The organism is Streptomyces sp. NPDC097129 (assembly GCF_055668065.1).
Genome location: NZ_JBVOQE010000009.1, coordinates 1 through 223,580, shown reverse-complemented (window position 1 = coordinate 223,580; position 223,580 = coordinate 1). Strand labels below are relative to the sequence as shown.

Genomic DNA, 223,580 nt, shown 5'->3' with positions numbered 1-223,580 from the left:
CCATGGTCCGGGCCTGCCACGTCTCCACACCCCGTGCCGGGGCCGCGCTGCGCGAGCTGATCGCCGGGCTGAACCTGGCGCCGGAGATCACCAAGCTCGACCTGCCCGTCCTGGTGATCCACGGCACCCACGACACCTCCGCGCCGCTGGAGCTCACCGGCCGCCGCACGGCCGAGCTGGCGCCCGACGCCACGCTGAAGGTGTACGGCAACGGCGGCCACGGGCTGTTCGCCACCCACGCCGGCCAACTCACGTCGGACCTCCGGGAGTTCGCGACGAGTCGCTGAAACGGGGCTATGCGGCGAAGGCGTTCACGCCCGTCAGCCCGGCCGAGACCTCCCACAGGCGGGCCGCCTGCTCCGGGTCGGTGGCCCAGGCCTTGACGCCGGTGGTGCCGCCCTCGACGGCCGGCTCGGCGATGTCGCAGTCCTCCAGGTAGATGCCGCCCATGCCGTCCAGCCGGGGCGAGGTCGCCGCCCACACCTGGGTGGCCGCGCCCTGCGCGGGGGTCTTGAAGCCCTCCGGGTTGAGCGCGGTGCCGTGTTCGTCGATCCAGCCGCGCTCGATCATCTCCTCCTTGGGGATGTGCCGCTGGAGCGGGGTGAGGATGCCGCCGGGGTGCAGGGAGAAGGCCCGCACACCGCGGTCCCGGCCGAGCCGGTCGAGGTGGACGGCGAACAGCACGTTCGCCGTCTTGGCCTGGCCGTAGGCCTCCCACTTGTCGTAGCCCCGCTGCCAGTGCAGGTCGTCCCAGCGGATGCCGGAGAAGTGGTGGGCGCGCGAGGACACCGACACGACACGGGCGCCGCCCGGCTCGATCGCCGGCCACAGCCGGTTCACCAGGGCGAAGTGGCCGAGGTGGTTGGTGGCGAACTGCGCCTCCCAGCCGGGCCCGACCCGGGTCTCGGGGCAGGCCATGATGCCGGCGTTGTCGATGACGTAGTCGATCGTGCGGCCGGAGGCGAGGAAGCGGTCGGCGAAGCCGCGGACGCTGTCCAGGTCGCCGAGGTCCAGGTCGTCGACCTCGGCGCCGTCGATGCCGGCCAGGCTCTCCTGCGCCGCGGCGGGGCGCCGGGCGGGCACCACGACCCGGGCGCCGGCCTTGGCGAGGGCTCGCGTGGTCTCCAGACCGAGGCCGGAGTAGCCCCCGGTGACGAGGGCGAGCCTGCCGGTGAGGTCGCGGCCGGCCAGGACCTCGTCGGCGGTGGACCCGGCGCCGAAGCCGGAGCCGATCTTGTGCTGTGCGGTGATGACGCTGTCGCTCATGCCCGGCACGCTATGGATTGGAGCGCACTCGAAGTCAAGCGCCACTCTGCGCCACTCGCCGCGCGCACACTCCGCGCGGCACTCCGCGCGCACACTCCGCGCAGGAAAAAGCCCCGGCCGGACGGGGGGATGCCGGTCGGGGCGGACTGTGGTGGGCGCGGATGGCGGTCGCCTCTCGGCGAAAGGCTCCACAGGGCTTCAGCCGAACGATCGTCCCTGTGGGCAAAAGGTGAGGCCCGGGGACACTGTCCCATCCGCACCCACGGTGGGTTCAACGTGGTGACTACCGGCCGGTGTTCCCCGCCTTGTCGCTGTTTGGGGTGATCTGCGTCACGGGTGAGGAATCGCCGTCGCCGCTGCTCTCGGCGGCGTCATCGCCGTCTCCGTCGAGGCCCGGTACCGCCTCCGCCCAGATGTTCTCCGCCTGGAGCAGCAGCGTCCCGAGCACCGTCGCGACCGAGGCCCCGAGCCCCACGTGTTCCTGCAGACTCTTCTGGAGCCGGCTCCGCAGCTCCTCCATCTCCTCCTCGCGCCGCGCGTCCCCCACCGGCGGCCCGGCGTGCGGATCACCGAGCCGGTCCGCCTCGGCGCGGCAGGCGTCCCCGATCAGCTCCAGCAGGCTCGCGTACAGCCGCAGCGCCTCACCCTGGGGCGGGGCCGGGGTACGCGCGTCGTCGGCGGCGACCGCCAGCGCGCGGGTCAGCGCCGAGACATGCCCGGCGACCCGGCTGAACCGCTCGTCCTCCGACCGCGGCGGCGCCCCCCGCGGCACCCGGTGCAGCGCGCGCAGCGGCGCGGAGGTCAGCCGCAGGCTCTCCTCGCTCCAGGCACGGGCCGAGCCGAGCGCCTGGCACCGCCGCTGCAGGCGGTCGGCGGCGCGGGACCACTCGTCGGTCACCGACGCGTCCCAGTCGCCCTCGCGCAGCCCCGACGCCACCAGATGCAGGGTGTCGCCCGCCTCCCGGGCCAGCGCCGACAGGTTCTCCCGGACGTCCCGCAGATGCACCGGCGGCAGCACGAACGCGTTGACCGCGACGCCGATCACCGCGCCGAGGGCCGCCTGGCCGATGCGGTGGCCGACCGTGGACGGCGACACCGCGCCCGCGGTCAGCGTGAAGATGGCGGTCGTGGCCGCGTACACGCCCTGGTCGCCGAAGCGCGGCCAGTTCGACAGCAGCATCAGCAGCGGCAGCGACAGGGCGAGCGCGCCGGTCGTGTCGTCGGTCACGGCCTGTGCCGCCGACGCGATCAGGGCGCCCGCGCAGATCGCGGCGAACTGCTGGGTGCCCCGGCGCAGCGAGCTGTAGACGGTCGCCTGGACCAGGACGACGGCCACCCAGGGCGCCATCAGCGCCATCGGGTCGTTCAGCCAGATCCGTGCCACCACCCATGCCAGCAGCCCGGCCGCCGCCGCCTTCAGTGACTGCACCACCAGATCCCGCTCGCGGCCCGGGCCGCGCAGGGCCGCGCTCACCGCCCTGCCGACGGCGTGGACCTCACGCTGTACGGCGTCCGTCGCTCGTGTCATGCGCGACGGGTATCCGCGTCCGCGCGTTGATCACGCCCCAGTGCCGTCCTCCCGGCGCGCGAGCGGACCGGCGTCCTTCCGCCGGTCACGCCAGGGGGCTGTCGTCCAGGCGGGCGAGCAGGTCGGCGGGGTCGGCGTAGACCGCCTGCGCGCCCGCCTCCTCCAGGTCGGCGCGCGGGATGCCGCCGCACAGCACGCCCACGCAGCGCACCCCGGCGCGGCGGCCGGCCCGCATGTCCCACACCGTGTCGCCGACGAACACCGCCCGCTCGGCGCTCACCCCGGCCAGTTCCAGCGCGTGCTCGACGGGCTCCGGGGCGGGCTTGCCCTCCTCGACGTCGTCGGAGCTTGCGGTCGCCGTGATCGCGTCGTCGGCGTCGAGAGCGCGGCGCAGCGCCTTCAGTTCGGGGCCGCTCGCGGAGGTGGCCAGCACCACGGACCAGCCGTCGCCGTGCAGCCGCTTCAGCAGCGCCCCGGCCTCCGCGAGCGCGGGCAGCCGGTCGAAGTACTGGCCGTACAGCGCGGTGTGCGCGGCGCTCAGCCGGCCGTCCTGGTCCTTGTCGCGGTCCTCGCCCAGCAGATGGGCGATCAGATCGTCGGAGCCGAGGCCGACCGCCCGGTGCACGGCGTGCATCGGCACCCGGTGACCAGCCTGCCGGAAGGCCTCCCACCAGGTGACGACATGCAGGTGGTTGGTGTCGACGAGGGTTCCGTCGACGTCGAAGACGGCCGCGCGGTCCATACAGTGATCCTTTCTCTCGCGGCTCGCACGGGTACCACGTCAGCCGCCGGTCACGCCGGACGGCACCCGGCCGGTGCGGGTCCAGGCGAGCAGGTCGTCGGCGGACCAGGTGGTCACCACGCGGTCGGCGGGCACCGCGCACTCCTCGGCGCGGGCGCACCCGTTGATCTGCCAGTCCAGCTGACCGGGCGCGTGCGCGTCGGTGTCGATCGAGAACAGCACGCCCGCCTCGACCGCGCGGCGTAGCAGCCGGCGGGGCGGGTCGAGCCGTTCGGGGCGGCTGTTGATCTCCACGGCGGTGCCGGACTCGGCGCACGCGGCGAACACCTCGTCCGCGTCGAACTGGGACTCGGGGCGCCCCCGGCCCGTGACCAGGCGTCCGGTGCAGTGGCCCAGGATGTCGGCGTGCGGGTTGCGGACGGCGGCCACCATGCGGCGGGTCATGGCGCGGGCGTCCATGCGGAGCTTGGAGTGCACGGACACCACGACGACGTCCAGTTCGGCCAGCAGCTCGGGCTCCTGGTCGAGGGAGCCGTCGTCGAGGATGTCGCACTCGATGCCGGTGAGCAGCCGGAACGGGGCCCAGGTGCGGTTCAGCTCCGCCACCACGCCGAGCTGCTCGCGCAGCCGCTCGGGGGACAGGCCGCGGGCCACCGTCAGGCGGGGGGAGTGGTCGGTCAGGACGGCCCAGTCGTGGCCGAGCGCGGCCGCGGCGCGGCCCATCTCCTCGATGGGGCTGCCGCCGTCGGACCAGTCCGAGTGCAGATGGCAGTCGCCGCGCAGCAGCGCCCGCAGCGCATCGCCGCCCCGCACGGCTGGTGCCTTGCCGGCCTCCTCCTCCAGCTTTTGCAGGTAGCCGGGCGGCCGGCCGCCGAGGGCCTCCCGCACCACCTGCGCGGTCTTCGGCCCGACCCCTTTGAGGGACTCCAGGGTCCCGTCCCGGGCCCGCTCCCGCAGCTCCTCCTCCGGCAACTCCCGCACCACCCGCGCCGCGGTGCGGAAGGCCCGTACCCGGTACGTCGGTTCCTGGGCCCGCTCCAACAGGAACGCGATCCGCTCCAGAGCCGCCACGGGGTCCATCGCCACCTCCTGCCCCCAGGGTTCCCCACGCGGGCGGCGCACGCACGGCGACGCACACGCGACGGCGGCACCCACCGGCCCTCCGCCCCGCGCGCCTCCCGCGGCTTGCTTCCGTCCGCGGTGAGAGGGGCGTCGGACGGCGTGCCGTGCGCCGCCGATGCCCGACGCGGGCGCGGGGGCGGGCGCTCTCGCGGGGGGCCGCGGACCCGGCGGACCCGGCGGAGCCGCGAGGCGAGGCGAGGCCGGGGCGCGGGCGGGGCGACGGCATGTGCCGGCGCCCCGGTGCGGTCCAGCGCGGCCCCGGCGCGGTCCCTGTCTGCGGCGCCCGGCGCCCTGTGCCCGCTGTTTGTCCGGTGCGGGCCCGGGTACTGCGATGGCCGACCGCCGTTCCTTGCCGTGTTTCAGGTCCGAGGAGGAGCCCATGCCGGATCCGAGCCCCACCGGCGGCAAGGTCGCCGTCGTCACCGGCGCCGACTCGGGCATCGGACGGGCCACCGCCGTGGCGCTGGCCCGGGCCGGGATGGACGTGGGGATCACCTGGCACACCGACCGCGAGGGCGCCGAGGAGACCGCGCGGGAGGTCCGTGCGCACGGGCGCCGGGCCGAGGTGGAGCGGATGGACCTCACCCGGCTGCCCGGTGACGCCGACGCCGTCGACGCGCTGTGCGACCGGCTGGGACGACTCGACGTCCTCGTCAACAACGCCGGTACCGGCACCATGACGCCGTTCCTCGACCTGGACCTGGACACCGTGCGTGAGGTGCTGGAGGTCGATCTGGTCGGCCCGTTCCTGTGCGGGCAGAAAGCGGCCCGGCACATGATCCGGCAGGGCGACGGCGGCCGGATCGTGAACGTGACGAGCGTGCACGAGCACCAGCCCCGCGTCGGCGCCGCCCCCTACTGCGCGGCCAAGGGCGGCCTCGGCCTGCTCACCCAGGTGATGGCGCTGGAGCTCGCCGAACACGGCATCACCGTCAACGCCGTCGCCCCCGGCGAGATCGCCACCCCCATGACCGGCCAGGAGGACACCGACGTGCACCGGGAGTCCCGGCCCGGCGTCCCCCTCGGCCGCCCCGGCGACGCCCGCGAGGTCGCCGCGGTGATCGCGTTCCTGGCCGGCCCCGACGCCTCCTACGTCACCGGCGCGTCCTGGTCCGTCGACGGCGGCATGCTGCGCATGGGACCACAGGCCGGATCGCACCTGGACAGCGACGACTGGCGTCGGCCCTGAGCGGCCGGCCGTGCGTCTGCGTACCGTCTCCTGCGACCGGCCCGGCTTCCGGCGCGTCCGCCACGGCCGCGGTTTCCGCTGCCTGGACCAGCAGGGACGTCCCGTCACCGATCCCGAGCAGCCGGCCCGCATCCGTGCCCTCGCCATCCCGCCCGCCTGGCGGGACGCGTGGATCTGCCCCTGGCCCAACGGCCACCTCACCTGCGGGCGCGCGGCGAGATCTCCTTCTGCTTCCCGGCCAAGGGCGGCACCGAGCGCCCGCTGACGTACTGGGACCACGGCGCCTGGCACGGCCTGCACGGCACCGATCTGAACGAGGCGCTGCGCCGGCTGTCCGGCACGGAGATCACCGCCCAGGACTTCCGCACCTGGCACGCCACCGTCCTCGGCCGTCGCGGTCGCCGTGACCGCCGAGGACGGCCGCGCCACCAAGGCGGCCCGGCACCGCCAGATTGTGCGGGCCGTCAAGGAGGTCAGCCGCTGCCTGGGCGACACGCCCGCGGCGTGCCGTGCCCCGTACATCGATCCGCTTGTTTTCGAACTCTTCGAACAGGGCCGTACGGTCGCCCCCGCGCCCGCCCGGCCGGGCGAATACGGGACGTTCGGGCGCCCGGCCGCCCAGGGTGTCGTGGAGGCGGCGCTGGAGCTGCTGGACGAAGGGTCCGGATGGCCCGTTCGTCCCGGTTCCGCTCTACTCTCGATGACATGACCGAAATCGCGAGCCCTTACATCTCCCAACCGCGTATCACGGTGCTCGGGGTCCAGCCGGGCACGCCGCCGTTTCGCATCGTGGAAATCGACGGTGAGGTCGTCGGTGAGGCGACGAGCGTGATCGGCGTCCTGGAGGCGGCCGCCGCGTACGGGATCACGGTGCACGACCTGGACGACCCCGACGTCGTCCGCTGGGTGGGCGGGGGCAAGTTCAGCTGGGCACTGCACTGACCGCCGGGCGACGGCTCAGCCGAGCGTCCACTTCTGGTTGGCGCCGCCCGTGCAGGTCCAGATCTGCAGCCGGGTGCCGTTGGCGGAGCCGCCCCCGGTGACGTCCAGGCACTTGTCCGCCTGCGGGTTGACGATGTCGTGCGCGGCGGTGACGACCCACTGCTGGTTGGCGCCCCCCGAGCAGTCCCACAGCTGCACCGTCGAGCCGTCCGCCGTCCCGCGGCCGGTGACGTCCAGGCACTTGCCGAGCGCGCGCAGGGTGCCGTCCGCGCCGGCCGTCCACGCCTGCGCGGCGGTGCCGTTGCAGTCGTAGAGCTGGACGGGGGTGCCGTTGGCGGAGTTCGCGCCGGCGACGTCCGCGCACTTGCCGGCCAGGCCGCGGATCGGTGCCCCGGTGGCCGCGTCGCCGGTGGTCACCGAGACCTCGTCGACCACCAGTTGCTGCGGGAAGACGGTCGAGCCGTCCGGGTCGCCGGGCCAGTAGCCGCCGACCGCGAGGTTCAGGATGAGGAAGAACGGCTTGTCGAACACCCAGGTCTTGCCGCCCAGGTCGGCGGGGGTGCGCCGCTGGTAGACCGTGCCGTCCACCGACCAGGTGATCGAGTCCGGGGCCCAGTCCACGGCGAAGGTGTGGAAGGCGTCGGCGAAGGCCTGACCGCCGGGCAGGGTGTAGGGGGCGCCGATGCCGCCGGAGCCCGAGTAGCCGGGGCCGTGGATCGTGCCGTGCACGGTGGACGGCTCGTAGCCGACGTTCTCCATGACGTCGATCTCGCCCGAGTCCGGCCAGTTCACCGGCGTGCCGAGCATCCAGAACGCCGGCCACATGCCCTGCCCGCGCGGGATCTTCATCCGGGCCTCGACGTGACCGTACTGCGCGGTGAACTTCCCCGCGGTGTTCAGCCGGGCCGACGTGTACTGGCAGGTGCCGTACCAGCACTGATAGCCCGCCGGGTTCTCGCGCCGGGCCGTGATGACGAGATGGCCCTGCCCGTCGAGGGCGGCGTTCTTCGTGCCGGACGTGTAGTACTGCCGCTCGTGGTTGTTGACGTTGTCGCCGGTCTCCAGCTGCCACTTCGAGGAGTCCACCGGCGCTCCGGCGGGCCCGTCGAAGGTGTCGGAGAAGACCGCGGCGGCGGCCGGGGCCGCGCCGGAGGGCTCGGCCCGGGCCGGGACCACCGCGGCGGACGCGGCGAGCAGGGCGGAGGCGGCGGCGAGGAGACATCTGCGGAGCAGGCGTGGGCGGGCCACGGCTCTCCCTTCCGTCCGGCGGCCCGTGCGCGCGGGCAGGCCGGAGCGAGGTGGGGGGTGGGGGAGTGGTACGTGTCGCCTCTTGATTTAAGGAATGAACTAAGGGGTCGTCAAGCCCTTGGTCCAGACTTGGGGTTGACCGGGCGCGGGCCGCCACCCCTGACGTCACCGGTCGCGTCGCCCGCGCCCCGCCCGCGCGTGCACCGCCCGCCCCATGCGCCGCCCCAGCAGCAGATAACCGGCCAGCGCCCCGGTGGTGTTGAGGATGACGTCGTCGATGTCGAAGGCGCGCCCGGTGATCATCGAGCCCTGCGCCAGCTCCACCAGCAGCATCACCACCGCCGTGAGCAGCAGCACCTTCAGCAGGCGCCGGGCACGCGGCGCGACCAGCGGCACCAGCACGCCGAACGGCACACCGAGCAGCAGATTGCCGCCGATCTGCTTGGCGGCGTCGCGCAGTGACGGCTGGTCCAGATACGCCTTCAGCGAGCGCCCGGGGTGCAGATTGGTGTGCGTGAGCCCCTCCGAGGCGGGGGAGGGCCGCAGCGTCAGCCGGGCCAGCACCACGGCGAAGGCCACCATCAGAACGAACGCACACGCCATCACCAGCAGCCGTACGACCAGCCGCAGCGGCCCCTGACCGCCCTGCGGCTGCTCCGGCGCGCGGGGCTTGCGCCTGGCGAAGGACAGCCGGCCAACGGTGGATTCCCTCCAAGTTCCCTGCATGGCACGGCGGTTACCCGCGATCGGCCCGGACACTCCGCGGGGCCGCCCGCCGACCCCGCGGCCGGCGGCCGGTTTCCGTTCCTGCGCTCGGGGCACTCCGGGTGCACAACCGCGCGCGGCGCCGCCCCGCGCAGCACGCGCGGTGCTTGGATGCCCGCAGGACTTCGGGCGACGGCGGGCGACGAGGAGGTGGCACATTGCGGAGGCGTACGGCACTGCGCGCCGCGGGTGAACTCCTCGCCTGGTGGGCCGCGCTCGCCGTGCTGTGGCTGATGCTGATCAGCGCCGTCTACCCGCTGGAACTCGCGGTGGGCGGCGGCGCGGCGGCGGTCGGCGCCATCGCCGCGCGGGCCGCCCGCCGGGCGGTGACCGAACCGTGAACGGCTGGCTCCTCGCGGCGGCCGTCGTCCTGGCCGGCGGCGCCGGGGCGGCCCTGTGGGGCGTGGCCACCGGCCCGTTGCGCCGTCGCGCCGTCGCCCAGAACCTGTCCGCCGCCCTGATCTGCCCGGGCCTGCTGCTGCTCTCCCAGGGCTACCAGCGCACCTCCTACATCGACCTGGCCCTGCTGCTCGCGCTGCTCGGCCCGGTCGGCACCCTCGTCTTCGCGCGGCTGCTCGCCGACGAACTGGCCGACGACCCGCCACGCGCCCGCGGCGCGACCTGGACGGCCGCCGGGGTCGGCGCGGTGACCGTGGTGGCCCTGTGCGCGGCGACCGGCCCCGGCCGGGCGATGGTGAAGCTGCTGGTGATCGGCGCGCTGCTGATCGCCGGCAACCTGGTCGCCTCCCGCGCCCTGTCCGGCGGCATCACGGGGGTGCGTGATGGCTGACGCCTGTTCCTCGGTGCGGCCTGCACTCCGTGCGGGGGTGGATGTCCCCGGTCGCCTGCGGCCGGCGCCTTGCCTGCGGCGGCCCGTGCGGGTCTCGTGGTGGCTGGGCGCGCGGTTCCCCGCGCCCCTTGACCGCCCGCGGCGGTCAGGGCGCGGGGCCGTGGGGCGCCGTCGTCGGTTCATCCGGCCGGGGGCTGCCGTGCAGGAGCAGGTGATGCCGCGGTGACCGACGCCGTCATCGTCGTCGCGCTGGTGCTCGTGGCCGGGGCCGCGACCGCCGCCGTGGCCACCCGCGACCCGGTGCGCCAGTCGCTGGTGCTGTCCGTGCTCGGCCTGGTCCTCGCCGTGCTGTTCACCGTCCTCCAGGCACCCGACGTCGGCCTCTCCCAGCTCGCGGTGGGCGCCGCGGTCACCCCGCTGTTGCTGCTGCTGACGGTCCGCAAGGTCCACCGCCGCGCCAAGGACACCGACGCCGAGGGGAGCGCCCGGTGACCCGGCGGGTCCGGCTGTGGCTCGTGGCGCTCGGCGGCGCCGGCCTCGCCGCGCTGCTCGTCGCCGCCTGCCTCGACCTCCCCTCCTTCGGCGGCCGGAGCCACCCCTACGGCGACCGGGCCGTGCACGCCGCGCTCAGCCGGCACACCGCCAACACGATCGCGTCGGTCAACTTCGACCTGCGCGCCTACGACACCCTCGGCGAGATGAGCATCCTGTTCGCCTCCGTCCTCGGCTGCGTGGTCCTGCTGCGCCAGGCCCGCGACGAACACCGCGCCGCCCCGCAACCCGCGGACGTGGCCCGCCCGGTGCGCCGCTACGCCCTCGTCGTCCTGCCCGTCGCCGTGCTGACCGGCCTGTACGTGATCGCGCACGGGCAGCTCAGCCCCGGCGGCGGCTTCCAGGGCGGTGTCGTCGCCGCGACCGCCCTGCACCTGCTCTACCTCGGCGCCGACTACCGCGCCCTGGAACGCATCCGCCCGGTCGGCCTGTACGAGGCCGGCGACGCGCTCGCCGCCTGCGCCTACCTCGTCACCGGCGTCGCCTGTCTCCTCGCCGGCGCCGCCTTCCTGGCCAACACACTGCTGCCGTACGGCACCTTCAACACGCTCTCCTCCGGCGGGCTCGTCCCGCTGCTGAACGCGGCCATCGGCATGGAGGTGGCCTGCGCGGTCGTCGTCCTGCTCGCCCGCTTCCTGGACCAGGCCGTGGAGATCGTGGAGGAGCCGGGAAACGGGCATGGGAAGGAGAACGGGTGACAGACATCCTGCACGTCCTGCCGTACCTCGTCGCCGCCTGGGTGTTCCTGGCCGGCGCCTACGGCCTCGCCACGAGCCGCAACCTCATCCACGCCGTGGGCTGTCTGTCCGTCTGCCAGGCCGCCACCTACGTCCTGCTGCTGGCCGTCGGCTACCGCGACGGCGCCACCGCGCCCGTGTTCTCCGACATCCGGCCGGGCTCACGGCCGGTCGTCGACCCGGTCGTGCAGGCCCTCGCGCTGACCGACGTCGTCGTCGGCGCCACGGTCACCGCCCTGCTGCTCGCCCTCGTCGTGCAGATCGCCAAGCGGCACGGCACGGTCGACCCCGACGAGCTGTCCGAGCTGCGCGGCTGATGCACCATCTGATCCCGCTGCTCGTCGCGCTCCCGCTGCTCGGCGCCGGCCTCCTCGTCGCCGGCAGCCGCCTGCTGCCCCGCGCCGCCGCCGAGACCATCGGCTGCCTCGTCTCCGCCGGCACCGGCGCCCTCGCGCTCGTGCTGCTGACGAACTCCTCGCCGCCCATGGTGGAGTGGGTCGGCGGCTGGCTGCCCGTGAACGGGCAGAGCGTCGGCATCGTCGTCGTCGGGGACGGGCCCGGCCTCGGCCTCGCCGCGCTCGCCTCCCTGCTCACGCTCGCCGCCCTGGCGTACTCCTGGCACTACTTCGACGAACCGCCGCGCCGGCACGCCGGGTCCTTCCCCGCGCTGATGCTGGTCTTCCAGGCCGGGATGTGCGGGTTCGCGATCGCCGGGGACCTGTTCAACGCGTTCGTCTTCTTCGAGCTGATGAGCGTCGTCGCCTACGCGCTGACCGGCTACCGCATCGACGAACCCAGCGCCGTACAGGGCGCGCTGACCTTCGCCGTCGTCACCTCGCTCGGCGCGTACGCCATGCTGATGGGCCTCGGCCTGCTGTACGGGCGCACCGGGGAACTGGCGATGACCGCGATCGGGCGCGGCCTCGACGCGCACGGCAAGCCGGACGCCCTGGTCCTGACCGCGTTCGTGCTCGTGCTGACCGGGCTGATGGTCAAGGCGGCCGCCCTGCCCTTCCACTTCTGGCTGCCCGACGCGCACGCCGTCGCACCGACCCCGGTGTGCATGCTGCTGTCCGGCGTCATGGTCGAACTCGGCGTGTACGGCGTGTGGCGGGTCTACTCCACCGTCTTCTCCGGGCCCGGCGGGGTGCCCGCGGCCGACGCCGGGCACGCGCTGGCCGTGCCCGGCGCGCTCAGCGCCGTGGTCGGCGCGGTGATGTGCTGGTACCAGCGGCACATCAAACGGCTGCTCGCCTACTCCACCGTCGCCCACACCGGCCTGTTCCTGCTCGGCATCGGACAGCTCACGCCCGAGGCCGACGACGGGGTGGCGATCTACCTCCTCGGCCACGCCGGGGTGAAGGCGGCGCTGTTCGCCTGCGCCGGCATCCTCCTCGACCGTTTCGGAGGCCTCGACGAGCAAGCGCTGCACGGCCGGGGCCGCCGGATGCGGTCGGTCGCGGTGATGTTCACCGTCGGCGGCCTCGCACTGGCCGGGCTGCCGCCGTTCGGCACCGGCCTCGGCAAGGCGGTCGGCGAGGAGGCCGTGGGCGCCCCGCTCACCGTGCTCTACGTGGTCGTGTCCGCCGTCACCGCGGGCGCGGTGCTGCGGGTGACCGCACGCGTCTTCCTCGGCCTCGGCCCGAAGCCGCCGGACAGCGGCACGTACGAGACGACCGGCGCCGACGAGGAACCCGAGACCCGGCGCCGCCTCACCCGGGTCCCCGACACCATGCGGGCGGTCCCGGCGCTGCTGCTGGCCGGCTCGCTCGCCGTCGGCGTGGTACCCGGCTTCGCCACGTCCGTCGCCGACGCCGTCAACGAGGCCGGCTCCGGCGGGCTGCGCAGCGACGTCCACTGGACCCTGCCCGGGGTGCTGCTGGGCCTGCTGTCCTCACTGCTCGCCGTGGCCCTCGCCGCCGTCGCCGTCACCCGCCCGAGTCTGCTGGCCGCCCCCGGCCGGGTGCTGCCCCTGCGCCGCCTGCAGTCCGGGCACATCGGCGACTACGTCGCGTGGATGCTGGTGGGCACCACCCTGCTCGGGGCGCTCGCCCTGCCCGGGGTGCTCGGCGGCTGATCAGGTGCCGCCGTAGGACACGTGCACCTCCTTGAAGCCGAGCGAGCGCAGCAGCCCCTGGAGCATGGCGGTGGTGTTGGCCTCGGCCCGCGTGGTCAGCCCGCTGCCGCGCGCGGCGTCCCCGATGTGCCGGACGGCCAGCTTCTGCACGGCCTGCTCGTTGTTGGGGTTGTCCGAGAACAGGTCGCCGAGACGGTCCAGCAGGCCGCGCTGCTTGGAGACGGCGTAGGAGTGGTCGGGGTCGAGGGCGGGCCGGCCCAGCTGTGCGTGCGGCAGCCGCAGCGTCGCCGTCGTACGGTCGGCGTCGACGCGCACGTCCCGCTCACCGAGCTTCCCGAGGTCGACGTAGGCGTCGACGGTGCCCGCGCCGACGTACAGGGTGCGGGTGCCGCGGATCGCGTCGGGCAGGAACCGGGCGTCCTTCTCCAGGTCGACGACCACCTGGAAAGTGCCGGAGGCGGCGTCGTAACGGCTGAGGTCCTGAACGGACTTGAGCAGGGCGGGCCCGGAGCGGTCGTGCGTCTCGGTGCCGAACAGGTCCCGCAGGCCCGGCAGTACGCTCAGCCGCAGCCCCGCGAAGAACACGGCGAGCACCAGCACCACGGACACCAGCACCTTCGCCCAGCCGGGCAGACGGCGCGACGGACGGGCGGGTGGCGCGGGGGCATCGGTCATGGCGACGGCCCTCCTTCCTGAACTCCGGATGCCCCCCAAGGCCGTTTGCAGACAGGCGCGTTGACACGGGCAGGCGGGCCGGTCACGAGCGGCGCCCGGCCGTCCGGCCACGGCGCTGCGGCACCCGGGTCCCCGGCGCGGGTGGCCGCCGTACCCGCCGCGCCCGTCCGGCGTCGTCTCAGACGGTGCGGGTCGGCGACCCTGTCGCTTCCCGGACGGCCTCGCCGATCCGTGAGACGTCGCCGACCGCCACCGTCACCAGCCGGTCCGGAGCGAACGCCTCCCGCAGGGCCGCCGATGCCTCCTGGACGGTGACGGCCGCGGCCCGCCGGAACGCGCCCGGCAGCGTGGCCGGCGCGCGCCCGTCGAGCACCAGCACGGCGATCTCGTCCGCGACGGCGGAGGCCGTCAGACAGCGCAGCGGCGCCGCGTCCACGATCTGCGCGACCGCCGCCGATCGCTCCCGCTCGCTGATCCCGTGCTCGGCCACCTCCCGCAGGATGCGCCGGACGTCGCGGAGCGCGTCACCCGTCACCGACGTCTCCACCGCACCGGTCACCACCGCGAGCGAATGCTGCACGACCGCGAGCAGCCGGCTGTGGAAGCCGTAGGTGTACCCCTTCGCCTCCCGCAGTTCCCGGTCGAGGCGGGCATTGACCGAGCCGCCGGGACTGTGGCTCCCGATGAGCAGCGCCTCCCAGCCCGGCGCCGTGCGCGCGGTCGCCGCCCGGCCGAGGACCAGCCGGGTCTGGACGGCCCCCGGCCGGTCGACCACGATCACCACCGGGTCGTCCCGTACGGGCGGGGCGGGCGGCGCCGACGGCGTGCCGGGCTCGCCCTCCCACGTGGACAGGACCCGGCGCAGCGTCGCCTCGGTGCCGTTCCCGGACAGGTCGCCGGCGACCACGACGGTGGTGACGGCGGGACGCAGGAAGCGGCGGTGACAGGCGACGACCGCGTCCCGGTCGATCCGGCGGACCGTCTCCCGCGTGCCGCGCGCCGGACGGCTGCGCCGGTCCGCGGCGTCGAAGACGGCGCCGTGCAGTTCCAGGGCGGCCCGGCGCTCCGGGTCCGCCTGGTGACGGACCAGGGCGTGGACGCGCGAGCGGACCAGCCGGTCCACCGAGGCGGCCGGGAGCAGTGGTTCGCGCAGGGCGCGGACCAGCAGGGAAAGGGCGCGGGCCAGGTGGGGGACCGGCACGTCCAGGGTGATCCGCAGACCCGCGTGCTCGGCGCCGACTCCGAGGGCCGCGCCGCAGTTCTCCCGCTCCCGGATGAAGTCGAGCGAGCTCAGGCCCGGCAGGCCTTCGACGAGGGCGCTGGTGGTGACGCCGAGGACGCCCTCCAGGTCACGGGGTTCGAGGGCGAGCGGCGCGGCCACGGCGATCTCGACGCTCAGCACCTCCTGGCCGGGCCGGTCACACATCCGCTGGCCCGAGGAGCACCAGCGGCTCAAGGGCTGGACGAGCCCACGGACAACCTGGACCTGCACAGCGCCGAGGTCCTGGAGGCCGCTCTCGAACGTTTCGACGGCACGGTCCTCGCGGTCACCCACGACCGCTGGTTCGCCCGCACCTTCGACCGGTTCGTCGTCCTCGACGACGACGGGGAGGTCCGCGAGCACGACGGCCCGTACCGGGGTCCGGGCATCCCGGCCTGAGCCGCCCCGGCGTGCGGCCCGGCTCCGCGCCGCCGCACGGCTGCGGGCGCGGCGGTTACAGGCGGGGGCAGCCGGTGGCCGAGCGGGCGTAGCCGAGCAGCAGGCGCAGTGCCGTGGCGCGGTCCACGGCGGCGTTGCGGCTGACGATGTGCAGGCCGTAGCCGTCCTCCAGCGTGACCAGGTTGCGCGCCACGTCCGCCACCGGCTCGGTGAGGGTGAACTCGCCTGCTGCGGCGCCCAGTTCGAGGATCGTGGAGTAGAGCGCGGTCTCCCGGGCGAAGAGCGAGCCCATCAGCGCGGCGTGCGCGGTGCTGCGATCGGCCAGGCCGTGCAGCTCGTACAGCAGCCGGTGGTCCGCGTCGTCGGCGTGGACGGGCAGCCCGGACTCGGCGGCGGCGCGCAGCCGCTCCACCGGGTCGCGCAGGGCGTCGGTGACGGCGTGGCGCCGGCCGAGGAAGCGCTCCACGGCGCCGCTGTGCACCTCGAACACGAGGTCGTCGAGTTCCGGGTAGTAGTACAGGACGGAGCCCGCCGAGACGCCCGCCTCGGCGGCGATGTCCTTGATCCGCAGCGCGGCGATGCCCCGCTCGGAGATCGCCCGGCCGGCCGCCTCGATCAGCGCCTCGCGGCGCGCGCCCTGGTTCTTCGGTCTCGCCATGCCCGCCATTCTTTACCGGCCGGTTCGAGTTGTACAAGTGGCTCATCGCTGGAGCTCGGGCGAGGCCGGGTCGAGTTGATTGATTTCTGGTTCAAGGAATAGTCGGCCGTCTGGCGGCTGCTCCCGGGGTGTGCCGGGGCAGGACTGCGGCCTCGGGTCCGCCGGGTACACCAGTCCGCGGGGACCGCCTGCCGCAACTGCCCACGAGGAGACCCAGGTGCGAGACATCGCCGTGTTCAGCGGAAGCGCCCACCCCGAGCTGGCCGAGGAGGTCTGCGCCCAGCTCGGAGTCCCGCTCAGTCCCACCCGGGTGAGCCGGTTCGCCAACGACTGTCTGGAGGTGCAGCTGCGGGCCAACTGCCGGGAGCGGGACGTCTTCCTGATCCAGCCGCTGGTCAGGCCGGTCCAGGAGCATCTGGTGGAGCTGCTGCTGATGTGCGACGCCGCCCGCGGCGCGTCCGCCGCGCGCATCAGTGTCGTGCTCCCGCACTACTCCTACGCGCGCTCCGACAAGAAGGACGCGCCGCGCATCTCCCTCGGCGGCCGGCTGGTCGCCGATCTGCTGGTGGCGGCCGGCGCGGGCCGGGTGCTGGCGATGACGCTGCACTCGCCGCAGGTGCACGGCTTCTTCTCGGTCCCGGTGGACCATCTGCACGCCCGGCGTGAACTGGCCGCGTACTTCCGGCGCTACGATCTGAGCCGCACCACCGTCGTCTCGCCGGACCTCGGCAACGCCAAGGAGGCGGCCGCCTTCGCCCGCATGATCGGCGCGCAGGTGGCGGCCGGCGCCAAGCAGCGCTACGCGGACGACCGGGTCAGCATCAGCGCCGTCATCGGCGATGTCGCCGGGCGGGACGTGATCGTCCTCGACGACGAGATAGCCAAGGGCAGCACGGTCCTGGAGCTGCTGGAGAGGCTGCGGGAGGCCGGGCCGCGTTCGGTGCGGGTGGCGTGCACACACGGGCTGTTCGCGGCGGGCACGCTCAAGCGGCTCAGCGAGCAGCCGGACGTGCTGGAGATCGTCTGCACCAACACCGTGCCGGTGCCGCACGAGGAGCGCACCGGCAAGCTGCGCGTCCTCACCGTCGCCCCGGCGCTCGCCGAGGCCGTGCGGCGGATCCACAACGGCGAGTCGGTCAGCGCCCTGTTCGACGCGCCGCGCGAGGCGCCATGAAGGCGCACGAGAGGCCGTGGGTCTCCGCGAAACGCCGTGAACCGCGCGAAACGCACCCGCGCCCGACGCGATCACGCCGGTGACGCCGTGGACCCGGCGGTTCACAGATGGCCGGATGTCGCCCCGGGCCGGCCCAGGGCCGCGTCCCGTGTCGGCTGAGGGGGCAGCAGCCGGGCGAGCCCGGTCAGCCGCAGCACCCGCAGCGTGAGGGCGTGCGTGCACACCAGGTGGATCCGGCCGTCCCGCTCCAGCACGCGCCGACGGGCCCGGTACAGCAGGCGCAGCCCGGAGCAGTCGAAGAACTCCACCCCGCTCAGATCGATCACCACACGGGGTGCGGAACCGGCCGTGGCCCGGTCGAGATGCGGGGCGATCTCGGCCGCGGCGGCGATGTCGATCTCGCCGTGGAACTCCAGCACCGTGTGTACCCCGTCGGCGTGGACGCGCAGATGACGCGTGGGCGGCGCAGGGTCCTGCTGCACGACGGCATCGCCTCCAACCCGCTGCTGGACGGGAACCCCAACAGGGGCCCCCGCCCTGCAAGTTACCCTCGGCCGACAGTATTTGAGCATGTTCGATTGACATATGTCGTCGAATTGCGGCCGAGTTTGACCGGGACGGTGGCTGGAGCCTACGGCTCAGTCCCTCGCCGGTGCGAGCATGCCCCTGGTGCGTCCGGTGCCGCCGCTCACGCGTCCGTCGCCGCGTACACCCGCTCCCCTCCCACGTACGTCAGCGCCACCCGCGTCGCGCCGAGCGTCTCCGCCGGGACGGCGAACGGGTCCCGGTCGAGCACCACCAGGTCGGCCAGGGCGCCCACCCGGACCTCGCCCGTGTCGTCCAGGTGGTTCACATGCGCCGAGCCCGCCGTGTACGCGGTGAGCGCTGCGGTCAGCGTGAGACGCTCGGCCGGCAGGAACACCGGGCCGTCGCCGCCCGGTTCGACGCGGTTGACGGCGACATGGACGCCGTGCAGCGGGTCCGGGCTGCTCACCGGCCAGTCGCTGCCCGCCGCCAGCCGCGCGCCCGAGCGCAGCAGCGAGGCGAACGGGTACTGCCACGCGGCCCGTTCGGGCCCGAGGAACGGGATCGTCAGCTCGTCCATCTGCGGCTCGTGCGCCGCCCACAGCGGCTGGATGTTCGCCACCGCGCCCAGAGGCGCGAAACGCGGCACGTCCTCGGGGTGCACCACCTGGAGGTGCGCCAGATGCGGGCGGGTGTCGCTCGGCCCGTTGGCGGCCCGCGCCGCCTCGATCGCGTCCAGCGCGTCCCGTACGGCCCGGTCGCCGAGCGCGTGGAAGTGGCACTGGAAGCCGAGCGCGTCCAGCTCGGTGACGTACTTCGGCAGCTGCCCGGGGTGCACGAAACTCTTGCCGCGGTTGCCGGTGACGCAGCCGCACCCGTCCAGATACGGCTCCAGCAGCGCCGCCGTACCGTTCTCCGCGACGCCGTCCAGCATCAGCTTCACGCTCCCCGCCCGGAACCGCCCGTGACTCAGATCCCCCCGCCTCTGCACGAGTTCGGGGATCTGCTCGGCCCCGCGCTCCCGGTCCCACCACAGCGCGCCCCGCACCCGGGCGGTGAGCGAGCCGTCCCGGGCGGCGGCGCGGTACGCCTCGGACGGGTCGGGCATGCCGAGGAAGTTCCCGACGAGCGCGTCCTGCCAGGCGGTGATCCCGAGGGCGTGCAGGGTGCGCTGCGCGTGCAGCAGGGCCGCCCCGAGGTCGGCGGGCGTGGCCGCCGGGGTGAGCCGCCCCACCAACTGCATCGCCCCCTCCTGGAGCGTTCCGCTCGGCTCACCGGACGCGTCCCGCTCTATCCGTCCGTCGCCCGGGTCGGGAGTGTCGCGGGTGATCCCGGCGAGCGCGAGGGCACGGCTGTTCACCCAGGCGCCGTGATGGTCCCGGTTGGGCAGGTACACCGGCCGGTCCGGCACCACGGCGTCCAGCAGCTCCTTCGCCGGCGTGCCGCCGGCGAACGCCTCCATCGACCAGCCGCCGCCCGTGATCCACTCCCGCTCCGGATGCGCCTTGGCGTACGCGCGGACGGCCGCGACGCTCTCCTCGGCCGTCCGCGCGCCGGTCAGATCGCACTGGGTCAGCTCCAGGCCGGCCGGCACCGGATGTACGTGCGCGTCCTGGAAGCCGGGCAGGAGCAGCCGCCCGGCGAGGTCGACGACCTCGGTGCGTGGCCCGGCCAGCTCGCGCAGTTCGTCGCCGCCCACCGCGGTGATCCGGTCACCGGTGACGGCCACGGCGGTGGCGGAGGGTCCGGCGGGCGTGAACACGGGGCCGTTGAGGAAGAGCAGGTCGGCGTGCATGAGGTCCTTTCGGTGGTGAGCGTGGGTCACGGGGCGGCGGTGATCAGTTCGGGCGCGTCCGCGTCGGTGCCCCGGCCGGTGCGGAAGTACGGCGATCTGCGCCCCCACTTCGCCCACGCCGCGGCGACGCACCCCGAGGCGATCATCAGCAGCGGCGTCAGCAGCAGGAACCAGCCGTTGTCCGCCCGCGGCGCGAAGTGGTCGGTGGAGGTGAAGAAGGACCAGCCGAGGTAGCCTCCGAGGCCGAGCAGCGCGGCGGCGCTCAGCGCGGGCAGCACCACCGCCCGCACGCCCTGCCAGGGATCGGTGCGCAGCAGGGCGCGGAAGCGTACGGCGGCGGCGAGCGCGGTGAGCGCGTAGGAGAGGGCGACGACGATCCCGACGGCGTTCACGGTCGCCATGATCATGTCCGACAGACGCGGGATCACCAGCGACAGCGCGGCGACCGCCATGGCCAGCGCCCCGATCAGCAGCGTCCCGGCCGCCGGGGTGCCGTAGCGGGGGCTGACCCGGGACCACACCGGGCCGAGCGTCGCGTCCCGGCCCATGGCGAACATCGCGCGGGCCGTCGGGATCACCCCCGCCTGCAGCGAGGCGACCGCCGAGAACATCAGCGCCACCAGCGGCAGCACGGCCAGCGGCCGGTCCGCCAGCCGGTCGCCGAAGAACGCCAGCCCCTCGGCGCCGTGTCCCACCAGCTCCGGCCCGCTCAGCACCCGCTGGAAGGCGACCGAGCCGAGCAGGAACAGCGCGAGCATGGTGGCCAGCGTGATGAACCCGGCCCGGGACGCGTCGCGCGGCTCGCGCACCTCCTCGTTCACGCTGAACGCGGACTCGAAACCCCAGTAGCAGAACACCGACAGCAGCAGTCCCTGCGCGAGCGCCTGCGGGGAGGGCAGGGCGAACGGGTCGAACCACGCCCAGCGGAACGGGTGCGGGCCGGTGACGAGGCCGTATCCGCAAAAGCCCAGCAGCACCGCGTACTCGAAGACCAGCAGCCCGCTCTGCAGACGGGCCGCGGTCCGCGCGCCGGTCACCGCGGTGAGCGTGACGGCGGCCAGGACGACGATGCCGAGGGCGGTGGTCTGCGCGGTGGAGCCGGGGTCGAGGTCCAGCCCTCCGACCCGCCGCAGCCCGGCGTCCCCGGCCAGTTGCAGCAGCGCCGAGCCGGTGACGGCCGTGGTGTAGGCGAGGAACGCCACCGTCGCCACGATGTTCACCCACCCCACCAGGAAGCCCAGCCACGGCGAGAGCGAACGGCCCACCCACACATAGCCGTTGCCCGCGTTGGGCTCGACGCGGTTCAGCCGTGCGTACGCGCCCGCGATGCCCAGCACCGGCAGGAACGCCAGCAGCATGATCGCCGGCAGGTGCAGCCCGACCACGCCGGCCGTCACGCCCAGGCCGATGCCGATGCTGGTCGTGGCCGCGGTACTGGACGCGGCGATGGCGACGCCGTCGAGCACGCCGAGGGATCTGCGCAGCGGCGGCGGCTCGGCACCGCGGGGCGGGTTCGACATGCCGGCACTCTCCTCGCACCAGGGGGCCCGGCGGGCCCCGGTGAGCGGACATGAAACTGCCGCCGGGCTTCACACGTCAACGGTGTTGTCGTAAGGTCGCGGCGCCCGCGGAAAGCAGCACGGCACCCTGGAGGCGTGTCCATGACCGACCGTGTCGTCCCGCCCGGCGGCCGCCGCCGTCGCCGGCCCACCAAAGCGGGCGTCGTCCTGTCCGAGGAGCTGATCGTCGCCACGGCGCTGCGCCTGATCGAGGAGCACGGCGCCGAGGCCCTCTCGGTACGCCGGCTCGGCCGCGCGCTCGGGGCCGACCCCAGCTCCCTCTACCGCTACTTCCGGCACACCGACGACCTGATGCTCGCCGTCGCCGACGAGCTCATCGGTGAGACGCTGCGCACCTGGCGGCCCAGCGGCGACTGGCGGGCCGACCTGCGCGACCTGGGACTGCGGATGCACGCCGGAGCACTCGCTCATCCGCGGGCGGCCGTGCTCAGCGCCCACCGCGTCACCGGGCGCGAGCACGAGATCGCCGCCGTGGAGGCCATCCTGGGCGTGCTGCGCGGCGCCGGCTTCCCGGACGTGGACGCCGTACGCATCTACCACGCCTTCGCCGACCAGGCGCTCGCCTTCGGCGCCCTGGACTCCGCGGGCGTCGCCCTGCCGCCGGCCGCCCGGGAGGCGGAGACCGCGGTGTGGCGGGCCACCTACGCCCGTCTGCCGACGGACACCCACCCGCACATCGCCGCCACCGCCGGCCACCTGATCGCCACCATGCGGCACAGCTCCTACCCGGCCGCCCTGGACCTGCTGCTGACCGCGGCGGCGGCCCGGCTGGCCGAGGTGCGGGGAGGGACGGGGGAGCCGGGGGCACGAGCGCAGCCGGACGAGCCGGGGCGCTGACGACGCGCCTGTTGCGCGGGACGCGGGGAGGCGGGGAGGCGGGGAGGCGGGGTCAGTCCTCGGGCGTCCGCCCGACCCGTACCGCGCCGACCGGTCGCCGGTCGACGGCGACGGGGACAGGGGTGGAGAGCCGGGGGCGCGCGGAGTCATACCCCAGCGGGCCGCGGTGACCTCCGCGCGCGGCGCCCTCCGCGCCGGACGCGGTGGTGGCCGCCGACAGAGGCCGGGGCCGTTCGCCGGGGCCGTTCGGCCGGCACCCACCCCCTCCTCGCCCGCCCCCTCGACGCGCCGACCGGGCTCCGGAAGGGTGTGGTCAGGGTGCGGCCGGGGGAGCGGCGGCCACACTGGTGGCATGACCACAGCAGCCCCCCGCACCGCACAGCAGCGCAAGCGCGACACCCTGCACCGCCTCGAACACGACGTCGACGCCTGGGTCGCGACCGCCGCCGAGGACGGCGCGGCGCCCCACCTGGTCCCGCTGTCGTTCGTGTGGGACGGCGCCACGCTGCTGCTCGCCACCCCCGCCGCGAGCCGCACCGGGCGCAACCTCACCACCACCGGCGTCGCCCGCCTCGGCATCGGACCCACCCGGGACGTCGTCCTCGTCGAGGGCACCGCCACGGCCGTCGAACCGCACGACCTGCCGGAGGAGGACGCCGAGATCTTCGCCGCCCAGACCGGCTTCGATCCTCGCGAACTGGGCACGCCCTACCGGTACTTCCGGGTGCTGCCCCGCCGCATCCAGGCCTGGCGGGAGGCGGACGAACTCGACGGCCGGGACGTGATGCGCGACGGCCGGTGGCTGGTGACGGACTGAAACCGGGGTATCCGCAGGTTGGGGGCGGACCGAGCCGCCCCGCGTGATGCGACCCGCGGAGGAGACATGGCCCTGTTCACGGCCGGAGTCGTGGTGCTCGACTGCGCCGAACCGGAGAAACTCGCCGAGTTCTACACGGCGTTGCTCGACGCCGAGCAGGTGGAGGCGACCGCCAACCGAGTGGAGATCCGCGCCGAGGAGGGCACCCGGCTCGCCTTCCGCCGCGACATGAACGCGACCCCGCCGAGCTGGCCGCGCCCCGAGAACTCGCTCCAGGTACACCTCGACTTCCTGGTCGAGGACCTCGACGAGGCCGAGCGCCGGATCGTCGGCCTGGGCGGGCGTCCGCTGGAGACCAAGGACGCCTCCGGCCCGTACGAGGAGCGCGGTTACGCCGATCCGGCCGGCCACTCCTTCACCCTGCGCCTCGTCGCCCCCACCGCGCCGAAGCTCGGCTGAGCGGAGGGGGCGAGGGCGGCCCGGCAGGTCCCGGCGGCGAGGGCGGCCCGGCAGGTCCCGACGGCAACGCCGGCCCACCAGGACCCGGCAGGGGCTGGGCCGGTCAGTCGCGGCCGCCCGGGTCCTGCACCGGCCAGACACCGGTCGAGCGCTCGATGGCCTTGGCGCCCGTGCGGTCCACGGCGCTGCGCACCGCGGCGAAGATCGCACCCTGGACCGCGGCGGCCAGCAGGATCTCGCCCCAGCCGCGGTCCGGGTCCAGCGCGTCGGGCGCGTCGTCCTCGTGCCGGATCAGCTTCCACGTCTTCTGGAACGCCAGACCGGCCAGGGCGCCACCGGCCCAGCCCAGCACGAAGCCGACGGGCTTGTAGGCGAGGGGGAGCGTCTTTTTCTTCTTCTTGGCCACAGGGTCTCCTTCGGTGTGGGTGTCGCAGCGGGGGACTGCGGGGTCAGAGCCGGGGGTCAGGGACGGCCACGCGCCGGCACCTCCTCCCCGGGCCGTACCGGCCCCGGCGCGGTCCCGTTCCCGAACGGCCGGCCGCCCAGCCGCTCACGGTGATGGGGCGTCAGCCAGCCCGCGAGGTCGGGACCGAGCGGCACGATGCCGGTCGGGTTGATGCCGGTGTGCACCTGGTGGTAGTGCCGCTTGATGTGGTCGAAATCCACCGTGTCGCCGAAGCCGGGCGTCTGGAACAGGTCCCGGGCGTAGGCCCACAGCACCTCGTTCTCGGCCAGCTTCCACCGGTTGCACTTGAAGTGACCGTGGTAGACCGCGTCGAAACGCACCAGCGTGGTGAACAGCCGGATGTCGGCCTCGGTGATCGTGTCCCCGACCAGATAGCGCTGCCGCTCCAGCCGGGCCGTGAGCTTCTCCAGCCGCTGGAAGACGGCGGTGCAGGCGGCCTCGTACTCCTCCTGCCCGGTGGCGAACCCGGCCCGGTAGACGCCGTTGTTGACGTCCTCGTAGACCTCCGCCATCACCGTGTCGATCTCCTCCCGCAGGTCCCGCGGGTACAGATCGGGCGCCCCGGGGCGGTGCAGCGCCCGCCACTCGGTGGCCAGGTCCAGCGTGATCCGCTGGTAGTCGTTGGTGACGAGGCGGCCGCTCGGCACGTCCACGATCGCCGGGACGCTCACACCGCCCGGGTAGCCGCTCTCACGCCGGTCGTAGGCCTCGCTGAGGTAGCGGATGCCGAGCACCGGGTCGCGGCCGTCCGGATCGAGGGTGAAGCGCCAGCTGCGGTCGTCCTGGATCGGGTCGGTGATCGCCATCGGCAGCGCGTCCTCCAGCCCGAGCAGCCGCCGCGAGATCACCGCCCGGCTCGCCCACGGGCAGGCCCGGCTGACCACCAGGCGGTAGCGCCCGGCCTCCACCGGCCAGCCGTCGCGGCCGTCCGCGGTGATCCGGTCCGCGAAATGGCTCTTCGACCGGCGGAACGCCTTCCTGCCGTACGCGCTGTTGCCGTCGCCGTCCCGCCCCATGACCCGCTCCTCACTTCCGCCGGGGGTGCGATCCTGCCCTTCTGCCTTCCCCGGGTTCCCCGAAACACCTCACCGCCACGGTGTGATCCCCCACGGCCGGGGCAACCGCCTCTCTGTGAGCCGTACACCCACGCAACGTGACAGAGAGCGCTCGGCGGACCGCAGGACGCGGGTCACCGTCCTGGTGGCGCTCGCGGCCAACCTTGTCATCGCGGCCGCCAAGGCGGTCGGCGGTCTGCTGGCGGGCTCGCCCGCGCTGCTGTCGGAGGCGGCGCACTCAGTCGCCGACAGCCTCAACGAGGTCTTCCTGCTGGCCGCGCTGCGCCGCAGCCGCCGTCCCGCCGACCGGCGCCACCCCTTCGGCTACGGCAAGGAACGCTTCTTCTGGTCGCTGCTCGCCGCCGTCGGGATCTTCGTGATGGGCGGCTGCTTCTCCGTCTTCCAGGGCGTCGAGGCCCTGCGCGACGGCGCGCAGGAGAGCACCGGCGGGTACGTCGCAGGCCTGGTCGTCCTCGGTGTGGCCCTGCTCGCCGAGGGCGTGTCGCTGCTGCGGGCCGTGCACCAGGTGCGCGGGCAGGGCGGCATGGCGGCGGGACTGCGCGATCCGGCGCTGCGCACGGTCGTCGCCGAGGACGGCACCGCGGTGCTCGGCGTCACCCTGGCCATGGCCGGGATGGCGCTGCACATGGCCACCGGGCAGGTCGCCTACGAGGCCGCCGCGTCCTTCGCCATCGGCGCGCTGCTGGTCTGCGTCGCCTACCACCTCGGCCGCGAGGCCCGCGACCAGCTCATCGGCGAGGCCGCCGACCCCGAGGCGAGCGACCGCATCAGGGACCTGCTCGCCGGGCAGCCGGAGATCGACAGCGTGGAGGCCCTGTTCAGCATGAAGACCGGGCTCGACTCCGCGCTCGTGGCCGCGCGCATCGACCTGGTGCCGGGACTGGACAGCGAGCGGGTGGAGGAGGTCGCGGTGCGCATCAAGGGGTCCATCGCCGACGCCGTGCCCGAGGCGGCGCAGATCTTCCTCGACATCACCGACCGCGCCGCGCGCGAGTCATACGAAAGCCCCGCCGCGACGGGGGAACGCGGCGGGGCCTGACACTCACGTGCCCGCCCCGCGCCGGACCATGCGCACCCACGCGGAAATTTTCCCCGGGGTACGGCGGGTGCCGCGCACTGGGCCGGGCGGCCGTCTCATCCGGTCGGTTCGAGGACGAACACCGGGATCGCGCGGGACGTCCGCGTCTGGTAGTCGGCGTACGGCGGGTACGCGGCGACCGCCCGCTCCCACCACTCGGCCTTCTCCGCGCCGGTGACCTCACGGGCCGTCATGTCCCACTTGCGCGGACCGTCCTGGAGCTCGACCTGGGGGTGCGCCTTGAGGTTGTGATACCAGACCGGGTGCTTCGGCGCGCCGCCCTGGGACGCGACCAGGGCGTAGCGTCCCTCGTGCTCGACGCGCATCAGCGGCGTCTTGCGGATCCTGCCGCTCTTCACGCCACGGCTGGTGAGGATGATCACCGACAGGCCCGTGTCCTGCAGCGTCGTCCCCCGAGTCCCGCCGGAGCTCTCGTACAGCTCCACCTGCTCGCGCACCCACTGCGTCGGGCTGGGCTCGTACTCGCCCTCCAGAGGCATGGCATCGGTCCTTTCGTCGCGTCGTACGCCACTGCTGCTCGCGTGGGTGTGCAACAGCGGTACGCGGGCGTTCATTTCCGGTGGCCGGGCCCGACGTACTGGACTGGAGGGTTCCGGCCAGATTCCCCGGTTCCCCGAAGTGGCCGAACTTCGCGTCGCCGCATAGATGCCTGAGGCATCTAATGAAGATCGGAACGACGTACCCATCGTCTGCGAGGTCTTCCATGACGGACTTGACGCACCAGCCGGAACCCGTCGCCTTCCCGCAGGACCGCACCTGCCCCTACCACCCGCCCACCGCCTACGACCCGCTGCGCGCCGGCCCCCCGCTGGCCCGGGTCACCCTCTACGACGGCCGTCCCGCATGGCTGGTCACCGGGCACGCCGTCGCCCGTGACCTCCTCGCCGACCCCCGGCTGTCGACCGACCGCACCCGGCCGGGCTTCCCCGCGCCCACCCCCCGCTTCGAGGCGGGCCGCCACCGCCGGGCGGCGCTGCTGGGCGTGGACGACCCCGAGCACCACACGCAGCGGCGCATGCTGGTGCCCCGCTTCACCCTCAAACGGGCCAACGAGTTACGGCCGGACATCCAGCGGATCGTCGACGGCCTGCTGGACGCCATGGTCGCCCAGGGACCGCCCGCGGAACTGGTCGGCGCGTTCGCACTGCCGGTGCCCTCGATGGTGATCTGCGCGCTGCTCGGTGTGCCGTACGCCGACCACGAGTTCTTCGAGGAGCAGTCGCGGCGGCTGCTGCGCGGTCCGGGCGTCGAGGACGTGCTCGCGGCCCGCGACCGGCTCGAGACGTACCTCGGTGATCTGGTCGACCGCAAGGCCAAGGACGTGGAGCCCGGCGAGGGCGTCCTGGACGAGCTGGTCCACCAGCGGCTGCGCACCGGCGAGGTGAGCCGCGCCGATGTCGTCGCGCTGGCGATCATCCTGCTGGTCGCGGGCCACGAGACGACCGCCAACATGATCTCCCTGGGCACCTACACCCTGCTCCAGCACCCCGACCGGCTGGCCGAACTGCGCGCCGATCCGGGGCTGCTGCCGACCGTGGTGGAGGAACTGCTGCGGATGCTGTCCATCGCCGACGGGCTGGTGCGGCTGGCCGTCGAGGACATGGAGGTGGCCGGGACCACGATCCGGGCGGGCGAGGGCGTGCTGTTCGCGACGTCGGTCATCAACCGCGACGCGACGGTCTACGCCGACCCGGACCGCCTGGACTTCGGCCGCTCGGCCCGCCATCACGTGGCCTTCGGCTTCGGCATCCACCAGTGCCTGGGCCAGAACCTCGCCCGCGCCGAGCTGGAGATCGCCCTGCGCACCCTCTTCGAGCGGCTGCCCGGCCTGCGGCTCGCGGCTCCCGCCGAGGAGATCCCCTTCAAGCCCGGCGACACCATCCAGGGGATGCTGGAACTCCCCGTGACCTGGTAAGAGGCTGACGCACCATGCGCATCCACATCGACAGGGACGTCTGCATCGGCGCCGGCCAGTGCGCTCTGGCCGCCCCCGACGTCTTCACCCAGGACGACGACGGCTTCAGCACCCTCGTCCCCGGCCACGACGGCACCACCCCCGACCCGATGACCCGCGAGGCGGCCCGCGCCTGCCCGGTGGGGGCGATCAGCGTGGAGTGAGCGGGAAGCTGAGAGGCCGCAGCCGGGGCGTCCCCGCGGGCCCGTCACCGCCCACGCACCGCGGACCCCGCCGAGCTGAGCCTGGCCGCCGTACCCCCGTCCGGGACCGGCGTTCGGCGGGGCGCGCGGGCCCCGGTGCCCCGGCGGTGGCTCACCTCGCCCCGACGAGGGTCCGGGCCGCCTCGCGGGCCGCGTCGGCCGGATCGGTGCGGCCGGTGACGCCGGCCGTCACCATGGCGCCCTCGGCCAGCAGAAACAGCTGCCCCGTCAGCTCCGGCTCCAGTCCCGCCGCCGCGACCAGCCCGGCGAGATAGTCCCGGAACGCCCGCTTGTGCGCCCGGACCTGACGCGCCACCGCCTGCGAAGTGGCCCCCAGCTCGCCGTAGGCGTTGATCCACGCGCAGCCGCGGAAGCCCTCCTCCCCGAACCAGTCGCGCAGCCAGTCGAACACGGCCAGGATGCGCTCGCGCGGGTCGTCGTGCCGCTCCACGTGCGCGGCGAGCCGTCCGCGCCAGCGCGTGTCGCGCTGCTCCAGATACGCCTCCACCAGCTGTTCCTTCGACGGGAAGAGCTGGTAGAGCCGCTTGAGCGAGACGCCCGAGGCGGCTCGGACGTCGTCCATGCCGACCGAGCGCACACCGCGCCGGTAGAACAGCTCCTCCGCGGCGTCCAGGGCCCGGGCACGGGCGGCCGCGCTGTCGACGGACACGGGGCATCACTCCTCGGTACTTCCCCGACACGGCGGAGAACAGGGGACGTTGACCTGAGAACGATCGTTCGCTACCTTAGCCGACCAGGTGGAGAACGATCGTTCTCCCTGTCGTTCCACCGAGGAGGAGACCATGGCCGAGCGCCCGCCCCTGCCCCCGTTCACCCGCCGGACCGCGGCCGGGAAGGTGCAGGCCGCCGAGGACGCCTGGAACACCCGGGACCCGCGCAAGGTCGCGCTCGCCTACTCCGAGGACTCCGTGTGGCGCAACCGCGACACCTTCCTCACCGGACGCGCAGAGATCACCGCCTTCCTCACCGCCAAGTGGGCCCGCGAGCTGGACTACGCCCTGCGCAAGGACCTGTGGGCCTTCGACGGCAACCGCATCGCCGTCCGCTTCCAGTACGAGTGCCACGACACGGGCGGCCAGTGGTGGCGCTCCTACGGCAACGAGCTGTGGGAGTTCGACGAGCACGGCCTGATGACCCGGCGCGAGGCGAGCATCGACGACGTACCGATCGAGGAGCACGAGCGCCGCATCCACGGCTCGCGCCCGGACAGCGAGCGCGGCCGCACCTTCCCGCTCCGCTAGCCCCAGGACGGGCGCGGCCGCGGACTCGCGATCTTCGAGTGCGCACGAAGACCTAGGCTCGGAACGTCAGCCGCCGACGAAGGCAGGAGCAGCAACATGCAGTACGTGAAGCTGGGTTCGACAGGTCTGGACGTCTCCCGGATCTGCCTGGGGTGCATGACCTACGGTGTCCCGGACCGCGGCACGCACGAGTGGACCCTGGACGAGGAGGCCTCCCGGCCGCTCATCCGCCAGGCCCTGGACGCCGGGATCACCTTCTTCGACACCGCCAACGTCTACTCCGACGGCACCAGCGAGGAGATCGTCGGCCGGGCGCTGAAGGACTTCGCCCGCCGTGACGACATCGTGCTCGCCACGAAGGTGCACGGCCGGATGCGCCCCGGCCCCAACGGCGGCGGGCTGTCCCGCAAGGCGATCATGACCGAGATCGACCACAGCCTCACCCGCCTGGGCACCGACTACGTCGACCTCTACCAGATCCACCGCTGGGACCCGCACACGCCCATCGAGGAGACGATGGAGGCCCTGCACGACCTCGTGAAGGCGGGCAAGGTGCGCTACATCGGGGCGAGTTCGATGTACGCCTGGCAGTTCTCCAAGGCGCAGTACACGGCCGAACGGCACGGCTGGACGAAGTTCGTGTCGATGCAGAACCACTACAACCTCCTCTACCGCGAGGAGGAGCGCGAGATGCTGCCGCTCTGCGCCGACCAGGGCGTGGGCGTCCTGCCGTGGAGCCCGCTCGCCCGCGGGCGGCTCACCCGCGACTGGGGCACCGTCACCGACCGCAGCACCACCGACAACTTCGGCAACACCCTCTACCAGGAGGGCGACCGGGCCGTCGTCGAGACCGTCACCCGCATCGCGGACGAGCGCGGTGTCTCGCGCGCCCAGGTTGCCCTGGCCTGGCTGCTCCAGCAGGACACGGTGACCGCGCCGATCATCGGGGCCTCCAAGCCGCGTCACCTTGAGGACGCGGTGGCCGCCGTCGACCTCACGCTGACGGAGAAGGAGATCGAGGAGCTCCAGCAGCCGTACGTGCCGCACCCGGTCGCCGGTCACTGATCCGACGGACGTCGCCGGGACGGCTCAGGCGCCGGTGCCGGGAACGAACGGCGTCAGCGACACCGTCGACGCGTTGCCGCCGACCGGCACCGGGCCGCCCCGCCATGCCACCTTCAGTGGCTCTCGCTCGTCGGGCGGGGTGACGAGCAGCGCCGCCGGAGTGGCCGTACGGGCCTCGCTGACCTCGGGGTTGGAGAAGGTCAGCCCGGCCCAGGCGCTGCGGCCCGGCGCCAGCGTCACCTTCGCCGGCGCCGATCCGTCCCCGCGCCGCGGGTCGGCGCCCAGCTGCCGTCCGGAGGCGTCCACGAACGCGGCGCCGGGGAAGCCGTACACCGTGCAGGTGCGGGCGGAGGTGTTGGTCAGCACGACGGGGAAGTTCTCCTGCCCGGCGCCCGGGTCGTTGCGCCCGACCGTGGCGCGCAGGTCACCGGTGCGGCAGCGGGACGACGGCACGGGCGGCGCGGACGTCGTGGCCGGCTCCGCGGTCTGCGCGGGCCCGGGGTTCGTCGATCCGGTGGGCTCGGTGGTCACCGGGCGGTTCGACCGGGTGGGTCCGGCGGAGCCGGTGGCGGTCGTCGCCGGCGGCTGCTGCGCGGTGCTCGCGGCCGTGCCGCCGCCGTCACCGCCGCCGCAGGCGGTCAGCGCGCCCAATGCGGTGAGCGCGCTGACGACCAGGACGGGAAATCGCGTGTACGGGGCCATGCTGGACGTCTGCCCCGGGCGCCCCGGCCCGATGCGGGGCGCGCGCGGCTTCACTCCGCCAGTCCCTCCGTCAGGCCCTCGGCAAGCCCCGCGGCGAGTCCCCCGGGCAGTCCCTCGGCGAGTCCCTCCTCGTGCAGCGCCAGCTCCGCCCAGATGGTCTTGCCTTCGGTGGTGTGCCGGCTGCCCCAGCGCTGGGTCAGCTGCGCGACCAGCAGCAGTCCTCGTCCGCCCTCGTCCCAGGTCTTCGCCCGGCGCAGGTGCGGGGCGCTGTGGTTGGTGTCGGACACCTCGCAGATGAGGGTGGTGTCGTCGTGGATCAGCCGCAGCCTGATCGGCGGCGCGCCGTACCGGATGGCGTTGGTGACCAGCTCGCTCACCACCAGCTCGGCCGTGAACGTCGTATCGCTCAGCGACCAGGCGGCGAGCTGGTCCACGACCTGCTTGCGGACCGGCGCGACCAGCGACGGGTCGGCCGGGATGTCCCAGGTCGCCACCTGCGCGGCGGGCAGTCCCTGGGTGCGCGCCAGCAGCAGGGCGACGTCGTCGGCGGCGCCGCCCGGCGGCAGCAGCGTGTGCAGGATGTGGTCACAGGCCTGGTCGAGGGAGTCCGCGTCGTCCTCCAGCGCGTCGCACAGCATCCGGTGGCCGGCGTCGACATCGCGCTCCCGGGACTCGATCAGCCCGTCCGTGTAGAAGGCCAGCACGCTGCCCTCGTCGAGGTCCAGTTCGGTGCACTCGAACGGCAGCCCGCCCACGCCCAGCGGGGGACCGGACGGCAGGTGCACCCGGCGCGCGTGACCGCCCGGGGGGAGCAGTACGGGCGGCGGATGCCCGGCCCGGGCCAGCGTGCAGCGGCGCGAGACCGGGTCGTACACCGCGTACAGACAGGTCGCGCCGACCTCGCCGGGGCTGCCCTCGCCGCCGGCCTCCTCCGACAGCCGCAGCACGAGATCGTCGAGGTGGGTGAGCAGTTCGTCGGGCGGCAGGTCGATGTCGGCGAGCGTGCGCACGGCGGTGCGCAGCCGGCCCATGGTCGCCGAGGCCTGCACCCCGTGCCCGACGACGTCCCCGACGACCAGCGCCACCCGCAGCCCGGACAGCGGGATGACGTCGAACCAGTCGCCGCCCACCCCGGAGCGGGCCGCCGGCAGATAGCGGGAGGCGGCCGCGACGGCGGCGCTGCGCGGCAGGGAGCGCGGCAGCAGGCTGCGCTGCAGGGCCAGGGCGGTCTCCCGCTCGCGCGAGTAGCGGCGGGCGTTGTCGATGGAAAGAGCGGCGCGGGCGGTGATCTCCTCCGCCAGCAGCGCGTCGTCCTCGGTGAACGGGTCGGGGTGGCGGAAGCGGTGGAAGACGGCCACGCCGAGCGTGGAGCCGCGGGCCTGGAGCGGAGCCGCCATCGTGGAGTGCACACCGTACTGACGGAACAGGCGGTGGCGGCGTTCGTCCCAGGACAGCCACTGCTCCAGGTCGGTGGAGGGCGCGGACAGGACGATCGCCTGGCCCGCCAGCAGCGCCGCGGCCTGCGGTGAGGGCGCCGGGTACTCCTCGGCCTCGCCCGGCGCGGTCACCGCACCGGGGCTGCCGGGATTCACCGAGTGGTGGGCGGCCCGGCGCAGCAGGACCGGCGGAACCAGCCGGGCCGGCGGCTCCCCGCCGTACTGCTCCGGGTCGAGGAGGTCGACGCTGACGAAGTCGGCCAGCACGGGCACGCACACGGCCGCCAGCTCGTGCGCGGTGCGCGAGACGTCGAGGGTGGTGCCGATGCGGACGCTGGCCTCGTTGACCAGTTGCAGCCGCTCCCGGGACAGGTACTGGTCGGAGAAGTCGTGGGCGGCCACGCACACCCCGCGCACCCGGCCCTCGGCGTCGGTGACCGGGGCCATCCGGGCGAGCCAGGCGCGTGGCCGGCCCGTACCGGCGACCCGCAGCCGCGTCTGGGCGTCGAGCGGCCGGCCCGTGGTGAGCACCTGCACGAGCCGGTGTTCCAGGTCGTCGCTCTGCGGGTTCCCGCCGATCTCGGCCAGTCTCAGTCCGCGCACCCGCTCCTCGGGCAGTCCGACGAGGTCCGCCATGGCGTCGTTCATCCGGTGCAGCCGCAGCCGTTCGTCGAACAGGGCGAGGGCGCAGGGGGACTGCACGAGCGCCGCCGCGTCCAGCGGGTCGTCGGAGGAGCGGGGGCCGGCCGCGTCCAGGGGGGTGACCACCAGCCACTGGCCCGGTTCCCCGTCGCGGGGCCGCAGGCGATGGGCGAGCACCCAGACCTGGACCGTACGGCCGTCCCGGTGGCGCAAAGTCACCGTTCCGTCGAGGCGTGGTTGCGCCGGACGGGGCGACGGACCCGCCGGGTCGGCCAGCAGGCGGGCGGCGGGCCGGCCCACCACGTCCGCCGCGGCCCAGCCCAGCAGGCGCTGCGCACCGGCGTTCCACCCGGTCAGCGTGCCGTCGTCGGCGATGACAGCCCGGGCCGTCGCGGCGTCGTCGAACGGGTAGTCCGGGCTCATCCTCGCACTCCATTGCGCACACTCACAGTGAACGGTGTGTCACTCGGTTCCAGAGTAGTGCGTCCCCGCCACGCGCGGTCGAGAACCCTCCCCCTTTGTAGACGTCGTCCGGCCCAGGGCAAGAGCGAATTCGGCCGACCTCGCGCGTCGCGGCGTCCGGTCAGAAAGCGATGACCCGACTCTTGACGCACAACGGAGGCACGGCGTCAGAATCTGTGCGATCACGTTCCCTTGTGTGTACTTCTGGGCCCTCATGAAAGGGGAGCCGTTGTGTCGGTCACTAGGAGATCGGTCCTGATCGCCTCCGCGGGCGCGCCCGCTGCCGGGGCGCTGCTGGGGGCCGTGGCGTCCCCGGCCGCGGCGGCGGACCCGCACACCACCGGCCGCAGTACTGTCCCGCTGCGCGACGGCTGGCGTTTCGCGCTGGTGAACCCGGGCGGGATCACCGACCCGACCGGCGCCTACGCCAACGCCGCCGACCCCGGATACGACGACACCGGCTGGCGTCAGGTGGCCGTACCCCACGACTGGAGCATCGAGCAGACGCCCACCACCCAGTACGGCACCACCGCCGGCACCGGCTTCCTGCCCGGCGGCCTCGGCTGGTACCGCCTGTCCTTCACCCTGCCGCCGGCGTACGCGGGAAAGCGGATCGCGGTCGAGTTCGACGGCGTCTACATGGACTCCCACGTCCACTGCAACGGCACGGAGGTCGGCCGCCACCCCTACGGCTACACCGGCTTCGCCTTCGACCTCACCGACCACGTGCACACCGACGGCCGCACCGCGAACGTCCTCGCGGTCCAGGTGCAGAACCAGCTCCCGAGCAGCCGCTGGTACTCCGGCAGCGGCATCTACCGCGAGGCCCGCCTGGTCGTCACCGAGCCGGTGCACATCGCCCGCTGGGGCACGTACGTCACCACGCCCGAGGTCACCGCCGAGCGGGCCGTGGTACGGGTGCGCACCGACGTGGTCAACGCCTCCGGCGCCGCGGCCGAGGTGGAGGTGGTCTCCCGGATCACCGACCCGCGTGGCCGTACCGTGGCCCGCACCTCGTCGATCGCGCACGTCACCGGCGAACTCACCCAAACCCATGAACTGTCCGTCCCCGAGCCGCTGTTGTGGGACTTCGCCACCCCGGAGCACCGCTACGCGTTGCACACCGAACTCCGGGTCGGCGGCCGCACCACCGACACCTGCCGCACCGGCTTCGGTATCCGCACCTTCCGGTTCGACCCGGACGAGGGTTTCCACCTCAACGGCGTCCACAGCAAGATCAAGGGCGTCGACCTCCACCACGACCTCGGCGCGCTCGGCGCGGCCGTGCACATCGACGCGATCCGCCGCCAGATGGAGATCATGAAGTCGATGGGCGTCAACGCCCTGCGCACCTCGCACAACCCGCCCGCACCCGAGATGATCCAGGTCTGCGAGGAACTGGGCATCGTGATGATGGTGGAGGCGTTCGACTGCTGGCGCACCGGCAAGAACCGGTACGACTACGGCCGGTTCTTCGACGAGTGGTGCGAGCGGGACGCCGAGGAGATGGTGCGCGCGGCCCGCAACTCGCCCGCCGTGGTGCTGTGGTCCATCGGCAACGAGATCCCCGACTCCACCTCCACCGCCGGCCTCGCCATGGCCGACCGGATCATCGCCGCGATCCGGGCCGCCGACGACACCCGCCCCCTGGTCATCGGCTCCGACAAATACCGTCGGCTGCCCGCCAAGGGGTCCGCCGCCGATCTGATGCTGGCCAAGCTCGACGGCCTCGGCCTGAACTACAACTCCGCCAAGTCGGTGGACGCCCTGCATGCGGCCTACCCGCACCTGTTCCTCTTCGAGTCCGAGTCGTCCTCGGAGACCTCCACCCGCGGCGCCTACCAGGAGCCGGAACACCTCAACACCGCTGAGAACCACACCCCGGGCCGGCGGGCGACCTCCTCCTACGACAACAACCTCGCCTCCTGGACCATGAGCGGCGAGTACGGCCACAAGAAGGACCGGGACCGCAGGTGGTTCGCGGGCCAGTTCCTGTGGTCCGGCATCGACTACATCGGCGAGCCCACGCCGTACGACGTCTTCCCGGTGAAGGCGTCCTTCTTCGGCGCGGTCGACACGGCCGGCTTCCCCAAGGACATGTACCACCTGTTCAAGAGCCAGTGGACGAGCGAGCCGATGGTCCATCTGCTCCCGATGAGCTGGAACCACGAGGAGGGCGAGAGTGTCGAGGTGTGGGCGTACGCCAACGTCGACACCGTCGAGCTGTTCCTGAACGGCGAGTCCCTGGGCGTGCGGACGTTCGACCGGAAGAAGACCGTCGACGGCCGCGCCTACCTGGAGACGACCGAGGCCACCGGTGACGACAAGACCTTCACCGACGGCCCCTACCCAGGCAGTTACACCAGCCCCAACGGCAGCGCGGGCAAGCTGCACCTGATCTGGAAGGTGCCCTTCAAGCCGGGGGAGCTGAAGGCGGTCGCCCGCCGCGACGGCCGCGTGGTCGCCACCGACGTACTGCGCACCGCGGGCGCGCCGCACGCCGTACGGCTGACCGCCGACCGCGACGCCCTGGCCGCGGACGGCCGTTCGCTGCTCTTCGTCACCGCCGAGATCGTCGACGCCCGGGGAGTGGTCGTGCCCGACGCCGAGCACCTGATCTCCTTCGAGGTCACCGGCGGCACTCTCGCCGGGCTGGACAACGGCCGCCAGGAGAGCGCCGAGCGCTACCAGGCGAGCACCCGCACCGCCTTCCACGGCAAGGCACTCGCCATCGTCCGCGCCGGCACGAAGCCCGGCGCCCTGAAGGTCACCGCCCGCGCCGAGGGGCTGCACTCCGGCGCGGCGAGCGTGCACACCCGGCCCGCCCGATCGGCGGCCACCACCCCGCCCGCCGCCTTCGCGCCCGACCCTCCGGCGCCGCCCGCCCCTCCGTACGCGGACGCGAGCTACTCCGGCCGCCCCGACACGCTCCCGGCCGCCATGCTCGACGGCGACCCGGCCACCGGCTGGTCCAACGGCTTCAGCAAGGCGGCCACCGCACTGCTGCCCGCGTTCGACGGGGCCCGCGCGAAGGACTGGGTGTCGCTGGACTGGGGCCGCACCAGGACCGTCGACCGCGTCGAGGTCTCCTTCACCGCCGACGCCACCCACAGCCTGCCGTCCGCGCTCACGCTCGACGTCTGGGACGGACGGCGCTGGCAGCCCGTCACCGGGGCCGGCACCGACTGGGCCACCGCCTCCGACACCCCCACCGTCGTCACGTTTCCCCCCGTCCGCGCCTCCCGTCTCCGCCTGACCCTGACCAGCAGCCACCCGGGCGAGCCCCGCGGAGCGATCCGGATCAGCCGCCTCCAGGTACCGGGGACGTGACACCGGGGCTCCGCCACGTGAGCCCCGGCCCTCTCCGGCCGGCCCCGGCGCGCCGTACCGCGCGCCGGGGCCGTACCGCGTCCGGTACCTCCTTGCTGCGTTCCTGACCTGGTGGTATTTACGGTCGAGTACCCGAGCGGTACCGTGAGGGCATGCCAGCTCTGAATGTGGAGTTCAGCGAGCGCGAGCTAGAGGACCTGCGGCAGATCGCCAAGGAGCGCGGTACCTCGATGAAGGCGCTCGTACGGGAGGCTGCCGCCGCCGACATCGCGCGGCACCGGGCGCTGAAGGAGGGCGCGGAGGCCTTCCGGCGGTTCTTCACCGCCCACGCCGAGGAGTTCGCGGTCGCCTTCCCCGACGACGAACCACCGGCGAGCGGCGAGGGGCGGGTCGCCTGAGAGATGGCTTCCGTCGTGCACATCGACGTCCCCTGGCTGCTGCAGCGCCACGAGGAGGTCCTGCCGGAGCAGCCCACGATCAACGACTTCTCCGCGCTCGTCGCCGCCGTCGCCCGGCACCGGGTCGACCCGCCGCGGCTCGGCGTGAACTCCGACCCCGCCTGGCGGGCCGCGGCCCTGCTCCACACCCTCGCCGTGCTCAAGCCGCTGCCCTCGGCCAACGCCCGCTTCGCGTGTTCCACGGCGGTCGCCTACATGTTCGTCAGCGGTGCCGGCATCGACCCGCCCTACGGCGCCCTGGTCGACCTCGCCCGCGATCTGATGTCCGGCAAGGCGGACGTGTACCGCGCGGCCGACCGGCTGCGCTCCTGGCAGATCTGACGCCGAAACGCACGCACGTGGACCCCTCCGGGCCGCCGGCCGAGGGCGGGAGGATCAAGGCCGGCGGCCGTTTCGCGCGGGAGAGCCGCCGTCCCGCGCGGGGCCCCCGAGGAAGGGCCGTGTCCAGTGGACTACGGCGCGTGGTGGGCCGGGAGCGTGCGCACCGCACCGGCGTGTGCGCGCGATTCACACGGGGCGCGGAATACGCGAAAACGCTTGCTACAAGGGGGAATTGGGTTCCGGCTTTCTGACTTTCTGTCAATGGCGTGGACGCACTCCGAGCGGCTTGTTGCGTGCAAGTCAGGTATGCAAGGCTGAGCGCTTCCCGCGCGCGCCGGAAAAGGCAGGCCGTGCTGCGCGTTCCTTTTACGGCGCGCGGCGATCGACGTGTTGCTCCCCGTGCGTGGGAAGGAATCCGCTCACCGTGCCCACCCCCCACCCCCCTCATCCGCTCTTTCCGCACTCCGGCGGCGCCGTGGAGGAATCCGACGAGGCGCTCGCCGCCCGGGCCCGCGGCGGCCCCGACGACGACGTCGCCCAGGCCACCGCCCTGTTGATGGCGCGGCACTGGCAGCCGGTGCACGACTACGCCGTCATCTGCCTGGCGACGTCCGCGCAGGTCGCGGCGATGGTCACGGCGGCCGCGTTCCATCAGGTGCTCGACCGGCTCACGCTGGGCGAGTCCGCCGCGGCGCTGCGCCCGCGGCTGCTGCTCGCCGTACGCGGCACGGTCCGGCAGTGGGCCTCGGTCGAACAGATAACCGGGGTTCTGCCGCAGTTGCGCAAACCCGCCGGCGGGCGCGGTATGCGGGTCGCCAAGTACATGACAGCAGAAAACCGCCGGCTGACCGAGCGGTCATTTCACGCCCTTCCCGCCGAGGCCCAGTGCCTGCTGTGGCACATCGACGTCGAGGCGGAGCCGGTAACCGTTCCGGCCGGACTGCTCGGCGTGACGGAGGAAGCCGCCGCGGCCGCTTACGAGGACGCCCGGGAAAAGCTCCGCGAGGGCTGCGTGCGCGCCCATCGGGAACTCGCGCCGACCCCCGACTGCCGCCATCACAACCGTCTTCTCGACATTCCCCTGCGCCGCGGCGGCGGACTGCTGCCCGAGGTGCGCCGCCACCTCGCCCAGTGCCGGCACTGCAGCGCGGCCGCCGAACAACTGGAGCACTTCGAGGGAGGGTTGGGCACCCTGCTCGCCGAAGCCGTGCTCGGCTGGGGCGCCCGCCGCTACCGCGACTCCCGCCCCGGCCGCCGCCGGTCGAACCATCACGCCCTGGGTTCCGCACGCCACCGCGGCGGCCGCCCCGGCCGCCGGCTGCTGCCGCGCCGCCCCCTGCCCGGCGCCCGCTCCACGCGCACCCTGCTCACCGGCGCGGGGCTCGCCACCGGTGTGCTGCTGACGATGCTGCTCGTCTCCGGGGCGTGGTCCGACGACGGCCACGGCACCGGCGCGGCCGCCTCCGTTGCCACGGGCGCACCGGGTACGACCGCCTCCGCCGCCACGGGCTCACCGGGTACGACCGCCTCCGCCCCCGGCGCGCCGGCTGCGACCGCCTCGCCGCCGGCCGCCGGGGCCACCGCGCCGCCCGGTGGCGCCGAGCTGCCGACGGCGCCCCGGCGCACCAGGCTGCGCAACGTCGCCGCCGGCCTGTGCCTCGACATCCGCGGCCGGGCCGCCGCCGGCGCCCAGGTCCAGCTCGCGGTGTGCTCCTCGGCCGGGACCCAGCAGTGGTCGTACGAGGACGACGGACTGCTGCGCAGCGCGGCCGCGCCGCAGCTGTGCCTGGACTCGCACGCCGACGCCGGGGTCGTCATCCTCGGCCCCTGCGCGCCGGGCGGCGACCGGCGGGCCGACGACGTGCGCTACGACCTGACCGTGCGGGGCGAGCTGCTGGCCCGCTGGGACGCGTCGCTCGCCCTGGCCACGGCGTCCGAGGACGTCGGCGCCGACATCGTCGTCAAGGTCCGTGACGGCTCCGACGCCCGCCGCTGGGGCATGGACGCCCCGTCCGCGGCCCCCGGTTCGCGGTCGGTGATAGGCACGGCCACCCGCCAGGCCCGCCCGGCGGACCTGACGGACCACACCTGACGGGCCGCACCTGGCGACACCTCCCGGGGCGGGCTACGTCACCACGTCCCGCGGCGGGTCGCCCGCCAGGAAGGCCGTCGCGTTGCGGACCGCCGCCATGCCGATGCGGACGACCGTCTCGCGGGTGACGCCGCCGACGTGCGGGGAGAGCACCACGTTCGGGGCCTTCAGCAGGCGCAGGGCCGGCGTCGGCGGTTCGGGGTCGAAGACGTCGAGGCCCGCTCCGGCCAGCGCGCCCCGCTCCAGGGCGTCGGCGAGTGCGTCCTGGTCGATCAGGGCGCCCCGCGCGGTGTTGACCACGAACGCCGTCGGCTTCAGCAGCGCGAGCCGGCGCGCGTCGAGCAGGTGCCGGCTCTCCTCGGTGAGCGGCGCGTGCAGAGTGACGTAGTCGCAGGCCGCGAGGAGTTCGTCGAGGGGGACGTATCGGGCGGCGAACCGGTCCTCCGTCTGAGCGGGCACCCGGCGGCGTGCCGTGTACAGCACCGTCATGTCGAACGCGGCGGCCCGGCGCGCGACCTGCTGTCCGATCTGGCCGAGGCCGACGATGCCGAGCGTCTTGCCGGACAGCTCCGTGATCGACCGTGTGAGGCGGGGCAGCGCCCAGTCGGCCTGTGCCAACGCGGTGTGTGCCGGGACGAGTTGCTTCGCGAGGGCCAGCATCAGGGCGAAGGTCTGCTCGGCGACGTTCTGCGCCTCCGCGCCGGTGGAGCCGATCGTGCACACGGTGACGCCCCGGGCGCGCGCCGCCGCCACGTCCACGTAGTCGTAGCCGTGGCTCGCGCACTGCACCAGCTCCAGCTCCGGGGCGGCTGCGAGGTGGTCCAACGTGACGGGGGCGAGCGCCGTGACGATCACACGTGCCGCGCGCAGGGCGGCCGGGTCCTCGTCGGCGCTCTCGACGACGGTGACGTGCGCGTCGCCGGGGAAGACGGAGGCGAGTCCGGCGCCCGAGGCCCGGCCGCCGACGTGCGGCGGGACGACCGCGAGGACAGTGCGGCGGACGCTCACGCGGTCTCCTCGGCGAGGTCGTCGGCACCGACCGTGGCGGGGGCGGCGTGCCCCGACAGGGCGAGGGTGAGGTCCAGTTCGGCGAGCAGGCAGCGGATCACGCGCTCCACGCCCGCCTGCCCGTCCAGGCCCAGCCCGTAGACGTACGGCCGTCCCAGCAGCACCGCCCGCGCGCCGAGCGCGAGCGCCTTGAACACGTCGTCGCCGGTGCGCACCCCGCTGTCGAACAGCACCTCGAGCCGGTTGCCGACGGCCTCCACCACCTTGGGCAGGGCGTCCGCAGCGGCGACGGCGCCGGCCACCTGGCGGCCGCCGTGGTTGGACACGACCACGCCGTCCATCCCGGCGCTCGCCGCGCGGCGCGCGTCGTCCGGGTGCAGGACGCCCTTCAGCACGATCGGGCCGTCCCAGTTCTCGCGCAGGAACTCCAGGTCGGGCCAGGTCTTGCCGGGGTCGGAGAACATGCCGACGAAGTGCATCACGGCCGCGTTCGGGTCCTCCTCCACCGGCTTGGCCAGCCCGGCCCGGAAGGCCGGGTCGGAGAAGTAGTTGGCGGTGCCCACGCCGTGCAGGAACGGCAGATACGCCTGGTCGAGATCGCGCGGCCGCCAGGACAGCAACGGGGTGTCGAGCGTGACCACGAGCACGCTGAACCCGCTCGCCTTCGCCCGGTCCAGGAAACTGCGGGCCACCTCCGGGTCCCGGGGCCAGTACAGCTGGAACCAGCGCTCGGCGTCCCCCATCGCTTCGGCCACCTGCTCCATCGGCGTGCTGGAGGCGGAGGACAGGATGTACGGCACGCCCTGCGCGGCGGCGGCCCGGGCGGCGGCCGGCTCCGCGTCCGGGTGCATGATCGACAGCACGCCGACCGGGGCCAGCGCGAGTGGCGCCGGCAGCCGGCGGCCCAGCACTTCGACCGACAGGTCCCGCTCGTGTACGTCGCGCAGCATGCGGGGCACGATCCGGCGGCGTTCCAGGGCGGCCCGGTTGGCGCGGGCGGTGCTGCCGTCGCCCGCGCTGCCCGCCACGTAACCGACCGGACCGGGGCCGAGCCGCTGCTCGGTCAGTTCCTCCAGCCGGGTCAGATCGGTGGGCAGACGGGGCACCGCGCCCGTCATCCCGTTCAGGTAGATCTCGTACTGGAAGTCCGCCCAGTGCTTGGCCATGCCGGATCCGCCTCTCGTCACAAGGACCGTGCTGCCGTGCTGCCCGCACCATACCGACCGGTAGGGCGGTCGCGGCAGGCGTCCGGTGAACGGAATGGATCGTTCCGGGGGCCTCCAGGTGCGGAAGCGGAGTGTTTCCGGACGATTAACTGGCGAAGTGAATCGCGTCATTTGACCGGTTCTCATGATCGAAAGCGCTTGGAACCGGCATTGGAACGTTCGAATTACGTCACTTCACGCCACTGATTCAATACGCAAGGTTACTGAAACCCATGGGGTCGATGTGAGTTTCCGCAGCGGACTCGGCAGAGTTGCGCTCGCCGCCGCGGCCTCCGACCGAGGACACGGCCGGCACCACCCCCGAATCGAAGCGGAAGGATGCACACAATGCGGAACCCCGCGCGCTGGGCAGCGACTCTGACCCTGACGGCCACCGCCGTCTGCGGTCCCCTGACCGGCGCCGCCCACGCCGCCCCGGCCTCGCTCTACGCGCCCTCGGCGCTCGTCCTGACCGTCGGTCACGGTGACAGCGCCGCGAGCGCCACGCCGGCCCGCGCGGTCACCCTCTCCTGCGCGCCGACGGCCTCCGGCACCCATCCGGACCCCGCCGCCGCGTGCGCCGAACTCCGCCTGGCCGGCGGCGACCTCGACGCGCTGAACTCCGGCGCCGAGCCGGTGTGCACCAAGCAGTACGACCCCGTCGTCGTCACCGTCGACGGCGTGTGGCAGGGCAAGAGGGTCGCCTACGAACAGACCTTCGCCAACGAGTGCGTGAAGACCGCCCACGGGCCGATCGTCTTCGCGTTCTGAGGACCGGGATCGCACGGACCCCGTGAAACGCCGCGCGAGGCTCGCAGGTGGGGAGTGCGAGCCCCTGTTGCGGGGCGCCGGGTGATCTCGCACCGGGGGTCGGCAAGGCGGAGTGGGGCCGCCGGCCGACCCCCGGCATGTGCGTGTACGGCTGAGCCGCCCTCCGGTCACACCGGAGGGCGGCTCAGCTCTTCTCACGCCGCCGGGTCAGCTCTTCTCGCGCCGCCGGGTCAGCCGTCCCGGTGGGACGGGTCCGGCCGGGACGTCCTGCGGTGGCTCGTGTCGCACCACGGGTAGCGGCGGCTGCGGCGGCAGGTGCACAGGGCCACGCGGAAGCGGTCGGAGGAGACGATGGTGCCGTCCTCCAGCTCCACCTCCACCGGGCCTTCCACCAGCAGGGGCCCGGGGCGCTGGACCTTGATCCGGCGGGGCGGGTCAGACGGGGAGTTCGGCACGGACCACCACCAGCTCCTCGTTCGTGTCGTCGGCGGACAGCAACCCCCGTGCCCGCAGCCAGCCCTGCCGCTCGCGCAGCACGGGCCCGAAGCCGATCCGGTGGCGCCGGGTCACCGACGCCTTCAGCCCGGCCGCACGCAGACACGTCAGGGTCTGCTCGGGATCGCTCAGCGCGGAGTGCACGATCAGCAGGATGCCGCCGGGGCGCAGCAGATCGGGGGCCTCCCGGCAGATCCGGTCCAGCAGCAGCCTGCCGTCACCCCCGGCGTCCCAGGCGCGGGCGGCCCCGCGCGGCGGGCGCGGACCGCCGGGAGCCGGTACGTAAGGCGGGTTGGCCACGATGAGGTCGAAGGACTGTCCGCGTACCGGCTCGAAGAGGTTCCCGCGCCGGATGCGCAGCCGCAGTCCGGACCGCCAGGCGTTCAGCCGCGCGCTCCACACCGCTCGCCGTGACACGTCGACGGCTGTCACGCGCATACCCAGGCGCGCGGCCTCCAGGGCCAGCGCACCACTGCCCGTTCCCACGTCCAGCACGGCCGCCCCCGGGGGGAGCGGCTCGTCGCACAGGGCCCCGGCCAGGAGCCGGGTGTCATCCTGAGGGGCGTACACGCCCGGAAGTACCAGAGGAGTCACGCACGCCGAGTGCCCCCTCGATCAGGAAATATGAGGGACTTCCGTGGCCGCCGGGGCATCGAGTGGCGTCCGCAGCGAGGAGGCGCCCGTGCGCCAGGCGTCCAGCAGACGGCCGGCGAGGCGGCCCTCCAGGTATTCGGTGGCGTCGATGCCGAAGGCCACGTCGGCCGCGAGATGCGGTTCGTCCTCCAGCAGGCCGTCGATCACCTCGTGCCGGACGATCTGCTCGTGCACGGCGTCCGCCTCCACGTGCTCGTCGTAGAAGAACACGGCGGCCGGGCCCGCGCCCGCGCGGCGCATCGCCTCCGCCAGCCGCCGGGAGCCGGGGGAGGAGGTGATCTCCACGTCGGCGAAGTGGCCCACGAGGGCGCCACGCAGCTCGCGGTGGAGGCCGAACAGCGACATCAGGTTCACGACGGCCAGCATCTCCGCGCAGCCGGCGTCGAGATAGCGGCCGTACGTGGTGTCCAGGCCCAGGTCCGTCATCAGGTCGGCGAACAGGCGGGCGTGCACCCGGTCGGCGCGGCCGGCGCCGAACTCGTCGAACTCCACGGCCGCCATCGCCGCCTTGGCCCGTCCCGTCAGCCGGGGCAGCACCCAGGCGTGCGGGTCGGCCTCCTTCAGGTGGTACAGGGAGCGGTGCGCCGCGTACTCGCGCAGCTGCCACAGCTCGCCCTTCTCGCACAGATGGTGGCTGACGCCGGTGCCGTCGGCCGGTTCCACCAGCAGGTCGCCGACGGCCTCCTCGACGCTGTCGTGCACCTTTGTGTCCGCCCGCAGCGCCGACAGGAAGCGCTGCTCCAGCGCGGCCCGGGTGCGCAGCAGGTCGGGGTCCCACTCCCGGTCGGCCGGCACACCCGCGAAGCCCCTGTAGTGCAGCTCGTAGCACACGTACAGAGCGAGCTGCAGGTCGTCGCCGTACGGGTCCGCGCCGGCCACCGCGGAGGCGGGCGGCAGCGGACCGGTGCCGCGCAGATGGTCCAGGACAGCCCCGGACAGGGGGCCGCGGGCCGACGGCAGCCGAGGTCCTCGAAGATCGTGTGCCATGCCGCATGGGTACCCGGGCCTGGTCAAGGCACGCGTGGCGACGCGGCGGACGCGCGGACGACCCGTGCGCCGCGCGGCACACGGGTCGCTGCGTTGCCCATGAGAGCGGACCGGTGCCAGTGCGGGCGCCGCGCGGGCGCGACCCACCCCCGGGCGACGCGGCTGCGGGTACGGCGTGCGGGACCGGTCGGTACGATGCCGGCCGGCGCAGCCCCTGCTCGTGGGGCGGCTTGGCGGGCGTTCCGCTCCCATGAGGGCGCCGCAGCCGCAGCCGCGTCGCCTCCCGCGCGGCGCCGGTGCCGCCCCGAGGACAGGCGCCGGTCGCGGGCGCCTCGTGCGTCCCGCACCTGCGTGGCCCTCGTGCGTCCCGCACCCCGTGGCCCCGTCTCGGGTCTCACCGCAGGGGCCCGCGCCCCGCCTCGAGGACCGTCCCGGTCGCGGGCGCCTCGTCCGTCCCGCACCTGCGTGGCCCCATCTCGGGCCTCACCGCAGGGCCCGCGCCTCCGCCCGCCTGCCCCCTGCCACTGCGTCGGCGTAGGCATACGTGAGCGCCGGGCCTCGGACCGTATCCGGGGACCGGCGCTCGCGTCCGTCCGCCCAGCGCGCGGGGTCAGTCGCCCTGTGACTCCTCTTCGGCCCGGGTGTTCGGGGTGATGGCCTCCGCGGCCTCGCCCGGACGGCGGCGCTTGTCGCGCTCGTCGTCCGTGACGCGCTTCTGGGCGTCCTCCACCTCACGCAGGACTTCCTCCAGCGCGGTGTCGGGGCGGCGGCTGCTGTCCTCGGCCATGTCGTCGTCCTCCTCGATCTCGCCGTTCACTTCGTCGCCGTCGCGATCCGCAGCGGCACCGGTTCGGGCGGCGCCGTCTCCTCGGCGAGCCGGCAGACCTCCGCCCACCAGGACGGGCCGTCCTCGACATGCCGCAGCATCACGCCCTCGCGGATCGCCCACGGGCAGACCGCGACCGCTCGGAGCCCGGTCAGCTTCATCGCCGTGTGCCCGACCACCGCACCGGCAAGGCTCTGCGCGGCGCGCGGCGCGGAGATACCGGGCAGCGCGGCCCGTTCCGCGGCCGGCAGCTCGGCCAGCCGGGCGGCGGCCCGGCGCAGGTCCGCGCGGTGCAGCTCCCGCTCCACGAACGGCCCGTGCCGGCCGGGCGCCGTCCCGCACAGCCGCCCCAGCTGCTGGAAGGTGCGCGAGGCGGCGGCCGCGGTGCGCGGGCCCTCCCACCGGATCCGCGCCGCGACGTCCCGCAGCTCGTGGCGCACCCGGCGGCGCAGCGCCCTCAGCTGTTCCGGAGCCGGCGGATCCTGGCCGCCCTCGAGGAACTCATGGGTCAGCCGTGCCGCGCCCAGCGGCAGCGAGGCCACGAAGTCCGGCAGCCGGCCACGCCCGAAGGCGACCTCGAGGGAGCCGCCGCCGATGTCCAGCAGCGCCAGCGGACCCGACCGCCAGCCCATCCAGCGCCGCGCCGCGAGAAAGGTCAGCTCGGCCTCCAGCTCGCCCGGCAGTGTGCACAGCTCCACACCCGTGCGGGCCCGGACCTCGCGCAGGACCTCGATCCGGTTCGGCGCGGCCCGTACGATCGCGGTCGCGAACGCCAGCGGCTTTGCCGCGCCCCACTTCGCCGCCGTCCGGCTCGCCCCGGCGACCGCCTCGGCGAGCTGGTCCACGTCCTCCTCGGGGACGGCGTCCCCGGGTCTGACCCGTTGTCCCAGTCTGAGTCGCCATTTGGCGGTGTGCACCGGGAGCGGCACCCCGCCCGCGGCGTCGGCCACCACCAGCCGGACTGTGTTCGATCCGACGTCCACCACACTCATCCGCATGGCCGGACGAGTACCCAGCGCGGCCGGATCAAGCCGCAACGCCCCTATTCATTCCTTGACGAGCATATAACCGCTGAGGCATATTTAGCTCCATGACCTTGGGTGCCACGACCGACGACGCCTCGCTGTGGGCCGCCCTCGCCGACCCGCACCGGCGCGCCATCGTCGCGCTGCTGCGGGAGCGGCCGCGGTCCGTCGGCGAGATCGTCGAGGCCTGCGGACTGAGCCAGCCCGGCACCTCCAAACATCTGAAGGTGCTCCGGCAGGCCGGCCTGGTGCGGGTACGGCAGGACGCGCAGCGCCGCGTCTACGCCCTCGACCCCGCCCCGATCGCCGCGCTGGACGCCTGGCTCGCCCCCTACCGCAGGCTGTGGAACACGAGCCTGGACGCCCTCGGCCGCCGCCTCGACGAGACGCCGGACGCGTCCGGCGACGCGGGGGACCCCGAGCCCCCTCAGCAACCCCCCACCCCGAAGGACTGATCCGTCATGCCCGCAGACCTCACCGGCACGTACCTCACCCTCGACGACGGCCGCCCCGCCGTCCGCTTCAGCCGGACCTACGACCACCCCGTGGACCGCGTCTGGCGTTTCGTCACCGACCCCGGCGAACTCGCCCAGTGGTTCCCCTCCCGTGCCGAGTTCGACCTGCGCCCCGGCGCCACCGTCACCTTCAGCGGCGACCCGAACATGCCGGAGTCCACCGGCCGGGTCATCGCGGTCGAGGAGCCCCGGCACCTGTCCTTCTCCTGGGGCGACGACGAACTCCACTTCGACCTGGAGGAGCTCGCCCAGGGCCGCACGCGCTTCACGCTCACCAACGTCCTGGCGGAACCGGACGCGGCCGCCCGCAACGGCGCCGGCTGGGAGGTGTGCCTGGCCGCACTCGACGCCAAGGCGCGCGGCGAAAGCCACCCGGGTCCTCACGCCGGGCCGACGTCCGAATGGAAGGAGCTCTACGCCGCCTACATGGCCGCCGGCGTGCCCTCCGGCGCCCCGGTGCCCGGCCAGGACTGACGGCTCACGCCAGCTGCCGTCGCACCAGCTCGTGCAGCCGCCCGCCGGTGTCGGCGAGCAGCTGCGCGGGCGGCCCCTGCTGGGCCACCCTGCCGTTCTCCATCACGATGACGCGGTCCGCGTCCAGCACCGTCGACAGCCGGTGCGCGATCACGATCCGGGTCGCGTTCAGCGCCTTCGTGGACTCCATCACCGTGCGCTGCGTCTCGTTGTCCAGGGCGCTGGTCGCCTCGTCGAAGAACAGGATCCGCGGCCGGCGGATCAGCGCCTGCGCGATCATCAGCCGCTGCCGCTGCCCGCCGGAGATCGCCCCGTTGCCGGCGACGATGGTGTGCAGGCCCATCGGCATCCGCTGGATGTCCTCCGCGAGCCCCGCCATCTCGGCCGCCGCCATCGCCTCCTCCGGCGTGTACGGCTCGGTGCCGCAGATGACGTCCAGGATGGAGCCGGTGAAGGGCTGCGCGTGCTGCAGCACCACCCCGCACTGCCGCCGCACCGCCGACTGGTCGAGCGCGCCCAGGTCCTGCCCGTCGTACAGGACGCTGCCGGAGACCGGCTTGTCGAAGCCGATGAGCAGGCGAAGCAGCGTGGACTTGCCGCAGCCGCTGGGGCCGACGACCGCCACGAACTCGCCCGGGCGCACCTCGAACGACACGTCGTCCAGGACGAGCGGCCCGTCGTCGGAGTAGCGGAACGACAGCCGGCGCGCCTCGATCGCCCCGGACAGCGGACCCGGCCGGGTGCTCGCCGTGGGCACCTCCGGCGCGGCCTCCAGCACCGGCCTGATCTCCTCGAACAGCGGCAGCGCGGCCACCGCGGAGACGAACGCGCCGGTCAGCTGGGTGACCGAGGTCAGCAGCATCGTCACCGACGTGTTGAAGGTGAGGAAGTCGGCCGCCGACAGCGCGCCGCGCGCCGGGCCGGCCAGCAGCATGAACATCAGCAGCGAGCACAGCGGCAGATACACCGCGCCCAGCACCGAGGTGAGGTTCTTGATCCGCCCGAGCCGCTGCTGCAGCTCACGGCTGCGCGCGAACTCGGACGCCCAGGCCGCGTAGGCGTAGTTCTCGGCCGCCGCCACGCGCAGCTTCGGCAGTCCGCGCAGCGTCTGGAACGCCTGGTTGTTCAGCTTGTTGCCGAGCACCACCAGCTTGCGCTGCCAGCGCACCTGCCACAGCCCCAGCGCCGTGAACACGCCCGCGATCACCACCAGCATGCCGATCGCCGCCATGGCCATCGGCACGCTGAACCACAGCAGCAGCCCCAGGTTCATCGCGCCGACCGTCACCGACTGCGCCACCGACGGGCCGACGCCCGCCAGCAGCCGGCGCATCGCGCTGACCCCCATCGCGGCGCTCGCCAGCTCGCCCGTGGAACGCTGCGCGAAGAACTTCGTCGGCAGCCGCAGCAGCCTGTCCCACACGGCCGGTTGCAGCGTGGCCTCGATCCGGCCCTCCAGCCGCAGGATCGTGAGGTTCTGCAGCAGCATGAACGCCGCCGCCACCACACTGGAGACCATCACCGCCAGGCACACCTGCACGATCAGCCCGGACTGCGCCCGCGGCACGTACTCGCCGAGCACCCGGCCCGTCGCCACTGGCACCAGCGCGCCGATCGCGACCGTCACCAGCCCCGCCAGCAGCAGCCACACGAGGTCCGGGCGGGTGCCGCGCAGCGTGAACCGCAGCAGCCCCAGCGGCCCGAGCCCCTTGTCGGGCAGCGGCCGGTAGAACATCACCGCGCGCGGCTCGAACTCCCCGGCGTTCGCCTTCTCCACCGGCGTCTCCCGCCCGGTCGCCGGGTGGACGGCGACATAGCCGCCGCGCCGCCACAGCAGCGCCACCGGCGCCCCGGACAGCGCCCGCTGACCGACCAGGGGGCCCGCGTTCTCCCGCCACCAGCGGCCGTCGAGGCGTATCGCGCGGGTGCGCAGCCGTGAGGCGAGCGCGACCCGTTCGACCGGATCGAGGCGGTCGTCGCCGGTGCCGGACTGCGGCGGCGCGGTGAGCGTGATCCCGGCGGCCTCGGCGACCAGCTTGCACACGGCGTAGGTGGCGTCGGCGTCGGCGGACGTGGCGCGCTTGGCCGACGTTCGCCCGATGGAGGCCAGCAGCGTCCGGTCGGCCTGGGCGCGTACCGCCTCACCGGCCTTGATACCGGCGGCCGTGCGGGTCTCGTGGGTGCGCTCCAGCTGCTCGATCCAGCGGTCCAGGGTGGCCAGCAGCCGGTACTGCTGATCGACCATGCCCTGCCACACCGCCGGGTCCATCAGCAGGTCGGCGGCCGCCTCCTGGCCGTACAGGGAGCCGTACTGGACGCTGCCGGGCGGCACCTGCATCCAGAAGACGTCGTCGTCGTCCCCCATGCTCGAATACGCTCGCTGGGGGGCGCCCCCGTCCTCGGCCGGGCGGTCGTCCGCCATCGGCGCCTGGAAGAGGATCGACAGGCCGCGGCCCACGCCGAGCGCGAGGGCGTACTCCAGCGGGCTCGTCGTCGGCGGCACGTACTGCGGGTTGCCGTACTCGTCGTAGGACCAGGTCTGGGTCTGCGCGGGCTGGTACAGCTCGCGCAGCGCGATGCGGTGCAGGACGCAGTCGCGCACCGGGCGGGCGACGAGCGTGTGCTGCGGCCCGGCGACCGGGCCGAGCAGCAGCGAGCCCGCCTCCAGCCGGCCCAGGTGGTGCCAGTGGCCCTGCTGGGCGGCGTCCACCGCGAACAGGTCCAGCGCCCCGGCCGCGACCAGCCACAGCGTCTGCGGACCCTCCAGGTCCACCCGGCCCAGGCCCGCGCACGGCAGCGCCGTGCCCAGCTGCCCGAACGCGCCGAGCACCAGGTCGCCTTCGTGTACGGCCGTCATCTCACCGCTCCCTGACCAGCGCCGCATAGGCGCCGCCGTGCGCCACCAGCTCCTCGTGCCGCCCGCGCTCCACGATCTGGCCGTGCTGGAGCACGACGATCTCGTCGCTGTCGCGCACGGTGCTCAGCCGGTGCGCGATCACCACGCAGGCGCAGCCGCGGCGGCGCAGGTTGTCCATCACGATCTGCTCGGTCTCCGCGTCCAGGGCGCTGGTGACCTCGTCCAGGACGAGGATGCTCGGGCGGCGCACCAGGGCCCGCGCGATCTCCAGCCGCTGGCGCTGCCCGCCGGAGAAGTTGCGGCCGTCCTGCTCGACCCGGCTGTGGATGCCGCCGGGCCGGCGCATCACCACGTCGTACAGCGCCGCGTCGCGCAGCGCCTCCAGCACGGCGTCGTCGGGGATCGACGGGTCCCACAGCGCCACGTTGTCCCGGACCGTGCCCTCGAAGAGGAACACGTCCTGGTCGACGAAGGACACCGAGGCGGCGAGCGCGCCGCGCGGGATGTCGTCCAGACGCTGCCCGTCGATGCGGATGACGCCCTCCCACGGCGTGTACAGGCCCGCGATCAGTCGGGACACCGTCGACTTGCCGCTGCCCGAGCCGCCCACCAGGGCCACCTGCCGGCCGGGGCCCACGGTCAGGTCGAAGCCGGTCAGCAGCGGTTTGTCGAGCGGGCTGTAGCCGAAGGTGATGTTCTGCAGCTCGACATGGCCGTGCAGCCGGCGCGTGGAGTCCGCGCCGCTCTTGCGGTCGTAGAGCGGGTCGGCCCGGAAGTTCTCCACGTCCTTCAGCCGGGCCACGTCGGCGGCGAAGTCCTGGATGCGCCCCGCGACGCCGTTCAGCCGGGTCAGGGGAGCGGTGAACCGGGTCACCAGCGCCTGGAAGGCGACCAGCAGACCGACCGAGATGTGCCCCTCGATGGCCCGCATGCCGCCGATCCACAGGATCAGCGCGCTGTTCAGCGTGGCGAGCGTCGGCGCGACCACGCCCAGCCAGGCGCTCGGCACGCCGAGCCGCTGCTGCTCCTCCAGCGTGGTGGCGTGCTGCCCGGCCCACTTGCGGAAGTAGCCGTCCTCGCCGCCGGTCGCCTTCATCGTCTCGATCAGCTGCAGACCGGTGTAGGCGGTGTTCGTCAGCCGCGCGCTGTCCGCGCGCAGCTTCGCCGTGCGCGTCGCACGCAGCCGGATGACGACCCGCATGGCGACCACGTTCAGCAGGGCCACGCCGATGCCGACGAACGTCAGCTGCGGGTCGTAGGTGTACAGCAGGAGCGCGTACAGGACGACGACCACCGCGTCCACGCCCGCCGCCGCCAGGTCGCGGGCGAGGGTCTCGGCGACCTGGTCGTTGGACTGCAGCCGTTGCACCAGGTCGGCCGGGCTGCGCTGGGCGAAGAAGGTCACCGGCAGCCGCAGCAGATGGCGCAGGAAGCGGGCGCTGGAGAGCGTGGAGGAGATGATCCGGCCGTGGTGCAGGTTCGCCTGTTGCAGCCAGGTCAGTGCGATCGTGAGCACGACGCACGCCGCCATCGACGCGAACAGCACCCCCAGCAGCGAGGTCTGCCCGCCGATCAGGAACATGTCGATATAGGTGCGGCTGAGCGCGGGCAGCGCCGCGCCCACCAGCACCAGCAGCAGGCTCGCCAGCACCGCGGCCGGCAGGGTGCCCGCGGTGCCCTTCAGCCGGGCGGGCATCGCCCCCCACACGCCGGGCTTGCGGCCGCCCGTGCTGAAGTTCTCGCCGGGCTCCATCACCAGCACCACGCCGGTGAAGCTGCCGTCGAAGTCCTCCAGGGTGACGAACCGGCGGCCCTTGGCGGGGTCGTTGACGAACACCCCGCGGCGGCCGAAGCGGCGGCCCATGCCGTCGTAGACGACGTAGTGGTTGAACTCCCAGAACAGGATCGCGGGCGCCTTGACCCCGGCGAGCGCCGCCAGGTCCATCTGCATGCCCTTGGCCGTCAGACCGTAACTGCGGGCCGCCTTCAGCAGGTTGGAGGCGCGCGAGCCGTCGCGGGAGACGCCGCAGGCGATGCGCAGCTCCTCCAGCGGGACGTGCCGGCCGTGGTGGCCGAGCACCATCGCCAGGGAGGCGGCGCCGCACTCCACGGCCTCCATCTGGAGCACGGTCGGGGTGCGCACGGTCTTCGCGCGCGGCTTCGGCACGGAGCGCTTGGGCGGGGCGGCGCGGCGCCGGCCCCGCGTCCCGGGTGCGGCGGCGGTCACGGCAGCAGCCAATCGACGGGACGCTGATCGGCCAGCCGGATCGAACCCGTGGCCAGCGTCATGGAGGTCAGGGCGTACGGCGGCCCGTCCGCGGACGACCAGCGGTAGCCGCTCCTCGTGCGCGACGAGGTGTCCAGTTCCACCGTGACCGCCACCGGCCGGCCCTTCTTCGTGAACTGCTCGCCGAGCTGGCTGTCGCCGAGGAACGCGCCGATGGCCTGTGCCGACTGGGCGGTGCGCTCGACGGACTTCACATGGCCGCGCAGCACGCCGTACTGCTGCGCCGGCACCGTCTGCACGGTCAGGTCCACGGCGGCGTGCTCGGGAATCGTGGAGGCGTTCTCGGCCGGCACGTACACGGTCGCGTAGAGCGGGTCACCGGCGTGCGCGACCTTCTCCACGGCAGCGACGTTCGCGCCGGTGGAGATGATCTGCCCGATGGTGGCGGCGAGCGCCGTGATACGGCCCGCGGCGACCGTGCGGACCACGCTCTCGCCGTCGGCGGTACGGACCTTCAGCACGGGGGCGTTCGCGGGCAGCCGCGCGCCCTCCTCGGCGAGGACCGCCGTCACCTGTCCCGCGACGGGGCTCTGCAGGACGTAACTGCCCTCCCCGTGGGTGAGGACGGCGGGCGCGCTGACCGTGGAGGCGACCGAACCGGTCACCGCCCACACCGAGGCGGCCACGATCGCGACCACCGTCACCGACAGCACGAGCCAGCCCTGCGGGCGGGCGAGACGCACCGGAAGATCGAGCTCCTCCGGCGACTGGAGCTTGGCGAGGGCCTGTTGGCGGAACTGCACGGTCACCTACATCGACAACTGCACCGATGGCACACCCGTGGGTCCCGGAGCCGGGGGGCGGCTTCCGGGACCCGGGGGGCACAAAGGGTGCGATCAGAGACCGGCGACCAGGTTGGTGACCGGGGCGACGTTCAGGCCGGTGACACCCTCGACGGTGCCGACGGCCGTGTCCACCAGGCCGGCGACCGGGGCAACGCCGTTGACGGCACCGGTGACGGTGTTCAGGGCGTTGAGGGACAGACCGCCGGAGACGTTGTCGAGCTCGGCGTCGGAGATCTCGACGGTCTCGACCTGGGGGGTGGAGTTCATGATGGAACTTCCCTTCGTATGGGTATTTCACAAGGGGGGTACAGGGGGCCACGGAGGGTTCCCTGCGGTGCGTTGGATAAAAGCACGCGGCGACCGCGCGCTTCCAATCAACCATCGCCCTCACCTGGGCACTTGTGCCGCTCACCGAGTCAAAGGTGCAGGCGTGCGCACGCCGCGTCGGCGACTTCTTCACACCGCGCTCCGCTTCGTCGCACGTCCCCGCTTGCCGCCCGCCGGTCGAATCGGACACATGGCGCAAACGCCAGCCGGGCGTCGCGCGGTTGTGCAGATACACGGCGCCCGGTGACCTGGTTGAGCATTCGATGTGCAGATTCCCTGAAGCAGGAGTTCCGTTACGTGTCCGCAACTGAGCGTCGCCGGACCGATACCGATCGTGTCAGCCGAGCAGGGCGTACACCGTGGTCGCGTGCGCCGCCACCTCGCCCGATGCCGTGTCGACGAGGGCGATGTCCGCGAACGCCATCCGGCGGCCCAGCTTGGTCAGCACCGCCGTGATCAGGACATCCGCCCCGGTCACGGCACGCTGGAAGGACGTCGACTGCTGCACGGTCGTCATCGGGACGTAGCCGTCGCGCGCCGCCGACACGGCGAGCACCGTCGCGGTGTCGGCTGCCGCCATCAGCGCCTGCCCCGACAGCGCCCCGCCCTCCCGGGCCAGCCGGTGCGACCAGGGCAGCCGCAGCACCGCCCGGCCGGGCTCGATCTCCTGTACGGACAGCCCCAGATCCAGCACCCAGGGCGCGAAGTTGCCGGCCAGGATCTTGTCCGCTTCCGCTGTGGTCATCGTCATGCGGGGATTGTTCCCGTGTGGAGCCCGCCACGCGCGCGTCCCGGCCGAATCACCGCCCACGGCACGCGGGTTGACGCACCGTGTTGAACGCCGCGCCCGCCTCCTGCGTACCAACGGCCATCCAGGCGCCGCTGACAGGGCTGCCGCACGGCAGCGAGGACACCCCCCACAACCCTCAGGAGGGCGAGAAGGTTGAGTCACAAGCGAATTCCGAAGCGCAAGGCAGCGATGGCGGCGGGCGGCGTGGTGGCGCTCGGCGCCGCGGCGATCCTGCTGCCCCAGGCCAACGCCTCGCAGGACGGCGCCTCGGACACGCCGGCTCCACGCACCCTCAAGGCGGCCGACGCCCAGGGGCTGGCCGCGCAGCTCGGCAGCCGGCTGGGCGACTCGTTCGCCGGCTCCTACTACGACGCGGGCAAGCGCCAACTCGTCGTGAACGTCGTCCCCGGCGGCGACGACGACGTCGTCGCGAAGGCCAAGAAGGCGGGTGCGGCCGTGCGCGAGGTCGCCCACAGCCTCGCGCAGCTGAAGTCGGGCGCCCGCACGCTGCGGGCCGGGGCCTCCATACCCGGCACCGCCTGGGCGATCGACCCGCGCACGAACCAGCTCCTGGTCACCGCCGACCGCACCGTCACCGGCGCGCGGTGGGACCGGCTCCAGTCGACCGTACGCGGCCTCGGCCCCGGCATGGCCACCGTGCGGAAGTCCACCGGGACCTTCAAGACCTTCGTCTCCGGCGGCGACGCCATCTTCGGCGGCGGGGCGCGCTGCTCCCTCGGCTTCAACGTCACCGCGTCCGACGGCTCGCCCGCCTTCCTGACGGCCGGTCACTGCGGCGTCGCCGCCAAGCAGTGGTCCGACTCCCAGAACGGTCAGCCGATCGCCACGGTCGAGCAGGCCGTCTTCCCCGGCAACGGCGACTTCTCCCTCGTGAAGTACGACGACCCGAACACGCAGGCGCCCAGCGAGGTGAACGCCGGCGGCGGGCAGACCGTGCCGATCAGCCAGGCCGCGGACGCGACCGTCGGGCAGCAGGTCTTCCGGATGGGCAGTACGTCGGGACTGCACGACGGCCAGGTCCTCGGTCTGGACGCCACCGTCAACTACCCCGAGGGCACGGTCACCGGGCTCATCCAGACGAACGTGTGCGCCGAGCCCGGTGACAGCGGGGGCTCGCTGTTCACCCAGGACGGCCTCGCGGTCGGTCTGACCTCCGGCGGCAGCGGCGACTGCACCTCCGGAGGGGAGACGTTCTTCCAGCCGGTCACCACGGCGCTGCAGGCGACGGGGGCGACGCTGGGTGCGGGTGCGGGTGCGGGTGCGGGTGCGGGCGCGGGCGCGGGTTCCGGTGCCGGAACTGGCGGCGCGGGTCAGGGCGCGGGCGGTCGGCAGACGGGCGGTGACCCGTCCGGCAGCGCCACGGGCGACGGCTCCGGTGACGGCTCGGCCGCCGGGGACGGCTCCGCCACCGGCGACGGCTCCGCCGCCCAGGACGGCGCCTCCGCGGCGGACGGCTCCGCGCTCACCGGGACGAACTGACCCGGCCCCGGCCCCGGACCCCCCTGACCGGCCCCACCCGCGGTTCCCGGCCGGCAGGGGAACGGGCGGCCCGGCCCTCCGGCGGGAGGGCCGGGCCGCTCGGGGCGCACGCCCTCACCGCGCCCGGAGCAGCAGCAGCGCCACGTCGTCGATCCGCTCCTCGCCGGCGCTGTACCGCGTGACGAGAGCGTCGGCGAGTTCGTCCAGCGGTACGTCCCCGCAGCCGGCGAGCCGCTCGCACAACTCGGCCAGCGCGTCCCCGATGTCGATGCCCGGCGACTCGATCAGCCCGTCGGTGTACAGCAGGAGGAGCGCGCCCGGCGGCAGTTCGAACTCGGTCGTCGCGTACACGGCCGACGCGTCGATGCCCAGCAGCGGACCGCCCGCCCGGTCGAGCACCTTCACCCGTCCGTCCGGCCGGCGCAGCAGCGGCGGCGGATGCCCGGCCCGCGCCATCACCGCCCGCCCGCGCCCCGGGTCCAGCCGCAGGTACAGACAGGAAGCGAACAGGTCGGAGCCGAGGTCGATCAGCAGCCGGTTGGTGGCGCTCATGACCTCTCCCGGGCTGTGCCCGACGGTCGTGTACGCGCGCACGGCGGTGCGGATCTGCCCCATCAGCCCGGCCGCGGTCACGTTGTGCCCCTGCACGTCGCCGATGACCGCCGCCGCCAGCGGTGGCGAGGGCACCAGGTCGTAGAAGTCGCCGCCGATGTCCATGCCGCGGGTCGCCGGCAGATAGCGCGCGGCGGCGTCGATGCCGGGCAGCGACGGCAGCGAGTGCGGCAGCAGCGCCTCCTGCAGCCCGTGCGCCAGCTGGTGCTTGACGTCGTACAGCAGGGCCCGCTCCAGGGCCTGCGCGATCAGTCCGCCGAGGCTCGTCAGCACCGCGCGTTCGTCGGCCGGGAAGGGGTGCGGCTCGGCGTAGGCGAGGACGCAGGTGCCGACCGGGCGCCCGGAGGCGATGAGCGGCAGATACGCCCAGGCCGCGAAGCCGTCCGGGGTGGTGTGGCGGGCGGGGTACAGGCGCTCCAGCTCCCGCTGCGAGGCGAAGAAGCCGGGCACCCCGCTGTTCAGGGCCTGCACGCCCGGCGTCGGCTCGGTGAGCGGGGTCCCGTCGAACCGCTCGACGATGTGCGCGTCCGGGTAGCCGCGGTGTCCCAGCACGTGCAGCCGGCCCGCCCGTGAGCCGAGCAGCACCACGGCCCGGCTGCCGATGGCCGGGGCCAGCTCGTCCGCGACCAGCTCCACCACGTCCTGCACCCCCACCGCCTCGGTGAGCGCGCCGGCCAGGCTCAGCACCTGCGAGATGGTCACCAGCCGGGACGGGGCGTCCCCGGGCTGCGGACCGGCCCGGTACAGCTCCGAGACGGCCCGGGCCCGGGAGATGCGCACGCTCAGCCCGGTCGTGCTCGGATACAGCCGGAACGACAGCCAGGTCCCGGGCGGGCGCATCGCCACGAACGACGTGACCTGCTGGCTGAGCAGCGCGGCCCGGTAGCGGTCCTCGTACATCGGATCACGCAGCCAGGGCAGCGCGGCCCACGGCTGGTTGCCGAGCAGCGCGCCGACGTCGGCGCCCAGCAGCTCGGCCGCCGCCGCGTTGACGAAACGGACCCGGCCGTTCAGGTCCAGCGAGCACAGCCCGTACGGCAGCCGCGCCACCATCCGGGCGGCCTCCGCCGAGCCGAGCGCGCCGGTCAGGCCCTCCGGGGGCGGCGTGGCGAGCAGGTCCGGCTCGGGCCGCGGCGGCCGGCCCTCGGCCGCGGCGCGCTCCAGCTGCCGCGCGAGACTGTCGCAGGCCGTCGCCAGCCGCCGCAGCTCGTCCTGCTGCGGCTCGGCCGGACGCCCGCCGGGCCAGGTGACGAACACCGCCCCGTACAGCGTGGAGTCCGTGGCCACCGGCAGCGCGGCCAGCCCGAAGGGGTAGGGGAGCACCACCGAGATCCGGGGGTAGCGGCGGGCCATCTCCTCCTCGCCGCCCACCCAGACCGGGCGCCGCTCGCGGGCCGCCTCCGCGACCGGGATCGGCGCGCCCAGCCCCACCCGCTCCCACGGGGCGGCGAACGCCCGGGGCATCCCGACCATCACCGCCATCTCCAGCACCGGCTCGTCGGGAAGCCGCAGGTACACCGCGCCGGAGTGGGCTCCGACGTCCTCCAGCATCGCCGTCAGGGCCAGCGACAGCAGCGGCCGGCCGTCCGTCTCCTCAGGGTCCGGTCCGCCGCCCGGCTCCTCCCGGGCCGGCGCAGCCTGCCCGGGCGGCTGCCCGTCGCTCACGCCGACCACCTCCTCGCCCGCCCGCGCGGGCCGCGGATCCCACGTTGCACGGATTCCCCGGGGGGCACGCCGGAACGCCCCGGCAGGTCCCAGGCATCAAATCTGCCCTGCCCGGCCGACCCGCGCACGGCGAGCGCCCGCGAGCGGCCTGACGGAGCCGACGGCGCGGGCCGTCGTCCGGCGCGGCGGCGCCGGTGCACAGCGCGAGCGGGTGCCGGGCGTCCCCGCCGACCGACCCGTCCCCTCGCCGACCGACCCGTCCCCGAGGTGAACCGACCCGACGCCGACCGACCCGTCGCCGACGTGAACCGACCCGACTACCCGCCCCGCGGGCGATCACGCCCCGGCAGTCGGAGCGCGCGGCGGTGCACGGGCGGCGCGTGTGCGCCCCCGCGCCCCGCGTTGGCCGGATCTCCGCCACCGGGGAACGTCACGACCGCCAACAATGGGGCACGCGTTCACCACCATGACTCCGGCGTGACGAGGAGAAGGGACAGCAGTGATCCGGGTACTTCTGGTCCATGACGCGTCTTTGGTGCGGTCCGTTCTCGCGGACTGGCTGCGTCGGGAGGACGACCTGCGCGTCTACGACACCTCATGGCGCGCCGCGCCGGGCCGGGTGCGGTCGGTACGGCCCGACGTGTGCGCCGCGGACCTGGAGTGCTCCGACGCACCTGGCGTCCCGCCGCTCGGGGACCTGTGCGGGCGTGGCCCGGTCGACGGGGCGGGACCACGGCTGCTGGTGCTGGCCGACGCGCACCGGCCGGGGATGCTGCGAAGAGCCAGGGAGGCGGGAGCGCTCGGCTACATCGGCAAGGAGGGCGCTCCCGAGCGCCTGGTCGAGGGCATCCGGCGCGTCGCCAAGGGGGAACGTTTCGTCGACGACTCCCTCGGCTTCGGCTTCCTGGAGGCCGCCGAGATGCCGCTGACCCGCCGCGAGCTGAGCGTGTTATCCCTGGCCGCCGGGGGCGCCTCCGTCGCGGAGATAGCCGGGAGCCTGCACCTGTCCCACGGCACGGTGCGCAACTACATGGCGGCCATCACCCGCAAGACCGGCGCCCGCAACCGCATCGACGCCATCCGCATCTCCCAGGGCCAGGGCTGGGTCTGAGGGAGTGGCGGCCCAGTGGCCGACCAGCTCGCGGTACAGCGGCGAGCCGGCCAGCAGCTCGCCGTGCGTGCCGTACGCCGTGCGCGGGCCGTCCAGCACCAGCACACGGTCGGCGCGCCGCGCGGAACTGATGCGGTGCGCGACGACGACCAGCGTCCCGCCCTTGCGCTGCGCGAAGGCCCGTTCCGCCCGTTCCTCCGCCTCCGCGTCCAGGTGGCAGGTCGCCTCGTCCAGCAGCACGAGCGGCGCGTACGACAGATGGGCCCGGGTCAGCGCGATCAGCTGCCGCTCGCCCGCCGACAGCGCCGCCGGGTCCACCGGCGCCCCCGGACCGCCGAGCCGCTCCAGCAGCGGGGTGAGCCCGACCGCGTCGGCCGCCGCCAGCAGCTCGGACTCGGGCACCGGACCCGGCCGCAGCAGGCCGAGGTTCTCGCCCAGGGTGCCGCTGTGGACGTACGCCTCCTGCGGGACGAGGACGCGCAGGGCGGCGGCCCGCGCCGAGGGCACCGACGCGCCGAACACGCGGATGCCGCCGCGCACCGGCTTCAGCAAACCCGCGACGAGCGCGGTGAGCGTGGACTTCCCGATGCCGCTGGGCCCGACGACGACCAGATGCGCGCCGGGCGCCAGCGTGAGGTCGAGGCCGTCGATCACGGGCGCGGCGCCGGGACCGTAGGCGAAGGTGACGCCGCTCAGGCGGAGAGCGGGGGCGCCGGGTGCCGGGGCCGGTGGGGGAACGGGAGCCGTCTGCGGGGCGGCAGCAGCGGTGCGGCCCGCGGGCGCGCGCACCTCGTCCGGCCCTTCAGCCGCTTCTGCACCGTCGGGTTCCGGACTTCCCCCGTCCGCCACCGGTACCGCCCCTTCCGCCTCTTCGGCACCGTCCGGTTCCGGACTTCCCCCGTCCGTCACCGGTACCGCCCCTTCCGCCTCTTCGGCACCGTCCGGTATCGGCCGTCCGCCGTCCGCCGCCGGTGCCAGCCGGCGCAGCACCACCGTCAGGCGGGCGCCGCTCGTGCCGAGGCCGTGGACGAGTGTGCGCAGCGCGGGCAGCAGGGACTGGGTGACGTAGGCGAGCCCGCCGACCAGGGCGCCCGGGGTGACACCGCGGGCCAGGAGCCAGGGCGCCGCGGCCGGCAGGAGCACGGCGGGCAGGTGGCCGCCGACGGCGAGGGCCGCCGTGCGCAGCACGGAGAAGCGGGCCAGGGAGCGCGCCGCCCGCAGTTCGGCGTCGATGCCGGCCCCGACGTCCGCCGCGATCCGCTCCTCCGCCCCGGCCGCCGTGATGTCCCGCAGCCCGGGGCAGACGGCGCCCAGGCGTGCCGCGAGCGCCTCGTCGGCGGCGAGGTAGGTCTCCTGCCGCCGGGCCAGCGGCCGCAGCGTCACCGCGAACAGCGCCACGCCCGCGGCCAGTGGCGGCCCCACGACGAGCAGCAGGGGCGGGGCGAGGGAGAGCAGCCCGGCGATCGCGCCGACGGACGTGAACACGAACGAGCGGGCCACCATCACCAGCCCGGCGAAGGTGTCCCGGGCGATCTCCACCTGCTGGGTCAGCCCGGACAGCGCCCCGTCGTCCGCCTCGCGCACCCCGCGCGCCACCACCCGGGTCACCAGCCGGTCCCGCAGCGGTTCCACCAGTGCGGCGACGGCGCCGTACACCCGCCCGGTGCCGAGCGCGCCGACCAGCACCCCCGCGCCGGCCACCGCCAGCCAGGCCAGCCCCGTCCCGGCCCGCCCGGCCAGGAACCCGTCGTCCAGGGCGCGGGCGAGGGCGTACCCGAGGAGGAAGGTCTGCCCGGTCTCCAGCACCGACCAGCCGGTCAGCCGCAGCAGCACCCGCCGACGCCGGTGCAGAAAACGCGCTCCCCGGGCGAAGAGCCCGGCCCCCGCGGCGGTACGTCCCACGCCGCTCACCGTTGCGCCTCTTCCGGGTCCGCGCCGGCGAACACCGCCCGGTAGCCGGGGTCCCGCCACAGCGTCTCGTGCCGTCCCACCGCCCGGACGCGTCCGCCGTCCAGCCACGCCACGGCGTCCGCGCGGGCGGCCGTGGCGGCGCGGTGGGCGACGAGCAGGCGGGTGCCGCGCGTGCCGGGGGCGGTCAGGGCCTCGGTGATGTGGTGCTCGGTGACGGTGTCGAGGCTGGACAGCGCGTCGTCCAGCACGAGCAGACGTCCGCCCCGGGCGAAGGCCCGCGCCAGGCCGAGGCGCTGCGACTCGCCGCCCGAGCGCGGGGCGTCGGCGCAGTTCGTGGCGTACCCGGCGGGCAGGCGGCGCACGAAGTCGTCGGCGTGCGCGGTGCGGGCCGCTTCCCGGACACGATCGGGTGAGGGGTGCGCCAGGCCGAGGGCGAGCGCGTCCTCCACCGTGCTGCCCAGCAGCACCGGGCGGTCGAAGGCGCAGGCCACCGCGGTGCGCAGCTCCTCGCGGGACAGTTCGCGCAGGGGCACCCCGTCCAGCAGGACCTCCCCGGCGTCCGGGTCGGCGAGCCGTGCGGCGAGCGCGGCCAGCAGCGACTTGCCCGTCCCGGAGCGGCCGACGACGGCGAGGGTGGTCCCGCCCGGCACGACCAGGTCGACCCCGTCGAGCACCGTGCGCTCGCCGCGCCGCGCGCTCACCGCGCGCAGCTCCAGGCGGCCGGCGCCGTCCTCGGGCAGCCGGCGCTCGCCGTGACGGGGCGCGGGGACGGCGTGCAGCTCGCCCAGCCGTCCGGCCGCCGCGCGGGCCCGCGCCACGGCGGTGAGCTGGCCGACGAGCGCGCCGACACCGGTGGCGAGGACCGCGTACCGGGACGCCGCGAGCAGCTCTCCGGCCGTGAGCCGGTGCCGGGCCAGCAGCAGGCCCGCGACCGCCACCACCGCGAGCTGCAGCAGGGGCGCGACCGCGACCGCCTGTGCGGCGGCCCGGCCCTGCACCTGCCACATGCGGTGGCCCGCGCGGGAGAGTTCGGGCAGCGGTGTGAGGATGCGGGCCGTCTCCCGCTCCTGGAGTCCGGCCGCGCGGATGGTGCGCCGGCCGGCGACGGCCTCGGCCAGCGTCGCCGCCATGCGGCCCTGCACCCGCTGGTAGTCGGCGACACAGGCGGAGGTGTCGCGGGCCAGGGCGCGCAGCAGCAGGTGGAGCGGGGGCGCCCCGGCGAGCAGGACGACCGCCAGCCACGGGTCGATCACCGCCAGCGCGACGACACCCCCGACCGGCACCGCGATCGCGGCCGGCAGCGCGGCGCGCGCGGCGGGTGCCGTTCCGGCCGCCGTGGCGTTGCCGACCAGCCGGGCGACCAGCTCACCCGCCGGGAAGCGGTCCTGGGCCCGGGGGCCGAGGGCGAGCACATGCTCGGTCGTGCGGCGGCGCAGCCAGGCGGTGGTGCGGGCGTCGACGGTGCCGTGGAGGACGGTCTCGGCCGCGTCGAGCACGGCCGTCAGCAGCACGAGTCCCGCACACAGGAGCACCCAGCGTGTCGCGGGCTCGCGCGCCAGCAGCAGGTCCAGGGCCCGGCCCAGCGCCGCGGGCAGCAGCAGTCCGGCGGCGGCCGACGCGACGGAGGCCACGGACAGCGCCGTGCGGCGGGCCGCGCTGTGCCGGGCGGCGTCGCGCAACAGTGCCCCGCTCTCGCGGGTCACCGCGTCGCCTCGCTGGTGTGGACGTGGCATGCCGGCTGCTCCCGGAGAAGAGTGAGGGCCCCGGGTGGCCCCTCCCTGAGCGGAAGGGCACACCCGGAGCCGTGGTCACGCGGTGGGCGTCACAGACAGAGCAGGACGCTCGCCGCGCTGATGCAGGACAGCAGGCTGACGGTGCTCGCGCCGCCGCCGCCGTTGTGCTCGTCGGACTCCATCGTCTGCAGGTCGAGAAGGGCCATGATCGTGTCCTTTCGTCATGGGGACAGGGGTGGTGTCACGACCGCGGGACTGCGGCCGCGTCTTCAGGGCCGCGTGAGCGGCGGGGGGAAGGGCATCAGGGCCGCGTGAGCGGCGGGAGGAACGGCAGGTGTGCCGGGCCGGGGCCGTCGAGGGCCGCGCCGAGCGCCAGCAGGCAGCCCGCCGTTCCGGTGGCGAGGTCCATGGAGAGCCGCATCATCTGATGGCCGGGGAAGGCGAGTTGGCCCTGGTAGGTCATCGCGTACCAGCCGAGCCCGGAGATCTGGCCGGCCAGGAGCTCCGGCCGCGCTCCGGTGCGGCTCAGGTGCGCGATCAGTCCGGCGCGGCCCTGGAACAGCCCGGGCTGCGCGTAGAAGCGGGAGGTCGCGGCGGTCAGCACGCCCGCCCGTACGGCGGCGAACTCCCCGGCGGCCTGCGGCACATGGGTGAGGAAGTCGTCCAGGACCATGCCGATCCCGGCGCTTCCGTCACCGAGGTAGGGCAGCGTCCGCCAGCCCTCGTCGACCTCCAGCGAGCCGCCCGGCCGCACCACGCAGCGCTCCAGGTCGCGTTGCAGCGCCGCACCGGCCGCCCGCAGCAACTCCGCCTCGCCGGTGCGCTCGTACTGCCGCAGCAGGAACAGCGCCGGTCCGCTCGCGCCGCGCAGCAGCCCGGCCCGCCGTTTCGGCTCGGGCGGTTCGGCGAGGCGTCCGACCAGGATCCGCGCGGCCTCGGCGGCCCGCTCACGCAGCTCGCTCTCGCCGGTGGCGTCGGCGAGCGCGCCGAGGACCAGGCCGAGCCCGGCCAGGCCGCCGTGCAGGTCGGAGGACAGGTTCTGCCAGCGCTCCTTGAGGATGCCCTCGACCAGGTCGAGGGCCCGCTGCCGGTGACCGAGCAGGTCCAGCACGTGGGCGACGCCCGCGAGTCCGTCGTACAGGCCCAGCGGGGTGCCCACCGGCGCCGGGTCGGTGTGTTCCAGCAGCCAGCGCTCGCCCTCGTCGTAGCGTTCGGCGCCGGTCGCGGCGAGCGCGTACAGCACGCCGGCCGCCCCGTGGGCGAGGCCGAGGCCGCCGCCGTCGGAGAACTGGGCGATGTCGCCGGGGAAGAGCCGGTCGTCGCGCTCCGGGCTCGCCGAGGCGAGGATCGCCTTGGTCATCGAGTCCCGGCTGTGCGGCCAGTCGGCGGGATCCACGAGCGGGAGGGATCCCGCCGACCGGCCGGTCGTCCCCCGGGTGATCTCGGTGACCGCCTCGGCGAGGAAGTCGCGGGGCACGTCCGGGAACTCCTGGGCGATCACCCCTGCGAGATGGGCCGCCTTGCCGCGGTCCACCACGAACAGCGTGGTCACCGGCAGGAACAGCGCGAGCCGCAGACAGGCGAGGGCGTAGCGGTCCACGTCGACGCCCCGCCGGTCGGGCGGCGCGAAGAACCCGGGGTGGGCGACGACCTGGCGGCCGTGTTCCTCGACCGGCGCGGCCGCCTCGAAGTCGATCAGGTACACCGACTCCTCGTCGGGCGCGACCATGATGTTGAACACGTGCAGGTCGTTGAAGACGACCCCGCGCGCGTGCACCTTCTCCACCGCCTGCTCCACGGCCCGGTGGATGCGCACCGCCCACGCCGTGTACGCGGCGACCTCGGCGGGGTCCGGGTCCGGCGCGAGCAGCGGATGCCGTTCGGCGAAGAACGCGTTCAGCGGGCGCCCCTCGACGAAGTCCGTCACCAGGAACCGGTGGTCGCCCAGCGTGAACCAGTCCCGCACCTCCGGCACCACTCCGGTGCCCGCCAGCCGCTCGAGCGCGTCCTTCTCCCGCTCCAGCCGGGCGACCGCGTCGGCCCCGTCGGAGGCCAGCCCCGCGTGCGGCCGGCCCTCCTTCAGCACCACCTTGCGGCCGTCACGGGTGTCGGTGCCCGCGTACACCCCGCCGCCGTTGGAGAAGTGCAGCGCCTTGTCGATGCGGTACGGCAGCTCGCCCACCGTCGTCGTGTTGCGCGCCGCCAGATGCGGCTGGAGGAACTCCGGCAGCGTCACCCACTCCGGCACCTGGAAGGACGGCGAGCGGCGGTCCGGCACCAGCCGGCCCTCCCCGTCGCGCACCGCCGGCACCAGCGCGCCGCGCTCGTCGACGACGTACGAGCGTGCGAAGGCGCCGTAGCGGACGTACAGCGGGCCCTCGCCCCAGCGCAGGTCGGTGAGGATGTAGGGGCCCTCGAAGCCCTCCAGCAGCTCGCCCAGCTCCCGCAGCACGGTGTGCAGCTGCTCCTCGCCGTCCGGATAGACGGTGACGAACTTGCCGCTGGTGTCGCGGCCGGCGTACTTGGCGTTGCGCAGGTGCAGCAGGTGCGGGCCGGGCACGAACTTGAACGGGATACGGCGCGGCACGCAGTAGTCCCACACGATCGCCGCGATCTCCTCGGCGTTCGCCCGGGTGGCCGAGGCGTGGATCTTCCAGCCCTGGGCCGGCCCGGAGTGCGCACGGCCGTCCGCGGTCAGCGGGGTCAGGGTCAGCCAGTCGCCGACGCGTGCCGCGCTCCAGCCCGCCGGCACCTCGCGGCGCGCCGCCGCGTACAGCGGTGCGGCCTGCTCGCCGCCGTCCGACAGCCGGTCCGGCGTGTCGTAGAAGTGACGGTCCGCGAGGGCGTACACCTCGTACCGCTTGTCCATGCCTCCCCTTCCGTGGCCCGCCCATGACAATTCCAGTGAGCGGTCGGGCACCGACAGTCACGTCTGTCACCACATCGCCGTGCAGAACGCACGCGTCAACAGATGTTCGGATCGTTTCGAGCAGCTCACGCACCGCGACCCCGCACGGTCGCAGGGGCTGCGCAGACGTCTGATGCGCGCTGTAATACGGACGTGGTCAGTGAGGGAGCTGCGGGACCCAGCACGCGGACGCTGCGTGCCGAAGCTGCCCTCAAGGCGCTCACCGCCGCCCGCGACTCACCCGAGCGGGTAAGGCAGGTCCTCGAACAGGCGCTGGTCTTCGCCGGCGCCCAGTTGGCCGCCGTCTACAGCCCGGGCGAGGAGAACGACCGGCTGTGCCTCCTGGAGTCCGCGGGGGTGCCCAGATCCCTGTACGGCCTGCGGGAGAGCTATCCGGTCTCCGGGCGCTCCCCGGCCGCCGAGGTGCACCGCACCGGGCGCGCGGTGTGGCTCGGACCCCGTGAGCTGGCCGCGCGGGCGCCGGCCCGGCGCGTCCCCGCGCTCGACTTCCACCTGGCCGCGCTGCCCCTGCACGGCACCGACGGCTGCCTGCTCGCCGTCAGCGAGGAGGGCGGCGGCTTCGGCGCCGAGGCACGCGCCTGCCTGGAGCTGGTCGCCGCGGCCGTCACCGCGCCGCTGCCGGCCGAGGCCGCCGAGACCGGTGAGCTGCATCCGAACGCCTTCAGCCTCGCCATGGACAGCGGCCGGGTCGCCGTCGGCGACGGCATCCTGCGGCTGTTCGGGCTGACCCGGGAGGAGTTCGACGGCAAGGTGGAGACCCTGCTCGGCCTCACCGTCCCCGAGGACCTACCCGCGCTGATGTCCGTCGTCGAGGCCGACCACATGTCGATCGGCGACCGCGAACTGGAGTTCCGGATCCTGCAGCCCACGGGACCGCCCAGATGGCTCAGGCTGCGGGGCCGGCTGCTGCCCGGCGGGGAGGGCCGGCCGATGCGGCTCATCGGCACCGTCGAGGACACCTCGGCGCTGCGCTCCGACGTCACCGACGTGGCCCGGGTGCAGCGCCTGGCCGCCACGCTGGCCACCGCGGGCACCGTGCGGGACGTCAGCCAGGCCGTCGTCTCCGCCCTGCGCGGGCCGCTGCGGGCCGACCGGATCGCGCTCGCCGAGCTGGAGGGCGACCGCCTCGTCGTCACCGTCCTCGACCCGCCGCAGCCCGAGGCCTGGCCCGAGCTGTGGCGGCTGGAGTGGCGCGCCGAGTGGCCCGACGCGCCCGTGCGCGCCATGCCCACCCTCGCCGCCGCGCTGCGCGAGGGCCGCGCGCACATCTGGCCCGCGGGCACCGCCCTGGAGCCCGCGCTCGCCGAGGTCGGGCCCGGCGGCCTCGCCGTGCTGCCGCTGCCCGCCGGCCACCGCATGGCCGGGGCCTGCCTCATCGGCTGGGACACCCCGCACGACTTCGGCCCCGACGAACGCGCCCTGCTCACCGCCTCCGCGGGCCTCGCCGGGCAGGCCCTGATGCGCGCCCACGCCTTCGACGCCGAACACGAACTGGTCGGCATGCTCCAGCGTCAGCTGCTGCCGCGCCGTCTGCCCACGCTGCCCGGCGCGGTCGCCGTCGCCCGCTACCTGCCCGCCACGGCCGGCCTGGAGGTCGGCGGCGACTGGTACGACGTCATTCCGCTGGCCGACCACCACGTCGCCCTCGTCATCGGCGACGTGCAGGGCCACAGCACCGCCGCCGCCACCCTGATGGGGCAGATGCGCACCGCTCTGCGCGCCTACGCCGTCGAGGGCCACCCGCCGGACGTCGTCGTCTCGCACGCCAACCGGCTGCTGGCCGACCTGGAGACCGACCTGTTCGCCACCTGCGCCTATGTCGACCTCGACCTGGAGTCGGGCTCCGCGTGGTGCGTACGGGCCGGGCATCTGCCGCCGGTGCTGCGCCACCCCGACGGCACCACCGAGATCGTCGAGTCAGACGGCGGCCCGCCGCTCGGCGTGCTTCCGCAGGCGGACTTCCCGCTCGGCCCGCTGAGCCTGCGCCCCGGCACGGTGCTCGCGCTCACCACGGACGGCCTGGTCGAGTCGGTGGACGCCGACATCGACACCGGCATGGCCCGGCTCGCCCGCGACCTCGGCGGCTGCGACGTCGCCGACCTCGGCACGGTCGCCGACGCCCTCCTCGGCAACGCCCACCGCAGCGACGACGTCGCCCTGCTCCTGCTGCGCTACGACGGAATGGCCTCGCGTCCGCTGCGGGAGAGCTGGACGGTGTGGCGGGTGCCGCAGGCCGTCGGACACGCCCGCCGCTTCACCCGGCGCACCCTGCGCTCCTGGGGCGTGCACGCGGCCGATGCCGACGCCGCGCTCCTCGTCGTGTCCGAACTGGTCACCAACGCCCTCGTGCACACCGGGGGGCAGGTCCGCCTCGGCCTCACCCTGGTCGGCCACCGGCTGCGCATCGCGGTCACGGACGCCTCCCCGCGCACCCCCGTCAAGCCGACCAGCATCGGCTGGGAGGCCACCGGCGGCCGCGGCATCCTCCTCGTCGAGGCCGTGTCGGACGCCTGGGGCGCGGTCCCGGTCAGCGGCGGCAAACAGGTCTGGAGCGAGATCGACCTCGCCCGCTGAATCCCCGTGTCAGCGGCCGTCTGCGGGTACCCGGCACCCGTACACCCCCATGTGACAAGGAGCACGTCATGACCCAGCACGTCCGCGACATCATGACCGCCGACCCGGTGAGCGTGGAACCGCAGGCCTCCGTCACCTCCGTGGCCCGCCTGATGCGCGACGAGGACCTCGGCGCGGTCCTGGTGACCGACGGCGACGACCTGCGCGGCCTGGTCACCGACCGCGACCTGGTCGTGCGCGGCATCGCCGACGGCGGCGACCCGGAGCAGACCACCGTCGCCGGCATCTGCAGCGACGACATGGTCACCGTCGGCCCGGACGACGACCTGAACGTCGCTATCCGCCTGATGCGCGAGCACTCGGTACGCCGTATCCCCGTCGTCGACCACGGCCACCCGGTCGGCATCGTCACCCTCGGCGACACCGCCATGGAACGCGACCCCGACTCGGCCCTCGGCGACATCAGCGCGGCCCGCCCCAACACCTGACCCCACGTCGCGAGAGCGTCCCCGCCTGATCGCCCCCGGCCCCGAGCCCCCACCGGGCTCCCGGCCGGGGCCGACGTCTGCCCCGCCCCACCCACCCCGAGGCCCCCGCCCTGACGTCCCCGCCCCGGCGCGCCCGCCCTGACGTCCCCGCCCCGGCGCGCCCACCGCGACGCCCCCGCCTCGGCGCGCCCACCGCGACGTCCCCGCCCTGACGTCCCCGCCCCGGCGCCCCCACCCGGCGCCCGCCCTGACGCCCCCGCCCCGACGCCTCCGCCCCCGACGCCTCCGCCCCCGGCGCGCCCGCCCCCGGCGCGCCCGCCCCCGGCGCGCCCGCCGCACGCGGCCGAATGGGTGCAGTGGCGCTGAGACACGGGTGGTTCCCCCGCCGTCGCGTGCCGCGGGTGCGCCGGCGGGGGAGGGTCAACCCGGTGGATCGGCGGACACGGGAGGCACAGGGACGTGGAGCGGGAAGGCCGGTCGGAGCCGGTGACGGGGGAGAGCAGGGGCGAGCGGCTGGCCGGTGCCCTGGACGCGCGGCTGCCGGTCAGCGAGGGCGGCGCGATGCTGCGCAAGGCGTTCCCCGACCACTGGTCGTTCCTGCTGGGCGAGATCGCCCTGTACAGCCTGCTGGTGCTGGTGCTCACCGGCGTCTGGCTGACCTTCTTCTTCGACCCGGAGATGCGCGAGGTCGTCTACGCCGGCCACTACGTGCCGCTGAGCGGCGTGCGCATGTCCGCCGCCTACGAGTCCACCCTGCGCATCAGCTTCGACGTGCGCGGCGGCCTGCTGATGCGCCAGATCCACCACTGGGCGGCGCTCGTCTTCGCCGCCGCGATCGGCGTGCACCTGCTGCGTATCTTCTTCACCGGCGCCTTCCGCCGCCCCCGCGAGCTGAACTGGGTCATCGGCGTCACCCTGTTCATGCTGGCCCTGGCGGAGGGCTTCGCCGGCTACTCCCTGCCCGACGACCTGCTCTCCGGCACGGGCCTGCGCATCGCGCAGGGCATCATGCTGTCGCTGCCGGTCGTCGGCACGTATGTGAGCTTCTTCGTCTTCGGCAGCCAGTTCCCCGGGCACGACTTCATCTCCCGCCTCTACCCGATGCACATCCTGCTGCTGCCGGGCGCGCTGCTCGGCCTCGTGACCGTGCATCTGATCCTGGTGTTCTACCTCAAGCACACCCAGTGGAGCGGCCCCGGCCGCACCGAGCGCAACGCCGTCGGCAAACCGATGGTGCCGCAGTTCTCGGCGAGTTCCGCCGGGCTGTCCCTCATGGTCTTCGGCCTGCTCGCCGTCCTCGGCGGCGTCGCCCAGATCAACCCCGTGTGGGTGTACGGCCCCTACCGCCCCGACCAGGCCTCCACCGGCTCCCAGCCCGACTGGTACGTCGGCTTCCTGGAGGGCGCGCTGCGCCTCGTACCGCCGTGGGAGACGAACGTCGCCGGCCATACGGTCATGTGGAACGTGCTCCTGCCGGCCGTGGTCCTGCCCGGGCTGCTGTTCGCGGTGCTGTACGCGTACCCGTTCGTCGAGCAGCGGCTGACGGGGGAGTGGCGCCAGGAGCAGCACCTGTGCGACCGGCCCCGGGACCGGCCCGTGCGCACCGGCCTGGGCGTCGCCGGGATCGTGTTCTACGCCGTGCTGCTGATCGCCGGTGGCAACGACGTGGCCGCCGCCACCTTCCGCGTCTCCGTCAACGTGATGACGTGGACCCTGCGCGTCCTGCTCGTGCTCGCGCCGATCGCCGCGTTCTTCCTCACCCGCTGGCTGTGCCACGCCCTCGGCGACGAGGAACGCGAGCACCTTCAGGAGGGCGTCGAGACCGGCGACGTACGGCAGAGTGTCGAGGGCGGCTACGAGGAGAGCCGCCGCCCCGTCACCACCGTGCGGCCCGGCGCCCCGCAGCCGCAGCTCACTCCTGGTCCTCGCCCCGGTGAACGTACTGGAACGCCATCCCCAGAACCCCCCGAGCCAGCACCGCCATCCCGATGAGGAACAGCCACAGCCCGTACACCACACCGCTCGCCGCCAGTGCGAAGCCGGCGGCCGTGACGATCGGCCAGCGGCTCGCCGCCGGGAAGAACTCCACCGGACCGGCCGCGTCGGCGACCTCCGCGTCCCGCCGGTCCTGCGGCCGCGGGCCCCGGCGCCGGTACTGCACGGCGCTGAAGAAGGACACCAGGGACGCCATCAGGAAGGCGACGACGAGCGCCGCCGAGCCGGCCGGTTCCCGCGACCAGCCGCCGTACAGCGCGGCGACCCCGGCGAAGAACAGCGCCACGCCCCCGAACAGCATCGACTCCGCCTTCATCGCTGCCCCACCTCCTTCGCCCGGCGGGCCACATGGGGATGGTGCAGGTCGAAGGCGGGGGACTCGGAGCGGATACGGGGCAGTGCGTGGAAGTTGTGCCGCGGCGGCGGACAGGAGGTCGCCCACTCCAGGGAGCGCCCGTATCCCCACGGGTCGTCCTCGGTGACCACCCGGCCGTGCCGGGCGGAGTACCAGATGTTGTACAGGAACGGCAGTGTGGAGACGCCCAGCAGGAACGCCCCCGCCGTGGACAGGGTGTTGAGCAGGGTGAAGCCGTCGGTGGGCAGATAGTCGGCGTACCGGCGCGGCATGCCCGCCTCGCCCAGCCAGTGCTGCACCAGGAACGTCAGCTGGAAGCCGGGGAAGAGCAGCCAGAAGTGCACCTTGCCCAGGCGTTCGTCGAGCATCCGGCCGGTCAGCTTCGGCCACCAGAAGTAGAAACCGGCGAACATGGCGAACACGACCGTGCCGAACAGCACGTAGTGCAGGTGCGCGACGATGAAGTACGAGTCGGTGAGGTGGAAGTCCAGCGGCGGCGAGGCGATCAGCACCCCGCTCAACCCGCCCAGCAGGAACGTCACCAGGAAGCCCAGCGACCACAGCATCGGTGTCTCGAAGGAGATCGAGCCGCGGATCATCGTGCCGATCCAGGCGAAGAACTTGATGCCCGTCGGCACGGCGATCAGGAACGACATCAGTGAGAAGAACGGCAGCAGCACCGCCCCGGTCGCGAACATGTGGTGCGCCCACACCACCGCCGACAGCATGGTGATGGTCACGGTCGCGCCGATCAGCGGGAGATAACCCCACAGCGGTTTGCGGCTGAACACCGGGATGATCTCCGAGATGATCCCGAAGAACGGCAGCGCGACGATGTAGACCTCCGGATGCCCGAAGAACCAGAACAGGTGCTGCCACAGCAGCGCGCCGCCGTTCGCCGCGTCGTAGACGTGCGCGCCGAACTTGCGGTCCGCCTCCAGCGCGAGCAGCGCCGCGGTGAGCACGGGGAACGCCGGCAGCACCAGGATCGAGGTGAACAGCACGTTCCAGGTGAACAGCGGCATCCGGAACATGGTCATGCCGGGGGCGCGCAGACACATGATGGTGGCGATGAAGTTCACCGCGCCGAGCGTGGTCGACACACCGGCCACCACCAGCCCCATCGCCCACAGATCGCCGCCCGCGCCGGGCGTGTGCACCGCGTCGTTCAGCGGCGCGTACGCGAACCAGCCGAACGACGCGGCGCCGGTGGGCACCAGGAACCCGGAGACCACCATCAGCCCGCCGAACAGGTACATCCAGTACGACAGCGCGTTCAGCCGCGGGAACGCCACGTCCGGCGCGCCGATCTGCAACGGCATCACGGCGTTGGCGAACCCGGCGAACATGGGCGTCGCGAACAGCAGCATCATGATCGTGCCGTGGATCGTGACGAACTGGTTGTAGCCCTCGTTGCTCAGCAGCTGCAGCCCGGGCCGCGCCAGCTCCGCCCGCATGGCCATGGCCAGCAGGCCGGCCAGGAGGAAGAAGCAGAACGCCGTCACCAGGTACAGGTGTGCGATCACCTTGTGGTCGGTCGTGGAGGTCCAGCGCAACAGCGCCCGGCCGAGCGCCCGCCCGGTCGGGGCCGGCCGGCCGTCCGGTCTGTGCTGTTCCCTCAGGTTTGTCATCGTCCTCCTCCGCGGGCCGCGGTGACGCTACCGCCGTGGTCCGCGCGGACGTCCGCGCCACGCAGGGCAGGGGCCCACGGGTGCGCCCTACGGCCTATCCGCAGCCGCCCCCCGCCTTGTGGACGTGTGTTTGAATCCGGGACGTCCGGGGGACCCGGCGACGTAGTGCGAACGAGGGAACGAAGGAACGCGCGGGCAGCAGAAGGAAGATGAGACGCCGTGACGACCGCTCAGCCCCAGGACAAGACCGTCATCCGCCGAGCCGAGACCGGCTGGGCGAGGGCACGCAGGCTGCGGCGCCAGCGCGCGCTGCGCACCTGCCTGCCGGCCGTGGAAGACCCCGCCGCGGCGTCCGCGACGCACACCGGGGCCGACTGGAACATCGTCCGGGGCGAGGACTGAGGCCGGGCCTTCGGGCGGAACCGGAGGCCGAGGCGGGGCCTTCGACAGGACTGGGGCGGGGCTGAGGCAGGACCGAGCGGCCGGCGCGCGTCAGCCGTGCGTCTTGGCGAGGAGTTCGAGGATCTCCTCGGTCGTGCCCGTCTCGCCAAGCCGCGGGAAGATGCGCCGCACACTGTTCGCGTGCGCCTCGGCGTCCATGTCGCTCATGGCGTCCGTGGCGAGGGTGACGTGGTAGCCGTGCTCGTGCGCGGCGCGGGCGGTCGACTCCACGCCGATGCTGGTGGCGATGCCGCTCAGCACGATCTGCGTCACTCCGCGGCGGCGCAGCTGCACCTCCAGGTCGGTGCCGTGGAAGGCGCCCCAGTTGCGCTTGGTGACGGTGATGTCGCCCGCGTGCCCGGCCAGTTCCGGCACGATCACGTCCCAGCCCTCGGGGCGGGCGCCGCCCGCCCGGGGGGCTTCGGTGCGTCCGGGGACGGCGTCGGCCCCGTCCGCGGCGAACGACACCCGCACCAGCACGACCGGCAGGCCGCGCTCCCGGAACGCCTCGGCCAGCCGGGCTGACCGGGCGACGACATCGGCTCCGGAGTGCGGCTGCACGGGCGCGGCGGCGATCCCCGCCTGGAGGTCGATCACCACGAGGGCGGTGCGCGGATCGAGGGCGGTGACTGCCATGGTCGGGCCTTTCGGTCGTGTACTGCTACTGCTGACTTCGGTGAGTGAGGGGCCGGGCTTCGGGGAGCGCGGAGGCGTCACGGCTGCGACAGCCTCTCCAGCAGCGCCAGCGCGTCGAGCACCGTGCGCCGCTCGTCCTCCGTGTACCGGTCCTGCAAGGCGCGGGCCAGCCACTCCTCGCGGGCCTGCCGGTCCCCGGCGATGCGGTCCTGACCGGCCTCGGTCAGGGTGACCAGCTGGCGGCGGCCGTCGGCCGGGTCGGGGCTGCGCCGGATCAGCCCGTGCTGCTCCAGGGCGGCCAGCGTGGCGGCCATCGACTGCGGGCGCACCCCCTCGGCGGACGCGAGCGCGCTCGCCGTGGCCGCGCCGTGCTTGCCGACGAGGGTCAGCGCGGACACCTGCGACGGGGTGAGCGTCTCGTCCCCGGCGACCTCACGGACGCGCCGGCGCAGCCGGCCGATCAGGACGCGCAGCTCCTGGGCGGCGCGGGCGGCGCTGCCGGAGATCCGCGCGGCGTTCTCGTCGTGGGCCATGCCCCGACGGTAATTTCTTCAGGCAAAACTGTCCAGTTTCACCTGACCAGTTTTACCTGAAGATCAATGAGCACCCCGCGCATGGGCCGCGAGCCGACGCCACGACGGCGTGCGGCGGCGCCGTACGCTGAAGCCGTGCGCCTGCTGCTGATGTCCGACACCCATCTCCCCAAGCGCGCCAAGGTGCTGCCGGCGCCGCTGCTCGCCGAACTGCCCGACGCCGACGTCGTCGTCCACGCCGGGGACTGGGTCGACACCGCCACCCTCGACCTGCTGCAGAGCCGCAGCCGCCGGCTGATCGCGGTGTACGGCAACAACGACGGCCCCGAGCTGCGCGCCCGCCTGCCCGAAGTGGCCCGTGCCGAGCTGGGCGGCCTGCGCTTCGGCGTGGTTCACGAGACCGGCCCCGCCCAGGGCCGCGAGGCGCGCTGCGCCGCCCGCTTCCCCGACCTCGACGTCCTGGTCTTCGGGCACAGCCACATCCCCTGGGACACCACCGCGCCCGGCGGCCTGCGGCTGCTCAACCCCGGCTCCCCGACCGACCGCCGCCGCCAGCCGCACTGCACCTACCTCACCGCCACCGTGGCCGACGGCCGGCTCAACGACGTCGTACTGCACCGGCTGCCGCGGCGCTGACGACCGCTGCCCGCCGGCTCGTTTCGCCGCCCGGGCGCCCGGGCACCCGAGGCGGACGCCCGTCGACGAGGGCGGCCGACGCGGACACTCGTTGACCGCGTCGGCCGCTACGAGTGATCCATGACCGACACACCTCTGACCCTCCTCAAGCGCGCGGTGCGGCCCACCGCGCGGCCCGCCTCGCCCTGGGGCGTGCTCGTCGTCATGTGCGCCGGGTACTTCCTGGTGCTGCTCGACGTCACGATCGTCAACGTCGCCCTGCCCGCGATCGGCGCGCAGCTCGGCACCGACGTGGGCGGTCTGCAATGGGTCGTCGACGGTTACGCCCTGGCACTCGCCGCGCTGATGCTGACCAGCGGCACCGCGGGCGACCGGTTCGGCCACCGGCGCGTCGTACTGACCGGGCTGGCCGTCTTCGGCGCCGGATCGCTGGCCTGCGGGCTCGCTCCCACGGTCGCCGCGCTGATCGCCGCCCGGGTCGTGCAGGGCGTCGGGGCCGCGCTGCTGCTGCCCGGCACGCTCGCCGTCATCGGCCGCGCCTTCCCCGACCCCGCCGAGCGGGCGCGGGCCATCGGCGTGTGGGCCGGTATCGGCAGCCTCGCGCTGCCCGCCGGGCCGCTGCTCGGCGGCGCCCTCGTCGACGGGATCGGCTGGCGGGCGATCTTCCTGGTCAACGTGCCGATCGTGCTGGTCGCCCTGGTCCGTGCCGCCGCCGTGGTCCAGGAGAGCCGCGAGGAGACGGCCCGCCCCCTCGACCTGCCCGGCGTCCTGCTCGGGGCCCTGCTGCTCCTGGCCGCGACCTACGCGTTCATCCAGGGCGGCCGCTCGGGTACCGGCGCGCCGCAGGTCGTCGCGGCGGCGGTCGTCGCGGCGGCCGCCCTCGTCGCGCTGGCCGTCGTCGAGTCGCGCCGCGGGGACGACGCGATGCTGCCGCCCGCGCTGGTGAAACGGCCGGCCTTCGACGTGGCGAACGCGGCCGCCGGGATCATGAACCTGGGCACGCTGGGCACGCTGTTCGTCCTCATGCTCTACCTGCAGTCGGTCCAGGGCCGCAGCGCCTTCCACGCCGGGCTCGCCCTGCTCCCGCTGTTCACCCCGCTCGCGGTCCTCGGTCCGCTCGGCGGACGGCTCACCAGCAGGGTCGGCGCCCGGCTGCCCGCGACCGCGGGCCTGCTCGTCGCGGCGGCCGGGTTCGCGCTGCTGCTGCGCACGCACGCCCACTCCGATTACGGCGTGCTGCTGCCGGCCTTCCTGCTGTGGGGGACCGGGCTCGGCCTGCTCACCCCGGCCGTGGTCGCGGCCGCCGTCGCCGCCGTGCCCACCGAGCGTTCGGGGCTGGCCTCCGCCGTGAACAACACCGCCCGCCAGACCGGCGGGGCCATCGGCATCGCCGTCGCCGGGGCCGTCGCCGGGTCCGCCGCAGACCGGAGCCGCTTCCTGCACGGCCTGCACGCCGTGGCGCTGGGCTCCGCCTGCCTTTATGCGGCCGCCGCGCTCCTCGCACTCGCGGTCCTGCCCGGGGCGCTGCTGCCCGCGCGGGCGAGCGCCGACTGACCGCCGGGATCCGGACATGGGCCGGGCCGCCTCACCTCGGTGGAGGCGGCCCAGGCGCTGCGAGTGGATTGCGCTGTCACGGACCTCCTTCGAAGGACGGTTCTCCGGCGACGCATGCGCTGCATGCCTCGTCTCTCTATGTCGCGCCTACCCCGAACCGTCCCTGTCACACCCCCATCGACGGAATTTTTTTCCTCGCCGGACAGGCCCGCGCTCAGCTGGCCGGGCCGGTCCAGTCGGCGGCGACGTGGCCGAGGCGTACGCGTTGCGGATGGTCGCCGACCGGTACCGATACCCGTTTGCGGCCGGTACTGAAGTCGATGGCAGTGACCTGGTCGGCGCCGCTCTCGGAGATCACGCAGTCCCGGCCGTCGCCGCTGACCGTGGCCCAGTACGGCTTGGACGCGGGGACGAGCGGACCTTCCTGGAGGGTGGCGCGGTCGACGACGGTCGCGTAGTCGTCCATGGTGCCCGCCACGCACAGCTTGCTGCCGTCCGGCTTCATCGACAGGCCGTGGTGGCGCGAGTCGTTCACGAAGGTGGTGCGGTCGTCGCTGGTGGCGGGGTTCTTCGGCAGGGTCTTCACCCGGGTGATCCGGTCCGTGGCGAGGTCGTACTCGAAGAAGCCGTTGAAGAACGACACCTGGAAGTACAGCGTGGACTCGTCGGGGGAGAAGACGGCCGGCCGCACCGCGTCCGAGTAGTCCTTCAGCCCGATCGCGTCGAGCCGCTCGCGCATGTCGATCACCTTGACCGGCTTGTACGTCGTCGCGTCGACGACCGTGATGTGCCGGTCGCCCTTCGTCCAGTCCAGCCAGGGCGCGTCCAGCGCGGTGTTCACGTCACCGATGGCCATGTTCCACAGGTACTTGCCGTCCTTGGTGAAGATGTTCTCGTGCGGCTTGTCCCCGGTGGCGAAGGAGCCCAGCTGCCGGCCGGTGACGATGTCCAGGACGTGCACGGTGTTCGCGGTGGACGCGGACACCGCGACCCGGGTGCCATCGGGGGAGACGGCCATGTGGTCGGCGCGGTAACCGGCCACCGGGAAACGCCAGTTCACCTTGCCGGTGGCCAGATCGATCGAGACGACGTCGGCGAAGCTGGGCCGCGAGACCACCACCGACCGGCCGTCGGGCGTGGAGTACATGTCGTCGGCGAACTGGTCGTGGCCCTCGCCGACGCTGTTGCGGATCGCCATGAAGTACACCCACTTGACCGGGTCGGCCTTGATCTCCGCGAGCCGCTGTTCCTTGTCCGGTACGACACTGATCCGGCCGACCCGCGTGAAGTCGCCGGCGGAGGCGAGGACGTCGGCGGTGCCGTCCCAGTTGTTGCCGACGAACAGCACCTCCCGCAGCCCGGTGGCATGGGCGGCGGTGGCGGGTGAGGCCGCGGTGAGGGCGAGGGCGGCGGCGACCGTGCACACAACTCGCGGTCCGAAGGCGGGCATGACGGCTCCTCGGGGTGGGGTGGGACCCGAACACACGTGACAGACAAGAGACTTACTGAAAAGTAAGGACGGATGCCCGCCCCGGCAAGACCACGGACGCACGGACGCAACCTAGAGCGCGATCCGCTCCAGCGCCCGCAGGACCGGCGCCGTGCCGTCCTCCGCGCGGATGCGCGCCCCCAGGGCCCTCGCCCGCTGCCCGTACGACGGGTCGGTGACCGCCTCCACGAGCGCGCCGGCCAGGGCGTCCGGGGTGAGGCGGCCGAGCGGCAGGGCGCGCGGGGCGGCACCCAGGCTCACCAGCCGGGCCGCCCAGAAACGTTCGTCGAACTGGATCGGCACCGGCACCGCCGGCACCCCGGCCCGCAGTCCCGCCGCGGTCGTGCCCGCGCCGCAGTGATGGACGACCGCCGCCATGCGGGGGAACAGCAGTGCGTGCGGCACCTCGTCGACGAGCAGCAGATCGTCGCCGTCGGCGCTCAGCCCGCCCCAGCCGCGCTGGATCACCCCGCGCAGCCCCGCCCGGCGCAGCGCTCCCGCGACGGCCGCGCTGAAGCCGCGGGGGTCGGGCACGGTGGCGCTGCCCAGCCCGACGAACACCGGCGGCGGCCCGGCGGCCAGGAACTCCCGCAGCTCCCCAGGCAGTTCGCGCTCCTGGTCGTACGGCCACCAGTAGCCGGTGATCTCGAGTCCCGGCCGCCAGTCCCGCGGCCGCGGCACCACCAGCGGGCTGAAGCCGTGCAGCACCGGCCAGCGCTGCCGCTCCCGGGCGCGCAGCGCCGCGGCCGGGCGGACGGCGGGCAGGCCCAGCCGGGCCCGCACGGACGGCACCGCGGAGGCGAAGACGTGCTCCACGGCGAGGTTCACCCCGAGCCCCGCGACCCGGTTCGCGGCCCCACCCCACGAGCCGGTGGTGAGCAAAGGCGGCGCGAACTCCCGTGTGGCGGCCATCGGTTGCAGCTGAAGGCCCAGGCTCGGCCGGCCCAGGCCCTCGGCGACGGCGTGCCCCAGCGGGGCGAGCGCGGCGGCGAGGAGGAGCACGTCGGCGCCCTCGGCCGCCTCCAGCAACGCGTCGGTCATACGGCCGGCCACCGACCGGGCCATCCCCACCACGCGCACCAGCTTGCCCACCCCGGTCGCGCTGCGGTGCAGGCCACGGCCGCGCGCCGACTCCAGCTCGGCCCGCGGATCCACCGGCAGCGCGTGGAAGGCCACCCCCGAGCCCGCCACGAGCGGCGCGAACCGCTCGTGGGTGACCAGGGTGACGTCGTGGCCCGCCCGCGCCAGGGCCTGCCCGAGACCGGTGAAAGGGGCCGCGTCGCCCCGGGAACCCGCCGTCATGATCGCCACACGCACGCAGCGCAGTATGACGACGACAGCGGGTGGCCGCACGAACGACCCGCGGGAAACGGCCACTTCGGGTGCTACGGCGTCACACCGACGCCCCGAGCTGCCGGGCCGCCGCGTCCACCGTCTGCTCCAGCAGCGTGGCGATGGTCATCGGGCCGACCCCGCCCGGCACCGGAGTGATCAGGGAGGCCCGCTCCACCGCAGAGCCGAAGTCGACGTCGCCGACGTTGCCCTCGTTGTAGCCGGCGTCGATCACGACCGCGCCCGGCTTGACGTCCTGTCCGCGGATCAGCCGGGGGCGGCCCACGGCGGCGACGACGATGTCCGCCTCCCGCACGGCCGCCGACAGGTCCGCGGTGCGCGAGTGGCAGTAGGTGACGGTCGCGTCGCGGGCGAGCAGCAGCATCCCGACCGGCTTGCCCAGGATCGCGCTGCGGCCCACGACGACCGCCCGCTTGCCCGACGGGTCGACGCCGTACTCGTCGAGCAGCCGGACGATCCCGCCCGGTGTGCAGGACACGAAACCCGGCAGGCCGAAGCTCATCGTCGCGAACGACGCGAAGGTGACGCCGTCGACGTCCTTCTCCGGCGCGATCGCCTCGAACGCGGCCCGCTCGTCGATGTGGTCGCCCACGGGGTGCTGGAGCAGGATGCCGTGCACGGACGGATCGGCGGACAGCGCCCGGACCGTCGCCACCAGCTCCTCGGTCGTGGTGTTCGCGGGCAGTGCCACGTGCCGCGAGTCGATGCCGGCCTTGCGGCAGCGGTTCTGCTTCATCCGCACATAGGTGACGGAGGCGGGGTCCTCGCCGACGAGCACCGTGGCGAGACACGGCGCCGTCCCGGTGCGCCCGGTGAGGTCGGCGGCGCGCTGGGCGGTCTCCTCGACGGTGCGGCGGGCGAGCGCGGTGCCGTCCATGAGGCGGGCCTGGGTCATGATGCGACTCCTGAGCGGTAGGACTTCGCCCAGGCGCACGGCATCGACTCCATGGGGCCGCTCCCCGGTGGTGCTCCACCTCAGCGCCAGTCACGGCCCGCGCCCAGGGTAACCGAGCCCCTCCGCAGCCCCCGCCCCCGGTGCCGCGCACAGCCCCGGTGCCGCACACAACAGGTCCAGGCCGGCCATGAGCCGACCTGGACCGCCCGCTTTCGTCTCGCTACTCGTCCCACGCCTCGACGATGATCTGCTGCGAGATCTTGCCGTCCGTCAGCGTGATCATCGACTCGGACAGCACGCGGTTGCCGTCCGGGTACTCGCAGGACTCGCAGTAGGCCGCGCGGTCGCCCTGGACCACGCACTGCTCCAGCTTGTGCGTCATGTCACGGCTGTAGACGTCGTCGAGCATCTCGCGGATCTCGTCGCGGCCGTGCAGCACCGCCGGATTGCTGGGCTGAGCATTGCGGTTCACGAGACGGATCTCCGCGTCGTCCGCGTACAGGGACAGCAGCGCCTCGGCGGTGCGGTCCTCGATGCCCCTGCGCAGAGTCTCCGTGTCGAAGCCGGTGTGTGCCGTGCTGCCCATGGTGACCTCCTTGCCAGGCCGCGGCCCGACGGAGGAGGGGAGACGGGCACACGGGACCTACCCCAAAGGCTCCTCCGCCCCGCCGGGCTCCGCAAGCGCAGCCCGGGCGCTGCGCCTGACGGGTGAGCTGCCCGGCGTGCCCGTGTCCACAGGGCACCTCCCGCCGTTGCTGAAGGCATGATCTCCACTCGTCGTATCGTCGCCGCCGCCGCACTCGCCGCCGGGATCGCCGGCCTCGCCGCCCCCGCGGCCAGCGCCGCCGGCGCCCCGGACGCCGGACAGCTGAACCCGATGGCCGTGCTCGACTCGCTCACCACGAGCGACATCCCGGCCGAGCACCAGGACGAGGTTCCCCGGGTCTCCCAGCAGCTGGCCGGGCTGAACCAGGTCAACGAACTGAACAAGCTGAACGAACTCCACCAGGTCACCGACCTGGTCGCCCCGGTGACCGGCCTGCTCCCCGTCGGCTGAGACCATGGAACCCCGCGAAGGGGCCGCCCCGACGGGCGGCCCCTTCGCATGTCCCTGCCCCTGTCCCCGTCCTCGGTCCCCCGGCGCTTGATCACGCGTAGGGTCGGAACCGGGACGGATGCCCCGTCGAGGGAAGGATGGAGCAGCATGGCGCAGGAAGTACGCGGCGTGATCGCGCCGGGCCGGGACGAGCCGGTGCGCATCGAGACGATCGTCGTGCCCGATCCTGGACCCGGAGAGGCCGTGGTCCGCGTCCAGGCCTGCGGGGTCTGCCACACCGACCTGCACTACAAGCAGGGCGGCATCAGCGACGACTTCCCCTTCCTGCTCGGGCACGAGGCCGCCGGTGTCGTCGAGTCCGTCGGCGACGGCGTCACCGACGTCGCGCCCGGCGACTTCGTGATCCTCAACTGGCGTGCGGTGTGCGGACAGTGCCGGGCCTGTCTGCGCGGCAAGCCCTGGTACTGCTTCGCCACGCACAACGCCACGCAGAAGATGACCCTCGCCGGCACCGGCCAGGAGCTCTCCCCGGCCCTCGGTATCGGCGCGTTCGCGGAGAAGACGCTGGTCGCCGCCGGGCAGTGCACCAAGGTCGACCCGGCCGTCTCCCCGGCGGTCGCCGGGCTGCTCGGCTGCGGGGTGATGGCCGGCATCGGCGCGGCGATCAACACCGAAGGGGTCACCCGCGGCGACTCGGTCGCCGTGATCGGCTGCGGCGGCGTCGGCGGCGCGGCGATCGCCGGCGCGCGCCTGGCCGGCGCGGGCCGCATCATCGCCGTCGACATCGACGACCGCAAACTGGCCACCGCCGAGAAGCTGGGCGCCACCCACACGGTCAACTCCAAGGAGACCGACGCGGTGGAGGCGGTGCGCGAGCTGACCGGCGGGTTCGGCGCCGACGTCGTCATCGAGGCCGTCGGCCGCCCGGAGACGTACACCCAGGCCTTCTACGCCCGTGACCTCGCCGGCACCGTCGTGCTGGTCGGGGTGCCCACACCGGAGATGAAGCTGGAACTGCCGCTGCTGGACGTCTTCGGGCGGGGCGGGGCGCTGAAGTCGTCGTGGTACGGCGACTGCCTGCCCTCCCGCGACTTCCCGGTGCTGATCGACCTGCATCTGCAAGGGCGCCTGCCGCTGGAGAAGTTCGTCACCGAGACCGTCCGGCTGGACGAGGTGGAGAAGGCGTTCGAGCGGATGCACCACGGGGACGTGCTGCGCTCGGTGGTGGTGCTGTGATGACCGCACGCATCGAACGCCTCGTCACCTCAGGGCAGTTCACGCTCGACGGCGGCACCTGGGACGTCGACAACAACGTGTGGATCGTCGGCGACGACCACGAAGTCGTCGTCATCGACGCCGCCCATGACGCCGACGCCATCGTTCGCGCCGTCGGCGACCGCCGCCTCACCGCGATCGTGTGCACCCACGCCCACAACGACCACGTGGGCGCCGCGCCGGAACTCGCCGACCGCACCGGAGCCGTGATCTGGCTGCACCCCGACGACCTGCCGCTCTGGAAGCTCACCCATCCCGACCGCGACCCCGATGCCCACCTGGTCGACGGGCAGGTCATCGAGGCCGCCGGCACCGACCTGACCGTGCTGCACACCCCGGGGCACGCGCCGGGCGCCGTGTGCCTGTACGACCCGGGTCTCGGCGCCGTCTTCACCGGCGACACGCTCTTCCAGGGCGGCCCCGGCGCGACCGGCCGCTCGTACTCCCACTTCCCGACGATCATCACCTCCTTGCGTGACCGTCTGCTGAAGCTGCCGCCCGAGACGAGGGTGCTCACCGGGCACGGCGACGCCACCACCATCGGCGCGGAGGCGCCGCACCTGCAGGAGTGGATCGACCGGGGACACTGAACGGCGGGCGGGCCGAGCGAGTGACCGGCCGTAAAACCTGACAGAAGTGTCCGGCTTCCGCGACATCCTCGGGGACGACGCACCTCACCCAGGGAAAAAGGAGGCCGGACATGTCACGTCCGCTGGACGGCAAGGTGGCGCTCGTCGCCGGAGCGACGCGCGGCGCGGGCCGCGGGATCGCGGTGGAACTCGGCGCGGCCGGCGCCACCGTGTACGTCACCGGTCGCACCACCCGCGCCCGGCGCTCCGAGTACGACCGCCCCGAGACCATCGAGGACACCGCCGACCTGGTCACCGAGGCGGGCGGCAAGGGCATCGCCGTACCCGCCGACCATCTGGACCCCGGCCAGGTCCGCGCCGTGGTCGACCGCGTCGACGACGAGCAGGGCCGCCTCGACGTTCTCGTCAACGACATCTGGGGCGGCGAGACGCTCTTCGAGTGGGACACGCCCGTCTGGGAGCACGACCTCGACAACGGACTGCGGCTGCTGCGGCTCGCCGTGGAGACCCACCTCGTGACCAGCCACCACGCCCTGCCGCTGCTGCTGCGCCGTCCCGGCGGACTGGTCGTCGAGATGACCGACGGGACCGCGGAGTACAACCGCGACACCTACCGCAACAACCTCTTCTACGACCTCGCCAAGGCGGCCGTGCTGCGCATGGGCTTCTCCCTGGGCCACGAACTCGGCCCGCGCGGCGCCACCGCCGTCGCCCTCACCCCGGGCTGGCTGCGCTCGGAGATCATGCTCGACCACTTCGGGGTGCGCGAGGACAACTGGCGTGACGCCGTCGGGCGCGAGCCGCACTTCGCGATCTCCGAGAGCCCGCGCTATGTCGGCCGCGCGGTCGCGGCCCTGGCCGCCGACCCGGACGTGGCCCGCTTCAACGGCCGGTCCCTGTCCAGCGGCGGCCTCGCCCAGGAGTACGGCTTCACCGACCTCGACGGCAGCCGCCCGGACGCCTGGCGCTACCTGACCGAGGTCCAGGAAGCGGGCAGGCCGGCGGACACCACGGGCTACCGCTGACCCACCGCCCCGGCCACGCCGCGGGCACGATTACCCCTGACCCGGGGAACGTGCCCGTACGCCACCTGTCGGGACGATCTCCGCCGCACTACCGTCGGTCCATGACGCAGCTGACACGCTTCGACGCACACGCCGCCCTCGTCACCGGCGCCGCACGTGGCATCGGCGCCGCGACCGCCCGCCGCCTCGCCGAGGAGGGCGCCCGTGTCCTGGTCACCGACGCCGACCTGCCCGCGGCACAGCGCACCGCGGACACCCTGCGCCAACGCGGCCTCGACGCCGAGGCGTTCGCGTGCGACGTGGCCGACCGGTGCTCGGTCGAGGCGGCGGTGACGCACGCCATGACGGTGTTCGGCCGCCTGGACGTCCTCGTCAACAACGCCTACGGCTGCAGCCCCGACGCCGACCGCTTCGAGGACGAATCCGACGAGGTGTGGCAGCGTGACCTCGACCTGACCCTGACCGGCGCCTACCGCTGCTGCCGTGCCGCCCTGCCGCACCTGGCGGCCTCCGGACGCGGCGCCATCGTCAACATCGGTTCGGTCAACGGCGTCCAGGACTTCGGCAACCACGCCTACAGTGCCGCCAAGGCCGGCCTCGCCTCACTCACCCGCACCCTCGCCGGGCACGCGGCCGCGCGCGGGGTGCGCGTCACCATGGTCGTGCCCGGCACGGTCCGCACCTCCGCCTGGGAGGGCCGCGAGCGCGAACTCGACGCTCTGCGCCCCCTGTATCCCCTCGGCCGGGTCGGCGAGCCGGAGGACATCGCCGCCGCCGTCGCCTTCCTCGCCTCCCGCGACGCCGCCTGGATCACCGGCACCACACTGACCGTCGACGGCGGCCTCACCACCGTCCACACCGGCTTCCGCACAACGATCGACGCCGCCACCGAGCGGTAGCCCGCGGGGCGAGCGGCGGGGGCAGCGGGCGGTAGCGCGTGCAGCGAGCGGCGGGGGAACCGAGCGCTGGCTCGCGGCCCTACCCGGCGGCGCCAATGAGGGGTACTCAGCGTGGGCGACCGGCGCGCCACCGAGGGTGCTCAGCGTGGTGCGACCGGCGGTGCCACCGGGGGGTGCTCTCCGTGGCGAGAAGGCGGTGCGACCGAGCGGCGTTCGCATGGGGAGATGCGGCATCTCCGAGCGGTGGCCCGCCCGGCAAGTGGCAGTGTCACCGAGCCAGCGCCCCCGCGGCGAGCGCTGCGTCGTCCGGCCGTGGTTCGCGTGGAGGTCGGGCGGCGTCACTAGCCGTAGGCCGCCCGGCGGCCGGCGCGGTCGCCGAGTCCGCGTCCCGGCGGTGAGTGCTGGGTCGTCCGGCGGTGGTTCGCGTGGTGGTCGGCGGCGTCAGCAGCGGTAGCCTGCTCGGCGGCTGGCGCGGTCGCCGAGTCCGCGTCCCCGCGGTGAGTGCTGGGTCGTCCGGCCGTGGTTCGCGTGGTGGTCGGCGGCGTCACTAGCCGTAGGCCGCCCGGCGGTCGGCGCGGTCGCCGAGTCCGCGGCCCGGCGGTGAGTGCTGGGTCGTCCGGCGGTGGTTCGCGTGGTGGTCGGCGGCGTCACCAGCCGTAGCCCGCCCGGCGACCGGCGGCGTCACCTGGTCCCAGCCCCGCCCGGCGGCCGCCGGTGTCACTCAGCCGTGCCTCGCGCCGCGTCCCCCGCGGCCTCCGCCTCCTGCGGTACGGCGGTACGCAGGCGTCCGAGCAGGGTGCGGGTGGCGGGGGAGACCGGGCCGTCCGACCGCCAGGCCAGCGCCACCCGGCCGCGCGCCCCGGGATGGTCGACCTGCCACACCCGCAGCCCCTCGCCGCCGAGCCGCCCGGGTACGACGGCCACGCCGAGCCCCCGCGCGGCCAGCTCGACCAGCGCCCGCGGGGTCGCCGCCTCGAAGGCGACCCGCGGCCGGAACCCGGCCTCCGCGCACAGCCGTTCCAGCACCCCGCGCACACCGGTGCCCCGTGGCAGGGTGATCAGGGGGTGCCCGCCGAGTGCGGCGACCGGCAGGGCGCCGCATCCACCATGGGCGGCTGCCAGCTCGTGGTGCGCGGCGGCGACCGCGCTGAGCGGTTCGTCGATGACCACCTGGTGGCCGACGCCCGGCGGCGGTTGCTCCTCGGCGAGGCCCGCGATCGCGAGGTCCAGCTCGCCGTGGCGCACCGCTTGCAGCATCCGGTCGGAGGTGTCCTCGGTGAGCGTGATCTCCACCCGCGGATGCTCCTCGTGGAAGGAGGCCAGCAACCCGACGAGATCCATCGCGTGCCCGAGCGTGCCCGGCACCATCCCGATCGCGACCCGGCCGCGCAGCAGCCCCGTGAACTCCTCCACCGCCTGCCGCACCCCGTCCACCGCCGCCAGCGCGGCCCGCGCGTACGGCAGCACCGCCTCCCCGACCTCCGTCGGCCGCACCGCGCGGCCCGAGCGGTCCAGCAGCGGATGCCCGAGCTCCCGCTCCAGCCGGCGGATCTGCGCGCTCAGCCCCGGCTGTGCCAGATGCAGCCGTGCCGCGGCGCGGGTGAAGCCACCCTCCTCGACGACGGTCACGAAGTAGTGCAGCTGCCTCAACTCCATAACGGATGATGCTAGATGGAAGAGCGAACGTCTCTTGGACTTATGACCGGGCGGGCAGGATCCTGGACACATGAGGACCACAGACGATGCCATCGCCGCCGAACGCCGGGACCTGGCCGACCTGTTCGACTCGCTCACTCCGGACCAGTGGGAGCAGCCCAGCCTGTGCGCGGGCTGGCGGGTGCGGGAAGTGGTGGCCCACATGTCGATGGGCTTCCGGTACTCCCTGCCGCGCGTCCTGGTCGAGCTGCTCGCCGCGCGCGGCAGCCTGCACCGCATGACCGACCGGCTCGCGCACCGCGACGCGGCCGCCCACCCCGACGCCGAACTCGCCGGCTTCCTGCGCACCCACGCCCGCCATCCGTGGGGACCGCCGGTGGGCGGGCGCGCCGCGGCCCTCGGGCACGACGTCGTGCACGGCCTGGACGTCACCGCCGCTCTCGGACTCGGCCGCCGCGTCCCCGAGGAGCGGCTGCGCATCGTCCTCGGCACGATCTCCCCGCGCGGCGCCCGCTTCTTCGGCGCCGACCTCACCGGCGTCCGCCTCGTCGCCGACGACCTCGACTGGTCCTACGGCACCGGCAGCCCGCTGCACGGCGCCGCGCAGGATCTGCTGCTCGTCGCCTTCGGGCGGCGGCTGCCCGCCGCCCGGCTCGACGGGCCGGAAGTTCACCGATTCGTCACAGCCTGACCGGCCCTTGCAACCAACACCCCCGCAGGCCTGTCTACCTGGCAGAGACCGCAGGACGGGCAAGGGAGATACCGGACATGAGGCACATAGGCCGTCGGGGCGCCGTCGCCCTCGGCGTCACCGGACTGGTGGCGCCGCTCACACTGGCGCTCGGCGCCGTTCCGGCGCAGGCCGCGTCGAGTTGCACCACCAGCACCGGCCCCTACCAGAAGCAGGTCGAGAAGTTCCTCGGCCGCCCGGTGGACGGCAGGCAGTCGTCCGCCGACTGCAAGGCCATCCAGGCCTTCCAGACCAGACACGGCATCACGCCGAACATCGGCTACGCCGGGTCCGTCACCTGGGGTGTGATGGACCTCATGAACAAGCAGAAGGCCGTCGGGAAGAACCCGAACAAGTCGGGCAAGTGCCCCGTGAACAAGGGCCGTATCGCCTGCGTCGACCTCACCCTCCAGCTCAGCTGGATCCAGGACGGCAGGAAACTCGTCTACGGCCCGGTCCCGGTGCGCACCGGCCGGGACGGCTACGAGACCCGCACCGGCCTGAAGAAGATCTACTGGCGTGACATCGACCACGTCTCCAGCGTCTACAACGTGGCCATGCCCTACAGCCAGTTCTTCGACGGCGGGCAGGCCTTCCACTCGGTCGGCGTGAGCATGTGGAACCCGCCCGGCTCGCACGGCTGCGTGAACATGACGAAGACCGATGCGAAGAAGTACTGGTCACTGCTGCGCAACGGCGACGACGTCTTCGTCTACGGCCGCAAGCCCGGCACCTGACGGCGCCGCCGGGGGCTGTGCCCGGACGGCCGCCCCCTCCCGTTGCCCCGTTTGGACGTGATCATTGACACGTCCGTAATGTCGCGATTGTGAGGCCTTACTCACAGCGCCTTCACCTTCAGCGCCGTATGCTTCACAGCATGTCCACCACTGTTGAACCCGCCTCCGAGCGATCGGCCGCGGAGGTCAACGAGGAGATCCGGGCCCTGTGGCGCCGGTCGGGCGGGACACTGACCGGCGAGCAGCGCGAGGAGTACCAGCGCCTCGTCCTGGAGTGGGCCGCAGCGGCCCACCAGCCGGTGAACGCGGCCTAGCGTCGCCCGAACACCTCCCGCCTCCCGCCGCGCATTCCGGCATCATCTCAGGGCACCCTCTGACCGGTGGGTGCCCTTCTCGCTCTGACCTCCGCCCTCGCCCACGGCATCGTCGACTTCTCCGGCCGCCTGCTGTCCCGGCGCGCCCCCTTCCGCGCCCGTCACCTTCCTCGGCCAGACCGGCGGGCTGCTGCTCGCCGCCGTGGCCGCGCGGGTGATGTCCGCCACCTCCGCCGCCCCCGCCGACCCGGCCTGGGGCGCGCTGTCCGGTGTGGGCAGCGGCCTGGCCATGCTCTTCCTCAACCGGAGACTCACCCGCGGGGGTGGGGGTCCTCCTGGGGGAGAGCGTCGTCGTGCCGTGAGCGCCGTCACCTCCGTCGCGCTGTCCGTGCTGTGCGGCGTGCTGCTGCTCGGCGATCGGCCCGCTCCCGTTGCCTGCGCGGGCATCGCCGCCGCCGTGCCCGCCCTGTGGCTCGTCGCCGGGGGCGCGGCGACGCCCGGCTCCGGCGTGCGCGACGGGCTGCTCGCCAGCGCCGGCGCCGCCGTGCGGTACCTCGCGCTCTGCCAGGCCGGCCCGGACAGCGGGCTGTGGCCGGTGACCGCGGGGTGCGTCGCCGTTGTGCTCGCCTCCCTCTACCCGGCCGTCCCCGTCGTCCTGGGCCTCGCGGTCCTGCAGGAACGGGTCACTTCCAGGCAGGCGGTGGGACTGCAGGGCGCGGCCGTGGCGGCGGTGCTGCCGAGCCTGAGCTGACGGGTGCGTCAGCCCCACATCGTCGAGTAGTGCCGGCGAAACGCCCTGCGGTCCTGTTCCGCGCGCAGCCAGCGGGTGGCCACCAGCGCGATCAGGCTGCCCGCGACGACCAGCAGCCCCGGCCCCACATTGCGGGTGTCCGTCAGCCGGGACAACAGCGCGGTCCCCGGTGCGCCGCCGCCCACCGGGGCCGGCGCGCCCGGCGACGCCCCGCCGGGGGCCGACGCCGGAGCCGTGGCGGAGACACCGCCGCCCGGGGCGGCCTGCGCCGACACGATCAGCCGCACGCCCAGCGCCCGCAGCGCCTTCGTCACCGGCTGGAAGAACGTCGTACCGCCCGAGGAACAGTCCCCGCTGCCCCCGGAGGTCACCCCGAGGGCGACGCCCTCGGAGAACAACGGGCCGCCGCTGTCGCCCGGTTCGGCGCACACATCGGTCTGGATGAGACCGGTGACCGTGCCCTCCGGGTAGTTCACCGTGGCGTCCAGTCCGGTCACCCGCCCGTCGTGCAGCCCGCTGGTGCTGCCGCTGCGGAACACCCGCTGCCCCACCACCGGATCCGCCGCGCCCGTGATCCGCACCCCCGTGCCGCCGCCGATCGCGACGACGTCGGCCGCCTCGCCCGCCCGGCCGCTCGCGTACCGCACCAGCGAGAAGTCGGAGCCGGGGAAGTCCGAGGCGACGCTCTGCCCGACCTGGCGTGCGGCGCCGGCGTTCGCGAACCACACCGAACCCTTCGGCCCGCAGTGCCCGGCCGTGAGGATGAAATCGGCCCGCCCGTCGGTCACGTTGAACCCCGCCGAGCAGCGCCCGCCCGCCGACAGGATGGGCTGTGCCCCGTTCAGCCGGGTGGTGAACGTCCCGTTCGTGCGCTCCATCCGCACGAAACCGCCGATGCCGTGCGCCACCCGCGCCAGCCGTGACCAGTCGGCGGCCGAAACGGTGCGGTCGGCGCGCACGACGACCTCGTTGGTGCGGTAGTCCACGGCCCAGGACGTGCCGGCCACCCGCGGCGCCGAACGCAGCACGCCCGCCGCGGATTTCAGCTCGTCCAGGCTGTGCCCGACCAGATGCGGCTCGGCTCCCGCTCGCCGCACCTCTTCCGCCGCGCCCCGGTCGGTGACGGCGACGACCGGCCGCCCGTCGGCGCCGATCCAGCTGCCCGCCGTACGCCCCGTGCCCAGCCGCCGCACCAGCCCCGCACCGCTGTCCCCGGCCGGCTGCGCGAGGGTGTGCGGCGTCGCGGGCGGGCCGGGCGGCTCACTGGCGACGGCCTGCGTGACCATGGCCCCGCCCAGCAGGAGACCACCGGCGGCCGCCAGCCGTGCCGCTCGCCTCACGATCCGTCGTCGTGCGTGCCTCATGATGCCTGGCTCCCGAAACCCGAACGCGCGACCTGCGGGCCGCGGGGCGCGCCGGTCGGCGCGCGCCCCTTGTCCATACGGCGCCGGGCCCGGGCGTGTTCAGCGCTTGCGGCCCACTCCGCCGAACATGGCCACCTCCGCCGGCTCGGTGCCGTCGGTCGCGTCGGGACGCCAGCGCGAGCACGACACCACGCCCGGCTCCAGCAGTTCCAGCCCGTCGAAGAAGCGCTCCACGGCCTCCGGGGTGCGCTGGGTGAGCTTCGGAGTGCCGTGCTCGTTCCAGAACTTCACCGCCTCGTCCACGTCCGGCATCGCCGGGTGGGTGACGGTGTGCGACAGGACCAGGTGGCTGCCCGGCGGCAACGCGTCGAGCAGGCGCCGCACCAGGGTGTACGGGTCCTCCTCGTCGCCGACGAAGATGACCACGCCGAGCAGCATCAGCCCGACGGGCCGGCTGAAGTCCAGGGTCTTCGCCGCGTGTTCGAGGATCGCGTCGACGTTGCGCAGGTCCTCGTCGAGATAGTCGGTGACGCCCTCACGGGTGCTGGACAGCAGGGCGCGGGCGTGCGCGAGCACCAGCGGGTCGTTGTCGACGTAGACGATCCGGGCGTCCGGGGCGTGCCGCTGGGCGACCTGGTGGGTGTTGTCCGCGGTCGGCAGGCCGGTGCCGATGTCGAGGAACTGCCGGATGCCCGCCTCGGTGACCAGGTGCCGCACGGCCCGGCCGAGGAAGAGACGGTCCTCGCGGGCGTACTCGCCGATACCCGGGTGCAGTTGGCGGATCTGGTCGCCGGCCGCGCGGTCGACGTCGTAGTTGTCACCGCCGCCGAGCCAGTAGTTCCATATGCGGGCGGTGTGCGGCTGGGAGGTGTCGATACGCGCGCGCTGGCTGTCGGTCACGGGCCGGCTCCTGGAGAAACGGGGACGATACGGGGACAGCACGCAATCTAGACGGCGGAATCCAGCCGCGCTGCCACTCCGCCGATTTGGGTGCGCGGGCCGAGCCGCGCCCAGGTGTCCTCGTCGCCCCACACGGACTCGGCGGCCACGAACGGCCGCAGTAGCGTGGTCAGTACGGTGTCGCCGTGCCCGTTCAGCTCGTCGGAGGCGATCTTGCGGGCGACACCGGCGAGAAAGTCGGCGAGCTGCACCCGGGCGTCGTCGCGTGCGGCGACCAGCCGCACCCCGGCCAGGGCGGCGCCGCGATGGCGGGCGGTCGCCACGATCCAGGCGATCCGGTCCTCGGTGAGCAGATTCTGCCGGTCGTGCACCAGGACGACCGGCCGGCCGCCGGCGCTCCAGGAGACCGCCGTGCGCACGATCGCCGGCATGAGCGGGTCGAGCACCGGCACGAGCGGCGGCCCGTCCAGGAGCCGGTCCCGGTAGTCCCGGGCGCGGGCGCGCGCACCCGCCAGCCGGTCCAGGACGTCCAGGGCCGCAGCGGGAGGGCCCGTCTCGCGCAGCGCCTCGAGCGTGCGGAAGAATTCCGCCACCGGCGTCTGCGGCTCCCCGTCGTGGCGCACGCGCAGCAGCCGGTTCGCCGCGCCGAGGAACCGAGCCCACGGCTCGTCACCGAACGCCCGCGCTCCTGCCCGCAGTACGCTCCTCGCGGCCTCGCCGTCCTCGTCCAGCAGCAGCCCGACCGCCTGCTCCACGACCACGAACGCCTTCTGTGTCAGCTGCACCCGGGCCTGCCCGGCCAGCGGGCCCGCGGGCGCCAGCAGCCACTCCAGCACCGCCCGGTGCTTCTCCCGCAGCAGATGCCCGGCCTTGTACTCCTCGGCGGGGGAGCGGATGCGGTCGCGGACCTCGCCCACGGCCGCCTCGGCCAGGTCCACCGGCAGCCGCACGCCCGCGTGCGCGAAGACGTCGGTGTTCCCGCCGACGAGGTTCTCGCCGTCCGAGCCCGACTCGTCGCACGCCACCTCCAGCGGTGCCTCGTCCGCCCGCCGGCCGTCCGCCCGGTTCCAGGTCACGCCACGCCCTTTCCCGTTCCTGCCGCACCTCAAGGATCGCGCATCGCCGGCCCCGGCGGCCCGGCGATGAACGGCCCTACACTGCCCGGCATGGACGACGACACCCCTTTGGACCGGCTGGGCGCCGGTTCGTACCTGCTGCTGACCAGCTACCGCCGCAACGGCACCCCCGTCGCCACCCCGGTGTGGGTGGTGCGTGACGGCGACGCCCTGGGGGTGTGGACCGTCGCCGGCTCCTACAAGGTCAAGCGGATCAGGGCCCGCGCCGACGTCCTGGTCGGCCCGTGCGACGCGCGGGGCAACCCGACGGGGGAGCAGGTCCCGGGCACGGCCGAGATCACGGACGCCGCGACCGTAGGCCGCTACCGGCAGTTGATCGCCCGCAAGTACGGCCTCGTCGGCCGCCTCACCCTGCTCGGCAGCCGCATCCGGCGCGGCCCGGACGGCACGGTGGGCATCCGGGTGACACTGAACTCGTAAGCCGTAAGCCGTAAGCCGTAAGCCGTAAGCCGTAAGCGAGGAAGCGCGTAAGTGCGTGAGTGCGTGAGGGCGTGAGCCGGTCGGGGGTGCGAGGAGCGGACCGCTCGCCCGTGAGCCCTGGCCGGCCGCACCGCGCGCGGCCGGCCAGGGCGCCTGTCGTCGGCTACGGCGCGTCCAGGACCGTCCCGGTCAGCACCGGGCCGCCCGGCAGCGGCGTACCCGAGTCGTCCGTGACCGTCAGCCGCACGGACTCGGCGGGCTCGGCCACCGTGTCCTTGACGGTGGGCACGGACACCTCCGTGCTCGTTGTGCCCGCCGGCACCGACGCCCACACGCCCAGGTACTCGACCTGGGACAGCGGCCGCTCCGGATCCGGTTCGGCGCCGGAGGCGTCCCGCAGCCACGCCGGGTCGACGTCCTTGGTGGACAGCTCCGGGCCGCCCGTCACCGGCACCACCGTGAAGGACGCGCCGATCTCGGTGTCCGCGGGCTCGGACAGCGTGATCCTCCAGCGCAGCGCCTGGCCCTCGGTCACCCGGTCGGCGACCGGGGTCACCGAGATCTTCGGCATCGGGTCGTCGTTCAGGGCGGTCACCCCGCCGCGGTGCGACCCGACGACGGTGCCCTGCACCGCCTTGACGAGGACATCGTGCGCCACGTCGTACGCGAAGCGCTTGTTGCCCTCGACGTGGACGGCCACGGCGATGTCGTCGCGGCCCGGGCGTACCGTCACCAGCCGGTCCCTGGCCTCGCCGGTGACCGGGTCCATGACGTACACCCGCACCTGGCCGGCGCCGTGCCCGGACACCCGCACCGGCACCCGGTAGGTGCGTACGCCGGAGTCGCCCTCCTTGACCGACAGCCGGCCGAGGTCCACCCGGGCGAGCGGGGCCTCCCGCACCGCGGGCGTGCCCGGGCGCCACGCCCAGGCGTCCATCAGCCAGGCCTGCCCGGCCCGTGAACGCGGGGTCAGCTCCAGGGACTTCACGTGCCGCAGGTCGACTCCGGCGCGGGTCGCGGCCGTGAGCGGGACGCGCAGCTCGCGCGCCCAGTAGGAGGCGGTGCGGTCGCTGCCGGGCAGTCCGTCGGCGGCGGCCCGGCCGAGGACGGCCCGCCGGCCGCGGGTGTCGGTGACGGCGACGTCGAGCCGCGTGTCCTTGCTGTTCGGCGGCACGATGACGCGCAGCGCCAGCGACGAGGCACCGGTCAGGGACAGCGGCGTGGCAGGCTGGACGCGGGCCGGGGCCCCCGGCGCCGACCAGCGCAGGGCGACCGCGCGGCGCCCGTTCTCGCGGCCGGTCTCCCACTGGGCGAAGTGCGGGGAGACACCGTGGGCGTCCTCGCCCAGGCAGGCGAGCGCGGGCCTCGGGTCCACCGCCGAGCACAGCCGGGCGCCCGTCACGCTCACCTTGCCGTCGGGCAGGAATCCCGCGCCGCGCTGCGCTCCCACCGCGTGGGTGAGCACCCGCGCGGGGCCGGCGGACGGCGCCCGCCGGCCGGTGCCGTCGAGCAGTTCGCGCACGCGGTCGTCACCGGCGACGAACAGCCGCGCCGCCGCGGCGATGTAGGTCGAGCCGGCCCGGTGCTGCTGGTCGGCGGTCAGCCGGGTGCGGCTGCCCGGCGAGCACACCGGGTCCTTGTGGTCCGGGTCGTCGAAGAAGTCGTCCTCGGCGGGCGCCTGGGCCTTCCCCGGAGTCCACTCGGTGTTGAAGTAGTTGTGGTTGGCGCCCTCCACGTAGACGGCGCTGTGCAGCGCGCGGCCGCGGCTGACCCCGCGGGTGCCGTCGACGTAGACCTCGCCCTGCAGGTCGGACACGTCGCCGTCGCAGCCCGGCAGGATGGTCGCGGACGGGACGTCCGGCACCGGGTTCTGGCCGAAGATCGTCGGGCCGATCAGGACGGTGCCGCGTACGTGCCAGCGGACCGGGCCGCGGTAGCCGTCCTGGGCGGTGGGCGGCGGGTAGAGGCTGTCCATCGCGGCGCGGTTGACGCCCTCGCCGCCACGGGAGTGCCCCACCAGCAGCACCTTCGACAGGTCGGCCTTCGCAGCCTTGCGGATGGCCGCCGGGGCCGCGGCCGGGTGGGCGGCCCAGTCGGCCCAGCGGGCGAGGTGCTGCCGGACCAGCGAGGAGCGGGCCTGCGCGCCGCCGTCCTCGGCCTGCCCGTCCTGGCCGTTGATGCCGTTCGCGGAGATCGACACGGTCACATAGCCCTGGGAGGCCAGCAGTTGCTGGTCGCGCAGATAGCCGCGGTAGCTGGGGATGGGCTTGGTGCCGGCCGGGCAGGGCCAGTCGCCGGTCGCCTCCTCGCCCTTGTAGCAGGTGGCGTGGCGGCCGTGCAGGAACAGGGCCAGCGGGCGCGGGCCGCGGGCGGCGGTCGGCGCCACGACCACCGCGCGCATCTCGACCGGCGCCTTGAAGCCGGGCAGCCGCACGGGCGGCAGGTCGTACTCGCCCGTGGCCGTGCGGTAGGAGCCCGGCGTGCCGGGATCGACGCGGCCCGCCGGAAGCGGGGCCGGTGGCTGCGGGGCGGCGAGCGATGTGCGGCGGTCCTGCCGGGTGCCGTCGGCGGGTGCGTCCAGGCGGCGTCCGCCGGCCCATACCTGAAGGTCCGTCAATTGTGGGGCGTCGCCCGTGTCCAGCTTGAGCCGGAAGGTGTGGCCGTCGGGCGCCGGGGCGGGCACGCCGAGCAGCCGGCCTCCCGCGTGGAACTCGACGCGGGCGTCGCCCATGGGTATCGCGGGCGCCGAACGCCACACGAGGTGGCGGGCGGCGCCCTCGTCGGTGATCCGCCAGCCGGGCGGAAGGGACGTCTGGTGTGCCTCGCGTGTGGGTGCGGCGGCGTGTGCCGCCAGCGGCGATGCCCCCGTCATCGCGAGCACCGCCGTGGCGGCGATGCCTGTGCGCCGGGCCAGTGGCAGCCGGGCAGGTGACAATGGTCTCTCCTTACAACCCCGTGCGCGGGCACCCCGTCGGTCCCGGGGGCCCCTCGCGCCTCGGAGGACGGAGAGCGTTGTCTGTGGGTTGTCTGTGCGAGGGACGGGATCACGTCAACTTCGCGGCTGAGCGCGGAGTGTCGTGGGAGCGTCACATCCGGCCCGAAGGGGACGCCCTGCGGCCTCGCGGGAGCAGCGGGCGGGCGGTGACCCCCTCGCCCCGGGTCCGGTGACTGCCCGTCAGGTCCAGGCCCGGTACGGCTCGTCGACCAGCTGGAAGACCGGCTCGCCGCGCACCGGGTCCTTGATGGTGGACAGCCGTACGCGGTCACCGCTGTGGATGCCAATGGGCGGGCCCATCACCCGGCCCCGCACGACGAAGCCCTCCGCCATCTCTATCAGGGAGACATTGCGCGCGGCGGGGGAGTTGCGGTGTACGACCGTGGAGTGGCGGACCGTGCCGACGCCCTCGCTGCGCTCCGTGTGCAGTTCGCTGCCGCGGCAGACGGGACACAGCACGCGGTGGTACATGGCGGTGCCGCACCAGGCGCAGCGCTGGAAGAGCAGGGCGTCCCGCGTCTCGGCGACCCCCGGGCTGCCGGCCGGGTGGTCGAGGACGCCCGTCGCGGAGCGGGCTACCGGGGACACGGCGGTTCCTGAGTGGTGGTACACGCGGCTCAACTCCCTGCACTCGGCCGGAATCCGGCGTGCGCGGGGCAGCCCGCACACGCGTGTGCCCGGTTCACCGGAGGACCGTGCACACCCTCAGCGTATGGCACTGAGTGCCACGCGTAAAGGTACTGCGTACCACGAAAAGGGAACGAAGACCCGCTAGGCCCTTCCGAGGGCCGATTCGATCTCCTGCACCACCCGCCACAGCGGGGCGTCCCGCCGGGAGACCACGACCACCACGTCGTCGGCCTGCGCGGCCGGCGCCCGCATTCGATCGGGGGCCCAGGCGCGGTCCTCCGCGGTCACGGAGGCGCGGTCCTCCACGGTGGCGGCGGTCCGGTCCTGTGCGGGGGCGGCGGGCTGCTCCTGCGCGGTGGCCGCGGACCGGTCCTGTGTGGTGACGACGGCCCCGGCCCCTCCGCCGAAGGCCTCGTGCACGAAACCGAGCGCGTGGTCCAGCGTGGCGCTCGCGTCCCCCTTCCCCGCGGAGCGCAGCCAGGAGCGCAGCGCGTTGTTGTGCGCCGCCACCACGGCGGCCGCGATCACGTCCGCCCGCAGGATGCCGTCCGGCCGGCCGGCGAAGCGGCCGCGCAGATACTCCGCGAGGGCCCGCTCGTAGCGCCACACCACCGACAGTTCATAGGCGCGCAGCCCGGGCACCTGCTTGGTGAGCCGGTAGCGCTGCACGGAGAAGGCCGGGTTCTCGGCGTACATCCGCAGGACCAGCCGGGCCGCGTCGCACGCCCGCCGCACCGGCTCGTCGCCCGGCGTGCTCGCCGCGAGGAACGCCGTCATGTCCGTCAGGCAGCGCTCGTGGTCGGGGAAGACCACGTCCTCCTTGGACGGGAAGTAGCGGAAGAACGACCGCCGTCCGACGCCGGCCAGCGTCACGATGTCGTCCACGGTGGTCTGTTCGTAGCCGCGTTCGAGGAAGAGCCGGAAGGCCGCCGCGACGAGGGCCTCCCGCATCGGCGGCCGTACCCCGGCCTCCGCCTTGTCCTCGCGCCCGAAGGCGGCACCGCTGGAGCTCATGCGCGGAACGTAACATCTGGGAGCGCATCTTGGCACTCAGTACCCTTCAAGCAGGGTACTGAGTTCCCTCGCGGCTCAGTCGGCGTCCTCCGGCACCCGGATGTCCAGCACGCACACGTCGTCCCGCCGTTCACCCTCCAGCAGGGCGGCGAGCAGCGGCGCCAGCGTGCCCGACGGGTCCGGCGCCGGCGTCCCGAGCGCCGCGGCGAGCCGGTCCAGGCCCAGGTCGATGCACTCGCCGGGCCGTTCGACCAGCCCGTCGGTGTACAGCACCAGCCGGTCACCCGGCCGCAGCGTGTACTCGGCCTCCTCGTAGTACGGCGTGTCCGTCGCCCCGAGCAGCATGCCCGCGGGCCGTGCCAGCGGCCGCGCCCGGCCGTCGCGCAGCAGCATCGGCGGCGGATGCCCGGCCTGCGCCCACACCAGACGGCGGCCCTCGGCCCGGTACCGGGCTAGGATCAGGGTGGCGGTGCCGTGCGGACCGCGGGAGTGCAGCAGCAGCCGGTTGAGCCGGGCGAGCGCCCCGGTCAGCGACGACCCCGTGCTGATCATGCCCTTGGCGGTGAAGCGCAGCTGCGCCATCGTGGCGACGGCGTCGATGCCGTGCCCGGCGACGTCACCGACGACGAACAGTGCGTCGCCGTCGGGCAGTTCGATGGCGCTGAACCAGTCGCCGCCCACGCTGAGCCCCGACTGCGCGGGCAGATAGGCGACTTCGACGCGCAGCCCGGCGAGGTCGACCGGGGTGCGCGGCAGGGGGAGCAGGGCGTGCTGCAGCCGGGTGGCGAGGGCGCGCTCGGCCTGCAGCGCACCGTGCTGTGTCAGCATCGCCCGCTCGCTCTCCACCAGAGCCAGCTCGGCGTTGCGCCGCGCCGAGAGGTCCTGCACGAAACCGTGCACCTCCACGGGGGCGCCGCTGCTGTCGGCCACCGCCTCGGCGACCACCCGCAGATGCCGTATCCCGTCGGGGGTGCGCACCCGGAACGGCACGTCGAAGCGCTGTCCCTCCCGCAGCAGCTGCCCGACGGCACCCGCCAGCGCGGGCATGTCCTCGGGCAGGGCCAGCGAGGGCAGTTCGGCCAGGCGCACCGGTCCGCGCGCGGGGTCGCGGCCGAGCACCCAGAAGGTCTGGGCGGACCAGGTCGCCTCGTGCGTGACCAGGTTCCAGTTCGCCCAGCCCAGGTTGCCCAGCCGCTGCACGTCCGCGAGCCGCTGCTCCTGCCGGTCGGAGGGGTCGTGCCGGACCCAGTTCACCACCAGGCCCGCGCCCAGGGCGGCCACCCGCGGGGCGGACGTGACCAGTTCGGCGACATCGCCCGCCACCACGCGGTGCGCGAGCGGTTCGCCCTCGTAGGGCTCGCCGGTGGCCAGCACCCGCAGGCAGCCCTGCCACAGCGGCTCACCGGCCACGCTCGGGCGGTACTCCAGCAGCCGCAGACCGACCAGCTCACGTCCGGTGCGGCCGATGGCGTCGACGGCGTGCGGGGTGGCCGCGTCGATACGGAAGTCCTCCACCTCGCCCGACCCCGAGTGCAGCGGCGTCAGCAGCAGCGCGGCACCGGGCAGCGTCTCGAACACGGCCTGGACGATGTCTGCGGCCCCGTCGACAGAGGGCTCGCGCGGGGCGTCCAGCGAGCGCAGCCGGCCGGCGCACAGCCGGGCCACCGCCCGCAGGTGCGCCCGGTCGGAGTCGCTGAACGGCCCGGCCCGTCCGCACAGCACGCCGAGCACCGCGTCCGCCCGGCCGCCCACCGACACGGGCAGCCAGGCGCGGGACGGCCACCGCTCGGGCGGATCCCCGATCAGCAGATGGGTGCGGTCGGCCGCCTCGAGGTCCTCGAGCCACTGCTCCTGCTGCGCCTCCAGGCTGTCCCGTGCGGCCACGCCGCGCAGCGGCGGCACATGGTGCCACTGGGTGGCCGTGAGCTCGTCCAGGCCGGCGTGCCCGATCAGTTCCAGACCGCCGGTGTGCGGCCGGTGGTAGATCATGACGGCGGTGGCGTCCACGCGGCGCCCCAGGTGGCGCAGCAGGACCGCGGCGAGGCCCTGGGCGCTGTGCACACGCAGCAGGGCGCGGCCGAGCCGGGCCTGCGCGGTGGAGTCGTCACGGAGCGCCGGCGGTTCCTCCAGGAACGCGGCGGAGTCGGTCCCGGTGCGGGGCCGCCGGGTCCGCGCGGGGCGCGGCGGCGGTGCCGAGAGGGTGCCCAGAGTGATCCAGCACTCCTCCAGCAGGGTGCGTTCGGCGGTCTTGGCCCGGTACTGCAGCTCGTCGTGAGCCGTCTCCGGGGAACAGCCGGTCAGCGCCATGACAGCGCCCTTGGCCCGCTCCAGCACGGCCGAGGCGGCGGCCATGTCGTGCAGCCGGTCCATCTCGGCACGCTGACGGGACACGACCCGGCTCAGGGCGGCCAGGTCGGGCACGTTTCCGGACTCCGCCGGGAGGGCCGGTTCGCTCGTCACGCATCGAGCATTGCACAGGTGAGGTGCTTCGCTCGCGGTCCGGGGACACCTGATCGGTCTCACCGGTCCGGCGGGGGGTACAGCCACAGCCGCATCACCCGGCTGAGCAGCGGCATCACCAGATACGTCAGCACCGGCAGCAGCACCACCGGGAAGACGGCGGCCCGCAGCGGCAGGGGTCAGGCCGGGATGAGCATGAGCACCACCCACGAGCGGCGTCCGGAACCCGTCACCATCGTGGTGACTTGGCGCGTGCGGCCCCGGCACGAGCAGGAATTCGAGGACTGGACGCGGGGGATCTCCCACTGCGCCCGCGAGTTCCCCGGCAACGAGGGCGTCTCCTGGCTGCGGCCCGGGGACGGTGGGCACCGCTTCCACGCCGTGCTGCGCTTCAGCGACGCCGACCGGCTCGGCGCGTGGCTGCGTTCCGGCGAGCGGGCCGGCTGGCACGGGCGGATCGAGGGCATCGCCACCGAGGTCAGCAGCGAGCGGCAGTCCACCACCGGCCTGGGGACCTGGTTCACGTGTGCCACGCCTCGCCCCGCTCATGCGCGGACGCGTGGGCGGCGGGCCGCTCCCGCGCGGGCGGTGTACCGGGGCCCGGCGCGGAACGCCGTCGCCTCAGCGGGGGCCGGTCAGGGCCTCGGTGACCGCGCGGACGCTGCGGGCGATGTGCTGCAGTTGCATGACCTCCGCCGCGTAGAGCTTGATCGTGTGCTCGATGACCGACTCCGGCAGGCCGAGCCGGGGCAGGTCCGCGCGGGCGGTCTGCAGGGCCGTGCGGGCGACGCGGATCTCCTGCTGGACCTGGAGCTGCGCGTGCCGGGCGAGCAGCACCGGGTGCCGGATCAGCGCCGGGTAGCTGGCGTAGCGCGCCGGCACCAGTTCCCGCAGCCACCGCACGGCCGAGCGCTCCCAGTCGTAGGAGCCGGGGGTCTTCACCTGGCACGGCCAGTCCGGGCTGATGCGCGTCGTCGTCAGGGCCATGGGTCGTCGCTTCCGGCGTCGGGTGCGGTGGTTCGAGGGGGGAGGGGGGCGGCCCCGGCCTAGGGGATGACCGGGGCCGCCACGGGCGCTCGCACAGGTGAGACGCCCGAACCGGACTGCCCCTCGCCGCCGTGGGTAGGGGTCGGCGGCGGAGGGGGCGGTGTACGGCCCCGAGCAGTATTTATATATGCCGTCTGCTTTGCAAGACGTATGAAAACATTCATGCGTGCTTTACTGCGGGTCCTCCCGCTGCACACCGGTATGCGTACCGGCCGAGCGCCGGAATGCGTACGGCGGCGCGCGGTATGCGCACCGCCGCCGCTCAGTCCCGCAGGAAGAGCGCTCAGTCCCGCAGGAAGAACTGGTGCTCCTCGGCGACCTGCTCGTACTCCTCCAGGCGGCCCTGGGTGCGCTCCGGACCCGCGTCGGTCATCGCCTGCAGCAGCGCGGCGGCCATGACCCCGGGCGCCGCGTAGGAGTCGAAGACGAGCCGGGAGCCGGTGCCCGTCGCGAAGGTGACGTCGGCCTCGTCCACGACCGGCCCGAGCGCCAGGTCGGTGATCAGGGCGACCTTCAGCCCGGCCCGACGCGCGACCCGCACTGCCGTGAGCGTCTCGTGGGCGTGCCGGGGCATGGAGAACGCCAGCACCCAGGTACCGCCGGCCTCCCGGGACTGCAGCAGCGCGTCGTACGCGACGCTCCCGCCCAGCGTCACCAGCCGCACGTCGGGATGGATGCGCCGGGCCGCGTAGGCGAAGTACTCGGCCAGCGAGGAGGAGATGCGCAGCCCGAGCACGGTCAGCGGCGCCGAGTCCGACAGCATGCGGCCCACCTCGATCACCTGGTCGGGGTCGGCGAAGTCGCGGCGCAGGTTCTCCAGGTTCTCGATCTCGGCGTCGACCGCGGCCTGCAGCTCGTTGCTGCGGTTCACCTCGGCGGGACCGCCGGCCAGCGTGCCGAGCGCGATCGTCTGCAGCCGCTCCCGTAGCGCGGGGTAACCGCTGAAGCCGACCGCGGCCGCGAACCGCGTCACCGACGGCTGGCTGACCCCCGCCCGCTCGGCGAGGTCGGTGATCGACAAGAAGGCGGCCTCGGTGATGTGCTCGATCAGGTACTGCGCGATGCGCCGCTGACCCGGGGACAGCCGCGGCTGGTCGAAGAGCGCCCTGAGCTGGGAAGTCGGGGACGCCTCCACCTCCGGCGCGGTCTTGCCCGAAGTGATCGCCGATGCCTGTGCGCGTGCCTGCTGCGGCGATGGCACGGGTGCGCCTCCTTTGTCTCCCACAGTGCCTCAACATAGCTCACTCACCGTGGCCGACAGGGCGGATGGATACCCCGGCGTCCGCCGGGAACCCGACGCGGGACAAGGTCCGCCAGACACGTCAGGAGCAGTACGCGATGACCGTCCCCGAGGAGAACCGGGCGAAGACCGACACCACCGACGACACCCTCAAGGCGCGGGGCGGCCCAGGCGGCGAAGGACCCCGGGGAACAGCGCGGCGCGGCGAAGGACCAGGGCGCGAGCGGGCGCACCCTGCGGGAGGCGATGGAGGAGGCCCAGCTGCGGCCCGACGACTTCGAGGACAAGTGAGGGGGGAGACGCGCATGGGAGCCCTCAGCGGGCTGGAGCGCGCCCTGGAACAGCGCTGGGACGCGCTGTGGGAACGCGTCACCGGCCGCGAGCCCGTCGAGCTGCTCGCGGCCCTGCGCCGCGAGTGCGACGAACACGCCGTCGTGTGCAGTGAGAACCTCGTCGTGGTGCCCAACGCCTACGACGTGGAGCTCGACGCCTCCGTCCACGACGAGCTGGACCGCCACGGCAGCGGGGTCGGCCAGGCCCTCACCGACACGCTGATCCGCCACGCCGAACGCAACGGATACGCCTGGGCCGGGCCCCTGACCGTGCACATCACGCGCTCCGCCGAGGTGCCCAACGGCCGCTACCGGGTCGCGAGCACCGTGATGCGCCACGTCAGCGCGGAGGGGTTCGAGGCGGCGCACTGAGCCGCTCCGCAGCAGGAGAGGCGCTACCGCCGGAACAAGGTGATGGAGTGGCCGACCTCGTCGACCGGCCGGCCGCCGGCGACGAGCGCGGCCAGCCCGCCCCGGGCCTTGGCCAGCGCGGAGTCGGACACCACCAGCAGCCCGTGCACGTCACCCGGTGGCACGAGCAGCGGATTCGCCGCGTGGACGCCATAGGCGGACGGCACCCCGCTGCCCTTGTACACGAGCCACACCCGCTCCCCGGGATACCGCTCGCGCAGCCGGTGGGCGAGCCGGCCGAGGTCCTGCCCCCAGTCGACGTTGGAGTCGTGCAGCCGCAGATGCGTCTTCGCGGGGCCGCCGAACGCCTCGTTGGAGTACGGCAGGTAGTACGGAAAGGCCCGCAGCGAGCTGACCGCCACGCACAGCACCAGCACGGCGGTCACCGCGGGCGCCCACCGCCCGCGCAGCACCGGCGCGCAGCCCGCCGCCACCGCCAGGAACACCGGCACGAACAGCGCGTACCGCGTGCCGAGGTCACGCGATCCCGTCATGGCCGCCGCCAGCAGCACGGCCGTGGGCAGCAGCAGATACGGCGCCGCAGGCCGCAGCCCGCGCCGCGCCGTCAGCGCGACCACACCCGCGACCCACAGCGCGAGCATGCCGAGCGGCGTCTTCACCAGCAGCGCGGCCGGGAGGTAGTACCAGCGCGAGCCGGTGTACAGCCGCCCGAACAAGAACCCCTGCCAGGGCTGGTTCTCGAAGGCGAACTGCATGCGCAGCCCGTCCCGGTACGCCTGGGGGAGCGGCAGCAGCCGCACCAGCAGCCCGCGCAGCCCGTGCACCACGGGCACGTGCTGCTCCGGCGACCACCGCAGCCGCGGATCGACCACCAGATACGCCGCCCACACGACCGCCACCGCCGTCACGGCCACGACGCCCGCCCCGGCCGCCGCCCGCGCCAGCCGGGCCCGCCGGGGCGCCCCGCACGCGTGCCAAGCCGGCACCGCCCCGCACGCGTGCCACGCCGACACCCCCGCCAGCGCGACCAGCACCGGCACGGCCGGCAGCGCCGACGCCTTGGTCGCCAGCGCCGCACCGAGCGCCGCCCCGGCGAGCGGCAGACAGAGCCGGGGCCGCAGCCGGGCCCGCCACAGCAGCCACACCGAGGTCAGCAGGAATCCGGCCGCGGGGGCGTCCAGCGTGGCGAGCGAGCCGTGCGCGATCACATCGGGCGAGAAGGCGTAGACCCCGAGCGCCACCAGGCCGGCCGCGGGCCCGGCGAGATCCCGGGCGAACGCGAGGACGACCAGCCCGAACAGCAGCGTCAGCACGATCACCGGCAGCCGCGCCCAGAACATCACCCGCCACGGATCGTTCCCCGACCCGTACAGCAGGTGCTGCCCGACCTGCTGCTGGGTTCCGGTGAAGGAGGCGTCGTAGTGCGGCCCGGCGGCCGCCACGCCCACGGCGATCGCCAGCTTGCCCAGCGGCGGATGCTCGGGATTGATCCGCAGGCTGTGCTCGTGCAGATAGACGGCGGCGGCGCCGACGTAGACGGGCTCGTCGACGGTCGGCGTCTGCTGCACGGCGGTGGTGACCATCGCGACGGCCATCTGCCCGAGCAGCACGACCACGACCAGCGGCACCAGCCACCGCCGTCCGCGCCGCGGGCCCTCCCGCGCGGGCGTCCCGCGCACCCGCTGCCGTTCGCTCGTCGCCATGTGCCGCCCCGCGCGGGCGCCACCCCCTCAGGAGCCGTGCGCCGGACCGTCCGCCGCGCCCAGGGGTACGGCCCGCGGGCCCGCCCGGTTCATCCCTCCAGGCACGTCGTCGCGATCACCAGGTCGGCCCGGTCCCGGGTCGCCGCCACCAGGTCGGCGTTGCGCTGGTCCGTGCCCCGCACCCAGGCCACCGCCTCCTGGTGGCCCTTGCCGAATTCCTCGTGCCGGGCGACCAGGCGGCGCACACGCTCCGCCTCGGGCAGTTCGCAGAACCACACCTCGTCCAGCGCGGCCCGCACCCGCGCCCACGCCCCCGTGCCCAGCAGCAGGTAGTTGCCCTCCGTCACCACCAGGCGGGCGGTCGGCGGGACGGGAATCGCGCCCGCGAGGGGCTGTTCCAGGACCCGCTCGAAACCCGGCGCGTACACGATGTCCTCGTCCTCGTCCCGCAGGCGGCGCAGCAGCGCGGCGTACCCGGCCGCGTCGAAGGTGTCGGGCGCGCCCTTGCGGTCCCTGCGGCCGAGGCGGTCCAGCTCCGCGTCGGCGAGGTGGAAGCCGTCCATGGGCACCTGCACCGCCCACGGCTCGCCGTCACCGTTCAGCGCCCGCACCAGCCGCTCGGCGAGCGTGGTCTTGCCCGCGCCGGGGCTGCCCGCGATGCCGAGCACCGCGCGCGTGCGGTGCGTCCGGACCAGAGCGCGGGCCCGGGTCAGCAGATCGTCGAAGGTCGGCACGCAGCGAAGTGTGCCATCTCCTCGAATGGCGCCCTGTGGCGTGTGACACCCCGTAGGAGCCGCTGTGTGGGGAACGGTGTCAAGTATGACGACGGATCTCGGTCTGCCCGACAACATCCAGGCCTGCCTCTTCGACCTCGACGGGGTGGTCACCAAGACGGCCGTGGTGCACGCGGCCGCCTGGAAGGAGACGTTCGACGCGTTCCTGCGGCAACGGCAGGGCGCGGACGCCGAGCCGTTCAGCGACGACGACTACGACCAGTACGTGGACGGCCGGCCCCGCGCCGACGGCGTGCGCACCTTCCTCGCCTCCCGCGACATCCACCTGCCCGAGGGCACACCCACCGACCCGCCCGACGCCCAGACCGTGCACGGCCTCGGCAACCGCAAGAACGAACTGCTGCTGGAGAAGATCCGCACCCAGGGCGTCGAGCCCTACGACGGCACGCTGCGCTACATCGAGGCCGTGCGGGCGAAGGGCCTGCGCACCGCCATCGTGTCGTCCAGCGCCAACACCCTCGACGTGCTGAAGTCCATCGACGCCGAGCACCTCTTCGACGTGCGCGTCGACGGGGTCGTCGCCGTCGAGCGGGGCCTGCCCGGCAAGCCGCGCCCCGACACCTTCCTCGCCGCGGCCGCCGACCTCGGCGTCGAAGCGGGGAGCGCCGCCGTCTTCGAGGACGCCCTGGCCGGCATGGACGCCGGCCGCGCGGGCAGGTTCGGATACGTCGTCGGAGTCGACCGCGTCGGGCAGACCGACGCGCTGTACGCGCACGGCGCGGACCGGGTCGTCAAGGACCTCGCGGAGCTGGGAGGGCAGGCGTGATCACCGAACGGTCGTACACCGTCGAACCGTGGGCCGTCCGCGAGACCTCCCTCGACCTCGACCTCCTCGCGCAGAGCGAGTCCGTCTTCGCCCTGTCCAACGGCCATGTCGGCTGGCGCGGCAACCTCGACGAGGGCGAGCCGCACGGCCTGCCCGGCGCCTACCTCAACGGCGTCTACGAGCTGCACCCGCTGCCGTACGCCGAGGCCGGCTACGGCTACCCGGAGTCCGGGCAGACCGCCATCAACGTCACCAACGGCAAGGTGCTGCGGCTGCTCGTCGACGACGAACCCTTCGACCTGCGCTACGGCCGGCTCGTCTCCCACGAGCGCAAGCTCGACCTGCGCCGGGGCGTACTGGAACGCGTCTGCGAGTGGACCTCCCCGGCCGGCACCACGATCCGGGTGCGCTCCACCCGGCTGGTCTCCCTCACCCAGCGGGCGATCGCCGCCGTCGCCTACGAGGTGGAGCCGGTCGGCGGCCGGGCCCGCGTGGTGATCCAGTCCGAACTGGTCGCCAACGAGAGCCTGCCCGACCCGAACGGCGACCCGCGGGCCGCCCGCGCCCTGAAGTCGCCGCTGGAGCCGGAGGAGGACATGGCGTCCGGCCCGCGGCTGCGGCTGGTGCACCGCACCCGGCGCAGCGGCCTGCGCGTGGCCGTGGCCGCCGACCACCGCGTCGAGGGGCCCGAGCGCACCACCACCAGCAGCGAGTCCAACGTCGACGTGGCCCGGTTCACCGTCACCGCCGTGCTGGAGCCGGGCCAGCGGCTGCGGATGGAGAAGCTCGTCGCGCACGGCTGGTCCGGCGCCCGCTCCCGGCCCGCGATGAGCGACCAGGTCGAGGCCGCCCTCGCGGCCGCCGACCACAGCGGCTGGCAGGGCCTGCTCGACGACCAGCGCGCCTACCTGGACGACTTCTGGGCGGCCGCGGACGTGGAGGTCGACGGCGACGAGGAGATCCAGCAGGCCGTCCGCTTCGCCCTCTTCCACGTCCTGCAGGCCGGCGCCCGCGCCGAGCAGCGCGCCATCCCCGCCAAGGGCCTGACCGGGTCCGGCTACGACGGGCACGCCTTCTGGGACACCGAGATGTTCGTCCTGCCGCTGCTCACCTACACCGCGCCCGGAGCCGTCTCCGAGGCCCTGCGCTGGCGGCAGAACACCCTGGACGCGGCCCGTGAGCGCGCCGCCCAGCTGGGCCTGCGCGGCGCCGCGTTCCCGTGGCGCACCATCGAGGGCCAGGAAGGCTCCGCGTACTGGCCCGCCGGCACGGCCGCCTTCCACGTCAACGCCGACATCGCGGACGCCGTCGTGCGGTACGTGGCGGCCACCGGCGACGTCGCCTTCGAGCGGGAGACCGGCCTGGAACTGCTGGTGGAGACCGCCCGGTTGTGGCGCTCGCTGGGCCACCACGACGCCACCGGCGCCTTCCACATCGACGGCGTCACCGGGCCCGACGAGTACAGCGCGGTGTGCGACGACAACGCCTACACCAACCTCATGGCCCGGCAGAACCTGCTGGCCGCCGCCGACGCCGCCGAACGCCACCGCACGCAGGCCGCCCGACTCGGCGTGGACGAGGAGGAGACGGCCACCTGGCGGGACGCCGCCGTGGCGATGAACATCCCCTACAACGCCGAGCTCGGCGTGCACGAGCAGCACGCGGGCTTCACCCGCTACCAGCGCTGGGACTTCGCCGGCACCCGCGCCGACCAGTACCCGCTGATGCTGCACTTCCCCTACTTCGACCTGTACCGCAAGCAGGTCATCAAGCAGGCGGACCTGGTGCTCGCCATGTACACCTGCGACGGCTTCTTCGACGAGGAGCACATCGCCCGCAACTTCGCCTACTACGAGCCGCTGACCGTCCGCGACTCCTCCCTGTCGGCCTGCGTGCAGGCCGTCGTCGCCGCCCGCGCCGGCCATCTGCGCCTCGCCTACGACTACACCGCCGAGGCCGCGCTGATGGACCTGGCCGACCTGGAGCACAACACCCGCGACGGACTGCACATCGCCTCCCTCGCCGGCACCTGGACGGCCCTGGTCGCCGGGTTCGGCGGCATGCGCCGTGACGGCGCGAGCCTGCGCTTCGCGCCCCGCCTGCCGGAACACTTCAGCCGGCTCGCCTTCCACCTGAGGCTGCGCGAGAGCTGCCTGCGCGTGGAGATCGGCGCCGAAAAGGCCGTCTACACACTGCTGGCCGGGCCACCGGTGACGATCCGCCACCACGGCGAAGAGGTCACCCTGTCCACCGACAGCCCCGCCGTGCGCCCCGTCCCGCCCGCCCCGCACCACCCGGACCCGGAGCAGCCCCCGCACCGCGCCCCGAACGCCCGCTAGGCCGCGCGAAGCGCCGGCGGGGAGGACGGCGGCCGCAATGGTGTGCGCGTCCGCCGCCCGGCCGAACCCGGCGAGCCCCGGGCCGCCCCGCCGGTTACGTTGGCGCTGATCACCGCACGTGCGGCCGGTGTGCCCGGCCCGCGCGCGGACCGGGCGAGGCAGGGAAGGGCCGGCGATGGCCGACAGCGCGCACCGCACCCCCGCCGGCACGCGGCCCGCCCGGCGTCCCCTCACCTCAACCGCGCGGCCCGCGCCGGCCCGGACCGACGGCCCGCTCGCCGTCGTCGCCGCGCTGTTCACGCTCGCCCAGCTGCTGCTCGTCCACCCGTCCATGGGCCTCGGCTGGGACGAGACCGTCTACGTCAGCCAGGTCTCCGGTCACGCCCCGGCGTCGTACTTCAGCGCGCCACGCGCGCGTGGCGTGAGCCTGCTGGTGGCGCCCGTCGCGTCCTGGTCGTCGTCCACCCCGCTGCTGCGCGGCTACCTCGCCGTCCTGTCGGGCCTCGCCCTCTACCTGGCGCTGCGCACCTGGCGGGGTGTGTTCCCGGTCCGTGTGCTCGCCACCGCCGGGGCACTGTTCGCCACCTTGTGGGTCACGCTCCTCTACGCCCCGCAGGCCATGCCCAACTACTGGGTCGCCGTCGGCGCCCTGGCCTGCGCCGGCTGCTTCGTGCGGGGATGGCGCGACCCGGCCGACCGGTGGGCGCCGGCCGGTATCGCGGCTGCGGCCGCCCTCATGGCGCTGATGCGGCCCACCGACGCCGTCTGGACCACCGCCCCGCTGCTCGTCCTCGCGGCCGTGAGGAAGCGGTGGTGGCCGCTCGCCGCCCTGCTGGCCGGCCTCGCCGCCGGCGCCGCCGAGTGGGTGATCGAGGCGTACACCGCCTACGGCGGCCTGGCCCGCCGTCTCGCCGACGGCTCCCGCCTCCAGGGCGGACTCGGCCTGCACCTCGCGGTCGACGACCAGCTGCGCAGCCTGGACGGACGCACCCTGTGCCGCCCCTGCGACGTACCGGCCCCGCACCCGGCGGTGATCCTGTGGTGGTGCGCCCTGCCGCTGCTGGCCGCCGCCGGCCTGGCCGTCGCCGTCCGGGCCGGGCGCACCCTGCCCACGCTGCTCCCGCTGGCCTGCGCGGTCACCGCCGCCGTGCCCTACCTGTTCCTCATCGCGTACGCCGCACCCCGCTTCCTGCTCCCGGCGTACGCCCTGCTGTCCCTGCCCGTGGCCGACGCCCTGCTGTCCCTGGTGACCGGCCCGCGAGGGCGCCCGCGCCCGCTGCTCACGGCCGCCGCCGTCCTCGCGCTCGCCGGGCACCTTGCGGTGCAGTACGCCGTCCTGAGCCACACCGTGCGCCGCACCACGGAGCAGCACCGGGCGTGGGCCCGCACCGCGGCCGAGCTGCACCGGCTCGGGGTGCGGCCGCCCTGCGTGGTCACCGGCCACGACGCCCTGCCGATCGCCTACTACGCGGGCTGCGCCTCGGCCGCCACCTCAGGCCCCAACGCCAACGCCACCGCGGCCGGCATCACCCGCACGGCGCACCGCGTCCCGACCGCCCACCTGGTCACACCGGGCAGCGCGCCCGCCGACTACGCGCGCACCTGGCAGCCGTACCGCTTCAGCACGCTGCGGATCTACGTCGCGCCCACCGCGACGCCGGGGTGATCCAGAAAAACGACAGGTCTCTAACGGCTCCCCGGGGCCGCGGCGACCGCGCGGCCGGCGGGACCGTGCGCCGCTGCGTGGACGGACGGTCACGCGGAGTGTGCGAGTGATGACAGCCCCACCCCTCGCCGCGGCACGACGCTCCGATGGGCGCACGCGGGCCACCGGCCAGGGGGGTTGGACCCGCCCGAACGGGAAACGCAGAACAGGACCGCGCACACACGAGGCGACACGGCACCCGAGGGAGGCACCATGGGCACCCGCCCGGAACCGATGGCCGACGACGCCTACCAGCCGACCGGTGGCAACGAGGAGCAGGAGGACGCCGCGCCCCTGGACATGCAGGACGCCATCGGCGAACGCACCTACGACGACACCCTGGACGAGGGCTACTCGCCCCCGGAGAAACCGCTCGGCGTCACCAAGCACGGCACCACCGCCGCCGAGCAGCACGACGGGGAGACCCTCGACCAGCGGCTCGCCCAGGAGCAGCCGGACGTGCAGCCGCCCACCGGCGACGACATCGGCGACCTGCCCGGCGGCGAGGGCGAACCCGTCGATCCCGAGGCCGGGGCGGACCGCGCCGGGCGTCTCGTCGCACCGGACGAGGGCGCGCGGCCCGACACCGAGAAGGACGCCGTCGCCGCGGACAAGGGCGTCGACGCGGGCGCGGCCGGCGCGGAGGAGGCCGCGATGCACGTCATCGACGACGACCTGACGCAGCCGTAGCGGCCGCGCTCGCCACGACGAGCGGCAGCCGGCCGCGCACACGACGTGGGGCGGTCTCCTCGACGGCGAGGAGACCGCCCCACGGCACGGTCCCGGCGCGAAGTGTCCGGCCCGTCAGGGCAGCAGCTTGTCCAGCGCGGCGGGCCCCTCCCGGTCCAGCTTGCGCTTGGCCCACTCCAGGTTGCGCGGAGTGATGTCGCGGCCCGCGGCCAGCACGACGTCCTCCGCGGAGACGTCGGTACCGGTGCGGGCGTGCAGCAGGCTGTCGGGAGTGGCCCTGTCCTCGGACGGCTTGGACGCCTCGGGCTGTGGTGTCGGCATGGCGGTGCTCCCTCCGGTCCGGATGACTGCGGCGGCCCCGCTGCTCGCATCGGGTCCACTCTCACCATTCATCCATCCGGCGCACCCCGCATCCGGACGGCGCGGGCGGGCGGGCCGCAGCCGTGTGTCGTGCCGCCGGAGTACCGCGGTGGCGCCCGGCGTAACCCCCCGCGCGCCGAAAGCCCGGGATGCCGCGCTCCGGCCCCCGGCGTCTAATGGGAAAGGTCGAACGGGAGAGGCCGAGCACCCCGCCCGGCGTACGCCAGGAAGGGCCGCGCCCATGGCACGCACCCCGCAGCGCGCAGGAGGACGCCACAACGCCGCGGCCGGGGACGCCCCGGCAGTGGGGGGCCTGCGAAGACTGGGGGAGTGGTGCGCACGGCACTGCGTCGTCGTCATCGTGGCGTGGCTCGTCGCCCTGGCCGCCCTCCAGGTCGTCAACCGCAGCTTCGGCGGGGAGTACTCCGACAACTTCTCCCTGCCCGGGGTGCAGTCGCAGAAGGGCCTGACCGTCCTCAAACAGCACGATCCCGCGGCCGGCGGCTACGGCAGCCAGATCGTCCTGCACGACGGCAGCAAGTCGCTGACCACGCTGAGTTCGCAGATGTCCACGACCGTCGCGGACCTGCAGAAACTGCCGAGCGTCCTGTCGGTGCAGAACCCCCTCACCGCGCCCGGCTCCACCCAGGGCAATCCACCGCCGAGCACCGTCGGCCCGCTGTCCACCGACGCGCACACCGCCTACATCACCGTCCGCTTCGACGTGCAGCCCTCCACCCTCGGCGACAGCTACCTGAACGGCGTGGACAAGGCCGTGCAGCCGCTGCGTTCGGCCGGCGCGCAGGTCGAGTACGGCGGACCCCTCGGCGAACTCGCCCGGCCCGCCGCCGACGACCGGGTCAGCGAACTCATCGGCTTCGCCGTGGCCATCGTCGTGCTGCTGGTCGGCTTCGGCAGCGTCATCGCCGCCGGCCTGCCCCTGGTCACCGCGCTGATCAGCGTCATCGGCGGCCTCGCCTGCCTGGGCCTGCTCGCCGCGGCGTTCACCTTCGCCACCGTCTCACCGACCCTGGCCACGATGATCGGCCTGGGCGTCGGCATCGACTACGCGCTGTTCCTGATCACCCGTCACCGGCAGCACCTCATGGACGGCGCGGATCCGGTGCGCTCCGCGGGCGCGGCCGCCACGACCAGCGGGCGAGCCGTCCTGGTCTCCGGCACCACCGTGGTCATCGCCCTGGCGGGACTGTTCGCGTCCGGGGTCGACTTCATCGGGCTGCTCGGCCTCGCGGCCGCCGTCACGGTCGTCTCCGCCGTCCTCGGAGCGCTCACCCTCGTGCCCGCACTGCTCGGGCTGATCGGCAGACGCATCGACCGCTACCGGGTGCGCCGCCCCGTCGCCGAGACCGACGCCGCGCCGGGCGCGACACCGCACGGCACCTGGCACCGCTACGCGCAGCGCGTGGAGCGCAGACCGTGGTACTACCTGGCCGCGGGCGTGGTGACCGTCGTCGTCCTCGCCATCCCGGTCTTCTCCCTCCAGCTCGGCCACATCGGTGACGGCGCCGACCCGACCTCCTTCACCGACCGGCGCGCCTACGACCTGATGACGGACGCCTTCGGGCCGGGCTCCAACGGCCCGCTGACCGTCGTCATCGACCAGAGCACCGTCCCGTCCGGCCAGCGCTCCGCGCTCGCCTCCACGGCGCAGAAGACCCTCGGCGCCGTACCGGGCGCCTCCACCGTCACACCGCTGACGGCCACCAAGGACGGCGACGTCCTGATCTCCACGGTCTACTCCAAGTACTCCCCGCAGAACGCCCGGACCACCGACCTGACCAACCGTCTGGTGAACCACACCCTGCCCGACGCGGTCTCCGGCACCACCGCCAAGAGCTACGTCACCGGCACCACCGCCACCCAGGTCGACTTCCGCGACATCGTCGCGAGCAGGCTGCCGCTGATCATCGGCGTGGTCGTCGCCCTGGCCTTCCTGATCATCCTCGCCGTCTTCCGCGGCCTGCTCGTCGCCCTCAAGGCCGCCGTGCTGAACGTGCTCTCCATCGCCGCCTCCTACGGTGTGGTGGTCGCCGTGTTCCAGTGGGGCTGGGGCGGGCCGGCGCTCGGCGTCTCGGGCAAGGTGCCCATCGAGAGCTATGTGCCGATGATGATGTTCGCGATCATCTTCGGCCTGAGCATGGACTACGAGATCTTCCTGCTCTCCCGGGTGCACGAGGAATGGGTGCGCACCGGGGACGCGAAAGCCTCGGTCGCGCACGCCCTGGAGATCACCGCGCGGGTGATCACCTGCGCGGCACTGATCATGGTGAGCGTGTTCGCCGCGTTCATCGTCAGCGACAACACCGTCGTGAAGATGCTGGGCCTGGGGCTCGCCGTCAGTGTGCTCATCGACGCCACCGTGGTCCGGCTGCTGATGGTGCCCGCGGTGATGACCCTGCTCGGCCGGCACGCCTGGTGGGCACCGCGCTGGCTGGACCGGATCATGCCGCACATCGACGCCGAGGGGCAGTCGGCCGAGCAGCCGGCCGGTGTCAGCGGGCCTCCGGCGTCACCGGCGCGAGGACGAGCATCGTGACGTCGTCGCGGATCTCGGGGCAGAACCGCGCGAGGTCCGCCCAGACCAGCTCCGGCAGCGTCTCCGGGCCGGCGCCGGTGAACCCGGCCAGCCGCTCCTCGAGCGGATAGAAGTCGCCGGCACTGTCCCGCGCCTCCAGCACCCCGTCCGAGGTCAGCAACAGCCGGTCGCCGGGAAGCAGCGGCACCGCGGCCCCGGCCTGCGGGCGCGTGTCGGCCAGCCCCAGACCGAGCGGTGTCCACGGCTTCACCGGCACCTCGCTGACCGTGCGCCCGCGCAGCAGGACGGGCGCCGGATGACCGCAGGAGACGACCCGGACCGCCCGCGTGTCGCGGGTGAACTCCAGCAGCACGGCCGTCGCGAACAGCTCCGCGTGCTCGGTGCGCGCCGAGTCCACCACCAGCCGCCGGTCGAGACGGGCGGCGACCGACTCCACATCCGGCTCGTCCAGGACCGCCTCGCGGAACGCGCCCAGCACGGAGGCCACCGTCGCGACGGCCGCCAGACCGTGCCCCTGCACATCGCCGAGGACCGCCCGGATGCCGTACGGCCCGCTGCGGACGTCGAAGAAGTCGCCCCCGACCAGCGTCCCGCGCTGCGCCGCCCGGTACAGCCCCGCACAGCGCACCGGCCCTACCCGCTCGGGCACCGGCGGCACCACGGCGCGCTGTGCGGCCTCGGCGACCGTGCGCTCCAGGTCGAGCTGGGCGTCACGGCGGCTGCGCACGAAGGACACGAAGACGCTCAGTACGGAGACGAAGGACAGGGTGAGCAGGTCGGTGTTGCCGGGGCGGTTCAGGTGGAAGGCGGGGATGTTGAGCACGGCGAGAGCCGCGCCGCCCAGCAGGGCCGTGGCCAGGGGCCCGTACGACAGGACGGCCAGCGGCGGGATCGCGCCCAGCAGGAAGCCGATGTCCTGGGCCTCGGGAGTGACGAGGGTGGCCGCGCACACGCCGGCGACCAGCAGCACCGGCAGCACCCGCACCCACGGGGGCTGGCGGCGCACCGCGCAGCCAGCCCCGCCGGTCCTGCTCCCGGCCCGCCACCACACCACGCAGCCTCACCACACCCCCACGCTCCTACGACCCACCTGGTCCCGCACCCCGGGTCCGGCCCGCGCGGCGTTGTCAGTGCCGGGTGCGATGCTGGGGCCACGGTGAATTCCCGGGCACGATCGCGGGGCGAGGGGGAGGGGCGTCATGGGTTTCGAGGGCCAGGTGTGGCGGCTGACCGGTGCGGAGGGCGCGATCGGGGAGGTCGTCGTCGAGGAGGCCGACTTCCCGTGGCTGCGTGGGCGGTTCGCCGCCGGACCGGCCTACGGCTCGGTGCGTGAGCTGTTCGAGCGGGAGCTGGCGCTGACCGACGACGAGGACTGGGAGGCGTGGGACCGGGTCCGGGCCGACATCTCCCGCACCGTGACCCTGCACGCCCCGCAGGGCCCCGTCGCCGAGTTCCTGCTGCACATCGAGGACGACCGGGCCTGGTTCCGGTGGAGCGACGAGCCCTTCGACGCCGGCCGCACCGCCGACCCGCCGGAGGCCGGCCTCACGGACGGCAGACCCTGACACCTAGCCCCGGACACTTAGCCCCGGACCCCTAGCCCGCCGACGCCGCCAGCAGCTCTTCCGCCTCGGCGAGGATCCGCGTGACCCGCAGGCCGAAGGCGGCGCCGCAGGGGTGGGGGCGGCCGTCCCGGGCGGCAGCCAGCAGGGCGTCGACGGCCCGGGCGTACGACTGCTGCGCCCCTTGGGTCCGCTCCGGGAGCCGCGTCACGCCCGACTCGCCGCGCAGTTCCACCACGACCCCGGCCGCGGCGGGCGGCGCGGTCAGGCTCAGGTCCAGCGCGCTGGAGGCTCCGCCGGCATGCCGCAGCACGAGGTGCACGGTGTCCTTCGGCCCGTGCGCGGCGGCGGCCACCTGCTCGACGTCGCCCAGCACCGGCAGCAGCACGGACAGGGCGTGCGGGCCCACGTCCCACAGCGCGCCGCGTTCCCGGCGCCAGGGGGAGGCCGCGTAGGGGCTGCCCTCGGCGAACGCGGCGCCCAGCCACTGGACCCGCGCGGTGAACCAGTCGCCCCGGTCCGCCTGTTCGGCGATCCAGGCCTCGGACTCCGGCTGGAACCGGGTGGTGAAGAAGACGACCGAGGCGACCCGGGCCTCCCGCACCGCGTCGGCGACCGCCTGCCCTCCGGCGACGGAGGTGGCCAGCGGCTTGTCGAGGAGCAGGTGGCGGCCCGCCCGCGCGGCCCGCGCCGCAAGCTCGGCCTGCACGTCGGGTGCCAGCGCGACGGCGACGGCGTCCACGTCGGCGAGCAGGGCGTCCATGTCGTCGTAGGCGCGGACGCCGTGGCTCTCGGCCAGTTCCTTGGCCGCCTCGGGCCGGCGGCCCCACACGCCGACGAAGTCGACTGCCTCGTGGGCGGCGAGCGCGGGGGCGTGCACCAGGCGCGCCCAGGGTCCGGTGCCGAGCAGTCCGATGCGCATGCCGCTCCTTCGCAGGGTTGTCTTCGCGGCCCGTGGGCGAGGTCACGCACGAGCGTGGCACATCGCCGGGCCCGCGGGACACCCGCGCCGGCTTGCCGACGACGACGTTCGGCGGCAGCGGCTCACGCCGCCGGGCGTTCGGCGGCACCCGCCGAGTCGGGCGGGGCGGCGGGTGCCGCCCCGGTGCGCTCGGCGCTCGCCCGCCCGCCGCGCACCAGACGCAGATGGCGTCGGCGCGCCGCGTGCCGGTGCCTGGTCGGCATGGAGGTGAACAGCCTCTCCTCCATGCGATCCATGATCAGCAGCAGAACGGACAACAACGGCAACAGCAGTACGGCGACCCAGACCACGGCAGCCCCCTAGGCCAGCTGAATGTCTTCACGGGTGCTCCGAACCGACCCGCTGATGCGTTCGACGCCGGTGAAGAATGCGTGACGATACACGGGAGATGTGTACAAAACGGTGATATGCCACAAAGGCCTCGGGCGCAACACGAGAAGACCGGGCGAGGGTGCCGTGCGCGGTGCGAGCCGACAGGACGCGGCGCACACGTGTCCGAAAGTCACCGTCGTATGTGCGCGAACGGGTCAACCCGCATCCGCCGAGCCAGTACGCTCTGTGCTGCCGGTTTCGGCGACGGGATGCGGAGTTGGGGGCACGGTGGGGGAAGACAGGCAGTTGACCACGGAGATCGACGCCACCGTGCCGACGGCCGCACGCATGTACGACCACTACCTGGGCGGCCGGGACAACTACGCCGCCGACCGCGCGGCGTGCGAGCAGCTCGACAAGGTCGTCCCCAGCACCCGCCGGCTCGCTCTGAACAACCGCCACTTCCTGCAGCGCGTCGTGCGGACGCTCTCCGAGGAGCACGGCATCCGGCAGTTCCTGGACCACGGCTCCGGCCTGCCCACGCAGGACAACGTCCACCAGGTCGCCCAGCGTTCCGACGCCAGCGCGCACGTCGTCTACGTCGACAACGACCCCATGGTGCTGGTGCACGGCCGGGCGCTGCTGGAGCAGGATCAGCGCACCACCGTCATCCACGCCGACCTGCGCGACACGGACCGGATCTTCGACCACCCCGACACCCGGCGTCTGATCGACTTCTCCGAGCCTGTCGCGGTGCTGTTCAACTCGGTCTTCCACTGCATCCCCGACAGCGACACCGACGGACCGCTCGCGGTGGCACGCCGTGTCGCGCGGCGTCTCGTGCCCGGCAGCTACCTCGTGATGTGCCAGCTGGTCAGCGAGGATCCCGAGGTGCGCGCGTTCGTCACCGACTTCATGGACCAGGCGACGCAGGGCCGCTGGGGCCGCGTGCGCGAGGAGAAGGACGTCGCCGAGCTGTTCGAGGGACTGGAGATCCTCGAGCCGGGTCTGGTGGAGGTCTCCACCTGGCGCCCGGACACCGAGGTCGCGCCGCGCCAGCTCACCCACGAGTGGATCGAGTTCGGCGGAGTGGGCCGGGTCGTCTGACCGGACACCGCCCGGCAGGCCGGACAGTCGCGGCCCCCGGCTGCCCGCCGGTTTCCGGCCGGCTGACGGCATCCCTGCGATCAGCCGACAGCCGTCTCATGGTCGCCCGCCGCTGCCCGGCCCCCGCCTTGGATCACCACGCAGGCCGGACCGCCTCGGGCGACAACGCTGCGCCGGTGTGCGCCGTAGTCGCCGGTGTGCGCGTCCTAGGAGTAACGGCTCGTCATGGTGTCGTGCAGCAGCTCGATCGTCTCGCGCGGTTTCAGGGCCTCGTCGGCGAGGCGGTCCAGGGCGAACCGGTATTCCTCGGTCTCGTCGCGGTCCTCGAGGAAGTTCGCGCTGCGGATGTGCTCCAGATAGACCACGTCCGGCAGGTCGAGGCCGTCGAAGCGCAGGTAGGTGATCGGGATCGCGGGCGCCGACGCGTCCGTCACGTCCAGCGGAACGACCTGGATGGTCACGTTCGGGTGGTCCGCCATCTCGATGAGGTGCCGGAGCTGCTCGCGCATGACGTCCTTGCTGCCCAGCACCCTCAGCAGGACCGATTCGTCGAGGACCGCCCACAGCTGGGGCGCATCCTCCCGTCGCAGCAACTCGGCCCGGCGCATGCGCAGCTCCACGCGGCGCTGCACCTCGCCCGCGGGCGCGTTCGGCAGGCCGCGCTTGACGACGGCCTGAGTGTAGGCAGAGGTCTGCAGCAGGCCGGGGACGTACTGGATCTCGAAGGTACGGATGGTGGCCGCCGCCTCCTGGAGCCCCACCAGCCGTTCGAACCACTCCGGCATCAGCCGCTTGTCGTAGCGCTGCCACCAGCCGGGCTCACCGGCCCGCTGCAACAGCCTCAGCAGCACCGACGCCTCGTACTCGTCGGTGCCGTACAGCGTCAGCAGGGCGCGCACATCGCTCTCGGCCGGAGGGCGGCGGCCCTTGCCGGCCTCGATGCGGGACAGCTTGGCGCCGCTGAAGCCGAGTTCCTTGGCGGCCTGGTCCTGGGAGTACCCGGCGTCCTCGCGGAAACCGGCCAGCTGGACGCCGACCAGCATCTTCAGCAAAGTCGGCGCGGGCTCCGACCGGTCCAGATACGATTCCAGCCGGGAGAGGCGATGCGACTGAACGGACATCCTTCACTCCCCGTTGACCGGCAGACCAGGCGGCCAGAATATCGCACTCGTTCCCGATGCGGCCCATCATCCGTCCGATCCGGGGGAGTTGGGTCCGAGCCCGGATCGGCCGAACGGGTCCCGCGTCCGTCTCACACCAGGTGGTCGAACTCGCCGTCCTTCGCGCCCGCCAGGAAGGCCGCCATCTCCGAGGCCGTGTAGACCAGCGCGGGGCCGTCCGGGTCGCGGGAGTTGCGCATCGCGATGCCCCCCTCGGTCAGCGGTGCCACTTCGACGCAGTTCCCCTCGGCGTTGCTGTGCCGGCTCTTCAACCAGCGGGCGTCCAGGGAACTAGCCCGCACTCCGTTGCGTACTGGTGGCATCGCAGTCTCCTTGCCGTGACCGACCCGTCGGCGATTTTTTTAGCGCGCAATTTCTCGTGCAATTGCACGCGGGCGCCGTCTGCGTGGATAATAGCCGTGACGTCAACCCTCGGGTGGACGCCGGGTCCTGATGTTGTTTCAGGGAGAAAACGTGCTCTCACCTGCTCCGACAGCGCCGCGGTCATCGGGCGGCGCCGGGCTGTGCGGGCATGCGAGGCACTCGGCCGGCGAACCGTCCGGCCTCCCGGGCCGACCGGCCCCTGCGAGCTGACCCGACCGCCGTGGAAAGGCCCCACGTCATGCGCACCGCTCCGACCGGACAGCAGAGCACATCGCGCACGGATCGCGACGCCACCGCCGCGGCAGCGGCACGGCAGGCGCCGCTCGCCGGCCTCGGGCAGGTGCCCTGGGCGGAGATCAAGGACTCCACCGGATCCGCGGCGGCGATCCCGTTGCTGCTGAACAAGATCGCCTTCGGTGACCCCGCGACGGCCCGTGCCGCGCTGGAGGATGTGCGGAAACGCATCTGCCAGTACGGCTTCGTGGTGGAACAGGCCACCGCCGTCACCGTCCCCTTCCTGTGGGAACTGGCCCAGCTGCCCCATGTCTCCTGCCGGGCACGGATCATCCAGCTGCTCAAGAGCATCGCCGACGCCCGGCAGTGGGAGAGCACCGCCACCGCCTACCCCAAGCTCCTCAACCACCGTGAGAACCACGTGACCTGGGAGCGGGCCGCCCGGCAGGCCGTGCGCGAGCGGCGCGGTGTCCTGCGCCATCTGATGGCCGAGGGGGACGCGGAGATCTCCCGGGCCACCACCGAACTGGCCCGCGCGCTCGGCGAGTGGGGATCGCACGTCTCGGACAGCGGCCAGCGGGTGTGAGGCCGCCGCGCCCGGTGTAGCCGTGGACCCAGCACGGGCAAGGCCGAACTCACCTCGCTGCGCGGCGCCGTCACCTTCGTGTCCGTCGTACCGCAGGAGTCGATCCTGTTCGACGGCACGGTCCGGGAGAACGTCGCCCCGAGGAGGCGACCTCGGCGCTCGACACCCGCTCCGAGGCGCTGGTGCAGCAGGCGCTCGCCCGGCTGCTGCGCGGCCGCACCACCTTCGTCGTCGCCCACCGGCTGTCCACGGTCCGCGGCGCCGACCGGAGGGTGGTGATGGGTGACGGCAGCATCCCGGAGACCGGCATTAACGACGAACTCCTCGCCCGCGGCGGGGCCTACACGGCACTGCACGCGGGGCAGGCGGCCTGAACGGAGGACCGCACGCGGCCGAGGAGCCGGGCACCGGCCTCCCCGGGAAGGGTCAGGCCGCGCTGCTGCGGTGAGCGTGGTGGCGGCACGTCGCGTCGTGGGCCCGGCCCAGGCTGGTCCACCAGCGTTCGCAGCACGCCGCCTTCAGCTCCGCGCGGACAAGGGCCTCCATGGCGTCCGGATACGCGGGCGGCACCGGGACGCCGACGAGCCCGGGGCGTTCCGTCTCCCGGACCAGGGCGATCAGCGGGACCAGGCTCGCCGCGCTGAAGAGGCAGCCGACCCAGGCGGGGCCGTGGCCGAACTCCAGGACGGCCGTCCAGGCCAGGCCGGCGCTGGTGACGACGTAGAGCGCGCACAGGGCGCGGGCGGACCAACTCATCGGTGGACACCGTTCGTAGACAGGGGGTCATGCGCCCTGTCCAACTGCCGCCCGGCGCGCGAAGAAGCGGTCCGTCGCCACTCGCCCACGGTCGGGTGAATTCGGCGGACGTGCCCGTGCCGTGACGCTTCCGCGACCCTCACGTGACATTTTTGGTCGCCACGGCCCGTCTTGGCCGTAAATCCTGCCAATGAACGGGGAAAGCGTGCATGATCCTGCCAGGGCGGGGCATACGGAGCAAAAAATCGAGAGAGGGGAGCTCCGTGCTGGTTCCGGACCCGAAGGTCGTCAGGCATCTGCTGACGCAGTACGCATCACTCAAGATCGCCCAGGCGGAGAGGGAGAGGCCGGCGACGGCCCGGGAGTTGGAGGACGTGAGCTACACCCTGTGCGTCCTGATGGGCACCACGAGCGTGTACGACGCGATCGCCAAGGCGGACGCCCTGCTTCTGGCCGCGCACCGGCCGCAGCCCCAGACCAGCGAGACGGACGGCGACAACGGCCTGTCTCTTGCGGTTTGACCGCACGAAACACCTGACGACCCGCGCACCGGCCCGAGCGCCGGTGTGCGGGACTGCGGGGTAACGCACCCGGGCGCGGACGAGGACGCCTAGACTCGACCCTCGTGCCCACCACACGGGCCCACGAGAGGAAGAGCGCCGGGTGTTCCACGATTCCCCCATCTACGACCGACTGATCGCCGAGTGCGGAGACGTACCCACCGAGGTGCGCCGGGAGGCCGAGCGCGTGAACAGGGAGCTGGAGATGGTCATGCGCCCCCTGCGCTCTCGCGGCTACCCCGACCCGTCCCCGCGCCCCACCCATCCCGGAGCCGGCTGGCAGCGCACGGCCATGCTGCCCGCGCCGCGCCCGCAGTGACCACCGCACCGGCCGCGACCCGCCCGAGGGTTCAGGGCAGGACGCAGCCGGTGCAGTCGACGTGCCGGGTCCGCCGGCGTGCGGGAGGCCGCCCCAGCCACTCGGCGATGGCGCGGGCGATCGGCTGGCCCGTGTCCACCTCCACGAAGCCGAACTGGCCGGACTGGTTGCACTCCAGGAACCACCACGTCCCGTCGGCGTCCTCGGCGAAGTCGAAGGCGCCGTAGGCCAGTTCCGCCTCCCCCAGATAGGACCGCACCGCCTCCGCCACCCGCGGCGGCACCTCGGCCGGCTGCCACACCGTGCCCGAGGTGTCGAAGCGGACGTCGACCAGGTCGGGGTGCGCGTGCGGATCGGCCGGTTTGCGGGCGGCCAGCAGGCGCTCCCCGACGGCGGTCAGCCGGATGTCGGCCCGCTTGGCGATCCGGCGTTGCAGCAGGGTGGGGCCGTAGGCGACGGCCGAGAAGTCGGTGTCCGGCGCGACCCGGCTGGTCGGCACGGCCCGCGGCGGATCCTGCGGGTGCGCGCCCGACACCGGTTTGACGACCAGGTCCGGATAGCGTTCGGCGAAGTCCCGGGCCGCCTGCGGGAACGTCGTGATCAGCGTGGCCGGCACGGGCAGCCCGCAACGCTGGGCTAGGTGCAGCTGCCAGGGCTTGTGCCGGGCGCGGCGGGCCGCGTCGGGGTGGTTCATCCACCGCGCGTCGCTGCCGCGGAGCATGCCGTACAGCGCCTGCGCGGACTCCTCCGTCAGCCACGCCGACGCGTGCGGCGCCCGTGCGGCCGCGGCGCCGGGTCTGCGCACCCACACGGACCGCAGGCCGTCCAGGCTCACAAGGCGCCCCCCGGACGACAGATGGCCGCGAAACGCCCCGTGGACGTACTCGCCGGAGAGCGCGACACCCCCGGTGAGATCGGCCGGGTCGAGCCGGACCACCGGTATCGCGGCCGCGTTGAGGTGGACCACCACCATGTCGGCGGTCACGTCCTCTTCACAGGTCAGGATCAGCACGGTCATTGTCGGCGGTCTCGCGTTCAGTCGTCGAAGTGGGTCTTGGAGCCCGCCGTCGACGTCGTGGTCCCCAACTCCCTGAGCAGTGCATGGTCGCGGGCGGCGATCCGGCCGTCGATGAGCACGTTCAACTGCAGCCCGGAGTCGTAGGCGTACGGAACGGAGAAATCCAACTCCGCAGCAGGGCGTGCGTAGTTGAGCGCGAACGGTTGCATCGTCTCTCCCTCGTCGGTACTGCATCGAACAAGTGGTGCCGCCGTGCGGCGCCCCTTGGCCAGCGCGGTCCTGCGACCTCCAGTCACTTATACGAATCGAACGGGTGAATGGTTTCCTTACTCTGCGTGATCGGCGCGGAGTTGGGCCTCGTCGCCCGTCGTGACGCGGTGGTGAAGAGGATGTGCGGGCCGGGGGCTCCCGGTGGTCAGCTCGCCGGTGCGGCGCGGTGCGCGAGAGAGCGCGGGAACCGCGGTGCGCGCAGGAGTACGGCGATGTCGTCCGGATGGAGGGCATCGGGCAGAACGTCGGCCGGCAGGACGGCGCGCGTGGTGGTCGTGTCCACGAGTCCTCCCCTGTGCGCGGAACGCCGCGCCGCGTCTGCTCTTCCCCCGCTTTCGATTGACGGATTCCCGTTTCCGGGCGCGGTTACCGCCTCGCCGGGAGAAACCGTTCTCGCGGGCTTCCCCTCTGGTGGGCGCCCGCGTCCCGCGCGTCCTCCGTCGTCACACGGGTGCGCGAATGGAGTGGCGGGCCGGACTGCCACCCCTTAGTAATGGGCAGGGCAAGCCGCGTGTCGCAGCTCGGGGGCCGGGTGCGACCGCACCCCTCAGAGAGGGCCCATGATGATCACCCGCTCTTCACGGCAAGGTCCGGACCGTCCCCACACCGCCCTGACCGACCCCGCCGAGGCTCAGGCCGCATCGCCGGGCCCGGCGCCCGGGGCCTTTCCCGCCGGTCCCGATCCGGGGCCCGCGGCCGACACGGACCCGGCGCGTGACGCCGGTCCGGCTCGGGCCGCGGAACCGGCGCGGGTCGCGGAACCGGCGCGGGTCGCGGAACCGGCGCGGGTCGCGGAACCGGCGCGGGTCGCGGAACCGCCACCCGAGCCGGCACCGCAGTCCGCGCCTACGCCCGCGCCGGCTGCCCACCCCGGCGCGGATGCCATGCCGGCGGCCTACGCGGCGGGGGCGCACCCCGTGACAGGGGTGCACTCCGCTGCGGCTGCGGATGCCGCTGCGTTTGCGGATGCCGTGCCCGCTGGGGCCGGTCTGCCTGCGGCGGACCTCACCGGCGGCGGCGCGGGCGCCGAGCCCGGCATCGGTACCGCTTCGGGCATGAGCGCCGTGTCCGGGGTGGGCGCCGTGTCCGGGATGAGTGCCGTTTCCGGCATGGGCGCCGCCTTGAGCGCGGGAGCCGCGGCGCGTGCGGGCGTCGAGGCGGGCACGGAGGCCGCGTCGGCCTCGGGCGTCCCGTCAGAAGCGAACGCAGCGCCGGGTGCCGACGCGCCGTCCAGCGGCGGTGTCGGGCCAGGCCCGGACGCCTCGGGCACGGACGTCACGTACGGCACGGGCGCGGCACCAAGCCCGGGCTCGGGCCTGGACACGGCGGTCCCGTCCGGCGCGGGTGTTCAGCCGGATGGGGTGGCCCCGTCGGGCGCGGGTGTCCAGCCGAACGTCGAGGTCCCGTCCGGCGCCGGTGTCCAGCCAGGCGCGGCGGTCCCCTACGGTGTGACCGCGCCCCAGAGTGCGGATGTTCCGCCCGGCTCGGGCTCGTTCCCGGGTCCGGATGTCCCGCAGGGCCCCGCCTCGTCCCCGAACCCGGATGTCCCGACCGGCGGCGACCCGTCCCCGAACCCGGATGTCCCGACCGGCGGCGACCCGTCACCGCACGCGCAGGCGCACGCGCACGTGCCGTCCGGGGTGAGTCCCCGTCCGGGCGCGGACGTTCCGTCCGGCGCGGGCGGCGGCCCCGGCGAGCTCGCAACGGACGGGGTCCCCGGTGAGGACGCCGCCCCGGCCACCTCCGCCCCCGCTCCCGCCTCCGCCGAGGCGGATCCAGGGCGTGGCGCGACCCGTGGCGCCGACCCGGTCGGTGGCCTGCTCCACGTCGCCGCCGCGCAGCGGCCGTTGGAGGACATCGTCCAGCTGATCACCCTCCTGCAGCAGTCCGGGGAGTACGCGGGCACGGCGGCCGACGTGCTGCGTGCCGTCGGCATCGAACGGCCCGTGGAGGACGTCAGCCGCCTGGTCGCCGTGTTCTCCCGGCCCCCGTACCGCGCCGGGGACGCCGACGAGATGATCCGCGCCGCCGCCGAACACCGCCCGGTCGAGGAGGTCACCCGGCTGATGGAGCTGCTCTACCGCGAACCGGCGGAGCAGCACTGCGGCGACGAGGCCGTACGCGCGGCCGCCACCGGCCGCCCCGTGGAGGAGCTGGTGGAACTCGTCGGGCGGCTGGCCCGCGAGCGGGCGCAGCGCGCCACGCAGGCGCCGCCCGAGCCGTCCGCCGCAGAGCAAGCGCCGCCGGACGCAGCGGACAAGGCGGGCGAACCGGCGGCCCGTGAGGACGGCCCGTCCGCCGTGCTCGCGTCCTGGGCGGCCCGTCTCGCCGCCCTGGTGCTCGCGCTGTGCGGCGCCGCCTGGTTCCCGCTGCACCGCGCCGGCGCACCGGCCCGGGTGTACGGCCTGGCCTTCGGACTGTCGGCCCTGTGCCTGCTGCTGGCGCTGCTGCTGACCCGCCGGCGCCCGGCGCTGCCCGTGCTCGGGGCGGCGGTGGCCGTACCGGCGGCCCTCGCGGCGCTACGGCTGCTGGTCGGCCGGATCGACGTGGCGGTCCTGTCGCGTTCCCTCGGGCTGACGGCCGCACCGCCCTGGATCACCGGCCCCCTGGCGCTCGCCGCCGCCCTCATCGCGCTCGCGGCGCTGTGCGTGCGCCCGGCCGCCGCCCGCCCGGCCCCGCAACCGGCGCCGGTCCCTGAGGCGGTGGGGGAGCGGATGTCCCCCGAGGCGGTGGGGGAGCGGGTCTCCTCCGAGTAGAGGCGAGTTCGCGGAAACGCGCAGCGCGACGGCCGCCGCCAGGTCGCAGTGGACCCTGGCAGCGGCCGTCGCCGTCGTGGAGCCCGCAGGGCCCGTCCGTGTGTGGCCCGCGCGCTCAGCCCGGGCCGGTCAGCGCCCCCAGCACCTTGTCCGGGGTCAGCGGGAGATCGCGCAGGCGGGCGCCCGTGGCGTGGTGGACGGCGTTGGCGATGGCCGCCGCCGTGCCGACGATGCCGATCTCGCCGATGCCCTTGTTGCCCATGGGGTTGAGGCGGGTGTCGTCCTCCTCGATCCAGTGCGCCTCGATGTCGGGCACGTCGGCGTTCACGGGCACGTGGTAGGACGCCAGGTCGGACTGGACGAAGTCACCGAACGCCGGGTCCACGGTGCTGTCCTCCGTCAGGGCCATGCCCAGCCCCATCGTCATCCCGCCGACGAACTGCGAGCGCGCCGTACGGGCGTTGAGGATCCGTCCGGCCGCGTACACGCCCAGCAGCCGGCGCACCCGGACCTCGCCGGTGACGGTGTCCACGGCGACCTCGGCGAAGTGCGCCCCGAAGGCGTGCCGGGAGTACGGGCTGTCGGCGTCGGCCGCACCGGACGTGTCGGCCTCGGCGGTGAGTCCCTCGGACGGCACCGGCTCCGTCCGCGTGGCGAGCCGCTCCGCCAGCCGGGTGCACGCCTCGTGCACCGCCCAGCCCCACGAGGCGCTGCCGGAGGACCCGCCGGCGAGTGAGGCGTACGGCAGGTCACTGCTCCCCACGTCGGTGCACACTCGGTCCAGCGGTACGCCCAGTGCGTCGGCGGCGATCTGCGCGAGCACCGTCCGGGCGCCCGTGCCGATGTCCGTCGCGTTGATCTCGACGAGGAACGTGCCGTCGGACCGGGCGTGGGCCCGCGCGGTCGACGGCTGCATCAGGACCGGATACGTCGCCGCGGCCACCCCGGTGCCCAGCAGCAGCGGTCCCTGCCGCCGCGCCCCCGGCCGCGGGTCGCGCTGCGCCCAGCCGAAGCGGCGGGCGCCCTCGCGCAGGCATTCCACGAGGTGCCGGCTGCTGAACGGCTTGCCGCTGTCCGGCTCGGTCTCCGGCTCGTTGACGATCCGCAGCTCCACCGGGTCCATGCCCAGGGCGCAGGCCAGCTCGTCCATCGCCGACTCCAGCGCGTACATCCCCGGCGCCTCACCGGGCGCCCGCATCCAGGACGGGGTGGGCACGTCGAGCCGGACGACACGGTGTGCGGTGCGGTGGCCCGGGGCGGCGTACATGACGCGGGCGGGTACCGCCGCCTGTTCCACGAACTCCTTGATGCGCGAGGTGTGCGTGGTGCTCTCGTGCAGCAGCGCGGTCAGCCGGCCGTCGGCGTCGGCCCCGAGCCGCAACCGCTGCACGGTCGGCGCGCGATGGCCGACGGCGCACGGCAGGAAGCGGCGCGGGTACGCCATCGTGACGGGCCGTCCCGTGGCGCGCGCCGCCATCGCCGCGAGGACGACGTCCGGGCGCGGGGTCCCCTTGGAACCGAAGCCTCCGCCGACGTGTTCGGCCACCACCGAGATCCGCTCCTGGGGAAGGTCGAACAGCCCGGCGAGCACCATCTTCACGACGGACGTGCCCTGGCTGGAGGTGTACACCGTGAGCCGCTCGCCGTCCCAGTGCGCGGTGCTGGCGTGCGGTTCCATGGGGTGGTTGTGCAGCGGCGGCACCCGGTAGGTGGCGTCCACGCGCACGGCCGCCGAGGCGAACGCGCCGTCCGGGTCGCCGTGTTCGCGCACCGCCGGGTACCCGCCGTTGGCCTTCTCGGGGACGTACGCCTCCGGATGGTCCTCGGTCAGCGTCACGTCGTACGGCTCCTCCGCGTACGTCACGCGGAGCGCGGCGGCGCCGGCCCGGGCCGCCTCCAGGGTCTCGGCCACCACCAGCGCCACGCACCAGCCCCGGTGCGGCACCCGGGAGTCCTGCAGCACGGCGAGCGCCGGATCGTCCGACTCGCCCAGGCGGGGCGCGTTGTCGGGGGTGAGCACCGTGACGACGCCGGGCGCGGCGAGCGCTGCGGCGGCGTCGACGGCGGTGACCCGGCCGCGCGGGACGGTGGCCGGCACCGGGCGGGCGAACAGCCGGCCCGGCAGGTCGTGTTCGGCGGCGTAGCGGGCGGTGCCGGAGACCTTCAGGCGCGCTTCCCGGCGTTCGGCCGGCGCGCCCACGGCGGTGGCGGTCATGCTTCCTCCTGGCGGATGCCGGTCAGAGCCCCGAGGGCCGGGCCAGGCCGGTCAGGACGTCCACGGCGAGATTGCGGGCGAGCGGCACCTTGAACGCGTTGTCGCGCAGTGGGCGCGCGTCGGCGAGCTCCAGGTCGACGGCGTGCTCGAACGCGGCCACGGTCGGCGCCGCGCCGCGCAGCACCTCCTCGGCGCGGCGGGCCCGCCACGGCCGGTGCGCCAGCGCCCCGAAGGCGATGCCGGCCCGCTGCACGACCCCGTCCGCCACGTGCAGCACCGCCGCGACGGATGCCAGCGCGAAGGCGTACGACGCCCGGTCGCGGGCCTTGCGGTAGCGCGAGGGCAGTCCGGCCGTCGCCGTCGGCAGCAGCACCCCGGTGATCAGTTCCCCCGGCCGCAGCTCGGTGTCCTGCTCCGGATGTTCCCCGGGCAGCCGGTGGAAGACGTCCGCCGCGATCTGCCGGGCGCCACCGGGGCCGTACACCTCGATCCGCGCGTCGAGCGCGGCCAGCGCGACCGCCATGTCCGAGGGGTGGGTGGCGATGCAGTGCGCGGAGTGCCCGAGGACCGCGTGGTCGCGGTGGACGCCGTCGAGGGCGCCGCATCCGGTGCCCGGTTCACGCTTGTTGCACGGCTTGGACAGGTCCTGGAAGTAGGGGCAGCGGGTGCGCTGCATCAGGTTGCCGCCGGTGGTGGCGGCGTTGCGCAGCTGCCCCGAGGCGCCCGCGAGCAGCGCCTGCGAGAGCGCCGGGTAGCGGTCGCGGACCAGGGGGTGGGCGGCGAGGTCGCTGTTGCGGACGAGGGCGCCCACCCGCAGGGAGCCGTCCGCCAGCTCCTCCACGCCGGCCAGCGGCAGCCGGGTGACGTCGACCAGGACGGCCGGCTGTTCCACGCCGAGCTTCATCAGGTCGACCAGGTTGGTGCCGCCGCCGAGGTAACGGGCCCCGGGGTGGGCGGCGTACGCCTCGGTGGCCTCCGCGACGCTGCCCGCCCGCACATAGCCGAAGGGCTTCATGGGATCACGTCCTCCACGGCGTCGACGATGCGTGGATACGCTCCGCACCGGCACAGGTTGCCGCTGAGCCGCTCGCGGATCTCCTCCCGGGTGAGCGGCACGGGCCGGCCGGACGGCGCCGCCGGGTCCGTGACGTGGGAGGGATGCCCGGCCTCGGCCTCGGCGAGCGCGCCGAGCGCGGAGCAGAGCTGGCCCGGTGTGCAGTATCCGCACTGGAAGGCGTCCCGCTCGGCGAACGCCCGCTGGAGCGGGTGCGATGCCTCGCCGTCGCCCGCGAGGCCCTCCACGGTCGTCACCTCGCAGCCGTCCGCCGCCACCGCCAGCAGCAGGCAGGCGTTGACGCGGCGGCCGTCCACCAGGACCGTGCACGCGCCGCACTGGCCGTGGTCGCAGCCCTTCTTGGCGCCGGTCAGGCCCAGCTCCTCGCGCAGCAGGTCGAGCAGGGTGCGCCGGTGGTCGACGGTGAGGGTGTGCGGTTTGCCGTTGACCCGGAGGGTCGTGTCGGAACGGTACGCGGCCGGCGGTGCGGGGTGCTCGCTGCCCATGTCGTGTTCCCCTCCGGACGGGGGCGTCGTGTCGTCCTGTCCGCGTATCCCGACCGCGCCGGGCGACACCTGCCGATGGCCGGAAACCGGTGGCGGACCGCCGGGGCGCGCTGCCTAGGCTCGCCCCATGACAGGCGATCACCGGGACGGCACCGGCCCCGTCGACGCCCTGCGCGCCTCCTACCGGGCCTTCGCAGCGGTCGTCGCGACGCTGGACGACGACGCGTCGTGGTTGCCCACCGGGTGCACCGGCTGGGCCGTGCGTGACCTCGTCTTCCACTGCCTCTCCGACGCCCAGCGCGCGCTCGTCGCCCTGCACACGCCCGCGACAGCGCCACCGGACCGGGACGCCGTGACGTACTGGCACGACTGGGCGCCGGATCCGGTCGGCGCGGCGAACGGGCGGCGCTGGACCCGGGTGAGCGCGAGCATGTTCCTCGGCTTCGGTCAGCTGCGCGAGCTGTACCTGGAGACCGCGGCCGCCACCGTCACCGCCGGCGCGGAGGCCGATCCGGCGCGGGCCGTACGCACCCAGGGTCACGTGCTGACCGTGGGGGACCTGCTGACCACGCTCGCCGTCGAGGCCACCGTGCACCACCTCGACCTCACGCTGTCCCTGACCGGGGCCCCGCGACCCGCGCCGGAGGGCCTCGCCGCGGTACGGGCCACCCTGGACGGACTGCTGGGCCGCACCGTGCCCCTGAACTGGAGCGACGAGCACTACGCGCGTGCCACGACGGGCCGCGTGCCCCTCACTCAGGAGGAGCGGCGCACACTGGGCTCCGACGCGGAACGGCTGCCGCTGCTGTCCTGAACCGATTGGCCGACGGCGGCGGGCTCACCCGTAGGAGCGGTCTCCCCGTCGAGGGCGGGTTCACGCGGAGGGGTGATCTCTTCTTCGGAGGCGGGGCCACCTCGGGAAGCCGCCTCCTCGTCGAAGGCGGGTTCGCGTGACGGGAGGATCTCCTCGGAGGCGCGCTCCGCCGCAGCGGCGGGCTGACCGGGAGCCGGCGGCTCACCCGTGCCGGAGGGCCCCGCGAGAACGGGCTCGGGGGAAGGCGCGGGCCGCAGGGAGCGGCCGGAGATCTTCAGACGCTCGAACGTCCGGGTCAGCTGCTGCAGCGGGCCACCGGCGGCCCGCGCCGGCGCCGGCGGGTCCCCGGCGGTCGCCGCGGCGCTCTCCCGGTACGCGGCCAGCGCCTCGTGCGCCCGTTCGGCGGCCTCCCGGTACAGGTCACGGGAGCGCGTCATCGCCTCCAGCGCGTCGGCGTACATGGCGACCAGCGCGCGCTGGCGCTCCAGCTCCTCCTCGAGCGTGTACAGATGCCACTCCTCCCGCAGCGCCGCCAGCTGCTGTGCCGCGTCGTCCGGGAGCGGCCGCGCCAGTGCGGCGGACCGGGTGACCGCGTTGATCAGTTCCACGGGCGCGGAGCCGTCCAGGAACACGCTGCGCACCGAGAAGTCGGCGGCGCTGAAGCCGTGGGGAACCGGGGCGCCGGGCAGCACCACAGCACCGCCGCGCGGCACCTCCACGCCCGCGTCGCGCAGCGCGTAGTTCAGGGCCCGCAACTGGTGCGGGGCGGCCCGGTGCTCCACGACACGGTGGTGCAGGCCCGGCGGCAGGAAGGGGGTGAGCGGGCCACGGCCGCGCTCGTCGGGCGTCATCGCCTCGTGGACGACGACATGGATGCTCCAGCGGTCGCGCAGGGCGTCCTTCAGGACCCGCCGCAGCGCCTTGTCGTCCTCCGGCAGCGCGTTGGCCTGGCAAAAACGCAGTCCCGTCACGGACTCGTGCGCCCAGCCGCCGTTCGGGTCGTCCGGCCAGAAGACGCCCGCCGGTGACGGCCAGCGCAGGTCCCACGGCCGCTCGGACTCGGCGAGCAGCAGCCATTCCTGGCCGTGCTCGGCGCCCATGGCGACGGTCAGGCGTGCCCGGACGGTCACCGCGTCGGCCACCTGCCAGCGCGCCTCGAAGACGCGCCGTCCGGCGGGAGACTCGTCCTCGGGCAGTTCCAGGAAGTCCTGGACGGCACCCTCGTCCTTCAGCCGCTGCAGGTGTCGGCGCAGCACACCGGCGGCTGCGGACCTCAGAAAGCGGCCGCGGGCCGGCCACAGCGTCGGGGGTGTCGTGGAGGGATCGGGGCGGTCCGCGGGCGAGGTCGGCATGGGTCCGTTCGTGAGGGCGGGGACGACGTGCACTGCCAGTATCGTCGCCGCGACCCCCGTGGAGCACACGGGGGTGAGGGCACGGACCGCGTGTCGGCCCCGGCCGGCGGTCGGCGGTGTCACTCCTCGCGGTCGGGGTGGGGTTCCAGGCCGGCCACGATGTCCGTCACGCCGGCCTCCTCGTCCGCCTCGTCCGGGCCCGGCCGGGCGTCGGCGCTGCGGGTGTTCGGCTGGCCGCCGCCCGTGGTGCCGTAGCCGCTGGGCACTCCGGGGACGCTCTCGGCATCGGCCTGTTCGCGGCTGATGTGCCGGGTGGCGCGGACGCCGGCGCGCCGTTCGCCGTAGGGGTAGCTGAAGGGGCGGGACGCGGCCCGCTGCTCGTCGGCGTTCTCCGCCGTGCGGGCGGCCTCCTGCGGATCGGGTGTCTTGCGCTCGTTCATGCGGGCCGGGTACCCGGGGCGTGCGGCGGCATGTCGGCGGGTGATCCGGGTGATCCCCGTGTCGGCCGTCGTGCGAACGGAGGTAGGCGGGGGAAACGGAGGCAGGCGGGGGAAACGGAGGCAGGCGGGGGAAACGGAGGCCGGCCGGGAGCACGGGAGGCACGTCGGGCACGGGGAGGGCGCCGGGCGAACGGGACGCGCGCCGCGCACACGGCGTGTGCGCCGTTCACCCTGGTCGGCGGCGCGCACGCCGTGGTTCGGGCCGGGCCCCGCCCAGCACAATCGTCGGGGCGGACAGGGCCCGTCCACCATCCGCATAGGGACGGGTCCTGTCCGTTTCGGCCACGCGGCGCCTCGTCCGCTCGGGCTGTCGCCGGGTGGCCCCTCTGCGCGGGCGCCGGACCGCAGCGGGTGGCCGTTCAGCCGTTCAGTCGTTCAGTCGTCCAGCCGTTCAGTCGTCCAGCGGCCGCCAGGCCGGACCCTCGCCGTCCGGTCGTACGACTCCGAAGACCACGTCGGCGAAATGGACGCCGAAGCCGATCGTGCCGGGCTCGGCCAGCTCGGCGACGAGCCGGCGCCGGTGGCGGGCGGCGAGGGCGGGATCGTGGTCGACCGCGGCGGACCACTCGGGGTGGTCGACCTGGACCGGTGAGTGCAAGGCGTCGCCGAAGGCGATCAGCCGTCGCCCGCCCCCGCTGATCACGTACTCGGCGTGCCCGGCGGTGTGACCCGCGCTGACGCGCATACGCACTCCGGGGAAGACCTCCTCGCCGTCGGCCGGTGTGCGCACCCCGGCCCTCGGCGTCAGGACCGGGCCGTGCGCGGCCCACTCCGGCGCGGACAGCAGATGCTCGGCGTGGTCGAACGGGGGCCGGTCCGCGCCCGGTGCCGGATGCAGGGCCCAGCCCGTGTGGTCGGCGTGCAGATGGGTGAAGGCCACGGCCTCGATCTCCTCGGGGCGGCGGCCGAGCGCCGCGAGGCTGTCGAGGAGCGCGCCGCCGCGAATGGCGCCGCGCGGGGTGTCCGGGTCGGGCGGCAGGGACCGCGGCCCGAAACCGGTGTCGATCAGCAGCGCGCGGTCGCCGTGCTCCACCAGCAGGGAGCCGATGCTCGCCACGAGGTGGCCGGTGTCGTCCAGGTACTGAGAGTGCGTGGACCACACCGAGTCCGTGGTGTCCGGCAGCCAGCCGCTCGGTGGAAGCAGCCCCACCCCGTCCGGGACGTAGGACACGCGCAGCTCGCCCAGGCGCAGTGACCGTATCCCGGCCGGCCGTCGCAGCCGTGTGTCCTCGTCGAGCGTCAAGTCCCCCATGAGTCCTCCCGGTTGGTGCCGAACGCCGCGGCGGGTGCCGTCGGCCTGGCCGCAACCATATGCATCAAGCTAGAAACATTCAAGCTTGAAAGGTAATGACTTGATGGAGTCTTGCTAGCATCGGTGCATGACCACGTCCCCCGAGCGGCGCACGGCCCTGTCCACCGAAGGGCGCACGGCCCCGTCCTCCGAGCCGCAGGCCGTCGCCGAGCGGCGGCTGTGCGGTCTGGTCAACGGGCTGGCCCAGCAGATCGCCGACCATGTGCGCGAGCGCGCCGAGGCGCTCGGGCTCACCGCGCCGCAGGCGACCGCACTGCGGGAGATGACCGGTCCGCTGACCATGCGGGAACTGGCCGAACGCATGACCTGCGAGCCGTCCAACGCCACGTTCGTCGTCGACAGGCTGGAGAAGCAGGGCCTGGTGGAGCGTCGCCCGCACCCCACCGACCGACGCGCACGGCACCTGGTGCTCACCGAGCAGGGGCGCGCCCTGCGAGGCCGGCTCCTCGAACTCCTCGAACAGGACTCGCCGTTGGCCGGCCTGAGCGGGGAACAGCAGCGCACGCTGCAGGGCCTGCTGGAGCAGGCCCTCGCTCGTCCCTGACCGCGGCTCAGGTGCTGCCGCTGCCCTCCCGTGCCGGACGGCCGCGGCGCCGGCCGGGCCGAGGGCGTTCTCGTGGCATGGGTACGGCGTCGGCCGGGGGCGCGCTGAAGCCGCCCGGGACGAACGGCGCCGCCACCGGCCCGGAACGGGGTGCGGGCCGGTCGCCGGCGGCCGGGTGGGCCCCGGTGGCCGACGGGCGCGGTGCGGGCGGGGCCGGCCGGGCCGCGGCCCGGGCCACCACGCGCGCGTGGCTGATCAGCGGCGCGCACGCGGAGCAGACCTCGCTCAGCGACCAGACCTGCCCCACCGCCGGATCGTGGCGCAGCACCAGCAACACCGTGCCTCCGCAGGAGACCCGGGTGTCCTCGTGCGGGGCGCACCGCTGATGGCGGCACCAGCAGGCGGCGTCGGCGCGCACGGCCGCGGCCCGGGCGTGCGCGAGGGCATGCGCCTCGGCGAACCGGCGCAGCGCCGCGAGGTCGCGGGAACGGGCCGGCATCACACATGCCGAGGAGCAGGTGACCGAGGCGCTGCGGTCGCGGTGACCGACGACCCGGATCGTCCAGCAACGACCCGGGCGGCGCGCCGAGGGAGCGTCAGGAATCGTCAGAGACAAGAGTGGTTGTCCTTCGTGGGAGCCGATCAGGCGGGCAGGTACCGAGGAAGATCCACCCGGTGCACCGGAAGTGGCCTCGCTCACAGCATGCCCACGCTCCGCCCGCGCCATCCGCCTCCCACGCGCTGCGGGGGAGTGTTTCGCGGCGCGAAGGGGTGAGTGGCGGGCGTGGGGGACACGTTGGACGGCGTGCTCGACCGGCTGACCGCGGACGGTCCTGGACCGCGAAGAGGTCCAGCAGGGCCGGCTCCGGCGCTACTACCGCCTCACCGACGACGGCGTGCGCACCCTCGACACCGAGGCCGAGCGCATGGCCGCCGGCGCGAGCGCGGCCAAGCGGCGTATCGCCGAGGTCCGCCGCGCCCTCGCACCCCTGCCGACCGCCCCGCCGCCGCGCCCCCGCACCCCCTGCCGACCGCCCCGCCCGCCGCGGGACCCGGACTGGCCGGATGTCCGGCATGACGACACTCCTCGAGGCGCGCTACCGAGCCGTCCTGCCCCTGCTCCTCGCCTACTACCGCGCGGAGCGCGAGGAGGAGATCGCTCGCGCTGCTGGGCTCCGCCGTACGCCGGTTCGCGCTGTTCGCCGTCCTGCTCCAAGCGGCCGCGGCGGTCGCGGACCGGCTCCTGACGGTCACCTGGGCGGCGACGCACGGGGCCGCGCAGTGGCGCATGTTCCTGTCCGGATTCGGATTCACCGGATCGGGCGGACGGTCGGCAGCGTGGCGGCGCTCGCCCAGTGGACCCTGCCACTGCTGTGGACGGCCGGCTACTTCGCCCTGCTGCGGGAACGCAGGCGGCTCGCCCGTGCCGCGGTGCTGCTCGCCGGACTCCTCGCCCAGGCGGGGGCTGTGCTGCTGCTCACCGCGACGCCGGCGGTGGCCGGCGGCCGGCGGCTCCGCGCCCGCTGAGGCGTGCTCGCGCCGAGAGGCCGGCGACCTCGTCGGTCACCGGCCCCTCGGTCCGCGCGCGGGCGGCCGGACGCTTACGCGCCGCTCGCCTTCAGCATCTCCTCGCGTTCCACGATCTTCACGCGCTCGCGGCCCTGAGGTTCGCCCAGCGCCTTCTCGGCGGCGTCCAGGGCGTACCAGCCGTCCCAGGTCGTGAAGCGGACGCTGCGCTCGGCCAGGAAGGCGTCGACCGCCTCCGGGGCGGGCGAGGCCGGCGTGTGCAGACGGCCGTTCGCGTGGTCGTCCAGCAGGTTGGCCACCGTCTCGTTGGCGTCGCCCTTGGTGTGGCCGATGAGGCCGATCGGGCCGCGCCGGATCCAGCCGGTGACGTACACCGACTGCAGGTGGCTGCCGCTCTCCTCGATGACCCGGCCGCCCTCGTCGGGCACCGTGCCGCTGTCCAGGTCCCAGGGCAGCTTGGGGAGTTTGTCGGAGAGGTAGCCGACCGCGCGGTAGACCGCCGTCACGTCCCAGTCGGTGAACTTGCCCGTGCCGCGCACGTTGCCGGTGCCGTCCAGTTCGGTGCGCTCGGTGCGCAGGCCGGCCACCCTGCCGTCCTCGCCGAGGATCTCGGTGGGCGACTCGAAGAAGTGCAGGAACAGCTTGTGCGGGCGGTCGCCGGTGTCGCGGATCGCCCAGTTCTCCAGGGTCTTGGCGACCATGTCGGCCTGCTTGTTGCCGCGCCGGGTGGCGATCGAGCCCTCGTCGTAGTCGATGTCCTCCGGATCGACGATGACCTCGATGTTGGGGGAGTGGTCCAGCTCGCGCAGCTCCATCGGGCTGAACTTCGCCTGCGCCGGGCCACGGCGGCCGAACACGTGGATCTCGACGGCTTTGTTGGCCTTCAGGCCGTCGTACACGTTCGCCGGTATCTCGGTCGGCAGCAGTTCGTCCGCCGTCTTGGCGAGGATGCGGGCCACGTCCAGGGCCACGTTGCCCACGCCGAGCACCGCGACCTTCTCCGCCTCCAGCGGCCAGGTGCGCGGCACGTCCGGGTGGCCGTCGTACCAGGAGACGAAGTCGGCGGCGCCGTAGGAGCCGTCGAGGTCGATGCCGGGGATCGGCAGCGCGCGGTCGGTCGTGGCGCCGGTCGCGAAGATCACCGCGTCGTAGAAGGCGCGCAGGTCGTCCAGGGAGATGTCGCTCGGGTAGTCGACGTTGCCGAAGAGGCGGATCTGCGGCTTGTCCAGCACCTGGTGCAGGGCCGTGATGATGCCCTTGATCCGCGGGTGGTCGGGGGCGACGCCGTAGCGGATCAGGCCGAACGGCGCGGGCATGCGCTCGAAGATGTCGATGGACACGCCGGGCTCGGCGGCCACCTCGGACTTGAGGAGCGCGTCGGCGGCGTAGATCCCGGCGGGGCCGGAACCGACGATGGCGACCCGCAGGGGGCGAGGCATGACGGGTTTCCCTTCGAGCGGCGAATGATCGACTCGACGGGAAGCCTAAACTAAGGCAAACCTAAGTCGGTACGGGGGTCCGCTCTATGACCTCATAAGCGCGCCTTATGGGAAGTCAAAGGTCCGCTTGATGGGTGCGACGCCGGGCTCACGGCAGCGGCTGCTCCGCCCAGATGATCTTCCCGTGCCGGGTGTAGCGCGTCCCCCAGCGTTCCGTCAGCTGCGCCACCAGGAACAGACCACGCCCGCCCTCGTCGGACAGGGCCGCGTACCGCAGGTGCGGCGAGGTGTTGCTGCCGTCGAAGACCTCGCAGATCAGACTGCGGTCGCGCAGCAGCCGCACCCGCACCGGGGCGCTGCCGTACCGGATCGCGTTGGTGACCAGCTCGCTGAGGATCAGCTCCGTGGTGAACTCCAGCTCCTCCAGTCCCCACTCCGCCAGCTGCCGGGTGACGAACGCACGCACCTCCTTGACCGCCGACGGCTCCATCGGCACCTCCCGCTCGGCGACCTGGCCGGGGCCCAGCGCCCGGGTACGCGCGACGAGCAGCGCGATGTCGTCGGCCTGCCGGGCCGGCAGCAGCGCGTCGAGGACCGCCCGGCAGGTGTCCTCCGGCGAGGCGCCCGCCCCGGCCAGCGCCCAGCGCAGCAGCTCCAGACCACTGTCGATGTCCCGCTCCCGGTCCTCCACCAGCCCGTCCGTGTACAGCACGAGCCGGCTGCCCTCCGCCAGGTCCAGCTCCACCGCTTCGAACGGCAGGCCGCCCAGCCCCAGCGGCGGACCGGCCGGCACCTCGGCGAACTCCACGCCGCCGTCCGGCCCGATCACCGCCGGCGGCGGATGGCCGGCTCGCGCCACGGTGCAGCGCCGCGCCACCGGGTCGTACACCGCGTACAGACAGGTCGCGCCGGTGACCGGGGCGGCGGTGCCGTCCGCCGCCTCGTCCTGGTCGATCCGTCCCACCAGCTCGTCCAGCAGCGTCAGCAGTTCGTCCGGCGCCAGGTCCAGCGCGGAGAAGTTGTGCACCGCGGTGCGCAGCCGGCCCATGGTCGCCGCCGCGTGCAAGCCGTGGCCGACCACATCGCCCACGACCAGCGCCACCCGCGCGCCCGACAGAGGCAGTACGTCGAACCAGTCGCCGCCCACCCCGGCCTGCGCCGGCAGATACCGGTAGGCGATGTCCAGCGCGTTCTGCGCCGGCAGGCTGCGCGGCAGCAGACTGCGCTGCAGCGTCACCGCGAGGCCGTGCTCCCGGGTGTAGCGGCGCGCGTTGTCGATGGCCACCGCCGCCCGCGTGACCAGCTCCTCCGCCAGCGCCAGCTCCTCCTCGTCGAAGGGCTCGGGCCGCTCGGCGCGCCAGAAGGTCACCACGCCCAGCACCCGGCCGCCCGCCCGCACCGGCACGGTGATCAGCGAGTGGATGCCGTACTCCACGACCAGCGCCGAACGCTCCAGGTCCTGCGCCTGCCAGCCCGCCGCCCCGGCCAGGCTCGGCTCGCTGACCGCCCGGCCCGTCCGCAGACTCACCCCGTGCGGCGAGGAGTCCACGAACCGCAGCTGGTGGCCCAGCGGAAACAGCGGCGTTTCCGCACGTACCCCGCTGACCGCCGTCCGGCGCAGCGCGCCGCCCGGCTCCGGCTCCTCCCCGGACAGGACGGCGTCGAAGAGGTCCACGGTGACGAAGTCGGCGAACCGCGGCACGGCCAGCTCGGCCAGCTCCTTCGCCGTGCCGGTCACGTCCAGGCTGGTGCCGATGCCCACGCCGGCGGCGTACAGCAGGTCCAGGCGCTCGCGGGCCGCCTCCGCCCGGCCCAGCAGCGCCCGCAGCTCGGTCGAGTCGCGCAGGGTGGCGACGCTGCCGGGCGGGCCGCCCTCCAGGTCGGTGGGCCGCTGGTTGATCGCCAGCAGCCGGTCGCCGACCAGGTGCACCTCGTCGGTCGCGACGCGTCCCGAGGCCAGCAGCTCGGCGGTGTCCGCGTCCAGACCCAGGTCCAGCACGTGCCGCCGCTCGGCGTCGGCGGGCAGGCCCAGCAGCCGGTGCGCCTCGTCGTTGGCGAGCAGCAGATCCCCCTCGCCGCTGACGATGAGCACGCCCTCGCGCACCGAGTGCAGCACCGCGTCGTGGTGCTCGTACATGCGGGTCATCTCGCGCGGGCCGAGGCCATGGGTCTGCCGCAGCAGCCGCCGGCTCACCAGGGCCGTGCCGCCGGTGGCCAGCGCCAGCCCGGTGGCCGCGGCCGCCAGCACCAGCGGCAGCTGGCGGTCGGCGGCGCCGCCCACGTGCGCGGTCGTGATGCCGGCCGACACCAGCCCGACCACCTTCCCGTCGGGCGCCTTGACGGGCACCACGGCCTGTACGAGCCGGCCGATCGTGCCGTTGATCTCCTCCACCACGGTGCCCCCGGCCAGCGCGGGGGCGATGGTCCCGACGAACTTCTTGCCGATGCGGTCCGGCTTGGGGTGGGTGTAGCGGATGCCCTCGGTGTTCGTGACGACGATGAAGTCCACGTTGGCGGCTACGCGGGCCGCCTCGGCGCGCGGCTGCAGCACCGCGGTGGGGTCGGGGCTGCTGAGCGCCTCCCGGGTGCCGGGCGCGTTCGCGAAGGTCTCGGCGACGGCGAGAGAGCGGTTGCGGGCCTCCTGCGTGGTGTCGTTGCGCACCTGCAGCAGCAGCGCGACCACGGCGGCGACGACGAGCAGCAGCACGATGACGACGTTGAGGACGAACACCTGCCCCGCCAGGCTGCGGCCGCCGAGCCTGGCGCGCAGCCCCGCCGCCGGCTCGCGGCGGGTGCGGCCGGGCCCGGTGCGCCGCGCGGCGGGCGCCGACGCCGCGGCCATCCGCCGCAGGCGCTCGCCGCTCGTGCGGGGCACGCCGTCATGGCCGTGCGGATCACGCCGGCTGCCGGGACGCCGGGGCGAGCGGGTCCCGGATCGACCCAGAAGTCGGACCATGTGCCCATGTCTACACTGCCACGCCGCGTGAGGCGAGGGGCGTCACACCCCGGCAGCGGCGGGTGGGGCGAGCGGGGAGGTACGTGTACTGGGTCGCCGGTGTCATGCCGGCGCGGCGGCCCCGGGCCGCCTGGGGCGGCCGCGCCCGCGCGGGGTGAGCGGGGCGCACTCGCGCCCGCGCAGGGCCCCGGCGAGGTCGGCGGCGGTCGCCCGCCCCAGGCGCCCCGGGGTGAGCGGGGACGATTGCGTGCCGCGTCGTGGGTGTCGCGCGGGGCGCGGCGGCTCGGTCGGATAGGCGGATGTCGCCTGCGCGAGGCGTCGGTGGGTGAACACGGCCGCAGTCCTGGCCGCGCAGTGCCCCGGCCTGGTCGGCGGCCGTCGCCCTGCCTCCGGTGGGCCCCGGGAGAGGCGGGGACGTTCGCGTGCCGCGGCGTCGGTATCACGTCGGCGCGGTGGCCCGGTGGCCCGGCGGGACGGGCGGACCGTCTCCCGCGCGCCGCGCCCTCGGCGTGAGCGGGACGCACGCGTGCCGCGTCGCACCGCCACGTCCGCGTGGTCTCCCGCCGCGTCGGCGGCCACCCTGACCACCTCCTCGCCGGTCGGCGGACCGTCGCCCACGCGCCACGTCCTCGGCGCGGGCGGAACGCACGCGTGCCGCATCGTCACCCCTACGTCCGCGCAGCCTCCCGCCACCTCGGGGCGTAAGGCTGCGCATCGACGGCCGCCACCCGCCCGCCGCGCCCCGCCGCTCGGCAACTGTCACCCCGGCCCCCTCACCGGTCCGCGCCCCTCACCCACAGCCGCCCCTCACCGACCCGCGCCGCTCACCCACCTCCGCCCCTCATCCGCCCGCCCCCGCCCCGTCAGCCGCCCTCACCGCCCACGCTCGCCCCCCGCGTGAGCGCTGCCAGTAGGAGGGCGATGTCGTCGGGGCGGTCTGCCGTGTGCCGGGCTGTCGCTGTGAGGTGGTCGGCCAGATCCGGTAGGGAGCGGCCGCCCGGGGGCGGGCCCGGCGCGCCCGCGCGGGACAGGGCGAGGCGGAGCGCCGTGATGCCGTCGTCGATGTCGAAGCCGGGCCGCTCGACCAGTCCGTCCGTGTACAGCGCGAGCACCGCGCCCGGTGTCATCCGCAACTCGGACACCGGGTAGCGGGCGGCCGGGTCCACGCCGAGGACCACCCCGCCCGGCAGGTCCACGACCCGGGTCCGGCCGTCGGCCTCCCGCAACAGGGGCGGCGGATGCCCGGCCCGCACCACCCGCGCCACCCCGCTCACCGGGTCGAGCCGCACGTAGCAGCAGCTGGCGAACTGGCCCGGGTCGAGATCGATGAGCAGCCGGTTGGTGCCGCCCAGTACCTCCTGCGGCGGCCGGTCGCTCAGCGCGAACGCCCGCACCGCGCTGCGCAGCTGCCCCATCGTGGCCGCGGCCTGCACCCCGTGCCCCTGCACGTCCCCGATGACCAGCGCCAGCCCGTCCCCGGACGGCACCACGTCGTACCAGTCGCCGCCCACGTCCATCCCCTCGGTGCCCGGCAGATACCGCCCCGCGGTCTCCACGCGGGGATGCGCCGGCAGGCGGCGGGGCAGCAGCGCCTGCTGCAGCCCGTGCGCGAGGGCCGCCTCGGTGTCGTACCGCTGCGCCTTCTCCATCACATGCGCGATCAGGCCGGCGAGCGCGGTGAGGACCGTGCGTTCCTCGGTGCTGAAGCTGCGCGAGCGGTCGAAGCCGAGGATGCAGGAGCCGACCGGGCGGCCGGAGGCGATCAGCGGCAGGAACGCGCGCGAGCCCTCGGCGGCGTCCAGCGGGATGCCCGGGTAGGCGGCCTCGAGCTGCTGCATGGAGTCGAAGAACAGCGGCCGGCCCGTGACGAGCGTCTCCACACCCGGCAGCCGCGCGTCCAGCGCCACCCCCTCGAAGGGCGTGAGGAAGCCCTCAGGGAAACCGGTCTCCCAGGCCAGGTACAGGTGCCGTTCCTGGAGCAGGTAGATCGCCAGGCGGCGACCGCCGAACGCGGGCAGCAGCTCCTGTACGACCACGGCCGACACCTGCCGCGCCGTGACCGCCTCGGACAGCGCGATGGCCAGGGCGATCGGACGGTACTGCGGGGCGGTGGCGGCCGCGGCGGTCCGCGGTGCGCCGTCGGTGGCGGCAGTCGGCGGCGGGGACTCCGGGACCCGGTTGGCGGGGACGACCGTGCACGTCAGGATGTGCGGGCCGGGGTGCACGGACACGGCGAGCCAGTCGCCCTCGTAGGTCTGACGCGCGTGCGCGGGCGGCCGGCGGACCTGGAAGTCCACCGTTTCCAGGGACAGCAGGGCATGGCGCAGCTGGTCCTCGCAGCCCGGCTGGTCCAGCCACGGCACGGCCTCCCACAGCGGACGGCCGAGAAGCCCGTCCCGCTCCGTCCCCAGCAACTGGGCGGCGCGGGGATTGGCGTAGCCGACCACGCCCAGCCGGTCCAGGCAGAACACCCCCTGCGGCAGCAGATCGGCCGCACCGTCGGCCAGCGCACCGGACCCCGGTTCGAGGACGACGCCGTCGACGGACCGCGCCCGCCCGCCGGCCGCCGTCCGCGGCGCCCACAGCAGTACCAGCCGCTGTGTGCCGTCCGCGCCGCGCACCGGCACCGGCATGGGCGGGGGCCGGCCCTGGGCCGCCTCCCGCAGTAGCGCGGGCAGCTCCGGGACGGCCCGCCGCAGTGCGTCGAGGGCGCCGGGGAGCGGGCCGGACGGGGTGCCGAGCAGGGCACGCGCCGGGCCGTCGGCGGTGAGGAGGTCGGCCACCGGATCCCAGGACAGGCACCCGACGCGCCCGCCGGCCGGGCCCGGTCCCGGCGGCCGCACGTCCAGCGGCGCGGCGTCCCAGACGACGTCCGGAGCCGGGGCCGCCGGGCGGTCGTCCAGCGCCGTGGCCAGCCGGCCGGCCAGCTCCTCCAGCGACTGGCGTTGCGGGACCAGCTCGGCGGCGTCGGCCACGGATGGGACGAGCACGGCCAGCACACCGAACGCCCGGGCGCCCCGGGCGACCGGCACGCACAGCGAGCCGAACGGGAACGGCAGCCCCGCCGCGAACTGCGGATAGCGGCGCATCGTCTCGGCCGGGTTCGCCAGCGTCACCGGCACGCCCAGCTGGTGCGCGTCGGTCACCGGGAACGGCCAGTCGACCTGCAACCGCCACCACGGTCTGAACAGCACCCCGGGCAGCCCGCAGAGCGCGGCCAGCTGCAGCAGCCCGGGCGCGGACGAGCGCAGGTACACGGCCGCGACCCGGCCGTCGGCCGCGCGTGCCGCCTGCGTCACGGCGTCGGTCAGCAGCGCCGCCGGCCATCCCGGCGGCCGCCGTCCGTCCCCGGCGCTCCCACTCATGGCCCTACCTCGTCGGTGCGCCGCCGCGCGGGCGGGCGGCACTACACAGCAAGAAGACACAGCAAGAAGACACAGCAAGAATGCGCCTCCCGGAGGGGGCGCCGCATCCGCGCGCAACGGTTGCGCGACTCGGAGAGGGCACGGCGACGGCCCGCCCGCCGCCCGCGCGGGCGGCGGGCCGGCGGAGTGACGAACATCCCTCTGCCGGCCCGCATGGTTTGCGTCTGCCACGAGCGAGCAGGCGATCTTGCGGTTGTCCCTGTCCGCAGGAGTCCGCAGGAAAGGAGCCCCCATGGTGCCCGGCGTGCCCGACACCTTCGAGGAAGCCGCCGACCCGGAGGCCGAACGGCGCCACCGCGCACTGTTCCGCGCGGCGAGACGGCGCCGCAATCCACCGCTGCGTCGCACCGACATCACGGTGACCGACGAGCAGGCCGTGCAGCGCGCGGTGAAGGCGGCCTCGCTCGGCAACGCCATGGAATGGTTCGACTTCGGCATCTACAGCTATCTCGCGGTCACCCTCGGGCATGTCTTCTTCCCGTCCGGGAACGACACGGTCCAGCTGCTGTCGTCGTTCGCCACCTTCGCGGTGTCCTTCCTCGTACGACCCCTCGGCGGCATGGTGTTCGGCCCGCTCGGCGACCGGATCGGCCGCAAGAAGGTGCTTGCCATGACCATGATCATGATGGCGGTCGGCACCTTCGCGATCGGGCTGATCCCCTCCTACGCCGTGATCGGCTTCTGGGCGCCGGCCCTGCTGATCCTCTTCCGGCTGGTGCAGGGCTTCTCCACGGGCGGCGAGTACGGCGGCGCGTCCACCTTCATCGCCGAGTACGCGCCCGACCGGCGGCGCGGCTTCTTCGGCAGCTTCCTGGAGCTCGGCACCCTCGCCGGGTACGTCGGCGCGGCCGGTCTGGTGACGGCGCTGACCGCGTGGCTCGGCGACACCGGCATGCAGGACTGGGGCTGGCGGGTGCCGTTCCTGGTCGCCGGTCCCATCGGGCTCGTCGGCCTCTACCTGCGGCTGCGGCTGGACGAGACGCCGGCCTTCCGCAAGCTGGAGGACGACTCCGTGCACCGCGCGTCGGAGGCGGCGTCCGGTGTGGAGACGAGCGCGCGCGGTGACCTGGCGAAGATCTTCCGGGAGCACTGGCGGACGCTGATCCTGTGCGTCTGTCTGGTCGGCGCGTACAACATCGCCGACTACATGCTGCTGTCGTACATGCCGACCTACCTGTCGGACGAGATGGGCTACTCAGAGGCGCACGGCCTGCTGATCCTGATCGGCGCCATGGTGGTGCTGATGCTGCTCATCAACCAGGTCGGCCGGCTCTCCGACCGGGTGGGCCGCAAGCCGCTGTTGATGGCCGGCATGCTCGGCTTCCTGCTGCTGTCGGTCCCCGCCTTCCTGCTGGTCGGTCAGGGCAGCCTCGGGGCGGTCTCGGCGGGGATGCTGATGCTCGGCCTGTCCCTGGTGTGCCTGCTCGGCACGATGTCCGCGGCGCTGCCCGCGCTGTTCCCCACCCAGGTGCGCTACGGCTCGCTGTCCATCGGCTACAACCTCTCCGCCTCCCTCTTCGGCGGGACGACCCCCCTCGTCATCACGGCCCTGATCTCCGTCACCGGCAGCGAACTGATGCCCGCGTACTACGCGATGGGCGCCGCCCTCGTCGGCGTCGTCGCCGTGGCGTGCATGAAGGAGACGGCCCGCCGCCCCCTCGACGGCTCCCCGCCGTCGGTCGAGACCGAGGAGGAGGCGGCCCGCCTGGTGGAGGAACAGGCACCGGTGCCGCGCTTCTGACGGCCTGTCGGCCGCGTCGTAACACAGCGGGGTGACTCCTGATCAGGAATCACCCCGCTGTCGCGTGCGTCCGGGTGCCCGACCGCCCCATGTGCCCGCCGTGCCGGGGTAACCGGCCGCCATGGGTGAAATTCTCGTGGGAACGTGCTCATGGACCGACCGTGCACTCGTCGGCAGCGGCTGGTACCCGGCCGGGCGGCGGGACCCCGAGGGGCGGCTGCGGTACTACGCCGAGCAGTTCCCCGTCGTCGAGGTCGACGCGACCTACTACGCCCTGCCCTCCGCGCGCAACAGCCACCTGTGGGCGGAGCGCACCCCCGACGGTTTCGTCTTCGACGTCAAGGCCTTCTCCCTGCTGACCGGGCACCCCACCCGGGCCGCCTCGCTGCCCGACGGCCTGCCCGCCGACAGCCGGGACCCGTCCGTGCTGGACGCGGTGTGGTCCCGCTTCGCCGACGCGCTCACGCCGCTGCGCGCGGCCGGCCGGCTGGGCACGCTGCTCTTCCAGTTCCCGCCCTGGCTGAAACCCGGCGCCCGGGCCGAGGAGGTCCTCGCCGACTGCGCCGCGCGGACCGCCGGCTGGCCCGTCGCCGTCGAGTTCCGCCACCCGCAGTGGTGGAGCGGCGAACAGTACGACGCCACGCGGCTGTTGCTGCGGCGCCACGGGTTCGCCGCGGTCGGCGTCGACATGGCGCAGGACCTGCCGGCCTCCGTCCCGCCGGTCACCCCCCTCACCTCGCCGGAGCTGTCCGTCGTCCGCTTCCACGGCCGCAGCCCCGCCTGGGGGACGGGCACCAAGGAGGACCGCTTCCGCCACGCTTACACGGACGCGGAACTGAAGGAGTGGGTGCCGCGGCTGCGGACCCTCGCCGACGGCGCCGACCGGCTCCACGTGCTGTTCAACAACTGCTGCGGTACGGCCGCCGTCGACGCCGCCGCCCGTATGCGGGACCTGCTGGACGTGTGAGCGCCGGGCCCGCGCGCTCTCTGGGCTCAGTCCCGCTGCGCGGCGATGAAGTCCCGGTACCACCGGTAGCTGTCCTTCGGCGTGCGCCGCTGCGTGGCGTAGTCGACGCGTACGATGCCGAATCGCTTGCCGTAGCCGTGCGCCCACTCGAAGTTGTCGAGCAGGGACCACACGTAGTACCCGCGCACGTCCACGCCCGCGTCCATCGCGGCCCGCAGCGCGCCGAGGTGGTCGCGCAGGTAGGCCACCCGGTCCGCGTCGTGCACCACGCCGTCGGCGCCGGGCTCGTCGTGCTCGGCGGAGCCGTTCTCGGTGATGTGCACCGGCGGCAGTGTGTCGCCGTAGCGCTCCTTGAGGTCCACCAGCAGGTCGGTGAAGGTGTCCGGTGCGACCGGCCAGTCCATCGCCGTGTGCCGCAGGGCCGCCGGCCGCACCTCCGCGTACCGGTTGTCCGTCGCCACGCGCCGGGCCGGGCCGGCCTCCCGGTAGGGGGCGTCGGCGACCACGATCGGCCGGTAGTAGTTGATGCCGAGGAAGTCCAGCGGCTGCCCGATCAGCTCCAGGTCGCCGTCGCGGCGGAAGTCCTGACCGGTGATCAGCTCACCCCAGGTCTCCTCCTCACTCGCCGGGTAGCGGCCCGCGAGCAGCGGCTCGGTCCACACCAGGTTGTGCTGGGTGTCCGCGCGCAGCACCGCCGCCCGGTCGGCGGGGGAGTCCGAGGCCGGCAGGTTGCGGTCCAGGTTGAGGGTGATGCCCACCTCGCGGACCCCGGCCGCCCGCAGCGCCTGAACGGCCAGCCCGTGACCGACCAGCAGATGGTGGGCGGCGGCCAGCGCGCCGCGGCCCTCGCGGGCGCCGGGCGCGTGGCGGCCGACGGCGTAGCCGAGGAAGGCGCTGGACCAGGGCTCGTTGAGGGTGATCCAGCGCGGCACCCGGTCGCCGAGCCGCTCGGCGACGGCGGTGGTGTACGCGGCGAAGTGCTCCGCGGTCGCGCGCACCCGCCAGCCACCGCGGTCCTCCAGCACCTGCGGCAGGTCCCAGTGGTAGAGGGTGGCCGCGGGTTCGACGCCGGCGGCGAGCAGTTCGTCGACCAGCCGGTCGTAGAAGTCCAGGCCTTTGGGGTTCACCGGGCCGGAGCCGTCCGGCACGACGCGCGGCCAGGCGATCGAGAAGCGGTAGGAGTCCACGCCCAGGTCGCGCAGCAGCGCCACGTCCTCGGGGTAGCGGTGGTAGTGGTCGCAGGCGACGTCGCCGGTGTCGCCGTTCGCGACCAGGCCGGGGGTGTGGCTGTAGGTGTCCCAGATGGAGGGGGAGCGGCCGTCCTCGCACACGGCGCCCTCGATCTGGTACGAGGCGGTCGCGGCGCCGAGGACGAAGCCGGGCGGGAAACGCGGGAAGTCGGTCACGGTGGCTGCCTTCGCGGTCACTTGACGGAACCGCCGGTGAGGCCGGCGGCGATGTACTTCTGGGCGAGAACGAGCAGGACCGCGGCGGGGATCGCGGACAGCACCGAGGCCGCCATCACCGAGCCCCAGTCGCCGACGTGCGCGCCGATGTACTGGTAGATGCCGAGCGTGACCGGCTTGACGTCGTCGGTGGTGTTCAGGGTGAGCGCGAACATGAAGTCGCTCCAGGAGAACAGGAACGCGAACAGCCCCGAGGTGATCAGCGCGTTGCGGCTCATCGGCAGTACCACCTGGACGAACGTGCGCAGCCGGCCCGCCCCGTCCATCTGCGCGGCCTCGACGACCTCGCCCGGGATGGACACCATGAACGAGCGCATCAGCACGATGGAGAAGGGGATGCCGAGCGAGGCGTCCGCCAGCATCAGCCCGGCGTAGGAGTTGACCAGGCCCAGATCGACGTAGGTGTTGTACAGGGCGTTGGCGATGACGATGCCCGGCACCATCTGGGTGATCAGTGTGCCGAAGACGATGCCGCGGCTGCCGCGCAGCCGGAACCGCGCCAGCCCGTAGGCGGCCGGGGCGGCGACCGCCAGGCAGATCACGACCGCGCCCAGGGACACCACCAGCGACGTCAGCAGATGCCCGCCCTGGTCGCCGAGCGCCTTGGAGAAGCCGGACAGATCCAGGCCGTGCGGCACCGGATCGACCTCCAGCAGCCCGGCCTCGGGCTGCAGCGCGGTGTTGAGCATCCAGTACAGCGGGAACAGCATCACGCACAGCACCAGCACGCCCACGACGGTGGAGCTCCAGTGGCGCTTCGAGGCGTGCTGCCTCACCGCGGTCTCGGTGGCCATCTTCACGTCACTTCCCCTCGGTGCGGTTGGCCCGCAGGTAGAACACCGCGAACACCGCGGAGATCAGGATCAGCACGTTGCCGACGACCGCGCCCGCCCCGAAGTCCAGCTGTACGAAGGAGTTCTGGTAGGTGAGCGTGCCCAGGGTCTGCGTCGCGTCGGCGGGACCACCGTCAGTCAGGGCGAGGATCAGGTCGAGGATCTTGACCGTCGACATGAAACCGAGGACCAGCACGACGGTGATGACGGGCTTGAGCATCGGCAGGGTGATGGACCGGAACGTCCGCCATGCCGACGCGCCGTCAAGAGAAGCGGCCTCGTACAGCTCCCCGGGAATCTCCTGCAGACCGCCGTACAGAATGACCATGTTGAACGGGATGCCGATCCAGATGTTGACCACAATGACCGACAGCAGGGCCATGTGCGGACTGGTCAACCATGGAGTGTGGCTGCCGAGGCCGATCGTGTCCAAGAAGGTGTTCAACACACCGGTGTCCTGGTCGAGGATGCGGCGCCACACGATGCCGGACACCACCATGGGCACCAGCCAGGGCAACAGGATCAACGACCGCAGGACACCGCCCAGCGGAAAACGCCGGTTGAAGAACACCGCGAGGGCGAGACCGATGCCGAACTGGCCGAGCAGCGAGCCGGCCGTGAAGACGAGCGTGTGCCACAGCGCCTTGCCGAACAGGGCGTCCTTGAAGACGTTCGACCAGTTGTCGGCGCCGTTGAAGGGCGCCTCACCGGTGAAGAACGTCTTCGGCGTGTAGTGCTGGAAGCTCATCACGACGTTGCGCACGAGCGGGTAGCCGAAGAACAGCAGCATGAAGACGACGGCGGGGGCGACGAACCCCCACTGTGCGAGGCGGTGCCGCAGCCCGCGCGGAACCGGTGCGGTGTCCGTCGGACGGGCGGCGGAGGGCGCCGGGGCGGTGACGGTGGACGTGGTCATGGATCGCGTACCTCAGTTCCCGCTCGTGGCGCGCTGCTGGGCACGCTGGAGGGCGGACTCGCTGGACTGCCCGGTCAGGGCGGACTGGAAGGCGCTCTGCAGGGCGAGCGACACGCTCGACCAGCCGGCGCCGAGCTCGGCGGTCCGCGAGCGGGCCTGGGCCACCTGGTCGGCGAGCGCGTCGAGTTCCGGCACGCGCGTGCGCCACACGGCGGCGGCCTTGGCGTTGGCCGGCACCATCCAGCTGTTGAGGGCGTAGGTGAGCTGCTCCTTCTCGCTGGACAGGCAGGCGACGACGCGCCCGGCCGTCTTCTCGCGGGCCGTGTCACCGGTGTTCGGGACGGTCAGCACCGCGCCGCCGAGCGGGCCGACGGACTTCTCGCCCGCCCTGGGAACCGGGATCCGCGCGATGCCCCAGTGCAGCGACTTCTTGGTGTTGAGCGTCTCGACCTGCCACGGTCCGTTGATCATCATCGCGGCGTTGCCCGCCATGAACTGGTCGTTGACGTCCGCCTGTGTCCAGCCGACCGTCGACTTCGACAGCGAGCCGTCCTTCAGCAGCGCCTTCCAGAAGTCCAGGGCCTGCACGACCTTCGGCCCGTCCAGCCGCCTCTCGTCGCCGCCGTTGGACCACATGAACGGCGTGAACTGGAAGACGCCGTCCTCCGCGCCGCCCGCGCTGAGGGCGATGCCGTAGCGCTTGCCCGCGGTGAGCTTCTTCGCCGTCACGCGCAGCTCGTCCCAGGTGGCGGGCACCTTCAGGCCCGCCCCGGCGAGGAGGTCCTTGTTGTAGAACAGCGCGAGCGTGTTCACCGAGCGGGCCGCGCCGTAGTAGGTGCCCCGGTAGGACCCGAAGTTCACGATGCCCTGCGGGACGCCGTCGCCGCTCAGCCCCAGCGTGCGCAGGTCGACCAGCCCGCCGGCCTCCGCGAAGGTCGGCATCTCCGAGGCGTCGAACTGCACGATGTCCGGCAGCGACTTCGAGGACGCCATGCGCAGGGCCTTCGTCATCACCTGCGCGGCCGGGACGCTCTGCTGCCTGATCGTGACGCCGAGCTGCTCGCTGCAGCGGGCCATCGCCTGGGCGTCCCAGCGGTGGTAGGACTCGTCGGTCGAGGAGTTCAGGACGGTGTAGACACCGCTGTCGCGCTGCTGGCCGCAGCCGGTCAGGGCCGTACCGGCGAGCAGCACCAACACCGCGACGAGCGAGTTGTTGAAGCGCTTCGACATAGGGTGGACCTTGCTGTCGTCCGCCCGGTCACCTCGCCGGACGAGTTTGTTTTCTGCGATGACTAATACGGCAATCCTGGCTCCGGCGCCAGACCCTGTTCCGTGTTCGTTCGGTTACCGACCCCACCCGTGGCTCGTCATCCACGGCCTTTATGTACGATCCACACCCTCGGGCGACGCACCCTGCGGGCCCTTTTCGACCTCCGCCTCCCCTTGCGAGGAAGACCATGAAGTTCACCGACGGCTTCTGGCGCATCCGTTACGGCGTCCGCATCGCGTACGCCACCGAGGTGCGCGACGTACGCGTCGAATCGAAGCGCTTCACTGCCTCCGCCGCCGTGCAGAAGGTGACGCGCAGAGGGGACACGCTCAACGCACCGCTGCTCACGGTCGACTGCTTCTCGCCGGCCGAGGGCGTCATCGGCGTGCGCGTCACCCACCACGCGGGCCGGCGCGCCCCGGGCCCCGACTTCGCCCTCGCCGCCGACCCCGGCGGCGCCGGCGAGGTGCGCCAAGACGGCACGCTCACCGAGCTGACCAGCGGCCCGCTCACCCTGCGCCTGGACCGGGCCGCCCCCTGGACGCTGAGCTTCCACGACGCCGAGGGCCGGGAGCTGACCCGGGCCGGCCGCAAGGGCACCGCCTTCGCCACCACCGACGACGGCGCCCACCACGTCCTCGCCCAGCTCGCGCTCGGCGTCGGCGAGCAGATCTACGGACTCGGCGAGCGCTTCACGCCGTTCGTCAAGAACGGCCAGGTCGTCGACATCTGGCAGGCCGACGGCGGCACGAGCAGCGAGCAGGCGTACAAGAACATCCCGTTCTACCTGTCCTCACGCGGCTACGGCGTCTTCGTCAGCCATCCCGGCGCGGTCTCCTTCGAGGTTGGCTCCGAGTCGGTCGGGCAGGTGCAGTTCAGCGTCGAGGACCAGACGATCGAGTACTACGTCGTCGCCGGCCCCACCCCCAAGGACGTCCTCGCCCGCTACACCGCCCTCACCGGCCGCCCCGCCCTGCCGCCCGCGTGGTCCTTCGGGCTGTGGCTGACCACGTCCTTCACCACCGACTACGACGAGGCGACCGTGATGTCCTTCGTCGACGGCATGGCCGAGCGCGGCATCCCGCTGTCGGTCTTCCACTTCGACTGCTTCTGGATGCGCGAGTACCAGTGGTGCGACTTCGAGTGGGACCCCGAGGTCTTCCCCGACCCGGAGGGCATGCTGGCCCGGCTGAAGGCCAAGGGTCTGAAGGTCAGCGCCTGGATCAACCCCTACATCGCGCAGAAGTCCCCCCTCTTCGACGAGGCGGCCGAGCTGGGTCACCTGGTGCGCCGCGCGAACGGCGACGTGTGGCAGTGGGACCTGTGGCAGGCCGGCATGGGCCTGGTCGACTTCACCGGGCCCGACGCCCGCGCCTGGTTCCAGGGCAAGCTCAAGACGCTGCTCGACCAGGGCGTGGACTGCTTCAAGACCGACTTCGGCGAGCGCGTCCCCACCGACGTCGTCTGGCACGACGGCTCCGACCCGCAGCGCATGCACAACTACTACACGCACCTGTACAACCGGACCGTGTTCGAACTGCTGGAGAAGGAGCGCGGCCAGGGCGAGGCCGTGCTGTTCGCCCGCTCGGCGACCGCGGGCGGCCAGCAGTACCCGGTGCACTGGGGCGGCGACTGCTGGTCCTCCTTCGAGGCCATGGCGGAGTCGCTGCGCGGCGGCCTGTCCCTGTCGCTGAGCGGCTTCGGCTTCTGGAGCCACGACATCGGCGGCTTCGAGGGCACCCCCGACCCGGCCGTGTTCAAGCGCTGGCTCGCCTTCGGCCTGCTCTCCTCGCACAGCCGGCTGCACGGCTCCGACTCCTACCGGGTGCCGTGGCGCTTCGGCGAGGAGGCCGTCGAGGTCGCCCGGCGCTTCACGCTCCTCAAGCACCGCCTGATGCCGTACCTGTACGGCGCCGCCGCCGAGGCGCACCGCACCGGTGTGCCGGTGATGCGCCCGATGGTCCTGGAGTTCCCGCACGACCCGGCGTGCCGCCCGCTGGACCGCCAGTACATGCTCGGCCCGGATCTGCTGGTCGCGCCCGTCTTCACCGAGGACGGCGAGGCCGAGGTGTATCTGCCCGCGGGCGCCTGGACCCAGCTCCTGACCGGCGAGCGGGTCACCGGCCCGGTCTGGCGCACCGAACGGCACGGCTACGACAGCCTGCCGCTGTACGTCCGTGAGGGCGCCGTCCTGCCGCTGGGGTCGGACGGCAGCCGGCCCGACGGCGACTGGCTGGACGCGCCGACCCTGCTGGTGCACCCCACCGCCGACCCGGCGTACCGGGCCGAGGTCACCGTCCCCGACCTGACCGGCACCCCGGCGGCCGGCTTCGAGGTGCGGCGCGACGGCGAGCGGCTGCGCGTCACCGCCCACGGCACCGACCGGCCGTTCACGGTGCGGGTCGCGGGCGGTGCGAGCGCGACCGGCGTGGGAGAGGTGGCCGTACCGCTGGGCTGAGCGGCTGAGGCCGGGACCGGCTCGGGCGGGGCCCTCGTACCGGCCGGCCCGGGTGGTCAGGCCGGGGTCAGGAACTCCCGCACGGCCCGGGTGAAGTCGGCGGGCGCCTCGTCGTGGATCATGTGGCCGGCCGGGATCGTGATCATCCGGGCGTCCGGGATGCGCCGGGCCAGCTCCGCCACGCCGTCCTGCGCGAGGTGGCTGGCCGGCCCGCCGGCCACGACGAGCGTCGTGGCGGTGATCCGGGCCAGCCCTTCCAGCCAGGCCGGATCGGGCGTGTCGAGCTGCGGCCGCACGGCCGTCACCACGTCCCAGTCGAAACCCAGCTCCCCGTCCGGGCGCACCGGCACCGCCGGGGTCCGGGGCCGTGGCGCCGGCACCTCCTCCAGCACCAGCCGCGCCACCCGGTGCGGATGCTCCTGAGCCAGCAGATGGGCGACGACCCCGCCCAGCGAATGCCCGACCAGATCGACGGCGCCGAGCCCGAGGGCGTCCAGGAAGGCGAGCACGTCGGACGCCATCAGCTCCAGCGTGTACGTCCCCGGCCATGCGCTGCGGCCGTGCCCGCGCAGATCGAGGGCGTACACCCGCCTCTCGGCGGCGAGCGCGCCCGCCACCGCGTGCCAGCCGCCGGCGCGCTCACCGAGTGCGTGCAGCAGGACGACGGGCGGGGCGTCCGCCGGGCCGGACGCCTCGTAGGCGAGCCGGATGCCGTTCACGTCGACCGTGTGATGATCCACCATGCCCGCAGGCTAGCCGTGGCGCAGCCGCCCCCGGCCCGCACTTCGCTGTCCGCAGAAGCGGCTGTCAGGGGGCGCTCACCAACGGCGGCTGGCCGCGCGGGAGGCTGAGTGCCGCGCGCAGCGCCGCGGCCGGCTCCGCACCGATCCGCTGGGCCAGCACCTCCTCGATCCGGGCGAGGGTGGCCTGGGCGCGGGCGTGCACCCGCTCGCCCTCCGGGGTGATACGGATCAGCCGGGTGCGGGCGGAGGCGGGGTCGGGCACCTGCTCCAGCAGCCCCAGCGCGACCAGGCCGTGGACGGCCTGGTGGGCGGTCTGCCGGGTCACCCCGATCCGGCGGGCGAGGTCGGACACCGTGGTGCCCTCCGGGTCGAGGCTGGCGAAGACCAGCCCCTGGGCGCTGGTCACCGGCTGTTCGCCGGCGGCGCGCATGCTGGCGAACAGGGCGTCCTCGAACCAGCGGCGGGCGTCCGCGAGCAGCAGCGCCATGTTCGGTGCGGGGTCTGCGGGGTCGGTCATGGCTCCTCGGGGGTGGGTCGGAGACCGAGCATACGGGCCGCGGGTGGCGCGAGGGGGATTGCCATCCACAGATTGTCAGGTACCCTGACGTCTACTTGTCAGGCCGCCTGACATCGCTGTTGTTCTTGGAGGCTCCCCATGACCATCGAGTTCGCCGGCCGCCGGCGCACCGGCTCCCTGATCCCGGCGGAACCGGGCACGCCGTACTTCGTCGAGAAGGGGATGGGCGACCGCGCCCACCTCTTCGGCGACCTGGTCACCGTCTACGCGGGCGGCCCGCAGACCGAGAACGCCTTCAACTTCTTCACCGTCGAGGGCCCCAAGGGCGACCTCATCCCGGCCCATCTGCATCCCGAGACCTACGAGGTCTTCTACGTCACGCACGGCGCGATCCGCGTCTTCGTGGAGGACCTCCGGGGCGAACAGACCGAAAAGCTCCTGACCGCCGGCGACTTCGGGTTCGTCCCGAAGAACTGCCCGCACGCCTACCGCATCGAGCGTCACCACAGCCAGGTCGTGGGCGTGGCGGCCGGGCCCGGCGGCACCTTCGAGCGCTTCTTCGAGTCGCTCGGCACGCCCACCGACGAACTCGGCCTGCCCGCCCGGCCGTTCGTGCCCGCCCCGGAGAAGTTCGCCACCGTGCCGCAGCGTTACGACGTCACCTTCCTGCCCGGCCACCAGTGGCGCACGGGGAGCTGACCGCCGTGTCCTTCGCGCGCGCCCTCGGCGCCGGCCTCGTGGTGGGCCTGCTGTACGCGGCGCTGCGGGTGAGGTCGCCCGCCCCGCCGCCCGTCGCCCTGTTCGGCCTGCTCGGCATGGTCGCGGGGCAGGCCCTCCTGGCGGCGCTGTGACGTCGCCCGGCCGCGTCCTCCCGGCCGGCCCCGTGAAGGGCCTCGGCCACGCCCGGCGCGCCGCCGTCGCCTTCGCCGCGGGCGCGGTGGCGGGCGCCGTGTACTGGGCCCTCGACACTCCGTCACCCGCACCGCCCCTGCTCGGTCTGACCGGTCTGCTCGGCATCGTGATGGGGGAGCGGGCCGGAACCGCGTGGCGCGCACGCCACGCCACGCCTCGCCCGAAAGGAACCCCATGACCCCCACTGACCGCCCTGACAGCCCGGGCGCACCCGGCTTCGTCGACGTCCACGCGCACTTCGTCACCGACTCCTACATCCGGCAGGCCACGGCGGCCGGACACGTGCACCCCGACGGCGTCCCCGCCTGGCCCGCCTGGTCGGCCGAAGCACACCTGGCCCTGATGGACCGGGGCGGCATCGACACGGCGATCCTGTCGGTGTCCTCGCCGGGCGTGCACTTCGGCGACAGCGTCGCCGCCCGCCGCCTGGCCCGCGAGGTCAACGAGGACGCCGCCGGCATCGTCCGCGACCACCCGGGCCGGTTCGGCTTCTTCGCCTCCCTGCCGCTGCCCGACGTGGACGCGGCCCTGGCCGAACTCGCCCATGCCCTCGACGTCCTGGACGCCGACGGTGTCGTCCTGGAGACCAACAGCCACGGCGTCTACCTGGGCGACCCCCGCCTCGAGCCGCTCTTCGCCGAGCTGGACCGCCGCGCGGTGACCGTCTTCCTGCACCCCACCTCCCCGGTGTGCTGGGAGCAGTTCGCGCTCGGCCGGCCCCGGCCGATGATCGAGTTCGTCTTCGACACCGCCCGCACGGTCACCGACCTGCTCCTGGCCGGCGTCCTCGAGCGCCACCCGGACCTGAGGGTGATCGTGCCGCACTGCGGCGGCGCCCTTCCCGTGCTCGCCGACCGCGTCAACGGCTTCCTGCGGCTCTTCCAGCCCGACCGGACCGACACCCCGGACGCCGTGACCCAACTGCGCCGCCTCTACTACGACATGGCGGGCCCCGCCTTCCCGCGCCAGATCCCCGCGCTGCTGAACCTGGTCGGCCCCGACCGCCTGCTCTACGGCAGCGACTACTGCTGGACCCCGGCCCACGGCGTCGACGCGCACCTCGCGTCCGTGCGCGCCGCCGAGGTCCCCGTCCCGGGCGCCACCTGGCAGTCGCTGACCACCGCCAACGCCCGCCGCGCCCTGGCCCGCCCGCCCCGCTGACCCCTGGAGCCCCCGTGCCCGCACCCGAGGTCGCCGCACACCTGGCGCCCCCCGACCCGGCGACCCTCCCCCTGCCGCCCGCCGTCCCCGCCGAGGAGGGCGTACGGCTGCTGCGTGCCGTCCCCTACTGCGTCCGCGACGGCAGCCGCCCCCTGGAACTCGACCTGTGGCTGCCCGCCGGCCCGCCCGCCCGGCCCCTGCCGGTCGTGGTGTTCGTCCACGGCGGTGCCTGGCGCACCGGACTGCGCGACGACATGGGGCCGCGGCTGCGCGCGTGGCGGCCGTCGCCGTTCGCCCGTCTCGTCCGGGCCGGGTTCGCCGTCGCCTGCCCCGACTACCGGCTCAGCGGCGAGGCCGTGCACCCGGCCCAGCAGGACGACCTCGCCGCCGCCCTCGCCTGGCTGCGCACCCGGAGCGGCGAACTGGGCGTGGACGCCGGGCGCCCGGTGCTGTGGGGGGAGTCGGCGGGCGGCCATCTGGCGGCCCTGCACGCCCTCACCGCCGCCGGGCCGGTCGCCGGATGCGTGGTCTGGTACGGCCCCGCCGACCTCACCGGCGCGGCGGCCCACAGCCCGGAGGCGCTGCTGCTCGGCCACGCCCCCGCCGACGATGCCGGCCGCGCCCGGGAGGCGTCCCCGGCCGGCCACGTCACCGGGGAGGCGCCGCCGTTCCTGCTGCTGCACGGCGAGGACGACTCGATCGTCCCCGTCGCCCAGTCACAGGCGTTCGCGGCGGCCCTCGGCGCGGCCGGCGCGGACGTGACCTTCCACGCCGTACCGGGCGCTGATCACCTGTGGATCGGGGCGCCGGAGACCGTCGTGGAGGAGGTCTTCACCCAGTCCGTGGCGTTCGCCGCGCGGGTCGCACGACGACGCTGAGGCGGCGGCGTCGAGGAGGCGTACCGGGGGAGACGCACCGGGGGAGGCGCACCGACGCCGCGGCATCGAGGGGCGTAACGAGGCCGCGGCATCGAGAAGGCGTAACGAGGCCCCGGCATCGAGGCGGAGTCAGCCCACCTTGGCGCGCAGGGCAGCCGCGGCCGCCGCCGGCCGGGCCGTCGCCCGAGCGGTGCGGCGCACCAGATGCGCCTCGCGGCTCAGGTCCCGGGCGCCGTGCCGGCCACGCCACAGCAGCGACGGGGCGCTGCCGGTGTCGTCGGCCGCGATGAGCAGCCCGCCCAGCATGGACAGGTTCTTCAGGAACTGGATGCGCTGCTGCGCCCGCTCCCCGGGGTCCTCCGCCTCCCAGAAACGGTGTCCGGCGAGCGTGGTCGGCACCAGCGTCCCGGCGATGGCCAGCGCCGCCAGCCGGGGCATGCGCGCGGTGGCCAGCATGAGGCCGCCCACCACCTGCACCGCGCCGCTGAGCCGTACGGCCTGCTCGGTGCGTTCGGGCAGCAGCGGCACCCGCTTCTTGATCGGACCGACGACGGGCTCGGCGGCCGGGGCGACCTTCTCGGGGGAGCGCAGGGAGTTCAGTCCGCCGGAGACGAACATGGACGCGAGCAGGGGACGGCCGACCAGGCGCAGCACACTCATGGCAACTCTCCAAAGGTGGGACGGACAGTGATCACCGGGTTCCCGGCGGCGGACGGGGCCATGCGCGCGCCCCTCGTCACGTCGCATGGGCGGGCTTGCGTTCGCGGCTGCCGGGATGCCGGTGCCGCCAGGTCCAGAACACCGCGCACGACAGCAGCGCCCACCCGGCCAGCACCAGGAACGGGAACGCGTGCTGGTGCCCGGCGAAGTACACGGCCGTGTGCTGGGCGCTCACCGAGGCGCCGGGCGGCAGCCAGCGGCCGATCGTGCCGAGCGGGGACGGCAGCAGCGGCCAGGAGACCGCGCCGCCGGACGAGGGGTTGCCCAGCAGCACCATCAGCCCCCACGTCGGCAGCATGGCCCAGCGCCCGATCAGTGTGTTGAACATCGTGAAGACCATGCCGGACGCGAACATCGTCAGCGCCAGGATCAGCCACGACTCCAGGAACGGCAGATGGACGGCGTCGAGCAGCCAGTCCACGACGGCGGCGATCGCGAAGCCCCCGAGCAGCGCGTACCCGACGGTGAACGCGATCCGCTCCACCGGGGTGAGCGCCCGCGCGTGCACGCTCAGCTGGATCGCGCCGACGAAACCGATGATCACGGCCGCCAGGGAGATGTAGAAGATGGCCAGCCCGCGCGGATCACCCTTCTCCAGCGGATTGACGTCGCGGACGGTGACGGCCACCCCGGTCGTGCGCCCCACCACCGGCGCGGTCTCGGACAGCACCTGCGCGACGGAGGCGCCCGAGGCGCCGGAGACGTCCAGCGTCACGCTGCGCCCGTCCCCGCGCACGTCGAAGATCGCGAACACCTTCTGCTCGTCGAGCGCCTGCCGGGCCTGGGTGACCGTGCCGTAGGTGTGCACCTTCACGGAGGCGTTCAGGGCCTTCTCCATGCCGTCGAGGAAGGCGCGGCCCCGGGCCTGCTGGTAGGAACCGACGACGGCCGAGGGGATGGAGTGCGGCGTGGGGTTGGCCATCGAGTACGTGTAGGAGCCCGCGAACAGCCCGGCGGCGGCCGCGAGGATCAGCAGCAGGACGGACGCCGGCAGGAACGGGGAGTGCCGGAACGCGTCCCAGCGCTGCGCACGTGTCGGCGGCCTGCCGTGACCACCGTGGGGCGTGTCGGCCATCCCGCGCACCCTCCCTCCAGCCAGGCACGACCCTGACACATCCGGGACGGACCGGCACGAGATGGCAGTGCATTGGAGGGGCGCCGCGCGCGTACGGCGGGCAGGTCGCGTGGGTGGTCAGCCGCTGTCCGCCTTCCCCGCCACACTGGGCAACCGGGACCGGTCCGCCTCGTCCTGCACGAGCAGCGAGAGCAGCGAGGCCACCGTCAGCCCGGCCTCGGCAGGGTGCCGCAACACCTTGGCGGGATCGATGCTGTAGATGTTGCCGCGGCCTTCACGGGTGTGCGAGAGGTAGCCGTCCTGCTCCAGGTCGGCGATGATCTTCTGGACGGCTCGCTCCGTCAGCCGGCAGTGCGCCGCTATGTCGCGGATGCGCGCACTGTGATTATCTGCGATGGCCGCCAGGACCCGGGCGTGATTGGTCAGGAACGTCCACCCGGTGTGCGGCTCAGGCACTCCCTCCATGGGGCGATTCTAGGGCCATCGGTTCGTGTATTCAAAAACCCGAAGCAGATTTCGTGTATAGGTTGACGTGTTGCTGTGTTCGGGGGAGCCTGGAGCGAGAGACGGTCATCATTGACCGGGGGAGGCGGTCATGCCGGAGCCTGCGTACGAGGAGCGGTCCTCTGCCGGGAACGGCCTCGGGTACACGGTCGCGACGGGCGTGTCACCCGCGCGCCCCCAGGGTCTGCCGCTCATCGACGTGCGTACCGAGGGTGAGCGCGTACGGGTCACGCTGCGCGGTGAACTCGATCTCGACGCCGACGACGAGCTGGACCGCGCGCTGCGTGCGGCCCTGGCCCTGTCCTTCGGAGACGTCGAACTGGACCTGTCCGGGGTCGACTTCTGTGACTGCTCGGCGCTGAACGTGCTGCTGACCCACCGGCGCCGCGCCCTGGACGAGGGGAAGTCCCTCGTGCTCGCCGGCGCCTCACCCGCGGTCCTGCGGCTGATGGAACTGACCGGCACCCTCCCCCTGTTCGCCGAGGACGACGACGTGGAGGAGTCCGCGACAGCGGACGACGAGACCCTGGAGGACCTCCGCGTCGAGGTCGTGCAACTGCGCCGGGCGATGCAGACCCGGCCGGTGATCGACCTCGCCCGCGGCATCCTCATGGCCTCCTTCGGGCTCAGTGCCGAGGACGCCTGGACGGTGCTGGTCACGGCCTCCCAGAACACCAACACCAAGCTCCACCATCTGGCCAGGGATCTGGTGGACACGGTGCACGGCGAGGCGCTGGCCGACCCCGTCCAGCAGCAGTTGTCCGCGGCCGTCGCCAAGGTCACCTCATCCGCGCCCGGCGAGACGCCGAAGCCCCTGAAGGGCTGACGAATCGTCAGCTCGAAGGCGCGTGCCGGCCGCACGCGCCTTCGAGGCGCGCGCGGGCCGCACGGTTCCCGGGTGACGTCGTGACGCGTTGATCACGCGCGCAGCTCCCGGCTTTGTCCGATCACACGAACTTCACCGCCCCCGGGTTACGGGCGAAGCGCTCTGATAGTAAACCTTCCTATCAGTGGCACCACGGTTCAACTCCCCACCCCCCACTTTTCCTTGGAGTCCCCGTGACGCATCCCCGCCCGGAGTCCGGCCTGCGCCGGCGTACCCTTCTCGCCATGACCGGCGCCCTCACCGCAGCCTCCTTCTTCGGCGTCTCCCGGGCCACGGCGGCCCCGGCGTCCGCCACCGGGCTCGACGACCCGGCGAAGAAGGAGATCGCCATGAAACTCGTCTCGAGCGCGGAGAACTCCTCGCTCGACTGGAAGGCGCAGTACCAGTACATCGAGGACATCGGCGACGGCCGCGGCTACACCGCCGGCATCATCGGCTTCTGCTCCGGCACCGGTGACATGCTCGACCTGGTCCAGCTCTACACCGACCGCACGCCCGGCAACGTGCTCGCGCGCTATCTGCCGGCCCTGCGGCGGGTGAACGGCAGCGCCTCGCACGCGGGCCTGGACCCCGACTTCCCCGGCGACTGGCGCAGGGCCGCCCGCGACAGCGCCTTCCAGCAGGCGCAGAACGACGAGCGCGACCGCGTCTACTTCGACCCGGCCGTCCGCCGGGGCCAGAGCGACGGGCTGCGTGTGCTCGGCCAGTTCTGCTACTACGACGCCCTCGTCATGCACGGCGACGGCGACGACCCCACCAGTTTCTCCGGCATCCGCAAGCGGGCCCTGCGCAAGGCCGAGCCGCCCGCGCAGGGCGGCGACGAGGTGCGCTACCTCGACGCGTTCCTCGACGCGCGCGTGTGGGCCATGAAGCAGGAGGAGGCCCACAGCGACACCAGCCGTGTCGACACCGCGCAACGGGTCTTCCTGCGCCAGGGCAACCTCGACCTCGATCCGCCGCTGGACTGGAAGGTCTACGGCGACAGCTACCACATCGGCTGACCGGCGGGCGGCTCACACGGTCCCGTCCGCGCTGCTCCGGCCGGCTGCCTCACGGCGGATTCACGGCAGCTTCACGAAGGGCGACAGGAAGGCCCGGGCGCCCGGAGTGTCCAGCCGGTAGGTGACGTTCGTGGCGTAGCACGGGGTGTCACCGGTGATCGTCGTCGACGTCAGCACCCGCTTGCCGCCGAGGACGGCGAAGTTGGGGCCGCCCGAATCGCCGTAGCAGGCGCCGCCGTTGCCCTGCGGCGCCGTCATCCCGAGCCGCACCCACGCCTTGTTGAGCGCGTTGAAGGACACCGGTGCCTTCATCCGGACGCCGCCGCCCGGGTGGGTCTGGCCGCCGGGTCCGTTGACCGCCTCCTGGGTGCCGTACCCGGCGACGAGCCAGTCGGCGGCGTTCAGTTCCTGCGGGCCCAGCGTGTCCAGCTGGTTCGCGGTGGGCAGGGTGGCCGGGGTGAAGCTCCAGCGGGCGGCCGCCCCGGCCGCCGGCAGTTCGATCACGGCGATGTCGTGCGGGTCCGCGGCGGGTCCCGGGTAGTCGGGGTGGGTGTGGGCCGTGCCCTCGATGCCGACGGCGCGGGCTTGGGCGGCGGGGGCGCCGGGGTACTTCCGCGCGGCGGCGTCCAGGCCCGACTGCACGTCCTGGTCGAGGGAGACGTAGAAGCGCACGTCGTCGGGCCAGTCGGTGGTGCAGTGCGCCGCCGTCAGGAAGGTGTCGGCGTCGATCATCGTGCCGGAGCAGACCCAGTCCACCCGGTCCGGGGTGCCCGGGTCGCCGTCGTCGTCCCAGGTGGCCACGAGCGCGCCGACCTCGGTGCGTTCCGGCGCGGGCGCGGCGTTGTAGGAGTTGATCGCCGAGGACGGCACGGCGACGGCGAGCACGGTGGCGCAGGCCGCCGCGGTCACGGCGGTGATGCGGAGCGCGGTCAAGAAGAACCCCTTCGCTGGGTGTGGACAGGCGTTCTCCTGTGGGAGGTGAGGGAATTGAATCGCCTGGGCGCGCCGACGGCAAGACATGGACACGACCGATCCGACCCGCTCTCATGGCTCGGGCCCAGTCCGCTCTCATGGAATCTGGGCCCGTCCGCGCCGTCTCGTCCGCCGTACGTCAGGTCCCGTCCGCGCCTTCCAGTTCCGCCCGTTTCGTCGCCGCCGTCATCGCGCGGCGCCGTGCCTCACGCAGGCGGCGCTCCGCGGACCGGGCCCGCTCACGGGCCTCGCCTTCACGGGCGTGCGCCTCGCGCTGCTCCTCCTCGGCCTGCTGCAGGCGCTCGCGCAGCTCGCTCACGCTCCGGCGCAGCTCCTGTGCGCGCTGTTCGGCGGCGTCGGCCTGCGAGACGAGGTCCGCCGCCTCCTTCTCCGCCGCGTCCAGTTCCCGCTGCGCGCCCTCCGCCTCCTTACGGGCCCGTTCGAGCAGGCGGCGCCGCTCGGCCTCCCGCGCCTTGTCCTGGCAGGCCGGGGCGGGCGTCCGTTTCGTCGTGCCGCCGGCCGTACCCCCGCCCGTGTCCTCACCCGCGTCCCCGGTGCCGGCCGGGACGGCGGTGGCCGCCCGGCGTACGGCAACCGGGCCCGCGGTGGCCGCCCGGCGTACCGCATCCGGGCCCGCGGTGGGGAAGCCCACCGGCTGCTCCAGCGCCTTGACGAGGTGCCCGGCGGCCCACGCGCGTGCCGCGTCCGGGTCGGCGAGCACCGCGTGCAGGGTGGCCTCCACCTCGCGCTGGGCGTCGTCACCGATCGGATGCCCGGCGTCGGCGGTGAGCTGCCGGGCCTGCCGGGCGAGCGCGCCGACGAGTGAGCGCTGCCGGCGCGTCAGCTCACGCAACTGCCCGCCGTCCAGCTCGCGGTGCGCCTGCCGCAGCCCCTCGCCGAGCTCCAGCAGCGGCGCGACCGCGTCGGGCCGCTCACGCACCAGCAGATTGGCGGCCCACGCCGACAGGCTCGGGCGGCGCAGCCGGGCGATCTCACCGGCGAGCGCCCGGTCACCGGCCGTACGGGCCGCCGCCGCACGGGTGTTGCGGGCGGCGGTGAACTCCTGCGGCCGCAGCCCGTACAGCTCGTCGGCGACGGTGTCCAGGTCCACCGGTGCGTCCCTGCGTCAGCGCGCGGGTTCCGCCCCCGCGGAGGCCGGCACCCGGTCCGGCGCGGTCAGGTGGTACACGTGGAAGGCCCGCCCGATCACGGGCTGGGCGACGTTGCGCACCCGCACCCCGCCGCTCGTCATCCCGTGCTCCGTGCCCGCGTGCGCGTGCCCGTGCACCGCCAGGTCGGCCCCCGCCTCGTCGATCGCCTCGGCCAGCAGATAGCTGCCGAGGAAGGGGTAGATCTCCAGCGGCTCGCCGGCGAGCGTGTCCGGCACGGGGGAGAAGTGGGTCAGCGCGATCCGCACGGCGCAGTCCTGCCCGGCGAGCCGCTCCAGCGCCGTACGCAGCCCGTCGGCGCAGCGGCGCGAGTAGCGCACGAACTCCTTCATCAGCGGTTCCCCGAACTCCCCGGCGTTGCGCCCGGCGAAGCCGCCGCCGAAGCCCTTGGTGCCGGCCACGCCGATACGGCCGGCGGGGCAGTCGACGACGGTCTCCTCGCCCTCCAGGACGTGCGCGCCGCCGTCCTTCAGGATCGCCGTGACCTCCTCGGGCCGTTCGTCGTGGTGGTCGTGGTTGCCGAGCACGGCGACCACCTGAACCCCGACGTCCGCGATCTCCCGCGCCACCACGCGGGCCTCCTCCGGCGTGCCGTGCCGGGTCAGGTCACCGGCGAGCAACAGCACGTCGGCGCAGTCGGGCAGGGTCTCGAAGGCGGGCCGCAGCACGCCCTGGCTGTCGGGGCCCATGTGGATGTCTCCGACGGCTGCGATGCGGATCATGCCAGCTCCTCCGCCTGGTCGGGGGACGACGCCTCGGCGACGACGAGGTCGCAGTGCACCGTGAGGCCGTCCAGTGCCTCGCCCACCAGACGCGCGACCTCGTCGCGGCAGTGCGCGGACGGTACGGTTCCGGTCACCAGGACCGACTCGCCGTGGACGACGACCTGCACGCCCAGCTCGGCCAGCGTCCCTTCGGCGAGACGTTCGCGCAGATGCGCGACGCGGTAGTCCATGGTGCTCATGGGTGCTCCTTCTGCGGGGCGATCACGTTCAGGCGTTCGAGGAGGAAGAGGAACGCCTCGGGCATCGGCTCCTCGCCGCACTCGCGCCGCACCTGCTCCCAGTCGACCTTCTCGCGCAGCGCGCGGGCCACCGGCAGGACCGCGCCGAAGTCGCAGTAGTGCTCGGAGAAGGCGGAGACCAGGCTGGAGACGAGGTCGGTGGCCGACAGCACCGGCATGACGACCGACTCCACCGGGATCTCCGCGGCCCGGTCGAGCATCTCGGTGGTCACCGGGCGGTGCGCGAGCGCGAAGATGATGTCGATCGACTGCCCGAAGCACTCCGTCTTCAGCAGCCAGTCCTCCGGCGGGGTGAGCACCTCCAGACCACCCTCGCGCAGGGTGGCGGCGACCGCCTCGGCGTCCTCGGCGCGGACGCAGAAGTCCGCGTCGTGCTGGAGGTTGGTGCCGGCGCCGTGCGCGTAGGCGGCGACGCTGCCGGCGAGCGCGAACCGGTGGCCCTGCTGCTTCAGCAGCGCGCCCACCTGCTTGGTCGCCTCCAGGATCGCCTGGGTACGGTCCCGCGGCAGGTCATGCGTCCCCGTGACCTCGGGCGGCAGCACCGTCGCCAGCCGCAGGCCGGCGCCCGAGGTGTGCCGGGCGGGGGCCGGGTCGTCACCGTGCTGCGTCATCACCACTCCCTTCGGCGCGGCGGGGTGCACCGCGCCACCCCGCTCGTCGCACTCCGTAGCGGATTCCAAGTACCCGGGGCTCCGGCCCCGACACGGATCACGGCCGGGCCACCACCCTCAGGGTCGCCACCGTCGAGTCGGCCGCGTCCGGGATGAGCATCCCGTGCTCGACGCCGCTGCGCAGGTAGTCCAGCACCGCGTCGGTGATGACCTCGCCGGGCGCGATCACCGGGACACCCGGCGGGTACGGGCTGATCGTCTCGGCGCAGATCCGCCCCGCGGCGCGCTCGGCGGGCACGTGTTCGACCGGTGCGAAGAACGCCTCACGCGGCAGCATCGCCTGCTCCAGCTCCAGCGTGGACGGCGCGGGCAGCCGTACCGCCGGCTGCCGCTCGATGGTGTCGGCCTTCTCGACCAGCGCCCGCAGCGAGTCCAGGAGGACCTGCTCGGTGGTGTCGTCGTCGGCGTGGGTGATCGAGGCGCTGATCCGGCAGGCGTCGGAGCCACCCATGTCCACGTGCCGGTTCGCGCGCAGCCACTCGTTGGCCTGCATGCCGCTGATGCCGAGCTCGCGCACATCGATCACGATCTTGAGCGGGTCGAAGGCGGCGGCCAGCCCCTCCTCGACGATCTCCTGCCCCATGACCCGCAGCCCCGGCAGCTCGTCGGCCGCCTCACGAACACGCCGCGCCCGGCGGAGCGCGCCCTCCAGCAGCTCGTGGCCCTGTTCCACCATCTGCCGTCGCCAGCCGTCCAGCGTCGCGAACACCAGCGTCGAGGCGCTGGTGGTGCCCAGCAGGTCCTCGCGCTGCTTGAGCGCCTCGCTGGAGATCCGGTCGTACTGCAGATGGAAGACGGAACTCTGCTCGATGGCCCCGCCCATCTTGTGCACGCTCGTCACGACCAGGTCGGCCTCGGCGTCCATGCCCCAGGCGGGCAGCCCGGGATGGAACGGCAGATGCGCGCCCCAGGCCTCGTCCACGATGAGCGGCACGTCGAACTCGTGACACACCCGGGCCACGCCGGCGATGTCGGCGCAGGAGCCCCAGTCGGTCGGGGTGATCAGCAGCATCCCCTTGGCGTCCGGATGCTCGCGCAGCTTCCTGCGCACGTCGTCGGGCTCCGGCGGATGGGCGAGATGCCGCTCGGTGTCGAACTTCGGGTGCACCCAGATCGGCTCGACCCCGTTGACGACGACGGCCGCCACCACGGACTTGTGCGCGTTGCGGGAGATCAGCAGCTTCTCGCCGGGCCCGGCCGCGGCGAGCATCGCGGTCTTCACCGACAGCGAGCTGCCGCACGTGGAGAAGAACGCCTCCGTCGCACCGACCGCGTCCGCCATGAGTTCCTGCGCCTGGCCGATCACGCCCTGCGACTGACGGCGGTCGTCCAGCCCGTTGAGGCTGAGCACGTCGGAGCGGAAGACGTCCATCCCGACGACGTCCACCACGCGCGGATCCGCGCCCCGTCCCTGTTTGTGGCCCGGCGGGCCGTAGGCGATGTCGCCTCGGCGCCGGAACTCCTGCAACGCCTCCAGGACAGGGGCACGTGAATGGTCCATGGTTCCTCCCGGTCGCACGGGTCACCGGCCGTGGGCCGGTACGGCCGCTCGGAGCGGCCGTACTCACCGTGTTGCACCGCCACGGCGAGTGAAACTCCGAGGGTGTCAGCGCGGCGCACCCTGGAACCCGTCCCGCCACGACCGCTGCCCCCGGAAGGACGTGTGACTGTGACACCGGACGGCGTCCACGACGCCCTGCGCGCCGACGTGGCCCGACGGGCCGACGCCCTGTGGGACGTCGCCCTGCGGCTGCACGCGGAGCCCGAGTACGCCTTCGCCGAACACCGGGCCGCCTGCCTGCTCACCGGCGAGCTTGAGCGTGCCGGGCTGAGCGTGCGGCGGGAGGTGGCGGGCATGCCGACCGCCTTCACCGCCCGCTCGGGCCACGGCAGGCCGACGGTGGCCCTGCTGCTGGAGTACGACGCGCTGCCCGGCCTCGGCCACGCCTGCGGCCACAACCTGATCGCCGCCGCCGGCCTGGGCGCCACCCTTGCCCTGCACACGGTGCTCGGCGGGGCGCACGGCAGCGTGCTCGCCGTCGGCACCCCGGCCGAGGAGGGCGGCGGCGGCAAGGCCCTGGAGGTGGAGGCGGGCGTGTTCGACGAGGTCGACGCCGCGCTGATGTTCCATCCGGGGGTGTACGACTGGGCGCGCGCCCCGCTGACGGCGCAGGTGCAGTACCGGGTCGGCTTCCACGGGCGCGCGGCCCACCCCACCGGCAACCCGACCGAGGGGATCGACGCGCTGGCCGCGCTGATCGAGCTGTTCAACGTGGTGCACGCGCTCGGGCGGCGCCTGCCGCCGGCCTCCCATGTGCAGGGCATCGTCACGCACGGCGGCACCGCCACCAACATCGTCCCCGAGTACGCCGAGGGCCGCTTCGGCCTGCGCGCCGCCACGGCGACGGAACTGGACGCGCTGGTGGACCAGTTGAGGGAGTGCGCCGAGGGCGTCGCGCGGGCCACGGGGACCCGTGCGGAGATGGAGCGGGTCACCGTCCGCTACGACCACTTCCAGGACAGCGAGGTCCTCTCGCAACGGTTCGCCGCGCACGTCTCGCGGGCCGGCATCACCCTCACACCGCCCGTGCCCGGCGTCCAGCTGGGATCGTCGGACATCGGCAACGTCAGCGCCCGGGTGCCCGCCATCCACCCCTTCGTCGCGATCATGGACGCGGACGGCTCCGACCACACCCCCGAGTTCGCCCGGGCGGCCGCCTCGCCCCGGGCCCGCGCGGTGCTGACCGCCGCCGCGCAGGCCCTCGCGTGCACGGCGGCGGACGTCCTGCTCGACGCCGGCCTGCGGACGTCCGCATGGGCACGGCACCGTAAGGACGACGCAAGTCAGCCGTCCGCGCGCGGGCCGCACGGCACGGCGGGCGTCAGCCCTCCGCCTTCGAGCAGTACAGGAAAAGATGCGGCTCCGGCACGGCCGAGGCGTGGGCCGGGGTGAACTCCCGGGCGTGGCGGGCCAGGACGGTCAGGCCCGCCGAGCGGACCAGCGCGGCGAAGTCCTCGGCGCCGAAGCTGGTCGCGCGCACGGGCTGCCCCATGAAGTCGATCGGCACGTCCTCGACGTCCGCCGGGACCGTGGCGAGCACCATGCTGCCGCCGGGGCGCAGGGCCCGCGCCAGCCTGCCGACCACCTCGGTCTGCTCCCGCCGGGACATCTGCAGCAGTGAGAAGTACACGCACACGGCGTCGAACGCGGTGTCCTCCAGCGGAAGTTCCCGGATGTCGGCGTGTCGGAAGCGCGCGCCGGGGACCTGCCGGGCGGCGAGGGACACCATGATGGGGGAGACGTCGACGCCGAGCACCTCATGGCCCGCCCCGGCCAGCGCGGCGGCGGTGGGCCGGCCGGTGCCGCTGCCCACGTCCAGCACGCGGCTGCCCGGCGCGAGGCGCCCGAGCAGCCAGTCCAGCGACGCCAGATGGGCCCGCGACGCGGCGAACGCCTTCTCGTAGTCCGCGCCCAGCGCGTCGAACACCACCGCCGCCGGTGGCCGTTCCTCGGAATCGCTCACGGTGCCTCCTGACTGTGCTGCCGGATCCGCCGGGTGCGCACCGGATCTGCCCACCCCCGGGGGACCCTACGCGCGTGGAGCCCCCGGAGACCGGCTCGAACGGATCCCGGCCCGGCTGCGCTCCCCGGGCGCGGCGCTCGCCCGGCGGCCCACTGCTGCGCGTACGTGTGGGTGAGGGTCGTCGTGGGCCACCTTTACGACGACGCCGAGGCCGCGTCATGGACGGCCCCGGGCCCCGCTCTTCCCCTCGCGGCCCCCGTCGACGCCGGCCCGCCGCCCGCGCTGAACCGGGCCGCCTACTGCACTTGCCGTCTCTTGCGTCCCCCATCGCGGGAAACCCCTCCGCCGGCGCCATGCGGCGCGGACGTCGTGGCAAAGCCTATGGCCACGACGTCCGACGTCGCGTACCCCTCGTGTGAGCCCAAGGAGGCCCTTCGTATGGTCGGCAGACACACCGCGCGCACCGGCCGCGCCGCCCTGGTGGCGGCCGGCGCTCTCGCCCTGGCCGCGGTCCACCCCGCGGCGGGCGCCACGCCGCCCGCCCCCGGTCCGCTCCCGTCCGCGGCGCAGACGCTCGGGGCGGACCGGCCCTCGGCGGCGATGCTGCAGGCACTCCAGCGTGACCTGAGGCTGACCCCCGCGCAGGCCACGGCCCGCCTGGTCAACGAGGCCGAGGCCGGCACCCGGGCGGGCCGGCTGCACAACGCCCTCGGCGCGCATTTCGCCGGCGCCTGGGTCAAGGGCACCACCTCGGCCCAGCTGACGGTCGCCACCACGCGCTCCGCGGATGCCTCCGCCATCCGCGCCCAGGGCGCCAAGGCCGTCGTCGTCAAGACGTCGCTGAGCGACCTGCGGGCCGTCAAGGACAAGCTGGACCAGGCCGCCCTGCGCGCGAAGGCCGTGGCCACGCCGGTGCGGTACGTCGATGTGCGCACCAACCACGTCGTCGTCCAGGCCACCACCCGTCAGGCCGGGAACGCCCTGGTCAAGGCCGCTGGCGTGCCCTCGAAGCAGGTCACCGTGCGGGTGTCGAAGGAACGGCCCCGCGCGCTGGCGGACATCGTCGGCGGCGACGCCTACCACATCAACAACGAGTTCCGTTGTTCCATCGGCTTCTCCGTCACCAAGGGCGAGCAGAACGGCTTCGCCTCCGCGGGCCACTGCGGCAAGCCCGGCGACACGACCACCGACCCCAACGGGACCGAGCAGGGCACCTTCCAGGCCTCCACCTTCCCGGGCAAGGACATGTCCTGGGTGGGAGTCACCAGCGGCTGGACCGTCACCCCCACGGTGCGGGGCGAGGGCGGGGCGACGGTGAACGTCGCCGGGTCCGTCGAGGCGCTGGTCGGCGCGTCCGTGTGCCGTTCGGGTTCGACGACCGGCTGGCACTGCGGCACGATCCAGGAGCAGAACGCCACCGTCACCTATGAGGAGGGCACGGTCAACGGCCTGACGCGCACCACGGTGTGCGCCGAGCCCGGTGACTCCGGCGGCCCGTACATGGCCGGCGCGCAGGCGCAGGGCACGACCTCGGGCGGCTCGGGCGACTGCACGAGCGGCGGCACGACGTTCTTCCAGCCGATCAACCCGACACTGAGCGACTTCGGGCTCACCCTGGTGACGGCCACGGCCCAGAACAACGCCCCCCTGCCGCAGGACACGGCGGCCGACGCGTGGGCCACGGGCCGGGTGTACGAGACGGGCGCGACCGTGACGTACGGCAAGGTTCGCTACCAGTGCCTGCAGTCCCACCAGGCGCAGGGCGCCTGGGCGCCGGAGAACACCCCGGCGCTGTGGCAGCGCGTGTGAGCGAGGCCTGACCGGTGCGGCACCCCGGGAAACCGGGGTGCCGCACCCATGCCGGGCCCGGGCCCCGCCCATGGGCTCGGGCCTCACCCATGGGCTCACGCCTCGCCGTTGGGCCTGGGGTTCTGCGGCGCTGCGCTCACCACTCGTCGTCGGCCAGCAGCGCGTACGCCGTCGCCACGAACGGGTCGCCGGGGCGGAACCGGCGGGTGCACACGGCGGCCAGCGCCGTGCCGGTGTCCGGCCGGAACCCGAGGAACGCCTGCTGGCCCAGGGTGGCGCCGCCGTGGAAGTACATCGGCCCGCCGTCCGTCGGATGCCGGAACCAGGTGAGGGTGTGCGTGTGCCGGTGGCCCAGCCCCCTCCGCAGCATGGGCACCCGGACCGCCGCCAGCGCGGCGCCCAGCGGTGAGCCGGCCGGTTCGAGGTGCGCCTCGAGGAAGGTGAGCAGGTCGTGCGGGGCGGCTCGGACGGCACCGGCCGCGGGGAACCCGCCGGGGTCGAACGCCGCGACGAGCGTCCGGCCGTCCTTGGTGTACCCGACGGCGTCGGTGTCCGGGGAGCCGGCCCGCAGCGCGGTGTCGTGCAGGGCCAGCGGACGCAGTACGTGCGTGGTGACCAGCTCCTCCCACGGCGTGCCGGTGGCGGCGGCCAGAGCGTGGCCGAGCACGGCGACCCCGAAGTTGGAGTAGTGCCAGCGGGTGCCGGGCCGGTGCCGGGGCCGGGCGCGCAGGAACGCCTCGACGACCCGCTGTGACGGGTAGCGGGCGTAGGGCCCGGTGCGCCAGGCGGGCAGCGCGCGCGGGAGGAAGTCACGGGGCAGGGCGGGCAGTCCCGAGGTGTGGGTGATCAGATGCGTGAGGGTGATCCGGTCGGTGTGCGTCGCCCGGCCGGGCGCCAGGAAGGCGGCGGCCGGTTCGTTGCCGGTGAGCGCGCCGCGCCGGATCAGGTCGGCCAGGAGCAGGCCCGTGAAGGTCTTCGAGGCGGAGCCGATCTCGTAGCGCAGCTCCTCGCGGGCGGTGGCACCGGTGCGGTGGCCGCCGCTGTGGACGACGCGCTGCCCGTGCCGGGAGAGGGCGAACACGGCGTCGGGCGCGTCGGAGGCGTCGACGGCGGCCGCCAGCCGTTCGCGGACGCGGTCCTCCTCGTCACTGGGCACGGCGGGACGGGCACGGCCCTGTGGTTCGTCGGAGGGTGCCGTATCGGGCCACCGCGTGCGGTGTTCGCCGTTCATGACGCGTGCGCCAGGTCGGCCAGGGACCTCGACAGCGCCAGCGTGGAGGCGAACGCCGCGACCAGCGTGGGGTGGTAGACCATGTCGAACACCTCGTCCCGCTCGCCCTGCGGCATGGCGCGCACCGCGGGCACGGCGCCGTCCGGCTGCTGGGCGTCGGCGAAGCCCTCCCAGGCCCGGGCGTCCAGGGTGGGCCGGGGCAGGCAGGCGTCCACCACGAGCAACTCGCCGAGCAGGTCCCAGCGTTGCAGGTCCAGCCAGTCGTCGAGCCACACCGGCAGCCACAGGGTCAGGTAGTCGGCCGCCTCGGCGGGCAGGCCCTCGGGGTGTTCGCCCCAGTCGGTGAGGTGGAACACCGTGTGGGTGATGTCGTAGGCGATGTGACCCTCGACCGTCCACGGTTCGGGCCGGTGGGCGAGCCAGGTGGCGCGGAAGGCCTCGGCCTCCGCCGTCCGCGGGGTCAGTCCGAAGCGGCGCTGGAAGGCGGACAGGCCCAGCCGCCGGGTGGGGCTGGTCTCGAAGGCGGACCAGCTCTCCAGCCGGTGGTTGAGCGCGGTGGCCCGCTCGATCTCCGGCCGGCGGTAGCCGAGTTCCCAAAAGGCCAGGTACACCTCGAACGGGATCGGCGAGATCGGTTCGGTGCGCTGCCCGCGGTCCAGCATGCGGCCGCCGTCGAGCGTGTCGCGCCACACGTGGTCGAGCAGCCTGCGGGCCAGCTCGGTCTGGCGCGAGCCCGCCACCCCCTCGCGGAAGAGCACACCGCACACCAGGGCGAGTTCGCCGAGGGGTTTGAAGCGTTCCAGGAAGCCCACCTCCGGGTCCACGTCGACGTCCAGGCGGAAGCCGTCGCGGTGGGCCCACAGCCATTCGAGGGCACGGACCCCGACGGTGTGCATCAGGCGTGCACCGGTCATGCGGGTGCTCCTTGTCGGCCCTGGGGGACCTGGGGGTCCCCGTCGAGGCGGCCGAGGGCCAGCACGCCCGCGAAGGCCGCCATGAGGGTGGAGTGGTAGTGGCCGGGGAAGTCGGGGGCGTCGTTGGGAGCGGCCGCGCCGGCGGCCTCCTCGGGCAGGGCGCCCGTCGGGTGCCGGGCGGCGGCGAGCGCGGCCCACGCGTCGTCGTGCCCGGCGGGGCCGGACGCGGACGGCACGCTCGCCGCCACGGCCAGCAGTTCGCAGGACAGGTCCCACATGCCCGCGTCGAGACAGGTGTCGAGCCAGGCCGGCAGCCAGAGCGCCAGATAGCCGGCCAGGTCGGGCGGCAGGCCCGGGCCGCCGCGGCCCCAGTCGGTGAGGTGGTAGACGACGTGGGTCAGTGTGTAACCGGGCAGCTGTTCGAACGTCCACGGTTCGGGCAGGCCGCCGAGCCAGGTGCGGCGCAGCACGTCCGCGATCTCTGCGTCGGGCTGCGCTCCGCAGTACCGTTCGGCGCACAGGACGCCCAGCCGGCGGACCGGCCACTGCTCGACGAGCCGCGCGCCGCGGGTCCGGACCAGCCGGCCGGCCAGCGCGGCGAAACCGTCGTGGCGCAGGCCCGCGGAGGCGAAGGCGGCGTACACCTCCAGGGGGTACGGCGCGAAGGGCTCGCGGCGCTGCTGACGCACGAGCAGCTCCCCGTGCTCGGTCTGCTTCCAGGCGTACTCCAGCAGATCGGCGGCGTGGACGTGCAGCGGGTCCCCGGGTGGGGTGCGGGCCAGGGTGGTCGAGCAGACCTGCGCGAGTTCGCCGAGCGGCTTCCAGGTGCTGTTCACCGTCCGGGGGTCGTCGAGCGCGCCGTCGCCCAGGGTGAACCGGTCGCGTTCGGCGGACACCCAGGTGAACGCTGCCTCGGCCACCTCGCGCACGCGGGCCGCGTTCATGCCGCCACTCCGGCGCGCATCAGCCGGGCGGCCGCCACCTGCAGCGCCACGCACGCGTCGTCGCCGCCCATCAGTTCCACGAAGTCCAGGCCGGCGTCCAGACCCAGGGTCTCGGGGACGTCGTCCAGCACTGCCAGCCAGCGGCCGGCTCCGGCGGCCTGCCGCCAGTCCCGGCGGCGCACGGCGCGCACGAAGCCCCGGCTGACGTCGACGACCCGCTGCTGGGCGCCGCGCGCCACGGCGCTGTCCTCGCCCGGTACGGCGAGCGCCGCCAGGACCGCGAGCCGGTGGGTCAGGGTCTGCCAGGAGTCGTCCCGCAGCCAGCCGCTGCCGGGTTCGGCGGCGAGCGGCTCGGTGAAGCCGGGGTCGACCGCGCGCAGGGCCCGGGTCATGCCCCAGTGGCTCCACGCCACGGCCGGTGCGGCGCCGGGGCGGGGCGCGAAGGCCTGGGCCGCCGTGCGGGCCGCCGTCAGTTCGTGCGGGGCGGGCTCGGTGCGAAAGAGGACGGAGGGCAGGAGCAGGTCGGCTCCCAGCACCCTGACGGCGGCCAGGGCCACGCCGTCGGCCTGCGTGTCCCGGGGCGCCTCGCCCGCCAGGGGGGCGTGGCCCCCGCCGCGGAGGGCGGAGGCCACGCCGGAAGCGAGGTCCTGCACCACGCCCTGGAGAAGGGCGGAAGTACCTGACTGCTCCATGTGGTGTTCTCCCGTCGATCCGTCAGCCCTTCTTGGGGCGGGGGGCCGGCGGGGACAGCAGCAGGCTGCCGGAGCCGCTCGCCAGCGCGAGTGCGGCGCACTCCCTGCTGTCGCGGTAGACACCGTCGGGCTCAGCCGGGTCCAGGACTTCCTCGAGGTCCACGTCGACGAGTTCGTCGAGCTTGCGGTCGGTCGAAGGCATATGACCATCTCCCTGTGGATTGAGCGGATACCCACCTCACTGGTTCACCCATTTCGCGCCAGTAATGCAGAAAATCCCAGAAATTCCTTTTCGTCACTTCTTCAACTTCAACGCCCCCTGTATCAGCGCCACCGCAGGCCGGCCCCGCGCGGACGGCCGGTAGGTTGCCCGCATGACGGACTCGGAGCACAGCGCCGCGGTGCGGGCGGCCATGGACGGTGAACTGCGGCTGCTGGACCCCCGGGTGCGCGCCGCGCCGGAGCTGGTCGCCGTGCTGCTCGACCCGGAGTTCGTCGAGTTCGGGGCGTCCGGCCGCCGCTGGGACGTGCGGACGGTCCTCGAGGCCACCGGCGCGGGCGACGTCACGGCCGACGCCCCCGTGCGGACCGACCGGATGTCCGCCGCCGAGCTCGCCCCCGGCGTCGTCCACCTCACCTACCTCGCCGAGCACGCGGGCCGCCGGTCCTGGCGCAGCTCCCTGTGGCGGCTCACGGACGCCGGCTGGCGGCTGTACTTCCATCAGGGCACGGCGATCGGTTGACCCCGGCTCGGGCGCAACGACCCCTGTGCGCCGGGCTGTTGGGGACGGTGACGGCATCGGCCCTGGGCGCGCGGCAGTTGGGCGCATACTTCACCGTGACGCGAACGGGGCCCCGTCGCGCCGGCCTGGCGCGCTGGCGCGCTGGCGCGCTGGTGCGGCGCGACGGCCTTGCGGGGGGTGCGGCCGTCGCGGAGTTGTCAGTGGTGGATGCGACGCTGTGGCCATGGACGAGACGGAGTTCATGCGAGGCCGTGTGTACGGCGCCGACCATGAGGACGCCGCGCCCCGCCCGGGCCGCGTCTACGCCGAGCTGGTGGGCGGCCCGCTGGACGGACTGCTGCTGGACGTCACCGAGGAGCCGCGGCGCCATGAGAGCCAAAGCGTGGCCCTGCCGACCGAGATAGGTCGCTACGGCCCCGGCGGCCGGGCGGTGTACGCACCCCGCGAGCCCGCCCCGCACCGCTTCGACTGGCAGGGCGACATCCCCTGATCCGACGCGCCGACGGGCAGGGCGACCGCTCGGTCCGGACCCCGGTGATCACTGTCCGTATGCGCAGGGCCGTGCGGAGCGGACTTTCCAGTACCGCCAGTAACATGATCACCTTGTCTCCGGGTGCACCGTACAGTCAATTCCGGCGCTGTCTGAAGCACGCGCCCCCATCCGGAGATTTGTCATGCCCTCTGAGAATGCGGCCCTCGAAGAAGCCCGCGCGACCTACCAGCAGCACATGCGGACGTGCCGTCAGTGCCATGCCGACGGAGCAGCCTGCGCCGTCGCGAAACACCTGATGCGGATCTACAACAACGCCCGCCGGCTGCACAACGGCCCCACGCCGCCCGAGCACTGACATGGCGTCAGCCGTGCCCCCGCCGCGGCACGGCCGTCCGGCCCACCGACGCGGCGAGCTTGCGCACCCGCCGCCAGTTCAGCCGGGGCGGCGGCTCGGGCACCCCGGGGCGCTGCCGGGGCACCCGCACCCGCAGCGCGCGGCGGGCGACGCGGCAGTGCACCGGGGTGGTCAGCACATGCGCCTCCCCGTCGATGCCGACCTCGATCACCGGCTGGTCCGCGTCCACGGTCACCTCGCGCGCGGCCGCGATCGTGAGCCCGGCGGGCTGCGGATCCAGCAGCAGCGCCGCCGCCTCCACCGCGCTGTCCACCCGGACGCCCAGCACGCCGAGCGTTCCCGTGTCCAGCCGGTCCCGCCGGCCGAGCCCCAGCGGGTCCCCCCTGCGGTAGGGGTTGTTGCTCACCAGCACCGCGTGCGGATCGCGCAGCGCCAAGGCGTCGGCCGGGGCCCCCCGCAGGCGGGCCGTCAGCCGCGGACCCTCCTGACGGGTCAGCAGGTCGGGCAGCATCTCCAGCGCGGTGCCCACCTTGTCGCCCCGGTACGACGGGTTCTGGATGACCGCGGCGTAGGCGCCGAACGAGGCGTTGTTCACGAACGGATGCCCGCTCGCGAACCCCAGGTCCACCCGCAGCTCCACCCCGTCGACGAGGGCGTCCAGACCGGCGGCCGGGTCCTCCCGGTCCAGCCCGAGATCCATGGCGAAGTGGTTGCGGGTCCCCGCGCTGATCACCAGGAACGGCAGGCCGTGCTCGGCGGCCACCGCCGCCACCAGCGCCTGCGTGCCGTCCCCGCCCGCCGCGCCCAGCAGGTCCGCGCCGCGCCGCACGGCCGCCTGCGCCAGCGCGGTGACGTCCTGCTCCTCGGCCGGGTCCAGCAGAACCACCTCGGCGCCGAGCGCCTCCGCCTTCTCCTTCAGGCCGAAGCGACCCACCTTGCCGTCCCCGGAGTGCGGGTTCATGATCAGGAACGGCCGGCGCGGCGGATGCGCGACGCGTTCGCGCATCCGGGGGGCGTGCTCACCGGTGCTGCGCAGGGCGTACCGGCCGCACCACACGGCCACGCCCCACAGCGCCGGGGAGACGACGAGCGCCCACAGGAAGGTCGCCGCGAACAGCGCGACGACGGCCGCGGGCGTGATCACCGCCAGTGCCGCCGCCGCCACGCGCGCCGGGCCCCGCCGGGACAGCGCCCACCACAGGGCGGCCGCGGTCACGCCGAGCCCGGCCGTGCCGGCCAGCATCAGCAGCAGCCCCGTGACGCCGCCGATCAGAACGGGCAGCAGTACGGCCGCCGCGGCCGCCGCCAGGGACGCACGCGCGGCCCACCGCTGTCCCCAGGGCACCTGTCCGCCGAAGTCCACGCCGCCCGCCTCCTCCCACACCCGGGCTCATCCTAGAGGCGGCGCCGCTCACGCGGTCCGCGCGGGCCGGTCGTCCAAGGCGTCCAGGACGTCGCCCAGGCCGACGAACCTGAAGTCCGTCGCCGCCCGGCCGCCGTCGCCGGGGATGTTGTGGCCGTCCTGCACGACCAGCAGAGCGTGCGGGAAACGACGGCCGAGGGGCTGGCTCAGCGCCGCAGCGCCGTCACACTCCTCGGCTCCGTCCGGGCCGGACAGAGCCGGAACGACGCGGAAGCCGCCGTCGTACCACGGTCCGGTGTCCGATGTGTCCGCCCGCCGTCGGGGTCGGCTCCAGCAGAGGGAGCGTGGTGCGCTCGCGCCGGCCGACCAGGGCGCAGGAACGGCCCGAGGCCGCGTCGGTCCAGGTGGCCAGGCCATAGGCGGTGCGCTGCTCGTCGATCTCGGCCTGGTCGGTGGAGGCCACCGGCGGGGCCGCCGGGTCGGTGACGTCGGTGAGGGGACCGTTCGGCGCGGAGGGGTCGAGGCGGTAGACGCGCAGCCGGTCGTTGCCGCGGCCGGTGGTCACCGCGAGGCCGGCCCCTGCGCCGGCCAGCGGCATGCGGTGCGCCAGGTCGACGTTGTTGAAACGGCCGGGCGCGTCGCCCGGGTGCGCCGGGACGGACTCCACGACCCGGCGCGCTCAGGTCGTACACGCGCAGTCCGCCCTGCTCGGCGTCGGCCTTGCCACCGGGGGCGGCGTGTTGATCTTGCGGACGTCGTGGGTCGCCCCGACGGACGCGCGCCGGCGCCCCGGCGACCGGGAAGCAAACCCGCGTGCCGTGCGCGGGGCGGCTTGGGTCGCGTCAGGAGGGGCACGCGGTACGAGGCGTAGCTCCCGACTTGAGGAACGGTGCAGCGATGAGCGAGTACGAGCGTTCGCGCACGATGCCGGCGCAGCCCGAGCGCGTCTTCGACCAGGCGGCGCAGGTGGACCAGCTGGACGCCTGGCTGCCGGGGGCCCTGCATGTGCGGGCCGAGGACCTGCCGGCCGTCACCGTGCACGAGGACGGCAGCGGCCAGGACATGGCCGCCCTGCTCAGGCCGCGGCCCGACCAGATGCGCCTGGAGTGGGGCACCCGCGACCAGGGCGAGTACGCCGGATGGCTCCAGGTCGCCGGGATGGGCGGCGGTGCCAGCGAGGTGACCGTGCACCTGTCGTTCTTCGACGAGGAGCACGACCCCGGCGAGCAGCGGGTGCAGGAGGCCCTCGACGCCAGCCTGCAACGCCTGGAGCATCAGGTCAGGCTGCGCGAGGACAACGCGGCCGGCTGACGGCACCGGCAGGACGCGGAGCGGCGCGGGACCCTCTCAGGGCTCCCGCGCCGCTCCACGTCCACCGGCGCCCCGGCGTGCCGCACCAGCGGCCGCACGAACAGCCGAGCGAGCGGGGGCCGCGCGCAGCACCTGCTGCGCGCGGCCCCGGACGGTACGGTTCAAGGCCTCCGGGTACGGCTCAGGCGTCCCCGGTGAACCGTTCCCACACCCGGTGGGCGCCCAGCAGACGGGTGACCTCGCTCAGCGCCGCCGTGGCGCTGTCGGCGCGGACCACGCCCGGTGCGTCGGCGGGCACACCGGCCGCCTGCAGCACCCCTTCCGCGCCGTCCCACACGGCGATGGCCTTGCCGTGCCGGAACGCCTCCGACAGCAGTAGCGCCACCCTCGGGTCGAAGGACTCCCGCGGTACGGCCGCGGGGGCGCCCTTGGCGTCCCGGGCGCCGTAGGCGTCGGCGCCCACGCCCGGCGCCCCGGCCACCAGCACCGCGTCGAACTCCACGGAGCGGGCGGTGGCGTAGCTGCGCTGCACCGTCACCGCGCCGTCCCCGCTGCCGAGGACGCCGCCCGTCGGCGCGACCACCAGCGGCACCATGCCGCCGTCGAGCACCGCCTCACGTACGGCGCGCACCCCGGCCAGGTCGCCGTCGCGCCCGGTGACGATCCCGACGACACGGCCGTCCGTCGGCCAGGTCTGCCCGACCTGGGACAGTGCCGGGCTCGGCTCCACGTCGGCGAGCGGCACGGTCGGCTTGGGCTCGGGCAGTCCGAGACCGGCGGCGACGCCCGCGCACAGCTCGGGGTCGATGTTGGCCAGCACCTGCAAAGCCCGTTCCTTGACGGCCTGTTCGTAGCACTTGCCGAGCTCGAAGGTGTACGCGCCGATGATGTGCTCGCGCTCCAGCGGGCTCATGCTCAGCCAGAACCGGCGCGGCTGGCTGAAGTGGTCGTCGAACGACTGAGGAGCCTCGCGCACCTTCGTCGCCTCCGGCACCCGCACGGGCGTCTCGACGTAGGCGGCCATGTCCGCGCCCGCGGCGAACGGGCAGCCCCCGTCGAGTGAGTTGGGCCGGTAGGGCGCCGCGCCTCGGTGCACGGCGGTCTGGTGCATACCGTCGCGCAGCATGTCGTTGACGGGCGCGTGCGGCCGGTTGATCGGTACCTGCGGGAAGTTGGGGCCGCCCAGCCGGGTGATCTGCGTGTCCAGGTAGGAGAACAGGCGTCCGGAGAGCAGCGGGTCGTCGGTGATGTCGATGCCGGGCACGAGGTGCCCCGGGTGGAAGGCGACCTGCTCGGTCTCGGCGAAGAAGTTCGACGGGTTGCGGTTGAGGGTGAGCAGGCCGATCGGCTGCACCGGGGCCAGCTCCTCCGGCACCAGGTTCGTCGGATCGAGCAGGTCGATGCCCTCGAAGGTCTGCTCTGGGGTGTCCGGGAAGGTCTGGATGCCCAGCTCCCACTCGGGGTAGGCGCCGGCCTCGATCGCGTCGGCCAGGTCACGCCGGTGGAAGTCCGGGTCGACGCCGCCTGCGATCTGCGCCTCCTCCCAGACCAGGGAGTGCACGCCCAGCTTCGGCTTCCAGTGGAACTTCACCAGGGTCGACTTGCCGTCGGCGTTCACCAGCCGGAAGGTGTGGACGCCGAAGCCCTCCATCGTCCGGTACGACCGCGGGATGCCCCGGTCCGACATGTTCCACAGGGTGTGGTGGGTGGCCTCGGTGTGCAGGGTGACGAAGTCCCAGAAGGTGTCGTGCGCGCTCTGCGCCTGCGGGATCTCCCGGTCCGGGTGCGGCTTGGCGGCATGGACGACGTCCGGGAACTTGATCGCGTCCTGGATGAAGAAGACGGGGATGTTGTTGCCGACCAGGTCGAAGACGCCCTCGCTGGTGTAGAACTTCGTCGCGAAGCCCCGGGTGTCGCGGACGGTGTCCGACGAGCCGCGCGAGCCCAGGACGGTGGAGAAACGCACGAACACCGGCGTCTCGGCGTCCTTGGCGAGAAAGGCCGCCCTGGTCACGGGCGCGGCGGTGCCGTAGCCGCGGAAGATGCCGTGCGCCGCGGCGCCCCGCGCGTGCACCACCCGCTCCGGGATGCGCTCGTGGTCGAAGTGCATCACCTTCTCGCGCAGATGGTGGTCCTGGAGCAGCACCGGTCCGCGCGGCCCGGCCTTCAGGGAGTGGTCCGTGTCGTACAGCCGGGCGCCCTGCGCGGTCGTCAGATAGGCGCCCTGCTGGGCCATCGCCGCCTGGTCGGCGCCCGTGGGCACGCCGGTGGGCGAGTAGGTGTCCGGGCCGGTCTGGTCCGGCTTCGGCGGCAGCGGCTCGTGCGCCTCGGTGGGTTCCTCGGCCGACGGCGGCTCGGGCCCGGGCCGCCCCGGGATACCGTCCGCCGGCCCGGTGTCGCCGCCGAGGATCTTCTCCGCGGCCTTCTTCAGGGGGTTTTGGGGGGTGCCTTCGCTCATCTGTCAGATCCCTTGTCTCCGGCCGGGCCGCCGCGCGGCGCGACCGGGCCGACCTGCCGGTGGATGACGTCCGCCGCGCCGGACCGCGCCGCCCGCACCGGGCGGCACCGCGCCGTGCCCGTACGTGGGCACGGCACGGGCCGGTCCGTGCGGAAGAGGTCCCGCACGGACCGGTACGACGTGCGATCGGCGCAGAAAACGTCACGTCGCCCCTCAGGGGCGCAAGCTCTGCCAACGTCCCACGGCGCGGAACGCGGCGCACGGGGCACGTGCCGCGCGGGTGAACCGGCGCGGCGCCCCGGGCGGGGGAGGCGTCACAGTGGCGTCACAGCGTGGTGCCGGGGTCCCCGGGCTGGATGCGGCCGCGCCACGACCCGGACTCGGCGCCGCGCTCCTCGATGTACTGCTTGAAGCGCTTCATGTCGCCCTTCACGCGGCGGTCGATGGTGCCCATCAGATCCGCCACCTTCTCGGCCGCGCCGCCCGGCTCGACCTCCATCACCAGCTCCACACGCGTGTGCGTGTCGTCCACGCGCTGGAAGCGGACGCTGCCCTTCTGGTCCGTGTCGCCGCTGGTCGTGCGCCAGGTGATGCGCTCGTCAGGGAGCTGGTCGACGATCTCGGTGTCGAACTCGCGGGTGACACCGCCGATCTTCGTGGTCCAGTGGTTGTGCCGGTCGTCCAGCTGCCTGACCTCCTCGACGCCCTCCATGAAGCGCGGGAACTGCTCGAACTGGGTCCACTGGTTGTACGCGGTGTGGACCGGGACGTCGACCTCGACGGTTTCCTTGACCGTGCTCATCTTCGTTCCTCCGTGTTCAGGGCGTGACGGATCGGTACGCCGCGACGGGTACCCGACCGGCGCCGATCTTCACGTGGGACCTCGGTCGTCTTCCTGGGCCGGGGCTTCGGAGGCCTCGAGTTCCGCTTCGGGCTCCTCAGGATCGGCTTCGGGACCCCGCGCGGGGGAGTCCGCGGCCGACGGTCGCCGTCGCGCGGAGCCGTCTTCGCCGTCGCGTGTGTGTGCCCGCGCGCGCCGGGCCCGTACGGCCTCCCACAACAGGGGCGTCAGGGACGCCACCACGATCGCGCCGACCATCGGGATCAGATAGACGTCGACGTGCGCCACGGACGTGCCCAGCAGATAGCCGGCGAGCACCAGCGTCTGGGTCCACAGCACGCCGCCGACCGTCTGCCACAGCGTGAAGGTCCCCACCGGGACGTCGAGCGCGCCGGCCACCGGGTGCAGCACGGTCCGCAGCATCGGCACGAAACGGCCGAGCACCAGCGCCTTGCCGTAGCCGTAGCGGGCGAGGAACCGTTCCGCCCGGCCGGCACCCTCCCGCAGCCGCCGGCTGGAGGGGCGCGCGAGCAGGGCCTTGCCGCCGTGCCGCCCCAGCAGATAGCCGACCTGTCCGCCGGCGACGGCCCCGACCGCGCCGCACAGCAGCACCTGCCACAGCTGGAGCCGCGCCCCGTGCCCGGAGCTGTCCGCGCACAGCACGCCGGCCGGGAAGAGCAGGGTGTCGCCGGGCAGGAAGAAGCCGAAGACCAGCAGCCCCGACTCGGCGAAGGTCACGACCAGGACGCCGAGTGCGCCGAAGGCGGCCAGCACCGAGGCGCTGTCCGTCGGGTTGACGGCGATCACGGCGTTCGCCTCCCGGTCGTCGGGCGGATCTCCTCGGGGCGACCGCACCGGCCACCCCCACCAGCATCGCGTGTACCGGGCCGACAGGCATGGGCGGCGACCGGCGCTGAGTCCGGTCGTCGCCCAGGGGGGAGGGGCGGGAGTGGGGCCTACGGCTCGTCGACGACGAGGGCCGGGGTGCCGGCCGTGAGGATCTCGCCGCGGAAGAACGCGGGGCTGCGGCGGCGCATCACCAGCATGATCACCACGCCGAGCAGCAGCAGGCCGACGCCGATCACGAAGACGGAGCCGACGCCGAGGACGGAGGACCCGCTGCCGTACGCCGGATTCCACATGTCGTAGAGCGTCTTGCCGAAGACGGCGGTCAGCAGGACGCCGCCCAGCACGGGGAAGAGGCCCTTGAAGACGGCGTCGCGCACCGAGCGGGTCAGGTCGCCGCGGAAGAACCAGGCGCAGGAGAAGGCGGTGAGGGCGTAGTAGAAGCAGATCATCAGGCCGAGTGCGTAGATCGTGTCGACCAGGACGTGCTCGCTGACGAGCGTCATGGCGGTGTAGAAGACGGCCGTCGCGGCGCCGGCGACGACCGTGGCCCGGCCGGGGGTGCGGAACCGCTCGTGCACGCGCGCGTACGACGCCGGCAGGGCCTCGTACGTCGCCATGGCGAGAACCGTGCGGGCGACCGGGATGAACGTGGTCTGCAGGCTCGCGGCGGCCGAGGCGAGGACGGCGACGAACAGCAGGATGCCGAGGGCGTCGCCCATGACGGGGCCGGCCAGCGCGGCGAAGACGTTGTCGGAGGTGTCCGGGTCGGCCAGGCCCAGGCCGGACGTGCCGGAGCCGACGGCCATCTGGGCGGCCACCGCGGTGGTCAGGTAGGAGCCGACCAGCACCACCATCGCGATCAGCGCGGCCCGGCCGGGGGTCTTGTCGCTGCCGATGGTCTCCTCGTTCGCCGTCAGGCAGGTGTCCCAGCCCCAGTACATGAAGATCGACAGGGACAGTCCGGCGCTGAACGACGCGAAGGACTTCACCTCGAAGGGGTTCAGCCAGGACCAGGAGAAGGAGAGGTGCCCGGCGAAGGAGCCGGAGTGGGCCGCGCGCAGGGCCATGACGACGAAAAGGGCGAGCACCACGAGCTGGATGCCCACCAGCGCGTACTGCACGCCCTTCGTCGTCGTCATGCCGCGGTAGCTGATCGCGGTCGCGGAGCCGATCAGCGCCAGACAGGTGACGATGTGCACGGCCTTGTTCCCGTCCAGGCCGGCCACCGCGTCGCTGCCGGAGAGCTGGCCGGCCAGCAGCCAGAAGTACGAGGTGGCGACCCCGGCGAGGTTGGACAGCACGATCACGGTGGCGATCACCAGGCCCCAGCCGCACATCCAGCCGACGTGCGGGCCGAACGCCTTCACCGTCCAGGTGAAGGAGGTGCCGCAGTCCGGGACCGCCTTGTTCAGCTCCCGGTAGGCGAAGGCGACCAGCAGCATCGGCAGGAACCCGGCGAGGAACACGGCGGGCATGTGCACGCCGACCTCGCCGGCGGTGGAGCCGAGGGTCGAGGTGAGGCAGTAGACGGGGGCGACGGTGGAGACGCCGATCACCGCGCTGCCCAGCAGACCGACGGAGTTGCCGCCCAGTCCCTTGCCCCGTACGCCGTCGCCGAGGGCCGTGCCGTCGCCCGGTGGCCGTGTCGCGGCCGGGGGCTGTGTCGCCGTGTCAGTCATGGACGATGACGCTAAATCATGCGATATCCGTACATACCGCTGTTGTTGAGGCAACCATCAGCCTCATATTTATAGGTCATCAAGTGAAGAGACCGTTAATTGCGTGGGTGAAGCATCATCACGGCCTCGCGAATGAAGGCAACCCGCCTCCCCCTGTGGGTGCGGTAATCGTGCACCCGCCAGGAATGTCCGGTTCCGTTTCTTCCGTGTGATCTACACCGCTCCGGCGTTGTCCGCGTCCAGTGCCGCCCGCAGCCAGGCGTCGGCGGACCCCGGAGTCGGCTCCGGCCGGCCGCCCGGAGGGGAGATCACCACGGCCGTCAGCTCCCAGTACCGGTCCAGGCGCGGCTCGGCGGCGAGCAGCCCGGCCAGCCGCCGGCGGAAGTCCCGGGTGTCCCGGCCGCCGTACGCGCTCGCGTACGCCGCCACGTAGGCGTCGAGCGCCTCACCGGGCCGCGGCGCCCGCTCCCGGCGCAGGTGCGGACCGGCCAGCTCGTAGGCCTCCGCGAGCCGCGTGTACAGCGCGGCCGCCCCGCCGGGACCGGCCACCCGGTGCACCTCCGGCCGGGGCCGGCTACCGCCCGGGCAAGGGCTGCTCGTCATCGCGTGCAACCGGGCGAAGGCGAGCACCTGCTCCGGAGCGGGCTCGGCTGGCGGCTGCGGAACCGCCACCTCCAGGAACGCGGCCGTCACCCCGGCCGGCATCCGCGCCGGCAGCCAGCCGCGCCAGAACCTTGCCAGCGGGTCGGTGCTCGGCGGGCCGGGCACCGCGCCGAGCAGCCGCAGCCGGTCGGCCCGCTCGTCGGGCGGGCTGTCGTGGACCAGCCGCAGCGCCGCCTCCCGCCAGCGCAGCGCCCGCAGCTCGGAGCCGAGCTCGCGCAGCCGCCCCGCGACGGCGTCCACCAGCACCGGGCCGGCCGCGTCCTCGTCGTCGAGGACCCGGCGCACCTCGGGCAGCGGCAGGTCCAGGGCGCGCAGGGAGCGGATGAGCCGCAGCCTCTCCAGCGCCTCGGGACCGTACCGGCGGTGTCCGCCGCCACTGCGGCGGGCCTGTGGCAGCAAACCCTGGTCGGAGTAGAAGCGGACGGTCTTCACGGTGACGGCCGCGCGCTCGGCCAGCTCGCCGATACTCCACACGTCCTCGTCGGATGCGGACAGTTGAACCTCCCCCCAGAGGACTTCCTACGGTACCGGCCGCACACCGGCAAGGAGACGATCATGACCGGCGTTCATCATGGTGGCGGGCGGCGCGTTCACGGGCGCCCACGTCCGGGAGAGTACGGCCGCACGGCTCGCCGGGGCGGGCGCCGAGGCGCACGCGGTCCCGCTCACCGGACTCGCCGCGGACCGGCCCCGGCGGGGGTCCCGGGTCGATCTGGGGACGCACATCGCGGACGTGCTCGCGGCGATCGACGCGGTGGACCGGCGGCCGGCCCGGGAGATCGTGCTCGTCGGCCACGACTACGGCATCCATCCGGTACTCGGCGCCGCCGACCGGCGCCCGGAGCGCATCTCCCGCATCGTGCACCTGGACGCCGGGATGCCGCGGAACGGCGTGGCCGCCCTGGCCGACCGTACCGGATCAGGAGCTGCGTGCATGGCTGGCCGAGCCGGCCCAAGGGGGCCTGCAGGCTGGTGAGTTGGCGCCTCCCACGGCCCGTGCGCAGTGCCCAGGTGCTGGCGCAACCGAGGCGCGTTCGTCGGCGAGCTGCTCGCCCATCCGCTCAAGGACTCGCTCAGCGACGGCGAGTTCATCCCGCTCGGCCCGTATCACCGTCAACTGCTTGGCCAGGTTGCTCTTCGAGTTCGTCCCGTTCCGCGCGCCGCGCGGTGATCCGTTCCAGCAACTCGGGATCCAGCATGCACAGATCGTAGAAGCCCGTTGATGGGGTTCTCCGGAAAAGGGTGTGATCGAGTGGCTTTGTTAACGAGCCGACAGCACCTGGACATGACTTCTGGTATCACTCGAAGCTCTGCAGACGTCGAGCAATTCATTGGCTTCGGGCACCACGGGTCCCTGCCAAGACTCTGGCAGGGACCCGTGGTGCAGAGAACCGAGGAGGGCCGGGACCTGTCCCTGGATGAGCAGCATCCTGGCCCGCACGGCTACCGTCTGCTGGTGGCCTGACGGCCCGGCGTCACTTCAGGTGTCGGGTGAAGAACTGGGCCGCGGCGTCCCCCGCGAACTGCGGGACGCCGGTGTGCCCGCCCATATTGGCGTGCAGCGTCTTCTCCTTGGAGGCGAAGGCGTCGAACAGATCCAGGGCTGCCTGCCGGTCGTTCCCTTCGTCGTCCCACTGCAGCAGGACATGCAGAGGAATGGTGACCTGGCGGGCCTCCTCGAACATGGCCCGGGGGACGAAACTCCCGGCGAACAGAACGGCGGCCGAGATGCGCGGCTCGACCGCCGCCAGCCGGGTCCCGATGGAGATCACTCCCCCCGAGTACCCGACCGGGCCGCTGATCTCGGGTAGCGACAGGAGGGCGTCCAGGGCGGCCTGCCATTCCGGGACCGCCTTGTCGACCAACGGGAGGATGAGGGCGTCGATGATCTTGTCGGTGACCGGCTTGCCGGCCTCCATCGCCCGGCGCAGGTCGGCGAGGGCCTGCTCGGCGGCGGGCCAACGGGGCCGGTCGCCCTTTCCGGGGAGCTCGATGGTGGCCGTGGCGAAGCCGTCCGCCGCAGCGTGCCGGGCCCGGGCCACCAGCCGGGGGTACGTCTTACGCAGCCCGAGAGGAGGGGGGCCGAGCAGGATCAGCGGCGCCGGCGCCGGCGCGGACGCGGATGCGGGCGTCCACAGGATGCCGGGGATCTCGCCGAGGGTGAACTCGCGCTCAAGGACAGCGTCGTCGAGACGCTGTTCAGAGGTGAATTGCATGGTCATGCCTTTCGGGAGTGCCATTGAACGGCGCTCCCGGACGACCTATCGCCCGACCATGACCCCGGAGAGGAGCACCCATGTCGATACGCTCACGGATACCACCTCCTCGCTCTCTTGCACGGCCTCCGGAAACGTAGCAGTGGCTGCCGTGGTTCCGCCAACGGGTTTTGCGGAAGCTCTGTGGCCGAAACACCACGGCGTCGGAGTCACGCCTGTCACTGGTCTGGAAGCGCACGTCCGCCACCGATTCGAGCACCGAAAAAGCCGGCAATCAACCGATGACGGACGATCTACTGCGCAAGCAGCCGCTCATGACCAGCGTGAGCACTCTGAGCACTGGTCACACCAGCCCTTTGCCCTGCGACTTCAAGTTGGCGGAGGCTCACGGCCGCACCGTACGGCCGCACCGCGCGGCCGCGTCACCGCGGCCGAGTGCCGGGTCAGCCGAGGCCGAGGTCGCTCATCGTGCGTTCGGCCATGCGCCGTTCGCCGAGCGCGTTGGGGTGGACCGGCACGATGTTCTGCCCGAACAGCAGCGGCTCGATCCACCGCGTGCCGGGGGCCTGGCAGGCGTCGTGACCCTCGGACGCCGCGCCGAAGTCGACGTAGGCGGCGCCGGTCTCGCGGGCGGCCCGTGCCACGACGGCGTTGAGGTGGGCCTCGATCGCGCGCAGGTAGGGCACATCGCCCGCGGCGAGGGGGAGGCTGACGAAACAGGAGGCCTCGAACGTCTGCGGGACGATCCAGGGATACCCGAGGGCCGCCACACGCGCGTGGGGTGCCTTCGCGCGCACGCCGGCGAGTGCGGCCTTGAGCGCCGGGTAGGTGTTCGCCTCGATCTGGTCGTCGAAGGACGTGCCGTACTTGTCCTTGCAGGGGCTGCCCTTGCCGCCGCTGAGGACGCCGGCGGTGCCGCAGGACAGCACGGCGTTGATGAAGGTGTTGTTGTCGTTGCCGCCGATCGTCAGCGTCACCAGATCGGTGCCCGGGCCGACGGCGTCGAGCTGCGGGGCCGTGCCCGGGTACTGGGCCTGGCTGAAGTCCTTGGTCTGGGCGCCGCCGCAGGTCACGTCCGTCAGGTGGGCGCCCGTGCGGTTCGCGAGGACGTGCGGGTAGTTCGCCGTCGAGCGCAGGCACAGCAGGTTCGTGGGGTCGACGGGCAGGACCCCCGATCCGGCGCTGTAACTGTCGCCGAGGGCCACGTAGTCGAGGGGAGCCGTCGTGGCATGGGCGGGAGCCCCGGTGAAGGTCAGGGCCACGGTCGCGGCTGTCGCGGCTGTCACGGTCATGACATGGCGCAGGGCGTGCTTCGGCATGTGCTCTCTCTTTCTCGGGAGGCGCACGCGTGACGGCGGGCACGGCCATGCCCGAACGGCGTGCAGGGAAGCGAGAAAAGTGCGGCTCGAGCAGAAGGAAGGTGCCTGGTGCCTACGGCCGTGTCATGGGCGTGGGGGCGCACGGCGACGACCGGGGAGGACCGCCCGCAGGGTTACTGCACGGTTCTACCGATAGGTAATGTGCAGCCTGTGAGACGGTGAGTCAACAAGCCGGACCGAAGTTCTTGAAACGCTGACCACTGGCGCGCAGAGCGACAGGTCGTGAAGGGCCGGGCCGGCGGACCCGTCGGCCGGGTGGGCGGACCCGTCGGCCGGGTCGGCGGCCGGGCGGACGGTGGCGCCGCTGGGCCGCCCGGCACTCCGCGCACCGGCCGACGTCATGTCGTCGGCGGCTGCCACTCGAACATCAGGATGGTCGCGTCGTCGCGCAGCCGGCTGGCCTGGCCGTCCAGGATCGAGTGGATCAGGCGCCTGAGCGTCTCCGCGGCCAGCTCCCCGGAGGCCGTGGCCCGGATGACGTAGTCGGCGAACCGCTGGAGACCGAACAGTTCCCCGTCCGGGGTCCGGGCCTCCGTGACACCGTCCGTGTAGAGGAGCACCCGGTCGCCGGGTTGCAGGGCGGTCTCGTGGGTGCGCCGCTCCCGGGCGGACAGCAGCCGTGCCAGCCCCAGCGGCGGATCCGGATCACGTTCCAGCGCGTCGACGATCAGGCGGTGGTCGCGGATCAGCAGCGGCGCGGGATGACCGCAGTTGCTCCAGCGCAGCACGCCCGTGGCGACGTCCAGCTGGGCCACTACGGCGGTGCAGAACTGGTCCGGCAGCCAGGTGGCGAGCGCGCTGTCGACGCTGTTGACCAGTTCGGGCAGGTCGAGCCCGCAGCGGCGGGCGTTGCGGCACGCGGCCAGCGACAGCGCGCTGGTCAGCCCGGAGGCGAGGTTGTGCCCCAGCGAGTCCAGCACCGTGGCGTGCAGCGTCGTGTCGGTGAGCGCGTGGTCGAAGGCGTCGCCGCCGATCTCGTAGGCGGGCTCCAGGACGGCCGTGGAGACGGCCCGGGCGTTGCCGATCGTGCGCGGCGGGAGGAAGGCGCGCAGCATCTCGGAGGGCAGCTGCATCCGGTCGGTGCGGGTGCGTCGTACGAAGGAGTCCTGGTAGGCGCGCCGTGAGGTGATCATCATGGCGAGGAGCATGGCCAGGGCCCGGCCGCGGGTCAGCAGGGCGGCGGTGAGCGCGGGCGTGTACACCGCCAGCACGCCCAGCCGTTCGGCGCCGTCCAGCAGCGGGAACCACGCGGTCATCGCGCCCGTCTCGGACTCCTCCACCCGCAGCGACTGCGTGCGGTAGGACCAGCCGGCCAGCGAGCCGTCGATGGGAAGTGTGGACGTCACGTCGGTGAGCGGGATCAGGTGACGCTGCTGGAGATCGGCGAGGTACACCACGGAGTGCTGCAGACCGAGGGCCTTGGTGACGCGGGCCGCGGCGATGCCCAGGTCGAGGGTGGAGTTGGCCGGGTCGGCCAGGAACTCCTCCAGCAGGTTGTCGCCGGTCTCTGGCGTCATCGCCACCTGTGCTCCCCTCGTCGCGTCCGCGCCGGGCCGTCACCGCTCAGCAGTCTCACACCGCCCGTGGCGCCGCGCAGGACGAGAGGGGCCGTATGGAGGCGTCCGCCTTCGGGCCTTTGTCTTTGGACAATGTGTTGCCTACTCAAAGATTGTACTGTTACTTTCTCGCCCATGACCCACATCTTCGGAGAGCTGCTCTCGGTCAACCTCGGACAGGCGCAGCCGATGACCGTCCAGGGCGAGACGATCGTCACCGGCTTCGACAAGCGCCCCGTGCAGGGCGCCGTGCCCGTGGGACCGGACGGGCTGATCGCCGACGACCACGTCGACGACGCCGACGACCAGGACCGCGCCGTACTGTGCTACCAGCTCCGTCACTACGACGACTGGCGCAGCGAACTGGGCCGTGACCTGCCGCACGGCACGTTCGGCGAGAACCTCACCGTGGACGGCCCCGCCGACGACGAGGTCGCCGTCGGCGACGAGCTGCGCATCGGCGAGGTCCTCCTGCGGGTGACGCAGCCGCGCATCCCCTGCCGCAAGATGGCCGTCCGGCTCGGCGAGGAGGACTTCCCGGCCCGCTACCTGAGCACCGGCCGCGTGGGCTTCTTCTGCCGGGTGGTGGAGCCCGGCCTGATCCGGGCCGGCGACAAGATCGAGCGCGTACGCCGGGGCGAGGGCGGCGTGTCCGTCGCGGCACTGGCCCGCGTCCTGCACCGGGAGCGGCCCGACGCGGCCGCCCTCGCCCGGGTCCTGGAGTGCGCCGCGCTGCCGCCGCTGCTGCGCGCCAAGGCGGAGCGGCTGCTGGACCGGGCCCGGGGAGCGGAGGAGGGCTGGCCCGGTGACCGCGCCCTCGTCGTCACGGCCCGCCGCCGGGAGGCCGCGGACATCGTCTCCTTCGACCTGGCCGACCCGGACGGCGAGCGGCTGCCGGACTTCGCGGCGGGGCAGTTCCTGACCGTGTCGCTCGACGTGCCCGGGGCGTCGCGGCCCGTCGTGCGGACGTACACCGTGGCCGGGCGCTCCGAGGACGGCCTCGGCTACCGCATCGCCGTCAAGCGCGAGCCCGCTCCGGCCGACGCGCCGGGTGTCCCCGAGGGCGTCGCCTCCGGTCATCTGCACGCGGACGTCACGGTGGGCGCGCGACTGCGGGCGCGGGCGCCGCGCGGCCGGTTCGTCCTCCAGCCGGGCCGTCGCCCCGTCGTGCTGGTGAGCGCGGGCATCGGCGTCACCCCCGTACTGGCGATGCTCAGCGAACTCGCCGAACCCGCCGGGCAGGACGGCGAGCCGGCGCGCCCGGTGCACTTCGTCCACCAGGCCCGCTCGTCGCGCGAGCTGGCCTTCGGGCCGTACGTGCGCCGGCTGGCCGGATCCCGCGACGGGCTCCGCACCCATCTGCTGTTCAGCCGCCCGCTGCCCGAGGACACGGTCGGACGGGACTTCGACGAGGAGGGCCGGCTCACCCCGGCCGTGCTGGAGCGGATCCTGCCCTCGCTCGACGCCAACTACTACGTCTGCGGGCCCGCCGGCTTCATGGCCGACGTCGTCGCCGGGCTGGCCGGCCTGGGCGTGCCCGGTGACCGGGTGCACCACGAGTTCTTCGGCGCGGCCCGGCCCCTGGACGGCGAGGAGCAGGCCGACGGGTCCGCCGACGCCGGTCCCGTGGCGCGGGACGCCGACGGGCGGCCGGTCACCGTGACCTTCGCCCGCTCGGGGGTGACCGTGCCCTGGCGGGAGAACACCTTCAGCCTGCTCGCCCTCGCCGAACAGGCCGGCCTGCGCCCCGACGCCTCCTGCCGCACCGGGCTGTGCGGCACCTGCGTCAGCACGCTCGACGACGGTGAGGTCTCCTATGTGATCGAACCGACGGCTCCCGTGGAGCCCGGACAGGTCCCGGTGTGCTGTGCTCGCCCCACCACAAGCGTCATGATCGACCTGTAACCACGAGAACTCCTGCGACGGTTGGACGAGAATCCCCGCAACGGTTGGACGAGAACCCCGCAACGGTTCGACGAGAAGAGGAGAGCGATGGCGGCCGATCCCCGTCTGTTCGTGCAGTTGCTGGCCGACGACGGGACGACGGGGCCGGTCTACCGGCGCATCGCGGAGGCGATCGCCACCGCGGTGACCACCGGCCGTCTGTCGGCCGGCGACCGCCTGCCCACCCACCGGGAGCTGGCCCGGGCGCTCGGCGTCGCGGTCCCCACCGTCAGCCGCGCCTACCGCGAGGCCGAGGAACAGGGCCTGGTCAGCAGCACCGTGGGGCGCGGCACCTTCGTCGCCGGCGCGTCCGGCATCCCGCACCTGCGGAACACCCCGGACCCCGGCGGCGGCGCCGACGCGCCCGTCCGGCACGACATGGCCGTCAACGCCCCCGCGCGCGGCCGGCACGAGGAGCTGCTGCGCCGCACCCTCACCACGCTCGCCGGCGACTCCGGCCTCGGCGCGCTGCTCGGCTACGAGTCCGACATCGGCGCCCACGGCCACCGGCTCACCGCCTGCGGCTGGCTCGCCCGCAGCGGCCTCGACGTCGGCCCGGAGCAGGTGGCGATCTGCGCCGGCAGCCAGCACGCCCTGCTGGTGGCGTTCGGCGCCGCGCTGCGGGCCGGCGAGACCCTGCTGACCGAGGCGCTGACCTACCCCGGCGCCAAGACCGCCGCCCAGCTGCTGGGCATCGGCATGTCCGGTGTCGCCATGGACGGCGAGGGCCTCATCCCCGAAGCGCTGGAAGAGGCCTGCGCCGCCACCCCCTCGGCACGCGCCCTGTACTGCATGCCGACGGCCCACAACCCGACCGCCGCGACCCAGCCGCTCGCCCGCCGCGAGGCCGTCGCCGACATCGCCCGCCGCCACGACCTGGTCATCATCGAGGACGATGTCTTCGGGCTGCTGTCCGACCATGCCGGCCTGCCCCCGCTGGCCGCCCTCGCCCCCGAACGCACCCTCTTCCTCACCAGCCTGTCCAAGACCCTCGCCCCGGGCTTGCGCTGCGGTTTCCTCGCCGGGCCGCCCGAGCTGGCAAGCCGTCTCGGCGCGCTCGTCCGGGCCACCGTCTTCAACCCGTCCCCGCTCGCCACCGCCGTGGCCCTGCGCTGGCTGGAGGACGGCACCGCCGAGCGCCTGCTCGACTGGCAGCGCCAGGAGATGAGCCGCCGCCGCACCGCCGCCGTGACGCTGCTGGCCGACGCGCCAGCGATCAGCCACGTCCGGGCCGACGCCCTGCACGCCTGGGTGGAGCTGCGCGAACCCTGGACCGCATCCGAGGCCCGCGCCCTCGCCGACGGTCAGGGCATCTCCGTCAGCCCCACCCTGTACTACAGCGCCACCGACCAGCCGCTGCCGCGCGCCTTCCGGCTGTGCCTGGGCAACGCCCCCGACGTCGGCACCCTCACCGGCGCCCTGCGCACCTTGACCGGAGCCCTGTCCCGCGGCCGCCCGACCTGGTCCTCGAACACCCCTGTGTGACGCTTCCGGCTCGGGGGAGGCTCGCCGGAGCCCGGCACCGCGGGGGGACAGCGGCAACGTTGTCCCGGCGTCGCCTTCCAGGCGGCCCACAGGCCCACCCTGACCTGCGCCCATGTGGTCTCGGCGGCCCCTGGGTACGGCGCCTGGCGATGCCGTCGTACGTCGATCCCCCGGGGCACCGCCACGCCCCATCCGTCCCGCGCGCGGCAGGCGACGGCCGGGGGCGGGCTCTCGCGGGGGCGCCCGGGGCGTGCTCCACGCCGCCCCCTGCGAGCATGGCCGATCCCCTTCGCGCCGCCCGCCCCCGGCCGGCTCGAGCCGGGAGCCGTGCCGCACTCGGCCACCGGCCGTTCACCGCGGAGGGCTCGCCGGACTCCCCGTGGACACGACCTCGCGGCAGCCCCTGGTGCCGGCGGGGCACCCGGTCGCTGCGGGTGACCGCGCGGCCGGCGCCCCGGACGGACCGTCACCGTTCGCCCGTGCAGGAGGTGCGGTGCTACAAAGGGGAACATGGGCGGACGGTCGCGCTGGTCCCGGGCGAGGGCCGCGCCGCCGCCGAGCGGCGCACGGCGGCTGCGTGATGCGCCTCGGCCGTCGCAGGGCCACGGAACCCCGGCAGACCCCGAAGACCGGGGGCGCCGGGGAGACGCGGCAGGCCGCGGCGGGGCGAAGGACCGCCGCTCACCGGGCCACCGGCTGTCGCCGTCGCTGAGCGTACGCACGTTCGCCACCCAGGTCTTCCTGCTCCAGGCCCTGATCATGCTGGTGCTCGTCGCCGCGGCCGCCACCGCCCTCGTGGTGCAGGGCCGCTACGACGGCGAGCGCAACGCCAGGAACCGCTCCCTGGCCACCGCCGAGGCGTTCGCGCACGCGCCCGGCACCGCCCTCGCCCTGCGCTCCCCGAACCCCCACGCACTGCTGCAGCAGCCGGCGGAGCAGGCCCGGCGTGGATCCGGCGTCGACTTCATCACCGTCCTCAACACACGCGGGGTGCGGCTCACCGACACCGACCCCTCCCTGATCGGCACCCGGGCGCAGGGCGTCGAACGGGCCGCCGCGGGCGAGGCGTTCACCGAGACCTTCCACGGCGAGCCGTCCGACGCCGTACGCGCGGTGGTCCCCGTGACCGACGCCAGCCGCCGCGTCGTCGGCATCGTCAGCGCCGGCATCCAGGTCGAGACCCTCGGCCACGTGCTGAACCACCAGGTGCCGGTGATGCTGGGCGCGTCGGCGGTGGCGCTGGCGCTCGCGACCGGCGGCGCCGCCCTGGTCGGCCGGCGGCTGCGCCGGCAGACGCACGGCCTGGGCCCCGCCGAGATGACCCGCATGTACGAGCACCACGACGCGGTCCTGCACGCCGTGCGCGAGGGCGTGCTCATCGTCGGCGCCGACGGACGCGTCCTCCTCGCCAACGACGAGGCACGCCGGCTGCTGGACCTCCCGCCGGACGCCGACCAGCGGCACGTCACCGACCTGGGCCTCGGCCCCGGCCCCACCCGCATCCTCGCCTCCGGCGAGGCCGTCTCCGACCAGGTCGTCCCGGCCAGGGACCGGCTGCTCGCGGTCAACACCCGGCTGACCGCTCCGTACGGCGGCGTCCAGGGCCTGGTGGCCACCTTCCGCGACACCACGGAGCTGCGCGCCCTCTCCGGCCAGGCCGAGGTGGCCCGCGGCCGGCTGACCCTGCTGTACGAGGCCGGAGTCCGCATCGGTACCACGCTCGACATGCGGCGCACCGCGGAGGAGCTCGCCGAGGTCGCCGTCCCGCGCATGGCGGACTTCGTCACCGTGGAGCTGCTGGACTCCGTACTGCGCGGCGAGGAGCCCACCGGCACGGTGAAGCAGATGCGGCGCACCGCGCTCAGCGAGTCGCAGACCGGGCACCCGCTGCAACCGGTCGGCGACCTGATCCGGTTCGTGGCCGCCGACACCCCCATGGTCGCCGCCCTGCACGGCGGGAAAGCCGTCCTCGTGACCGACCTGAAGAAGGCGCAGGACTGGCGGGCCCACGACCCGGCGGGGGCCAAGCGGGCCCTGGACTACGGCATCCACTCGCTCATCACGGTGCCGCTGCGGGCCCGCGGCGTCGTCCTCGGCATGGTCAACTTCTGGCGCGGCGAGGGCTCGGCGGCGTTCGAGGACGAGGACGCCGCGGTCGCCGAGGAGCTGGTGGCCCGGGCGGCGGTGGCCATCGACAACGCCCGCCGCTACTCGCGCGAGCACGCCATGGCCGTCACCCTGCAGCGCAGCCTGCTGCCCCGGGACCTGCCCGAGCAGGACGCGCTGGAGGTCGCCTGGCGGTATCTGCCGGCGCAGTCCGGGGTGGGCGGCGACTGGTTCGACGTCATCCCGCTGCCCGGCTTCCGGGTGGCGCTGGTCGTCGGCGACATCGTCGGGCACGGGCTGCACGCGGCGGTCACCATGGGACGGCTGCGCACGGCCGTGCTGAACTTCTCCTCCCTGGACCTGGCCCCGGACGAACTGCTCGGCCATCTCGACGAGATGGTGGCCGGGCTGGACACCCAGGCGGAGACCGCGGACAGCGCCGTCGCCCCCCTGACCGGCGCCACCTGCCTGTACGCCATCTACGACCCGGTCGGCGGGCGCTGCACCCTCTCCCGCGCCGGGCACCTGGCCCCGGCGGTCGTGGACCCGCAGGGCAGGGTCACCTTTCCCGACGTGCCCGTCTCGCCGCCGCTCGGCGTCGGCGGGTTCCCGTTCGAGTCCGGGGAGCTGGAGCTGCCCGAGGGCAGCCGGCTGGTGCTGTTCACGGACGGGCTGATCGAGGACCGGGGACGCGACATCGACGAGGGCCTGGCGATACTGCGCACCACCGTGGCCGGCCCGGGCGAGACGCCGGAGGAGACCTGCCGGGCGCTGATGGACACCATGCTGCCCGCCCACCCCACCGACGACGTGGCGCTGCTGGTCGCCCGGACCCGGCTGCTCGACCCGTCGAAGGTGGCCATCTGGGACGTGCCGTTCGACGTGACGGAGGTGTCGCGGATCCGGTCGGAGGTCGGCCGCCGCCTGCAGGAGTGGGGGCTGGAAGAGGAGTCGTTCACCACGGAGCTGATCCTCAGCGAGCTGCTCACCAACGCCATCCGCTACGGTGCGCCGCCCGTGGGGGTGCGGCTGCTGCTCGGCCGCACCCTGGTGTGCGAGGTGTCGGACGGCAGCAACACCTCACCGAGGCTTCGCCGGGCCGCCACCACCGACGAAGGAGGCCGGGGCCTGTTCCTCGTCTCCCAGTTCGCCGAGCGGTGGGGCACCCGCTACGCGGCCCACGGCAAGGTGATCTGGGCCGAGCAGAACCTGGGCGGCACGGCTCTGCCGGACGCGACGCTGCTGATCGACGAGATGGCGTGGTGACGGGCCGCCCCTCAGGACTCCAGGGTGACGGTGCCCAGCCGGCTGGCCATGGCCGGGTCGCGGTGGTCGAAGAACAGCGATGCCCCGGTGTCCAGGGCGGCGATCGACGCCATCTCGTCCGCGGTCAGCTCGAAGTCGAAGACGTCGATGTTCTCCGCCATCCGCTCGGCGCGCACCGACTTGGGGATCACGACGACGTCGCGCTGGATCAGCCAGCGCAGCACGACCTGCGCGACCGACTTGCCGTGCGCGTCGGCGATGCCGGTGAGCACCGGACGGGTGAACAGCTGGTTGCGGCCCTCGGCGAACGGCCCCCACGACTCGATCTGCACCCCGCGCTCGCGCATGACGTCCTGGTCGGCCGTGCGCTGGAAGAAGGGGTGGGTCTCGATCTGGTTCACCGCGGGCGTGACCTCGTTGTGGTCGATGAGGTCCACCAGGCGGTCCGGGTAGAAGTTGGACACCCCGACGGCCCGTACCAGGCCCTCGTGCAGCAGCCGCTCCATCGCACGCCACGAGCCGTACACGTCGCCGTAGGGCTGGTGGATCAGGTACAGGTCGACGCGGTCCAGGCCCAGCTTGCGCAGCGAGGTCTCGAAGGCGCGCCGGGCCCGCTCCTCGCCGGCGTCGGAGACCCACAGCTTGGTCGTGACGAACAGCTCCTCGCGCGCGATGCCGCTGTTCCTGATCGCGCGGCCCACGGCCTCCTCGTTGCCGTAGGCGGCCGCGGTGTCCAGCGACCGGTAGCCCGCCGCGAGTGCGTCGCTGACGGCCTGCTCGGTCTGCTCCGGCGGGATCTGGTAGACGCCGAAGCCGAGGATCGGCATCTCGACGCCGTTGTTCAGTGTGACGGTCCGCATGGCGCTGTTCCCGACTCTCGACGGCGGTTCGGTGCACGGTTACCCGCTGGACGGCGTCGTCTCCCGGCCCGTGCTCCAAGTGGGCACGACCGGCGCTTCCGGTCAGGGGGGCCCGCGGCCCACACCCGGGGCCGCCACCAGGCGTCATGACGCAGCGGGTGGGCAGTCGTAGGGTGGCGCCCGACAGGGTGCCGTGAGGCCGGTGGTGGCCGGGGACGGGAGTGCAGGGAAGATGGCGGGCGCCGACGCGTTCATGGACCGGCTGAACCCCGAGATGTGCGTGGTCACGGCCGCGGTGGGTGAGGAACGCTCGGGCTGCCTCGTCGGGTTCTCCGCCCAGTGCTCCATCCAGCCGGCGCGGTACGCGGTGTGGCTGTCCAAGGCCAACCACACCTACGGCGTGGCCCGTGCCGCAGACCGCCTCGCCGTGCACCTGCTCACCCGCGACCAGCACGAACTGGCCGCGCTGTTCGGCGGTGAGACCGGCGACAGCGTCGACAAGTTCGCACGGGCGCGCTGGCGCCGGGAGGACGGCGGCGCGGCCGTCCTCGAGGACGCGGCGGCCTGGTTCGTGGGCGCCGTGCGGGACGTCCTCGACAGCGGCGACCACGTCTGCTTCGTCCTCGAACCGGAGCGCTGGGGCGGCCGGGACAGCGACGCCCCGCTGCTGCGCCTGCGCGACGCGCTGGACATCGAACCGGGGCATCCGGCGGACTGAGCCGGCGGTGCCGGGACGCCGCGGCGCGACGGTACGTGGTACGACGTCGCCCGGGCCGCCGCCCGCGACGGTGCGACGACCCGGCAGCCTCCTGCGGGGTGTGCCGACCCGGGACTCTGCCTGCCGGGGGTGGTGTGGCGACTCGCGGCTCTGCCTGTGAGGGAGGGGTATGGCGACCTGGGGCTCTGCCTGCGGGGGGTGCGACGCCCCGCCGGCATCGAGCCTGCGGGGCGGGACGCCGTGGCGCGACGGTACGACGTCGCCCGGCAGGCCGGCCGCGACGGTGTGACGACCCGGCAGCGTCCTGCGGGGGTGTGCCGACCCGGGACTCTGCCTGCGGGGGGTGCGACGCCCCGCGGCCCCTGCGGAGGTGTGACGCCCCGGTAGCCTCCCCGCGGGGGTACGGCAGCCCGCGCTGTCAGCGGCCCGGGATGCTGCCGCCGCCGTCCACGCCCAGCATCTGGCCGGTGACGAAACCGGCGTCCTCGCCGAGCAGGAACGCGACCGCGGCCGCCACCTCCTCGGGCCGGCCCAGCCGTCCCACGGGCAGCGAGCGCACCACGCGCGCCTCCTCCTCGCTGCCGACCGGGTGCGAGGCGCGGAACAGTTCCGTCTCCACCGGCCCCGGCGCGACCGCGTTGACGGTGACCCCGTCCGTGGCCAGTTCCAGGGCCCATGTCCGTGTCAGCCCCACCAGCGCGCTCTTCGCCGCCGCGTAGCTGCTGCGCCGCCGCGCCCCGAAAACCGACCGGCTGGTGACGTTCACGATCCGGCCCCAGCCGCGCTCCCGCATCCCGCCGACGAACGCCTGCGTGACCTGCACGGCGGCACGGACGTTCAGGTCGAACACCGTCCGCAGGCTGTCCAGGGAGACCTCGCCCAGCGGCTCCGGCACGGCCACGCCGACGTTGTTGACGACCGCGTCGACCCGGTGCCCGGCGGTGATCTCCGCGAGGACCTGGTCCGTCCGCTCCTCGTCAGCGAGGTCGCACCGGTACAGCACGCCGGGGAAGTCCCCGGCGGAGGCGGACCGGGCGATGCCGAGGACCAGATCGCCCCGGTCCGCGAGGCGCCGCGCGCTCGCCAGTCCGATCCCCTTCGACGCGCCGGTGATCAGCACGGTCCTTCCAGCCATACGACCCGCTCCCTCCGCTCGTCCGACAGACCTGCCGCGATCATGTCACCCCGGCGCAGGACGTGTTTCCCGGCGTCGGGGGCGCCGCGGGGCCGTCCAGCGCGCGATTGTCAGTGGGCGGTGTCACTCTGGGTCGCAGCGAACCTATGGAAGGGAACCGACCGTGATCACCTCTGACCTCGCTCCCGGCGTGCCCTGCTGGATCGACCTCGGCACCCCGGACATCAAGGCCGCCGCGTCCTTCTACGGCTCCGTGCTCGGCTGGGAGTTCGAGCCGATGGGCGGCGACATGGAAGGCGGGGCGCTGCGCAAGGACGGCAAGACCGTCGCGGGCCTCGGCAGGCTGACCGAGGAGGGGGCGCGCTCGGCCTGGATGATCTACTACTGCGTCGACGACGCCGACGCCACGGCGCAGGCGGTGCAGCGGGCCGGCGGCACGGTGCGGGTCGAGCCGCGCGACCTCGGCGACTGGGGGAAGATGGCGCAGTTCACCGACCCGCAGGGCGGGCAGTTCGCCGCCTGGCAGCCCGGGCGCAACACCGGCTTCGAGCTGGTCGGCGCGCCCGGATCGCTGTCCTGGACCGAGCTGTACACGACCGACGCGGCCGCGGCGAAGGAGTTCTACGGCTCCGTCTTCGGCTGGCAGTACTCCGACATGGAGATCCCGGGCGGCGAGGGGACATACACCATCATCACCCCCGCCGGACTGCCCGCGGAGCGCATGCAGGGCGGTCTGATGCAGCTTCGCCCGGAGGACCTCTCCCTGACCGGCGGCCGGCCGTACTGGCACCCGGTCTTCGACGTCACCGACTGCGACGCCGCGGTCGCCAAGGTCACCGACGGCGGCGGCCGCGTGCAGATGGGCCCGGCGGACATGGAGGGCGTCGGCAGAATGGCCGTCTGCCTCGACCCGTCCCAGGCGGACTTCGTCATGCTCGCCCCCGCCCAGAGCTGACGCGGCCGCCGCGCGGCTGTCGCGTGAACCGCACGGCCCGCGCGCCTACCGGGTGAACCGCACGGCCCGCGCGCCTACCGGGTGAACCGCACGGGCAGGCTCCGTGGACCGCGGATCAGCATCCCCGTGCGCCAGCTGACGGCCGCGGGATGGATGTCCAGGGCCAGGTCGGGACAGCGTTCCAGCAGCGCCCGGATCGCGATGCGGGCCTCCAGCCGGGCCAGCGGCGCTCCCAGGCAGTAGTGGATGCCGTGCCCGAAGGCCACATGGCCCCGGGCGTCCCGGGAGATGTCGAACCGGCCGGGGTCGGGGAACCGCCCGGGATCGCGGTTGGCGTCGGCCAGGGCGACCAGGACGAGCTCGCCGCCTCCCGGGACGACCGTGTCGCCGATCGTCACGGGGTCCACGGTGAAGCGGTACGTGGGCGTCTCCACCGGACCGTCGTAGCGCAGCATCTCCTCCACCGCGGCGTCCATCAGCGTCATGTCGGCCCGTAGCGCGGCCAGTTGCCCGGGGTGCGTCAGCAGCGCGAGGACGCCGTTGGAGATGAGGTTCACCGTGGTCTCGTGACCCGCGACGAGCAACAGCCAGGCCATGCCGATCAGTTCGTCGTGGGACAGCCGGTCGCCGTCCTCGTCCGAGCTGTGGATCAACGCGCTCAGCAGGTCGCTGCCGGAGCGCCGGCGCTTGCCCTCCACCAGCTCGGCCAGATACCCGGCCATCGACACCGCGGCGGCCTTGCGGACGTCCGGGTCCACGGCGGCGAGCGCCTCGTTCGACCAGGTGCGGAAGGACTCCCGGTCCAGGTCGGGCACGCCGAGGAGTTCGCAGATCACGGTGATCGGCAGCGGGAAGGACAGCGCCTCGACGAGGTCGGCGCGCCCGTCGGGAGCCGCGAGCATCCGGTCCAGCAGCACGTCGGTGGTCTTCTGGACGAGCGGGGCGAGTTCCTCCACGCGCCGCGCGGTGAACTCGCGGGCGACCAGCTTGCGCAGACGCGTGTGGTCCGGCGGGTCGGCCCGGAGCATGTGCACACCGGAGGAGACGGAGCCGATCGGCAGCGAGGGAGAGGCCTTGCTCCAGTCCTTCGTCAGCCTGGGGTCCGCGAGCGTGGCACGCCCGGCCTCGTAACCGACCACGAGCCAGGCCGGAGCGCCCCCTTCGGGCATCCGGATGCGGTGCACGGGCCCCTGTTCCCGTAACCGGGCGTACACCGGATACGGGTCGCGGGTGAAGGACTCACCGAGCGCGGCGAGATCGACGATGCTCACGGGACTACCACCTCACAGGAGAAGTTCAGGCCCTCATCCTGGCCGAGCGCGCCCCGCGGGGCCCAGTGCTCCGTCGGCCTCCGTGGGCCCCTGCTTCGGCCGCGTCCGCCGTCTGCCCCGGCGAAAGGTTCTTCTGTATCTTATGGAGGAAACATAATTCCGCGAAGCGGAAAAGCTCGTCTGTCGATTCGGCAAGGGGGCGGGGAGTGCAGTGGTCCGGCGGCGTTCGGCGGGGGCGGGCGGGATACGGCTCGGATGTCGCGGCGCAGGCGCTGCGCGGTGTGGGGCAGGTGATGTTCCTGCGCAACGCCTGGGCGGGCGCGGTCTTCTGTCTCGCGCTGGTGGTGGCCGACTGGCGCTACGTCGTCTACGCGCTGGCCGGGGCGGCGTCGGGCGCCGCCGGCGCCCAGCTGCTCGGCGTGGCCCGCGAGCGGGTGGAGGCGGGCCTGGAGGGCTTCAACGCCTGCCTGTTCGCCCTGTGCTGTGCCGTGTTCCTCGACGCCGGCCGGCCGTCCACGATGCTGCTCGCCGTGGCGGGATCGCTCGTCGCCACGGTCGCCACGGCGGCGGTGGTGCGGATGCTGCGCGTATGGCACCTGCCGCCGCTGACCGCTCCGTACTGTCTGCTGGCGAGCGCGGTGACCGTCGCCGCGCCCGCGTTCCGGCGGGTGTGGCCCCACGGTGACAGCCTGGCCGCGCTGCCCGGCGCCGCCTCCGGCCCGCTGGACCTGCGCCCGGGCGAACTGTGGCGGGGCTTTCTGCGCAATGTGGGGCAGGTCTTCTTCCTCGACGAGTGGTACGCGGGCGGGCTGTTGCTCGCCGGCCTGTTCCTGGTGAGCCGCGTCGCCGGACTCGTCGCCTGCGCCGGCAGCGCGACGGCGGTGCTCACCGCCTGGATCCTCGGCGTCCCGGCAGCACGTATCGCGGACGGGACGGCGGGGTGCAGTGCGGTACTCGTCGCCCTCGCGCTGTGCGGGGTGTTCCTCGCGGCGACCCGGCGCACCCTGCTGTACGCGCTGCTCGGCGCAGCGACCGCGACCGCCGTGACCCCGGCCGTCGCCGCCCTGCTGGCCCCGCCCGGCGGCCACCCCTTCACCTGGCCGTTCGTGCTGACGACTCTCGCGTTCCTGGCGGCGGCGCGCTCCTTCCCGCACCTGAGCGTCGCGGACCGTCCCGCCGGTCCGCCGGCCGCTCCCAAGGCCGGTGCGCAGCCGGGCTGAAGAGACCCGGCGGACGGTCCGGATACCGATATGGCGGCACGTGCCCGAAGAGCCGGTATATATGCGGGGTTGGCGGCGCGGTGTAACACCGTGACGAATGCCGGACGCAGAAGAAGGAGGAAATGGGCCACGCCCGCCGCCGCATCAGATCGGACTTTCTGTGAACAGCACCGACCCGCTTTCCGGATACCCCGCCCATGACCAGCCCCCGCCGCCCGGCCGCGACGCCCGCAACGAGGCCACCGCCCGCCGGACGGCCCTGACCATCTGCAGCGTCGCCGACGTCGCCGCTGGTGTGCTGATCCTGTGGATCATGCTCCACCTGCTCGACGCGAACGAGGGCAACGCCTTCGTCGATTTCGTGCACGCGGCCGCCGACTGGCTGTCCGGATGGGCGCAGGACATTTTCACGACGGACACAGAAAGTCTGCGCGTCGTCCTCAATTATGGTCTTCCCGCCCTCATTTATTTGCTGATCGGCCACGGAATCGCCGCCCGGCTCAACCGGGTATGAGGAAATCTGGAACGCACGGACAGCGGAAAGGACAGGCCATGATGTACGGCGTCAAGGAAAGCGAACATCCCCCGATCTACGAGGATCTGCTGCGCGAGCGCGGCGACGTCGTCGCGGAGGCGCAGAGGGCCGCCGAGCACACCCAGCACCGGGCGGCGGAGCTGCTGGGCGGGTCGTACGCCGCCCAGCAGTACACCGGTTCCCCGGTCTGAGGGATCTTGCCGGGCGGCCCGGCCCGGGACGCGGTCAGGCGCCCCGTGTGAAGACCATGACGAAGTCGGCCATCCGCCGCACGCGGGGCGAGTCCGGGTCCGGCAGCGCGAGCAGCTGCTCCCGGGCCCGTGCGACCGCCGCGCGGTCGGCCTCGCCGGCCACCTGCCACGCCCCCGTGAACAGCCCGCCGGTCAGCGACTCGGCCATCGCGCGGGGGGAGACCTCGAACGTCGTCGGCCGTTCGCTCGCCGTGCCCGCGTAGCCGAACCCCTCGGCCGCCGCGACCGGTACGAGGTGGTCGGGACCGTCCTGGCGCCGCCCCTCCGGGTCGAGCCGGTCCTCCAGCGCGCCCACGATCCGGCCGATGTCGTCCGTGGGGCGGCGGCCGCGGGCCGGGACGACCAGATAGCGGCCACCGGGCCGCAGCACCCGAGCCACCTCACGGAAGAGCGACGTCCGGTCGGGTCCGGTGTGCAGCAGCCAGGTGGACACGGCCTGCGTCACCGAGGCCGTACGCACGGGGAGCCGGCAGGCGTCGCCCACCGCCACCCGCTCACCGAGCCGCTTCCGGGCCAGCGCGAGCATGCCGGGGGAGAGGTCGACGCCGACCACCCGGTGGCCGCGGGCCGTCAGCTGCTCGGCCACGATCCCGGTGCCGACGCCCACGTCGAGCACGGGATGCGCCGGATCGAGCAGCGGGGCCAGCTGCTCGGCGAAGCCGGCGGCCCGGTCGGTGCCGCCGCGCGAGGCGTCGTACACCGGGGCGATGTCGTCGAACTCCGCCGCGGGGGAGGCCGATGTCATGAGGAGTCCCTTCGTCGGGTGCTCACGCGTGCTGCGGGGCGAACGTGACCGGCAGTGTCGCCATCCCGCGCAGGATGCCCTCGCGGCGTGACAGCGTCTCGTCCGGCGTGGCGAGCGCCAGGTCCGGGAAGCGGCGCAGCAGGGTGCCGATCGCGATCCGGGCCTCCAGGCGGGCGAGCGGCGCCCCGAGGCAGAAGTGCGCGCCGTGCCCGAAGGCCAGTTGCTGCGGCACCTCGCGCCGGGCGACGTCGAGGATGTCGGGCCGCTCGAAGCGGGCCGGGTCGCGGTTGGCGGCGGCCAGCCCGACGATGATCATCTCGCCGGCCGGGATGGTGATCCCGGCGATGTCGAAGTCCTCGACGGTGAAGCGCGCGACACCACGGCTGACCGGGCCCTCGTAGCGCAGGAGTTCCTCGATCGCGCCGGGGAGCAGCTCCGGGTCCGCGCGCAGGGCGGCGAGCTGGCCGGGGTGACGCAGCAGCGCGTGCACACCGTTGGCGATGAGGCTCGCGACGGTCTCGTGCCCGGCGAGCGTCAACAGGATGGTCATCGCGGTCAGTTCACGGTCGCTGATCCGCTCCTCGGCCTGCGCCGCGCACAGCGCGCTCAGCAGGTCGTCACGGGGCTCGGCCTTGCGCCGCTCGATCAACGGCTGGAAGAACTCCACGAGTGCGGCCCGGGCCCGGGCGCCCTTCGCCAGCCGCTCCGGGGTGTTGGGCGGCATGATGAGACCCACGGCCAGTTCGGCGAAATCCGGCTGTCCCTCGGCCGGGATGCCGATGAGGTCGCTGAGCACGGCCATGGGCAGCGGCAGCGCGAACTCCTCGACCAGGTCCGCCGATCCGCGCGCCGCGAACGCGTCCAGGAAGGCGTCGGTGTGCTCCTGCACCCGGGGCGCGAGAGCCTCCACCCGGCGCGCGGTGAACGCCTTGGAGACCAGGTTGCGCAGCCTGAGATGGGTGTCGCCGTCGGCGATCACCATGCTGGACATCAGGATGTTGGTGCGCTGCTGCTCGGCCATCTCCTCCGCGAGGTCCCGCACGGCGACGGGACTGCTGCTCAGCCGCGGGTCGGTGAGCGCGGAGACGGCCTCGTCGTACCCCGTGACCATCCAGACCTCAAGGGTCGGATTCAGCCGCACCCGCTGCACCGCCCCGTGCTCGCGGATCCGCTCGAACAGCGGGTAGGGATCGGGCTGTTGAGCGACGTTGACCGGCACGTCGTGGACGATCGTCGGGCTCTGCTCGGGCATCCGCTGCTCCCCGTGATGTTTGTGGAAGATCCGAGGCAGGTAGTCATACCAGCCGACCGGGTCGCGTGGTAGCGTCACCGGCGTTCAGATCGAAAGAAGTACCCGTCAAACCCCGTCACCCACCGGTGATTTGGGTGATGGGAGCGGTTTCGCCAGAAGCATTTGCGGCCCCACCAGGGCCTGTGTGCGGGGGGAGACGTTCGTGGAACAGGGCGCCGTGCAGGCGATCGCCGGGGATCCGCTGCTGGATCTGGCCCGGCCCGAGGTGCTCCGCGACCCGTATCCCGCCTACGCCCGGCTGCGGGAGACCGCGCCCGTCTTCTGGCACGAACTCCTCGGCTCCTGGGTGCTGACCCGGCACGCCGACTGCCTCGCCGTCCTCACCGACAGCGCCCGCTTCGCCTCCGACTGGCGCCGGGCCGGGGAGGAGATGCCCGCCGCGCTGCTCAGCGTGCAGACGCTCGACCCGCCGGAGCACACCGCCATCCGGCACCTGCTCCTCGACGCCTTCCGGGCCCAGGACCGCCAGGCCCTGCACGAGCGGCTGGAGGGCGAGGTGCGCACGCTGTTCGCCGGCCTCGCGAGCCGGCCCTCCTTCGACTTCGTCGGGGACCTCGCCGAACCGCTGGCGTTGCGCTTCATCACCGCCTTTCTCGGCGTCCCGGCCCCCGACCTCGACTGGTTCGTGCCGATGTCGCGGACCGTCGTCGACGGCATGGACGCCGGCCTGTGGCCCGAGAAGAACGAGCCGGCCGTCGCGGCCCGCGCCGAACTCGCCGCCTACGCCGGCGGCTGGCTCACCGATCCGCCCAAGCAGGGGCTGATCGCCCACGTCGCCGAGCACGCGGAGTCGTCCGGCGTCGAGGAAACGATCCTGCGCAACAGTCTGCGCGCCGTGCTGCACGCCGGCTACGAATCCGCCTCCCGGCTCCTCGGCAACGCCGCCGCCGCGCTGCTCACCACCCCTGGCGCCCTGGACGCCTTCCGCGCCGCGCCGCTCGCCGCCGCCGTCGACGAACTCGTCCGCTACGACGCGCCCGTCCAGGCCGACGCCCGCGTCTGCGTCGAGGACACCGGCCTCGGCGGCGTCACCATCCGGGCGGGCGACCCGGTCACGCTGTTGCTGGGAGCGGCCAACCACGATCCGCTCCGCTTCGCCCACCCCACCGAGCTGCGGCTCGACCGCACCCCGAACCCGCACCTCGGGTTCGGACGAGGGGCCCACGCCTGCCTGGGCGCGTCGATGGCCGTCCGGCTCGCCGGATCGGTCCTCGCCACCCTGGCCGGGCAGTACCCCGAGGCGCGGGCGGTCGCGGAACCAAGCCACCGGCGCAACCTGACCCTGCGCGGTCTCGACCGCTTCGAGGTCACCCTGCGCCCACGAGCAGCGGGGGAGGAGGTACGGACATGAAGTACTGGCACTGAACCTGAAGCGGAGCGGTGCCCGCCGACATGACGGCGGGCACCCGGCTCCCGGCCGCCCGCCGCACCCACCGTGCGGCGGGCGGCCCCTTTCGCGGGCGGCTCCTTTCGGGGGCGGCTCCGCCCGGGCGGGCTTGGTGCGGGGGCGGGGGCCGGAGAGGCCGCACGTTCGTCCGCGTCGCCCTCGGATGGACACTGTCGTCTTCCTCGCCGGCGGTCGCTTGGTCGCCACCCACTACGGCCTGTACAACCCCCCTGGCGGGGCTCGGTATCCCGCTCGGCAACCTGGCCACCGGGGGCGACTGGGACGCCGCCGCCCGCTTCGGCCACCCGGAGCCGACCTGGTGGGCGCTCGCGGCGACGGGCGCGTTGTGCGCCGGATGCGTCGCCCTGCTCGCACGCCCGGACCGGCCGGCCGCTCCCGCGCCGGCCCGCCAGCCGGTGGCGACGGCGTCCTGACCGCGGGCGCGATGGAACGCCCCGGGGGCCCGGACGGAACTGCCGTCCGGGCCCCGGGGCAAGGGCGGGGGCGCCGTCGCGGCCGCCTCAGCGGTCGGCGGGCCGGAACCCGCGCAGGCGCAGGCTGTTGCCGACCACGAAGACAGACGAGAAGGCCATGGCCGCGCCCGCGATCATCGGGTTGAGCAGGCCCGCGGCGGCCAGCGGCAGGGCGGCCACGTTGTAGGCGAAGGCCCAGAACAGGTTGGACCGGATGGTGCCCAGCGTGCGGCGGGAGAGCCGGATGGCGTCCGCCGCCACCCTGAGGTCGCCGCGCACCAGCGTGAGGTCGCCCGCCTCGATCGCGGCGTCGGTGCCGGTGCCCATGGCGAGCCCCAGGTCGGCCTGGGCGAGTGCGGCGGCGTCGTTGACCCCGTCGCCGACCATGGCGACCGAACGCCCCGCACTCTGCAGCCGCTTGACGACATCGACCTTGTCCTGCGGCAGCACCTCCGCGATCACGTGCTCGGGCGCGATGCCCACCTCGGCGGCCACGGCCGCGGCGACCGCCTTGTTGTCGCCGGTGAGCAGCATCGGCGTCAGGCCGAGGGCCCGCAGCCGCCGGATCGCCTCCGGACTGCTGTCCTTGACGGCGTCGGCGACTTCGAGGACCGCGCGGGCCTCGCCGTCCCAGGCGACCGCGATGGCCGTACGGCCCGCCGCCTCGGCTTCGGCCTTGGCGCGCCGCAGCGCGTCGGGGAGGGACATCGCCCACGCGTCGAGCAGCTGCTCGCGGCCGACGAGGACGGCGTGCCCGTCGACCACACCCTGGACGCCGAGACCGGGGACGCCTGCGAAGTCCTCCGGCGCGGGCAGGGTGCCGACCCGTGCGGCGGCACCGGCCGCCACGGCCCGGGCGACGGGGTGCTCGGAGGAGTGCTCGAGGGCGCCGGCCAGACGCAGGACGTCCGACTCGTCGGTCCCGTCGGCGGTGTGGACGCCGAGCAGGGTCATCCGGCCGGTGGTGACGGTGCCGGTCTTGTCCAGCACGATGGTGTCGACCTTGCGGGTGCTCTCCAGCACCTCCGGCCCCTTGATGAGGATGCCGAGCTGCGCGCCGCGCCCGGTGCCGACCATCAGCGCGGTCGGCGTGGCCAGGCCCAGGGCGCAGGGGCAGGCGATGATGAGGACGGCGACCGCGGCGGTGAAGGCGGCGCTCAGGCCCGCGCCGTTGCCGAGCCAGAAGCCGAGCGTGCCGAGCGTGCCGAGCGCCAGGGCGATCACGACGGGCACGAAGACGGCGGAGATCCGGTCGGCGAGCCGCTGGGCGGCGGCCTTGCCGTTCTGCGCGTCCTCCACCAGCCTGGCCATGCGGGCGAGCTGGGTGTCGGCGCCGATGCGCGTCGCCTCGACGACGAGCCGTCCGCCCGCGTTCAGCGTGGCACCGGTGACCGCGTCCCCGGCGCCGACCTCTACGGGCACGGACTCGCCGGTGAGCATCGAGGCGTCCACCGCGGACGAGCCGTCGACGACGACACCGTCGGTGGCGATCTTCTCGCCGGGCCGGACGAGGAACCGGTCGCCCGCCTTCAACTCGGCGACGGGGAGGAGCGCTTCGCGGCCCCCGCGCACCACGGTGACCTCCTTGGCGCCCAGCTCCAGCAGCGCCTTGAGCGCCGCGCCCGCCTTCCGCTTGGACCGCGCCTCGAAGTAGCGTCCGGCCAGGATGAAGGCGGTGACACCGGCCGCCGCCTCCAGATAGATGTTCCCGGCGCCGTCGGTGCGGCCGATGGTGAACTCGAAGGGATGCGTCATGCCGGGGGTGCCGGCGGTGCCGAAGAACAGGGCCCACAGCGACCACAGGAACGCCGCCGTGGTGCCGACCGAGATCAGCGTGTCCATGGTGGCCGCGCCGTGCCGGGCGTTGGTCCAGGCGGCCTTGTGGAACGGCCAGGCGGCATAGGTCACCACGGGCGCGGCCAGGGTCAGCGACAGCCACTGCCAGTACGTGAACTGCAGCGCCGGAACCATCGCCATGGCGATCACGGGGACGGCGAGGAGTACGGCGGTGGTCAACCGCTGCCGCAGCGGCCGCAGTTCGTCGGGCGCGTTCTGCGCCGGACCGCCCTCCGGCTCGGTGCGCCCCGGCGCGGGCTCCCGCGCGGTGTACCCGGTGGCCTCGACCGTCGCGATCAGGTCGGCGACGTCGATGTCCTCGCGGAAGGTGACCTTCGCCTTCTCGGTCGCGTAGTTGACGGTGGCCTCGACCCCGTCCATGCGGTTGAGCTTCTTCTCGATGCGGGCGGCGCACGAGGCGCAGGTCATGCCGCCGATGGCGAGTTCGACCTCGGCGGCGCCGGGCGTGGTGGTGGTCATGTCTGCTCCTCGCAGCTCGATGCGCTGGTGCGTCGGGGGGCGGGCGGGACCGGCACGGTGTGCGCGGTCCCGCCCGCGGTGCGCCGGGGCGCCTCAGGCGGGCACGCGGCCGGCGAAGTCGTAGCCGGCCTCGTCGACGGTTTTCGCGATCAGGGCGTCGAGCGCCTCGTCGGGCTCGGTGGAGGTGGTCACCGTGACCAGTCCGGTGCCGATCCCGACCTCGACGGCCGTGACCTGACCCAGGCCGCCCACCGCCTCGGCGACGACGCCCTGGCAGTGGGCGCTGCCGACGCCGCCGACCCGGTAGGTGGTCCTGACCTCGGCGGTGGTGCGGCAGCTTCCGCCGGGGGTGCAGCAGTTCGACGACATGGGGGCCTCCGTGAAGAGATGGGCAAGGCGTCCCGCTAATACCCCCTGGGGGTATCGAGGCGACGTCTCATGTATACCCCCCACCCCTATCGGTCGACAACACATTCTCCGGCTTGACTTGGTACCCCCGGGGGGTATGTTGAGGCTGTCGGTCGCCGACCCGTGGCGGCCGGGAAGAGGAGTCGGCCATGAACACCGGTGTGCGGATCACCGTCTTCGCCGCAGCGCTCGCCGCGACCTTCGGCACCGCCTACGGCGTGGGCACCGCGATCCACCCGATGTCCTCGGCGGCACGGACCGGCGCCCACGGCGCGGGCCATACCACCGGAGCAGGGGAAGCCGGCAACGGACACGCGGGCACGGAGAACGGGCACGCGGGCACGGAGAACGGGCACGGTGCGACGCACGGCGACGGCCGCGCGGAGGCACCGCCCGGTGGCCTCGTGATCTCCCGCGACGGCTACACACTCGACCTGAAGACCCCGCGCGTGGCGGCCGGCCGCACCGCCGACCTGCGGTTCGCCGTCGTCCGGGACGGCACCGGCCGCAATGTCACCGCCTACCAGCCGCAGCACGACAAGGAACTGCACCTGATCGTCGCCTCACGCGACCTCACCGTCTTCCGCCATCTGCACCCCGTGCGCGCCGCCGACGGCATCTGGTCCACGCCGGTCGACCTCCCCCGCGCCGGCGGCTACCGCGTCTTCGCCGACTTCAAGCCGGCCGGCGGCGACGCGCTCACCCTCGGCGCCGACCTCGCCGTCTCCGGCCCGTACCGGCCGGCCGCACTGCCCGAGACCGGCCCCACCGCCCGGGTCGACGGCTACGAGGTGCGCCTCGACGGCACGCTCATCCCCGGCCGGGAGAGCGACCTCACGCTCACCGTGACCCGGGGCGGCAAGCCGGTCCGCGACCTCCAGCCCTACCTCGGCGCCTACGGCCACCTGGTCGCCCTGCGCTCCGGGGACCTCGCCCACCTTCACGTCCACCCCGACGGCGAGCCCGGCGACGGCACGACGCGGCCCGGTCCCCGGATCTCCTTCACGGCCATGGCGCCGAGCGCCGGCGCCTACCGCCTCTTCCTCGACTTCCGGCACGAGGGAAAGGTGCGCACCGCGGCCTTCACGGTCCACGCGGGCGGCTCCGCTCCCGCGCCCTCCCCGGCTCGGGAAACGCCCGGCCACGCACACTGAGCCGCCGAATCGCTAGGCGGTGGCGACGCCGTTGTCAGTGGGGTGCTGCATGATGCGGCATAACTGATCAACGACGTGGAAAGGGCAGGGGATGATCCTGTCGCACCGCAGCCGGTCCCTCGCCCCCGTCGGCCCTGCCGCCGCCGACCTTCTGCGCATCATCTCCGACCCGGCGACGGCCGTCTTCCTCACCGTGCACGCGGGCGGCCGCCGCCGGTACGGCTACTGGCGGCCGCTCGACGGGCGCAGCGGCGTAGGCAGCGCGTACGTGGCCCTGCCCACCGACGCCTGCGACGCCCTGCACCACGCCGGACGTCTCACCCTCGGCGAGCCCCTCGTCGACCCGGCCAAGACGACGTACCGTGTCCGTCCCGCAGCCGCGAGAGCACGGGCGCGCGCGGCCTGAGCCGGGGCCGGTCCGAACCGGAGGCACCTCTTCGCCGGTGGTACCCCCGCCCCGCGGGACTGGACCCGGCCGCGGGGCATGCCGGAGACTGAACGCACCGCGGGAGGTGACCGTGCTGACGCAGATGCGCACGCAACTGGGGCAGGCCCTGTTCCGCCGGGTGGCAGGACCGGACGGGCCGAGCAACCGCGCCCGCATCCACCACACCCCCGGCCCCCGCTGGTTCGCCCCCGACCGCCCCATCCGCACCGTGCACGGCGACGCCTCCATGTTCATCGGCGGGCTCAGCGCCCTGCTGCTGCAGTCCCTGCACCCGCTCGCCATGGCCGCCGTTGCCGCGCACTCCGACTTCCGCGGCGACCCCTGGGGCCGCCTCCAGCGCACCAGCACCTTCCTGGCCGTCACCACCTACGGCACCGCCGCCGACGCCCAGCGGGCCGTCGGCCAGGTCCGCGCCATCCACGACAGGATCCGCGGCACCACACCCGACGGGACGCCGTACCACGCCGCCGACCCGCACCTGCTCGGCTGGGTGCACGCCGCCGAGACCGACAGCTTCCTCCGCGCCCACCAGCGCTTCGGCGCCCACCCGCTGGACGCCGCCGGGTACGACGCCTACGTCGCCGACACCGCACGCGTCGCCGAGGTGCTCGGCGTGCCCGACCCGCCACGCGACCGGGCCGAGCTGACCGCCGTACTGGAGTCCTACCGGCCCGAACTGCGGGCCACCGGCGAAGCCCGGGCCGCGGCGCGGTTCCTGCTGCTGAAGCCGCCGCTGCCGCTCGCCGTCCGGCCGCTGTACGCCCCGCTCGCCGCCAACGCCGTGGCCCTGCTGCCGCCGTGGGCCCGCACCCTGCTGTGGCTGCCCCGGCTGCCCCTCGTCGAGGAGCTCACGGTGCGCCCTGCCGGTGAGGCCCTGACCCGCACCATCCGCTGGGCCATGCACCCCGTCCGCTCCCAGGGCGGCCCGGCATAGCCGTCCCCTATACCCCGCATTGGCAATTCGCCCGTAGCTCCCGGGCCGTGCGCCGGGTGAGGGTGGCGGGAGGCTATCCCACCGGCTGAAGGAGCGGCGTATGGCTGTGACAGCGAGAGACATCCGGTTCGAGGTGGCGGGGCGACTGACGGGGAACCTCATCGGCGGGCAATGGGTCGAGGCCCAGTCCGGGCAGCGCCGCGCCGATGTGAACCCGGCCGATCTCTCCGACGTCCTCGGCGAGTTCGCGGAATCCGGCGGCGCCGACGTCGACCTCGCCGTCGACCGGGCGCGGCAGGCCCTGGACGGCTGGCGCGACCTGGGACCCATAGCGCGGGCCGCGTTCCTCACCAAGGCGCTGCGCCTGCTGCACGAGCGGTCCGAGCACCTGGCGTACGCCATCACCCGCGAACAGGGCAAGCTGCTGAAGGAGGCGCGCGGTGAGGTGCAACGTGCGCTCGCCGTACTGGAGTTCACGGCCGGGCAGGCGCGCCGCCTGGGCGGGGTGACCGCACCGGCGGAGGAGGAGCGGACCTTCGCCTACACCTTCCGCCGGCCGATCGGCGTGGTCGGCCTGGTCTCCCCGTGGAACTTCCCCCTCGCGATCCCCATGTGGAAGGTGGCGCCCGCGCTCCTCGCGGGGTGCACGGCGGTGCTGAAGCCGTCGCCGCTGACGCCGCTCACCGCGGCCCTGCTCGTGGACGCCTTCCACGACGCGGGCCTGCCCGACGGGGTGCTCAACCTCGTGCAGGGCGACGCGGCGGCCGGCGAGGCGCTGGTCGCCAACCCGGCCGTGGCCGGCATCAGTTTCACCGGCTCACTCGCGATCGGCACCGCGATCCACACCGGCGGCGCCCACCGGCTGCTGCGCACGCAGCTGGAGCTGGGCGGCAAGAACGCGGTCGTGGTGTGCGACGACGCCGACCTCGACAAGGCCGTGGACGCCGTCGTCCACGGGGCGTTCGGGCAGGCCGGGCAGCGGTGTTCGGCGACCAGCCGGGCCGTGGTCGACGTCCGGGTGCGCGAGGAGTTCCTGGCGCGGCTGGTCGCGCGCGTGGCGGCGCTGCGCGTCGGACCGGGACACGACCCGGCGTCCCAGCTGTGCCCCGTGGTCAACGCCGACCGGATGGAGGCGGCCCTCACCGCGATCGCGGGCGCCCAGCGCGACGGGGGGAAGGTGCTGTGCGGCGGCGGCCGCGAAGAGCGCGCCGATCTGCCCGAGGGCTGCTATGTGCAGCCGACGGTGATCCGTGACGTGCCGTGGGACGCCGAGCTGGCGCAGGAGGAGGTGTTCGGACCGGTCCTCGCCGTGGTCGACGCGGACGGCTTCGACGACGCCCTGCGCATCGCCAACTCGGTGAAGTACGGCATGTCGGGCACGGTGTTCACAGCCTCGCAGTCCCGGGCCTTCGAAGCCCTCGACCGGTTCGAGGCGGGCATGCTCCACGTCAACCGGCCCGGCGTGGGCGCGTACGCGCACCTGCCGCACACCGGCGCCAAGGCCAGCCAGTACGGCCCGCCGGAGTGCTCGCCGGAGGTCTTCGACTTCTACACCGAGTGGCGTTCGGCCTGCGTCTCCTACTGATCCACACGAAAGGGCCGGTGCTCCTTGCGGAGCACCGGCCCTTTCGCCTGTCCGCCCCGCTAGCGGGCCAGGTTCTCCTCCGCCAGTCCGAAGGACAGCGTCATCCCCGCGCCGCCGACGCCGTTGACGACGGTGACGCCGGGCTCCGGCTCCACGACCAGTTCGGTACGGCCGTCGCGCAGCGACGGGTAGTAGCCCACCCACCGCTCGGTGACCTCCGCCTCGGGCGGGCGTGCCGCGAACGTGTCCAGGTAGTCCAGGACGGCGTCGTCGACCGCGCCGTCCGCGAACGGCGGATGGGTGGCCCCGTACGCGTGCGAGTCGCCGAGCGTCAGGCGCCCGTCGGCGGTCTGCGAGACCAGCACGTGAATGCCGTGCTCGCGGTGGAACGGCAGCTCGCGGCCCATCCGTTCACCGAGCGCGGCACGCGAGGGGCAGCCCTCGAACGCCGCGTAGTGCAGCAGCGTGAGGCCGCCGCACAGCATCGGGCCGAGCACCCGCCCGCCGCCCAGCGGCGCCGTGCGCATCATCTGCAGCTTGCAGCGCACCAGGCCGCTGCCGGCGAACACCTCCGGGTACAGGGAGGCGAAGTCGTTGCCGGAGCAGACGTACACCTCCTCGCACGTCCACTCACCGGCCGTGGTGGACACGGCCGGCAGGGATATCCCGCGCACGTGCGCGCCGAAGCGGAACTCCACGCCGTACTCCGCGGCCAGGTACTCCGCGACGGCGGGGATCGCGCGGCGCGGGTCGACGTTGACCTCGGTCGGGCTCCACAGCGCCGCACGCAGACCGTCACGGCGTACGAAACCGGAACGCGCGGCGGTCTCGTCGGCGGTGAGCATCTTCGCGCCGCGCTCCCGCGCCGGAGCGCTCAGCTGAAGGAACTCCTCCAGTACGGCCACCTCGTCCTCGTGGTGGGCCAGGTGCAGAGAGCCGCTCTCGGCGGCCCACAGGCCGGTCTTGGCGGCGATCTCCAGCCACACCTCACGGCTGCGCAGCGCCCGCTCGTAGACCGTGCCGCGCTGCTGCCCGACGGCCCAGATCATGCCGAAGTTGCGGATGGAGGCGCCGACGGCGAACTCGTCGCGTTCGAAGACGACGACCTTGCGGCCGAGCCGGGCGGCGGCCAGGGCGTGGGCCAGGCCGACGATGCCGGCGCCGACGACGACGGTGTGCGTGTGCTGGCGTTTCATGAATGCCTCACTTCGCGGGGGTCCAGGGAGGGGAGCGGGGTCACTGCGCCGCGGCCGGGCGCGGGCGGCGGTTCCACTGCGGGACCATCACGATCCCGGCGAGCGCCGCGGCGGCGGCGAAGAGCGTGAACAGGGCGGAGGCGGACAGGAATCCGGGCAGCAGGCCACCGAGGATCGCGCCGATGGAGCCGCAGCCGTTGACCAGTCCGGCGGCGGTGCCCGCACCCTCCTCGGTGCCGAAGTCCACCGCGGCGACACAGGAGATCATCGAGTCGGCGGCGTAGACGGCCAGCCCGATCACGGCGAGCAGAGCGACCATGACGGGGATGCTGTCGGTCGCGGTGAGCGGCATGAACAGCGCCAGCACCACGGTGAGCAGGGCCAGCGAGAGCACGCACGCGGGCACCCGCCGGGAGGCGAAGAGCCGGTCCGACACCCAGCCCACCGCGATCGGGGCGATCACGCCGGCCGCGCCGAACGCCACCGGGATGAACGTCGCGCCCGCCTTGTCGATCTCCGGCAGCCGCCGGCTGACCAGCACCGGACCCCACAGCAGGATGGCGTACCGGGCCGGCTTGAGCAGGAAGTAGGCGGCGCCCAGGGTGAGCACCATGGGGTCGCGCAGCGTTCTTCGGTACAGCGCCGGACCGCGCCGCGGCGCCCCGTCGGCTTGCCGCTCGGCCGGCTCGTCGGCCCCCTCGGGCGCGTTGCGCTGGAAGAGGACGAACAGCACCAGGACGACGGCGAGGGTCGCCGCCCCCGCGAAGAAGGCGACGTGCCAGCTGTCGAACACGGAGTAGGCGAGCCAGCCCAGGAACGGCGGGGCCGCCAGCGCGCCGAACGCGTAGTTGGTCGACCAGATGCCGAGCACGCGCCCGCGCCGCTCCACGGGATAGAACGCGCCCATGTTCTTGCACAGCGGCGCCCAGCCGGTGGACTGGGCGAGGCCCTGCACCACCATCGCCGCGCCGAAGACGAGCAGGGCACTGGAGGCGCCCATCACACAGGACGCGCCGATCGCGCCGATCATCCCGCCGATGACGACGACCCGCGGGCCGAAGCGGTCGGCCCACGCGCCCCACAGGAACTGCCCGACGGCGTACGCGGCGAGGTAGACCGCGTCGATCACGCCGAGGGCGTGTTCCGTGAGCGTGGTGGAGACCAGCGGGTCGTCGAGGATGCCGAGCTTGGCGACGGAGAACGCCTGCCGGACGAAGTAGAACGCCGCGTACGCGATCCAGGTGACGGCGAAGATCCGCCGGCGCGTCCGCCGGCTCACCAGGTGCGGATGGACGGCCCGTTGGGCCTCTCGGGTGGTGACGGGCGGGTCGGTCTCGGCCATGGTGTGGGTCCATTCCTCTGGGGGAGCGGATGGGGTCGGCCCGGGCACGCCGGCGCGAGTGGGGACGGACGCGCAACGGCGGCGGGTACGGCACGGCCCCGGCGCGCACCTCGGCGGCGCGCCGGGGCCGGGACGGTGACCGCCCCCGGGGTCACCGGACGTGGGCCGGGGGCGGTGAGACGGCCGTGGGGGGTCGGGGAAGACGGATCAGGCGGGGAGCGGCTCCCCCGCCGCCAGGTGGCAGCCGATCCAGTAGGCGTCGAAGTTGCGCAGCCGGTGACCGGCCGGCAGCTCGACGCGGCGGTTGACGAGGACGGGGACGCGCTGCTCGGACAGCCCGCCGTGCGACCGCAGCGGCTCGGTGAAGCCGGAGATGTCGTGCCGGGCCGGGGTGGTGCCCAGCGCGGTGTTGCGCGCGCCGATCACGACGAGGTCACCGATCCGGTCGGCCGGCAACTCGAAGCGCGCGCAGGCCTCCTCGCGGGTGAGCACGGTGTCGATACCGTCGACGCCGGCGAGTTCGCCGAGCAGCGCGGCCCGGTCGGCGCCCTCGGGCAGGTGCACCGTCGCGTAGGAGCCGAGGGCCCCGTGGTGAACGGTGTACGGGTCGGTGATCGGCAGGACGACCCGGCTCGCACCGGTGCCGGTGCGGGTGTCGAACCAGTCCTGGAGGAAGACGACCCGGGCGTCGCCCGCGGCGTCCGACTTGGCGTTCATGCCGTGGTCGGCGGTGACGACCAGGACCGCGCCCAGGGCGTCGATGCGGGCGAAGTAGCGGTCCAGCATGGCGTAGAAGCGGTTCGCCACCGGGGAGCCCGGCGCGTGCTTGTGCTGGATGTAGTCGGTGAGGGACAGGTACATCAGGTCGGGCCGGTCCCGTTCCAGCACGTCACAGCCCGCGGCCAGCACCAGCTCGCTCAGCTCCGCGCTGTACACCGACGGCAGCTCGAAACCTGTGGACTGCAGGACCTTCTCGATGCCGTTGCCGGCGAGCGTGACCTGGTCGGCCTTCTCGGCCGAGAAACAGATGCCGCCCTCGGCCAGGCCGCTGCCCAGCAGCCGGCGCAGCTTGTCCTTGGCGGTGATGACGGCGACCTTGGCGCCGGTGCGGGAGAACGCGGCGAAGAGGGTCGGCGCGCGCAGCAGTTCGGGCGCGTTCATCATGACCTCTTCGCCGGCGTCGGCGTCGTAGAAGTAGTTGCCGCAGATGCCGTGCACGGCGGGCGGCACCCCGGTCGCGATGGACAGGTTGTTGGGATTGGTGAAGGAAGGCATCGTGCACGCGCCGCGCAGGTCGCTGCCGCGCGCGAGCATCCCCTCCGTGAACGGCATCAGACCGTCCGCGATGGCCCGCTCGTGGTAGGCGTCCTCACTGCCGTCGACGCACACCACCACGACCGGGCGGCCGGGGCGCGGGTAGCTGCGTCCGTTGACGGTCAGCCGGCCGTCGGCGGTCATCCGCCACGCGGTGTCGGCGACAGGATTCATGTACGTCCACCCCTGTTGGTCGAAGGTGCGGAAGGCCGTCGGGCCTCCCTCGCTGTCATGGGTACCACCGGGTTTCGGCGGCGCAGAACCACGAAGTTCGCTATGGCCGCCATAGCCCCGCGCCTCCGCGGACGACCTGGTGAACGGGCCTGTCCGGGCGCGGTGGGTGTGGGTTACGCTCGCCCGGCCGTTGATCTTCCGGCCCGGGAGGAGACATGGAGCTCAACCTGCACCGCCTGTGGATCTTCCTGAAAGTGGTCGAGCATCAGGGGTTCTCCGCCGCGGCCCACGAGCTGTACATGAGCCAGCCCTCGGTCTCCAACCAGGTGCGGCGCCTCGAACAGTCCCTGAAGGTGACGCTCGTGGACCGGTCGGGGGCGCGGGCCCGGCCCACGGCGGAGGGCGAGGTGCTCGCCGCGTACGCCAAACGCGTGTTCCTGCTGGCGGACGAGGCGGTGGCCGCCGTCCAGCAGGTGTCGTCGCTGGAACACGGACGGCTGCTGGTGGGCGGCTCCACGACCGTCGGCACCTATCTGCTGCCGGCCCTGCTGTCCCGCTTTCGGGAGCGTTACCCGGGCGTGGAGTGCGATGTGTTCGTCGGCAACAACCGGGCCGTCGCCGAGCGGCTGCTCGCCGGGGACATCGGGATCGCGGTGGTCGCGGGCGGCCCGTCCGGCACCCAGCTGCTGGTGGAGCCGGTGCTGCGGGAACAGCTGGTCCTGGTCGCCCGGGCGGGCCATCCGCTCGCCGGGCGCGGCGGCCCGCTCGAGCCGCGGCTGCTCGCCGGTGAGCGGTTCCTGATGCGCGAACCGGGCTCGCACACCCGCACCGAGCAGGAACGGGTCCTGGACGAATGGGGCCTCGCACAGAGCGTGTCCCGCTCCGACGTGTGGGGTCCCGAAGCGGTCAAGCAGTGCGTGGCCGCGGGGCTCGGCGTCGCCCTGATCTCCGAGCACGCGGTCGTCGACGACGTCGAACGCTCCGGCGCGCTCACCCTGCTGCCCGTCCGCCCGGAACCCGAGCCCCGCCCGGTGTCCCTGGTACGCCGCCGCGACCGCCTCCTCTCCCCGGCCGAACGCGCCTTCGTCCACCTGCTGCGCTCCCCGGGCAGCTCCTGGCCACGCGAACTGGCCTACGAGGGGCACGAGGAGCGCGTGGACCACGAGGAGCACGTGGAGCACGTGGAGCCGTCTCACGTCGGCCGGGAGGGGGAGCCGCGGTGAGGGCGGGCTGCCCGGCGCGTCGACGTCGCCGCTGTGGCGCGCGCGACGGCCGCGAGGCCGGGACCTGGCAAGCGCGAGGGCCGCGGCGCGGGCCCGTCACCGCCGTGCCGCCTCCAGTACGGCGGAGTGGACGGCGCGGGCCAGGCGGGCGCCCCAGCGGGAGCGCGGGCCGGCGAACGGGTGGGCCTCCTCACCGGCCCGCGCCGTGCGCGCGGCCACGCACACGGCGTCGGTGGGCGTGCCCGAGCAGTCGTACCCGGCGTCCAGCAGCGCCTGCACCTTCGCCTCGGTCGCGGTGGCCACCGCGTTGACCAGCGCGGCGTCGGTCAGGGCGACCGGAAGCGCGACGACGATGTTGACCGTGCCCGCGGGCGCCGGCACGGTGGCGCCCTCGGCGGGGGAGGCCGCCCAGCCCCGCACCCCGAGCCCGGCGGTGACGACCGCCTCCACACCGCCGTCACGCGCCTGACCGAAACGGGAGACGTCGGCGGCCGTCAGCAGCCCCACGCCGGGCCCCCGCACACCGGCGTCCGCGGCCAGCTCGGCGAGATGACGGTCGGGATCGGTGCGCCGGTAACCGTGCGACACCTGCGCGTTGAGCACCCAGCGCCGCTCCCCGAGACCACCGCCGAGCACGGCGCTGCTGATCATCCGCCAGCCCGGGCCGGCCCGCCACACCAGGGCGTGCAACTGCTCGCCGTCCTCCTGGCGGGCCCACCGCCGCACGGGCAACAGGTCGGAAGCGGGACGGGACGGGGGGACGACGACACTCACCGGACGGGACTCCTCGCGGGACGGGGGACCAGGTGATCGTACGGGGAGCACACGGGCCGGGAACGTGCCGCCGGCGGGGCACTGCTCACCCGGGCCGCCGTTTGCCCGCCGGCGGGGAAACCGCGCCCCGTACGGCCCGCGCCGTGCGGGCGGTGCGAGACCGCACCCGTGCCGTCGTGCGGACGGTGTGAAAAACCGCATGCGCTCCGCCGCGCGCCGTGGCACGCTCCGCCGGTGAATCGTGAACAGATCTCCCGACTCGCCCACACTGACCACCCCGTCGCCGCCCCGCTCGACGACGACGCGGTACGCCGGCTGCTGGACCGTGCCGTCCCACGCCCCGACGCCCGCGTCCTCGACCTCGGCTGCGGCGGCGCGGAGTGGCTGCTGCGCGCCCTCACCGCACACCCGCGTCTGCGCGCCGAAGGCGTCGACGTCTCCGAGCGTGCGCTGGCCCACGCCCGCGAGCGCGCGGGCGTCCTCGGGGTGGACGAGCGCCTCGTGCTCCACCACCAGGACGCCGCGGACTTCACCGCGCCCGACCCCTTCGACCTGGTCGTCAGCGTCGGCGCCACCCACGCCTTCGGCGGGCTGCTCGCCACCCTCGCCGCCGCCCGGAAGCACCTGGCCCCCGGCGGACGCGTCCTGGTCGGCGACGGCTTCTGGGAGCGTGAACCCACCCCCGACGCCGTCGAGATGCTCGGCGACATGGACGACCTGGCGACCACCGTCGACCGGGTCGTCGCCGAAGGGTGGACCCCGCTCTTCGGCCACATCAGCACACGTCACGAACTCGACGCCTACGAATGGTCCTGGACGGGCTCAGTGGCCGCCTGGGCCCTCGACCACGCCGGCGATCCCGGCAGCGCCCAGGCCCTGGAGGCGGCCACCGTCCACCGCGGCGAGTGGCTGCACACCTACCGCGACGCGTTCGGTTTCGTCACCCTGGTCCTGCAGCCGACGGCAGACCCACTGCGCTGACGCCTCTGCCGACGCCCGCCCCACTGCGCTGACGCCTCTGCCGAGGTCCGCCCCACTGCGCTGACGCCTCCGCCGGCGCTCATGGCGCGGCGGGCCCGCGCCGCCCGATCCGCAGTCCCGGCCGCCGCTGATGGACCGTCAGATAGTGCAGCCCGCTGTCGCCCGCGGCCAGGCTGCGGCTGCTCCCGCGGGGCAGCCACACCAGCGTCCCCTCGCCGACGTGCTGCTCCGCGCCGCCGCCACTGCTGACGGTGCCCTCGCCCGCGACCACCAGGAGCAGCACGTCCAGGTCGTGCTCGGCATGGGTGTCCACGCTCCGGCCCGGCGGCAGATGGACCACGTTGGCGTCCAACTGCCGCCCGGCCTCCGCGAGCTTCCACGTCACGCCGGGCGCGGCACCGGGCACGGCGAGCGCCCGTACGTCGCACAGCGTCCGCGGCGTGGGCGGCTGCCGTCGCCGGTCCGCGCCCTCCTCCGTCCCACCCATGGGCGGCGCTCCTTCCTCGACTTGCCCGGTCTCTTCCCCGGCCTCACACGTGGTGCTGACCGCCCCATCTTCCGCCACGGCACCCGGCGGCACGTGCCGGGGCCGGGCGCCCGGTGGTGCGTCGCTCGATCATGAGAGTGTGAGCACCGATCACGTCCGAAGGTCCGAACGGGGGAATGCCACGTGCCGGCGGGGGAACGACAGCCCACGGGGGAGCGGGAGCGCGCGGCCGAGCGCAAGGCCGGTACGGACAGCGGCGGGACACCAGGGCCGTCCGACGGGCCGCCCGGGGTGGTGCTCACCCGCGTCCACCGGGTCCTGATCGGTGTGGTCGTGTCCGGTGCCCTGATCATCGCGGGGATCGGTTTCGCCGGTTCCTACGCGGCCGTCCGGCAACTGGCGATCCAGAAGGGCTT

209 protein-coding genes, 6 pseudogenes and 1 riboswitch (1 of these 216 running past the window's edge) are annotated in these 223,580 nt (G+C 73.8%); of the genes and pseudogenes, 96 read left to right on the top strand and 119 right to left on the bottom strand.

The genetic code is table 11. From position 1 onward, the window contains the following. Window positions 1–287, top strand: partial view of an alpha/beta fold hydrolase gene (locus AC0B9F_RS25720; RefSeq protein ID WP_472006486.1) — the final stretch only. Its footprint begins 745 nt before the window's first position; only the last 287 of its 1,032 coding nucleotides appear in the window; its start codon lies off the left edge, out of view; it ends in the stop codon at window positions 285–287. 7 nt (window positions 288–294) lie between these two features. On the opposite strand, the gene AC0B9F_RS25715 is transcribed toward AC0B9F_RS25720, so the two are convergent. The 4 genes from AC0B9F_RS25715 to AC0B9F_RS25700 all read right to left on the bottom strand — a co-directional run bounded on the left by AC0B9F_RS25715 (window position 295) and on the right by AC0B9F_RS25700 (window position 4,616). Beyond that, on the bottom strand, window positions 295–1,266 hold the full coding sequence (locus tag AC0B9F_RS25715; protein ID WP_472006485.1) for an SDR family NAD(P)-dependent oxidoreductase: 972 nt from the start codon (window positions 1,264–1,266) through the stop codon (window positions 295–297). A 283-nt stretch (window positions 1,267–1,549) separates the two neighbouring features. Further along, complete coding sequence (locus tag AC0B9F_RS25710) at window positions 1,550–2,794, bottom strand: FUSC family protein (protein ID WP_472006483.1); 1,245 nt, start codon at window positions 2,792–2,794, stop codon at window positions 1,550–1,552. An 85-nt stretch (window positions 2,795–2,879) separates the two neighbouring features. Then, entirely contained in the window at window positions 2,880–3,536 is a 657-nt protein-coding gene (locus tag AC0B9F_RS25705; protein ID WP_472006481.1) for an HAD family hydrolase, read from the bottom strand. Window positions 3,537–3,575: 39 nt separating this feature from the next. Further along, window positions 3,576–4,616 carry a PHP domain-containing protein gene (locus tag AC0B9F_RS25700; protein WP_472006479.1) on the bottom strand — a complete coding sequence of 347 codons (1,041 nt, stop codon included), beginning with the start codon at window positions 4,614–4,616 and terminating at the stop codon, window positions 3,576–3,578. 421 nt (window positions 4,617–5,037) lie between these two features. On the opposite strand from AC0B9F_RS25700, the gene AC0B9F_RS25695 reads away from it, so the two are divergent. The 4 genes from AC0B9F_RS25695 to AC0B9F_RS25680 all read left to right on the top strand — a co-directional run bounded on the left by AC0B9F_RS25695 (window position 5,038) and on the right by AC0B9F_RS25680 (window position 6,789). After that, window positions 5,038–5,847 carry an SDR family oxidoreductase gene (locus AC0B9F_RS25695; RefSeq protein WP_472006478.1) on the top strand — a complete coding sequence of 270 codons (810 nt, stop codon included), beginning with the start codon at window positions 5,038–5,040 and terminating at the stop codon, window positions 5,845–5,847. Window positions 5,848–5,857: 10 nt separating this feature from the next. Beyond that, window positions 5,858–6,112: a hypothetical protein gene (locus tag AC0B9F_RS25690; protein WP_472006476.1), complete on the top strand. Its 255-nt coding sequence runs from the start codon at window positions 5,858–5,860 to the stop codon at window positions 6,110–6,112. A 138-nt stretch (window positions 6,113–6,250) separates the two neighbouring features. Beyond that, entirely contained in the window at window positions 6,251–6,556 is a 306-nt protein-coding gene (locus AC0B9F_RS25685) for a hypothetical protein (protein ID WP_472006474.1), read from the top strand. Further along, window positions 6,553–6,789 carry a hypothetical protein gene (locus AC0B9F_RS25680; protein WP_472006472.1) on the top strand — a complete coding sequence of 79 codons (237 nt, stop codon included), beginning with the start codon at window positions 6,553–6,555 and terminating at the stop codon, window positions 6,787–6,789. The genes AC0B9F_RS25685 and AC0B9F_RS25680 overlap by 4 nt, the downstream gene beginning before the upstream one ends. 15 nt (window positions 6,790–6,804) lie before the next feature. On the opposite strand, the gene AC0B9F_RS25675 is transcribed toward AC0B9F_RS25680, so the two are convergent. Both AC0B9F_RS25675 and AC0B9F_RS25670 read right to left on the bottom strand, forming a co-directional pair. Next, window positions 6,805–8,037, bottom strand: coding sequence for a ricin-type beta-trefoil lectin domain protein (locus AC0B9F_RS25675; protein WP_472006470.1), 1,233 nt, complete (start codon window positions 8,035–8,037; stop codon window positions 6,805–6,807). A gap of 165 nt (window positions 8,038–8,202) precedes the next feature. Further along, entirely contained in the window at window positions 8,203–8,763 is a 561-nt protein-coding gene (locus tag AC0B9F_RS25670; RefSeq protein ID WP_472006468.1) for a VanZ family protein, read from the bottom strand. 197 nt (window positions 8,764–8,960) lie between these two features. Between AC0B9F_RS25670 and AC0B9F_RS25665 the strand changes: the two genes are divergently transcribed. The 6 genes from AC0B9F_RS25665 (at window position 8,961) to AC0B9F_RS25640 (ending at window position 12,958) form a co-directional block, all read left to right on the top strand. Further along, complete coding sequence (locus AC0B9F_RS25665; RefSeq protein WP_472006467.1) at window positions 8,961–9,143, top strand: hypothetical protein; 183 nt, start codon at window positions 8,961–8,963, stop codon at window positions 9,141–9,143. Continuing rightward, the gene (locus AC0B9F_RS25660) at window positions 9,140–9,592 is read left to right on the top strand and encodes a monovalent cation/H+ antiporter complex subunit F (RefSeq protein WP_472006465.1); all 453 of its coding nucleotides are present in this window, start codon (window positions 9,140–9,142) and stop codon (window positions 9,590–9,592) included. The genes AC0B9F_RS25665 and AC0B9F_RS25660 overlap by 4 nt, the downstream gene beginning before the upstream one ends. A 222-nt stretch (window positions 9,593–9,814) precedes the next feature. Beyond that, complete coding sequence (locus AC0B9F_RS25655; protein ID WP_472006463.1) at window positions 9,815–10,084, top strand: Na(+)/H(+) antiporter subunit B; 270 nt, start codon at window positions 9,815–9,817, stop codon at window positions 10,082–10,084. Then, window positions 10,081–10,842 (top strand): MnhB domain-containing protein, encoded by a 762-nt coding sequence (locus AC0B9F_RS25650; RefSeq protein WP_472006462.1) that lies wholly within the window; start codon window positions 10,081–10,083, stop codon window positions 10,840–10,842. Before AC0B9F_RS25655 ends, AC0B9F_RS25650 begins: the two co-directional genes overlap by 4 nt. A gap of 8 nt (window positions 10,843–10,850) precedes the next feature. Next, window positions 10,851–11,198, top strand: a complete 348-nt coding sequence (locus tag AC0B9F_RS25645) for a sodium:proton antiporter (RefSeq protein WP_472006740.1) — start codon at window positions 10,851–10,853, stop codon at window positions 11,196–11,198. After that, a complete protein-coding gene (locus tag AC0B9F_RS25640; protein ID WP_472006460.1) occupies window positions 11,198–12,958 on the top strand; it encodes a complex I subunit 5 family protein in 1,761 nt (586 codons plus the stop codon). Before AC0B9F_RS25645 ends, AC0B9F_RS25640 begins: the two co-directional genes overlap by 1 nt. Here AC0B9F_RS25640 and AC0B9F_RS25635 read toward each other — a convergent pair whose 3' ends face one another. Both AC0B9F_RS25635 and AC0B9F_RS25630 read right to left on the bottom strand, forming a co-directional pair. Beyond that, window positions 12,959–13,633 (bottom strand): DUF4230 domain-containing protein, encoded by a 675-nt coding sequence (locus AC0B9F_RS25635; protein ID WP_472006458.1) that lies wholly within the window; start codon window positions 13,631–13,633, stop codon window positions 12,959–12,961. Window positions 13,634–13,811: 178 nt separating this feature from the next. Beyond that, window positions 13,812–14,834: a M16 family metallopeptidase gene (locus AC0B9F_RS25630; RefSeq protein WP_472006457.1), complete on the bottom strand. Its 1,023-nt coding sequence runs from the start codon at window positions 14,832–14,834 to the stop codon at window positions 13,812–13,814. Window positions 14,835–15,092: 258 nt separating this feature from the next. Here AC0B9F_RS25630 and AC0B9F_RS25625 point away from each other — a divergent pair. Continuing rightward, window positions 15,093–15,293 (top strand): annotated as a pseudogene (locus AC0B9F_RS25625) (hypothetical protein); the annotation flags it as partial. Between the two features lie 55 nt (window positions 15,294–15,348). On the opposite strand, the gene AC0B9F_RS25620 reads toward AC0B9F_RS25625, so the two are convergent. Next, complete coding sequence (locus AC0B9F_RS25620; RefSeq protein ID WP_472006456.1) at window positions 15,349–15,951, bottom strand: TetR/AcrR family transcriptional regulator; 603 nt, start codon at window positions 15,949–15,951, stop codon at window positions 15,349–15,351. A gap of 217 nt (window positions 15,952–16,168) precedes the next feature. Between AC0B9F_RS25620 and AC0B9F_RS25615 the strand changes: the two genes are divergently transcribed. Then, on the top strand, window positions 16,169–17,125 hold the full coding sequence (locus tag AC0B9F_RS25615; protein WP_472006454.1) for a ribose-phosphate diphosphokinase: 957 nt from the start codon (window positions 16,169–16,171) through the stop codon (window positions 17,123–17,125). Between the two features lie 101 nt (window positions 17,126–17,226). Here AC0B9F_RS25615 and AC0B9F_RS25610 read toward each other — a convergent pair whose 3' ends face one another. From AC0B9F_RS25610 to AC0B9F_RS25600, 3 genes are all read right to left on the bottom strand, one after another. Further along, on the bottom strand, window positions 17,227–17,607 hold the full coding sequence (locus AC0B9F_RS25610; protein WP_472006452.1) for an anti-sigma factor antagonist: 381 nt from the start codon (window positions 17,605–17,607) through the stop codon (window positions 17,227–17,229). Window positions 17,608–17,813: 206 nt separating this feature from the next. Continuing rightward, entirely contained in the window at window positions 17,814–19,445 is a 1,632-nt protein-coding gene (locus tag AC0B9F_RS25605; RefSeq protein WP_472006450.1) for an amidohydrolase, read from the bottom strand. A 26-nt stretch (window positions 19,446–19,471) separates the two neighbouring features. Continuing rightward, entirely contained in the window at window positions 19,472–20,965 is a 1,494-nt protein-coding gene (locus AC0B9F_RS25600; protein WP_472006449.1) for an APC family permease, read from the bottom strand. Window positions 20,966–21,106: 141 nt separating this feature from the next. On the opposite strand from AC0B9F_RS25600, the gene AC0B9F_RS25595 reads away from it, so the two are divergent. The 3 genes from AC0B9F_RS25595 to AC0B9F_RS25585 all read left to right on the top strand — a co-directional run bounded on the left by AC0B9F_RS25595 (window position 21,107) and on the right by AC0B9F_RS25585 (window position 23,138). Continuing rightward, on the top strand, window positions 21,107–21,862 hold the full coding sequence (locus AC0B9F_RS25595; RefSeq protein WP_472006447.1) for a TetR/AcrR family transcriptional regulator: 756 nt from the start codon (window positions 21,107–21,109) through the stop codon (window positions 21,860–21,862). A gap of 352 nt (window positions 21,863–22,214) precedes the next feature. Continuing rightward, a complete protein-coding gene (locus AC0B9F_RS25590) occupies window positions 22,215–22,679 on the top strand; it encodes a pyridoxamine 5'-phosphate oxidase family protein (protein WP_472006446.1) in 465 nt (154 codons plus the stop codon). A gap of 66 nt (window positions 22,680–22,745) precedes the next feature. Then, window positions 22,746–23,138: a VOC family protein gene (locus AC0B9F_RS25585; protein WP_472006444.1), complete on the top strand. Its 393-nt coding sequence runs from the start codon at window positions 22,746–22,748 to the stop codon at window positions 23,136–23,138. Between the two features lie 103 nt (window positions 23,139–23,241). Here AC0B9F_RS25585 and AC0B9F_RS25580 read toward each other — a convergent pair whose 3' ends face one another. Together AC0B9F_RS25580 and AC0B9F_RS25575 are read right to left on the bottom strand one after the other, a co-directional pair. Next, window positions 23,242–23,544, bottom strand: a complete 303-nt coding sequence (locus tag AC0B9F_RS25580; protein WP_472006442.1) for a DUF4235 domain-containing protein — start codon at window positions 23,542–23,544, stop codon at window positions 23,242–23,244. A gap of 56 nt (window positions 23,545–23,600) precedes the next feature. Further along, window positions 23,601–24,620: a glutathione S-transferase family protein gene (locus AC0B9F_RS25575; RefSeq protein WP_472006441.1), complete on the bottom strand. Its 1,020-nt coding sequence runs from the start codon at window positions 24,618–24,620 to the stop codon at window positions 23,601–23,603. Window positions 24,621–24,702: 82 nt separating this feature from the next. Between AC0B9F_RS25575 and AC0B9F_RS25570 the strand changes: the two genes are divergently transcribed. Next, a complete protein-coding gene (locus AC0B9F_RS25570) occupies window positions 24,703–25,719 on the top strand; it encodes a cation diffusion facilitator family transporter (RefSeq protein WP_472006439.1) in 1,017 nt (338 codons plus the stop codon). Window positions 25,720–25,814: 95 nt separating this feature from the next. Here AC0B9F_RS25570 and AC0B9F_RS25565 read toward each other — a convergent pair whose 3' ends face one another. Beyond that, on the bottom strand, window positions 25,815–26,258 hold the full coding sequence (locus AC0B9F_RS25565; protein WP_472006438.1) for a nitroreductase family deazaflavin-dependent oxidoreductase: 444 nt from the start codon (window positions 26,256–26,258) through the stop codon (window positions 25,815–25,817). A 224-nt stretch (window positions 26,259–26,482) separates the two neighbouring features. Here AC0B9F_RS25565 and AC0B9F_RS25560 point away from each other — a divergent pair, with 224 nt between their 5' ends. Further along, window positions 26,483–27,694 (top strand): cytochrome P450, encoded by a 1,212-nt coding sequence (locus AC0B9F_RS25560; RefSeq protein WP_472006436.1) that lies wholly within the window; start codon window positions 26,483–26,485, stop codon window positions 27,692–27,694. Window positions 27,695–27,708: 14 nt separating this feature from the next. Further along, a complete protein-coding gene (locus tag AC0B9F_RS25555; RefSeq protein WP_472006434.1) occupies window positions 27,709–27,897 on the top strand; it encodes a ferredoxin in 189 nt (62 codons plus the stop codon). A 151-nt stretch (window positions 27,898–28,048) separates the two neighbouring features. Here the strand turns inward: AC0B9F_RS25555 and AC0B9F_RS25550 are convergent, their stop codons facing one another. Continuing rightward, entirely contained in the window at window positions 28,049–28,606 is a 558-nt protein-coding gene (locus AC0B9F_RS25550) for a TetR/AcrR family transcriptional regulator (protein WP_472006432.1), read from the bottom strand. A gap of 133 nt (window positions 28,607–28,739) precedes the next feature. Between AC0B9F_RS25550 and AC0B9F_RS25545 the strand changes: the two genes are divergently transcribed. Then, entirely contained in the window at window positions 28,740–29,198 is a 459-nt protein-coding gene (locus AC0B9F_RS25545) for a nuclear transport factor 2 family protein (protein ID WP_472006430.1), read from the top strand. Between the two features lie 96 nt (window positions 29,199–29,294). Next, window positions 29,295–30,263, top strand: coding sequence for an aldo/keto reductase (locus AC0B9F_RS25540; RefSeq protein WP_472006429.1), 969 nt, complete (start codon window positions 29,295–29,297; stop codon window positions 30,261–30,263). Window positions 30,264–30,287: 24 nt separating this feature from the next. Here AC0B9F_RS25540 and AC0B9F_RS25535 read toward each other — a convergent pair whose 3' ends face one another. Both AC0B9F_RS25535 and AC0B9F_RS25530 read right to left on the bottom strand, forming a co-directional pair. Continuing rightward, a complete protein-coding gene (locus tag AC0B9F_RS25535) occupies window positions 30,288–30,965 on the bottom strand; it encodes a DUF4232 domain-containing protein (RefSeq protein WP_472006427.1) in 678 nt (225 codons plus the stop codon). A 50-nt stretch (window positions 30,966–31,015) separates the two neighbouring features. Continuing rightward, entirely contained in the window at window positions 31,016–33,466 is a 2,451-nt protein-coding gene (locus AC0B9F_RS25530) for a SpoIIE family protein phosphatase (protein WP_472006423.1), read from the bottom strand. 270 nt (window positions 33,467–33,736) lie between these two features. On the opposite strand from AC0B9F_RS25530, the gene AC0B9F_RS25525 reads away from it, so the two are divergent. The 4 genes from AC0B9F_RS25525 (at window position 33,737) to AC0B9F_RS25510 (ending at window position 39,706) form a co-directional block, all read left to right on the top strand. Continuing rightward, window positions 33,737–36,835 carry a glycoside hydrolase family 2 TIM barrel-domain containing protein gene (locus AC0B9F_RS25525; protein ID WP_472006422.1) on the top strand — a complete coding sequence of 1,033 codons (3,099 nt, stop codon included), beginning with the start codon at window positions 33,737–33,739 and terminating at the stop codon, window positions 36,833–36,835. A 152-nt stretch (window positions 36,836–36,987) separates the two neighbouring features. Continuing rightward, entirely contained in the window at window positions 36,988–37,233 is a 246-nt protein-coding gene (locus AC0B9F_RS25520; protein ID WP_472006420.1) for a hypothetical protein, read from the top strand. Between the two features lie 3 nt (window positions 37,234–37,236). Then, entirely contained in the window at window positions 37,237–37,614 is a 378-nt protein-coding gene (locus AC0B9F_RS25515) for a toxin Doc (protein WP_472006419.1), read from the top strand. Window positions 37,615–38,038: 424 nt separating this feature from the next. Continuing rightward, entirely contained in the window at window positions 38,039–39,706 is a 1,668-nt protein-coding gene (locus AC0B9F_RS25510; RefSeq protein ID WP_472006418.1) for an RICIN domain-containing protein, read from the top strand. A 33-nt stretch (window positions 39,707–39,739) separates the two neighbouring features. On the opposite strand, the gene AC0B9F_RS25505 is transcribed toward AC0B9F_RS25510, so the two are convergent. Both AC0B9F_RS25505 and AC0B9F_RS25500 read right to left on the bottom strand, forming a co-directional pair. Beyond that, the gene (locus AC0B9F_RS25505; RefSeq protein ID WP_472006416.1) at window positions 39,740–40,714 is read right to left on the bottom strand and encodes a 2-hydroxyacid dehydrogenase; all 975 of its coding nucleotides are present in this window, start codon (window positions 40,712–40,714) and stop codon (window positions 39,740–39,742) included. Next, window positions 40,711–41,880 (bottom strand): lactate 2-monooxygenase, encoded by a 1,170-nt coding sequence (locus tag AC0B9F_RS25500; RefSeq protein ID WP_472006414.1) that lies wholly within the window; start codon window positions 41,878–41,880, stop codon window positions 40,711–40,713. Before AC0B9F_RS25500 ends, AC0B9F_RS25505 begins: the two co-directional genes overlap by 4 nt. 387 nt (window positions 41,881–42,267) lie before the next feature. On the opposite strand from AC0B9F_RS25500, the gene AC0B9F_RS25495 reads away from it, so the two are divergent. Next, window positions 42,268–42,690, top strand: a complete 423-nt coding sequence (locus AC0B9F_RS25495) for a subtilase-type protease inhibitor (RefSeq protein WP_472006413.1) — start codon at window positions 42,268–42,270, stop codon at window positions 42,688–42,690. A 230-nt stretch (window positions 42,691–42,920) separates the two neighbouring features. Here AC0B9F_RS25495 and AC0B9F_RS25490 read toward each other — a convergent pair whose 3' ends face one another. The 5 genes from AC0B9F_RS25490 to AC0B9F_RS25470 form a co-directional block, all read right to left on the bottom strand. Further along, the gene (locus AC0B9F_RS25490; RefSeq protein WP_472006411.1) at window positions 42,921–43,145 is read right to left on the bottom strand and encodes a CDGSH iron-sulfur domain-containing protein; all 225 of its coding nucleotides are present in this window, start codon (window positions 43,143–43,145) and stop codon (window positions 42,921–42,923) included. After that, complete coding sequence (locus AC0B9F_RS25485; RefSeq protein ID WP_472006410.1) at window positions 43,126–43,755, bottom strand: HemK2/MTQ2 family protein methyltransferase; 630 nt, start codon at window positions 43,753–43,755, stop codon at window positions 43,126–43,128. The genes AC0B9F_RS25490 and AC0B9F_RS25485 overlap by 20 nt, the downstream gene beginning before the upstream one ends. Before the next feature lie 45 nt (window positions 43,756–43,800). Beyond that, the gene (locus AC0B9F_RS25480) at window positions 43,801–44,826 is read right to left on the bottom strand and encodes an iron-containing redox enzyme family protein (RefSeq protein ID WP_472006408.1); all 1,026 of its coding nucleotides are present in this window, start codon (window positions 44,824–44,826) and stop codon (window positions 43,801–43,803) included. A 610-nt stretch (window positions 44,827–45,436) separates the two neighbouring features. Beyond that, window positions 45,437–45,643, bottom strand: a complete 207-nt coding sequence (locus tag AC0B9F_RS25475; protein WP_472006406.1) for a hypothetical protein — start codon at window positions 45,641–45,643, stop codon at window positions 45,437–45,439. Further along, on the bottom strand, window positions 45,640–46,650 hold the full coding sequence (locus tag AC0B9F_RS25470) for a Ppx/GppA family phosphatase (RefSeq protein ID WP_472006404.1): 1,011 nt from the start codon (window positions 46,648–46,650) through the stop codon (window positions 45,640–45,642). Before AC0B9F_RS25470 ends, AC0B9F_RS25475 begins: the two co-directional genes overlap by 4 nt. 92 nt (window positions 46,651–46,742) lie before the next feature. Here AC0B9F_RS25470 and AC0B9F_RS25465 point away from each other — a divergent pair, with 92 nt between their 5' ends. After that, a complete protein-coding gene (locus AC0B9F_RS25465) occupies window positions 46,743–47,132 on the top strand; it encodes an ArsR/SmtB family transcription factor (RefSeq protein WP_472006403.1) in 390 nt (129 codons plus the stop codon). Window positions 47,133–47,138: 6 nt separating this feature from the next. After that, window positions 47,139–47,666: an SRPBCC family protein gene (locus tag AC0B9F_RS25460; protein WP_472006401.1), complete on the top strand. Its 528-nt coding sequence runs from the start codon at window positions 47,139–47,141 to the stop codon at window positions 47,664–47,666. A 4-nt stretch (window positions 47,667–47,670) separates the two neighbouring features. Here the strand turns inward: AC0B9F_RS25460 and AC0B9F_RS25455 are convergent, their stop codons facing one another. From AC0B9F_RS25455 to AC0B9F_RS25435, 5 genes are all read right to left on the bottom strand, one after another. Next, a complete protein-coding gene (locus AC0B9F_RS25455) occupies window positions 47,671–50,523 on the bottom strand; it encodes an NHLP bacteriocin export ABC transporter permease/ATPase subunit (RefSeq protein WP_472006399.1) in 2,853 nt (950 codons plus the stop codon). Between the two features lies 1 nt (window position 50,524). Beyond that, window positions 50,525–52,750 carry an NHLP family bacteriocin export ABC transporter peptidase/permease/ATPase subunit gene (locus AC0B9F_RS25450; protein WP_472006398.1) on the bottom strand — a complete coding sequence of 742 codons (2,226 nt, stop codon included), beginning with the start codon at window positions 52,748–52,750 and terminating at the stop codon, window positions 50,525–50,527. Further along, the gene (locus tag AC0B9F_RS25445; RefSeq protein ID WP_472006397.1) at window positions 52,747–53,553 is read right to left on the bottom strand and encodes a hypothetical protein; all 807 of its coding nucleotides are present in this window, start codon (window positions 53,551–53,553) and stop codon (window positions 52,747–52,749) included. Before AC0B9F_RS25445 ends, AC0B9F_RS25450 begins: the two co-directional genes overlap by 4 nt. A 93-nt stretch (window positions 53,554–53,646) precedes the next feature. Further along, on the bottom strand, window positions 53,647–53,862 hold the full coding sequence (locus AC0B9F_RS25440) for a type A2 lantipeptide (protein ID WP_391686103.1): 216 nt from the start codon (window positions 53,860–53,862) through the stop codon (window positions 53,647–53,649). Between the two features lie 397 nt (window positions 53,863–54,259). Next, window positions 54,260–54,673: a PaaI family thioesterase gene (locus AC0B9F_RS25435; protein ID WP_472006396.1), complete on the bottom strand. Its 414-nt coding sequence runs from the start codon at window positions 54,671–54,673 to the stop codon at window positions 54,260–54,262. A gap of 192 nt (window positions 54,674–54,865) precedes the next feature. Here AC0B9F_RS25435 and AC0B9F_RS25430 point away from each other — a divergent pair, with 192 nt between their 5' ends. Further along, window positions 54,866–56,212: a S1 family peptidase gene (locus AC0B9F_RS25430; RefSeq protein ID WP_472006395.1), complete on the top strand. Its 1,347-nt coding sequence runs from the start codon at window positions 54,866–54,868 to the stop codon at window positions 56,210–56,212. 114 nt (window positions 56,213–56,326) lie between these two features. Here AC0B9F_RS25430 and AC0B9F_RS25425 read toward each other — a convergent pair whose 3' ends face one another. Next, entirely contained in the window at window positions 56,327–58,498 is a 2,172-nt protein-coding gene (locus AC0B9F_RS25425; protein WP_472006393.1) for a PP2C family protein-serine/threonine phosphatase, read from the bottom strand. A 760-nt stretch (window positions 58,499–59,258) separates the two neighbouring features. Between AC0B9F_RS25425 and AC0B9F_RS25420 the strand changes: the two are divergent. Then, window positions 59,259–59,516: pseudogene (locus AC0B9F_RS25420) on the top strand (LuxR C-terminal-related transcriptional regulator); the annotation flags it as partial. Here AC0B9F_RS25420 and AC0B9F_RS25415 read toward each other — a convergent pair. The 4 genes from AC0B9F_RS25415 to lanKC form a co-directional block, all read right to left on the bottom strand. Further along, complete coding sequence (locus tag AC0B9F_RS25415; protein ID WP_472006392.1) at window positions 59,439–61,502, bottom strand: ATP-binding cassette domain-containing protein; 2,064 nt, start codon at window positions 61,500–61,502, stop codon at window positions 59,439–59,441. The pseudogene AC0B9F_RS25420 and the gene AC0B9F_RS25415 sit on opposite strands and share 78 nt — an antisense overlap. Before the next feature lie 5 nt (window positions 61,503–61,507). Next, on the bottom strand, window positions 61,508–63,244 hold the full coding sequence (locus AC0B9F_RS25410; RefSeq protein ID WP_472006390.1) for an ATP-binding cassette domain-containing protein: 1,737 nt from the start codon (window positions 63,242–63,244) through the stop codon (window positions 61,508–61,510). Between the two features lie 89 nt (window positions 63,245–63,333). Next, entirely contained in the window at window positions 63,334–63,450 is a 117-nt protein-coding gene (locus tag AC0B9F_RS25405; RefSeq protein ID WP_363268147.1) for a SapB/AmfS family lanthipeptide, read from the bottom strand. 95 nt (window positions 63,451–63,545) lie between these two features. Beyond that, entirely contained in the window at window positions 63,546–66,113 is a 2,568-nt protein-coding gene (gene lanKC / locus AC0B9F_RS25400; RefSeq protein WP_472006388.1) for a class III lanthionine synthetase LanKC, read from the bottom strand. A gap of 192 nt (window positions 66,114–66,305) precedes the next feature. On the opposite strand from lanKC, the gene AC0B9F_RS25395 reads away from it, so the two are divergent. From AC0B9F_RS25395 to qcrB, 3 genes are all read left to right on the top strand, one after another. After that, window positions 66,306–68,747, top strand: coding sequence for a SpoIIE family protein phosphatase (locus AC0B9F_RS25395; RefSeq protein WP_472006386.1), 2,442 nt, complete (start codon window positions 66,306–66,308; stop codon window positions 68,745–68,747). 68 nt (window positions 68,748–68,815) lie between these two features. Further along, window positions 68,816–69,235 carry a CBS domain-containing protein gene (locus AC0B9F_RS25390; RefSeq protein ID WP_472006384.1) on the top strand — a complete coding sequence of 140 codons (420 nt, stop codon included), beginning with the start codon at window positions 68,816–68,818 and terminating at the stop codon, window positions 69,233–69,235. 486 nt (window positions 69,236–69,721) lie between these two features. Continuing rightward, entirely contained in the window at window positions 69,722–71,227 is a 1,506-nt protein-coding gene (gene qcrB, locus AC0B9F_RS25385) for a cytochrome bc1 complex cytochrome b subunit (protein WP_472006738.1), read from the top strand. Here qcrB and ctaF read toward each other — a convergent pair. Together ctaF and ctaD are read right to left on the bottom strand one after the other, a co-directional pair. Next, window positions 71,148–71,546 carry an aa3-type cytochrome oxidase subunit IV gene (ctaF, locus tag AC0B9F_RS25380; protein ID WP_472006383.1) on the bottom strand — a complete coding sequence of 133 codons (399 nt, stop codon included), beginning with the start codon at window positions 71,544–71,546 and terminating at the stop codon, window positions 71,148–71,150. The genes qcrB and ctaF overlap by 80 nt on opposite strands. Further along, window positions 71,543–73,216 carry an aa3-type cytochrome oxidase subunit I gene (gene ctaD, locus AC0B9F_RS25375; RefSeq protein ID WP_472006381.1) on the bottom strand — a complete coding sequence of 558 codons (1,674 nt, stop codon included), beginning with the start codon at window positions 73,214–73,216 and terminating at the stop codon, window positions 71,543–71,545. The genes ctaF and ctaD overlap by 4 nt, the downstream gene beginning before the upstream one ends. A gap of 219 nt (window positions 73,217–73,435) precedes the next feature. On the opposite strand from ctaD, the gene AC0B9F_RS25370 reads away from it, so the two are divergent. Then, window positions 73,436–73,618: a hypothetical protein gene (locus AC0B9F_RS25370; RefSeq protein WP_472006379.1), complete on the top strand. Its 183-nt coding sequence runs from the start codon at window positions 73,436–73,438 to the stop codon at window positions 73,616–73,618. 90 nt (window positions 73,619–73,708) lie between these two features. On the opposite strand, the gene AC0B9F_RS25365 is transcribed toward AC0B9F_RS25370, so the two are convergent. Together AC0B9F_RS25365 and AC0B9F_RS25360 are read right to left on the bottom strand one after the other, a co-directional pair. Beyond that, window positions 73,709–74,293, bottom strand: a complete 585-nt coding sequence (locus AC0B9F_RS25365) for a hydrolase (RefSeq protein ID WP_472006377.1) — start codon at window positions 74,291–74,293, stop codon at window positions 73,709–73,711. Between the two features lie 77 nt (window positions 74,294–74,370). Beyond that, window positions 74,371–74,826, bottom strand: coding sequence for a MarR family winged helix-turn-helix transcriptional regulator (locus tag AC0B9F_RS25360; RefSeq protein WP_472006375.1), 456 nt, complete (start codon window positions 74,824–74,826; stop codon window positions 74,371–74,373). 135 nt (window positions 74,827–74,961) lie between these two features. Here AC0B9F_RS25360 and AC0B9F_RS25355 point away from each other — a divergent pair, with 135 nt between their 5' ends. Then, window positions 74,962–75,462: a metallophosphoesterase family protein gene (locus tag AC0B9F_RS25355; RefSeq protein ID WP_472006373.1), complete on the top strand. Its 501-nt coding sequence runs from the start codon at window positions 74,962–74,964 to the stop codon at window positions 75,460–75,462. Window positions 75,463–75,582: 120 nt separating this feature from the next. Continuing rightward, window positions 75,583–77,016 (top strand): MFS transporter, encoded by a 1,434-nt coding sequence (locus AC0B9F_RS25350; protein WP_472006371.1) that lies wholly within the window; start codon window positions 75,583–75,585, stop codon window positions 77,014–77,016. Between the two features lie 214 nt (window positions 77,017–77,230). Here the strand turns inward: AC0B9F_RS25350 and AC0B9F_RS25345 are convergent, their stop codons facing one another. The 4 genes from AC0B9F_RS25345 to AC0B9F_RS25330 all read right to left on the bottom strand — a co-directional run bounded on the left by AC0B9F_RS25345 (window position 77,231) and on the right by AC0B9F_RS25330 (window position 81,339). Next, complete coding sequence (locus AC0B9F_RS25345) at window positions 77,231–78,466, bottom strand: YncE family protein (protein WP_472006369.1); 1,236 nt, start codon at window positions 78,464–78,466, stop codon at window positions 77,231–77,233. Between the two features lie 111 nt (window positions 78,467–78,577). Then, window positions 78,578–79,807 (bottom strand): glycosyltransferase, encoded by a 1,230-nt coding sequence (locus tag AC0B9F_RS25340; protein WP_472006736.1) that lies wholly within the window; start codon window positions 79,805–79,807, stop codon window positions 78,578–78,580. A gap of 91 nt (window positions 79,808–79,898) precedes the next feature. Beyond that, on the bottom strand, window positions 79,899–80,753 hold the full coding sequence (locus AC0B9F_RS25335) for a bifunctional 5,10-methylenetetrahydrofolate dehydrogenase/5,10-methenyltetrahydrofolate cyclohydrolase (RefSeq protein ID WP_472006367.1): 855 nt from the start codon (window positions 80,751–80,753) through the stop codon (window positions 79,899–79,901). A 20-nt stretch (window positions 80,754–80,773) separates the two neighbouring features. Beyond that, window positions 80,774–80,857: riboswitch (ZMP/ZTP riboswitch) on the bottom strand. Between the two features lie 116 nt (window positions 80,858–80,973). After that, window positions 80,974–81,339 carry a nuclear transport factor 2 family protein gene (locus AC0B9F_RS25330; protein WP_472006365.1) on the bottom strand — a complete coding sequence of 122 codons (366 nt, stop codon included), beginning with the start codon at window positions 81,337–81,339 and terminating at the stop codon, window positions 80,974–80,976. A 177-nt stretch (window positions 81,340–81,516) separates the two neighbouring features. Between AC0B9F_RS25330 and AC0B9F_RS25325 the strand changes: the two genes are divergently transcribed. From AC0B9F_RS25325 to AC0B9F_RS25305, 5 genes are all read left to right on the top strand, one after another. Next, window positions 81,517–81,810: a hypothetical protein gene (locus tag AC0B9F_RS25325; RefSeq protein WP_472006363.1), complete on the top strand. Its 294-nt coding sequence runs from the start codon at window positions 81,517–81,519 to the stop codon at window positions 81,808–81,810. A gap of 147 nt (window positions 81,811–81,957) precedes the next feature. After that, window positions 81,958–83,046, top strand: coding sequence for an S-(hydroxymethyl)mycothiol dehydrogenase (locus AC0B9F_RS25320; protein ID WP_472006361.1), 1,089 nt, complete (start codon window positions 81,958–81,960; stop codon window positions 83,044–83,046). Beyond that, a complete protein-coding gene (locus tag AC0B9F_RS25315) occupies window positions 83,046–83,675 on the top strand; it encodes an MBL fold metallo-hydrolase (RefSeq protein WP_472006359.1) in 630 nt (209 codons plus the stop codon). The genes AC0B9F_RS25320 and AC0B9F_RS25315 overlap by 1 nt, the downstream gene beginning before the upstream one ends. A gap of 110 nt (window positions 83,676–83,785) precedes the next feature. Then, window positions 83,786–84,700, top strand: a complete 915-nt coding sequence (locus tag AC0B9F_RS25310; protein WP_472006357.1) for an SDR family oxidoreductase — start codon at window positions 83,786–83,788, stop codon at window positions 84,698–84,700. Window positions 84,701–84,801: 101 nt separating this feature from the next. After that, complete coding sequence (locus AC0B9F_RS25305; RefSeq protein ID WP_472006355.1) at window positions 84,802–85,599, top strand: SDR family NAD(P)-dependent oxidoreductase; 798 nt, start codon at window positions 84,802–84,804, stop codon at window positions 85,597–85,599. Window positions 85,600–86,146: 547 nt separating this feature from the next. Here the strand turns inward: AC0B9F_RS25305 and AC0B9F_RS25300 are convergent. Both AC0B9F_RS25300 and AC0B9F_RS25295 read right to left on the bottom strand, forming a co-directional pair. Then, entirely contained in the window at window positions 86,147–86,320 is a 174-nt protein-coding gene (locus tag AC0B9F_RS25300; protein WP_472006353.1) for a hypothetical protein, read from the bottom strand. Then, on the bottom strand, window positions 86,317–87,255 hold the full coding sequence (locus AC0B9F_RS25295) for a LysR family transcriptional regulator (RefSeq protein WP_472006351.1): 939 nt from the start codon (window positions 87,253–87,255) through the stop codon (window positions 86,317–86,319). Before AC0B9F_RS25295 ends, AC0B9F_RS25300 begins: the two co-directional genes overlap by 4 nt. Before the next feature lie 70 nt (window positions 87,256–87,325). On the opposite strand from AC0B9F_RS25295, the gene AC0B9F_RS25290 reads away from it, so the two are divergent. From AC0B9F_RS25290 to AC0B9F_RS25275, 4 genes are all read left to right on the top strand, one after another. Further along, window positions 87,326–87,946, top strand: coding sequence for a maleylpyruvate isomerase family mycothiol-dependent enzyme (locus AC0B9F_RS25290; protein WP_472006349.1), 621 nt, complete (start codon window positions 87,326–87,328; stop codon window positions 87,944–87,946). A gap of 77 nt (window positions 87,947–88,023) precedes the next feature. Then, window positions 88,024–88,722 (top strand): L,D-transpeptidase family protein, encoded by a 699-nt coding sequence (locus AC0B9F_RS25285; protein WP_472006347.1) that lies wholly within the window; start codon window positions 88,024–88,026, stop codon window positions 88,720–88,722. 128 nt (window positions 88,723–88,850) lie between these two features. Further along, window positions 88,851–89,036 carry a hypothetical protein gene (locus tag AC0B9F_RS25280; protein ID WP_472006345.1) on the top strand — a complete coding sequence of 62 codons (186 nt, stop codon included), beginning with the start codon at window positions 88,851–88,853 and terminating at the stop codon, window positions 89,034–89,036. Between the two features lie 217 nt (window positions 89,037–89,253). Then, window positions 89,254–89,787 (top strand): hypothetical protein, encoded by a 534-nt coding sequence (locus AC0B9F_RS25275; protein ID WP_472006343.1) that lies wholly within the window; start codon window positions 89,254–89,256, stop codon window positions 89,785–89,787. A gap of 8 nt (window positions 89,788–89,795) precedes the next feature. Here the strand turns inward: AC0B9F_RS25275 and AC0B9F_RS25270 are convergent, their stop codons facing one another. The 3 genes from AC0B9F_RS25270 to AC0B9F_RS25260 all read right to left on the bottom strand — a co-directional run bounded on the left by AC0B9F_RS25270 (window position 89,796) and on the right by AC0B9F_RS25260 (window position 93,127). Next, window positions 89,796–91,151, bottom strand: coding sequence for a S1 family peptidase (locus AC0B9F_RS25270; RefSeq protein ID WP_472006341.1), 1,356 nt, complete (start codon window positions 91,149–91,151; stop codon window positions 89,796–89,798). Between the two features lie 99 nt (window positions 91,152–91,250). After that, window positions 91,251–92,051, bottom strand: a complete 801-nt coding sequence (locus tag AC0B9F_RS25265) for an SAM-dependent methyltransferase (RefSeq protein WP_472006339.1) — start codon at window positions 92,049–92,051, stop codon at window positions 91,251–91,253. Between the two features lie 47 nt (window positions 92,052–92,098). Beyond that, window positions 92,099–93,127: a hypothetical protein gene (locus AC0B9F_RS25260; RefSeq protein WP_472006337.1), complete on the bottom strand. Its 1,029-nt coding sequence runs from the start codon at window positions 93,125–93,127 to the stop codon at window positions 92,099–92,101. Window positions 93,128–93,217: 90 nt separating this feature from the next. On the opposite strand from AC0B9F_RS25260, the gene AC0B9F_RS25255 reads away from it, so the two are divergent. Further along, window positions 93,218–93,607 carry a PPOX class F420-dependent oxidoreductase gene (locus AC0B9F_RS25255; RefSeq protein WP_472006335.1) on the top strand — a complete coding sequence of 130 codons (390 nt, stop codon included), beginning with the start codon at window positions 93,218–93,220 and terminating at the stop codon, window positions 93,605–93,607. Window positions 93,608–93,770: 163 nt separating this feature from the next. Here the strand turns inward: AC0B9F_RS25255 and AC0B9F_RS25250 are convergent, their stop codons facing one another. The 4 genes from AC0B9F_RS25250 to AC0B9F_RS25235 form a co-directional block, all read right to left on the bottom strand. Beyond that, window positions 93,771–96,479: a hypothetical protein gene (locus AC0B9F_RS25250; RefSeq protein WP_472006735.1), complete on the bottom strand. Its 2,709-nt coding sequence runs from the start codon at window positions 96,477–96,479 to the stop codon at window positions 93,771–93,773. 303 nt (window positions 96,480–96,782) lie between these two features. Continuing rightward, entirely contained in the window at window positions 96,783–97,214 is a 432-nt protein-coding gene (locus AC0B9F_RS25245) for a Zn-ribbon domain-containing OB-fold protein (protein WP_472006333.1), read from the bottom strand. 159 nt (window positions 97,215–97,373) lie between these two features. Continuing rightward, the gene (locus AC0B9F_RS25240) at window positions 97,374–98,246 is read right to left on the bottom strand and encodes a TetR family transcriptional regulator (RefSeq protein ID WP_472006331.1); all 873 of its coding nucleotides are present in this window, start codon (window positions 98,244–98,246) and stop codon (window positions 97,374–97,376) included. Window positions 98,247–98,321: 75 nt separating this feature from the next. Beyond that, on the bottom strand, window positions 98,322–100,706 hold the full coding sequence (locus tag AC0B9F_RS25235; protein ID WP_472006329.1) for a SpoIIE family protein phosphatase: 2,385 nt from the start codon (window positions 100,704–100,706) through the stop codon (window positions 98,322–98,324). A gap of 189 nt (window positions 100,707–100,895) precedes the next feature. Between AC0B9F_RS25235 and AC0B9F_RS25230 the strand changes: the two are divergent. After that, window positions 100,896–101,144 (top strand): annotated as a pseudogene (locus AC0B9F_RS25230) (antibiotic biosynthesis monooxygenase); the annotation flags it as partial. Between the two features lie 183 nt (window positions 101,145–101,327). Here the strand turns inward: AC0B9F_RS25230 and AC0B9F_RS25225 are convergent. After that, window positions 101,328–101,693, bottom strand: a complete 366-nt coding sequence (locus AC0B9F_RS25225; RefSeq protein ID WP_472006327.1) for a hypothetical protein — start codon at window positions 101,691–101,693, stop codon at window positions 101,328–101,330. 343 nt (window positions 101,694–102,036) lie between these two features. After that, window positions 102,037–102,954 carry a MurR/RpiR family transcriptional regulator gene (locus AC0B9F_RS25220; RefSeq protein WP_472006325.1) on the bottom strand — a complete coding sequence of 306 codons (918 nt, stop codon included), beginning with the start codon at window positions 102,952–102,954 and terminating at the stop codon, window positions 102,037–102,039. Between the two features lie 344 nt (window positions 102,955–103,298). On the opposite strand from AC0B9F_RS25220, the gene AC0B9F_RS25215 reads away from it, so the two are divergent. Next, window positions 103,299–103,697, top strand: a complete 399-nt coding sequence (locus AC0B9F_RS25215; RefSeq protein WP_472006323.1) for a DUF3662 domain-containing protein — start codon at window positions 103,299–103,301, stop codon at window positions 103,695–103,697. Window positions 103,698–103,720: 23 nt separating this feature from the next. Here AC0B9F_RS25215 and AC0B9F_RS25210 read toward each other — a convergent pair whose 3' ends face one another. Together AC0B9F_RS25210 and AC0B9F_RS25205 are read right to left on the bottom strand one after the other, a co-directional pair. Further along, the gene (locus AC0B9F_RS25210; protein WP_472006321.1) at window positions 103,721–105,400 is read right to left on the bottom strand and encodes an ArnT family glycosyltransferase; all 1,680 of its coding nucleotides are present in this window, start codon (window positions 105,398–105,400) and stop codon (window positions 103,721–103,723) included. An 89-nt stretch (window positions 105,401–105,489) separates the two neighbouring features. Then, window positions 105,490–106,134: a nucleoside/nucleotide kinase family protein gene (locus AC0B9F_RS25205; protein WP_472006319.1), complete on the bottom strand. Its 645-nt coding sequence runs from the start codon at window positions 106,132–106,134 to the stop codon at window positions 105,490–105,492. 85 nt (window positions 106,135–106,219) lie between these two features. Here AC0B9F_RS25205 and AC0B9F_RS25200 point away from each other — a divergent pair, with 85 nt between their 5' ends. The 4 genes from AC0B9F_RS25200 to AC0B9F_RS25185 all read left to right on the top strand — a co-directional run bounded on the left by AC0B9F_RS25200 (window position 106,220) and on the right by AC0B9F_RS25185 (window position 111,694). Further along, on the top strand, window positions 106,220–106,960 hold the full coding sequence (locus AC0B9F_RS25200; protein WP_472006317.1) for an HAD family hydrolase: 741 nt from the start codon (window positions 106,220–106,222) through the stop codon (window positions 106,958–106,960). Next, complete coding sequence (locus AC0B9F_RS25195; RefSeq protein ID WP_472006315.1) at window positions 106,957–109,299, top strand: glycoside hydrolase family 65 protein; 2,343 nt, start codon at window positions 106,957–106,959, stop codon at window positions 109,297–109,299. The genes AC0B9F_RS25200 and AC0B9F_RS25195 overlap by 4 nt, the downstream gene beginning before the upstream one ends. Before the next feature lie 175 nt (window positions 109,300–109,474). Then, the gene (locus tag AC0B9F_RS25190) at window positions 109,475–110,965 is read left to right on the top strand and encodes a hypothetical protein (RefSeq protein WP_472006313.1); all 1,491 of its coding nucleotides are present in this window, start codon (window positions 109,475–109,477) and stop codon (window positions 110,963–110,965) included. A gap of 252 nt (window positions 110,966–111,217) precedes the next feature. Further along, window positions 111,218–111,694, top strand: coding sequence for a DUF5709 domain-containing protein (locus tag AC0B9F_RS25185; RefSeq protein WP_472006311.1), 477 nt, complete (start codon window positions 111,218–111,220; stop codon window positions 111,692–111,694). 114 nt (window positions 111,695–111,808) lie between these two features. Here the strand turns inward: AC0B9F_RS25185 and AC0B9F_RS25180 are convergent, their stop codons facing one another. Beyond that, the gene (locus AC0B9F_RS25180) at window positions 111,809–112,015 is read right to left on the bottom strand and encodes a hypothetical protein (protein ID WP_363268192.1); all 207 of its coding nucleotides are present in this window, start codon (window positions 112,013–112,015) and stop codon (window positions 111,809–111,811) included. Between the two features lie 280 nt (window positions 112,016–112,295). Between AC0B9F_RS25180 and AC0B9F_RS25175 the strand changes: the two genes are divergently transcribed. Next, window positions 112,296–114,611 (top strand): MMPL family transporter, encoded by a 2,316-nt coding sequence (locus AC0B9F_RS25175; protein ID WP_472006309.1) that lies wholly within the window; start codon window positions 112,296–112,298, stop codon window positions 114,609–114,611. Here the strand turns inward: AC0B9F_RS25175 and AC0B9F_RS25170 are convergent. Next, window positions 114,568–115,678 (bottom strand): annotated as a pseudogene (locus AC0B9F_RS25170) (PP2C family protein-serine/threonine phosphatase). The gene AC0B9F_RS25175 and the pseudogene AC0B9F_RS25170 sit on opposite strands and share 44 nt — an antisense overlap. Window positions 115,679–115,810: 132 nt before the next feature. Here AC0B9F_RS25170 and AC0B9F_RS25165 point away from each other — a divergent pair. Then, the gene (locus AC0B9F_RS25165) at window positions 115,811–116,176 is read left to right on the top strand and encodes a hypothetical protein (RefSeq protein WP_472006307.1); all 366 of its coding nucleotides are present in this window, start codon (window positions 115,811–115,813) and stop codon (window positions 116,174–116,176) included. 31 nt (window positions 116,177–116,207) lie between these two features. Here AC0B9F_RS25165 and AC0B9F_RS25160 read toward each other — a convergent pair whose 3' ends face one another. Beyond that, window positions 116,208–117,095 (bottom strand): Gfo/Idh/MocA family protein, encoded by an 888-nt coding sequence (locus AC0B9F_RS25160; protein WP_472006305.1) that lies wholly within the window; start codon window positions 117,093–117,095, stop codon window positions 116,208–116,210. Window positions 117,096–117,217: 122 nt separating this feature from the next. Further along, on the bottom strand, window positions 117,218–117,445 hold the full coding sequence (locus AC0B9F_RS25155; protein WP_472006303.1) for a hypothetical protein: 228 nt from the start codon (window positions 117,443–117,445) through the stop codon (window positions 117,218–117,220). A gap of 328 nt (window positions 117,446–117,773) precedes the next feature. On the opposite strand from AC0B9F_RS25155, the gene AC0B9F_RS25150 reads away from it, so the two are divergent. Beyond that, window positions 117,774–118,574, top strand: a complete 801-nt coding sequence (locus AC0B9F_RS25150) for an SAM-dependent methyltransferase (RefSeq protein ID WP_472006301.1) — start codon at window positions 117,774–117,776, stop codon at window positions 118,572–118,574. 206 nt (window positions 118,575–118,780) lie between these two features. On the opposite strand, the gene AC0B9F_RS25145 is transcribed toward AC0B9F_RS25150, so the two are convergent. Then, a complete protein-coding gene (locus tag AC0B9F_RS25145) occupies window positions 118,781–119,695 on the bottom strand; it encodes a helix-turn-helix domain-containing protein (RefSeq protein ID WP_472006299.1) in 915 nt (304 codons plus the stop codon). A 131-nt stretch (window positions 119,696–119,826) separates the two neighbouring features. Further along, entirely contained in the window at window positions 119,827–120,057 is a 231-nt protein-coding gene (locus AC0B9F_RS25140; RefSeq protein ID WP_472006297.1) for a DUF397 domain-containing protein, read from the bottom strand. Between the two features lie 299 nt (window positions 120,058–120,356). On the opposite strand from AC0B9F_RS25140, the gene AC0B9F_RS25135 reads away from it, so the two are divergent. Continuing rightward, entirely contained in the window at window positions 120,357–120,938 is a 582-nt protein-coding gene (locus AC0B9F_RS25135; protein WP_472006295.1) for a hypothetical protein, read from the top strand. 57 nt (window positions 120,939–120,995) lie between these two features. Beyond that, a pseudogene (locus tag AC0B9F_RS25130) lies at window positions 120,996–121,312 on the top strand (hypothetical protein); the annotation flags it as partial. Between the two features lie 52 nt (window positions 121,313–121,364). On the opposite strand, the gene AC0B9F_RS25125 reads toward AC0B9F_RS25130, so the two are convergent. After that, on the bottom strand, window positions 121,365–121,694 hold the full coding sequence (locus AC0B9F_RS25125) for a hypothetical protein (RefSeq protein ID WP_472006293.1): 330 nt from the start codon (window positions 121,692–121,694) through the stop codon (window positions 121,365–121,367). Window positions 121,695–121,957: 263 nt separating this feature from the next. Here AC0B9F_RS25125 and AC0B9F_RS25120 point away from each other — a divergent pair, with 263 nt between their 5' ends. Together AC0B9F_RS25120 and AC0B9F_RS25115 are read left to right on the top strand one after the other, a co-directional pair. Continuing rightward, window positions 121,958–122,215: a DUF5133 domain-containing protein gene (locus AC0B9F_RS25120; protein ID WP_472006291.1), complete on the top strand. Its 258-nt coding sequence runs from the start codon at window positions 121,958–121,960 to the stop codon at window positions 122,213–122,215. A gap of 142 nt (window positions 122,216–122,357) precedes the next feature. Further along, entirely contained in the window at window positions 122,358–122,573 is a 216-nt protein-coding gene (locus tag AC0B9F_RS25115) for a hypothetical protein (protein ID WP_472006289.1), read from the top strand. A gap of 31 nt (window positions 122,574–122,604) precedes the next feature. Here AC0B9F_RS25115 and tgmB read toward each other — a convergent pair whose 3' ends face one another. The 3 genes from tgmB to AC0B9F_RS25100 all read right to left on the bottom strand — a co-directional run bounded on the left by tgmB (window position 122,605) and on the right by AC0B9F_RS25100 (window position 124,144). Then, window positions 122,605–123,591, bottom strand: a complete 987-nt coding sequence (gene tgmB, locus AC0B9F_RS25110; RefSeq protein WP_472006288.1) for an ATP-grasp ribosomal peptide maturase — start codon at window positions 123,589–123,591, stop codon at window positions 122,605–122,607. A gap of 17 nt (window positions 123,592–123,608) precedes the next feature. Next, window positions 123,609–123,800 (bottom strand): putative ATP-grasp-modified RiPP, encoded by a 192-nt coding sequence (gene tgmA, locus AC0B9F_RS25105; RefSeq protein ID WP_472006286.1) that lies wholly within the window; start codon window positions 123,798–123,800, stop codon window positions 123,609–123,611. A gap of 206 nt (window positions 123,801–124,006) precedes the next feature. Continuing rightward, window positions 124,007–124,144 carry a hypothetical protein gene (locus AC0B9F_RS25100; protein ID WP_472006284.1) on the bottom strand — a complete coding sequence of 46 codons (138 nt, stop codon included), beginning with the start codon at window positions 124,142–124,144 and terminating at the stop codon, window positions 124,007–124,009. A 772-nt stretch (window positions 124,145–124,916) separates the two neighbouring features. On the opposite strand from AC0B9F_RS25100, the gene AC0B9F_RS25095 reads away from it, so the two are divergent. Further along, window positions 124,917–126,617, top strand: a complete 1,701-nt coding sequence (locus AC0B9F_RS25095) for a hypothetical protein (RefSeq protein ID WP_472006282.1) — start codon at window positions 124,917–124,919, stop codon at window positions 126,615–126,617. 115 nt (window positions 126,618–126,732) lie between these two features. Here the strand turns inward: AC0B9F_RS25095 and AC0B9F_RS25090 are convergent, their stop codons facing one another. The 3 genes from AC0B9F_RS25090 to AC0B9F_RS25080 are packed head-to-tail and all read right to left on the bottom strand — an operon-like array spanning window position 126,733 to window position 130,392. Further along, complete coding sequence (locus AC0B9F_RS25090) at window positions 126,733–128,832, bottom strand: xanthine dehydrogenase family protein molybdopterin-binding subunit (RefSeq protein WP_472006280.1); 2,100 nt, start codon at window positions 128,830–128,832, stop codon at window positions 126,733–126,735. Window positions 128,833–128,854: 22 nt separating this feature from the next. Continuing rightward, window positions 128,855–129,847: an FAD binding domain-containing protein gene (locus AC0B9F_RS25085; protein WP_472006278.1), complete on the bottom strand. Its 993-nt coding sequence runs from the start codon at window positions 129,845–129,847 to the stop codon at window positions 128,855–128,857. Beyond that, a complete protein-coding gene (locus tag AC0B9F_RS25080) occupies window positions 129,844–130,392 on the bottom strand; it encodes a (2Fe-2S)-binding protein (protein ID WP_472006276.1) in 549 nt (182 codons plus the stop codon). Before AC0B9F_RS25080 ends, AC0B9F_RS25085 begins: the two co-directional genes overlap by 4 nt. Before the next feature lie 127 nt (window positions 130,393–130,519). On the opposite strand from AC0B9F_RS25080, the gene AC0B9F_RS25075 reads away from it, so the two are divergent. Beyond that, entirely contained in the window at window positions 130,520–131,206 is a 687-nt protein-coding gene (locus AC0B9F_RS25075) for a maleylpyruvate isomerase N-terminal domain-containing protein (protein ID WP_472006274.1), read from the top strand. Here AC0B9F_RS25075 and AC0B9F_RS25070 read toward each other — a convergent pair. The 3 genes from AC0B9F_RS25070 to AC0B9F_RS25060 form a co-directional block, all read right to left on the bottom strand. Further along, window positions 131,149–132,558, bottom strand: a complete 1,410-nt coding sequence (locus tag AC0B9F_RS25070; protein ID WP_472006272.1) for a hypothetical protein — start codon at window positions 132,556–132,558, stop codon at window positions 131,149–131,151. The two genes, AC0B9F_RS25075 and AC0B9F_RS25070, sit on opposite strands and share 58 nt — an antisense overlap. 119 nt (window positions 132,559–132,677) lie before the next feature. Then, window positions 132,678–132,998: a hypothetical protein gene (locus tag AC0B9F_RS25065; RefSeq protein ID WP_472006270.1), complete on the bottom strand. Its 321-nt coding sequence runs from the start codon at window positions 132,996–132,998 to the stop codon at window positions 132,678–132,680. A 451-nt stretch (window positions 132,999–133,449) separates the two neighbouring features. Then, complete coding sequence (locus AC0B9F_RS25060; protein WP_472006268.1) at window positions 133,450–134,310, bottom strand: MBL fold metallo-hydrolase; 861 nt, start codon at window positions 134,308–134,310, stop codon at window positions 133,450–133,452. 127 nt (window positions 134,311–134,437) lie between these two features. Between AC0B9F_RS25060 and AC0B9F_RS25055 the strand changes: the two genes are divergently transcribed. After that, on the top strand, window positions 134,438–134,914 hold the full coding sequence (locus tag AC0B9F_RS25055) for a MarR family winged helix-turn-helix transcriptional regulator (protein WP_472006266.1): 477 nt from the start codon (window positions 134,438–134,440) through the stop codon (window positions 134,912–134,914). A gap of 7 nt (window positions 134,915–134,921) precedes the next feature. Here AC0B9F_RS25055 and AC0B9F_RS25050 read toward each other — a convergent pair whose 3' ends face one another. Beyond that, a complete protein-coding gene (locus tag AC0B9F_RS25050; protein WP_472006264.1) occupies window positions 134,922–135,413 on the bottom strand; it encodes a hypothetical protein in 492 nt (163 codons plus the stop codon). An 839-nt stretch (window positions 135,414–136,252) separates the two neighbouring features. Between AC0B9F_RS25050 and AC0B9F_RS25045 the strand changes: the two genes are divergently transcribed. Continuing rightward, entirely contained in the window at window positions 136,253–136,441 is a 189-nt protein-coding gene (locus AC0B9F_RS25045; RefSeq protein ID WP_472006263.1) for a hypothetical protein, read from the top strand. Between the two features lie 74 nt (window positions 136,442–136,515). On the opposite strand, the gene AC0B9F_RS25040 is transcribed toward AC0B9F_RS25045, so the two are convergent. The 3 genes from AC0B9F_RS25040 to AC0B9F_RS25030 all read right to left on the bottom strand — a co-directional run bounded on the left by AC0B9F_RS25040 (window position 136,516) and on the right by AC0B9F_RS25030 (window position 144,201). Beyond that, window positions 136,516–137,880 (bottom strand): FAD-dependent oxidoreductase, encoded by a 1,365-nt coding sequence (locus AC0B9F_RS25040; protein ID WP_472006261.1) that lies wholly within the window; start codon window positions 137,878–137,880, stop codon window positions 136,516–136,518. A 148-nt stretch (window positions 137,881–138,028) separates the two neighbouring features. Further along, window positions 138,029–140,836: a SpoIIE family protein phosphatase gene (locus tag AC0B9F_RS25035; protein ID WP_472006259.1), complete on the bottom strand. Its 2,808-nt coding sequence runs from the start codon at window positions 140,834–140,836 to the stop codon at window positions 138,029–138,031. Between the two features lie 863 nt (window positions 140,837–141,699). Then, window positions 141,700–144,201 carry a SpoIIE family protein phosphatase gene (locus AC0B9F_RS25030; protein ID WP_472006258.1) on the bottom strand — a complete coding sequence of 834 codons (2,502 nt, stop codon included), beginning with the start codon at window positions 144,199–144,201 and terminating at the stop codon, window positions 141,700–141,702. A 292-nt stretch (window positions 144,202–144,493) separates the two neighbouring features. On the opposite strand from AC0B9F_RS25030, the gene proP reads away from it, so the two are divergent. Together proP and AC0B9F_RS25020 are read left to right on the top strand one after the other, a co-directional pair. Then, window positions 144,494–146,002: a glycine betaine/L-proline transporter ProP gene (gene proP / locus AC0B9F_RS25025; RefSeq protein WP_472006256.1), complete on the top strand. Its 1,509-nt coding sequence runs from the start codon at window positions 144,494–144,496 to the stop codon at window positions 146,000–146,002. A gap of 121 nt (window positions 146,003–146,123) precedes the next feature. Then, window positions 146,124–146,969, top strand: coding sequence for a DUF72 domain-containing protein (locus AC0B9F_RS25020; RefSeq protein ID WP_472006254.1), 846 nt, complete (start codon window positions 146,124–146,126; stop codon window positions 146,967–146,969). A 26-nt stretch (window positions 146,970–146,995) separates the two neighbouring features. Here AC0B9F_RS25020 and AC0B9F_RS25015 read toward each other — a convergent pair whose 3' ends face one another. From AC0B9F_RS25015 to AC0B9F_RS25000, 4 genes are read right to left on the bottom strand one after another with little or no spacing between them, the layout of a single operon-like run. Further along, a complete protein-coding gene (locus AC0B9F_RS25015; protein WP_472006733.1) occupies window positions 146,996–148,375 on the bottom strand; it encodes a GH1 family beta-glucosidase in 1,380 nt (459 codons plus the stop codon). 17 nt (window positions 148,376–148,392) lie between these two features. After that, on the bottom strand, window positions 148,393–149,229 hold the full coding sequence (locus AC0B9F_RS25010; protein ID WP_472006252.1) for a carbohydrate ABC transporter permease: 837 nt from the start codon (window positions 149,227–149,229) through the stop codon (window positions 148,393–148,395). Window positions 149,230–149,236: 7 nt separating this feature from the next. Further along, window positions 149,237–150,184 (bottom strand): carbohydrate ABC transporter permease, encoded by a 948-nt coding sequence (locus tag AC0B9F_RS25005; protein WP_472006250.1) that lies wholly within the window; start codon window positions 150,182–150,184, stop codon window positions 149,237–149,239. 12 nt (window positions 150,185–150,196) lie between these two features. After that, complete coding sequence (locus AC0B9F_RS25000; RefSeq protein ID WP_472006248.1) at window positions 150,197–151,414, bottom strand: ABC transporter substrate-binding protein; 1,218 nt, start codon at window positions 151,412–151,414, stop codon at window positions 150,197–150,199. Between the two features lie 227 nt (window positions 151,415–151,641). Between AC0B9F_RS25000 and yicI the strand changes: the two genes are divergently transcribed. Continuing rightward, window positions 151,642–153,912, top strand: a complete 2,271-nt coding sequence (yicI, locus tag AC0B9F_RS24995; protein ID WP_472006246.1) for an alpha-xylosidase — start codon at window positions 151,642–151,644, stop codon at window positions 153,910–153,912. 56 nt (window positions 153,913–153,968) lie between these two features. On the opposite strand, the gene AC0B9F_RS24990 is transcribed toward yicI, so the two are convergent. Then, window positions 153,969–154,655, bottom strand: coding sequence for an alpha/beta fold hydrolase (locus AC0B9F_RS24990; protein WP_472006244.1), 687 nt, complete (start codon window positions 154,653–154,655; stop codon window positions 153,969–153,971). A gap of 64 nt (window positions 154,656–154,719) precedes the next feature. Then, window positions 154,720–155,172 (bottom strand): MarR family winged helix-turn-helix transcriptional regulator, encoded by a 453-nt coding sequence (locus AC0B9F_RS24985; protein ID WP_472006243.1) that lies wholly within the window; start codon window positions 155,170–155,172, stop codon window positions 154,720–154,722. Window positions 155,173–155,310: 138 nt separating this feature from the next. Here AC0B9F_RS24985 and AC0B9F_RS24980 point away from each other — a divergent pair, with 138 nt between their 5' ends. The 5 genes from AC0B9F_RS24980 to AC0B9F_RS24960 are packed head-to-tail and all read left to right on the top strand — an operon-like array spanning window position 155,311 to window position 158,123. Beyond that, window positions 155,311–155,871, top strand: a complete 561-nt coding sequence (locus AC0B9F_RS24980) for a quercetin 2,3-dioxygenase (RefSeq protein WP_472006241.1) — start codon at window positions 155,311–155,313, stop codon at window positions 155,869–155,871. A 5-nt stretch (window positions 155,872–155,876) separates the two neighbouring features. Continuing rightward, a complete protein-coding gene (locus AC0B9F_RS24975) occupies window positions 155,877–156,023 on the top strand; it encodes a DUF1427 family protein (RefSeq protein WP_472006240.1) in 147 nt (48 codons plus the stop codon). Next, window positions 156,020–156,262, top strand: coding sequence for a DUF1427 family protein (locus AC0B9F_RS24970; RefSeq protein ID WP_472006238.1), 243 nt, complete (start codon window positions 156,020–156,022; stop codon window positions 156,260–156,262). Before AC0B9F_RS24975 ends, AC0B9F_RS24970 begins: the two co-directional genes overlap by 4 nt. Further along, window positions 156,259–157,245: an amidohydrolase family protein gene (locus tag AC0B9F_RS24965; protein WP_472006236.1), complete on the top strand. Its 987-nt coding sequence runs from the start codon at window positions 156,259–156,261 to the stop codon at window positions 157,243–157,245. The genes AC0B9F_RS24970 and AC0B9F_RS24965 overlap by 4 nt, the downstream gene beginning before the upstream one ends. 14 nt (window positions 157,246–157,259) lie before the next feature. Further along, window positions 157,260–158,123: an alpha/beta hydrolase fold domain-containing protein gene (locus AC0B9F_RS24960; RefSeq protein WP_472006234.1), complete on the top strand. Its 864-nt coding sequence runs from the start codon at window positions 157,260–157,262 to the stop codon at window positions 158,121–158,123. A 129-nt stretch (window positions 158,124–158,252) separates the two neighbouring features. Here AC0B9F_RS24960 and AC0B9F_RS24955 read toward each other — a convergent pair whose 3' ends face one another. The 3 genes from AC0B9F_RS24955 to AC0B9F_RS24945 form a co-directional block, all read right to left on the bottom strand. Continuing rightward, window positions 158,253–158,783, bottom strand: coding sequence for a DoxX family protein (locus AC0B9F_RS24955; protein WP_472006232.1), 531 nt, complete (start codon window positions 158,781–158,783; stop codon window positions 158,253–158,255). Between the two features lie 76 nt (window positions 158,784–158,859). After that, window positions 158,860–159,918 (bottom strand): ABC-2 transporter permease, encoded by a 1,059-nt coding sequence (locus AC0B9F_RS24950; RefSeq protein WP_472006231.1) that lies wholly within the window; start codon window positions 159,916–159,918, stop codon window positions 158,860–158,862. Window positions 159,919–160,035: 117 nt separating this feature from the next. Further along, complete coding sequence (locus AC0B9F_RS24945; RefSeq protein ID WP_472006229.1) at window positions 160,036–160,383, bottom strand: helix-turn-helix transcriptional regulator; 348 nt, start codon at window positions 160,381–160,383, stop codon at window positions 160,036–160,038. 130 nt (window positions 160,384–160,513) lie between these two features. On the opposite strand from AC0B9F_RS24945, the gene AC0B9F_RS24940 reads away from it, so the two are divergent. Both AC0B9F_RS24940 and AC0B9F_RS24935 read left to right on the top strand, forming a co-directional pair. Next, on the top strand, window positions 160,514–161,248 hold the full coding sequence (locus AC0B9F_RS24940) for an anti-sigma factor antagonist (protein WP_472006227.1): 735 nt from the start codon (window positions 160,514–160,516) through the stop codon (window positions 161,246–161,248). Between the two features lie 284 nt (window positions 161,249–161,532). Next, window positions 161,533–162,309, top strand: coding sequence for a chitosanase (locus AC0B9F_RS24935; protein WP_472006731.1), 777 nt, complete (start codon window positions 161,533–161,535; stop codon window positions 162,307–162,309). A gap of 60 nt (window positions 162,310–162,369) precedes the next feature. On the opposite strand, the gene AC0B9F_RS24930 is transcribed toward AC0B9F_RS24935, so the two are convergent. The 6 genes from AC0B9F_RS24930 to AC0B9F_RS24905 form a co-directional block, all read right to left on the bottom strand. After that, a complete protein-coding gene (locus tag AC0B9F_RS24930; protein WP_472006225.1) occupies window positions 162,370–163,242 on the bottom strand; it encodes a trypsin-like serine protease in 873 nt (290 codons plus the stop codon). Between the two features lie 178 nt (window positions 163,243–163,420). Continuing rightward, window positions 163,421–164,392, bottom strand: a complete 972-nt coding sequence (locus AC0B9F_RS24925) for a hypothetical protein (protein WP_472006223.1) — start codon at window positions 164,390–164,392, stop codon at window positions 163,421–163,423. A gap of 15 nt (window positions 164,393–164,407) precedes the next feature. Then, window positions 164,408–165,172, bottom strand: coding sequence for a metallophosphoesterase family protein (locus AC0B9F_RS24920; protein ID WP_472006221.1), 765 nt, complete (start codon window positions 165,170–165,172; stop codon window positions 164,408–164,410). Next, window positions 165,169–165,414: a BON domain-containing protein gene (locus tag AC0B9F_RS24915; protein ID WP_472006219.1), complete on the bottom strand. Its 246-nt coding sequence runs from the start codon at window positions 165,412–165,414 to the stop codon at window positions 165,169–165,171. The genes AC0B9F_RS24920 and AC0B9F_RS24915 overlap by 4 nt, the downstream gene beginning before the upstream one ends. After that, window positions 165,411–166,085 carry a hypothetical protein gene (locus AC0B9F_RS24910; RefSeq protein WP_472006217.1) on the bottom strand — a complete coding sequence of 225 codons (675 nt, stop codon included), beginning with the start codon at window positions 166,083–166,085 and terminating at the stop codon, window positions 165,411–165,413. The genes AC0B9F_RS24915 and AC0B9F_RS24910 overlap by 4 nt, the downstream gene beginning before the upstream one ends. 97 nt (window positions 166,086–166,182) lie before the next feature. After that, entirely contained in the window at window positions 166,183–167,646 is a 1,464-nt protein-coding gene (locus AC0B9F_RS24905; protein ID WP_472006215.1) for an aminotransferase class I/II-fold pyridoxal phosphate-dependent enzyme, read from the bottom strand. Window positions 167,647–167,808: 162 nt separating this feature from the next. Here AC0B9F_RS24905 and AC0B9F_RS24900 point away from each other — a divergent pair, with 162 nt between their 5' ends. Beyond that, window positions 167,809–169,098 carry an amidohydrolase gene (locus AC0B9F_RS24900; RefSeq protein ID WP_472006213.1) on the top strand — a complete coding sequence of 430 codons (1,290 nt, stop codon included), beginning with the start codon at window positions 167,809–167,811 and terminating at the stop codon, window positions 169,096–169,098. Here the strand turns inward: AC0B9F_RS24900 and AC0B9F_RS24895 are convergent. Continuing rightward, the gene (locus AC0B9F_RS24895; protein ID WP_472006211.1) at window positions 169,028–169,669 is read right to left on the bottom strand and encodes a class I SAM-dependent methyltransferase; all 642 of its coding nucleotides are present in this window, start codon (window positions 169,667–169,669) and stop codon (window positions 169,028–169,030) included. The two genes, AC0B9F_RS24900 and AC0B9F_RS24895, sit on opposite strands and share 71 nt — an antisense overlap. A gap of 438 nt (window positions 169,670–170,107) precedes the next feature. Between AC0B9F_RS24895 and AC0B9F_RS24890 the strand changes: the two genes are divergently transcribed. Further along, on the top strand, window positions 170,108–171,478 hold the full coding sequence (locus tag AC0B9F_RS24890; protein WP_472006209.1) for an alpha-lytic protease prodomain-containing protein: 1,371 nt from the start codon (window positions 170,108–170,110) through the stop codon (window positions 171,476–171,478). Window positions 171,479–171,614: 136 nt separating this feature from the next. Here AC0B9F_RS24890 and AC0B9F_RS24885 read toward each other — a convergent pair whose 3' ends face one another. From AC0B9F_RS24885 to AC0B9F_RS24865, 5 genes are read right to left on the bottom strand one after another with little or no spacing between them, the layout of a single operon-like run. After that, the gene (locus AC0B9F_RS24885; RefSeq protein ID WP_472006207.1) at window positions 171,615–172,709 is read right to left on the bottom strand and encodes a serine hydrolase domain-containing protein; all 1,095 of its coding nucleotides are present in this window, start codon (window positions 172,707–172,709) and stop codon (window positions 171,615–171,617) included. Then, window positions 172,706–173,623: a DUF6895 family protein gene (locus tag AC0B9F_RS24880; protein ID WP_472006205.1), complete on the bottom strand. Its 918-nt coding sequence runs from the start codon at window positions 173,621–173,623 to the stop codon at window positions 172,706–172,708. The genes AC0B9F_RS24885 and AC0B9F_RS24880 overlap by 4 nt, the downstream gene beginning before the upstream one ends. Further along, on the bottom strand, window positions 173,620–174,567 hold the full coding sequence (locus tag AC0B9F_RS24875; protein WP_472006203.1) for a DUF6895 family protein: 948 nt from the start codon (window positions 174,565–174,567) through the stop codon (window positions 173,620–173,622). The genes AC0B9F_RS24880 and AC0B9F_RS24875 overlap by 4 nt, the downstream gene beginning before the upstream one ends. Further along, the gene (locus AC0B9F_RS24870; RefSeq protein WP_472006202.1) at window positions 174,564–175,259 is read right to left on the bottom strand and encodes a hypothetical protein; all 696 of its coding nucleotides are present in this window, start codon (window positions 175,257–175,259) and stop codon (window positions 174,564–174,566) included. Before AC0B9F_RS24870 ends, AC0B9F_RS24875 begins: the two co-directional genes overlap by 4 nt. 22 nt (window positions 175,260–175,281) lie before the next feature. Next, a complete protein-coding gene (locus AC0B9F_RS24865) occupies window positions 175,282–175,461 on the bottom strand; it encodes a hypothetical protein (protein ID WP_472006200.1) in 180 nt (59 codons plus the stop codon). Window positions 175,462–175,633: 172 nt separating this feature from the next. Here AC0B9F_RS24865 and AC0B9F_RS24860 point away from each other — a divergent pair, with 172 nt between their 5' ends. The 3 genes from AC0B9F_RS24860 (at window position 175,634) to AC0B9F_RS24850 (ending at window position 176,850) form a co-directional block, all read left to right on the top strand. Further along, on the top strand, window positions 175,634–176,002 hold the full coding sequence (locus tag AC0B9F_RS24860; protein ID WP_472006198.1) for a nuclear transport factor 2 family protein: 369 nt from the start codon (window positions 175,634–175,636) through the stop codon (window positions 176,000–176,002). A 223-nt stretch (window positions 176,003–176,225) separates the two neighbouring features. Next, window positions 176,226–176,492, top strand: coding sequence for a hypothetical protein (locus tag AC0B9F_RS24855; RefSeq protein ID WP_472006196.1), 267 nt, complete (start codon window positions 176,226–176,228; stop codon window positions 176,490–176,492). A 184-nt stretch (window positions 176,493–176,676) separates the two neighbouring features. Next, window positions 176,677–176,850, top strand: coding sequence for a hypothetical protein (locus AC0B9F_RS24850; RefSeq protein ID WP_472006194.1), 174 nt, complete (start codon window positions 176,677–176,679; stop codon window positions 176,848–176,850). A 7-nt stretch (window positions 176,851–176,857) separates the two neighbouring features. Here the strand turns inward: AC0B9F_RS24850 and AC0B9F_RS24845 are convergent, their stop codons facing one another. After that, complete coding sequence (locus AC0B9F_RS24845; RefSeq protein WP_472006192.1) at window positions 176,858–178,213, bottom strand: diacylglycerol/lipid kinase family protein; 1,356 nt, start codon at window positions 178,211–178,213, stop codon at window positions 176,858–176,860. Between the two features lie 48 nt (window positions 178,214–178,261). Next, window positions 178,262–178,932 (bottom strand): annotated as a pseudogene (locus AC0B9F_RS24840) (phytase); the annotation flags it as partial. Between the two features lie 178 nt (window positions 178,933–179,110). Between AC0B9F_RS24840 and AC0B9F_RS24835 the strand changes: the two are divergent. Next, a complete protein-coding gene (locus tag AC0B9F_RS24835; RefSeq protein ID WP_472006190.1) occupies window positions 179,111–179,524 on the top strand; it encodes an SRPBCC family protein in 414 nt (137 codons plus the stop codon). Window positions 179,525–179,705: 181 nt separating this feature from the next. On the opposite strand, the gene AC0B9F_RS24830 is transcribed toward AC0B9F_RS24835, so the two are convergent. The 5 genes from AC0B9F_RS24830 to AC0B9F_RS24810 form a co-directional block, all read right to left on the bottom strand. Continuing rightward, a complete protein-coding gene (locus tag AC0B9F_RS24830; protein WP_472006188.1) occupies window positions 179,706–181,982 on the bottom strand; it encodes a catalase in 2,277 nt (758 codons plus the stop codon). A 325-nt stretch (window positions 181,983–182,307) separates the two neighbouring features. Then, window positions 182,308–182,784 carry an SRPBCC family protein gene (locus AC0B9F_RS24825; RefSeq protein ID WP_472006186.1) on the bottom strand — a complete coding sequence of 159 codons (477 nt, stop codon included), beginning with the start codon at window positions 182,782–182,784 and terminating at the stop codon, window positions 182,308–182,310. 69 nt (window positions 182,785–182,853) lie between these two features. Further along, a complete protein-coding gene (locus AC0B9F_RS24820) occupies window positions 182,854–183,630 on the bottom strand; it encodes a DedA family protein (protein ID WP_472006184.1) in 777 nt (258 codons plus the stop codon). A 149-nt stretch (window positions 183,631–183,779) separates the two neighbouring features. Beyond that, the gene (locus AC0B9F_RS24815) at window positions 183,780–185,351 is read right to left on the bottom strand and encodes an APC family permease (protein WP_472006182.1); all 1,572 of its coding nucleotides are present in this window, start codon (window positions 185,349–185,351) and stop codon (window positions 183,780–183,782) included. Between the two features lie 213 nt (window positions 185,352–185,564). Next, window positions 185,565–186,488: a helix-turn-helix domain-containing protein gene (locus AC0B9F_RS24810; RefSeq protein ID WP_472006180.1), complete on the bottom strand. Its 924-nt coding sequence runs from the start codon at window positions 186,486–186,488 to the stop codon at window positions 185,565–185,567. Window positions 186,489–186,585: 97 nt separating this feature from the next. On the opposite strand from AC0B9F_RS24810, the gene AC0B9F_RS24805 reads away from it, so the two are divergent. Next, window positions 186,586–186,990, top strand: coding sequence for an alpha/beta fold hydrolase (locus tag AC0B9F_RS24805; protein ID WP_472006179.1), 405 nt, complete (start codon window positions 186,586–186,588; stop codon window positions 186,988–186,990). A 499-nt stretch (window positions 186,991–187,489) separates the two neighbouring features. On the opposite strand, the gene AC0B9F_RS24800 is transcribed toward AC0B9F_RS24805, so the two are convergent. The 3 genes from AC0B9F_RS24800 to AC0B9F_RS24790 all read right to left on the bottom strand — a co-directional run bounded on the left by AC0B9F_RS24800 (window position 187,490) and on the right by AC0B9F_RS24790 (window position 191,126). Continuing rightward, the gene (locus tag AC0B9F_RS24800) at window positions 187,490–188,230 is read right to left on the bottom strand and encodes a dienelactone hydrolase family protein (RefSeq protein WP_472006177.1); all 741 of its coding nucleotides are present in this window, start codon (window positions 188,228–188,230) and stop codon (window positions 187,490–187,492) included. A 443-nt stretch (window positions 188,231–188,673) separates the two neighbouring features. Beyond that, complete coding sequence (locus AC0B9F_RS24795; RefSeq protein ID WP_472006175.1) at window positions 188,674–189,549, bottom strand: SGNH/GDSL hydrolase family protein; 876 nt, start codon at window positions 189,547–189,549, stop codon at window positions 188,674–188,676. 398 nt (window positions 189,550–189,947) lie between these two features. After that, window positions 189,948–191,126 (bottom strand): PP2C family protein-serine/threonine phosphatase, encoded by a 1,179-nt coding sequence (locus AC0B9F_RS24790; protein WP_472006174.1) that lies wholly within the window; start codon window positions 191,124–191,126, stop codon window positions 189,948–189,950. Between the two features lie 174 nt (window positions 191,127–191,300). On the opposite strand from AC0B9F_RS24790, the gene AC0B9F_RS24785 reads away from it, so the two are divergent. From AC0B9F_RS24785 to AC0B9F_RS24775, 3 genes are all read left to right on the top strand, one after another. Then, the gene (locus tag AC0B9F_RS24785; RefSeq protein ID WP_472006172.1) at window positions 191,301–193,070 is read left to right on the top strand and encodes an MOSC domain-containing protein; all 1,770 of its coding nucleotides are present in this window, start codon (window positions 191,301–191,303) and stop codon (window positions 193,068–193,070) included. Between the two features lie 87 nt (window positions 193,071–193,157). Further along, a complete protein-coding gene (locus AC0B9F_RS24780) occupies window positions 193,158–194,594 on the top strand; it encodes an aminotransferase-like domain-containing protein (RefSeq protein WP_472006170.1) in 1,437 nt (478 codons plus the stop codon). A gap of 759 nt (window positions 194,595–195,353) precedes the next feature. Then, complete coding sequence (locus AC0B9F_RS24775) at window positions 195,354–197,966, top strand: SpoIIE family protein phosphatase (protein ID WP_472006729.1); 2,613 nt, start codon at window positions 195,354–195,356, stop codon at window positions 197,964–197,966. Window positions 197,967–197,977: 11 nt separating this feature from the next. Here the strand turns inward: AC0B9F_RS24775 and AC0B9F_RS24770 are convergent, their stop codons facing one another. Continuing rightward, window positions 197,978–198,826, bottom strand: coding sequence for an aldo/keto reductase (locus tag AC0B9F_RS24770; protein ID WP_472006168.1), 849 nt, complete (start codon window positions 198,824–198,826; stop codon window positions 197,978–197,980). 232 nt (window positions 198,827–199,058) lie between these two features. Here AC0B9F_RS24770 and AC0B9F_RS24765 point away from each other — a divergent pair, with 232 nt between their 5' ends. Then, window positions 199,059–199,544, top strand: coding sequence for a flavin reductase family protein (locus AC0B9F_RS24765; protein WP_472006167.1), 486 nt, complete (start codon window positions 199,059–199,061; stop codon window positions 199,542–199,544). 418 nt (window positions 199,545–199,962) lie between these two features. On the opposite strand, the gene AC0B9F_RS24760 is transcribed toward AC0B9F_RS24765, so the two are convergent. Then, window positions 199,963–200,679 carry an SDR family oxidoreductase gene (locus AC0B9F_RS24760; protein WP_472006165.1) on the bottom strand — a complete coding sequence of 239 codons (717 nt, stop codon included), beginning with the start codon at window positions 200,677–200,679 and terminating at the stop codon, window positions 199,963–199,965. Window positions 200,680–200,842: 163 nt separating this feature from the next. On the opposite strand from AC0B9F_RS24760, the gene AC0B9F_RS24755 reads away from it, so the two are divergent. After that, complete coding sequence (locus AC0B9F_RS24755) at window positions 200,843–201,634, top strand: VOC family protein (protein ID WP_472006163.1); 792 nt, start codon at window positions 200,843–200,845, stop codon at window positions 201,632–201,634. A 74-nt stretch (window positions 201,635–201,708) separates the two neighbouring features. Here the strand turns inward: AC0B9F_RS24755 and AC0B9F_RS24750 are convergent, their stop codons facing one another. After that, on the bottom strand, window positions 201,709–202,905 hold the full coding sequence (locus AC0B9F_RS24750) for a cytochrome P450 family protein (RefSeq protein ID WP_472006161.1): 1,197 nt from the start codon (window positions 202,903–202,905) through the stop codon (window positions 201,709–201,711). Between the two features lie 206 nt (window positions 202,906–203,111). Here AC0B9F_RS24750 and AC0B9F_RS24745 point away from each other — a divergent pair, with 206 nt between their 5' ends. The 3 genes from AC0B9F_RS24745 to AC0B9F_RS24735 all read left to right on the top strand — a co-directional run bounded on the left by AC0B9F_RS24745 (window position 203,112) and on the right by AC0B9F_RS24735 (window position 204,851). Then, the gene (locus AC0B9F_RS24745) at window positions 203,112–204,125 is read left to right on the top strand and encodes an urea transporter (protein ID WP_472006159.1); all 1,014 of its coding nucleotides are present in this window, start codon (window positions 203,112–203,114) and stop codon (window positions 204,123–204,125) included. 160 nt (window positions 204,126–204,285) lie between these two features. Beyond that, window positions 204,286–204,639: a hypothetical protein gene (locus AC0B9F_RS24740; RefSeq protein WP_472006157.1), complete on the top strand. Its 354-nt coding sequence runs from the start codon at window positions 204,286–204,288 to the stop codon at window positions 204,637–204,639. Window positions 204,640–204,677: 38 nt separating this feature from the next. Continuing rightward, window positions 204,678–204,851: a hypothetical protein gene (locus AC0B9F_RS24735; protein WP_472006155.1), complete on the top strand. Its 174-nt coding sequence runs from the start codon at window positions 204,678–204,680 to the stop codon at window positions 204,849–204,851. Between the two features lie 34 nt (window positions 204,852–204,885). On the opposite strand, the gene AC0B9F_RS24730 is transcribed toward AC0B9F_RS24735, so the two are convergent. Next, window positions 204,886–205,656, bottom strand: coding sequence for a class I SAM-dependent methyltransferase (locus AC0B9F_RS24730; protein ID WP_472006154.1), 771 nt, complete (start codon window positions 205,654–205,656; stop codon window positions 204,886–204,888). Between the two features lie 22 nt (window positions 205,657–205,678). Then, window positions 205,679–206,908, bottom strand: a complete 1,230-nt coding sequence (locus AC0B9F_RS24725; RefSeq protein WP_472006152.1) for a cytochrome P450 family protein — start codon at window positions 206,906–206,908, stop codon at window positions 205,679–205,681. A gap of 202 nt (window positions 206,909–207,110) precedes the next feature. Between AC0B9F_RS24725 and AC0B9F_RS24720 the strand changes: the two genes are divergently transcribed. Continuing rightward, window positions 207,111–208,319, top strand: coding sequence for a cytochrome P450 (locus AC0B9F_RS24720; RefSeq protein WP_472006151.1), 1,209 nt, complete (start codon window positions 207,111–207,113; stop codon window positions 208,317–208,319). Window positions 208,320–208,876: 557 nt separating this feature from the next. Here AC0B9F_RS24720 and AC0B9F_RS24715 read toward each other — a convergent pair. Continuing rightward, window positions 208,877–211,144 (bottom strand): heavy metal translocating P-type ATPase, encoded by a 2,268-nt coding sequence (locus AC0B9F_RS24715; RefSeq protein WP_472006149.1) that lies wholly within the window; start codon window positions 211,142–211,144, stop codon window positions 208,877–208,879. 93 nt (window positions 211,145–211,237) lie between these two features. Then, a complete protein-coding gene (locus AC0B9F_RS24710; RefSeq protein ID WP_472006147.1) occupies window positions 211,238–211,513 on the bottom strand; it encodes a heavy-metal-associated domain-containing protein in 276 nt (91 codons plus the stop codon). Between the two features lie 188 nt (window positions 211,514–211,701). Between AC0B9F_RS24710 and AC0B9F_RS24705 the strand changes: the two genes are divergently transcribed. The 4 genes from AC0B9F_RS24705 (at window position 211,702) to AC0B9F_RS24690 (ending at window position 215,673) form a co-directional block, all read left to right on the top strand. Continuing rightward, a complete protein-coding gene (locus AC0B9F_RS24705; protein WP_472006146.1) occupies window positions 211,702–212,706 on the top strand; it encodes a hypothetical protein in 1,005 nt (334 codons plus the stop codon). A 91-nt stretch (window positions 212,707–212,797) separates the two neighbouring features. After that, entirely contained in the window at window positions 212,798–213,112 is a 315-nt protein-coding gene (locus AC0B9F_RS24700; RefSeq protein WP_472006144.1) for a hypothetical protein, read from the top strand. Between the two features lie 124 nt (window positions 213,113–213,236). Further along, a complete protein-coding gene (locus AC0B9F_RS24695; RefSeq protein WP_472006727.1) occupies window positions 213,237–214,088 on the top strand; it encodes an oxygenase MpaB family protein in 852 nt (283 codons plus the stop codon). Between the two features lie 100 nt (window positions 214,089–214,188). Beyond that, complete coding sequence (locus AC0B9F_RS24690) at window positions 214,189–215,673, top strand: aldehyde dehydrogenase family protein (RefSeq protein ID WP_472006142.1); 1,485 nt, start codon at window positions 214,189–214,191, stop codon at window positions 215,671–215,673. Between the two features lie 59 nt (window positions 215,674–215,732). On the opposite strand, the gene AC0B9F_RS24685 is transcribed toward AC0B9F_RS24690, so the two are convergent. The 3 genes from AC0B9F_RS24685 to phnA form a co-directional block, all read right to left on the bottom strand. Continuing rightward, entirely contained in the window at window positions 215,733–216,869 is a 1,137-nt protein-coding gene (locus AC0B9F_RS24685; RefSeq protein WP_472006140.1) for a TIGR03364 family FAD-dependent oxidoreductase, read from the bottom strand. Window positions 216,870–216,909: 40 nt separating this feature from the next. Next, entirely contained in the window at window positions 216,910–218,211 is a 1,302-nt protein-coding gene (locus AC0B9F_RS24680) for an MFS transporter (protein ID WP_472006139.1), read from the bottom strand. 207 nt (window positions 218,212–218,418) lie between these two features. Continuing rightward, window positions 218,419–219,699, bottom strand: coding sequence for a phosphonoacetate hydrolase (phnA, locus tag AC0B9F_RS24675; RefSeq protein ID WP_472006138.1), 1,281 nt, complete (start codon window positions 219,697–219,699; stop codon window positions 218,419–218,421). A 215-nt stretch (window positions 219,700–219,914) separates the two neighbouring features. Between phnA and AC0B9F_RS24670 the strand changes: the two genes are divergently transcribed. Continuing rightward, on the top strand, window positions 219,915–220,922 hold the full coding sequence (locus tag AC0B9F_RS24670; RefSeq protein ID WP_472006136.1) for a LysR family transcriptional regulator: 1,008 nt from the start codon (window positions 219,915–219,917) through the stop codon (window positions 220,920–220,922). A gap of 96 nt (window positions 220,923–221,018) precedes the next feature. Here AC0B9F_RS24670 and AC0B9F_RS24665 read toward each other — a convergent pair whose 3' ends face one another. Continuing rightward, the gene (locus AC0B9F_RS24665; RefSeq protein ID WP_472006135.1) at window positions 221,019–221,696 is read right to left on the bottom strand and encodes an adenosylcobinamide amidohydrolase; all 678 of its coding nucleotides are present in this window, start codon (window positions 221,694–221,696) and stop codon (window positions 221,019–221,021) included. Window positions 221,697–221,930: 234 nt separating this feature from the next. On the opposite strand from AC0B9F_RS24665, the gene AC0B9F_RS24660 reads away from it, so the two are divergent. After that, the gene (locus AC0B9F_RS24660) at window positions 221,931–222,677 is read left to right on the top strand and encodes an SAM-dependent methyltransferase (protein WP_472006134.1); all 747 of its coding nucleotides are present in this window, start codon (window positions 221,931–221,933) and stop codon (window positions 222,675–222,677) included. A gap of 79 nt (window positions 222,678–222,756) precedes the next feature. Here AC0B9F_RS24660 and AC0B9F_RS24655 read toward each other — a convergent pair whose 3' ends face one another. Further along, window positions 222,757–223,164 (bottom strand): cupin domain-containing protein, encoded by a 408-nt coding sequence (locus tag AC0B9F_RS24655; protein WP_472006132.1) that lies wholly within the window; start codon window positions 223,162–223,164, stop codon window positions 222,757–222,759. Between the two features lie 183 nt (window positions 223,165–223,347). Here AC0B9F_RS24655 and AC0B9F_RS24650 point away from each other — a divergent pair. After that, window positions 223,348–223,580 (top strand): DUF2637 domain-containing protein (locus tag AC0B9F_RS24650; protein WP_472006130.1); only part of this gene is annotated, 233 nt, incomplete at its 3' end.

Coding starts and splice junctions, on each gene's coding strand:
- AC0B9F_RS25060 (WP_472006268.1), bottom strand. CDS start 134,310: ATGGGGGACTTGACGCTCGACGAGGACACACGGCTGCGACGGCCGGCC.
- AC0B9F_RS25320 (WP_472006361.1), top strand. CDS start 81,958: ATGGCGCAGGAAGTACGCGGCGTGATCGCGCCGGGCCGGGACGAGCCG.
- AC0B9F_RS25005 (WP_472006250.1), bottom strand. CDS start 150,184: ATGACCACGTCCACCGTCACCGCCCCGGCGCCCTCCGCCGCCCGTCCG.
- lanKC (WP_472006388.1), bottom strand. CDS start 66,113: ATGGACAAGCGGTACGAGGTGTACGCCCTCGCGGACCGTCACTTCTAC.
- AC0B9F_RS25160 (WP_472006305.1), bottom strand. CDS start 117,095: ATGCGCATCGGACTGCTCGGCACCGGACCCTGGGCGCGCCTGGTGCAC.
- AC0B9F_RS25585 (WP_472006444.1), top strand. CDS start 22,746: ATGGCCCTGTTCACGGCCGGAGTCGTGGTGCTCGACTGCGCCGAACCG.
- AC0B9F_RS25035 (WP_472006259.1), bottom strand. CDS start 140,836: ATGGTCCGACTTCTGGGTCGATCCGGGACCCGCTCGCCCCGGCGTCCC.
- AC0B9F_RS25270 (WP_472006341.1), bottom strand. CDS start 91,151: ATGAGGCACGCACGACGACGGATCGTGAGGCGAGCGGCACGGCTGGCG.
- AC0B9F_RS25390 (WP_472006384.1), top strand. CDS start 68,816: ATGACCCAGCACGTCCGCGACATCATGACCGCCGACCCGGTGAGCGTG.
- AC0B9F_RS25555 (WP_472006434.1), top strand. CDS start 27,709: ATGCGCATCCACATCGACAGGGACGTCTGCATCGGCGCCGGCCAGTGC.
- AC0B9F_RS24730 (WP_472006154.1), bottom strand. CDS start 205,656: ATGACATCGGCCTCCCCCGCGGCGGAGTTCGACGACATCGCCCCGGTG.
- AC0B9F_RS25285 (WP_472006347.1), top strand. CDS start 88,024: ATGAGGCACATAGGCCGTCGGGGCGCCGTCGCCCTCGGCGTCACCGGA.
- AC0B9F_RS25065 (WP_472006270.1), bottom strand. CDS start 132,998: ATGAACGAGCGCAAGACACCCGATCCGCAGGAGGCCGCCCGCACGGCG.
- AC0B9F_RS24695 (WP_472006727.1), top strand. CDS start 213,237: ATGCGCACGCAACTGGGGCAGGCCCTGTTCCGCCGGGTGGCAGGACCG.
- AC0B9F_RS25710 (WP_472006483.1), bottom strand. CDS start 2,794: ATGACACGAGCGACGGACGCCGTACAGCGTGAGGTCCACGCCGTCGGC.
- AC0B9F_RS24710 (WP_472006147.1), bottom strand. CDS start 211,513: ATGTCGTCGAACTGCTGCACCCCCGGCGGAAGCTGCCGCACCACCGCC.
- AC0B9F_RS24780 (WP_472006170.1), top strand. CDS start 193,158: ATGGCGGCCGATCCCCGTCTGTTCGTGCAGTTGCTGGCCGACGACGGG.
- AC0B9F_RS25440 (WP_391686103.1), bottom strand. CDS start 53,862: ATGAACTCCACCCCCCAGGTCGAGACCGTCGAGATCTCCGACGCCGAG.
- AC0B9F_RS24715 (WP_472006149.1), bottom strand. CDS start 211,144: ATGACCACCACCACGCCCGGCGCCGCCGAGGTCGAACTCGCCATCGGC.
- AC0B9F_RS25700 (WP_472006479.1), bottom strand. CDS start 4,616: ATGGACCCCGTGGCGGCTCTGGAGCGGATCGCGTTCCTGTTGGAGCGG.
- tgmA (WP_472006286.1), bottom strand. CDS start 123,800: ATGCAACCGTTCGCGCTCAACTACGCACGCCCTGCTGCGGAGTTGGAT.
- AC0B9F_RS24945 (WP_472006229.1), bottom strand. CDS start 160,383: ATGGAGGGAGTGCCTGAGCCGCACACCGGGTGGACGTTCCTGACCAAT.
- AC0B9F_RS25530 (WP_472006423.1), bottom strand. CDS start 33,466: ATGAGCCCGGACTACCCGTTCGACGACGCCGCGACGGCCCGGGCTGTC.
- AC0B9F_RS25460 (WP_472006401.1), top strand. CDS start 47,139: ATGCCCGCAGACCTCACCGGCACGTACCTCACCCTCGACGACGGCCGC.
- AC0B9F_RS25535 (WP_472006427.1), bottom strand. CDS start 30,965: ATGGCCCCGTACACGCGATTTCCCGTCCTGGTCGTCAGCGCGCTCACC.
- AC0B9F_RS24865 (WP_472006200.1), bottom strand. CDS start 175,461: ATGCCTTCGACCGACCGCAAGCTCGACGAACTCGTCGACGTGGACCTC.
- AC0B9F_RS25175 (WP_472006309.1), top strand. CDS start 112,296: ATGGCACGCACCCCGCAGCGCGCAGGAGGACGCCACAACGCCGCGGCC.
- AC0B9F_RS24830 (WP_472006188.1), bottom strand. CDS start 181,982: ATGAGCGAAGGCACCCCCCAAAACCCCCTGAAGAAGGCCGCGGAGAAG.
- AC0B9F_RS25635 (WP_472006458.1), bottom strand. CDS start 13,633: ATGACCGATGCCCCCGCGCCACCCGCCCGTCCGTCGCGCCGTCTGCCC.
- AC0B9F_RS25225 (WP_472006327.1), bottom strand. CDS start 101,693: ATGGCCCTGACGACGACGCGCATCAGCCCGGACTGGCCGTGCCAGGTG.
- AC0B9F_RS24790 (WP_472006174.1), bottom strand. CDS start 191,126: ATGACGCCAGAGACCGGCGACAACCTGCTGGAGGAGTTCCTGGCCGAC.
- yicI (WP_472006246.1), top strand. CDS start 151,642: ATGAAGTTCACCGACGGCTTCTGGCGCATCCGTTACGGCGTCCGCATC.
- AC0B9F_RS25515 (WP_472006419.1), top strand. CDS start 37,237: ATGGCTTCCGTCGTGCACATCGACGTCCCCTGGCTGCTGCAGCGCCAC.
- AC0B9F_RS25330 (WP_472006365.1), bottom strand. CDS start 81,339: ATGGGCAGCACGGCACACACCGGCTTCGACACGGAGACTCTGCGCAGG.
- AC0B9F_RS25190 (WP_472006313.1), top strand. CDS start 109,475: ATGGCCGACAGCGCGCACCGCACCCCCGCCGGCACGCGGCCCGCCCGG.
- AC0B9F_RS25405 (WP_363268147.1), bottom strand. CDS start 63,450: ATGGCCCTTCTCGACCTGCAGACGATGGAGTCCGACGAGCACAACGGC.
- AC0B9F_RS25085 (WP_472006278.1), bottom strand. CDS start 129,847: ATGAAGCCCTTCGGCTATGTGCGGGCGGGCAGCGTCGCGGAGGCCACC.
- AC0B9F_RS25345 (WP_472006369.1), bottom strand. CDS start 78,466: ATGCCCGCCTTCGGACCGCGAGTTGTGTGCACGGTCGCCGCCGCCCTC.
- AC0B9F_RS25565 (WP_472006438.1), bottom strand. CDS start 26,258: ATGCCTCTGGAGGGCGAGTACGAGCCCAGCCCGACGCAGTGGGTGCGC.
- AC0B9F_RS25075 (WP_472006274.1), top strand. CDS start 130,520: ATGACAGGCGATCACCGGGACGGCACCGGCCCCGTCGACGCCCTGCGC.
- AC0B9F_RS24870 (WP_472006202.1), bottom strand. CDS start 175,259: ATGGAGCAGTCAGGTACTTCCGCCCTTCTCCAGGGCGTGGTGCAGGAC.
- AC0B9F_RS24940 (WP_472006227.1), top strand. CDS start 160,514: ATGCCGGAGCCTGCGTACGAGGAGCGGTCCTCTGCCGGGAACGGCCTC.
- AC0B9F_RS25290 (WP_472006349.1), top strand. CDS start 87,326: ATGAGGACCACAGACGATGCCATCGCCGCCGAACGCCGGGACCTGGCC.
- AC0B9F_RS25435 (WP_472006396.1), bottom strand. CDS start 54,673: ATGACGATGACCACAGCGGAAGCGGACAAGATCCTGGCCGGCAACTTC.
- AC0B9F_RS24985 (WP_472006243.1), bottom strand. CDS start 155,172: ATGACCGACCCCGCAGACCCCGCACCGAACATGGCGCTGCTGCTCGCG.
- AC0B9F_RS24815 (WP_472006182.1), bottom strand. CDS start 185,351: ATGACTGACACGGCGACACAGCCCCCGGCCGCGACACGGCCACCGGGC.
- AC0B9F_RS24910 (WP_472006217.1), bottom strand. CDS start 166,085: ATGACGCAGCACGGTGACGACCCGGCCCCCGCCCGGCACACCTCGGGC.
- AC0B9F_RS25200 (WP_472006317.1), top strand. CDS start 106,220: ATGACGACGGATCTCGGTCTGCCCGACAACATCCAGGCCTGCCTCTTC.
- tgmB (WP_472006288.1), bottom strand. CDS start 123,591: ATGACCGTGCTGATCCTGACCTGTGAAGAGGACGTGACCGCCGACATG.
- AC0B9F_RS24765 (WP_472006167.1), top strand. CDS start 199,059: ATGGCGGGCGCCGACGCGTTCATGGACCGGCTGAACCCCGAGATGTGC.
- AC0B9F_RS25465 (WP_472006403.1), top strand. CDS start 46,743: ATGACCTTGGGTGCCACGACCGACGACGCCTCGCTGTGGGCCGCCCTC.
- AC0B9F_RS25030 (WP_472006258.1), bottom strand. CDS start 144,201: ATGAGTGGGAGCGCCGGGGACGGACGGCGGCCGCCGGGATGGCCGGCG.
- AC0B9F_RS24890 (WP_472006209.1), top strand. CDS start 170,108: ATGGTCGGCAGACACACCGCGCGCACCGGCCGCGCCGCCCTGGTGGCG.
- AC0B9F_RS24935 (WP_472006731.1), top strand. CDS start 161,533: ATGACCGGCGCCCTCACCGCAGCCTCCTTCTTCGGCGTCTCCCGGGCC.
- AC0B9F_RS25590 (WP_472006446.1), top strand. CDS start 22,215: ATGACCACAGCAGCCCCCCGCACCGCACAGCAGCGCAAGCGCGACACC.
- AC0B9F_RS25340 (WP_472006736.1), bottom strand. CDS start 79,807: ATGACGGCGGGTTCCCGGGGCGACGCGGCCCCTTTCACCGGTCTCGGG.
- AC0B9F_RS25280 (WP_472006345.1), top strand. CDS start 88,851: ATGCTTCACAGCATGTCCACCACTGTTGAACCCGCCTCCGAGCGATCG.
- AC0B9F_RS24800 (WP_472006177.1), bottom strand. CDS start 188,230: ATGCAATTCACCTCTGAACAGCGTCTCGACGACGCTGTCCTTGAGCGC.
- AC0B9F_RS24880 (WP_472006205.1), bottom strand. CDS start 173,623: ATGACCGGTGCACGCCTGATGCACACCGTCGGGGTCCGTGCCCTCGAA.
- AC0B9F_RS25540 (WP_472006429.1), top strand. CDS start 29,295: ATGCAGTACGTGAAGCTGGGTTCGACAGGTCTGGACGTCTCCCGGATC.
- AC0B9F_RS25135 (WP_472006295.1), top strand. CDS start 120,357: ATGCGCACCGCTCCGACCGGACAGCAGAGCACATCGCGCACGGATCGC.
- AC0B9F_RS25455 (WP_472006399.1), bottom strand. CDS start 50,523: ATGACGGCCGTACACGAAGGCGACCTGGTGCTCGGCGCGTTCGGGCAG.
- AC0B9F_RS25575 (WP_472006441.1), bottom strand. CDS start 24,620: ATGGGGCGGGACGGCGACGGCAACAGCGCGTACGGCAGGAAGGCGTTC.
- AC0B9F_RS24965 (WP_472006236.1), top strand. CDS start 156,259: ATGACCCCCACTGACCGCCCTGACAGCCCGGGCGCACCCGGCTTCGTC.
- AC0B9F_RS24990 (WP_472006244.1), bottom strand. CDS start 154,655: ATGGTGGATCATCACACGGTCGACGTGAACGGCATCCGGCTCGCCTAC.
- AC0B9F_RS25670 (WP_472006468.1), bottom strand. CDS start 8,763: ATGCAGGGAACTTGGAGGGAATCCACCGTTGGCCGGCTGTCCTTCGCC.
- AC0B9F_RS25070 (WP_472006272.1), bottom strand. CDS start 132,558: ATGCCGACCTCGCCCGCGGACCGCCCCGATCCCTCCACGACACCCCCG.
- AC0B9F_RS25360 (WP_472006375.1), bottom strand. CDS start 74,826: ATGGCCCACGACGAGAACGCCGCGCGGATCTCCGGCAGCGCCGCCCGC.
- AC0B9F_RS25215 (WP_472006323.1), top strand. CDS start 103,299: ATGGGAGCCCTCAGCGGGCTGGAGCGCGCCCTGGAACAGCGCTGGGAC.
- AC0B9F_RS25500 (WP_472006414.1), bottom strand. CDS start 41,880: ATGGCCAAGCACTGGGCGGACTTCCAGTACGAGATCTACCTGAACGGG.
- AC0B9F_RS24850 (WP_472006194.1), top strand. CDS start 176,677: ATGCCCTCTGAGAATGCGGCCCTCGAAGAAGCCCGCGCGACCTACCAG.
- AC0B9F_RS25640 (WP_472006460.1), top strand. CDS start 11,198: ATGCACCATCTGATCCCGCTGCTCGTCGCGCTCCCGCTGCTCGGCGCC.
- AC0B9F_RS24735 (WP_472006155.1), top strand. CDS start 204,678: ATGATGTACGGCGTCAAGGAAAGCGAACATCCCCCGATCTACGAGGAT.
- AC0B9F_RS24825 (WP_472006186.1), bottom strand. CDS start 182,784: ATGAGCACGGTCAAGGAAACCGTCGAGGTCGACGTCCCGGTCCACACC.
- AC0B9F_RS25520 (WP_472006420.1), top strand. CDS start 36,988: ATGCCAGCTCTGAATGTGGAGTTCAGCGAGCGCGAGCTAGAGGACCTG.
- phnA (WP_472006138.1), bottom strand. CDS start 219,699: ATGAATCCTGTCGCCGACACCGCGTGGCGGATGACCGCCGACGGCCGG.
- AC0B9F_RS24680 (WP_472006139.1), bottom strand. CDS start 218,211: ATGGCCGAGACCGACCCGCCCGTCACCACCCGAGAGGCCCAACGGGCC.
- AC0B9F_RS25325 (WP_472006363.1), top strand. CDS start 81,517: ATGATCTCCACTCGTCGTATCGTCGCCGCCGCCGCACTCGCCGCCGGG.
- AC0B9F_RS24955 (WP_472006232.1), bottom strand. CDS start 158,783: ATGAGTGTGCTGCGCCTGGTCGGCCGTCCCCTGCTCGCGTCCATGTTC.
- AC0B9F_RS24775 (WP_472006729.1), top strand. CDS start 195,354: ATGCTGGTGCTCGTCGCCGCGGCCGCCACCGCCCTCGTGGTGCAGGGC.
- AC0B9F_RS25145 (WP_472006299.1), bottom strand. CDS start 119,695: ATGTCCGTTCAGTCGCATCGCCTCTCCCGGCTGGAATCGTATCTGGAC.
- AC0B9F_RS25095 (WP_472006282.1), top strand. CDS start 124,917: ATGAGCGCCGTGTCCGGGGTGGGCGCCGTGTCCGGGATGAGTGCCGTT.
- AC0B9F_RS25010 (WP_472006252.1), bottom strand. CDS start 149,229: ATGGCCACCGAGACCGCGGTGAGGCAGCACGCCTCGAAGCGCCACTGG.
- AC0B9F_RS25350 (WP_472006371.1), top strand. CDS start 75,583: ATGACCGACACACCTCTGACCCTCCTCAAGCGCGCGGTGCGGCCCACC.
- AC0B9F_RS25295 (WP_472006351.1), bottom strand. CDS start 87,255: ATGGAGTTGAGGCAGCTGCACTACTTCGTGACCGTCGTCGAGGAGGGT.
- AC0B9F_RS24705 (WP_472006146.1), top strand. CDS start 211,702: ATGAACACCGGTGTGCGGATCACCGTCTTCGCCGCAGCGCTCGCCGCG.
- AC0B9F_RS24690 (WP_472006142.1), top strand. CDS start 214,189: ATGGCTGTGACAGCGAGAGACATCCGGTTCGAGGTGGCGGGGCGACTG.
- AC0B9F_RS25275 (WP_472006343.1), top strand. CDS start 89,254: ATGTCCGCCACCTCCGCCGCCCCCGCCGACCCGGCCTGGGGCGCGCTG.
- AC0B9F_RS25185 (WP_472006311.1), top strand. CDS start 111,218: ATGGGCACCCGCCCGGAACCGATGGCCGACGACGCCTACCAGCCGACC.
- AC0B9F_RS25080 (WP_472006276.1), bottom strand. CDS start 130,392: ATGGGCAGCGAGCACCCCGCACCGCCGGCCGCGTACCGTTCCGACACG.
- AC0B9F_RS25305 (WP_472006355.1), top strand. CDS start 84,802: ATGACGCAGCTGACACGCTTCGACGCACACGCCGCCCTCGTCACCGGC.
- AC0B9F_RS25250 (WP_472006735.1), bottom strand. CDS start 96,479: ATGACGGGGGCATCGCCGCTGGCGGCACACGCCGCCGCACCCACACGC.
- AC0B9F_RS24655 (WP_472006132.1), bottom strand. CDS start 223,164: ATGGGTGGGACGGAGGAGGGCGCGGACCGGCGACGGCAGCCGCCCACG.
- AC0B9F_RS25695 (WP_472006478.1), top strand. CDS start 5,038: ATGCCGGATCCGAGCCCCACCGGCGGCAAGGTCGCCGTCGTCACCGGC.
- AC0B9F_RS25180 (WP_363268192.1), bottom strand. CDS start 112,015: ATGCCGACACCACAGCCCGAGGCGTCCAAGCCGTCCGAGGACAGGGCC.
- AC0B9F_RS25125 (WP_472006293.1), bottom strand. CDS start 121,694: ATGAGTTGGTCCGCCCGCGCCCTGTGCGCGCTCTACGTCGTCACCAGC.
- AC0B9F_RS25595 (WP_472006447.1), top strand. CDS start 21,107: ATGACCGACCGTGTCGTCCCGCCCGGCGGCCGCCGCCGTCGCCGGCCC.
- AC0B9F_RS24805 (WP_472006179.1), top strand. CDS start 186,586: ATGGTGGCGGGCGGCGCGTTCACGGGCGCCCACGTCCGGGAGAGTACG.
- AC0B9F_RS25140 (WP_472006297.1), bottom strand. CDS start 120,057: ATGCCACCAGTACGCAACGGAGTGCGGGCTAGTTCCCTGGACGCCCGC.
- AC0B9F_RS25040 (WP_472006261.1), bottom strand. CDS start 137,880: ATGCCTCGCCCCCTGCGGGTCGCCATCGTCGGTTCCGGCCCCGCCGGG.
- AC0B9F_RS25165 (WP_472006307.1), top strand. CDS start 115,811: ATGGGTTTCGAGGGCCAGGTGTGGCGGCTGACCGGTGCGGAGGGCGCG.
- AC0B9F_RS25090 (WP_472006280.1), bottom strand. CDS start 128,832: ATGACCGCCACCGCCGTGGGCGCGCCGGCCGAACGCCGGGAAGCGCGC.
- AC0B9F_RS24855 (WP_472006196.1), top strand. CDS start 176,226: ATGGACGAGACGGAGTTCATGCGAGGCCGTGTGTACGGCGCCGACCAT.
- AC0B9F_RS25055 (WP_472006266.1), top strand. CDS start 134,438: ATGACCACGTCCCCCGAGCGGCGCACGGCCCTGTCCACCGAAGGGCGC.
- AC0B9F_RS25335 (WP_472006367.1), bottom strand. CDS start 80,753: ATGACCCAGGCCCGCCTCATGGACGGCACCGCGCTCGCCCGCCGCACC.
- AC0B9F_RS25495 (WP_472006413.1), top strand. CDS start 42,268: ATGCGGAACCCCGCGCGCTGGGCAGCGACTCTGACCCTGACGGCCACC.
- AC0B9F_RS24795 (WP_472006175.1), bottom strand. CDS start 189,549: ATGCCGAAGCACGCCCTGCGCCATGTCATGACCGTGACAGCCGCGACA.
- AC0B9F_RS25410 (WP_472006390.1), bottom strand. CDS start 63,244: ATGCCACGTCCACACCAGCGAGGCGACGCGGTGACCCGCGAGAGCGGG.
- AC0B9F_RS25255 (WP_472006335.1), top strand. CDS start 93,218: ATGGACGACGACACCCCTTTGGACCGGCTGGGCGCCGGTTCGTACCTG.
- AC0B9F_RS25240 (WP_472006331.1), bottom strand. CDS start 98,246: ATGAGCTCCAGCGGTGCCGCCTTCGGGCGCGAGGACAAGGCGGAGGCC.
- AC0B9F_RS25545 (WP_472006430.1), top strand. CDS start 28,740: ATGGCCGAGCGCCCGCCCCTGCCCCCGTTCACCCGCCGGACCGCGGCC.
- AC0B9F_RS25365 (WP_472006377.1), bottom strand. CDS start 74,293: ATGGCAGTCACCGCCCTCGATCCGCGCACCGCCCTCGTGGTGATCGAC.
- AC0B9F_RS25680 (WP_472006472.1), top strand. CDS start 6,553: ATGACCGAAATCGCGAGCCCTTACATCTCCCAACCGCGTATCACGGTG.
- AC0B9F_RS24915 (WP_472006219.1), bottom strand. CDS start 165,414: ATGAGCACCATGGACTACCGCGTCGCGCATCTGCGCGAACGTCTCGCC.
- AC0B9F_RS24920 (WP_472006221.1), bottom strand. CDS start 165,172: ATGATCCGCATCGCAGCCGTCGGAGACATCCACATGGGCCCCGACAGC.
- AC0B9F_RS25620 (WP_472006456.1), bottom strand. CDS start 15,951: ATGGCGAGACCGAAGAACCAGGGCGCGCGCCGCGAGGCGCTGATCGAG.
- ctaF (WP_472006383.1), bottom strand. CDS start 71,546: ATGAAGGCGGAGTCGATGCTGTTCGGGGGCGTGGCGCTGTTCTTCGCC.
- AC0B9F_RS24700 (WP_472006144.1), top strand. CDS start 212,798: ATGATCCTGTCGCACCGCAGCCGGTCCCTCGCCCCCGTCGGCCCTGCC.
- AC0B9F_RS24670 (WP_472006136.1), top strand. CDS start 219,915: ATGGAGCTCAACCTGCACCGCCTGTGGATCTTCCTGAAAGTGGTCGAG.
- AC0B9F_RS25050 (WP_472006264.1), bottom strand. CDS start 135,413: ATGCCGGCCCGTTCCCGCGACCTCGCGGCGCTGCGCCGGTTCGCCGAG.
- AC0B9F_RS25020 (WP_472006254.1), top strand. CDS start 146,124: ATGGGTGAAATTCTCGTGGGAACGTGCTCATGGACCGACCGTGCACTC.
- AC0B9F_RS25480 (WP_472006408.1), bottom strand. CDS start 44,826: ATGGCACACGATCTTCGAGGACCTCGGCTGCCGTCGGCCCGCGGCCCC.
- AC0B9F_RS25000 (WP_472006248.1), bottom strand. CDS start 151,414: ATGTCGAAGCGCTTCAACAACTCGCTCGTCGCGGTGTTGGTGCTGCTC.
- AC0B9F_RS24785 (WP_472006172.1), top strand. CDS start 191,301: ATGACCCACATCTTCGGAGAGCTGCTCTCGGTCAACCTCGGACAGGCG.
- AC0B9F_RS24885 (WP_472006207.1), bottom strand. CDS start 172,709: ATGAACGGCGAACACCGCACGCGGTGGCCCGATACGGCACCCTCCGAC.
- proP (WP_472006256.1), top strand. CDS start 144,494: ATGGTGCCCGGCGTGCCCGACACCTTCGAGGAAGCCGCCGACCCGGAG.
- AC0B9F_RS25210 (WP_472006321.1), bottom strand. CDS start 105,400: ATGGCGACGAGCGAACGGCAGCGGGTGCGCGGGACGCCCGCGCGGGAG.
- AC0B9F_RS24980 (WP_472006241.1), top strand. CDS start 155,311: ATGACCATCGAGTTCGCCGGCCGCCGGCGCACCGGCTCCCTGATCCCG.
- AC0B9F_RS25600 (WP_472006449.1), bottom strand. CDS start 20,965: ATGTCGAACCCGCCCCGCGGTGCCGAGCCGCCGCCGCTGCGCAGATCC.
- AC0B9F_RS25470 (WP_472006404.1), bottom strand. CDS start 46,650: ATGCGGATGAGTGTGGTGGACGTCGGATCGAACACAGTCCGGCTGGTG.
- AC0B9F_RS24905 (WP_472006215.1), bottom strand. CDS start 167,646: ATGGACCATTCACGTGCCCCTGTCCTGGAGGCGTTGCAGGAGTTCCGG.
- AC0B9F_RS24685 (WP_472006140.1), bottom strand. CDS start 216,869: ATGAAACGCCAGCACACGCACACCGTCGTCGTCGGCGCCGGCATCGTC.
- AC0B9F_RS24770 (WP_472006168.1), bottom strand. CDS start 198,826: ATGCGGACCGTCACACTGAACAACGGCGTCGAGATGCCGATCCTCGGC.
- AC0B9F_RS25605 (WP_472006450.1), bottom strand. CDS start 19,445: ATGCACGCCGACCTGCTCTTCCTCAACGGCCCCGTGTTCACGCCCGCC.
- AC0B9F_RS25560 (WP_472006436.1), top strand. CDS start 26,483: ATGACGGACTTGACGCACCAGCCGGAACCCGTCGCCTTCCCGCAGGAC.
- AC0B9F_RS24760 (WP_472006165.1), bottom strand. CDS start 200,679: ATGGCTGGAAGGACCGTGCTGATCACCGGCGCGTCGAAGGGGATCGGA.
- AC0B9F_RS25705 (WP_472006481.1), bottom strand. CDS start 3,536: ATGGACCGCGCGGCCGTCTTCGACGTCGACGGAACCCTCGTCGACACC.
- AC0B9F_RS24875 (WP_472006203.1), bottom strand. CDS start 174,567: ATGAACGCGGCCCGCGTGCGCGAGGTGGCCGAGGCAGCGTTCACCTGG.
- AC0B9F_RS25310 (WP_472006357.1), top strand. CDS start 83,786: ATGTCACGTCCGCTGGACGGCAAGGTGGCGCTCGTCGCCGGAGCGACG.
- ctaD (WP_472006381.1), bottom strand. CDS start 73,216: ATGACAAACCTGAGGGAACAGCACAGACCGGACGGCCGGCCGGCCCCG.
- AC0B9F_RS24860 (WP_472006198.1), top strand. CDS start 175,634: ATGACGGACTCGGAGCACAGCGCCGCGGTGCGGGCGGCCATGGACGGT.
- AC0B9F_RS25715 (WP_472006485.1), bottom strand. CDS start 1,266: ATGAGCGACAGCGTCATCACCGCACAGCACAAGATCGGCTCCGGCTTC.
- AC0B9F_RS24950 (WP_472006231.1), bottom strand. CDS start 159,918: ATGGCCGACACGCCCCACGGTGGTCACGGCAGGCCGCCGACACGTGCG.
- AC0B9F_RS24725 (WP_472006152.1), bottom strand. CDS start 206,908: ATGCCCGAGCAGAGCCCGACGATCGTCCACGACGTGCCGGTCAACGTC.
- AC0B9F_RS24835 (WP_472006190.1), top strand. CDS start 179,111: ATGAGCGAGTACGAGCGTTCGCGCACGATGCCGGCGCAGCCCGAGCGC.
- AC0B9F_RS25315 (WP_472006359.1), top strand. CDS start 83,046: ATGACCGCACGCATCGAACGCCTCGTCACCTCAGGGCAGTTCACGCTC.